The following is a 230686-nucleotide window of genomic DNA, read 5'->3' as shown; positions in this document are numbered from 1 at the left end:
CATTTGTTATGAACTCACAACAGCAGATAAATGAAGCTATTGCTGATTTTAACAGTGGCCGTTTCGGCTCGATGGATAGCCCGTCATAATATCGACCATTATTGCCATTACCCGACCATCGTTTTGTCGGGTAATGGCATTCATCTTATTTTCAAAAATATGATTAATTCCCGCCTCTTCCCCAGCTTTAAATAGAGAAGCTGCTGTCACGAGCCAGCATCAAAAACGCCTATTTACCCACCAACTTATGGGCTAAACTTAATTTGTTAATGTTGCCAATATTCTGCGGCTGAAGATAGATAAAGAGTCGATAAATAAGACTGTCGTATCTTTCATGCCCGCCTTATTATTTTTGTTGTAAATTTAGCTTTATCCTATGTCTTTTATCAAAAAATGGTGTTATCTCAATGGCTACTAAGGTGAGCTTATTTAAATAATTGACTGCCAAGCGCTTCTTTCGCATAGGAATTCACCATGAAGCCCAAAAAAACATCAGTATTGCAAGAAGCTCCGCAGTCTGAATACAACGACAACGACGCGCTATTAAGCGCGCTAGACAGTTCATTAGCCATTATTGAGTTCGACCTTTCCAGTCGTATTATTGCGGTTAACCAAAACTATCTTGATTATTTTGGCTATGAACGTGATGAAGTTATTGGTCAGTATCATTTAATGTTTTGCCACCCCAATTACGCCACCAGCGAAGAATACCAAATGCTGAAAAAATGTTTGCTGGCGGGGCAATCTCTGGAAGGCCACTTTGAACGATTACATAAAGACGGTTCAACTGTCTGGTTGGCTGCGATTTATCAGCCCGTCCCAGGCCCCGACGGTACCGTGACTCGGATGGTAAAAATTGCCAAAGACATCACTTTTTTAATTGAACAACAAAAAGCGACGCAAGAATGGGTACAGCTTTTAACACAATTAACCGATCGTAGTGACAGTGCGATGTTTATCGCAGCAAATAGTGAGTTTGGTCAGCGTGCAGTTTATATCAATCAGGGCTTTACCAAGCTTTTCGGTTATACCCCAGAACAGGCGCTGGGACAGAATATGGTTGATTTACTCCAAAGCGATCACCCTGAACAACTCACTATGATGGATTCAACCTCCTCAGTGGCCCAACAACAGCTACTGCCTCAAGAGCTTTTCTATAGCAAAGATCGTCAACCCCATTGGTGTTCAGCGGTTATTAACTCGCTAATCTGTGAACAAGGTAAGTCGAATTATAGTATTGGGGTACTCACCGATATCACCCTGACAAAAATGTATGAAGTGCTGCAATATAAAGTCCTTGAGGCGTTGGTTAGAGAGCGCCCACTCGATGAAGTGATGACGCTGCTGTGCCATGAAGTCGAGCGTATTGCGCCAGAGGTCACCGCGAGTATTTTACAAGCCAGCAGTCAGAATTACCTTAGCCACCTCGCTGCCCCAAGTTTACCGTTGATATACACTGCTGCACTTTCATGTGTGCCCATTGGCCCAATCGCCGGCTCATGCGGAACCGCCGCATTTCGAAAAATACCGGTTGAAGTACAAGATATCGCCACCGATCCCTTATGGGAGAACTATCGTCACCTGATTTTACCTCATGGATTTCTGGCATGTTGGTCAACGCCTATTCTATCCAGCCAAGGGCAAGTGCTGGGGACGTTTGCTTTTTACTACAAAGAAAAACGCGGCCCTAGTGAGTTTCACTACCAGTTGGTCAAACTCATTACGAGTTTGTGCTCTCTAGCGATGGAACGGGAACAATCACGTAAACAAATTCAACATTTAGCCTTCTATGATTCATTGACTGGCCTGCCAAATCGTAGTCAATTTATGGCTTATGCTAAGCAAGCTATTGCATTGGCTGGGGAGATTGGCCACAAACTTGCCGTCGTAGTGATTAATCTAGATCGCTTCAAACAAGTGAATGACTCACTCGGTCAAGCCGCAGGTGATGAGCTGCTCGCCTCAGTTGCCCAGCGTTTGCGCAACGATCTATCCAGAGGTGACATTATCGGCCGCCTGTCTGGTGATGAATTTATTATTATTTTGGCGCCTTGCACGATGCAGCAAGCAACCGTTACCGTTGAAAAAGTACTCAGTCTGATATCTCAGCCCTGCCAAATAGCAAACGTGAACATTATTCCTTCTGCCAGTATCGGGATTAGCTTGTATCCGGAGAACGGCCTAGATATGGATACATTGATGAATCATGCTGATATCGCCCTGCATAAAGCGAAAAATATGGGTCGTGGGCATTTCAATTTCTTCAGTGTCGAAATGAATAATCTCAATCAACAACGTCAGGATATGGAAGATGCTCTGCGCCATGCCTTTCATATCGGTTCGCTTGAGCTATTTTATCAGCCGCAAGTGATGCTAAAAAACGGGCTGCTATATGGCGTAGAAGCACTGAGCCGCTGGAATCATCCAATATTGGGGAATATCCCTCCGCAGCGCTTTATTCCCATTGCTGAAGAAATCGGGCTTATCAATGAACTGGCTCTGTGGGTCATTGAAACCGCCTGCAAACAGCTAGCGGACTGGCGGTTACGTGGGATTGATGTTCCCTCGGTTTCCGTGAATTTATCCCCTACTAACTTCCACAACCTAGGCCTGCCAGACATGATTCTCCATATCTTGCAGCAGTATCATTTACCCCCTGAGGATCTCACATTAGAAATCACTGAAGACATTTTGATTGAAAATAATCCGGCGGTGTTCACGACCATTGAAAAAATTCATCTATTAGGTGTACGTATTTCGATGGATGACTTCGGCACTGGGTATTCCAGTCTAAGCTACCTGCGCCGCTTAAACCTCGATGAAATCAAGCTAGATAAGAGCTTTGTGCATGACCTCGAGTCTGATGAAACGAGCCGGACGTTGAGCGAAGCCGTGATACGTATTGGGGAGAGTTTACAGCTATCTGTGATAGTGGAAGGGGTCGAAAATGAAGCCCAGCGCGCGCTGTTGGGCCGACAAGGTTATCAGATTGGCCAGGGATTCCTTTTCTCTGAAGCACTGCCGGCTGCCAAACTTGAGCATTGGCTAGAACATCGCACGATTAGTTAATAAGCGATTAGTTAATAATATGACCAGTTAATAGGACCCCATACTGATCACGCAATAAGTTAGCCGATGAATAACAAGCGATAAATTATTAGTTGTAGTAACCTATTCACTTCTCTTAAACCTCAAAAAAAGTGACATCGTCACCGCTTTGAATGGGTTTTATTAACCTTTTTCAATTGCCAGCCTATCTTCTATCGGTGCTGCTTTGTCATCTGGATGTTGTTCTGTTGTCATGCAAAAATTCCTATTTCTACTGTTAAGCCTGATTTTACTTGGCCCTCTGGGCATCGATCTTTACTTACCAACCATTCCTGCCATTGCCGAAGGGTTGAACAGTAGTGAGTCACTGATCCAATCCACTATCGCTTTGTTCATTTTGGTGCTGGGTCTTGGCCAACTCATTGCAGGGCCGATGGTCGATAAGTATGGGCGAAAGCCCGTCGCCATCATTGGCATCATCCTTTATATGCTCGGTGCTGCAATGGCCGCGTTAGCGGTCAACCCATTCATGTTCGTCAGTTCCCGCTTAGTGCAAGGGGTTGCCGTTTGCTGCACAGCCGTCGTGGCATTCAGTGGTGTTCGTGATCGGCTAAATGGCAACGAGGCCGCTCGCGCCTTTGGCTTCCTGAATGGAACATTAAATATCGTCCCAGCCTTAGCACCGCTGTTGGGCGGTTTACTGGCCGAAGCATTCGGTTGGCGTGCCCCCTTCTGGTTCCTCGCGCTGTACGCTTTATTGGTCTTAATCCTCGTAATTCTCTTTTTACCAGAAACACGCCCAGCGGATACCCAGCCTTCAAATGGCTTACCGATAAAAAACTATCTGCGTATTTTACGCGATGACCGTTTCCTGACCTTCGCGCTGGTCAATGCTGGCGCGATGGGCATGGCATTAACCTATGTGTCATTGGCGCCCAATGTCTTGATGGTCGGTGCTGGGCTTAGTCCGTTGCAATTTTCGCTCGCTTTCGGGGCTAATGGTTTTTGGATCATGGCTGTCAGCTTTTTTGCTAATCGGATTATCCAAAAAGTGGGCCGCCCTACCTGCCTGATGACGGGCAGTTTACTGATGGCATTGGGCGCAGTGGGTCTATTATTTGGCCTGACTCAGCTCTCACCTGAAACACAAGGTCACTGGTTGGTCTATATGTTACCTGTTGCCAGTGCCTGCGCAGGTTTAGCCTTTATGATGGGGCCAGCGACGAGCTATGCACTAGAGCCTTATGCTAATGAAGCCGGTGTGGCCTCCGCTTTAGTCGGGTTTGTTCAGATGGCTGGGGGGGCGGGATTGGGACTACTAGCAATGGCATTGCCGATTGAACCTAAATTGTCACTCGCGATCGTCATGTTAGTCGGTTGCTTACTGGCATGGCGGGCACGCCGCGCCAGCAAACATGTTCGCGGCTCATTACAAAAAATAAACTAACAGCCCAACTCGGTGGCGAACATCCCGAAAACTAGCCATTAAGTCGTCATCCTCTCGCGTTAGAGGATGACGACTCATTACCGTCACGGCACAGACTACTTAACTTTAGTCACTTGCTTAACATCCAGTTCAACTGAATTCCAGTCTTTATCAATTTCCCCGTACAACTCCACCGTGTCCTTCGGTGTAATCGTCAGTCCATTCCAACGTTTGTGATCGATATCGACATTGATGGTTCCTGTCGCATCACGGAAAATATAGTGCTCACCACCGATACGCTGTTCGATGTTCCCACGTAAGGTCACCCAAGTGTCATCACTCATCGTTTTGGCTTTTTCAACCGTTATCGCCCCGACATTTGGGCCACTAAAGCCACCATGAGTTGTCGCCTGAGTCACTGGCGTATTGGGGTCGATAAAACCGCCATTTTGCGCCAAAACCGGTGCACTGCATATCGCAAGGATGGCAAATAAAGCAGCTGTTTTTTTCATTATTTTTTCTCTCTCTTCAGATTTAGTTCAGCATTAGCAAAGGCTGTTGTTGCTCTTCGGAAGGCATTACACCAAAGAGTTCTTAACAAAATCTTAAGGACACTGCTTACCCACTTTTATTTTTCAAAACTGCCCACAATGCTGGAATAACACGGCTTATCGCTGTACAACATCACAGCCAGATAGTTAGATACAGACAGATAGTTAGATACAGGCAAACAGTTAGATACATTCTTTCGCGCATCATAAGAGACAAAGACCATGCGAGTATTACTCATTGAAGACGACAAACTGATTGGTGACGGGATCAAAGCCGGTTTGATGAAAATGGGATTCAGCGTGGACTGGTTTGCCGAAGGTAAACAAGGGTTAAATGCATTGGGGACTGCCCCCTATGACGCGGTGATATTAGACCTGAGTCTACCGGGTATGGATGGTCTCGATATTTTGCGTAGCTGGCGACGAAATGGTCACGACGAACCTGTTTTAATCCTCACGGCACGGGATGCCATTGAGCAACGTGTTGCGGGGCTGCAACAGGGAGCTGACGACTACTTGTGCAAACCTTTCGCCCTGATTGAAGTTGCTGCTCGCCTACAAGTGCTGATCCGCCGCCGCCATGGGCAAGTACAGACGGCTTTAACCCATGGTCCGGTATCGCTCGACCCCATCAACCTAACCGTGACACACAACGGTGAACCCCTCTATTTGAAGCCTAAAGAGTTCGCGCTTTTAGAGTTGCTGTTACGGAACGAAGGCCGTGTCTTACCTCGATCATTGATTGAAGAAAAGATTTATAACTGGGATGACGATGTGTCTAGCAACGCGATAGAAGTCCATATTCACCATCTGCGCAAAAAGTTTGGCGGCCACTTTATCCGTACTGTCCATGGGATCGGCTATACGCTCGGAGATATCGCATGAAATCGCTGACGCGTAGCCTTAGACTCCGGCTGATTTTAGGCTTCATTATCCTTATTGCCCTGACGTGGATGTTTGCTAGCCTCTTAGCTTTACATCAGACCCGTAAAAATGTTGATGAGGTATTCGATACTCAGCAAATGCTTTTTGCTAAGCGCCTGACTGCCCTTAATATCAGCGACCTCACGGTTAAGCATCCCCAATTGCCACGCAGCAAAAAAATGGGCCACCATCGCCGCGGTGACGTGGATGATGATGCACTCGCCTTTGCCATTTTCACTACCGAGGGGAAAATGGTATTGAACGACGGTGATAATGGCCCGGACTTGCAATATGACTACCAGCAAGACGGCTTCAGTAATGGCACTTTGCAAGGCGACAAAGACGCGTGGCGCTTAGTGTGGCTCACCACGCCAGATGGTCAATATCGTGTAGTGGTAGGGCAAGAATGGGATTATCGTCGTGATATGGCGATTGATATTATCAAAGCTCAGCTTTTACCTTGGGTCATTGCGTTGCCGATAATGGTGCTGTTGTTGATTTGGTTGGTCACACGTGAGCTGGCCCCCCTTAAGCGATTGGCAAAACGTCTGCATCATCGCCAGCCAGAAGACGAAACACCGCTGCCGTTGGATGGCATACCGAGTGAAGTCAAACCCTTGGTTGTGGCGCTTAACAGCTTGTTTGCCCGTACGGGTGATATGTTGGTACGTGAGCGTCGCTTTACCTCAGATGCTGCCCATGAGTTACGCAGCCCACTGGCAGCACTGAAAGTGCAAACTGACGTCGCGCTGCTCGCACAGGATGATACTGAAGTACGGGAACATGCGTTATCCAACCTCACCGAAGGCATTGACCGTGCCACTCGCTTAGTTGATCAACTCCTCACTCTTTCTCGTTTGGATTCACTGTCTGGCTTGGACGATGTACAAGACATTGCGCTACAAGATGTATTACAAACTGGCGTGATGGATAAGTATCACAAAGCGAGAGCTAATGGCGTGGAACTGATGTTAGATATCCGCCAGACACCGCCGCCACGCCGTGCTCAACCTTTACTGTTGGCGCTACTAGTCAGAAATTTGCTCGATAATGCCATCCGCTACAGTCCACAGGGCAGTACGGTAAAAATCACGCTAGATGCACACTATTTTAGTGTCGAAGATAATGGCCCCGGCGTTAGCGCTGAGTACCTACAACGGCTGGGAGAGCGTTTCTTCCGCCCCCCTGGCCAAGCGCAAACTGGTAGTGGCCTAGGGTTATCCATCGTACAACGTATTGCTGCACTGCACGGTATGACAGCGCATTTTAGCGAAGGAAAGAACGGCGGGTTTCGGGCCGAAATAAGATGGTCATCACGCCCCTAAATTGACGCTAATGAAGCAATGCGATTAATACTGGCCCGCGAGTTTCTCTCGTGGGCCGCGACGATGACGATTTCAAGCACAAACGTTGACCGGCACTCTGCTCGCTAGCGCACACATCAGCTCATAGCCTACCGTTCCTGCTGCTGCGGCCACATTATCAATCGGCAGATTTTCCCCCCATATCTCAACTTTGCTGCCAAGCTGTGCCTGTGGGCAAGGTGTTAAATCTACCGTTAGCATATCCATGGAAATCGACCCCACGGTATGCGTCATGATGCCATCGACTAAGATTGGGGTGCCGCTGGGTGCTAAACGCGGATAACCGTCAGCATAGCCGCAGGCCACCACCCCAATCCGATGCGCACTACTGGCACTGTAACGACTGCCATAACCGACGTGATGGCCCGCTGATAGCGCCTGTATCGCGATAATTTCACTGTGCAAATGCATTACTGGGCGCAGCCCCATATCGGCGATATCAGCAACATCTCCGCTCGGAGAAGCGCCATAAAGGATAATACCGGGTCGAACCCAATCGTAGTGAGTCTCGGGATGGCGCAAAATGGCCGCTGAATTAGCAAAACAACGGGCTGCCGGAATGTGTCCGCTGGCTTGCTGAATACGCGCGAATTGCTCCCCCGCGCCAATCGTATTATCAGCATTGGCAAAATGGCTCATGAGTGTCACATCACCGACATTGCTCAGGCTTTTCGCCCATTGCCATACCGCTTCAGCTTGCCCAATAGGGAAACCTAAACGGTTCATACCACTGTTTAACTTTAAATAGATATTAAGGGGGGCTGTTAAGCGCGCCGCATTGATCGCCTCAAGCTGCCAGTCGCTGTGTACCGTGGTGGTAAGTCGGTAGTGATCCAACAGTGCGAGATCTTGCGGTTGGAAGAACCCCTCAAGCAGCAAAATGGGACCTTGCCAGCCCTGTTCACGCAGTAATACCGCTTCATTGAGGTCCAGCAATGCAAAGCCATCCGTTGCATCCAGCCCCTGCCAGATACGCGCCAAACCGTGGCCATAGGCATTGGCCTTTACTACAGACCATATCTTTGCTGTACCTGCGTGGCGGCGAACAAGACTCAAGTTATGGCGTAAAGCAGATAAGTGCAGCTGAGCGGCGATCGGGCGAGGCATGCTTATTCCTTTCAGAACAAAATGTGAAGGTCTACCGCCCATTAGCCATATGCTGCAAGGCGGTCATTATGGATCACGCAAATTAGCGAACAGGATGCACATCATGTAACGGCGTAAAATTCACTGGCCGAAAGCCAGAGCTATATCGCGCAACCGCTAAGTCATCAGCCAAAATTGCAGGGCGACGCCCATACATAATATCAGCCAATAGCTGGCCTGAACCGCACGCCATGGTCCAACCCAATGTGCCATGTCCCGTGTTCAAATAGAGATTCTTAAGCGATGTACGCCCGATAATGGGCGTCCCATCCGGTGTCATTGGCCGCAACCCCGTCCAGAACGTAGCCTGACTGATATTACCGCCATGGGGGTATAAATCGCCGACGACCATTTCCAGTGTTTCACGCCGTGCTTGCGCCAACTGGGTATTAAAACCAACAATTTCAGCCATGCCGCCTACCCGAATACGGTCATCAAAACGCGTGATCGCAATTTTGTAGGTTTCATCCAGCACAGTAGACACGGGAGATGAATCGGGATCGGTAATTGGAATGGTCAGTGAATATCCTTTCAGCGGATAAACCGGAATGGAAACTAACCCCGCCAACAAGGCCGTCGAGTAAGCACCAAAGGCCACCACATAGGCATCAGCTTTAATAATATCGTCGCCACATAGCACCCCTGCAATTTGATCACCGTCCACCAACAACTTATCGACTGATTGATTAAATCGGAATTTGACGCCAGCCTGTTCTGCCATCTTAGCCAGACGTTCAGTAAACAGTTTACAATCGCCGGTTTCATCATTCGGTAGCCGTAAACCGCCAGTGAGTTTATGTGCGACTTTCGCCAAAGCGGGCTCGACAGTGGCCAATTGGTCTGCGGTTAGCAACGAATAAGGCACACCCGCATCATCCAACACAGCGATATCCTTAGCGGCGTTATCAAACTGCTGTTCGGTACGGAACAATTGAAGTGTTCCACCCTGTCGGCCTTCATACTCAATACCGGTGTCTTCTCGCAATTCTTTTAAGCAATCACGGCTGTATTCGGCCAAACGTACCATGCGACTTTTGTTGAGCATATAATGGGAGGTGTCGCAATTTCTGAGCATTTGCCACATCCAACGCAGTTGGAAACTGCTGCCATCAAGGTGTATGGCGAGCGGAGCATGACGTTGGAACATCCATTTTATTGCCTTGAGTGGCACACCAGGTGCTGCCCATGGAGCGGCGTACCCGGGGGAGATCTGCCCTGCATTACCCGCGCTGGTTTCCTGCGCTGGCCCATCCTGACGATCAATGACCGTGACATCATGACCATCTTTGGCCAGATACCATGCACTCGCAACCCCAACGACGCCACTGCCTAAAATGACGATACGCATATCACTCTCCCTAACGACAGCAAAAGCATAATGTTCTGTTGACAGAAAATTAACCTAGCAGAAAAAACTATCCAACATATTAATTATAGCCTGTGACTTGATTCACAATTAATTTACTCTGCAATGAGTTTTCAGTTCAATAGCCACTAGAAAATAGCGATAAGATTCTATTTTTATGTCGTTATGCGTTAGAAAGGCTAAAAAATGTCAAATTTATCCCTACTTACAGAAGGATTAATTAGCATCTTGCACAAGCCACATTTATTAGTTTTATATTCTTTAATATCCCTATATATTCGGAATAATAATCCAGTTAAACGCCATTTTAGTTTATTCAGCCTGTCGATAAATAAATAATCTATATTGACATAAGGCCTTGCCATGCCTCAATTTGTTCATAATGAGCTAGGATTATTGAAGTACCGGTATTTTGCAGGGTTATATAACCGTGAGGATGCGCTAATGACGACTTCAACACCGAAACAGACTGCACAAGATAAGCGCCTGACTGACGGCCCGGACTGGACATTTGAATTGTTACAGGTCTATCTGGATCAGATTGACAAGGTGGCAAAACATTACCGGCTTGAAACTTACCCTCATCAGATTGAGGTTATTACCTCAGAACAAATGATGGATGCCTACTCGAGCATCGGCATGCCCATTAACTATACCCATTGGTCATTCGGTAAGAAATTCATCGAAACCGAGCAAAAATACAAGCATGGTCAGCAAGGCCTAGCCTACGAGATTGTTATTAATTCCAACCCCTGTATCGCTTACTTGATGGAAGAAAACACCATCACTATGCAAGCACTGGTGATGGCTCACGCCTGCTATGGCCATAACTCCTTCTTCAAGAATAACTATCTGTTCCGTGCATGGACAGATGCCAGTTCCATCGTGGATTACCTGCTGTTTGCTCGCCACTACATCAGTGAATGCGAGGAACGTTATGGTGTGGAAGAAGTTGAGCGGCTGCTCGATTCTTGCCATGCGTTGATGAATTACGGGGTGGATCGCTATAAACGCCCACAAAAAATTTCGTTAGTTGAAGAGACTGCCCGTCAAAAAAGTCGCGAAGAATACCTGCAAAGCCAGGTTAATTCATTGTGGAAAACGCTGCCACGTAAAGATCGTGGGGAAGTACAAGCACAGGCCCAACGTTACCCCAGCGAGCCACAAGAAAACCTGCTCTACTTTATGGAAAAAAATGCCCCTTTGCTGGAATCTTGGCAACGAGAAGTGCTGCGGATCGTCCGAAAAGTTAGCCAATATTTTTACCCACAAAAACAGACTCAGGTCATGAACGAAGGCTGGGCAACCTTCTGGCACTACACCATTCTCAATCATCTCTATGACGAAGGTCAGGTCACGGAACGGTTTATGATGGAGTTTTTGCATAGCCATACTAACGTTGTCTATCAACCTCCTTATAACAGCCCTTACTATAACGGCATAAACCCCTACGCACTGGGTTTCGCCATGTTCCAAGACATCAAGCGTATCTGCCAATCACCGACCGAGGAGGATTACTATTGGTTCCCTGATATCGCTGGCAAGGATTGGCTGGATACGCTTCATTTCGCGATGCGTGACTTTAAGGACGAGAGCTTTATCAGCCAATTCCTATCACCAAAAGTCATGCGAGACTTCCGGCTCTTCACTGTATTGGATGATGATAAAAATAATTATCTGGAGATTTCGGCCATTCACAATGAAGAAGGCTATCGTGCTATCCGCAATGAATTATCCGCACAATATAACCTGAGCAATCATGAGCCCAACATTCAGGTATGGAATGTCGATTTACGCGGGGACCGTTCTCTCACCCTGCGCTATATCCCTCATGACAGAGCACCGCTGGATAAGAGCCGCCAACAAGTGATGAAACATATTCATCGTCTTTGGGGGTTTGATATTCATATGGAGCAACTGAATGAAGATGGCAGTATTGAGCTGCTAGACAGCGTGCCGCCAAGGGCGAATAAGCTTTAGCTATTTAGGACGAGTCAGCTATTTAAAACAGATCACCAAAGAAAAAGGCCGCTTGCGCGGCCTTTTGTTTCGAGAAAGACTCACTCTTTTGGAGTGGCACCCTCTACTCGGCTTTTTAGCTTTTGCCCTGGACGGAAAGTCACCACACGGCGCGCCGTAATAGGGATGTCCTCACCCGTCTTCGGATTACGGCCCGGACGTTGGTTCTTGTCTCGCAGATCAAAATTGCCAAAGCCAGAGAGTTTAACCTGTTCACCATTCTCGAGAGCACGACGTACTTCCTCAAAGAATAACTCGACCAGATCTTTAGCATCTCGTTTGCTAAGCCCAAGCTTTTCAAACAGATGTTCTGACATTTCAGCTTTAGTAAGCGCCATAGGTTCAATCCCTCAAGGATGCTTGGAATCGCTGTTTTAACGCCTCTACACATCTTGCAACGGTAGCGGCGATCTCCTCTTCTTCCAGTGTACGGGCGGTATCCTGCAACACCAGACTAATAGCCAGACTCTTATAACCTTCTGCTACGCCCTTGCCACGGTACACATCAAACAAGTTTACGCCAACTACCTGATTTGCGCCAACTTTCTTACACTCTGCCAAAATATCTTCTGCGGGAACGTTTTCAGCTACCACAACAGCGATATCACGACGGTTTGCAGGGAAGCGAGAAATCTCGCTGGCTTGAGGCACGGCGCGGTCTGCAAGCTTGTTCCATAACAATTCAAACACTACCGTTCGGCCATTTAGATCCAGCTTACGTTCCAGTTCAGGATGAACTACACCAATGAAACCAATGTGTTCCCCCGATAAATATATTGCCGCACTCTGCCCCGGGTGAAGTGCCGAATGGGATTCTGCACGGAACTGAACATCAGATAATTTGCCAGTAAGTTCCAGAATTGCTTCCAGATCGCCCTTCAAATCATAGAAGTCGATTGGCTGGCGCACCAGATCCCAATGTTCTTCGTAACGATGCCCAGCAATGACGCCAGCCAGCATGACATCCTGTCTAACGCCAAGATCGGCTGTGTTATCAGGTACAAAGCGTAGGCCACTTTCGAATAAACGTAAACGAGATTGCTGGCGATTCTGGTTATAAACTACTGCAGACAGCAAACCGGTCAGCAGTGACAAACGCATGGCAGACATATCAACAGAGATAGGGCTAGGTAAAATTAATGCTTCTTGTTGTGGGTGCAGTAATGCTTGCACTTTTGGGTCAACAAAACTGTAAGTAATTGCTTCCTGATAGCCACGATCCACTAATGCTGTTTTGACTCGCTTCAGAGATAAATCCGCTTCACGGTGTTTTGTCATCACCAAATCTGCTTTGATCGGCACATCTGGAATATTGTTATAACCGTAAATACGGGCAACTTCTTCGACTAAGTCTTCTTCGATTTCCATATCGAAACGCCAACTTGGTGCGACAGCTTGCCAGTCAGTACCTAGCTCAGTCACCTGACAGCCTAGGCGGCGAAGAATGTCACTCACCTGCTCAGAAGGCACATGGTGACCAATTAAACGATCCAGTTTTTCACGGCGTAGCGTGATAGTGGCCCGCTTTGGCAAGTCTTGCGCTGCCGTGACGTCGATAACGGGGCCTGCTTCACCACCACAGATATCAATTAGCAAACGAGTCGCCCGTTCAATCGCCTTATGCTGCAATGCTGGATCAACGCCACGTTCATAACGATGAGAGGCATCAGTATGCAGACCATGGCGACGCGCTCGTCCTGTAATTGACAGTGGATTGAAGAATGCAGACTCCAACAGGACATTACGGGTTTCTTCATTAACACCAGAATGCTCGCCACCAAAAATACCGGCCATCGCCAGCGGTTTTTGCTGGTCGGCAATAACCAATGTGTCAGCATTCAGTTTAGCTTTTGTTCCATCCAAAAGTGTCAGCTCTTCGCCTTCGGCTGCTAGACGGACAATAATGCCACCTTCGATACGGTCCAGATCAAACGCATGCATCGGCTGACCTAACTCAAGTAAGACAAAGTTAGTGACGTCTACAACAGGATCAATCGAGCGAATACCGCAGCGGCGCAATTTCTCACGCATCCACAATGGCGTGGCGGCTTTAACGTTAATGCCCTTCACTACGCGGCCCAAATAACGTGGGCAAGCTTGTGGTGCATCTACGCGGATAGGGAAAGTGTCATTAATCGAGGCGGCAACTGGGCTCATATCCGGCTCAGTTAATGCCAGTTGGTTAACAACAGCGACATCACGTGCAACACCGATAATGCCTAAGCAATCCGCACGATTCGGTGTCACGCTGATTTCAATGGTTTTATCATCTAACTTCAGGTATTCACGAATATCAACACCGATTGGGGCATCTGCTGGTAGCTCGATAATACCATCGTGATCTTCTGAAATTGCTAACTCAGAGAAAGAACACAACATGCCTTCTGATGGCTCACCACGTAACTTGGCGGCCTTAATCTTAAAGTCTCCAGGTAAAACAGCGCCCACTGTCGCAACCGCAACTTTCAGGCCTTGACGACAGTTCGGTGCACCACAAACGATGTCCAGCAGACGATCACCACCCACATCAATCTTGGTCACTCGCAGTTTATCTGCATTTGGATGCTGACCACATTCCACGACGTGACCGACAACAACACCATTAAATTCGCCCGCAACAGGCTCAACGCCATCAACTTCAAGACCCGCCATTGTAATTTGATGGGTTAATTCGTCACTGCTAATGGCTGGGTTCACCCATTCGCGTAACCAAAGTTCACTGAATTTCATGAGATATTCCCGCCTTACTTAAACTGTTTGAGGAAACGCAGATCATTTTCGAAGAAGGCTCGCAAATCAGTGACACCGTAACGCAGCATTGTTAAACGCTCCATCCCCATGCCAAATGCAAAACCTGAATAGACTTCAGGATCAATACCTACGTTTCGTAATACATTTGGGTGCACCATGCCGCAGCCGAGTACTTCAAGCCATTTCCCATTTTTGCCCATAACATCCACTTCAGCAGATGGCTCAGTGAATGGGAAATAAGAAGGTCGGAAGCGAATTTGCAGATCTTCTTCGAAGAAATTACGCAAGAAATCGTGCAAAGTGCCCTTCAAATTGGTGAAGCTAATATCGCGATCAACGATAAGCCCTTCCATCTGATGAAACATCGGTGTGTGGGTTTGGTCGTAGTCATTACGATAAACACGGCCTGGCACGATAATCCGAATCGGAGGTTGCTGACCTTGCATCGTACGAATTTGTACCCCTGATGTCTGGGTACGCAACAGGCGAGTGGCGTCAAACCAGAAGGTATCATGGTCAGCACGAGCCGGGTGATGTGCCGGAATATTCAATGCGTCGAAGTTATGATAGTCATCTTCGATTTCAGGGCCTGACTCAACAGAAAAGCCCAGCTCACCAAAGAAAGTTTCAATACGATCAATTGTTCTCGTCACCGGATGCAGCCCACCATTTTCCATACGACGCCCTGGCAAAGAGACATCAATGGTTTCAGCTGCAAGCCGAGCGTTCATGACCGCCGATTCTAGCGAGTCTTTGCGGGCATTAAGTGCTTCTTGTACTTCCTGCTTGGCCTGATTAATGACTGCACCGGCTGCTGGGCGGTCTTCTGCTGGCAGCTCACGTAACGATGTCATCTGAAGGGTCAAATGGCCTTTCTTGCCCAGATATTCGACGCGTACCAAATCCAACGCGGCAACATCTTGGGCATTTTCTATGGCTGCTTTCGCTTTGGCAACCAGCTCTGCGAGATGTGGCATTGTTTCCTCTTCCTCTGGCCGGTATGGCCCGCTTGTAGTTATATCCTTCGTATCTGCCGTTGCAGGCGTACACTGCAACTACAATTACTTCAGGTATATTATGAGTTAAAAACCGATGAGTAGAATATTTTTCACACAAAATCAGCAAGATATCTATTAGTTATATTGCTTCTATCATCACCTGAAGTGGCTTAGATCACAAACAAAAAAGCCTCCACTATGGGAGGCTTTGGCGTTATTTTTCGTTTCTATTCTTACGCACCAGCCTCCTGAAATCAGGCGCTAAAGTAAAAAAAGAAACGAAAAGTAACTACATGCATCATAACGATGGCCTTAATTGCCAAGAAACTCAAAGATTAAAAGAGGGAGACAAGCTCCCTCTTCCATTCTGACTTACGCCAGAGCTACTTTCGCTTTTTCGACCAGTGCAGAGAATGCCACTTTATCGAATACTGCGATGTCAGCCAAGATCTTACGGTCGATTTCAACAGAAGCCTTTTTCAGACCATTGATGAAACGGCTGTAAGACAAGCCATTCTGACGAGCAGCTGCGTTAATACGTGCAATCCACAGTTGGCGGAATTGACGCTTCCGTTGGCGGCGGTCACGGTAGGCGTATTGGCCTGCCTTGATTACTGCCTGGAATGCAACACGATAAACGCGCGAACGGGCACCGTAGTAACCTTTCGCCTGCTTTAAAATCTTTTTGTGACGTGCACGTGCTACCACACCACGTTTTACGCGAGCCATGTACTTCTCCTATCGTCTTAATTCAAACCAAAATTACTTATGCGTACGGCAGACATGCCACGACCAGACCCAGATCATTCTTAGATACAAGGCCTTTTGGACGTAAATGACGTTTACGCTTAGTAGCTTTTTTGGTCAAAATATGACGCAGGTTAGCATGCTTACGCTTAAAACCACCATTGGCGGTCTTTTTGAAGCGCTTAGCGGCGCCGCGTACTGTCTTAATTTTTGGCATTGAATATATCCACTTCGCATTGTTAATTACAACGAGCTAGCTAGGCGAACAGACTCCGACTACGCAAGCGTAGAGAAGCCTGTTACTTGAATGCCTTACTGTCTCTTCTTAGGTGCGAGCACCATGATCATTTGACGGCCTTCGATACGAGTCGGGAAGGACTCCACAACGGCCAAATCAATGTCTTCGCACAGATCTTTACGGACGCGGTTAAGCACTTCCATGCCGATCTGCTGGTGCGCCATCTCACGCCCACGGAAACGTAGGGTGATTTTGGCTTTATCGCCATCTTCCAGAAAGCGAATCAGGTTGCGTAGTTTGACCTGATAGTCGCCATCATCGGTACCAGGACGGAATTTGATTTCCTTGACCTGAATAACTTTTTGCTTCTTCTTCTGTTCTTTTGTCGACTTGCTCTTCTCATAGAGGAATTTGCCGTAATCCATGATACGACAAACCGGCGGCTCGGCATTCGGACTGATTTCTACTAAATCAACACCAGCTTCCTCAGCTTTTTCAAGAGCTTCATTCAGACTGACAATACCAATCTGTTCACCATCGACGCCTGTTAAGCGAACTTCTGTGGCGCGAATCTCTTTGTTGATGCGATTAGGACGCGCCGGTTGAACTCGTTTTCCGCCTTTAATACTTTATTCCTCCAGTTGATGAAGACTACGGCTGCGAATTTCTGCTAGCAGCTGGTCTACGACCACGTTGACATCCAAGCTTCCCAAGTCTTTACCGCGGCGGGTACGAACGGCAATCTTGCCTGACTCGACCTCTTTATCGCCACAGACCAACATATATGGAACTCGACGCAACGTATGTTCTCGAATTTTAAAGCCAATCTTCTCATTTCTCAAGTCCGCTTTTGCCCTAATCCCTGCATCTTGCAGTTTTTTGGTCACTTGTTGGACATAATCAGACTGGCTATCGGTGATATTCATCACCACGACTTGTACCGGAGCTAACCACGTTGGGAAGAAGCCTGCGTATTCTTCGGTTAAAATACCGATAAAACGCTCTATCGACCCCAAAATGGCCCGGTGAATCATTACCGGCACCTGACGATCATTGTTTTCGCCGATGTAAGACGCACTTAAGCGGCCCGGTAATGAGAAATCGAGCTGTACGGTACCACACTGCCACGCACGATCCAAACAATCATGCAAGGTAAATTCAATTTTAGGCCCGTAGAACGCCCCTTCACCCGGCTGATAATCAAACGGAATGCCGTTTTCAGTCAGTGCAGCAGCCAAATCGGTTTCGGCTCGAGTCCATTGCTCATCACTGCCGATACGTTTTTCAGGACGAGTAGACAGCTTAACCACAATTTTCTCGAAGCCAAAGGTGCTGTACATGTCGTACACCATCTTGATGCAACTGTTCACTTCATCGCGAACTTGCTCTTCGGTACAGAAAATGTGCGCATCATCCTGAGTAAAGCCACGAACACGCATGAGGCCGTGAAGAGCGCCCGATGGCTCATTACGGTGGCAGCTACCGAACTCGGCCATACGCAATGGCAAGTCACGGTATGATTTTAACCCTTGGTTGAAAATCTGAACGTGACCAGGACAGTTCATTGGCTTGATGCAGTACTCACGGTTTTCTGAGGATGTGGTAAACATATGTTCGCCATAGTTTTCCCAATGCCCCGTTTTTTCCCACAGTACGCGGTCCATCATAAACGGCCCTTTCACTTCCTGATACTGGTACTCTTTAAGCTTGGTGCGCACAAAGGTTTCCAGCTCACGGAAGATGGTCCAGCCGTCGTTATGCCAGAACACCATACCCGGTGCTTCTTCTTGCATGTGGTAAAGGTCCAGTTGCTTACCAATCTTGCGATGGTCGCGTTTGGCCGCTTCTTCCAGACGTTGCAAATAAGCATTTAGTTGCTTCTTATCACCCCAAGCCGTGCCATAAATACGTTGCAGCATTTTATTATTGCTATCGCCACGCCAGTAAGCACCGGAAGTTTTCTGCAATTTAAAATGATGGCAGAAACGCATGTTCGGTACGTGTGGGCCACGACACATATCAACGTATTCTTCATGGTGATATAAACCAGGGCGATCATCACGACTGATATTCTCATCGAGAATAGCCACTTTATAATCTTCACCACGAGCAGCAAAAGTGTCACGGGCTTCTTGCCAACTGACCTTTTTCTTAATGACGTCGTAATCTTTATCGGCAAGTTCATGCATCCGCTTTTCTAGCAGATCCAAGTCTTCCTGCGTCAAGGTACGGTCAATATCGACATCGTAATAGAAACCGTTGTCGATAACTGGGCCGATTGCCATTTTGGTATCTGGCCAAAGTTGCTTGATGGCGTGCCCTAACAAGTGTGCACAAGAGTGGCGGAGTATCTCCAGCCCTTCAGCATCTTTGGTGGTGATAATGGCCAGTTGAGCATCAGATTCGATCAAGTCGCTGGCATCTACCAGCTCGCCATTGACACGGCCAGCGATACAGGCTTTTGCCAAACCGGGGCCGATATCTAAAGCAACATCAAGCGCAGAAACGGCGTGATCGTAATGACGCTGACTGCCGTCAGGAAGGGTAATAACAGGCATTCTAATTCCTTATCTACAGTGGTGACCCACACGACAGATCACATGCAAAATTCAATACTATTTAAAATCAAGATGTTATAAACGCTATCAGGCTTTACTTTGCCTGATATGTACACTCATATAGACAATTTGCTTTGTGCATAGGGTGTGACGCTATAACGGACTCGCCATACTACCATTCCCATTATTGATTTATCCACCCAGAATGGTGTCTTTATTGGGCATCACTCCCACATAAGAAAACCATGTAGCGACACCGCAAATAGAAATTGCAGCGCTAGAAGATGTAACGAGCTAACGCTGCATTAGAAGGGTTATGCTTTATATATTACGATCATATGGGTCCCGATGTTATCGCACCAGTCAGATTAGCCCCTGGCATTTTAACGCCACTCATACCTGTTTTTATCATTGTGGCATTGGCAAATGTTGAACAAGTTAGATTAGCTTTAGCTAGTTCAGCATCGGTCAGATTAGCGCTAGTGAAATTTGCACAAGTGAGGTCAGCACTACTGAGATCTGCATTTATGAGATTTGCGCTAGTCAGATTAGCACAACTCAAGTCAGCCCCTATAAGGTCGGCGTCTTTAAGATTAGCATTGCCTAACTCAGCAGAAGTTAGGTTTGCTTTCGACAGATCAGCATTGACTAAGTTGGCACGAAATAATGTTACTTGGGACAAGTTAGCTCCTCGCAGATTTGCACCTGCCAAGTCTGCTCGAAATAATGTTGCTTGGAACAAATCAGCGCCTTTCAGATCTGAATCTGCTAAATCCGCACCGTTTAGGTTAGCTTGAGATAAGTTAGTCTGATTCAAGTTAGCACTAGCTAATTTGGCACCACTCAGGTCAGCACCGACTAAATTTGCTCGGGACAAATCGAATTCGCTGAGATCGACATTCGAAAGGTCGACCCCAGCCAAGTTCATTTGACCTTGCTCTGTTAATATCACAGGGTTTTGGGGCAGTTGTAATTCATCTCTTAGCTTTAATGTTCGGCAAACATCTTTGTAGGTCTGAAGATTAATTTTAGAGCTCTCAGTGTAATTACCTTTTCTGACTTCCACTGTGACATTATCTGAATCTCTTTCTGACATGATGAATGATACTTCGCATCCATTAATATCGTTAATTGTGATGTTTGCTAGCTTTTCTATATCTGTAATTTTTAAAGCCTCAACCATCTTTTCCATCACTTCCTTATAAAGACTTTCATTACCCCGCCGTACACCGCCGAAAGTGAGAATATTAATGATGTGTTCTAGGATACCTTTTGGTGAGGCTGCTTCTTTTATGGCATCAAATGAACCTATGCCTGCTGCGTAACCTATATTTAAAGTACTGCTACTTGAAACATTATTTGTCATGATTATCAGCCTTATGCTGGAGTGTAATCCCCCAGCTTATACAACTGTTATTTTATTTTTATCGTGTTAAAACCTTATTTTAAGGGGGCGGCAAGACATAATTTAAGTGATATAAGTGGATGAAAGTAATAATCGCCCACGCTTAAGTCACTCTATTCATTTGGTAAACACGAACCCAACGCCTTTCTGCTAGCTCCTTACAGCCCAAAACTTCAAATTTTTGCTATGCGGCATTTAAGAAACTCCTGGCTCTGAACCAACACAAAAAGGACTTCGTTCGTCAAGTTGCTGTTCCGCTGATGAGCCATTTCTTCATCATGTGATGCAGTGGCAATGTTGCGAGGAAAATATTTATTAATACTCAAGTCAAACAGTGATAATGATCGCCGACAAAGTTATCATGCTTAAACTGCTCTACGATCACCACAAGAGCCACACCGTAAACTGAGGGTCAACTATTGCAGCGACAACCTGTTACATCTTCCAGAATTTTGTCGATTGGATATGATCCTGAAAATCGCATGCTGGAAATACAGTTCCGAGAACAAGGGACTTACCAGTATTTGGGTGTCCCCGAGCGCGTTTATCAGAATTTCATATCTGTGGTATCGAAAGGTCGTTTTTTTGATGGCGTCATAAAAGGCAAATTCTTGTGCCGTAAGATTGGCTAGATAAAAAATAATCAATTAAAACAAGTCACAACATCTTCCTGAAACGGTCACTTCGATGATAAGTATGGGCAAAGAAGCCAGCCGTTTCAGAAACCTGTCTGTATTCCCTTCTCGCTATTACCCCATGAAATATCGCCATAAATAGGATATCGGCACCACCAGCAGCAAGGCGGGCAAAAGATTGACCACCGCGAATATTTTTATTTGGGCAATACGCAACCCAACCGCAATCATAATAATCCCTCCGCAAGCTGAAAAATCAGCAAAGGCGATATCATCCATATACGGCATGATGAGTGTAGCGAGCAAAACCAGTGCAATTTGAATCAGTAATTGCGGTATAGCGATAGCAATCAACGCAATACCCAGTGAGATAGAAAATATTAATGCGGTGAAAAAGTCCATCAGCGCTTTGACAAATAACAACTGAAAATCACCCGTTATCCCTTCGGTCAAAGAACCCACAATCCCTAAACCACTCACACAAAACAAGACGATCATGGCTGTGAAGCTTTGCGCAAACTCCTGAGGGGGCAGCGTACTGCGTGAAGGAATGATTCGCTCCAGCAAACCGCGTGTCTTATTTGCCCCCCATTTCACACCTTGCTCCAGAGAGAATAATTCCCCCACAGCCGTTCCGATAATGAGTGCCAAAACAACGGCAGGCATAAAATGCACTTTCACCACCATCACGATACCGATGGCGATCGAGGCTAACGCAAAAGTAGACGGCAACCCTTCTTGCAAGCGTTTTGGAACATGGCGGGCAAGTAAAACGCCCACAATACCGCCCAGAATAATACCGGCGCTGTTAATAAATGGGCCAACCATACCTGACTCCTAATGTCTAAAACACGTTTGTTTTATGGATGATATGTCTGTTTTAGAATTAGGGATTGACGATAATAGCTAAAGACAAACAACGAAATGAGGGCAATTCTATCCATGCGAACGCCCTTTACTATATCTATAACGTCATATCTATAACGTCATATCTATAACGTCCTTGTATTTCATATTAAAGGTTACGTTGTCACGAATCCGAGTTCTTGTGAAATACGTTGCGCCGTCGCCAGAATAGGGTTAATCAGATTTTTAACGCCAACCTGCTGGAGTTTTGCTGTCGGTAGCGAGACAGAGACGGAATAAGGTACGCGTTGCTGGATATCAAATACTGGGGCTGCCACACAAGACACACCCAACTCGTTCTCTTCGCGATCCATAGCGACCCCTGCTTTACGTATATTCGCCAACTCCTCGTACATTTTAGGCAGTTCGGTGATCGTGTTATGGGTCAACGCTTGGATCTCATGCTGATGGCTTTGCCAGTACTCATCGGGATAGTCGCTTTTACCGTAGGCCATAAAAATCTTGCCCATCGCTGAACAATACAAGGGCATATGCTGCCCGATATAAGCACGGGTACGCATCATTCCCGTCGTAGGTTCTAGTTTGTAGATCAGGATAACGTGGTCATCTTCCCGAGTGGAGAAATTGACTGTCTCGCCTAATTCAAGATTGAGTTGTTCTAAATGCGGAGCCGCAACATGAATAATATTCAGTGATGATAAAGCCTTTTGCCCCACAGAGATGAATTTAGTCGTTAACCGATAACTCCCTGGTGAAGGTGCCTGAGTCACATAACCACTGGTATGCAGCCCCTGTAATAAACGGTGAACAGTGCTTTTATTCATCCCCGCGAGCTCAGATAAATGCGCCAATGGACAACCATTAGGGTAATTACTTAGAATCTCAATCAGTTGCAACCCGCGAAACAGGCTTTGACTACCTAATGGCTTATCTTTCTTATCATCGGAGAGTGTAAGGGCCATGGACGATATCCTTATTGTTTAGCGTGAAATGGTACTCCAAAGCGGTGTCATGTGTGAAGCACGAAACTGTGTTTCGCTTTCATTTCAAGTACGTTATTTCGCAACATTTACCCAACATTAGAAGTGCGTAGTTCGTCACACTTCCGCAAACAAATATTTAACTAATTGTTTTTAATGAATAACTAATTATTCACTTCTTTTGCTTTCGCTAACATAACGGCATATGATTTTTGAAATCAGATTTCGCATATTGAAATATAGAGTCTAGTTTACACTCGACACCATTAAATCGCGATGACTGTGAACCAAGGTTTTCGCTGGATAAGGGGCTTCACATTGATGAATACCACCGAACAGGGCCACCCCATTCTCTCGATGCGCCATATCATCAAAGGATTTGGCGGTAATATCGCGGTCAATGATGTCAGCCTTGATGTCATGCCTGGCGAAGTATTGGCTTTACTCGGTGAAAACGGTGCAGGTAAATCCACCTTAATCAAGGTGCTCGCAGGCGTCTACCCACGTGACAGCGGTGAGATTTTATTTCAAGGAAATAACATCCGTTCTGCCGCCGAAATTAAAAGTGATACTCATCAGCCTATCGCTTTTATTCATCAGGATCTCGGGTTGATTGACTGGATGACTGTTGCTGAGAATATGGCGCTTGTGATGGGCTTCCCACGCCGATTAGGCTTAATCAATTGGTCAGCAATTCGCCAGCAAGCCAGCCGTGCATTACAGGATATCGGCATCGATCTTTCCCCCGATGCCCGTGTCTTCGAACTCTCTCGTACAGAAAAGTCACTGTTAGCCATTGCCCGTGCCGTGGCCGTCAATGCGGAAGTGTTAGTGCTGGATGAACCAACGGCTTCACTCCCTGCCAATGATGTCCGACATTTATTTGAAGTCATTAATCGCTTACGAGCAAAGCAAGTCGGCATGATTTACGTGACTCATCGTTTAGATGAAGTGATTGAAATTGCCGATCGCGTTTGTGTAATGCGCGATGGGCGTTACGTTGCAGGGGGACATACTGCAGATTATACATTGCGAGACTTGGTCCAGATGATTGTGGGGGAAGCGATGGGCGATTCTCAGCGCGAACCCTTACCGGTGGCTAACAAACCCGTATTACAACTCAAAAATGTCGTTGTGGGCGAGATTGGCCCCGTCACGTTCAATCTGCAACCGGGTGAGATGCTGGCGTTGGCCGGTTTGCGGGGAGCCGGTCAAGAAGAGTTGGGCCGCCTATTGTTTGGTTTACGCCATTGCGATCATGGCGAAATTATTTTCCGTGATCATCCCTACACGGCTTCTTCACCGCAGGAAGCGATGGACGCAGGTGTCTCATTGGTGGCTGGCGATCGCACGGGCGAAAGCTTAGTGATGTCGATGTCGGTGCGTGAAAATTTATTCATTAATCCAATCGCAAGCGGCCACAAGCTCCTTTCTCGTTATAGCACTCGCCGCGAGGTCGGTGAAAGTTGGTGGAAAGTACAGTTATTCGATGTTCGTCCCAAAGACGTCAATATTGATATCAGCGCCCTTTCCGGCGGTAATCAACAAAAAGTGGTTATGGCTCGCTGGATGCATCTTGGCGCACCCTTACTGATTCTTGAAGATCCCACCGCAGGCGTGGATGTGGGTGCTCGGGCCGAGATTTATCATCTACTCAACAAATCCTTAGCAGAAGGCGTCGCTGTTTTAGTGATTTCCAATGATTTAGAGGAAATCGCGCATATCTGTAACCGAGCATTGGTCTTTAATCGTGGCGAAGTTGTCGGCGAACTGCGTAATGAGCAGGTCTCGTTCGCGAATTTATTGGAGCTGGCATCTGCCAGCACCGGGGAAGCTACACCTGTTTAAAAAAGATATCTGAGCGAGTAATGGCATGACTAATGTCATGGCATTGTAATACCCAGATTCCGGAGAGTGTTATGTCTAAAACATCGATAAAATCGACAGCGCTTGAACAACGCGTCAGCCTCAGTGAGCACGGTTTCGGTGCTTGGGCCATGCAAGGTATGACCCGCTACGGTTTACTGTTGCTGTGCTTCATCTTAGTCTTGGTTTTCTCACTGACCACGCCGTCGTTCGCCTCAATGCTCACATTGCAGGCTATTTTAGCCAGCAAATCAAAAATTGCGTTGCTGGCGCTGGCTGCCACCATTCCCATGATTGTTGGCAAAATCGACTTAAACGTCGGTTTCGGTATCGTGCTCTGGCACATCTTAGCGATCACCCTGCAAGTGCAATATGGCTTTTCATGGCAATTCGCCGTCCTGACTGTGCTCATTCTCTCTGCACTTTATGGGCTTTTAAACGGGATTTTAGTGGCACTAGCCGATATTGACAGCTTTGTTGCCACATTAGGCTCAGGTACGGTGCTCTATGCCCTCGCCCTCTGGCACTCTGGTGGCCGTCAAATCGTTGGGGACTTGCCAGATGCTTTTATTGCCCTACATCACACCGAAATATTCGGTATTCCCATCGTGGCCTTTTATGTCTTGATTATTGCCGTGGTGCTATGGCTTATCACCGAACACACGCCGCTCGGTCGTTGCATGTATGCGGTGGGCGGCAATCCTGCGGCTGCAAGGCTCAATGGGATTTCAGTCAATCGTTTTACTATCGGTGCCTTTGTCGCTTCGAGTGTATTAACTGGCTTCAGTGGCGTACTTATTGCCGCTGAACAAGGGGTTGGTCAGGCCAGTGTCGGAATGGACTATCTGCTACCTGCACTGGTAGGGGCTTTCCTGGGGAGTACCACTATTCGTCCGGGTAGAGTGAATATCTGGGGAACGGTTGTTGGGATTTCGATTCTGGCCATTGGTATTGCCGGCATTCAACAATTTGGCGGCGAATTCTGGGTTGAGCCTCTGTTCAACGGTGCCACACTGCTGCTTTCTATCACATTAGCCGGTTACGCCCAACGGCGCAGATTATTAAATCAAAAAGCCATCAAACCCAGCCAAGTGCAGGGTAATACTAAAAATGTCATCAATTCTTAACCTCACCAAGGAACAGAATATGAAACGTAATTTGATCTTACAGGGCTTACTTTTTACCGGTGTACTTGCCACCACATTACCCAGCTGGGCAGATAGTTATCTTGATGAGGCTAAAGCCGCCGTGAGCAAAGCAACATCCAGTGTCACCGAGTGGGATGGCCCCACTACCGGCCCAGCATTGCAACCGAACAAGCACATTATCTTTATCGCGTCTGACATGAAGAATGGCGGCGTACAAGGAGTACAAGAGGGGTTATCACAAGCCGCTAAAGCTGCGGGCTGGAAACTGGAAACTCTCGATGGCGGCGGCTCGGTAAAAGATCAGCTATCGTCGTTAAATCAAGCCATTGCACAAAAACCAGATGGCATTGTTATCGGTGGCTGGAACCCGAACGTTGCTAAAATCCCGCTCAAAAAAGCGATTGCACAAGGCATTGTGCTAACAGCTTGGCATGCCGTTCCCGAACCGGGGCCAGTACCGAACTACAATATTTTCTACAACGTTACATCCGACTCAAATGATGTGGCCCGTATCGCAGCACTGTATGCCGTAGCGAAATCGGAAGGCCAAGCTAAGGTGCTGATTTTCACTGATTCGCTTTATCAAATCGCCTTAGATAAAGCCAATGTGATGAAGCAGACCATTGAAAAATGTACCGGATGTCAGGTTGTCGAGTTTATCGATACCCCGCTGGCAGACACGGCCAACCGTATGCCAGCAATGACCTTCAGCTTGCTGCAAAAGCACGGTGATAACTTCCAATATGCTTTGGCCATTAACGACCTCTATTTTGACTTTATGGCGCCAGCGCTTAAGACCGCAGGTAAAGGAGGCAAAAATGCGCCGTACAACATTTCAGCGGGTGATGGTTCGATTTCGGCCTATCAGCGTATCCGCTCTGCTGATAGCCAATCTGCCACCGTGCCAGAACCGCTAAAACTCCATGGCTGGCAGTTATTGGATGAATTTAACCGTGCTTTCGCCAAACAACCCCCATCAGGTTATGTAACGCCAGCCCATCTCGTCACCCGCGACAATATCAGCAGTGACGGTGGCGATAAGCAGATGTTTGACCCACAGAATGATTATCAGGGCCACTATAAAGCTATCTGGGGCATCAAGTAGGCCGAGCGTAAATCTTAGGTCGGAGGCAACAACGATGACAAGTTTGATGCTGGCTGAAACGGATATCAGGGAATTATCGGCGGTGTTGGCCGCCGATAGCCAACTGGCGTGCTTATGCTCGCCAGCGATTTGGGCTGAGGGGCCCGTTTGGTTACCACAAGAAAATGCTGTCGTTTTCAGCGATGTAAAAGGCAATCGCATGTTCCGCTGGCACCGCAGTGGTGAGCTAAGCCTTTATCGTTCATCGGCTAATTTTGCTAATGGCAATGCTCGTCTGGCTGATGGGTCGATAGTCAGTTGTGAACACGGCCGACGCGCCATTAGCCGGACTGACCCACAGGGAAATATCACGTTATTGGTCGACCGCATTGACGGCAAACGATTTAATTCACCCAACGATATCGTGGTGAAATCTGACGGCACGTTATGGTTTACCGATCCTCCTTATGGCATTACCGGCGATGATGAGGGGTATAAATCGGAAAGCCAGGTGATTGGCTGTTATCTCTACTGTTTTGATCCAAAAGATAATTCACTGAACATCGCGGCCTGCGACTTGCAGCGGCCCAACGGGTTAGCATTTTCGCCAGATGAACAATTTATGTATGTGGCAGATATGTCTATCGTCGACTTTCCAACACAGGGACGGCGGCAATTACGGCTTTATCCCGTCAAGGATCGGCAATTGGGCGAGGGGCGTTTTTTTGCTGACGTTGCGCCAGGTTTCCCAGATGGTTTCTGTGTCGACCATGCCGGCAATGTGTTTTGCAGTTGCGCCGATGGTGTTTTGGTCTTTACCCCACAGGCCGTGTTGTTAGGCAAAATTCCTGTTCCAGAGCAAGTTTCAAACTGTACCTTTGGCGGGCCAGACGGCGACGAACTCTATATCACCGCGGGAAAGTCGCTCTACCGTATCCGGCTAAATACCTATGGTTAAATACCTATGGCTCATAGAACCCGCTAATTCTTTTCTACGGTGCCGGTTCCGTCCGGCACTTATCAAATACCGCTAGGGAGTGTGTCATGAGAGTGAGCTATCAGCAGTTAAAGGCCGAATTTAAGCGAGTGCTTTTGGCGCGAAAAGTGAATGAAGCAACCGCCGATGCCTGCGCTGAGATGTTCGCGCAAACCACTGAGTACGGTGTTTATTCACATGGAGTCAATCGATTCCCGCGTTTCATTCAACAATTAGAAGCGGGTGACATCGTTCCCGAAGCCATCCCCACCAGAGCTTCTGCCTTTGGTGCCATTGAACAATGGGATGCTCATCAGGCCATCGGCAACCTCACCGCTCGACAGATGATGGACAGAGCCATGGTCTTGGCCGACAAGCAAGGGATTGGCGTAGTGGCGTTGCGTAACGCCAACCATTGGATGCGGGGCGGAGCCTATGGCTGGCAAGCAGCAGAGAAAGGTTATATCGGTATCTGCTGGACAAACGCTATTGCGGTTATGCCACCTTGGGGAGCAAAAGAGTGCCGCATTGGGACGAATCCGTTGATCATCGCGATACCCGGTGAAACCATCACCATGGTGGATATGTCGATGTCGATGTTCTCCTACGGCAGGCTGGAAGTTAACCGGCTAGCAGGCAATACCCTCCCCGTTGATGGCGGCTTCGATAATGATGGCAATCTGACCCGTGACCCCGCCATTATTGAGGAGAATCGCCGTATTCTACCTATGGGCTATTGGAAAGGGTCAGGCTTATCCATCGTGTTAGATATGATGGCTACCCTGCTCTCTGGTGGCCTATCAGTCGCGGAAGTCAGCGAAGATAAGTCAGATGAATTCTGCATTTCACAGGTGTTTATGGCCATTGATGTTGATCGGCTGATTGACGGCAAAACACGCGATGAGAAGCTAAAACGCATTTGTGATTATGTCATCCAAGCTGAGCGCGATAATCCAGAGGTGGCTATTCGTCTACCGGGGCACAAATTCCCACGTATCAAAGCAGAAAATCAGCGCGATGGTATTCCGGTGAATGAAACTGTTTGGGCAAAAATCTTAGCGCTTTAACCGTAAGTTTAATTCTTCGCCATTAGCGTCAAGAACAGGCAATAAAATCACGGCGTCCAGATATATCGATATATCTGGCTACAGCCCCCTATTGGCTAAAAACAGCCAAATATATTAACGATGATTGCCGGAGGCTGAAATGGAATATTGGTTAGGTATCGATTGTGGCGGCACATTTATTAAAGCCGGCTTATATGACAGAGACGGAAATGAATGCGGTATCGCTCGGCAAAATTTAGCCATTATTAGCCCACAACCGGGCTGGGCAGAGCGGGATATGAACGTGCTATGGCATGCCATGACCGACGTCATCCGCCAATTACTTGCCCGTCAGATAACGCCCCCCAGTCATATCCAAGGTCTGGGTATTTCCGCACAAGGTAAGGGTTTGTTTCTGCTTGATAAGCAAGGTAAACCGCTAGGAAACGCCATACTGTCTTCCGACCAGCGCGCGCTGGCCATCGTTAAGCAGTGGCAGCAAGATGGCATACCTCAGATGCTCTATCCTACGACTCGTCAGACACTGTGGACTGGGCATCCTGTCTCATTATTGCGTTGGTTGAAAGTAAACCAAGCTGCCCGATATCAGCAAATTGGCAGTGTCTTGATGGCCCACGATTATCTCCGTTATCGCCTGACTGACCAGTTAGGTTGCGAAGAAACCAATATTTCAGAGTCCAATCTCTATTCAATGGCTGAGGGGGGCTATCAACCTGCGTTAGCCCAATTACTGGGCATCGAAGAAATAGTCAGTGCGCTCCCCCCGATTGTGGGCGCTACAGATATCGTGGGCACCCTAACACAGGCGGCATCCGATGCGACGGGTCTGCCCGTCGGTTTGCCCGTGGTCGGTGGTCTGTTTGATATCGTCTCCACCGCTTTGTGTGCGGGGCTCAAAGATCAAAGCCGCTTAAATGCAGTGATGGGCACTTGGGCGGTGACCTCTGGGATTGCCGACCAGCTTCAATCTGACCTCGAATATCCCTTTGTTTATGGACGTTATGCCGAAACCGGCCAATATATCGTGCATGAAGCGAGCCCGACATCTGCCGCTAATCTGGATTGGTTTATCCAACAATGGTTGGGCACTGAGGCAAGGACAGCCGACTACCGACAAATTAACCAATGGATCGCCGCGTTACCCAAGGTCAGTAGCTCACTATTATTTGTGCCGTTTTTATATGGCTCGAATGCCAAGTTAGGCATGTGCGCCGGATTTTATGGCATGCAGTCCTTCCACCAGCGCCCCCATCTGGCACAGGCCATTTATGAAGGCGTGGTATTTAGCCATATGACCCATCTCAATCGAATGCGAAAACGCTTCCCAGAAGTGTGTGCATTACGTATCACCGGCGGACCCGCTCAATCAGCGCAATGGATGCAAATGTTCTCTGATATTAGTGGGTTACCGGTGGAACTCCCTCAGGTGGAAGAAACCGGCTGCTTGGGCGCGTCACTGGCCGCCATGGTGGGTACAGGGCGCTTTGCTGATTTCAGAGAAGCTCAACAGGCCATCACGCCAAAACTCACCATCATGCCACCTGACCCTCTGGTCACGCAGGCTTACCACGAGAAATATCTGCGCTACCAAGCTCTAGTCGCTGCACTTGGCACCTTGCATTAGCGTTTTACGACTCCGACAAAGCGCCAGCGTTAACATTATTCAGGATAAAGGGATCATGAAAACTCCGCACGCCAGACCTCAATTGCAACTCGCACTGGACCACACAAGCCTTGACGCTGCATTAGCGACCACCGCACAACTGCATCCTCACGTCGATATTATCGAGGCGGGAACCATTTTATGTATCAGCGAAGGGATTCAGGCCGTCAGAGCTCTGCGTAAACTTTACCCGCAGCATACATTGGTTGCCGATCTGAAAGTCGCTGATGCCGGTGCCACATTGGCCCAGCAGGCCTTCTCTGCTGGCGCAAACTGGATGACGGTTATCTGCGCTGCCCCGCTCGCCACCATGGCCACTGCACTTGACGTTGCCGAGCAGTACGGTGGCGACATTCAGATAGAGCTATTCGGTCACTGGACGCTACAAGATGCAAAGAACTGGCGCGACTTGGGCCTTAAACAAGCGATTTATCACCGAGGTCGTGATGCGCAAGCCAGCGGTCAAAACTGGGGTCAGGCCGATTTAGAACGTATGCAAGCCTTATCTGACTTAGGGATTGAGTTATCAGTCACTGGGGGGATCACACCGGCTGATTTACCGTTATTCCATTCCATCGCGGTGCGCGCTTTTATTGTCGGCCGTGCCTTGTCTGAAGCCGAACAACCGGTTGCTGTTGCGACAGCGTTCCATCACGCCATTGATGCTACTTGGGGGAAATAATATGCGCCAACATCCATTAGGCATTTATGAAAAAGCCTTACCTAAGCAGCTCAGTTGGCCGGAGCGCTTAGCCTTAGCGAAAGCCTGCGGCTTCGATTTTGTTGAAATGTCTATTGATGAAACAGACGAAAGACTCTCGCGCTTAAGTTGGAGCAAAGAGCAGCGGCTCTCGTTGGTGGATGCAATGTTGGAAACTGGCATTACCATTCCCTCCATGTGTCTCTCCGCTCATCGCCGTTTCCCCTTTGGCAGCCATGATGAGGCACTGAGAAAACAAGCTTACCAGTTGATGACGCAGGCTATTCAATTGGCGAAAGATGTGGGGATTCGTACCATCCAATTAGCGGGTTACGATGTCTATTATGAAGAGCAAGACGAAGGCACCGTAGGCCGATTTACCGAAGGGCTACAATGGGCAGTACAGCAAGCGGCCGCGGCCCAAGTCATGCTGTCTGTGGAGATAATGGACACGCCCTTTATCAACTCAATCAGCAAATGGAAAGTGTGGGATAGCTGCCTTGCCTCACCTTGGTTTACTGTCTACCCCGATGTGGGCAACCTGAGTGCTTGGGGCAATGATGTCAGTCACGAACTGTCGCTAGGTATTGATCGCATTGCAGCAATCCATTTGAAAGACACTTATCCGGTAACCCACCATTCACCAGGGCAATTCCGTGATGTCCCGTTTGGTGAAGGGTGCGTTGATTTTATCAATGTCTTTAAAACGCTTAAGCAACTGAATTATCGTGGTGCTTTCCTCATAGAGATGTGGACAGAGAAAGCGGATGAACCCGTCGCAGAAATTGTTCAGGCTCGTCGATGGATGGAGCAAAAAATGCGACAAGCTGGGCTCACGACATAATCTTGCTATAGCAACCACTATCACGATGTAAAGATGTTTATTATCACCAACAATGATTTACATTATGATCTATTGCTTTTGAGTTGCGCTGGGTGTATTGCTATTTCTACAGGAAGTGCCCATAATCAATTTCCGTTTCCGTGTAGCAATGGTTACTGGAACGCCGCCCCGATTGTTCACACGATCGGGGCGTTTTATTTGGTCAATACACCGTATTTATTACGCAACATCAGCTCATCCTGCCCCGTCTTTCTTTTACTTTCGCGAGAATTAATTCTCATCCCAAAGCCACTATCGCTAAATACTGAACAATAAAATACTTTACATCCGTTTTTCTTCCGCATTTTGTTGATTATGATTTATTCAGTGGTTAACAAGGGGAGAAAGAGAATGCAGAAAATTAAACGCGATCTGTCAGATCTCGAGCGCTATTTCCGCCAGACAGACCAAAAATGCACGCCGAATACGCCTTGGTTTACTCGCTGGCTGTATATTCCGGTAGAGGAAAGAATGCGGATATTGGATGACTTACTGCGCCCATGTGCGGGCAAATAATAAGTATTACAGCCGCTTTCTAGCCGCACTTTCCGCACTGAAAAACCACAGTTCGGGTAACCGGTTTGGATAAAAGCGAATTTCGTAGGCATCTTTCAACGGCGCTAAACGCCAACGCGGGCGAGCTTGGCGTTTTGGTTTTAGAAAACGAAGACGACCACGAGCACGTGCGGCTTGTGTATCAAGCACCCATGCTGCAGAAGCTGACAAAGGCTGGCGAGTATATTCATCTTCAACGCTAATATCACAAATGCACAAAACGCTATTCCTTACAAAAATTAATGCCGACATGATTATTCTCGATCTGTCACATTGAACCAACTGTTCCCCACAGGAGATTTGATCTATATCACATATCCCCGACGTGCCTGATATCAAGACACCTTCAATCCCACTCATTTATTCAAATTAATCGGGTCTAGCCATTTACCTAACGTATCGCGTAGAGTGGTTAGGCAAGTAATTAGGATGTGTTATTTAAGATAAGTATTTATAACGCGTACTGACCTCTTTACCTGATGCGCGAATAATCGCCTAATAGGCGCTGCTTTCATCGGGTACGTTTGATGTTATTTTCGGAGCAAGACTGATGCAGAGTATTCTCGAATTATTTAAGGCCATAGGCTTAGGCTTGGTATTACTGTTGCCATTGGCAAACCCATTGACAACGGTGGCTCTGCTACTTGGTTTATCCGGCAATATGACTCGTGAGGAGCGCAATCAGCAGTCGAAGATGGCATCCGTTTATGTCTTCTTTATTATGACCATTGCCTACTACGCCGGTCAGGTCGTCATGAATACCTTTGGTATTTCGATTCCCGGTCTGCGAATTGCGGGTGGGTTGATTGTGGCATTTATTGGCTTTCGCATGCTGTTCCCGCAACAATCGGCTGAAGACACGCAGTTAGAAGCCAAATCACAGGATTTGAAGAAACGTAAATCCATCAATATTGCCTTTGTACCATTGGCGATGCCGAGTACCGCAGGGCCAGGGACTATCGCTATGATCATCAGCTCTGCCGCCTCAGTGCAGGGTCATACCCAGTTTAGTCCATGGGTAGTCACTGTCGCGCCAGTGCTGATATTTCTCGCTGTATCCTTAATCCTCTGGGGTTCATTGCTCAGCTCAGGCGCTATCATGCGCTGGGTTGGCAAAGGTGGCATTGAGGCCATTTCACGCTTGATGGGGTTCTTGCTGGTGTGCATGGGGGTACAATTTATTATCAATGGCGTACTGGATATTATTGCCAACTACCATCCAGTCATTGCATAACGAATAGAAAGAAAGATTGAACAGTTAAAGTGAAACGCTAGCCGATGTTGATACTGCGAGATGTTGAGAAGGATATGAGTAACAGCATCCATAAACGACATCGGTTAGCGTTTTAATATTATTCTGACATCGCCCGGTAAGCGGTATCAACTTTCCACAAATAACGTGGTGCTTGCGCGGCCGGATGCTTCTTTTGTATATGCTGATAAAATTCGTTGGGACTGAGACTATTAATTTTATTCACTGCCAGACGTTTATCTGATGAGAAAGTCCGCAACATAGCACCCGCACCATTGGCATAAGAAACGATAGTGGCATAACGCAACGTTTGCGGATCATTTATCCCCGCCAACTGTTGGTTTTGCAAAATATTGATATAAGCCGCACCGATATCAATATTCTTCACTGGATCTTTTAATTCGCCTGAGCTTGGCTGCCCATTGCGCCCTTTCATCCGGTACGCATCACGACCCGCAGTCGACGCTTTAATTTGCATCAAACCCACGGCATTAGACGTACTCACGACATCTGGGTTATAACCAGACTCCACCTGAATAATGGCCTTAATTAAGGTTTCATCAACGCCATAATGGCTGGCAGCTTGTTTAATGACATCGCTATAGGCAACTGTCGTTGAACCGGCGCTGCTTTTCGGCGCGTTAAGAAAACCACTCTGGGGTGCTTTCTTGAGCCACCCGTTACTTGCTTGCGGTGGCGGAGTTTGTTTCGCACACCCCGCCAGCAATAAAATTGCCATTAGGCAACCGACTTTTGGATTCACAGTATTCCCCGTGCTGATAAGCCGTTTTGTAGCATATACAAGTTGTCATCGCCTCCAAATAGATTTTTTGGGCTAGTTTGACCATTATCAACATAATGATCAGGCTATATTCGGTAACTATCCGTAAGTTTTAGTTTATTGTATGGCAAGGCTTGACTTGATCGTCAATGATATTGATAATCATTTTCATTTAAAGAAAGGGAACATCGCCATGTTTACTAAGAAAAAAATGCCCTACCTGCACTCCATCGACACTACCACACCACGTTTTTTACGTGCTATGGCCTTATTTGTTCTTGTTGCATTTTCATCGCTAATCAGTGCCTCGGCCTTAGCAGAAAATAAGTCCAGTGACCCTGATAAAAAATTCAAAATTGTGACGACCTTCACAATCATTCAGGATATCGCGCAAAATGTCGCCGGTGATGCTGCCGTGGTTGAATCGATCACTAAACCTGGGGCAGAGATTCATGATTATCAGCCTACGCCGCGGGATATCGTTAAAGCGCAATCAGCAGATTTGATTTTATGGAATGGTATGAATCTGGAGCGGTGGTTTGAGCGCTTCTTCGAGAACATCAAAGATGTGCCATCCGTTGTCGTCACAGATGGCATTACGCCGTTACCTATCCGTGAAGGGCCATATAAAGGTATCCCTAATCCACATGCCTGGATGTCTCCCTCAAATGCACTCATCTATATCGAAAATATTCGTAAGGCACTGGTTGAACACGATCCAGCCCATGCTGAAACCTATAATCGCAATGCTAAAGCTTACGCAGAAAAAATTGCCGCACTGGACGCGCCATTACGTGAACGCCTCGCTCGCATCCCCGCTGAACAGCGTTGGCTGGTCACCAGTGAAGGGGCATTTAGCTATTTAGCCAAAGATTACGGTTTCAAAGAAGTGTATTTGTGGCCAATTAACGCGGAAGAACAAGGCTCCCCACAGCAAGTGCGTCATGTCATTGATACTATGCGCGCCAATAAAATCCCCGTGATATTCAGCGAAAGTACCATTTCGGATAAACCGGCTAAACAAGTAAGCAAAGAAACCGGTGCGCAATATGGTGGGGTGTTATATGTTGATTCTCTCTCCAATGAGAAAGGTCCGGTCCCGACATATATCGACCTGATTAACACCACGGTACAAACTATCGCGAAAGGATTTGGTCAATGAATCAAGCTGTTTTTGTCCGCCCTGAGCTAATAGTAGATGATGTCACTGTCACCTATAACAATGGGCATACTGCCATTTATGACGCCAGTTTTTCCCTGACTGGCGGGACGATCTGTGCGTTAGTTGGCGTCAATGGCAGTGGTAAATCGACGCTGTTCAAAAGCATTATGGGGCTCGTGAAACCCAGCGTCGGTAAAGTAGAATTGAGTCACAAACCCATCAGCCATGCGTTGAAGCAAAACACTATCGCCTATGTACCGCAAACCGAAGATGTAGACTGGAACTTCCCCGTACTAGTTGAAGATGTCGTCATGATGGGCCGCTACGGCAAAATGAATTTTCTGCGTATTCCGAGCCGTGAAGATAAGTCTATCGTTGATAAAGCCATTGAACGGGTGGGATTAACAGCGTTACGGTCACGGCAAATTGGCGAGCTTTCTGGCGGGCAAAAAAAGCGGGTGTTCTTGGCTCGAGCATTGGCCCAGCAAGGTTCAGTATTGCTGCTGGATGAGCCTTTTACGGGTGTTGACGTCAAAACAGAAAATGCCATCATTGATTTGTTACGCGCATTACGTGATGAAGGCCACTTGATTTTGGTATCTACCCATAACCTCGGCAGCGTGCCGGAGTTTTGTGACCATGTGATTTTGATCAATCAGACTGTGTTGGCGGCTGGCCCGACAGAAACGACCTTCACGCAGAAAAATCTCGAAATGACATTTGGTGGTGTCTTACGTCATATCAACCTGTCAGGCAGTACATTGCATGATGACAATGACCCTCGTACCGTCACCGTCATCACCGATGATGAACGCCCTGCCGTGTTTTATGGCCATACCAAAAATGATCCTCCTGCGCAGAGTCAGTCGAAAGAGGATACTCCCTGATGCTGGAACTTTTACTGCAACCTTTTAACTATAATTATATGGTGAAGGCGATCTGGGTCAGTGCGATTGTCGGCGCGGTTTGCGCATTCTTGTCGGCTTATCTGATGCTGAAAGGCTGGTCACTGATGGGTGATGCCCTCTCACACTCTGTCGTTCCTGGTGTGGCGGGTGCTTATGCTCTCGGGTTGCCTTATGCTGCTGGCGCATTCTTTACCGGCATGCTTGCAGCATTGGCGATGACATTGGTGCGGCACATCACCCGGCTACGTGAAGATGCGATCATCGGTTTTATCTTCTCAACGTTCTTTGCCGTGGGGCTATTAATCGTTTCGCTCAACCCGACGTCAGTCAATGTGCAGTCAATTATTTTCGGTAATATTTTGGGAATAGCTGACGAAGATGTCTTGCAGGTCGAAATCATCATCTTGGTGTCCTTCGTGATTTTATGCCTGATCTGGAAGGACTTGCTGGCGGTATTTTTCGATGAAAGCCATGCGTTGTCCATCGGGTTATCACCTCTGCGCTTGAAGATTCTGTTTTTTACCCTGCTCAGTGCCTGCACAGTCGCGGCATTACAGACCGTTGGCGCAATTCTAGTTATCGCCATGGTTGTCACGCCGGGAGCTACCGCCTATTTACTCACTGACCGCTTTGGTCGCTTACTGATCATCGCAATTGCCATTGGTGCCATCACCAGTGCCGTGGGTGCCTATCTTAGTTTCTATCTGGATGGCGCTACCGGTGGGGTCATTGTGACCTTGCAAACATTGGTATTCTTGTTTGCCTTTGTCTTTGCTCCCAAACATGGGTTGGTAGCAACCCGCTTCCGGACTCGCCAAAAACGTCGTCATTCGCTACAACAGCGGCCGGAGGACAACGTATGAATACATTGTTCAGTCTGATCAGTGATCCTTTCGCGTATCCATTTATGCAGCGGGCAATCGTCGCCGCAATTATTACCGGTGTCGTATGTGCGGTCTTGTCATGCTATTTGGTACTAAAAGGCTGGTCATTGATGGGAGATGCCATCTCTCACGCCGTATTACCGGGGATCGTACTGGCCTTTTGGCTTGGTATTCCGCTCGTTATCGGTGCGTTTGTCTCAGGCATTTTTTGTGCTGTCGCGACGGGCTATTTAAAAGAAAATAGCCGAGTCAAAGAAGATACCGTCATGGGGATTGTCTTCTCAGGCATGTTTGCCTTTGGCATAGTGCTGTTCTCCCGCATGGATACAGACCAGCACCTTAGCCATATTTTATTCGGTAATATGCTCGGTATTTCATTGGCAGAATTGAAGCAGACCTTGTGGATTGCCGGTTTCACCCTGCTCGTGGTGCTCCTAAAACGTAAAGACTTCATGCTTTACTGTTTTGACCCAAATCATGCGCGAGTCATTGGGCTACCCGTCAAGTTTCTGCACTATGGGTTACTTTGCTTGCTGGCATTAACAATTGTGGCATCGCTGCAGGCTGTTGGGGTTATTTTGGTGATCGCTATGCTAATCGCCCCAGGTATTATCGCCTTTATGATTTGTCGCAGTTTTGACAGGATGTTGATTGTCGCTACATTAGTGTCTGTTGTCTCCTGCGTATTAGGAACGCTGATCAGTTTCCATATTGATGGTGCAACTGGCCCCTGTATTGTCATTATTCAGGCATTATTTTTTGTGGTCGCGCTCATATATAGCCATTTCAAACCCGTGCAAGGCCGTCAAATACCGCAGCAGAATAAGCCAGATAGTGCCGAAAACGCGCCAAAAGGTAACCTGCTATAATCAATTAAGACTTTACCGTTAAGCCGTAATATTTACGGCTTATTTGTTAGCAGTCGCGATTTGTCTCGCCTATTTTTGCCGTGATCCTTTTGTCGTCAACGTGGCATTTATCAACTCGAAAAATAATATGTCACTTATCGGCCAGAATCAGTCTTTTGTTTGATCCGACGTAGATATTGCTGTGTGTTAGCGCTTGTTTTTTACACAGAAAAAAAGCTAACCTAATTATATCTACCCAAAGTCATGTGCGTTGCAGGTCAGCGGAAATTAAACGCTGCTAACGGCCTGTAATTCAGTTCGAAAGAATATAACTGGCAAGCTGATAGGGGGTGAATCATGTGGCAAGCAGTCAAGCGTCTGTTAGGTGAATACCTAGGCCCTGCTGAAATTCGGGAAAGAACCGAATTACCGGGCGGAGATATTCATGAAGCGTGGCGCCTCAGTTATGGCGAAACCGAGGTTTTCGTGAAATGCAATGCCCGTGAGATGCTGCCTATATTTACGGCTGAGGCTGATCAACTCTCATTATTAGCGCGCAGTAAAACGGTCCAAGTACCTGAAGTTTATGGTGTGGGTAGCGATCGTGATTATAGCTTCCTGCTACTCGAATATATTCCCCTGAAGCCCCTCGATGCCCATAATGCTTATTGTCTTGGTCAACAATTGGCGCATTTGCATCAATGGAGTGAGCAACTGCAATTTGGGCTAGATTTTGATAATGACTTAGCCACCACGCCACAACCTAATAGTTGGCAACGACGTTGGGCGCAATTCTTTTCTGAACAGCGTATCGGTTGGCAACTGCAATTAGCCGCTGAGAAGGGGATGTCTTTTGGCGATATTGATCAGATAACAGCACTTGTGCAGGAACGTTTACTGGGGCATCAACCGCAACCTTCATTACTACATGGCGATTTATGGCCCGCCAACTGCGCAGCCAGTGCTAATGGACCTGTCATTTTTGATCCCGCCTGTTATTGGGGTGATAGAGAGTGTGACCTTGCCATGTTGCCGCTCTGCCCTAACCTACCCGCTCAGATTTATGATGGCTACCAGAGTATTTGGCCACTGCCGACCGACTTCATTGAGCGGCAGCCCATTTATCAACTCTATTACTTATTGAATCGTAGCAATCTATTTGGCGGTCAACACTGGCTTAGTGCGCAAAAAGCCGTAGAGCAATTGCTGCATCCAGAGCGGTTCTAGCGCTGCAAACCACCGATACGGCAGTGACTGATTCAAGCAATTAACAAAACACCCCAAAAGTTGGCAATTCAACGAGTCGGGGTGCTTTTTTCTAGTTTATTTCGCTAGACCAAGTTTATTGCGTTAGACCAAGCATCCATGAGACCAAGAGAACTCGACTTTAGCCCTGAGCCATCAATCCCAGTAATTTGACAACAAAATAAGCCACGACACCGATAACAATCGGTAGGATATAAAGGGTAAAGAACTGCAAGAAAATAGTGTGATGTGGTAGCACGATTTTCTCTTCTAATTGCTCGCGACTGCGCCCTTCACTGCCTTTAGCCTGCTCTAAAATCATCTGGTCTTCAATGCCTTCTCTGATATGCCGAACTTGTCGCGACATTCGGGCACCTGATGCCTGTAACGATAACCCGACAAAAATCAACATATAAATGATAAAGAACATAATGTTAGCAGCGGAAAGACCTTGTTCGAAGTCAGGTACAGGTGAGTTGAACCAGAAAATATCCAAAAAAGTGGTATTAAAGCGAATCATGTCAGTCATCACGTGGATAAAATCCATCATAACTGCATTAATGCCAGTACTCTTTTGGCTATATTGATAGGCAAAATTGATAATGGATATCAATGTTGACAGCAGTGCTGGAATAAAAACGAGCCACCCTGCAATCCGTTTGATCACAGCGACACGCCCAGCCTGTTGATAGGTCATGACTTCTCCTTGCAAATACCACAACTTATGTTGTCTTAGTTTACCTGCTACATTCACTCTTTGTGCAAAATTTTTGTTGTGAGCTGCTAGGTTAATTCAAATTCATGCAAGGTTCTGTAGGCGCAAGATGATGTTGTTAATGATAAGGTATTCAGCAAGTGGACAATAACCAACAGGAGTGATGAATAATGGCGACCCCTCATCCAATTAAAGCCGCAATTTTCGATATGGACGGCTTATTGATTGATTCGGAACCTTTATGGCTACAAGCTGAACTTGACGTTTTCACTGCGCTGGGGCTGGATACGTCCTCTCGGGACACATTACCCGATACGCTCGGTTTACGTATCGATTTAGTGGTGAAACTTTGGTTCCAAACCATGCCGTGGCAAGGGCCAAGTCAGGCTGAAGTCTGCAAACGTATTATTGCGCGCGCCATTGATTTGGTGGAAGAAACGCATCCCGTGTTACCAGGCGTGGAATATGCTTTAGACCTTTGCCGCCAGCAAGGGCTTAAAATTGGTTTGGCATCGGCATCACCATTACATATGCAAAAACGCGTTCTGGCGATGCTGGGTGTAGAGCACTATTTCGACTGTTTAGTCTCTGCTGAATACCTGCCCTACAGCAAACCCCATCCGGAAGTGTATCTGAATGCCGCCGCCGATCTGGGTGTTGACCCAATGCAATGCGTCACACTAGAGGATTCAGTCAATGGCATGATTGCGACGAAAGCAGCACGCATGCGCTCAATTGTGATTCCATCACAAGAATACCGCTCAGATCCACGCTGGGTATTGGCCGATATTCAATTGGAGTCATTAGAGCAATTGAGAAAGGAAGATATTTCGTAACTCAGTATTGATACTTTCTAAGCGATAAGGGGCGGTTACGCCGATGACACAGCCGCCCAAATCGATTTTAGAGGAAATCATCCCGTTTAGGCGTAAAGGTGTCGATTAAAATACTGTTATCTTCCAGTGACACGGCGCCGTGCATCTCGTTCTTCACTGCCCGATACGCATCCCCTGCTTTTAATATGCGCTTCTGCCCTTCAATTTCGACTTCAAAACTACCTGCTGCAACATAGGCAATTTGGTCATGAATATCATGCTTGTGCGCGGTGCCAATGGCCCCTTTATCAAAGTGAACGCAGACCATCATCAGCTCATCGCTCCAGGTCATAACTTTGCGCTTTATGCCATTGCCTAACTCTTCCCATGGCGTTTCGTCATTAATAAAGAACATCTTCATTGTTTCTCCTCATTATTATGCAGAATAGATTCGATGCAGCGTCGTCACAGTTTTTCGCTGGATTCGGCTCATTCTACGGGCAATCCTCACCGTTTTACCATTATTAATCCAAAAATCATGATGTCCCTCAAAAAATAATAAAACATCATTTCATTTTTATTGAATTAACTTCCCGCAAATACTATCATCATCACATCAAAAGAAACACTCGGTCAGAAGTCAGACCCTGCGCAGGTTGTCAGTCTACAATTTCAACTTCATGTGCAATCTCTCATTCTGCCGCGTTATCTGGCTTGGGTTATGCCCATTAAAGATGCTGTTCTGAAAGAAAGGCTTTACCAACCAAAGCCGTCCTTTGGGCGGTTTTCTCCCTAATATAAAAATCGCGGAAACCATTGCCCGCTTTGAGAGAGACGTTAGCTATGATTTTAGATTCCTTTGAATTGAAAGGTAAAATTGCACTGGTTACTGGCTGTGATACAGGTTTGGGCCAAGGTATGGCGATCGGTTTAGCCGAAGCTGGCTGTGATATCGTGGGTATCAACATTGTTGAACCAAAAGAAACGATTGAAAAAGTCACTGCATTGGGCCGCCGCTTTTTAAGCCTGACGGCTGACTTGAGCAAGATTGATGGCATCCCTGCTCTGTTAGAGCGTGCTGTCGCTGAATTTGGCCAAATCGATATTTTGGTCAATAACGCCGGTATTATCCGCCGCGAAGATGCGATCAACTTCAGCGAAAAAGACTGGGATGATGTGATGAACGTTAACATTAAAACGGTGTTCTTCATGTCTCAGGCTGTTGCCAAGCAATTCATCAAACAGGGTCATGGCGGCAAAATCATCAACGTTGCATCTATGTTGTCTTATCAAGGTGGCATCCGTGTACCATCTTATACCGCATCGAAAAGCGCAGTGATGGGTGTCACCCGTCTGTTAGCTAACGAATGGGCAAAACATGGTATCAACGTGAACGCTGTTGCTCCGGGTTATATGGCGACAAACAATACTCAGCAGTTACGTAAAGATGAAGAGCGTAGCAAAGAGATCCTTGACCGTATCCCTGCTGGCCGTTGGGGCTTGCCAGATGACTTGAAAGGCCCAGTGGTCTTCTTGGCATCCAAAGCTTCAGACTATATCAGCGGCTACACTATCGCAGTAGATGGTGGTTGGTTAGCTCGCTAATTTGTCAATCATGGCTAATTTGAGTTAAGGGTTATTTTCTTGGCAGTACTGACATTTTGACTCAACATTGCAAAAAGGCACAACTTCCGTTGTGCCTTTTTTATTACTTATTTATCAAGTAGTTAACAAATAAGATCATTCAGTGCATCCTGCCAAAAGTACAAACATAAAAAATTCAAAACAACGTTCCGACTTCGATCACACTTTTGTCATTCGCCCAATGACTCGCCAGAAAATACAAATATAATGGATTGAAACGATGTTTCTTTTTATAAGGAACCTAAAACCGGTTCCGCTCAGATGTCTCTACGATGGGGTTAAGGTGATGAAGTTTGCAGGCAATACTAAAAACAGCGATGCAATGATGATTAACTGGCTTAGCGCAATCCGCAGCTATGTTGATTTAGTGCAATCTGCTGGCCACAGCACTCAAAATCCAACTCCATTAATGGCTGATGGTTTTGATGTTCTAACACATCAACCTGTCGTTTGGGCGTTCCCTGATGGTCACAATACACCAATATCAAATTTTGCCAGTCAGCAAAACTGGTTGCGGACATTAGATGCGCTCAGCCTAGTCACTCAGGATCCGCAATATCATCAACAAGCGCGGGCGCAAAGTCACTATTTCATGCAACGTGGTGTGCATGAACAAAGCGGATTATTTTATTGGGGTGGGCATCGTTTCCTGAATTTGGATTCGCTGAAAACTGAAGGGCCAGAATCAAAAGCGCAGGTCCACGAACTAAAGCACCATCTGCCTTATTATGATTTGTTGGTTTCCATTGACCGTGAAAAAACACTCAACTTCTTGCAGGGTTTTTGGCATGCACACGTAGAAGATTGGCAATCTCTGGATCTGGGCCGTCATGGCAGTTATGACAAACAACGCGACCCACATGTGTTCACCCATGCACGTCACGACGTGGTCCACCCTGCCGACTTACCTCGTCTACCAGAAACCAAAGGATTAACCTTTGTTAACGCTGGTACTGACCTGATTTACGCAGCCTATAAATATGCTGAGTACACCGGTGATCTTGCCGCAGCGGCATGGGGCAAACATCTTTATCGCCAATATGTTTTAGCCCGTAATCCTGAAACAGGCTTACCCGTTTATCAGTTTAGTTCCCCACAACAGCGTCGGCCGATACCTGATGATGATAACCAGACTCAATCTTGGTATGGCGACCGTGCTAAGCGTCAGTTTGGCCCTGAATTTGGTGAAATTGCCCGTGAAGCTAACGTGCTATTCCGTGACATGCGGCCACTGCTCATTGATAACCCTTTGGCAATGCTTGATATTCTGCACCAACAACCTGATGCAGAAGTGCTTGAGTGGGTGATTGACGGCCTGAAGAATTATTATCGCTTTGCTTATGACGTTGAGAGCAACACATTACGCCCGCTATGGAATGATGGCCAAGACATGAGCGGTTATGTCCTGCAACGTGATGGTTACTACGGCGCAAAAGGGACTGTTATTTCACCATTCTCATTAGAGGTCGATTATCTTCTGCCTTTAGTCCGAGCTTGGCGTTTGAGTGAAGATGAAGAATTACTGGATCTGATTGGTGTGTTACTGCATCGCTGGCAACTGGCTGAATTGAATAAATCAAAACGCCAAGCTGCATTGATGAACGGTCAAAAACCTAATGCTACCCCCTATTTGCTGATCGCCTTAACCGAGCTGGCAGAATATTGCCAATGTCCTCAATTATTCGAGTTAGCATGGCAAATTGGCGACAACCTATTTACGCAACATTACCACCGCGGCCTGTTTGTCGAATCGGCTCAACACCGTTATCTACGAATCGACAATCCGATTGCATTAGCATTATTAACCTTAATTGCCGCAAAACAGAATAAGTCTACGGCAATGCCTCAATTTATTACCAACGGTGGTTACATCCATGGAGATTATCGGGTGAACGGGGAAAGCCGCACCTTGTACGATATCGACTTTATTTATCCGACGCTTTTGAATCAGTAATTTTATTTATCTTTCATGTTATTAAAAATAGGTAAGCATTATGAATGAAAACAGAATGCTGGGGTTAGCCTATTTATCACCTTATATACTCGGGTTGATAATATTTACGGCTTTCCCCTTTGTATCATCTTTCTTTCTCAGTTTTACTGAGTATGACTTAATGAATCCTCCTGTCTTTAACGGGATTGAGAATTATCGTCATATGTTTCTTGAAGATGATTTATTCTGGAAATCCATGGGCGTGACATTCGCCTATGTTTTTCTGACTATTCCTTTAAAACTTGCATTTGCTCTGGGGATTGCTTTTGTACTGAACTTTAAATTACGTGGTATTGGCCTTTTCCGTACCGCTTTCTATATTCCATCGATCCTCGGCAGTAGCGTTGCAATTGCCGTATTATGGCGTGCTCTCTTTGCCATTGATGGCCTGTTAAACAGCTTTATCGGCGTGTTTGGATTTGATGCCATTAACTGGCTGGGAGAACCCGCGTTAGCGCTGACATCCGTAACTTTACTGCGTGTTTGGCAGTTTGGTTCTGCCATGGTTATCTTCCTGGCTGCACTGCAGAACGTACCGCAATCACAATATGAAGCTGCCATGATTGATGGTGCCTCTAAGTGGCAAATGTTTATGAAAGTTACCGTGCCACTGATCACGCCGGTTATTTTCTTTAACTTTATTATGCAAACGACGCAGGCATTCCAAGAATTTACCGCACCATACGTTATTACAGACGGTGGACCGACTCATTACACCTATTTATTCTCGCTCTATATCTACGATACAGCGTTTAAATACTTTGATATGGGATACGGTGCTGCGCTGGCTTGGGTATTATTCCTAGTCGTTGCCCTCTTCGCTTCAATTGCATTTAAATCATCTAAATATTGGGTCTTCTACTCCGCCGATAAAGGAGGAAAAAATGACTGACGTACAACATAATTCCAACCAGAAGAAATTAGCTCTGGCGCAGGAACTTGCAGATGCGGAAATTAACCACACACTACGCAAAGCAAAAGTCAGTGCAGCTTTCCGTTATATCATTTTGATTATTGTCGGCCTGATGATGCTTTATCCATTGTTGTGGATGTTCTCTGCGGCATTTAAGCCTAATAATGAGATTTTCACCACATTAGGATTATGGCCAGAAAATGCAACCCGTGATGGTTTCGTTAATGGTTGGAAAACCGGTACTGAATATAATTTCGGTCATTACATGCTTAACACCTTTAAGTTTGTTATCCCGAAAGTCATTTTGACCATTATCTCTTCCACCATTGTGGCTTATGGTTTCGCACGCTTTGAGATTCCATGGAAGAAATTCTGGTTCGCAACATTGATTACCACCATGTTGCTGCCAAGTACTGTGTTGTTGATTCCTCAGTACATCATGTTCCGCGAAATGGGCATGCTGAATAGTTACTTACCACTTTATTTGCCGACGGCTTTCGCGACCCAAGGCTTCTTCGTCTTCATGCTGGTTCAGTTCCTGCGTGGTGTACCACGTGATATGGAAGAAGCCGCACAAATCGACGGTTGTAACTCCCTTCAGGTGTTGTGGTATGTGGTTGTGCCAATTCTGAAACCGGCCATTATTTCCGTCGCACTGTTCCAGTTCATGTGGTCAATGAACGACTTTATCGGCCCACTGATTTATGTCTACAGCGTAGATAAATACCCGATAGCGCTGGCTCTTAAGATGTCAATTGACGTCACCGAAGGCGCACCGTGGAACGAAATTCTGGCAATGGCAAGTATCTCCATTCTGCCGTCCATCATTGTTTTCTTCCTGGCTCAACGCTACTTCGTTCAAGGCGTAACCAGCAGCGGAATTAAAGGTTAATAGAGGATTTATCATGGCTGAAGTCATTTTCAACAAATTAGGCAAAGTTTACTCCAACGGTTTCCGCGCGGTTCATGGCATTGATCTGAAGATCCATGATGGCGAGTTTATGGTGATTGTTGGTCCATCTGGCTGTGCTAAATCCACTACCCTGCGTATGTTGGCAGGTTTGGAAACCATCAGTGATGGCGAAGTCCGTATTGGTGATCGCGTCGTCAATAACCTGGCACCGAAATCACGTGGCATTGCCATGGTGTTCCAAAACTATGCGTTATACCCGCATATGACTGTTAAAGAAAACTTGGCCTTTGGTCTGAAGCTGAGCAAGTTACCGAAAGATCAAATTGAAACACAAGTTGCCGAAGCAGCAAAAATTCTAGAACTGGAAGATTTGTTGGACCGTCTGCCGCGCCAGTTATCCGGTGGTCAAGCACAGCGTGTCGCCGTAGGCCGTGCAATTGTGAAAAAACCAGATGTGTTCTTGTTCGATGAGCCTTTATCAAACTTGGATGCCAAGCTGCGTGCGTCAATGCGTATCCGTATCTCTGATTTGCATAAGCAATTGAAAAAGAGTGGAAAAGCGGCAACTACCGTTTACGTTACGCATGACCAGACGGAAGCCATGACCATGGGCGATCGCATCTGCGTCATGAAGCTGGGCCATATCATGCAAGTGGATACCCCAGATAATCTTTATCACTACCCAACCAATATGTTTGTTGCCGGTTTTATCGGCGCGCCGGAAATGAATATCAAACCGAGCACGTTGGTAGAAAAAGATGGCCAAATTGGCCTAACCGTCGGCCAATACACACTGGCTCTGAATGAGAAACAACAAGCTAAAGTCGCTGCCTTTGCTGGTGAAAAAGTGTTCTTTGGTGTCCGTCCAGAATTCATTCGCATGTCAACTGAGCCAATGGCTAATAACCATTCTCAAGGCGAATTAGTCCGCATGGAAAACATGGGCCATGAATTCTTCATGTATATCAAAGTCGACGACTTCGAATTGACTTGTCGCTTACCGTCTGATGAAGCACGGCCAATTATTGAAAACGGCCTGCATCGCACCGTGTACTTCCAGTTTGATATGGATAAATGCCATATCTTTGATGCAAAAACAGAAAAAAATATCTCTCTTTAACAGGAGCAGTACCTAATGAAAAAAGCGATCCTACACACGCTAATAGCATCCACTCTGGCTTTATTGTCACACCAGGCTTTTGCACAGGATGACGTTAACTTGCGTATGTCATGGTGGGGGGGCAATGGTCGTCATCAAATGACGCTTAAAGCTCTGGAAGAATTCCACAAACTACACCCAAATATTAATGTAAAAGCTGAATACACCGGTTGGGATGGTCACCTTTCTCGTCTGACGACTCAAATCGCCGGTGGGACTGAACCTGATGTTATGCAAACCAACTGGAACTGGTTGCCAATCTTCTCTAAAGACGGCACTGGCTTTTTTGATTTGAATAAAGTATCAAAACAATTAGATTTGACTCAATTTGATCCTAAAGAACTGCAACAAACCACTGTTAATGGCAAATTGAATGGTATTCCAATTTCAGTCACTGCGCGTATTTTCTACTTCAACGACGCGACATGGGCTAAATCAGGTTTGGAATATCCGAAAACTTGGGATGAATTGCTAAACGCGGGTAAAGTATTCCAAGAAAAATTGGGTGACCAATATTACCCTGTCGTATTAGAGCACCAGGATACATTGGCATTAATTCGCTCTTATATGACACAAAAATACAATATTCCAACAATCGACGAAGCTAATAAGAAATTTGCTTATACACCAGAACAGTGGGTTGAGTTCTTTACAATGTATAAGAAAATGGTCGATAGCCATGTTATGCCATCAACCAAATACTATGCTTCATTCGGCAAAAGTAATATGTACGAAATGAAGCCGTGGATTAACGGTGAATGGGGTGGAACTTATATGTGGAACTCCACCATTACTAAGTATTCCGATAACCTGACTAAACCAGCAAAATTGGTCCTTGGCCCTTATCCGATGTTGCCAGATGCGAAAGATGCCGGTCTGTTCTTCAAACCTGCTCAAATGCTTTCTATCGGTAAATCAACCAAGCATCCAGAGGAAAGCGCTATCCTGATTAACTTCCTGCTGAACAGCAAAGAAGGGATTGAGGCGATGGGTCTGGAGCGTGGTGTACCGCTGAGTGCCGCGGCGGTGACTCAACTTCGTGCCAGTGGTGTCATTAAAGATGAAGATCCATCGGTTGCTGGTTTGAATATGGCGTTGGAACTTCCACATGAAATGAAAACGTCACCATACTTTGATGACCCACAAATCGTTTCTCTGTTCCGCGATGCGATTCAATATATCGATTATGGTCAGAAATCAGTTCAGGAATCTGCAGAATACTTTAATAAGCAAGGCGATCGTATTTTAAAACGCGCAATGCGGTAATCATTAAAGTTATTTAACTTAAGTAAATTAAAGCCCTGCCATTAATTTGGCGGGGTTATTTTGTTTTATGTCATCAAATATCCTCCAATTAGATCAACATCACAAATTAATACCTGATTATAAAATTAATCATCAACAAAGATCTGGATCACACAATTAATTACAAATATAAATAGAATGTGTATCCACAATAAGTGAAACGTTGTTTCTTTGATTGTGGAATTGTTTTCTAATCGTATGTTGAGCTTTATAAGTTTGTTAATAATTGTTGTTTAAAATAACCATAACCCTGGGATTATATAAAAAAATGAAATTTAAACTCATTACATTAGCAGTGGCATCTGTTATCAGCTTTAGTTCTGTTGCAACAACAATTGACTATCGGCATGAAATGAAAGACACCAGTAAGTCTGATCATAAAGACCGCTTACTGATCTCCAACCGTTTTGCCAATGGCTTCGGCTTATCTTTAGAAGGGAAATGGGGCCAGCACAGCTCTGACACTACACCAAACAAACCGTTTAACGAGCAAGTCAGTAATGGCACCGAAGTTGTTGCCAGCTATGTTTATCAGTTTAATAAGATGTTCCAACTTGAGCCTGGTTTCTCATTAGAGTCATCTTCTGACTCAAACAACTACCGCCCTTACCTGCGCGGTAAAGTGTCCTTTAACGATGACTTCTCTACATCACTGCGTTATCGCCCGTACTACAAGCGTAACCAACCTTCTCAGACTAAATCCGATGAGAAAGGCCATGAGTTCACTATGTTGTTTGCTTACAACTTCTTGAAAAGCTATTCCGCTGAATATGAGTTGAACTACAAGAAGTCTGAAGATGAAATTCTGTCTAATAAGAAAAAAGACGAATGGAGCCATGACGTAAAAGTTGCCTACAAATGGGATAAAAACTGGAAACCATATGTGGCTATCGGTAACGTCGCTGGTAGCAAAACCACGGACGAACGTCAAACTCGTTTCCGTGTGGGTGTGCAGTACAGCTTCTAATTGTGCGTGTAAGTTGTCTATGTAATAAGTAGTTGTATCGTTATGAGTGCCCTCATCATTATTTGTTGATTATGCCTATACCGTATTACTTAGGGAAAAATGACACCCGGTCATTTTTCCCTTTTTTTACTTAGAGTTCCTTGTTTGAGTTCATCACCGAATATCTCTTACTTGGATACATGCGCTAGATTCCCGCCCTCAAACTGAAAAATGAGACATTTAGTTACAGCGTCACGGCTATCCTTACCAAGACAAATCTCATATACTGGATAAATCAACAGCTACAAACTCGGAATTCATGTATGACAGGGGAAGGACACCTTATTTTTTCTGTCGCCTGCGTTATTTTAGCCAAAAAAGTCGGTCTTACACCGGAGTTGGCGCATGGCGATTGGTGGCACCTGATACCTGGCGCCCTGCTTACTTCCCTGCTGCCCGATATTGACCATCCCAAGTCTATCCTTGGCCAACGGTTAAAATGGATCTCAACGCCCATTGCGAGGGCATTTGGGCATCGCGGATTCACCCATAGTCTGTTGGCTGTCGTCGGGGGGATTGCGCTATTCCAGATGGATATATCGCGTGATTGGATTATTCCCGCGGATGCATTTCATGCCATGATTATTGGTTACTTCAGTCATATAGTGGCAGATATGATCACCCCTGCCGGAGTACCGCTGCTTTGGCCTTGCCGTTGGCGCTTTTGTATTCCGCTATTGCGCCCGCAAAAAGGGAATCAACTAGAGCGGGTACTCTGCGTGCTATTCGTTTGTTTTTCCGTCTATTGGCAAACTGATACCAGCATTCCACTGCTATCCTATATGGAGCAATTGAAAAATTTTCGATTGTGATCACACTTTAATGCACAAACAATCACCAATCTGAATGCATTGCATACAAATAGTGGCAAAAACTTATATAAAATTCTTTTTGGATATAAGTGAGTGATTATGAGGCTGCTACCATACGCGGCTGATGACTCAATTGATTCTACTTGGTGAGATTGCTTTTGTTGATGGAATTAATTGTGTTGGTGAGATTCTATCGGAAGTAGAAATGAATAACGAAGTTTGCATTCATAATAATAATCTGGAGATTTGGGGATGAACCTACCGCTTGTGATTAATGTGCTGGTATTTGTCGCACTGCTATTACTCTTGGCACAAAGCCGCCATAAACAATGGAGCCTGTCTAAGAAAGTCTTGGTTGGTTTAGCATTGGGTGTGCTATTTGGTCTGGGTTTACAATGGGTCTATGGCGCAGATAATCCGGTGCTTAAAGAGTCCATCACTTGGTTTAATATCGTCGGTAATGGTTATGTGCAGTTACTGCAAATGATCGTCATGCCGCTGGTCTTTGCCTCGATTCTGAGCGCGGTCGCTAAACTGCATAACGCCTCTTCATTGGGCAAAATCAGTGTGCTAACGATTGGCACATTGCTTTTCACAACATTAATCGCGGCATTGGTTGGCGTGTTTGTCACCAATCTGTTTGGTTTAACCGCTGATGGCCTCATTCAAGGCACCCAAGAAACCGCGCGTTTAAGTGCCATCGAAAGCAACTATTTGGGCAAAGTCACTGACTTAACCGTACCTCAGTTAATTCTGTCCTTTATTCCAAAAAACCCGTTTGCTGATTTGACCGGTGCAAATCCAACTTCAATTATCAGTGTTGTTATTTTTGCGACCTTACTGGGTATCGCATCACTGCAGCTGCTTAAAGATGATGTGGAGAAAGGTCAGCGCGTCTTGGCTGCTATTGATACCCTGCAAGCTTGGGTCATGAAATTAGTACGCTTGGTGATGAAACTGACCCCCTACGGCGTGTTGGCATTAATGACCAAAGTGGTTGCCGGTTCAAACATCCAAGACATCATCAAGTTGGGTAGTTTTGTCGTAGCATCCTATCTGGGGTTGGCCATTATGTTTGTGGTCCACGGCGTGTTGTTATCTTTCACCGGTATCAATCCGTTGAAATTCTTCCGCAAAGTCTGGCCGGTGTTGACCTTTGCCTTTACTAGCCGTTCAAGCGCTGCCAGCATCCCATTAAATGTAGAAGCGCAAACTCGCCGCTTAGGTGTCCCTGACTCCATTGCCAGCTTCTCAGCTTCCTTTGGTGCCACCATTGGACAAAATGGCTGTGCGGGCCTCTACCCCGCCATGTTGGCAGTGATGGTAGCGCCGACCGTTGGGATCAACCCACTGGACCCAATATGGATTGCAACCTTAGTCGGTATCGTCACCATCAGTTCAGCCGGTGTTGCCGGTGTGGGTGGCGGTGCGACTTTTGCTGCATTGATTGTCCTGCCAGCAATGGGCTTGCCTGTCACACTGGTTGCGTTACTGATTTCTGTTGAGCCATTGATTGATATGGGCCGTACTGCCTTGAACGTTAGTGGTTCAATGACCGCAGGTACTGTAACCAGTCAACTGATGAAACAAACCAATAAAGAGATACTGAACAGTGACGATGACGGTGATTTAGCTCATCAATAAAAAAGCGTTTGTCACATCATAACGAAAACAAAGCCAGTCATTTATGACTGGCTTTTTAATGCTAATTTGGGCCGTTCACCCAATCTATTGAGCTCACGTTATAGCAACGCTTTTGCTTGGATAACCAATAATGCCTAGGAACGATATTTCTCGACCAGTGCCTGAGCGATAGCTTCCGTTTCAGCGTCCGGATTGCCACTGAAATCTTGTGCTCTGAAATGCATTTGGAAGGCAATGATAATCTGGCGGGTCTCTTCATCCAATATGCCACTCTGTGGAATTTTATAGCCATATTTGGCCAGTGCTTTCTGAATAATAGGGACCGAACCCAAATCGCTTTTATATCTGCCATTAAGATATTTACTGACAGTTACATCATCTGGCCAAGCACCGACACCTTTTTCCGCCAACCGTTTCCACGGGAATAATGGGCCAGGATCGGATTTTCTGAGGGGGGCGATATCGCTATGTGCAACAACAGCTGTCGGTGCAATGTCATAGCGCTCTACGATGTCCTTGGTGAGGTGCTCAATCAATTCAATCTGTGATTCATTATAAGGATACCAAGTACGCCCTAACATCTTCTCAGTGAAGCCCTTATTGACGATTTCGATACCTATCGAAGTATCATTGAGGCTATTACGCCCTTGCCAATCACTCACGCCTGCATGCCAAGCTCTTTTTTCCTCAGGAACCAATTGCAGTACCACAGGTTTCCCATCGACATTATCAGGGTGTGTTTTTACCAAATAATGCGCACTGACATTCCCCTCGGTCAGCACTTTGAGCGATCCCGCGTCATCCAAAGCGGTATAGTGCAGGACCAAAAAACGCACTCGCTCATTTTGAGCTACCGAAGGATAGTTGGTATCAATCTTATAATCACCACGGTCGATCAATTTATGTGGCTGGTGATTTTGCGTGCTGCTACACCCGGCCAATAGTAGCAACAGCCCCGCACCAAATACCATTCTCATGCTTAATAACTCCGTCACTATTCTTCTCCCTAAAATATGATTAAGCACGGCTATAGTGGCCCAACTAAATTAAATGACTGCTAAACAATATAATTAAATAATGCCGAGTAATCTCCAATAATACTTAGCACTAATATTAGTGTTTTAGTCATAAATATGTACACAAAAAATGATTATCAGGATCATCAATGGTTTCACACGCTATCTAGATGGGCTGCTGGTGCGGGGGGAACGTCTACCTACTCATATCTTACGTACCCGTATTATTGTCTTCTTTTTTTACTTCACTCGAGCCTATCACTGGGCAGTATCAATAAAAACGGCCCCAAATTAAAGGGGCCGTTTAGTATGAAAGGGATAAATAGTTATAATTAACAGCTGATTAAAACATCCAATAATTATACGGTATTTACCCTATTTATCGATTCAATCAGAAAGGATAATCGCGATAGCCCATCTGTTCAGAAATATTACGTGCTGCACGATGCAATAACTTAACAATATGAGTCTTGTTCTCTTCCGAGAAGCGCAGCGTTGGGTATGAAATACTTAACCCCGCAATCACAACACCGAAACGGTCGAACACAGGCACAGCGATACACCGCAAACCTTCTTCTTGTTCTTCGATATCTTCGCCGAAACCTTGCTCACGCACGCGATCTAACACTGGTAGCAATGCTGCTGGACCATCAAGTGTGTATTTGGTACTACGCGTAAATTCGATATGAGATAAGATTTCTTCTACTTCACCACGATCGCGCCACGCTAAGAGCACTTTACCGATAGCAGTACTGTGCAACGGATTACGGCGACCAATGCGCGAATGCATCCGCAGGTTATACATAGAATCAATTTTATGGATATAAACAATGCTGTCTTCATCCAATGCACCCAAGTGAATAGTTTCACGAGTTTCATTAGAGAGTTCACGCATTTGTATATCCGCGCTACGAATCAAATCAACATTCTGTAACGCTTTAGCCCCTAACTCAAATAACTTCAATGTCAGGGAATACTTCTCTGATTCGCCTTCCTGTGCAACATACCCCAGAGATTTCATAGTCTGGAGAAATCGGTAAACTGTACTCTTAGGCATCATTACACGCTGAGAAAGTTCGGTAATACCTATTTCCCGCTCTTCACCCAGAGCTTGTAAGATGCCAAAAACTTTCAGAACCGACGACACAGAGTCGGGCTGTTTATCTAGATCTGCAATAGCCATTTTTTAGTTACCCTACTCAATATTCTGCGTTTCGTAAAACGATATGTTTTAAAAAAAATAGAACAGTGGTTTTATTATAAAGGGAAGTCACAAGAGTGTGCAATAAACCAATGTGAATAATCGGATAAAAGCCTTGCAGACAGCAAATTAGCCTCTTTCCATGAAAGAGGCTAGTGCATAATTTAACTATTGCCAGACAGATTCAGGCAAAGTGGCCAAATATAATGCTGGTTTGCCGTGGACATCCGAGGTAAACAGAATTTGCTTATCATCAGGTGTAAAGGAAGGATGTGGATGCGTGACTTGGCGATCACCTTCAAATACTTTCCACGAAGTATCGTGGCGAGCCACACGATGCTGAGTACCATTTTTCATGTTGAAAACATACAAGAACGGATCGTTTTCAATCTTGTATCCACTGTCGTCCTGTACGTCGACTGGCGCATCTGAACCATCACCAACCAACAAAGTACCATCGTAGTTGCTCATCAAATGAGAACAAGCTGGCATCTTGGTTAATTGACGATTCTCCAGTGTTTCAGGGTCTACGCTGTAGATAAAGCGATCTGGGCTGCTTTTCAGGTAAGAAACATACACCAATGCAGAACCATCTGGTACCCAGAATTCGTGGGTGCAGCTTTCGCCTTCTGCATGAGTCTTCACTTTACGCATATTGCTGCCGTCTTCGTTGATCAACCACATACGGGCATCAACCAAATCGTGCGGCCCTTCGTGGCAGAACGCAACGGTATTATCGTCGTAAGGACGGTAAATTGGGTGACCTAACCACTGATTTTCCTGCAAAATCACGGTTGATTCACCGGTTTTTAGATCAACACGCATGAGTCGGCAACACGGCTTAGTGAAGTAAAACTCGTGGAATTTCTTCCAGTCAGTCAGTGGTTGCCAATCTTCACGTTTTATCTCAATACCCACTAACTTCGTGCAATCAGAGTTGGCGACCCAGGTGCCGTAACCGACCCATTCTTCTGGTACTTGATAAACGGCTCGCTCTTCCAACGTATCAAGAGAGACACGCATCAGATTGCGGCCATCTTTCACATAAAACAGTGCATCATCTTCAGGTGACAGGAAACCACCAAAGGTATTGTCGCCACGCCCTTCAGTCAGCTGCGTTGCCACCTGCGTGTTCAGATCCAGCAAGTAGTAGTTCCATGGGCCATCAAAAGCACCACCGAACAACAACTTACTGCCATCACGGGTGAAACACTTTTGATAGAAATAGTTACGGTGGCAAGTCACATCAGGAGGCGTCAGACGTGTCACTTGTGCACCGGTAGAGGCATCCTGATAAGTTTCAAATGTCAGGGGGATTTGTTTACCTTTGGCCATCCGGAAAGTCCTTAAATCGTCAGAGAATTAAAATTTTGCCCGCAGGCTAACCTGTTCGGCTAATATTATCTCACATTATAGAAACGATGTTTCATTTTTCCGTGATCGCAGTTCTATTTTTACTGATTACTGCAAATTATCGGTGTTATCATGCTGTTAATTTGCCAAGAGAGACAAAATATAACATTGATATTTGAGAATTGCCCACTGGCGAGGATGCATTCATCTGCAATACTGGTTAGCATATAAATACTTCATTTATGACTATTTTATAGACGAATTCTTATGACTGCTCCTGTCACCGATGGCTTACCCGTTCCTCAGCGCTACGCAGCGATAGCCGTCATCGCTTTGGGTATTACCATTGCAGTGCTTGATGGTACTATCGCCAATGTCGCTTTGCCGACCATAGCTCGTGATCTCAACGCCAGCCCTGCCACATCCATATGGGTCGTCAATGCCTATCAACTAGCCATCACTATCTCTTTGCTATCGATGGCCTCTCTGGGCGACATTATTGGCTACCGTCGTGTCTATCAAGCCGGTTTGCTGGTATTCAGTATTACGTCTCTGTTCTGCGCCCTTTCCGACTCATTATGGACGCTGACATTTGCCCGCGTGCTGCAAGGATTCGGCGCAGCTGCGTTAATGAGTGTCAATACCGCGTTGATTCGCATCATTTATCCCCGTGCGCAGCTCGGTCGAGGTATTGGTATTAATTCGGTCATTGTGGCTGTCTCAGCCGCCGCAGGCCCTACCATCGCCTCTGCTGTATTAGCCGTTGCCTCCTGGCAGTGGTTATTTGCCATTAACGTTCCCATTGGGCTGCTAGCGTGGGGATTGGGGATGAAATATTTACCGGCAAATAATACGAAGAGCAATGGTAACCGCTTCGATTTCAATAGCTCTATTATGAATGCCCTGACATTTGGTTTGCTGATCATTGCCATTAGTGGCTTTGCTCAAGGCCAAAGTGCAACTGTGATTGCGGCTGAAATTATCGCACTACTGGTCATCGGTTTCTTCTTTGTTCGCCGCCAACTCAGCCAACCGTTTCCTCTGTTGCCGGTTGATTTATTGCGCATTCCAATTTTCGCGCTTTCGATAGGTACGTCGATTTGTTCTTTTGCTGCCCAAATGTTGGCGATGGTGGCGCTCCCCTTCTTCTTACAAAGCGTGTTAGGACGTGATGAGGTCGCAACAGGTCTACTGCTGACCCCTTGGCCATTAGCGACGATGGTTGTCGCCCCTATCGCTGGACGATTGGTTGAACGGTATCATGCGGGGTTATTAGGTGGGATTGGTTTGGCCGTTTTCGCCAGCGGGCTATTCCTGTTGGCTCTTTTGCCCCAAAATCCGACAGACTTGGATATTATTTGGCGAATGATGCTGTGTGGTGCCGGATTTGGATTATTCCAGTCACCAAACAACCACACGATAATCTCTGCTGCGCCGCAACACCGTAGTGGCGGTGCCAGCGGCATGTTAGGCACTGCCCGCTTACTGGGGCAGACCTCTGGTGCCGCATTGGTCGCATTAATGTTTAATCTCTTCTCAACAAATGGGACGCATGCATCACTCATCTTGGCAGGCTGTTTCGCCAGTATCGCTGCATTAGTGAGTCTACTTCGCGTCAGTCAAAAGCGGAGTTAACACCGTTTTAGTGGCTTCGATAATAAAAAACCCCGCATAATATTGGCGGGGTTTTTTGTCTATTCAGATGCTGGCAGTTACTTCAGGTACTGGCCAGAACGCAACGCTTCAATTCGCTTATCCAGTGGCGGATGTGACATGAACAATTCGCTGAAGGTTTTAGACTTCCCATTGATGCAAAATGCCATCAGGTTACCTGCTTCTTGTGGCTCATAGCTGGTTTTCAACCGCTGTAGTGCCGCAATCATCTTTTCACGCCCAACCAGTTTTGCTGAACCAGCGTCAGCATGGAATTCACGATGACGAGAGAACCACATGGTGATAATGCTGGCGAGGATACCAAACACAAGTTCCAGTACCATTGAAACAGCAAAGTAAACCATTGGATTACCCGCGCTGCTCCCTTCATTATCACGATCACCAGAGAGGAACCCGGCTGCGACTTGCGCAATCAAACGTGAAATGAAGATCACAAATGTATTCACAATCCCTTGGATCAACGTCATGGTGACCATGTCACCATTTGCCACGTGGCTAATTTCATGCGCAATAACGGCCTCAGCCTCATCACGACTCATATTTTGCAATAGACCAGTACTCACAGCCACCAGCGATGCATCACGACGTGCACCCGTTGCAAAGGCATTGATGTCTGGCGCTTGATAAATGGCAACTTGCGGCATGGCAATACCTGCCTGCTGAGATTGCCGACGAACAGTTTCCAGCAACCAACGTTCAGTTTCATTACGCGGCTGCTCAATAACTTCACCACCGACTGAACGCAATGCCATCCATTTGGACATCAGCAACGAAACGAATGCGCCGCCGAAACCAAATAGGCCGGCCATGATCATCAGCCCTTGCACGCTGCTGGACTGAATACCTGTCAGGCTTAGCACCAACCCGAACACCAACATAACGGCCAAGTTGGTGAGAAGGAACAGAGCGATACGCATCATAAAAATTTATTTCCTTATTTATGTTGAATCGATAGTTTTAATCAATCGACACTGTGTTGAGCCACATCAGTATTGGTCAACTTGGTCATGAATCAAATTGCCATAGACTTGAATGATGACTCAGCAATTAATAACTGAGATACGCTGATCGTATGGGCATCTGATAAATTTTCAAGGTTTGTTAAGTTCTAAGAGAGTAAATCAACACAACTTTACAAATTTGGATACTTTTCATTACATATTTTGCTACTTTTTCGACAATCGATTGATCGCGCGCCGAAAAGAAATAAAAAAAATCCGGGCTCTCTCGAACCCGGATTCATCAGAACCATCACAAAATTACTTTGCCGCAGTTGCTTTCGCCGCCGGTGTTGCCGGTGGAGTCTGCGGTTGCGCTTTCTCTGTATGGGCAAGATCCAAGGCAATATGGACCGTTTCATCAAGATAAGGGTCTGGCTCTTGATAGTCTTTTGGCAAATCATCCAATGACTTCAGTGGCTTTTTACCTTCACGTTTAAAGCGCTCGTTTAAGCGTTCTAAGCGTCTTGCATCGTCATCATGGTTCTCTTTTTCGCGTTGTGCGTAATTGAGAGAGACAATGTTGCGCTTCTCTTTCAGCGCTTTATAACGTTCAATATCTTGCTGAATATGCTGGAATTCAGGGTCGGCAGCGATACGTGCCGTATGATTTTTTAGCAATTCAGGCTCAAACGGTTTCAAATCGCCCGTCTTGATGTAGCTGGCAGCATTAATGCTGTCCCAAGGCAAAGCGTTATCTTCGAAGCTTTCACCGGTTTCAGCCGGATCGACACCCGTTGGCATCACGATATCTGGGGTGACCCCTTTACGCTGAGTACTGCCGCCATCTACCCGATAGAATTTCTGGATAGTGTATTGCAGTGACCCCAACGCCGGCCATTCAGGGCGCAACATCTGATCGTAAATACGATTCAGCGAGCGATATTGCTGCACGGTCCCTTTACCAAAGGTCGGCTCACCAACAATCAGCGCCCGGCCATAGTCTTGCATGGCAGCGGCGAAGATTTCAGAAGCCGAAGCACTGTAGCGGTCAACCAAGACCACCAGCGGGCCTTTGTAGTAAACAATACCATCAGTATCGCTGTCTTCACGCACTTTGCCGTTGTTATCCCGCACCTGAACGACAGGGCCACTTGGAATAAATAGACCGGAAAGCGACACAGCTTCGGTTAACGCCCCACCACCGTTGCTACGCAAGTCAATGATAATACTACTAACATTCTCTTTTTCCAACTTCTGTAGCTGCACCTTAACGTCTTCAGTCAGGCCAACATAGAAGCCGGGAATGTCCAGAACGCCGACACGCTCTTTGCCGATGGTTTTCACCGACATTTTCACCGCACGGTCTTCTAGACGAATTCGTTCACGGGTCAACGTAACAGTACGTGGCTTAGTCCCTTTACCCGCAGGTAAAATCTCCAACCGCACTTTACTGCCCTTTGGCCCTTTGATTAGCGCGACGACATCATCGAGACGCCAACCAATCACATCGACCATTGGTTTACCCGCTTGACCCACACCAATCACCCGATCACCCACGGCGATAGTCTTACTTTTCGCCGCTGGGCCGCCCGGCACCATGGAGTTGATTAAAGTGTAATCATCATCCATTTGTAGGACAGCACCGATACCTTCCAACGACAGGCTCATTTCGGTATTGAACTGTTCAGTATTACGCGGAGACAAGTAGTTAGTATGAGGGTCAATTTCGTGGGCAAACGCATTCATAATCAGTTGGAAGACATCTTCACTGTTACTTTGCGTCAAACGCTTAATCGCCGCTTGATAGCGTTTGGTCAGCGTTTCTTTGATTTCTTTATCCGTTTTACCGGTAAGCTTCAAATTCAGCTGATCATATTTAACTTTTGCGTCCCAAAGCTTATTTAGCTCCGCTTCGCTGGTTGGCCAAGGCGCTTTACCACGATCAATATCAATCGTGTCATTGCCAGTAAATACCATCGGACGGTCTAATACTGATAATGCATATTGATAGCGTTCAAAGCGGCGTTTTTGCGCCAAATTGAATAGCGCGAAAGGCGTGTCTAACTGGCCGGATTTTAACTCATCGTCCAGCGAATGTTTTTTATCCGCGAACTGGGCCACATCTGATGCTAACAACACGTTGTGGCTGTAATCCAACATGTTGAGAAAGCGATCAAATATTTTGGCTGAAAACTGATCGTCCAGCGCAAACTGGCGATAGTGAGAGCGAGTGAAGCGCGATGTTACGCGCTCACTCACAGTTGCATGCTCAGGTTCCTGACGCAGTTGAGGAATTTGATCGATACGATACGTTGTCGTATCGGCCGCGTAACTCGCCCCCGCCAGTAACAAGCCTGCGATTGCTGTTAGTCTGACAAATTTGTTCATGCCTAGGTTGGCCTCCGTATCAGAACTGCAAGTGTTCTGCGCGTACAATCATCGCCAGACCGGAAGATAGCTGCACCCGTACGCCATCTTTAGCGATTTCTAATACGGTTGCGTCCATCGCGCTCTTACCTGCTCTGACTTTGATTTCTTGACCAATTTGCAGTTTAGAGATATCTGTGACCGGCACAGGGCGTGGCTGGTTTTCCTCGGCCTGTGGACGAGGTGGCCGAGCCTGTTGTGGGCGAGGTGACTGACGAGGCTTGCGGTTTTCCACAGCAGCACCCGCTTCACGACGCGGCGCAGGTTTTTTACCTGCCGGACGTGGGCGACGTGGCGGCTCTGGGGTTTCACCCGCAGCAATGGCAGCTTCGCGCTTTTTAGCTTGTTGTTCAGCACGTTGTGCTTGAACACGGGCTTTCGCCTCTTCCAGCTGTTTGCGGGCATGTTCGACATGTTGCTCTTCCAGCACACCACAAGGGTTGCCGTCCAGATCAACACGTTCAGCACCGACTTTGACCCCATAAAGATAACGCCAGCTTGAGGTGTAGAGACGCAGCGCAGAACGCAATTGCGTTTTGCTTAAATTCTCTTCCCCCTGAACACGTTCGACCAGATCTTGAAAAATACCGATCTTGAGTGGACGTGCTTCGCCTTCGGCGGTGAAGCAAAGCGGGAACCGCTCAGCCAAAAAGGCTATGACTTCTTTACTACTGTTCAACTTAGGTTGATTTTCCATGAAATTTCCTGATTACAACGGGTTTGCCAACCAGCGCAGGCATGAACAGGCGTCATTATAATGACGCCATCAGCAATTGCCACGTTATCCGTATATCAACTTGCAGTCTGTGTGACATATTTCGCACTGTCGCAGAGTTCAAGATGCTCACAAAGCCGCGCCACAACTGAGGTTAAGCCCAATTCGTCATCTTCATCAAAGCGATCATAAACAATGCTGTCGATATCCAAAACGCCGATAATTTCGCCCTTTACCGCAATGGGGAGCACGATTTCAGCATTACTTGCAGCGTCACAAGCGATATGGCCAGGAAATGCATGCACATCAGCGACTCGCTGAACGCGATTTTCTGCCACAGCCGTTCCACAGACACCTTTACCGATTGGAATACGCACACAGGCGATTTTCCCCTGAAATGGCCCAAGAACTAACTCTTTGCCATCGATCAAGTAAAAACCGGCCCAATTTAGCCCTTCTAAGCGCTCATACAGTAAAGCACTGACGTTCGCCAAGGTGGCAATAAAATGGGTTTCACCCGCAATCAGGGAACTCATGTCACGTTTTAATTCCGCGTAGAATTCTGCTTTTTTCATTTAATGACCGTTAGAAACCTAAGAATAGCCAGCGGAAATGATTATGCTTGGCTTATATAAAATAATCACTAAATGCCCTTTGCCACAAGGTTATTCAGCATTAACAAAGAAAATGAGTTATCGATATTGATGATTTGGCCCGTTTTGCCCCTTGTTTTGACTCATTGCTCTGCTAACATCCGCGCTATTCTTTATAAACCGGTGTCGGTGTCAGGGTCTTATATATGAAGGTACATGCCATTCAACGGCCGCTCTCCACCGCTCGGGTACAGCGATGCTGCGAATGCGATGCCCTGTTTACGTTGCCGCCACTTAATGGCCTGCAGACAGCGTATTGTCCGCGTTGCAGTGCAAAGATTGCCAGTGGCCGCGATTGGTCACTGACACGTCTCACGGCAATGGCTGTCGCCATGCTTTTGCTCATGCCATTCGCGTTCACCGCGCCATTGATTTCCATTCGCCTACTGGGTACACGAATTGATGCCAGTCTGCTAGAAGGTATCTGGCAAATGAGTCGTCAGGGCGACCCGATTACCGCCAGCATGGTGGCCTTTTGCATTCTCGGCGCACCCATCACCCTCACTGCATCCATTCTCTATCTGCGCATCGGCAGCCGGATTGGCATGAATCTACGCCCTGTTTTGCTGATGCTAGAACGACTCAAAGAGTGGGTCATGCTAGATATATATCTCATCGGGATGGCCGTGGCCTGTATCAAGGTCAAGGAATACGCTGATGTGATGCCTGGTGATGGATTGATAGCGTATCTAGCACTCACCTTACTGAGTATATTGACGCTGGTGCACCTGAATCTGGAACAGCTATGGGAGCGGTTTTATCCGCAAGAGCAGCCCCCAGGCCCACGAGAAACATTACGTATCTGCTTATCATGCCATTACACCGGTCATCCTGACGAACAAGGCCGTTGCCCACGTTGCCATACCCCGTTACGCCATCGCCGACGCCACAGTATTCAAAAAACTTGGGCGGCGCTAATCGCCTCGATAGTGCTGCTGTTGCCTGCTAACCTATTACCTATATCAATCGTTTATGCCAACGGTACGCGCATGGAAGATACTATTTTCTCCGGCGTCGTTTCTCTGGCTTCATCGGGCAATCTGCCCATTGCCGCAGTGGTCTTTATTGCCAGTGTGCTGGTGCCATTCACCAAAATCATTGTTCTCATCACATTACTGCTGAGTATTCATTTCAAGACACAGCACAGCTTAAAAACCCGTATGCGTTTGCTACGGTTGATTACTTGGATTGGCCGCTGGTCAATGCTGGATCTCTTTGTTATTGCGTTAATGATGTCGCTGATTAATCGCGATCAGCTCCTCTCCTTCACTATGGGGCCTGCAGCCTTTTATTTTGGGTCTGCGGTCATTTTAACTATTCTTGCTGTCGAATGGCTAGATAGCCGATTGATTTGGGATGCACATGCAACAGGAAACGCCGAGTACACCGACTGAGGCACAAGTTAAACATAAACGCCGGATATCGCCTTTCTGGTTGCTGCCCTTTATTGCCCTACTGATTGCGGGTTGGCTGGTTTATAACAACTGGCAAGAGCGTGGCACTGAAGTCACCATTGATTTCCAATCTGCTGCTGGCATTGTGGCGGGTCGCACCCCCATTCGTTATCAAGGTGTCGAAGTGGGGATGGTGCAATCCATTAATCTTGATGATGACCTGCGTAATATTAAAGTCACCGCCAGCATCAAGAATGATATGGAAGGCTCCCTGCGCGAAGGTACGCAGTTTTGGCTTGTCACGCCGAAAGCTTCTTTAGCTGGAGTTTCTGGCTTAGATGCCTTAGTCGGTGGGAATTATATCGGGATGATGCCGGGCGAAGGTAAACCGCAAAGCCATTTTACGGCACTGGATACCCAACCTAAATTCCGCATGAATACCGGTGAGTTGATGGTTCATCTCCATGCACCTGATTTAGGTTCACTCAATAACGGCTCTCTGGTTTACTACCGTAAAATTCCGGTAGGTAAGGTTTACGATTACAATATTGCGCCTGATAACAACGGCGTAGTGATTGATGTTCTGATCGATCGTCGCTTCGCCAAGTTGGTCAAAAACGATACGCGATTCTGGAATGTCTCCGGCTTTAAAGGTGATTTCAGCCTCAGTGGCGCATCGGTTCAGATGGAAAGTCTGGCGGCACTGGTCAATGGTGCTATCGCCTTTGACTCACCGCAAAACAGCCAAGATGCAAAACCCGATCAACCATTCCAGCTTTATCCGGATTTGGCACATAGCCAACGTGGCGTGGCAATAACCTTAGATCTACCCAATGGAAACAGTCTAAGTGCGGGTCGAACACCGCTGATTTATCAGGGCTTACAGGTAGGAACGTTAACCAAAATGACGCTCCAACCGGACAGTAAAGTCACCGGTGAGCTGACCATTGACCCTTCAGTGGTCGACTTGATGCGTACCGGTAGTCGCATCGAAATGAACAGCCCGCGGATTAGTCTGAATGATGCAAAACTCAGTGAGCTGTTGACCGGTAATACTCTCGAACTTATTCCCGGTGAAGGTGAGCCGCAAAAACACTTTATCGTGCTGCCGAGCAGTAAAAGCCTTTTACAACAACCCAATGTGCTAGAGCTGCAACTCACTGCACCACAAAGTTATGGCATTGATGTCGGGCAACCCATTTCACTGCATGGCATTAAAATTGGTCAAGTTCTGACGCGTGAGCTATCCGCTACGGGCGTTGACTTCACTGCCGCGATTGAAGCGAAATACCGCGATCTTGTGCATAAAGACACTAAATTTGTGGTGAACAGTCGCCTTGATGTGAAATTTGGTATTGATGGCGTCGACATTCAAGGCGCCAGTGCGCAAGAGTGGATTGATGGCGGCATTCTGATACTTCCAGGTGGAAAAGGCGAACCGCTGAATAAGTATCCACTGTATAGCAGTATTGCTAAGGCGACTGATGGCATTCTAGGTAACGCCCCCGCTACCACCCTGACATTGACGGCTAACAGCTTGCCCGATGTCCAGACCGGTTCCGTCGTCTTGTATCGTAAGTTTCAGGTGGGCGAAATTACTGATATCAAACCAAAAGCCAATGAGTTTGAAGTGGATGTCTACATTCAGCCAGCATATCGCAAGTTACTCACCGATAAGAGTATCTTCTGGGCTGAAGGGGGGGCAAAAGTGCAACTGAACGGCAGCGGTTTGACTGTACAGGCATCGCCACTCAATAGAGCACTCAAGGGGGCCATCAGCTTTGATAATCTCGAGGGGGTCACGTTGGATAAAGGGGCTAAACGCACTCTTTATAGTAACGAAACCGCCGCGCGAGCCGTCGGTAGCCAGATTACATTACGTACCTTTGATGCGAGTAAACTGGCTGCGGGTATGCCTATTCGTTATCTGGGTATCAATATAGGTCAGGTTGAGTCGCTCAAACTGATACCGGAACGCAATGAAGTCTTGGCCAAAGCCGTGCTCTATCCTGAATATGTGCAGAACTTCGCCCGTGCCGGTAGTCGCTTCGCCATTGTTTCGCCGGAGATCTCCGCCGCAGGGGTGAATAATCTCGATACCCTGTTCCAGCCCTACATCAATGTGGAACCGGGTAAAGGCAGCACTCTACGTACCTTTGAGCTACAAACCGCGACCATCACCGATTCGCGTTATCTCGATGGCTTGAGCATTATTCTTGATACGGCAGAAGCGGGGTCGTTGCAAGTTGGCACACCAGTGCTATTCCGTGGGCTTGAAGTGGGCACAGTGACAGGGTTCAATTTGGGCGCGATGTCTGATCGGGTGCAAGTTTCTCTGCGCATTAGCCAGAAATTCCAGCAGTTGGTACGCCAAAATACGGTCTTCTGGCTGGCATCAGGCTATAACCTTGAATTTGGCTTAACGGGTGGTGTCGTGAAAAGTGGCACCTTCCAGCAATTCATTCGTGGCGGTATTGCCTTTGCAACGCCACCGACCACGCCTCTGGCACCGAAAGCCAACGTCAATCAACACTTCTTGCTTAACCCCGAAGAGCCGAAAGATTGGCGAAATTGGGGCACCGCAATCCCACGTTATTAAAGCGAATTCAGGGCAGTTGTGTTTAACTGCCCTGAACGTTTTTGTCGCAGACCTCTAGCACGCATTGCCGCAACCAGCGATGCGCCTGATCGGCATCCATTCGCGGATGCCATAACATTGACACAGTAATATTTGGTACAGTTATCGGTAATGGGAAGCTGTACATTCCGCGGCGTAAATTCAAGCTGTGGCGTTCAGGTACTGTCGCCACCCAATCTGAATCTTTCGCCAATGCCAATGCCGCCGATATCCCATCAACCGAGGCCACCACCTTGCGCGTCAATGCCAGTAATTGCAGCGCGTTATCAACCCCGCCTTTGTGGCCCTGACGCCGCGAAATCATAATGTGGCCCTGAGCGGCGTAACGATCAGCCGTTATTTCTCCGTCACTCAAGTGATGTCCAGCCCGTACAACGCCAATAAAATGGTCGCTAAATAATGCCCGACTGCGTAATTCAGGGCTGGCCGATATCCCCACCACACCGGTTTCCAAATCCACCACACCATCGCGAAGTAATGTACTGTCTTTATTCAGTTTTTGCATAAATCGTAACTGTACCCCAGGGGCTTCTTGGTGTATCCGCTTGAGCAAGGCCGCACCGAAATTTTCAACAAAGCCATCACTGGTGCGCAGCGTAAACACACGGTCTAACTGCGCCAGATTCAATTTCTCTGCGGGCCGCAAAACTGATGTTGCATCCTGAACCAATTGGCTCACTTGCTCACGCAATTCAAGCGCTCTTGGGGTGGGGACTAACGATCGCCCCGCTCTAACCAGCAAGGGATCACCCGTCGTTTGGCGCAATCGAGCTAATGCTCTGCTCATCGCTGATGGGCTTAGCCCCAATCGGTGAGCCGCACGAGCCACGCTGCCTTCCGCAAGCAACACATTCAGTGTCATTAATAAATTCAGATCAGGTTTTGTCATCCATTCACTCTAGCACAAAGGCGCATGACATAGCGTCAAACGCACTAATAAGCTGCATCTCATGCGTCTTCCGCCACATCACACAATGAAATACGCTTTTAGTTCCTTCCTTCAGGTACTGATATCCAAATGAAAAATGATACCGACAGCATTGATATAACCGTTTTCGATAACCTCCAATCACGACAAGTCATGCTCTGCCTCTCACTGCCGATGCTACTTTCGTCATTAGCGACCAGCATTGCCAATGTGGGCTTGCCGACGTTAACGCAGGTATTCAATGCTTCATTTCAATCAGCCCAATGGGTAGTTTTGGCCTATTTGCTTGCCATTACCACTTCGTCCATCAGCATTGGGCGAATGGGCGATCTCATCGATAAGCGTGTCCTGCTGAAAACCGGGATCGGGTTATTTACGCTAGCCTCGCTAGGATGTGCGCTGGCCCCCAGTATCGAAGTATTAATTGCTGCCCGCGTGTTACAAGGGTTAGGGGCTGCCACCATGATGACGCTCTCGCTGGCATTGGTTGGGGAGACCATCAGTCAAGCAAAAACGGGGCGCGCTATGGGGATGCTCGGCACCCTTTCGGCTATCGGCACGGCTCTGGGGCCATCACTCGGCGGCTTGCTCATTGCTGGATTTGGCTGGCCCGCCATGTTCTTGATCATGATCCCATTTGGGCTCATGGCGTGGTTGTTAGTATCCCACTATCTCCCCCTCCCCACCTCGGAACCTAAAACCCGTCAGCCCTCTGGCGGATTCGATCTACTCGGCATGTTGCTATTAGGACTGACGTTGGCCCTTTATGCACTTGCCATGACACTCGGGCACGGTACGTTCAGCGCGCTCAATGGGATGCTCCTATTGGGTTCGGTCATCGGCACCGTCTTATTTGTCTGGGCTGAAAAAAGCGTGGCATATCCGTTAATTCAACTCCCATTGTTACGCCATTCCGGCATAGGTGGTGGGCTGATCATGAGTACATTAGTCGCCACAATGATGATGGCCACCTTGGTCGTTGGCCCATTCTACCTTTCGCAAGCGTTGAATTTGCCGGCTCAATGGGTGGGGTTGGCCATGTCAGTTGGCCCTGCGGTCGCGGCTTTTTGCGGTGTGCCCGCGGGCTATCTGGTGGACAAATGGGGGGCGAGAGTCATGGTCATCGCGGGATTATCCGCGCTCACGCTTGGGGCGGGTATTTTGACATTAGTATCAACGACTGCGGGAGTCTTGGCCTACGTCGCGCCAGTCAGCCTAATGACCGCAGGCTACGCTATCTTCCAAACAGCAAACAATACGCTGATGATGACCGAGGTCCGAGCAGATCAACGAGGCGTCGTTTCCGGCATGCTAAACCTTGCGCGTAACCTTGGTTTAATTACGGGCGCAGCTGTCATGGGCGCTATTTTCGCGTTTACCAGCTCATCTCGCCACATTCAGCAGGCGGCCGCCAGTGCCATCAGTGACGGTATGCAAGCCACTTATACCATCGTCATGTTATTGGGGGTTATCGCGCTGTGGATTGCCATCAGATATTCAAAAAGCAAAATTAACCATTAACCGAAGGCCCAATACTCTGCCCTCTGTGATTATTATTCGGCTGAATTGATTCAAGCGTTCATTTTACCGCCTAAAACATCAATTTACCTTCTCTATAAGCAGTAAGGGATTTTTGTGTTATTACCAGTCCAATAGGAAATAAATGATAAAAATGAGATTGATAAGCCCTTTTTTGATTAATTTTAAACACTTTCCGAATCTTACTGCTATTAATTAAATGTCTAGAGTTTGTCATGTTTAATAAGCATATATCAGTTGCGCTACGTTATTGGCTCAACACCTCTTCTAGATAGTCTGGCTGTAAATTATATGATTAAGGAAGAAACAATGAAGAAACCCTTACTTATTATCGGTGCAATGGTCGTTTTACAGTCAGCTCCACCAGCAGAGAGTGCGGGTACGATAACGGGAACCTTAGGGGTATCTCTCACCATCATTACTGGATGTTATATCAATGATGGGACTGCGCCGGGTGGATTAACGAATCTCGGCACCGTTAACTTCGGTTCAGTGCCAAGCCTAAATGTTCGCATCCGAGCCCCTTATACCAATACGGCCAGTGGCACGCTGAATTTATACTGTAGTGCCGGTACGGCCTACAGTATTGGTATAGATAATGGCGCTCATGCTTCTAGTGGCCAACGCCGCATGGCTGGCGGAACATCAGAATTTGTTAATTACAATCTGTTTAATGACAGCGCTTATACCGTTTCTTGGGGAACATCTGGAGCTGGCCTGCTGACAGGTACGGCAACCGCAATAGCCACCCCTATTCCACTGGCTATTTATACCGAGGTTCCCGTACAGACAACGCCGAGTGTCAGTACCTATACCGACACAGTCAATGTGACTGTCACTTGGTAAAGGAGAATGACACCAAGGTGCAATCCGGATAACTCGCTGACAATTGGCAAAAGGATGGCATTTTTAGGGCTAGCCTTCAGTTTGTTATTGCTGCGGGTATATCCGGTTCATGCTGTATCCAAAACCGCCAATATCACGGTCACCGCCACTTTAGTGCCAACCTGCATTGCTGGCACGCTTGTCGGGGGTGTCACTAGCTTTGGCAACTTAAACTTTGGCTCTGCTAGCGTCCTCAATCTCCCAATCTCAGTGACCGGGCAGACCAATAATGGGGCCATTTCTGTTCAATGCAGCAATAAAACCAGTTTTTCCGTGTTACTCAATGGCGGGCAAAGCGGCAATGTCAGTAGCCGCTATCTGATGGGCGGGCCAAGTAACCAGCATGTGAATTACAACCTGTATACCGATGCGGCTCATAGCCAAGTTTGGAATAACACCGTGGGCGTTGCACAAATTGCCACGGGTCAACCCGTATCCCTCATTGTCTATGGGCTGATACCGGCACAAAGCACGCCCGCAGCCGGGGTTTATACCGATACCATTCAAGTCACCATTAATTGGTAGGGAGGTAAAGATATGACATACAAATGTTTCACCCCTACCATCGCGAACATTCTGGCGCTTATCTTATTCAGCCTCTCTATTGCGAGCAGCCATAGCGAAACCCTTAATAGTCCTTTTGCCGTTAGAGCCACCATTTTGTCGGGTTGCATTCTCGGCAGCGGGACAACTGACACCACAAGCTTTGGTTCGCTCAACTTCGGCAACGTCTCTTCATTGGCAACCGCCATTAACGTCGCCTCTAGTCAGAATGCTGGTTCCATCGTCATTCAATGCAGCGGTACGCCTAACATTACGCTTGCCCTCAATAGTGGCGCTAATGTCACGGGCAGTATTTCATCCGGTAGGCGGCTACTCAACAGCACCACCGGCGAGTACCTGCTGTATCAAATTTTTCAGGACAGCGCTCGCAGCATCATTTGGGGAAATGGCAGTAATGGCGGCACGACAAAAGTCATTGCGGGTAATAGCCAACTGCAACAAGTTATTTTATATGCACAGCTTTTTGCCAGTAGCACTCTACCGACTGCTGGAACTTATACAGACACATTATTAGTTACCGCCACTTATTAGGCGGTCATGACCTTTTATTGAAATGGCACGATGCCAAGGAGTCACCATGACAAAATTAACGTTACTCTCATCGGTGTTTGCATTAGCCAGTGCGCTAGTTTCTCAACCACTTTATGCCGCAGCCTCTGTGCTGATCTGGCCGATTGATCCGGTGATAGGCAGTGACGATAAAGCCACCGCACTCTGGTTGGAAAACAAAGATAGCCAACCTGTTTACTTACAGGTCAGAGTCCTCGAGTGGCAGCAAAAAGCAGGAAAAGACGATTACAACAGCCAAACAAGCATCCTTGCCAGCCCACCGGTCGCGACGATTTTGCCGGGTAAACGCCAACTCATCCGCTTGATTAAAAATACTCAGGTTCCTGCGGGGCAAGAGCAGGCCTTCCGGATATTGATTGATGAAATCCCACGCAAAGATCCTAACGAAGACGCCCCTACACCGTCGCTGAATATGGGGTTGAAATTCCAGATGCGCTATTCAATTCCACTGTTCATCTATGGTGCAGGCTTGAAGCCTGAAAATGCCAATAACCCAGAAACGTTTTTCCCACTGAATCTGAGCTACAGGTTGATCAACGACAGCGGTGAACAATGGTTATCGATTCGTAATCAGGGTCATACCCATGCCCGAATATCTCAAGTCAGCTTACAAAATAAGGCAATCAATAAAGGCTTGATGGGATATGTATTACCCGGCAATGAAATGCGTTTCTCTGTACCGAAAACAGCCAATGAGGGGCAGTTAACCGCCTTGGTGAACAGTAATACCAAGCCCATCGTTATCCCACGTCAGTAGATGCATCTGAATATAAGGTGGCAAGTGATTTATGCGCCGAGGTGGCATTGAGAGACAGGCATAACAGCAAATACGTTAGGGTTTGGGATGATGATCAAATTGAGGCTTTCGCCATTATTGGCATTGATGTATAGCTCAATGATATTCCCTGTTTTTATGCCATTAATGGTTAGAGGGGATGATTTACCACCACCGCCCTCAGCAGCCGTGATGCCCGATACCACACTTTATCTTGAGCTCGTGGTCAATGGTCGTCAATTTGGTGAGGCTGTGCCAGTGGTGTTTCGTGATGGGCATTATTACCTCACCCCTGAACAGCTAAAGGCCGTTGGTTTACCTGTTCCGAAAGGCGGCGTCAATGCACCAGATACCAATAGATCTGAAATCGCTGTCGATAGAATGGATAAAGTGAAGGTCACCTATCAAGGTAATAGCCAGAGATTACTCATAGATGTCCCGAGTGAATGGCTTCCTCAGCAGCAGATTAGCGCTGCCGCAACAGATGATTATAATTTGGCTAAAAGCAGCCTCGGGCTGTTATTCAATTACGATGTCTACGCCAGTCAAGGCAACAGCAGCAATTCACCCAGCAACGTTTCCGCATGGACAGAACAACGTCTATTTGACCGTTTCGGTGTGTTCAGTAATACCGGTGTTTATCGCTCCAGTTTGACCGATACAAATGACATTACTGTTGAAAAAGGTTATGTCCGCTATGACACTCAGTGGCGTTTTAACGATGAAAACCACCTACTAAGTTATAGCGCCGGAGATTTGATCACAGGCTCCCTCGCATGGAGCAGCTCAGTACGTATTGGCGGTTTACAGCTATCGCGCAACTTTACCATTCGTCCAGACTTGGTGACTTATCCACTACCCCAGTTCGCGGGTCAAGCGGCTATTCCCAGCACCGTTGACCTCTATATTGATAACTTTCGCACGCAATCCGCGACGGTGAATCCCGGTCCTTTTGTGATTGATAATGGCCCCAGAATTAATGGGGCAGGACAAGCCACAGTGGTCACTACTGATGCCTTAGGTCGGCAAGTGAGTACCTCAGTTCCATTCTATGTTGCCAGTGAGTTGTTAAAACCCAGCCTATGGGATTTCAGTATTTCAAGTGGCGTGCTTCGCCAAAACTATGGCATTCGTTCTAGCGACTATGGTGATGCAGTTGCCAGTGGTGTGGTTCGATATGGTGCCACGCCTTGGTTGACGCTAGAGGGCCGAGCAGATATCGCCAAGCAACTGCATGTCGCAGGCGGCGGGATGGGCTTGCGCGTTGGAAATTACGGTGTGCTAAACGGCGCGTATACCCTGAGTCAGGCAGGTGATGAGGTTCTTGGCAGTGGGATCGCACCGACTGAATTCAACACGGATATCACACAATCGACCACGACAACCCGTTATGGCGGGCACGGTAATCAGAAGTCAATTGGCTACACTTACAGTAATAATATTTTCAGTCTGAATGCCCAACGCATCATGCGCAGCAGTAATTATGGCGATTTGGCAAATTACAAAAGTGAATATCGTCAGAGTCTCCGTACTGATCAAATTACCGCCAGTGTCGGATTGGGGACTTATGGTTCTATCGGAACAGGTTATTTCGATGTTCGGGATGCATTTGGGGAGCGAACTCGCTTAGTCAACGTCAGCTATAACACCTCGTTATTTAGGAATACCAGCTTTTACCTTTCAGTCAATCGTGAACTTGGCAGCAAAGGTTATAACGCCCAGATGGTCTTTAGCATTCCACTGGGTGAATGGGGGGCGGGCAGTGTCAGTAGCGTACGTGATACGGATAATAACTGGAGCCAGAGGGTCAACTACAGCCGCGCCACACCGACTGATGGCGGATTTGGTTGGAACATGGCGTATGCCAATGGTTCAGGAACGAATAGCAGCTACCAGCAAGCTGATTTGATTTGGCGCACCCGTGCCATGGAAAGCCGAGTGGGGGTTTATGGCGGCGAAGGTGATTATCGGACTTGGGGCGAAGTCAGCGGCTCATTGGTGATGATGAATCGCGGAATTTATGCCAGTAATACCATCAATGATGCGTTCGCTTTAGTCTCTACCCATGGTTTCGGTCAGATCCCTGTCAGTTATGAAAATCAGCTTATTGGTTCAACCAATAACGATGGCTATTTACTCATTCCCAATGTGACGTCCTATTATCAGGCGAAGTTCCAAATTGACCCGATGAGTTTGCCCGCAGACATAGCCATGCCAGAAGTTGAACGCCGCCTGGCGATCAGCGAGCGCAGTGGTTATTTAATTGACTTCCCGCTAGAGCAAATTACCGCCGCAACACTGCATATTATCGATTCATCAAGTAAAGATTTACCTAAAGGTAGCCCAATACTGTCCTCTGCTCATAAAACCATTAGCTATGTTGGCTGGGATGGGATCGCTTATATCGAACAGGCACAGCCGCAAAATACGCTGGAAATAATACGGGCAGACAACGGTGCTCATTGTTCAGTGCAATTCACGCTGAAAAACAGCAAAGGCATACAAAATATCGGTACCTTAACCTGCCGATAGTGGAATACATGGAGAGAACATGACGAATGGTAAGATCATTGAAACCAATTCCCGCCCACTGGGTAACATCGTCACGATACTGAAATTACTGCCGCGATTATTACTCGCAGTGGGATTACTCTATGGTTTGTTGGTCTCTTCAGCATGGGCTGATTCTTGTACTTTCACAGCAGGCACCGTGACGCTCCCCCCCAGTTCCTCGGTGGCAACGAATACCACAACAGTCAATGCACAGGGAAATACCCCGATGGCATGTTCTGGCCTTGGTGTCAGCTTATTATCGACCTACTCTCTCTCCGCCAAAATCAGCAGCACGACGAACAATCTCAATTTGAAAAATGCGGCAGGAGACCTGATCCCCTATTCTATTTATCGCAACGGCACCTTTAGCACCCCGCTGGGGATCAATGGCATATTGGACTACAGCAGCGCAAATTTGTTGGTGATTGGCCTGACGGGCATCACGGCAAACTTACCCATTTATATCCGTACCGGCACCAATGGCGCAATAAATGTCAATATCAGCGCTGGCACTTATACAGATGTCATCAATCTGGCGTGGACCTACAATATTTGTAAGGTCGCTGCTCTAGGGGCCTGTGTTGGTGGCTATTGGACTGGCACCGGAATAGGCACTGACGTATCCACGGTGACCGTCACTCTAGTGGTCAGTAAAGATTGCGCCATCAACAGTGCTCAAGATGTCAATTTCGGTAGCTTCGCCTTGGTCGGCCAATTTAACGCTATCAGCCAAACCATTACCCTCACCTGCACCAAAGGTTCTACATTCAATACCTACGTCACCACGGGGAATAATCCGGTCACCAATTGGCAGCAAATGAAACTGACTTCATCAACGGCCACTGACTATTTACAGTATCAACTTTACCAAGGCGCTTCAGGCTCTACACTTTGGAATTCAACTTCGATGCAACCGGGAACGGGCACCGGCGCTCAGCAGTTAGTGCCTTTTCATGCGGTTATCAACCCTAATCAGAATCAACGCACACCAGGAGACTACAAGGACGACGTCAGTCTAGTACTGGTCTATTAATGATTTGAAATGGCCAGATAACCTATTTATCAATTTGTTGCCGTTAACATCTATGCGCTAATTTATGTATTTAAAGACAAAAATAATTTGTAGATAAGAATATTCCGATTGAGCTGTACTAAATCTGTCCCTGTTATACAATCTGCGGGCTTAAATAGTAGCCGACATATTTCTCGTTAAGGAAATCCGCGATTAACAGGAGTGGACCTCATGACTGATTACAATAATCGGGATAATTCAGCTGACATTAGTCTGTTAAATGAAATGAACAGCTTACGGGATATCATTGAAAACAACTCAGACTGGTTCTGGGAAGTTGATGCTTCCGGCCGTTATACGTTTTCATCCGCAAAATCCATCGAGCTCCTTGGCCGCCACCCTGATGAAGTCATTGGCAAAACGCCTTTTGATTTCATGCCACAGGATGAAGCAAATCGGGTAGGCAAAATATTTGCTGAGATAGCAGCAGCTCGGATCCCATTTGCCGGCCTACAGAATCGTAATGTCCGCGCCGACGGCAGTGAAGTTTTATTGGAAACCAGCGGCATCCCACTGTTTGATGACAATGGCGAGTTCAAAGGCTATCGCGGCATCGATCGTAATCTGAGTAATTTGCCTTATGATGCCGATAAACGCTTGGCTGAATTGGAATCGATATATTCCAATGCCCCCGCTGGCCTGTGTTTTATCGACACAACCCTGCGTTATCTGACAGTAAACGATTACCTTGCGGCGTTATTTGATAAAAACACTGTTGATGTTAATGGCCGCAAAGTCGCTGACTTCTTACCGAGTATTACGCCAATACTGCAAAGCGCTCTTCTAAGAGCATATTGCAACGAGACTATTCCCGACGCTGAATTTCAAATGCCCGATAAGCAGCAGATCTTTTTCATGCGGATCAATGCTGCCCGCTATCCGAGTGGTCAAGTCAGTGGTCTGTCCGTTGCGATGATCGACATTTCTCCCTTGAAAGAGATGGAAGAAAAACTACGTAAAAGTAAGCAGCACTATCGCAACATGGTCGAGCTGAACCCACAGATTCCTTGGACCGCGTCTCCTGACGGGATGATCACCGATGTCAGTTCCCGTTTTGAAAAAATCACCGGTTTAACCCGTAGTGAAGCGTTGGCAGATAAGTGGTTACGAACTATTCATACCGAAGATCGCCACCCAACACTGGTGAGTTGGGAACATTCACTCCAAACCAAAACACCGCTAGACGTTGAAATTCGCTTTTGTCATGTTGAGAAAGGCTGGAACTGGATGCGTATCCGCGCCTTCCCTAGCGTAGATGAGGATGGCAATGTGATGTGCTGGTACGGCACAGCGGAAGATATCCATGAACGAAAGTTACTGGAACTGAAACTGGTTAAGGCTAATCGCCGACTAGAAATTCAAGCCAGAACCGATTCACTCACCAAGTTACCGAATCGTCGTGAATTCAAGAAAGTCTTAGCCCATGAATTTATGCGCGCTAAACGTTCTAATTCCCCACTGTCGGTTCTTATGATTGATATCGATTATTTCAAGAATTTCAATGACTGTTATGGCCATATTTCCGGCGATGCTTGTCTGAGACTGGTTGCTCGGACGTTACGAAAATCATTAAAACGCACCACAGATATCGTTGCACGCTACGGTGGCGAAGAATTTGCCGCGATTTTGCCGGACACGGATCAAGAAGGTGCTATTTTGGTCGCTGAGCATATTTTGCAATCTATCCGAGCGATGGGTATTAAGCATAGCGACAGCAAATTCCGAAAAGTCACCATCAGCCTTGGTGTGACCATCTATCGTGCTCACCAACACGCAGGCATCGTTGATCAGGCAGATTTAATGCTGGCCGCGGATCAAGCACTCTATTACTCGAAAAAGAATGGTCGTAACCAATTTAATCTGGCCCAACTTCCGTGTTAACAAATTGCTGCATTTTTTAGCCGTTCCTGATGGCACTTTTCTTTAGCTCAGCTATTCTCAATAAAGTGCCAATCTGGTCATACCTCAGACCACTCAATAAAAAAGGAACTATTATGGTAAAAACTGTGGTGAAAATCAGAAGTTTCGAAGTGGATGACGCCGTTTTAGCTGCACCGCTGGAGAAAAGCGAGAATACACTCAGTATTCCCTGCAAATCGGATCCTGACTTATGCATGCAGCTTGACGGGTGGGATGAGCATACCAGTATTCCCGCAACATTAGATGGCAATGATCGGTTACTTTATAAGCAGCATTATGATCAAAATCAGGATGCTTGGATCATGAAGGTAACTTGATGATGACAACAAGAAGATCCGTCAACCTATAGCGAAAACTAATGAGAGACGGCATCTTCCTTTACTATTCGACAGGGCTAGCAGGCCAATGACTCATGAGTCAAACGCACCCGTTAGAATTTCTCTAGTAACTTAAACCGCATGCAGATCAGCATCATATCTGGTGAGAACATATCGTATTCCTCAAAGAAACGCTGCTGCGTTTTACGCCAGTAGGTTAACGTTCGATCGCCCTCACCTTCAGCCAAAGCATGCGCTTCATCCACCTGATCGAACGTTTTCAGTTCAACGTCGGTAAGTTCGACAGCACAGACCGGCTCATTTCGACCATTGACCACCACAAAGACATCGCCCGCCTGTGGAACACCTTCGTCGTCTAAAGACGCGCAAGTCGCCGTCTTAGTACCGTCCAGCACCAATGCTAATACATCATCAGCCACTTGCTCGGTATCACCAAAAGCCCAACGTTCAGCATCTTGATATTTTTGTGGGATTGTCGCCATAGTTTCATTGTTCCTATTCGTTATCTTTTTGATGCAACGCATTTTACACTTATCAATGCGAACTATCGCTCGCATCAGCATAAATTTTCGCTACTATAACTGAGTTGCGGTAGACAAATAAATCCCGCAGAACGGCGTCTCGCCAAACAGCCATGCTGAGATCAAGTAAGGACCCGAGAGTGACTAAACGTTTTCATGCTAAACATTGGAAAATGTTTGTGGTGTTATTGTGTATCTGTGGCGCACTCATGTTGCTGCGGTGGGCATCTATGATCTTTGGCTGATAACCGTCAGTTATGCTTGTCTTTAGGTAAAAATAAACAGCCACACCTCGGGCACACTAATGCCGTATTTTTCTGCACCTTTTCTGAGCTTTGCTCAGAAGCGTTGTTGCAGTCAGGGCATTTAATTTTCACATTGCTGCTGCTGACCAGCCTTTTGATGCTATCAAACAATGACATTTGTTCACCTCTCCGTTGTGTAACCTTGCTAGTTTAGGTTAACTCGCGGTAATAAACCGTGGGGTAGTCATCGTTTACTCACATTAGCTGTTCTAGGCGTACCATTTTATGGCTGATTTTCACTAGGACGTATTGTTACGGCAAGAGAGTATTGGTTGATGAAATAAATATCAGGAGAGAAAAAGGCAGTTGTCGCATTAGTGAGAGAGAACACATTCACCACGCAGCATGGCGTGCATGCTTGGCGTAGTGAAGTGGTAAGTCAGCCATAGAAAACTGTTCAACGGGGATCAGTGGTTCCATAACTCTTGGATCAACCCTCTGACGCGAACCTTGGAAGCACCCGCGACCAAGCTGATAATACGGTTAGCACTCAACGTTGAAACATCAGTATTCCATTCATCAAAAGAGTGATCGGCATAACTATCGTTGAAGACCTTTTTTATCGAGGATTCAGCTTCAGACATCTCACTGAAACTCTTAGCGTTTATTAAGCACTGAGCAATGATTGAGACTTTTTTCATGTTTTATCCTTGATTATCGGCCGCATAGTGTAGCACAATCAGCACCTCTCTGCTCATATGCTGCTTAAATTGTTTTCATTTCCATCTAACCGATTGATAAAACATCAGATTCAGTAAATCTCACTCAACATATTCCTTTCATTTCGCGCTTACTTCTATCTCCTTTTCATTTCTACACGATTAAAATCCGCCCCGCTCACCACATTGCTTCGCCATTTCACAACATTATTTCGCCACTGGGGTTCCTTCCCCACATGTGATGCTTGGCCTACTTCTGCGATAATGCTCGCCATTGTTGCACCGACGGCCGCCGCCACTGATAACTTGCATACTGCTGAAGATAATCAGGCAGCGGATCGCCACTCAAGGCTAATCGGTTGAGCATCAATGCTAGGTCAGTGTCGGCAATGCACCACTCATTAAACAGATATTTTCTGCCATCCGACAATAAGGGTTCAAGCCCCGAAATCAACTTACTGGCGGCTTGTAAGCCGTTCTCAGATAAAGGGGGTAACTTCAATCCAGCAAAAACGACCTCTGTTGGGCGCTCTGCTCGAATGGGCATAAAATCACTGCGCAACCACGCTTGTATCTCCCGCGCTCGAGCGCGTTCCTGCCTATCTTGCGGGTAAACTCTTGCATAATCCGGCGAGGGGAAACGCTCTTCTAAGTACTCAGCAATTGCCGAAGATTCTGACAGTTGAAAATCATCAATGACCAATGTCGGCACACGTCGCGTCGTGGACAACAGAGCATAAGCTGGCTGCATATGCTCCCCTTTGGACAAATTAATGGTGCTTAAAGTGAAAGGGAGTGCTTTTTCTGTCAGTGCAACAAATGCAGACATCACATAGGGACTGAAAAAATCTGCATCGCTGTATAGCGTTATCGTTTGCTGATTCATTGAGACTCCGGCGTGGTTCAGATGAAAAGCTGCGCCCTTTCCAAAACACAGCTTTCCAAGACTTAAAAACTAAAAAAAAGAAGATTATTCTGTAGGCTGCTGATCATCTAGAATCGTGAGTAAAATATCGGCATCCGGTGTTGTGATATGTTTCCCTTCCAGAAAACCGGCAAGCTTTGTTGGTGCATCATGTTCATACACTTCATAGCCATCAATTCGGTAGCCTGGGATACCATCTTGTGTACGGATATACTCATCACCATCAATGTAGTATCCAATAACACCGCTAGCATCTTCAATCTCGTAACGCTTATCAAAAGGAAATTGCTTCATCACTCATCCTAAAAAAAGTAGTGCATCTGCCTATAATGCCAATTAACAGCTATTTTATAAAGCAGTGACCACATTCATTGTCAAGTTTAGCTGAGTTGCAACCCGTTTATCCGGTCGCTGATGTTCAATATAAAACGAGCGGACAATCTTAGCGATAAACGCGCTATACTCATATAAATCCTATAAATAAGGAGAATATATGCTCATAGGATTTGTTTTATTGGTTAGCACTTGCGGGATGGATGCCTGTGAGGCTTTGCCTGTGACCGATGACATCTATGCGACTCGTCATGAGTGCATGGCAGTTGCGTTGCGTCTCCATGAAAGAAGACCTGATGTCGTATTAATCTGTGGTGAAGTTTACCGCAACGCGGGCAGTGATGAAGCAAACTGAAGCACTTCCGATATAACGTCATGCACTTAAGTGAAAATGATGACTCCGCTGTTGGCCGATGAAACTCAACACTATCAACTTTGCTGATTCTTTGAGTAACCCTAAACTCAGCCCCTAATGCAGAAAAAAGGCCCCACCGAAGTGGGGCTGATTTTATGCATCTAACTCAGTGAGTGCTAATTCCAAAGCAGGTATATCTTCAGAACTGAGTAATGGGATAAGCCTTTCTATTTCATCGTCAGAGCGATTGTAAATTTGCAGACTTAAAATCTTCGAGATAGTTTCTTCAGAGAAACGATACTTTAGGAGCTGAGCTGGATTTCCACCAACAATGGCATAAGGCGGTATATCTTTTGTGACTATACTCCCAGCAGCAATAACAGCCCCCTCACCCACGGTAACGCCAGGCAAAATCATGCAGCGCATACCCAGCCAACAGCCATCACTTAATACCGTATCCCCTCTTGGCTGATAAGAGTCTCTAATCATGCTCATAAAGGGATAAAGGCTAATAAAGTCAATCCGATGATTGTGATTCCCCCCCATCAATATCACAGCTTCTGCGGCAATACAGACATAATCGCCAATAATAAGCTGATCAATATGACCAAGCGGTTCCCATTGTTGACTAACACTGTCTCCGTGTAGATAACGGACAACTGAACTTTCAAACCCATCATCCCAACAGTCGCTATAGTAACTATGTTGACCTTTGATTAGAATATTTGGGTTTTTGACAGAAGCGTGCAGATATTCCACTTTTGACCAGTGTTTATTATTCATGACTTTTCCTTCCAATTTAAGAAAGCCATGGAACGTTTTGGTTCCGCGGCAGTGATTATACGTTCAGATAACCACTGCTATTCGCTATTCGAGGATGGAACATCAACGGACAGCAGCAAAGATTCATATTCATAAGTGCCACTTTTTAATTTATCTCAAGTGGATTGTATCATCTGACCGTTGTTTTTCCCCATGATTTTTTAACGGGCGATTAGAAATTCCTCAGGATTAATTTTTAATTCATTATCCGCGTCCTTCATGACGTTTAGGAAAGCTTTGCTTCTCATAACTCCACGTATATAATCACCAATACATAAACATATAGCCAACTGCGAGTAGTAATATAACAATACCAATGACATAGCCAATCTTGTTTGGGAAAGGCTTTTCACCCGTTTTAGACGAAGGGTCACTATTTGTCTTTCTGTTTTCTTCACTCATTATTTACCCTCACAATATGATAAAGCTTGCAGAAACATACTTAGCTATAAATATAGCAGTAGAAACGTCCAGATAATTCTTAAAGTAAAATTCGCCCGAAAATTTCAGCCAATAATCCTACCTAATCTTACAAAGTGTATGGTGATAAACCCGTGAGTAACTAGAATAACCACTACTCGCCATTCAATACCCACATTAACAATCACTTTATTTTTAGATAAGCTATTTGCTTGAATATAACCACCTGACACTGCAATTAATACCATCACATAAATTATTAGCAGAATACAACTTCACACGCTAACTTATTAACTTACACCTTGTTTATTCAAAGTTTAAATAACCATCTATTTACAGTGATATTGTACACCCGCTGATTTATTCTCAGCACTTATATTTCTCATTAAAATTTACGGGAGAATCAAAGATGAATATATTGACTGTAATCCGGAAAATTATTGTCCCAGCAATCTGTTTCTTATCTGTATTTGCTGCATTACCTTCACATGCAGCGCCATTGGAGTCCCAGAAATTTATATGTAGTGGTGCTTATGGCGATGCAACTGACTCTGGGCTATGGGACTGGACCTTTACAGCTAACAGCGAAGCTGACGCTGCCAATCAAGCAAAGGCTAAATATATGCTAACAACCCCTGGGGCTTGGGTTAACGTTTTCTTTTGCAGACCTCAGTAAATCTTATTATTAACACTATGCTGTAAATCCTCTGAGAGCCATTACGATAGTGGCTCTTATTGTTATTTCTATCTAAATTATCGAGTACGATATGACCTAAAAGAGGCTGTTCATTTCAATCCAGTCGCCCAATATATACGGTAAAGTGAGGATGGAGGATGAAATAATCAGAACCAGAGTCATATCCAATTTCTACTTCATTTTATGAGCAGTTGCTAAGCTGCTCATCGGTGTTCGGACCAGCGCCGAGACCGAGATGGTCATTGCTTCCCTCAGCGTTTTACCAGTACCACAGTAACGGCTTCGATCGGCACCTGCCTCATCAAACATAAAAGACAAAACCGGACTTAATAGCCCGGCTTGTTTACTTCTATTTTTTAGTCAGTATTAGAAGTTATATTTCACCCCTAACATTACTGCGGTATCGCTGTAGCCTTTGTTACCCACCTGCTGACCAACATTACCCCAGACATTTACCTTTTTGCTCAACTGGCCTTCAACACCCAACTTCAGTTCACCAATATTGGCAGCACCGGCTTGTTTCACCGTCATGCCATTCATCGTAGTGCCAAAGTCTTTGGTATTGTGGATCCAGTTGGCTTCCACAAACGGCTGGAATTCGCGGTCTTTACCTTTATCCTGATCAGCGTAGCCGTTCATAAAGGCTTTCATTCCTAAGCGAGTTTGAATATTACCATCACCTTCACCTGAGACACGCGTGCCATTGGCTTCTTTGTGGTCATCGGCTTTAACTCCCATCCAGGTGACCTGTGCTTTCGGTTGGATAAAGTAGCTGGCGTTTTTCGCTGCATTTTCGCCCACTTTAAAGGTATAGCCACTCTCAATCGAGGCGGTGACTCCTTTGGATTTATACTCTTCAGCCGCTAACTCCTGACCATTAACCCTGTTATTGAACCAGCTGTATTGTGCCCAACTATCGACATACAAGCCCGTTTTATCGGCACTGTTGGCATACCAGGTGCCATATACGCCAGTGCTATAACCATCCACTGAGGCGCGAGCGCTGTAGCCCGACAGTCGTGACTCAGTGGTGCTTTTGCTGTTACCGTATCCACCCATGATGCCCAGATGGAAACGATCTGCACCATTGTGGCTCCACTGGGCAATATCCCCCCCCAGTTGCATCACATAACGGTTACTTTGGGTGCGTAATTGGTCTTGTGTATCGCGAGAACGGTTATGACCGCCTTCTGTACGTAACCAGAGACTGGTGATTTTATGCTCGCCGGTCAAGGCATCAACATAGTGAGTTTCACCCAGACGGTCATGCATGCGGGTGACAAACATATTATTGGCAGCCGCAAGGTTAGCACTGTAACTGCTGGCTTCTGACCGCTCGACCATCGGTGGTGAAGGTTCGCCCGGAATGTCTGGAACGCCCGGAACATCTGGAACGTCTGGAACGTCTGGAATACCAGGTCCCGGCACACTTGTCGGGATCGAGCTTTGTAAATACCAGTTAGCTTCATTGCCGCCAATACCGCGCTCTAAGTAATAATCATAAGCCCCTGCGACAATGCGCCCGCTTTGGGTGAATTCACCCGCGGAATTGCCGGCTACAGTAATGAGTTCAATACCATTAAGAGTCTGAGCACCGCTGCCACCCAAATTGTTCACTTGTACATAGGTGTTGCCGGAGGTATTGCCGCCAATAGCCAGTTTGTCTGTAATTGAGCCGTCATCCTCCAGTACCGAATTCATATTCAGCAGGCCATTGTGACCAATATAATCGCCGATGATAGTTAAGGTGTTACCGCCAATACCGCCAAAATTCACAGTCCCGCCATTATTGAGGGATTGGAGCGTCTGGTTGTAACCATCTAAATCCAACGTCCCACCCGTATAGGTGGTGTAATCCGAAAGGGTACTGAATACATTGTCAGCACCGGCTTTAATACTGCCGCCATTAATAATGGTGGCACCGCTATAGCTGCTAGCAACAGACAATGTCAGGGCATATGGGCCATTTTGTATCAGGCTACCGGTACTACCCAGATCGAAACTCAGCAAATAATCGGCACTGCGTTGGAAAATCAGCTCGCCTTCATTTTGCAGTGGTCCAGCACCCGTAATGGTAGCCAGATCGTTGATTATTGTCTGGCCGGTAATCTTACCTCCGGCATATATATTTATAGAGCCATGGCTATTTAACGTTGTATTATGGGCTGTACCGTAGACTGATTGTCGCCCATTGTCATTTATCGTAGTGCTATTGGCCGAGCTATTACCGTAGACTAATTGAACACCACTGTTATTTATCGTGGCGTTGTTCACTATTCCGTCATCGTAGATAACCTGATACCCACTGTCATTTATGGTCGTGTTGTTGGCTATTCCGTTATTGTAGATAACCTGATACCCACTGTCATTTATCGTTGTATCATTAGCCACACCATCGCTTCGGATAATTTGATCTCCATTATTATTAACCGTGGTGCCGTTAGCAGTTCCTCCATAGACATTCTGATTCCCATAATTATTAACTGTGGTGCCGTTGGCTACCCCTCTGACATTCTGAGTCCCACTATTATTAATCATAGTGCCATTGGATATCCCTCCCACGATGACATTCTGAGCCCCACTATCATTAATTATAGTGTCATTGGATATCCCTCCCACGTTGACACTCTGCTCCCCATAATTATTAAGCGTGGTGCCGTTGGTTGTGCCACCCTCGTTGACATTCTGCTTTCCAGGAGACAAACGTGTACCACTAATGGTGGTCTCTTCGGCAATACCCCCCATTCCTATATTTTGTACATCACCAGTATCAAGAGCTTCACCGGTAACTACGCTATTAATAACTTCAGGCGTAAATGCTGCGAATGCGGGTGTGTGGCTCAACACCGCACAGATAAGAATAGTTAATACCGACATCTTGGTTTGGAGATGCTGATGTCTTGATTCCGCCCTGCAAACAAGAGTCACAGAGCGATTAGTGGGATTTTGGGAATTTCTATTCATATCTAAAAAGCCTCTGATAATAATCACTTGATTCAAATTACACTGGTGAAATAAGAAGGTTCGGCGGTAATTTACATAGTATTCCGTCGATAAATTAATTTAGATGTAGTTCTGTGATAATACTTTTAATAAAAAACAAACTTAAAATTAACATATATTAAATAATTAAAGTCCAAAAAATCCATATGCTAATCATCATGATAACACGTGCTTAATTTGCTATTTACGCACAATAAACCAACCTTCTTAGGATTAATATAAGTTGCATCTTTTTATTTGTAGGAAATATCCCAACTTAAGATGACTTCTCATGAATATATTATTCATCTTTATTTTATGAGTTGTATTGGTAGGTAAACCATCTTTGGCCATACCCATTGAGTTGCATTTGTTTACGCGGTGTACAAGCAGTTTCAAGCGCAAGTGTTTTGGCAAATACAAATGTCTGTCACGGGTTGACCACCTCCCATGCATCCATAAGGAATGCCATCTGTGATAACTGAGCGCGGTCATGGTAGTGGCTATCTTATATCCAGATGCTTGGACTCTAGGATTATGCTGCTTACAACCGAGATAGACTCTACGCTAATAGATAAAAAAAACTCAATGCTACTGATTAGCGAAACCTTAATATGTAAAAAACAATAAAACTCAATAAGATAAGATTAATATAAACAGAAAGCTATCATTGTTTAATTACTGTTTCACCACTTCTTGTAAAATAATGACCAGCTAAACACATAAAGGATTACTTTCATTTGAAAATTTCAATCATTGCAGCAACCGTTATATTTAGTGTCACTTTAAGTGGATGTGCAGTAAAAAATGACAAAACACAGTTTCAAGGTTTGGGTTTGACATATCAGTCGGATATCAAAAAGCTAGATAACGGAAACTACTTCACAGAAGTTGAAGCCGCACCTGCAGCAGGTCGGATTCATGGTGCTACTGGTACAGCCAGCAAAAAAGCGTCAGATTTTTGTCGGGTACAAAATAAGACCATGAAAGAAGTGAAAACTGATATAGATACTCATTTACTCGTTAATGGCGTTGCTCGCCTGACTTTCCAATGCGTATAAATATCGGTTAGCTTTCTTAAGTTTTTATATCTATAGGGAGCCGTTGTGAAAACGGCTCTCAATCTGCAATTATTTTTTTCCCGCATTCTGCCGCCAACTAATAACCTCACCGAGCCGATCTTTACAGATCCGCAGTGCACGTTTCAAAGCTAGCATACTTAGAGACACCACGGCTTATTCTCAGACCATTTAAGCTTGATGAACTTGTTGATTTTTATCAACTGATAAAAAAACATAGATACTGCCTCATCCACGCCTCAGAGAGTGGCTAGAATGAGGTTCTTTCAGTACTCATGCGAATGTAGTTTCACTATCTATCCGCTAATTCTACATAGAGGATAATCTCGCATGTAAAAAAGCCCCAGCGATTAACTGAGGCTTTGAGTTGGTGCTGTGATAGCTGACCTTGTAACCGTACCAACGATAATGCAATCCTTGCACCAAGGTAACTATCACAGCGACGCATAATTTACATTGTTAATATAAACAAATGTTAAACATGACAAGCTTTATAATTGTCATAGCTCACAAAACGGAAAACCGCCGCTTAATGGCGAGATTTTGATGATTATGCAATCTTCGTGACAACGTAACTATTCTTAACTCAATAATAGGTAAAACTCGTCACGAATAGCCTATGATGTGTTTTTGTATTAATTCGTACTAACTGTGACATTCTTTGTCCCCTGAATTTAATCAGATCTGACAGTTAGCGCCGAGCCGACAGCGGATTCGGTACTTTAACTCCCCATCAAACAGTAAACTGAAATTCTTTTATGATAAAAGAGTATCCGGTCAGCGACACCTTAAACCTAACGGAGCAGAAAATGAGAACGCAGAAGCGGTGCCTGGGATATGTGGCTGTAGTGGTTGACGACTATGACTGCGCTATTGAGTATTACACGGACAAGCTGGGTTTTACTCTTGTTGAGGATACGCCGCAGCCTGAGAAACGCTGGGTGGTGGTTACACCGAATCCGGAAAGCGACTGTAACATTCTACTCGCACGCGCCTCAAACGAGAGACAAGAAAACTTTATTGGCAACCAGTGCGGCGGTAGGGTGTTCCTATTCCTGCAGACAGATGATTTCTGGCGAGATTACAATTCGATGAAGACAAAAGGAGTTAATTTCTGCGAAGAGCCGCGCGAAGAGGACTACGGAACAGTGGTTGTGTTTGAAGATCTCTACGGCAACCGTTGGGACCTCTACCAGAACATGCAGAACTGAAGAGTTATACCTGCCGCGCCCTTAATAAGCGGTCGGGGGGTTATGAATAATTTTAATGACAGTATCTAACAGTAATCTCCCGACCACCAAAACATTGAAAGCAACAGATCTGGTTTATGAAGTATCCCCTCCCAGCTTTCACGAGATCCGCAGTCTGGCATCGCGGCTTTATGAGGCAGAATACAGTAAGGAATTTGCACAGAAATTGCTTGGACACAAATCGATGAAAATGACGAATGTGTACCTGGATTCACGTAAAAATGAGTGGGTTGAGATTTAGGCCGAGTATAGGATTTCGGGGAGATTTCGGGAGGAAAATAAAAACACCAATAAAATAAATTAGTTAAAAAAAGACCGAATACGATTCCTATATTCGGTCTAGGGAAATGGCTCTTGGGAGAGAGCCGTGCGCTAAAAGTTGGCATTAACGTAGGCTTACTCAGCCGTACCCTTTAAGCGTAGTCGAGCGCATGCTTTTCGCCAAGTTGATTGCAAAAGTAATTAATTACGGTTGTAAATTAATTTGCATTATAAGCATCTGCGCTGGAGAAGTACTACATAACCAATTGTTTGATATGAATTAACACTCACCAATGCCAATAAAAAAGGTCACATTACTTTTGGCATAACGTCATAGCACGCTGAACAAAGGGCTCTAAACTCATCTTTTGACTTGGATTTGCACTGTCATCAAGCAGCAATACATCTAATGGTTTCGCCAAAACATGCCCTGCTTTCATTTGCTCGGTCGCAATATCATTTAGCGGATATTGCGTTAACGTACTTGGGTTAATCACAAATAATGCATCACCTGCGCGGCATTCCAACATGACTTCTTCTCGGGTAAACGCCCATTGCTTTCCAAATTCAAACTTACTGACAGTGATAATTTTCCCAGCAGCAAAAGCATTAACTGATAGCATCAGTAAGGTTAACGCCAACACAGAACCCTTCATTTTTAATCACCCTCAAACCATTCATAGCATTGATTTTCTCGCATACTCAGCCGCAGATGCAAGCACAGAGCGATATATGTCGCCTCTATTTCCCAGACTAGACCGGTGCCATGGTCGCAAACAGGCTGACCAGCAGTAACACAGCTGCACCAAGCAAGATTTCAGTACAGCTGTTTATCACCAGCCAATAATGTGCTTTTGCAGGAAGTTTCCTTAGCATAGGGACAATCCGATAACGATTAATCAGGGCAATGAAAATCATCAACATAACCAATACCACTTTGCTGAACAACAGTATCTGATAGCTGGATGTCAGCTCAAGCTGAGTATCGCGCAACATAATTAAGCTGTTAATGACGCCCGTCGCCAATACCAATGCAACGGACAAATGCCCCCAACTTGAAAACCGGATTAAGACAGAGGTGGCTTCGCGTTTAACCATTTGATTGCGGGTATAAGCTAGGCAGATAAGCAATGGAGGAAGGCATCCTACCCAGTAACCCGCACTGATTAGATGTATGACCTGATTCGTCTGATGAATCCAGCCCAATAGACCATCGTGCATTGCGGCATGCCCTGTGAATGCCAAACTGGCTAATAACAATGCCGAGCAACCAGCCATCATCCGAAATGCAGTACGAGTTGGCCCAAGGAAGATTATCCCCATGCTCAGAACCGATAACGCTAGATGCCATTGCCACACTTGACCAAAGCGTGTCCCCAACACCGACCACCACACTGACAGTCGATAAGTATCAGCCCAGCCATCCCCCATCATGCCAGCTTGAATGGCGAGCAGACCCACAGCAGAGATAAAGGCAAGCGTTGTACTGATAATTAGCAGAGGTGACAGGCGTTTTGTGAGTATCGAAGAGAATGAACCTGATGCGAGAACAGCGGTGAATAGACTGATGCCAAACATCAGCATCACCGCCATAAAATGCAGGAAGCGACAAAGAATAAATAGTGCCGCTAGAGACATATTATTTCACAGTGAAACTGTAGGTGCCTTTTGTTTTATGGCCGTCAACCGAAACTACATGCCATGAAACATTGTATTTACCCGCAGTCAATGCGTGATCGATAGGCAGTATCAATTGTGTGTTGTTAGCTGGGTCCAATTTCAGTGCCCCTGTTTTCACGACACTATTATCTGGCCCGGTGACTTTTACACCACTGAAATTCAACTCTATTCCTTCCGAGAACCCTAACGTCAGCGCTTCTGGGGCTGAGCCGATGGTCGTATCCGCGGCGGGAGATTCAATCTTTAAATGTGCATGAGCAAGAGCTTGTTGGCTAGAGAGCCCAACAAATAGCACGATAAGAGCCGAAAGCATGCGGCATGAAGAACGTACTTTACGAATAAACATGGTATCCCTTTATCGATGGGGAGAATAATCAGTCTGCTACCAACCATATCCTATATTGGCAGAGCAAACCCCTATCAAATCCAGTCAATTGCACTACCTGTGAGGTAGGACACAAAAGAAAACGCCAGTTTCTGATTGATGATTGAAATATCACCAATAGTTGAACGATAACTAAACTCACCCGTTTGACGTTAATGCAAATGATAACGATTTAGTTATTGCAAGTCGAGAAACCAAAGGTAAACAATATGTAAATGGCGAGAAAACAATATGATGGGAGGGGGTCATTACCACTAGCATTGCGGGGCTAAACAAAGCACCGCAGCAACCTGTTCCTTCAAGGTAACCAATTGCTGCAGCGAATGTCTCACAAATCCATACTAATCGCTGAAATTAAGCCTGTGGATGGCTTTGGGCGGCCATTGTTTTTAAGTCTTTATCGACGAAGAACAATGAATTGCCACTATTACCAACCAGAGCCAATTTATCCAAGATTGATTTGAACAATTTTTCTTCTTCATGCTGTTCAGCAACATACCATTGCAGGAAGTTGAAAGTTGAATAGTCGTGAGTGGTCATTGCGACATGGGCAAGCTCATTGATTTGAGTGGTAATTAATTGTTCATGTTCGTAGGTCAATTTAAAGACATCAGCCAATGAAGCAAAATCGATTGGCGGCGCACTGATGGTACCTAAAACAGGCATAGAGCCGGTTCCGCTGAGGTACTCAAATAAACGCTGCATGTGCTGCATCTCTTCCTGAGAATGCTCTTTTAGAAATGCTGCCGCGCCTTCAAAGCCTTTATCGCTGCACCAAGCACTCATTTGTAGATATAGATTCGCAGAGTAAAATTCCAGATTCAGCTGCTCATTGAGCTTTTGTGCCATTTCTGTTTTCAACATAATAATTCCCTTCTCTTTTTATAATGCAGGTAAGCAACGATTGATGCTTGTATTATGCCAAGATAAAAACAAAATAAGAACACCCTATTCACATTATTATTATCGAAAAGAACAAAATAATGTAAGCCATTGTTTTTAATTTGATTAATAAATCTAGCATATGAGCTTAACTGTTATAAGAATCATTTACATTAACACTGAAATACTAAAAAGAATGATTCTTATTTAAGTGGAGTTTTTATTAAATAATAAAAATAAAAGTTAGATGATTATTATTCTCGCTGAGTCGAATGCCATTATCACATTTCACTTCGTTATATTCGCTACTTGCCAACACCCGCCGACTGCATTACCTTTTGCGCCATAGTCAAAACAAGTAAGCAGGAGAATACGATGGGATACAATCTGGCAGAGCTCTCTAGAGAAGAAATGGCCAAGATGAATGTTGATTTAGCGGCGTCAGGAGTGGCATTTAAAGAACGCTACAACATGCCTGTTATTCCAGAAATGGTCGCGCGCGAACAACCAGAAGAGCTGTGTGAGTACTTTTCACAACGGCTTGCCCATTACCGAATCGAGTCGAATAAGTTCTCGCGTTTGCCGTATGAACCTAAAATGAAGTCATGATAAAACGCCTGTTAGGTAAAACTACAGGCGTAAATCAATAAGCGGTTAGGATTTACGAGCAAACTTGTCCGTAGCAAGAATTAACTGATGCAAAATCCCCGGCTCATCGAATGAATGCCCTGCCCCTTCAACAAGGTGCAATTCAGCCTCTGGCCAAGCTTGCGCTAAGTCCCACGCATTTTGTGGCTGGCAAGCCATATCGTATCGGCCATGAATGATCACGGCAGGAATGTGACGAATACGCGTAACGTTATCTAGCAATTGATTATCATCATCTAAAAAACCTAAATGGGTAAAATAGTGATTTTCAATGCGCGCAAAAGCCAATGCAAAATCATCTTCACCGAAGGATGCTGAACTTTTGGTCGGCAATAAAGTGACGGTTTCACCCTCCCACAGACTCCAGATTTTTGCTGCCTCCAACTGCACCGCCTTATCTGGTGATGTCAGTCGTTTGCGATAAGCAGCGATAACATCACCCTGCTCTTCTGGCGACAAAATGGATAAAATACGTTGCCATTTATCAGGGAAGAAACGCGAAGCACCCTCTTGATAGTACCAATGCAGCTCTTTTTTACGCAGGGTGAAGATACCCCGCAACACCATTTCACTGACTCGCTCTGGGTGTGTTTCTCCATAGGCCAGCGCCAGTGTGGAACCCCATGAACCACCAAATAGCAGCCATTTATCTACACCGGCCATTTTTCGCAGCCGCTCGATATCTTCGACTAAATGCCACGTGGTGTTATTTTCAAGGCTGGCGTGGGGTTTCGAACGCCCGCACCCACGTTGATCAAACAGCAACACTTTATATTTTGTCGGATTAAACAATTGCCGATGATAAGGTGCTATTCCCCCGCCTGGGCCACCATGGATAAATACCGCTGGTTTGCCCTCAGGGTTACCACAGAGTTCCCAGTAAATCTGATGCCCATCGCCGGTGTCTAATAAACCACTGTCGTAGGGTTCATACGCTGGATAAAGTCCACGTAACTGTTCCATTATTTTCCCTGTTTCTTATTAGACATAAAGGCTATCAAAGCTTATACCGCACGTAGGGTCAACGATAAAACATCACATTTACGCCAATCAGCTCATTAATTCTATCAACTGCTGATAATTGCATCGGATCTCAATGAATAGCTCGGCGATAGTTCAGCACAGCATGTGAATTACGCGGTATCAAGAGGGGTGATGATTTAATAATACTCTTGTTAAACAATCTATTAATCGTAGTGACGGTTTATCTACTTGCAACTCCCTGCCATTAGGTGGTTAATAGGCATGCGTACCAACCTAACCGAAGGTAAAGAGAGGCAAGCCATGAGTAAGGGAATGGACAGCAAAAAGAACGCGAAGAAAAAACCACTAAAAACACCGGCTGAGAAAAAAGCTGAGAAACGCGCTAAGAAGTCATCAACATCCAGCGCAGAATAATGGTATTTTCGTCTCGTTAGCCAACCCGCCCCGAAAGGCGGGTTTTTTGTTGGTTGTTATCATGGAAACGAAGGAGATTAAGGATGTATTTTCGTGTCATCGATACTGAAACTTGTGGTTTAGACGGTGGGATTGTCGAGGTTGCTTCAATAGATATAGTGGATGGACAACTGAGTAACCCGATGAGTGACCTGGTCAGCCCGGACAGACCAATCAGTATTGACGCCATGGTGATTCACCATATCACTGAAGAAATGGTCGAGGGTAAACCAAGAATCGCTGTCGCCATTCAAAAATATCAGGGTAGTCCTTATTATGTTGCGCATAACGCCCCTTTTGACAGAGGTGTTCTGCCTGAGATGGGCGGCCAATGGATTTGTACGTTCAAGCTGGCACGTATGCTTTACCCTGATATTAAGTACAGTAATCAATATCTACGTTATGCCTTACGCCTGAATGTTTCACCGCCTGATGGACTGTACCCTCATCGCGCGTTATATGACTGCTACGTCACTGCGGCATTGTTGCAGCGCATTATGAAGGACTCAGGTTGGAACGCTGAGCAAATGGTCGAGATAACGCAGCAACCCTTGTTGTTGCAGACCTTTAAATTCGGCAAGTATCGCGGGAAAAGTATTGAGCAGATAGCCCGACAAGATCCGGACTACCTGCGATGGATGTTAGCTTCAATCACTGATTTGACGCCAGATATGCGCCATACACTGAACCATTATCTGTCGTAATTTGATTGGTGCTATCAAGCGAGGCCTAGAATAAATGCGTATTCCAAAGCGATATCTTCATAGGCTTTGAAACGGCCCGACTTGCCGCCATGACCGGAATCCATATCAGTATGGAGCAGCAGTTGGTGGTCATCGGTTTTCATTTCACGCAGTTTGGCGACCCATTTTGCCGGTTCCCAATATTGAACCTGGGAATCGTGTAAGCCGGTCGTGACCAACATGTGCGGGTAATCTTGAGCTTTAACCTGATCGTAGGGGCTGTATTGCTTAATATAATCGTAATACGCCTTCTCGTTTGGATTGCCCCACTCATCATATTCACCGGTGGTTAGCGGGATAGACTCATCCAGCATCGTGGTGACCACATCAACAAATGGCACTTGCGCGACAACACCTTTATACAGTTCAGGGGCTTGGTTAATGACCGTTCCCATCAGTAAACCACCTGCACTCCCCCCCATAGCAAAGACACGCTTAGCATCACCGTAACCTTTTTCTATCAATGCCTTAGTGACATCAATAAAGTCATTAAAGGTATTTAATTTATTGAATAACTTTCCATTTTCATACCATTGTTGACCCAGCTCGCCACCACCTCGAATATGCGCCAGTGCAAAGACAAAGCCACGGTCCAGTAAGCTCAAGCGGCTGCCACTAAAAACCGGATCCATACTGCTGCCGTAAGAACCGTAGCCATACACTAACAAGGGGTTAGCGCCTGAAACAAATTGGTCGCGGTGATAAACCAGCGAGACAGGTATTTTTACGCCATCAGTTGCTGTCACCCAAATCCGTTCGCTACGGTATTTTTCAGGTGAGAAGTTCTTCACTTCCTGCTGTTTAAGCAACTGGCGCGCGCCAGTGTCCATATTCAGCTCAAACATTGAGCTGGGCGTGGTCATGGATGAGTAGCCATAGCGCAGCAGTTCAGTTTCTGGCTCGGGGTTATACGCGAGCCAAGTCACATAGGTAGGATCATCGAATGTAATCGATTTTTCTTCCCCTGTGTTCCAGTGAATTTGCCGCAAATGGGTCAGCCCTTCGCTACGCTCTTCGACCACCAGCCAGTCACGGAACAAACTGAACCCTTCCAACATCACGTCTATTCTTGGCGCAATGATGGGCTGCCACTGGGACTCATCAGCAAAATCACTGAGCGTTTTACCTTCTTCCGCTATGTTGTACAGACCAAAATTCTTGCCGTCTTCAGATGTGCATCTGTTTTTATTAGAGCGAATGTAGAAATGCTGCTTGTAGTGATCCAAACCATATTCATGGTCTTTACGCCGTGGCGCAAACAGCTGCGGCACAGGGTTATGCTGATCGGCATCCAGCAGGAGAATCTCAGAGGTGGTGGTGCTGCTGAGATGAATAACGATATAGCGCTCTGAAGTGGTTTTTTCTAAACCAACATAGAAAGTGTCGTCAGTTTCCTGGTAGATCAGTTGATCTTGCTTTGGGTCAGTCCCAACGATGTGGCGATAGACTTGATAAGGCAATAACGTTTTTTCATGTTTACGCACGTAGTACAGAGTTTTTGAGTCATTTGCCCACTCAAAACTGCCTGACGTATTGGTAATAACATCTTCTTGCCAAGTATCGGTTTGTAAATGTTTTACCCGAATATCATATTGGCGGCGCGATAAGAAATCTTCTGCAACCGCCAAAAGTTGATTGTCTGGGCTGACATCTAACCCACCTAAGGTATAAAAGTCACTGTCTACGGCACGCTGGTTACCATCCAATAACGTTTCCCAGCTGCTATCCGCCCAAATAGGTTGACGGACATAAATCGCATATTCGTTACCCGGTTCATAGCGTGTCTGATAGCGGTAACCGTTACGGACATAAGGAACAGATTCTTCTTGTGGCGGAATACGGGATACCATTTCTTGGTATAAGGTTTCGCGCAAGGGTTGCAGTGGCTTCATGGCCGCTTCAGTGTATTCATTCTCAGCTTGCAAATAATTCAAAACATCCGTGTTGGTACGTTCATCATCACGTAACCAGTAGTAGTCATCTACACGGGTATCGCCGTGCATAGTTATCGGATAAGGGCGTTTTGCTGCCTTTGGAGGTGTGGTCATGGGTGAGTTATCCATCTGTGTTCGTTATCGCGAGGGTGACACGATTATTTAGTGATGCCAAGCACCAACATTTAATGATAATGAATCAATATGAGTCTAATTGAGTAATAAATAGAGTGAGAAACAGGTATCGGAATTCTTTGCCCCAGTACCTGTTTAGATGCGGTTCAGGCAAGTGCGTGCCGCTAACAACCCTGCTGCTTCAAGAAAAAAATATACCCAAAGTCATTGGAGTCACAGGTAGGCGGCAATTGAATTCATCCCGATGAGCATACATGAGTAAGTGATTCGGGCGAGTGAAAGCAGCCAACACCCCTGTGGCTTCAAGAAAAAAATATACCCAAGGTCATTGGAGTCACAGGTAGGCGGCAATTGAACTCATCCCGATGAGCATACATGAGTATGTGATTCGGGTGAGTGAAAGCAGCCAACACCCCTGTGGCTTCAAGAAAAAAATATACCCAAGGTCATTGGAGTCACAGGTAGGCGGCAATTGAACTCATCCCGATGAGCATATATGAGTATGTGATTCGGGTGAGTGAAAGCAGCCAACACCCCTGTGGCTTCAAGGACGAAGGGTATACGTCATCGAACCAGCCTGACAATCTAACACCACCTCATAGGTCTCATCGCCCTTATTACCTCGAACAACCAATGGAACCTGCCAGATGTCATCTTTACCGGTGATATCGACTTCACTGATCCAAACCACGGGCTTATTAGTCCCGAGTCGTTTTTTGTCATTTTCCCAGCGCGTGATTCTATTTTGCAGAAAATCGCGTTTGACCTGAGTGGCAACCTGAGATTGATTTAAGCCGGTACAAGTAGGTACTTTCGCTACCCGTGGCTCTTGCGCTTGTACATTGCCTATGATGGCTGCCGATACGGCAGCAAATACCAAGGCGAGTCCTGTCTTTCTCATCCTTCCTCCACTTTTTATTATTACTATCCAGCGGCAGGAACGATGATTGAGAGGTAGGTTACAGAGTGAACAACGCTGTCGCGTCTGCGAATTAGCGTTGCTGAATTAACACCGAGTAAACTCAATCACGTAGAACTGTTCCAAGCCGGGATAGATCGCCTTAATCACCTTTCTAAGTTCATCCAAGGACATATTTTCTTGCTCAGCATGGCGCTCAGTTAACGCATCCAATGTCACGGGCGTAACTGACGCGACCTTGATGTGACAGAAAAATACGCCGTCTTCATTGCGACATACGCGCAGAATTTCTTCTAGGCGAAAATCGGATTCACTGCTATCTCGGATCGTGATCGTTTTACGATCAGCCAAAATATCCGCCTCAAAGCGGCGAAAGAAGGTGATTTCACGATTCATTTTAGATCCCTTTTTGACTTTCTGCCGAAAGTAGGCAGATTAAGCGGCTTGATTTTCTTCAGGTTTGGTTTTTTTCTCTGGCGCGTTTTTCTCAGACTTCACTTTTGACTGCCCATCTACAGGGGCTGTAGGACTTGCACCCCGAAGAATTTGCCCCAATGCATCTTTATTTTCTGCCAAGAAGAAACTTAGCGCTTCACGCTGTTCTTCTTCCAGTGTTAAGGGAGCTTGTGACAACCATTCAGACAAATTGTCAGCCAAATCCAGCATTTTATCGTAGGCATCGGCTTCTTTTTTGGTTGTGAAAGTCATTTTTTCCTCACCCTGTCTTACCACGACGAATTTTATTTCAACGGCCATGAATAAACGTCCTATTTGCTTATAGGTTACTGTACATAAACACAGTATAAGATGATTTGTTGGGGAGATGCAATCACCATCCCCCCACTGTGATTATTTTAATAGACGGGCTTTGCAGTTTTTGCCTTTGATTTTACCTTGTTGCAGCTGTTGTAAAGCGCGCTTGGCGCTGGCCTTACGGATAGCCACATAGGCATGCACCGGGAACATGTCGATTTTACCCACGTCTGCCGCCGTCAATCCCGCATCACCGGTGAGTGCGCCCAAGATATCACCTGGACGAATTTTTGCTTTACGGCCACCGTCAATGCATAGCGTCACCATTTCGGGTTCCAACAGAGGGCTAGTACTGCGGCTCACTTGATCAGTGGGTGTCCATTTCAACTTTATTTGCAGATAATCTTCAATTGCATGGGCGCGAGTCATTTCTTGTGGTGTACACAAGCTAACAGCCAGCCCGCTCATCCCTGCTCGGCCAGTACGCCCAATGCGGTGTACATGAACTTCAGGATCAAACGCCAGTTCAAAGTTAACCACTAACTCTAAATCTTTGATGTCCAGACCACGAGCTGCAACATCGGTTGCCACTAACACACGGCAGCTGCGGTTGGCAAAACGGACCAGCACCTGATCACGGTCACGTTGTTCTAAATCACCGTGTAACGCCAGTACACTGATACCACGGGATTCCAAGGCGTCGTAAACGCTCTGGCAATCTTTTTTGGTGTTACAAAACACGACACAAGATGCTGGCTGATAGTGGCTGAGAATGGCAATCAGCAGCGGTAAGCGTTTTTCGCGCGTGGTTTCAAAGAACATCTGCTCAATGGCGGGGGCTTCTTCGCCATCATCCACTTCAACATTGAGCGGATCACGCTGTACCCGCGCACTGATTCGTTCAATGCCAAACGGATAAGTGGCGGAGAACAACAGTGTTTGGCGCGTTGGTGGGGTGTAAGAAATCACATCATCGATGGCATCGGCGAAGCCCATATCTAACATGCGATCGGCTTCATCCAAGACCAACACCTTGAGATCATCCAGCACCAGCGTTTTTTTGCGTAAATGTTCTTGGATGCGCCCTGGTGTACCGACAACGATATGAGGCGCATGTACCAGAGAGTCCAACTGGTGGCCCATCGGCTGCCCGCCACATAAGGTCAGAATTTTGATGTTCTGAGTGAAACGGGCCAAGCGGCGTAGCTCTTTACTGACTTGGTCTGCCAATTCACGGGTTGGACACAACACTAATGCCTGAGTGACAAACTCACCTACCGCAATTTTGTCTAGCAAACCGATACCAAATGCAGCGGTTTTGCCACTGCCGGTTTTGGCCTTCGCACGAACATCTTGGCCCTTGAGGATTGCCGGTAGCGCTGCAGCCTGTACCGGTGTCATCTCGGTATAGCCAAGTTCATTAAGATTGGACAACTGCTCAGCAGGCAGCGTCAAGGTAGCAAAGGAGGTTGTGCTCACGGCAAAGACTCTTATAACAGGATGGAATGGCAGCGATGGCCTGAAGGCAAGCGCAATATTTTGGCGCGATAATACCAGAAGTGGGCCTCTTGCCGGTAGAATACTGCAAAAACCCTACAAATTAGACCTGCTCAGCGCTTTTCACGATGGCCTTCATGCGTTCAGAATGAAAATTCTTACCCAATAAATGCCCCTCTTTGACTGCGCTCAGTTAGATACGCAATCGTTTTCGTTTCTATTTTACTTTATACTGTTGCCCATTAAAATCGCTCGCGCGCCGAGTAAATGTGCTAATTCCCCACTGATGTAGGTATCTCACTATGCTAACAATTGGAACCGCTCTGCGCCCAGGCGCCACTCGTGTCATGCTGCTAGGCTCAGGCGAGTTGGGCAAAGAAGTGGCAATAGAATGCCAGAGACTCGGGTTGGAAGTGATTGCTGTCGATCGCTATGCGGATGCTCCCGCGATGCATGTCGCCCATCGCAGCCATGTGATTAACATGCTGGATGGTGCTGCGTTGAAGCAGTTAGTCGAGCAAGAGAAACCACATTATATCGTGCCTGAAATCGAAGCCATTGCCACCGATATGCTGGTTGAACTTGAAAACATGGGACAGCGTGTTGTCCCTTGCGCCGAGGCTACGCGCTTGACGATGAATCGAGAAGGCATTCGCCGTCTGGCCGCCGAAACCCTACAAATTCCCACCTCTAGCTACCGTTTCTCCGATACCGAGAGTGCTTTTCGCGTTGCCGTGAGTGAGATTGGCTACCCGTGCATTGTCAAGCCTGTGATGAGTTCTTCCGGTAAAGGACAGAGTTTGATTCGCAGTGAAGATCAACTCAAAACCGCATGGGACTACGCGCAATTGGGTGGTCGTGCTGGTGGTGGACGTGTGATCGTCGAAGGACTGGTGCGCTTTGATTTTGAAATAACCCTGCTGACGATCAGCGCTGTTGATGGTATTCATTTCTGCGCGCCGATTGGTCACCGCCAAGAAGAAGGTGATTACCGCGAATCTTGGCAACCACAAGCAATGAGTGATGTTGCGTTGGATCGCGCCCAAGCGATAGCCTCTGAGGTAATAACAGCATTAGGTGGACACGGGTTATTTGGCGTTGAGCTGTTTGTCTGTGGCGATGAAGTCATCTTTAGTGAAGTCTCACCGCGCCCGCATGATACCGGGATGGTGACCTTAATTTCGCAAAACATGTCCGAGTTTGCGCTACATGTTCGTGCATTTTTGGGGCTGCCGATTGGCACCATTCGACAATATGGCGCGGCAGCATCAGCCGTTATCTTGCCTGAATTAACCAGCGACAATATCCATTATCATGGGCTAGAAACAGCGTTAACGGGGGATACACAGATTCGCTTATTTGGTAAGCCGGAAATTGCCGGTAAACGGCGTTTGGGTGTCGCACTGGCGGTTGCCGATGACGTGAGTGCTGCCATTGAAGTGGCGAAACACGCCGCGAGTGCTGTCGTGGTGAGTGGGAAATAACACTTTTCCCTGATAATAAAAACCCGCCATTCTCGGCGGGTTTTGCGGCCTAATTTGCAGTGCGAACATCAACCTTCGTATTGATCTTCAATGTCATCTGCATCTTGTTCATCATCACGACGATAATCAGACTCTTCGTGATCCTCAAAATCCGTATCTTCAAAGATAGGCATTGCTTGAGGATCGTTTTGGTGCCGTTCTCGAATCTCTTCGGCAACCAATGCGATCGCCTCGCCACTGCTCATCCCTTCCGACATGAATTTGTGAATACGTTCAACTGCTTCTTGCTGTTCCTCATGGGAAAGTGAAGGCATACCCGCTAGCATTGATTTATCTCCTACCTATAATTGCTCAAGTATACCTGTTTATTCTCATCAGCGGTGAATTGGCTATTCCATACTGAATTGGCTATATCCGAGTTGAATTGGCCCTCCCCGATAGAACGGACAGAAACCGATGCGTGTTTTATGCTAATCTTCTCGGCGGCCTGATGTTCACCCCTCTTCACCCGTAAGAAAAGAATAACGACTCATGAGTATAAAATCCCTGACCTTCAAAACATTACCCTATCAGCCTGATGCCCTACTCCAGCAATTTACACCACTCGCCAATCAGGAGTGGGCGATGTTATTGCACTCTGGATTCGCCGAGCATGCCCATAATCGTTTTGATATTTTGGTCGCTGACCCCGTGGTCACACTCACGACCAGAGGGGAACAAACCGAGATTGTCAGCACTCACGGGACAACGTTATCCCACGAAGATCCCTTTACGTTATTGCAGCAAGAGTTGGATAAAATCTTACCATCAGTCCTAACGCATCCAGACTTACCTTTCTTAGGGGGGGCATTGGGACTATTTGGCTATGATCTTGGCCGGCGGATTGAAAAGGTCCCTGCGTTGGCTGAACAAGATATTGCCCTACCCGATATGGCCATCGGGTTGTATGACTGGGCGCTCATTGCTGATCACCATCTGCAAAAACTGACCTTGGTATGTCACGGTGATGCAGAGCCACGACTAGACTGGTTGAGTCAGTTGAAAGCAACGGAAGCTGCCATACCCTTTAGGTTGACGAGCCCATGGCAAGCCAATATGTCGCGGGAACAATATGGCGAAAAATTCCGCCAAATTCAGGCCTACCTTCAGAGTGGTGACTGCTATCAAATTAATTTGGCGCAAAGATTCAGTGCTGAATATCAAGGAGATGAATGGCAAGCCTTTCTCTCTTTGAGCCGCAGCAATCGCGCGCCTTTTTCAGCTTTTATCCGATTGCCACATAACAGCATACTCAGCGTATCGCCAGAGCGTTTTCTCTGGTTGGAAAACCATCAGATTCAGACTCGCCCAATTAAAGGGACATTGCCACGGCTACCTGATCCTGAGCAGGATCGTCTGCAAGCAGTACGATTGGCAAACGCCAGTAAAGACCGAGCAGAAAACCTGATGATAGTTGATTTGCTACGCAATGATATCGGCAGAGTGGCTCAGCCAGGTAGCGTGCGAGTGCCTGAATTATTCGTCGTTGAGCCCTTCCCAGCGGTGCACCATTTGGTCAGTACCATTACTGCCACACTGCCTGACAATTGCCCAGCGACCGCACTTCTTCGTGCTTGTTTCCCCGGCGGTTCCATCACGGGTGCGCCTAAAATTCGTGCAATGGAAATTATTGAACAACTGGAGCCGCATCGGCGTAATGCCTACTGCGGTAACATTGGCTATATTAGTTGCTGCGGGACAATGGATACCAACATTACGATCCGCACCCTATTGACTGAAAACGGGAAAATATATTGTTCCGCTGGCGGGGGGATTGTGGCTGACAGTGATGAACAGGCCGAATATCAGGAAACTTTTGATAAAATTGCCCGGATTTTGCCGCAACTCGAAAAAGAGTCATCGTCAAAAAGGTCAGGATGTTAGAAGTGTGCGATTCTTTAAAACTTATCACTATTGAGAATGAACAATCTATGTGCGAGACACTCTGTGAGTGAATCTTTAATCGGGATAACATTGCCTGAGTTTATCAGCCGCTTCCAATTACAGTTGCCGCAACCCGGTTGTTTTTCGGCCAATAGCCGACATGCCGCGGTATTGATCCCGATCATTTGCCGACCAGAACCGACATTGCTGCTAACACGGCGTTCCAATCATTTGCGAAAACATGCCGGTCAGGTCGCGTTCCCCGGTGGTAAAGCTGATCCAGATGACCACTCATTAATTGCGACTGCGCTGCGTGAAGCCGAAGAAGAAGTCGCTATTCCCGCGTCTGCCGTTCATGTATTGGGGCAACTGGCGCCCTTGGACAGTTCCAGCGGCTATCAGGTCACCCCTATTGTCGGTTTGGTCCCTGACACCGTCGCTTTTCATGGCAATGAGGATGAAGTCGCAGGGCTATTTGAAATGCCGCTTTACGAAGCGCTGAGTCTTTCACGCTACTATTCGCTGGATATCCACCGTGGGGGGATTAATCACCGCGTGTATCTTTCTTGGTATGAGCGGCAATTTGTATGGGGGCTGACAGCCGCTATCATTCGACGGTTAGCGCAACAAGTCAGTCCTTAAATTAAGCTAACCCCGCACTATTGGCATGGTTACTGAGTGATCAGCTTCACAGCACTGTCCTTTAAAAAAGGACATTTCAGCATAAAGCGATCCCTATCACCGCAACATATCGATTTTTACTCTATTTTTCCCGCACAGAGTTTTTAAAAAAACTGTAAACTGACATGTCAGCGTTATGAAATATCTGTAAAATATCTTTCGTCAAAATAAACCTCTAAATCTATAAGGTTAAAACCCGACAAAAATTAACACTGATTTCGCCTTACACAACAGTGGATGGCGATAAACAATTATGCGGTATCGAGTTGATACAGCCGGCACCAATAGCACCCCATAAACAGCGTTCTGTGATGGTTTGGTTTCACGTAGGCATTTGATGCGAAATCCCCTGCTGCCATTCATAGAACACTTATACTTAATACAAACATTCTTAGCTGCCTTATTGGCATTAAGAAGAAAGATTGCGTTGTGAAGGAGTTTTTAGCGTGATTAGCGTTTTTGATATGTTCAAGATTGGTATCGGTCCCTCCAGTTCTCATACTGTTGGGCCAATGAAAGCAGGCAAAGAGTTTGCTGACTTGCTGGTAACTAAAGGACTGATGCCATCTGTCACGCGTGTCGCCGTGGATGTTTACGGCTCATTATCATTGACGGGTAAAGGGCACCACACTGATATCGCCATTATTATGGGGTTAGCGGGTAATATGCCTGACACCGTTGATATCGATAGCATTCCAGCGTTTATTCGTGACGTTGAGTTACGGCAAAAGCTGATGTTAGCCAATGGGGTACATGAGGTGGATTTCCCTCGTGAGGGCGGCATGGTGTTTCGCAGTGATAATCTCCCATTGCACGAAAATGGCATGCAGATTCATGCTTTCGCCGGTGATGAAAAAATCCTGAGCAAAACCTATTATTCTATCGGTGGTGGTTTCATCGTCGATGAAGAACATTTCGGCAAAGCCGCCGTCAATGCCGTCAGCGTGCCTTATCCATTTAACTCAGCAGCGGAAATCTTGGCAAACTGCGAGCAAACCGGTATGTCAGTCTCTGGTATGGTGATGCAAAATGAGCTGGCGATGCACAGCAAAGAAGAGATTGATGCCTACTTCACCGCCATCTGGCAAACCATGCGAGCCTGTATCGATCGTGGCTTAAATACCGAAGGGGTATTACCAGGCCCGCTGCGTGTACCGCGCCGTGCTTCTGCCTTGCGCCGTTTGCTGGTTTCCTCCGATAAGCTGTCCCATGACCCAATGAACGTCATTGATTGGGTTAACATGTTCGCCTTGGCTGTTAACGAAGAAAATGCGGCAGGTGGGCGAGTGGTGACGGCCCCTACTAACGGGGCTTGCGGCATCGTTCCTGCAGTACTGGCTTATTACGACCACTTTATTGAGCCGGTTACTCCTGAGATTTTTATCCGCTATTTCCTGTCGTCTGGGGCTATCGGTATTCTCTATAAGATGAACGCTTCTATTTCTGGTGCAGAAGTGGGTTGCCAAGGTGAAGTGGGTGTTGCCTGTTCCATGGCCGCCGCAGGTTTAGCTGAATTACTCGGCGCCAGCCCAATTCAAGTCTGCATCGCGGCTGAGATTGGTATGGAGCACAATCTAGGCCTGACTTGCGACCCTGTTGCTGGTCAAGTGCAAGTCCCTTGCATTGAGCGTAATGCGATTGCTTCGGTAAAAGCGATTAACTCTGCACGCATGGCGATGCGCCGTACCAGCGAGCCAAGAGTGTCATTGGATAAAGTCATCGAAACCATGTTTGAGACGGGCAAAGACATGAATGCTAAATACCGCGAGACATCCCGTGGTGGACTAGCCATTAAAGTACAGTGCAATTAATTTCGTGCACTGAATTGCATTAGCATATTGTGTTCACAAGGGGAGCCAATGCTCCCCTTACTGCGCAGCAAATAATTATTAATGGCTCGTCTGTTTAGCAACCAAAACAAGCAGGATTGCAACATAACTCACAGCACCAATCCCAATCATTTTCGCCTTGGGTTGTTGCTGACTGAGTACCGCACTCAGCCTCACTTACCTCAGTAGCTATTGTTGACGATGATACATCACCAACCTGCCCTGAAGCCGTCTCCTGACCTAACGTTCCGAATGAAAACAGCATTAACGTCAGAACAAAAACGATTTTTTTCATAGAACCTCCGTCACTCACTTGTCGAATGGTACAGTCATTGAGATTGTGCGATGTCTGAGTAGAAAGGAATATCTGACTTTCAAAATAGATCAAAAACCATATTTTTAATGGATTTACGACCTATTTAAATTTCCATTTAAGTACTAAAACAGCCGCCCAATGTATTAACCCTCTTAAGAGAGCTTAATAATAGTATATATTTATTGATTCCGTAACTTTATTTAAAATAATAATCCTTAACATTTAGTTAAATCCAGATTTCATGACAAAGAATTGATTTAAAAGGATTTTACTTTCAGCCTCGCTATTGCCTCATCTAAAATCACTGATAAACAATATTATCACTCTCATTATATTCAATGTTCTATTTATTATGAATTAATGATACTCGAATAAAAATAATTTATATAATGTATAAATAAATAATAACTAGCACCTAAACTATTTCTGTCATTCTTGTATTACTTAAAGCTCAGAATGAATAGCGTTGGTTGGGCTGATAATTTAATGAACATTGTGATGAACCGAGAATTGAACAAATTAAGAGTGCGAGAGTATCCATAAAAAATGCGGGCCATCATGAGATGACCCGCATTAGCCAAAATCCTATTAGTGCCTTACACGTTACTCTTCCAGCTCGTTATGCAGCTTGGTAATGCGAACCAGCTCAATGCGGTATTCTGAAACTTCCATAATCTCAAAGCGAAGATTATGCAGTTCAACGACATCACCCACCGTTGGCATGTGGCCTGAGTAAGAGAGCAGCATGCCTGCCAGCGAGGCATAATCAGCGGTTGGGCTGACCAACTCCTGGCAATCCAACGCTTGTTCCAGGGAGTGTAAATCTGCCCCCCCCTTCACTAACCAGCTATCGCCATCTTCGATAATGTCTGGTGTTTCATCTTCATCAGGGAATTCACCAGCAATGGCTTCTAGCACATCTAGTGGTGTCACTAACCCTTGAACGACACCAAATTCATCATTAACAACCACCAAACGGCCTTTAGCTTTACGCAAAACACCCAGTAGATTAATGACATCCATGGTATCAGGCACCACAATCGGTGGTGTAGCGGCAGCAAATTCACTTATCGAATCACCCCGCTCAATGGCCACTAACAGATCTTTAGCACGTACTACGCCGATAATCTCATCAAGAGAGTCACGGCAGACTGGGAACAGACTGTGCGGCGTATCTAATAGCTGCTCACGAATTTCCTCTTGCGTACGGTTGCAATCCACCCAAGAGATCTCAGTACGAGGTGTCATCACGCTACGCATCGAACGGGACGCCAACGTCAATACACCGCTGATCATATACCGCTCTTCTTCCGCAAATGCCTCCGTAGGGATGACGACTTGCGGATCGCCCGTTTGTGGTTCCTGCTGCTGACGCCCGCCCATTAAGCGGATGATGGCTTCCGCAGTGCGCTGACGCCTCGGTAAGCGAGATTCATGCTTAATGAAGTTGCGTCGCGCAATCTGATTAAACAGTTCAATCAGGATAGAGAAACCAATTGCGGCGTACAGGTAACCTTTCGGAATATGGAAACCAAAGCCTTCAGCAATTAGGCTTAAGCCAATCATCAGCAAGAAGCTGAGGCATAGCACCACGACTGTCGGGTGCGCGTTCACGAATTGGGTCAGCGTTTTCGATGCCAGTAGCATCACGCCCATTGCAATCACGACCGCCGTCATCATGATGGCCAAATCATTGACCATGCCTACTGCGGTAATTACGGCATCCAACGAGAAAACGGCATCTAGCACAACTATCTGTGCGACAACGGCCCAGAAGCTGGCATAACCACGATTCGCACTATCATCGTGTTGGTTACCCTCCAGCCGTTCATGTAGCTCTGTGGTGGCTTTAAATAGCAGGAACAGCCCCCCCACCAGCAAAATCAGGTCTCGCCCTGAGAAGTTAAAACTGCCGACACTGAATAATGGCGTTGTCAGCGTGACCATCCAAGAAATGACCGATAACAGCCCCAAACGCATAATCAGCGCGAGAGATAAACCGATAATTCTGGCTTTATCCCTTTGTTTAGGTGGAAGTTTATCAGCAAGGATGGCAATAAAAACCAGGTTATCAATACCCAGAACAATTTCCAGCACCACCAGCGTCAGTAACCCTGCCCAAATTGAGGGGTCCATTAGAAATTCCATGTCAGACTCCGATAATGAGAACACGATTCATATGATGTGCGCCCTGCAACTGACGCAACAAATTGCCGCAGTACGGTTGTCAGTATAGATACGCAGAATGATCGGGTGAAATTATACGCAGCAAAAGTGCGTGATAGGATAACCAGATTTAAACCCACTGGTTGGGTGTTAACACTTGAGAAACAGTAACTTCGGTGACAGTCCATAGGGAGAGCTGAGGCCCTTAACTCCTGACAATTAATAGAGCCGTTAACTCTATCAGGATTTTTTTTATCAGCATAGTCAGATTTATTATCGTATTCATGCACCCGTATCTGTTTACATCTCACGATGCTTTAATTTCACTCCGATAATTTAATCCCATTCGATCGCGTCATCTGCCAATGTTCATACAAATCACATCAATTTTAAACATACAAAACTTAGTGTGATGTTTGTTTTAGAGATCAAACACATCAATATCACTCATGTGGCTGTCGAATAATTATCCAAATAAGCCAAATCAGCTATAACATGTCCCAATAAATGAGCACCGTCACATAATTTATTTTTTCACTGACTAAAATAAATCACATCCAACAACATTACGGCATCAACCTGAATCGATTCATTACTGTAACGTGTAAATCGCCAGCAGTGAGTGAATATTGTGACTATCATAATAGATTCAATGTGTACCGAAGTGTTGTGGGTGAATACAGATTTTTCTGTTAAGTGCGAGAACTCAATTTTGAGTTAACAGAGGGGGTAGCGAGTGAGTATAGCTATTATCATTGGCACACATGGGGCTGCAGCAGAACAACTGCTGAAAACAGCTGAAATGATTTTAGGCGAGCAAGATAACGTCGCTTATATCGATTTCGTCCCAGGTGAAAATGCCGAAACGTTGATTGAAAAATACAACGGCAAATTAACAGGATTAGAAACCAGTCAAGGCGTTCTATTCCTTGTTGATACTTGGGGTGGTAGCCCGTTTAACGCTGCCAGCCGGATTGCCGTCGATAAAGAGAACTATGAGGTCGTCACCGGGGTTAACATTCCGATGTTGGCTGAAACCTTTATGGCACGTGATGATAACCCGTCATTTGCTGAATTGGTGAAAGTCGCAGTAGAAACCGGTCGTGAAGGCGTGAAAGCACTGAAAGCGCCTGAAGTGAAGAGTGATAAGCCCGATACGCAACAAACTGCTCCTGCGCCAAAAGCCAAGGCTCCGGCCGTTGCTTTAGGTCCGAACGATCATATGAAGATCGGGCTGGCGCGTATTGATGACCGTTTGATACACGGTCAGGTCGCCACGCGCTGGACCAAAGAAACTAACGTAAACCGTATTATTGTTGTCAGCGACGAAGTTGCTGCCGACAAAATGCGCAGTACCTTGCTCAAACAGGTTGCCCCTCCAGGTGTAACTGCCCACGTAGTTGATGTCGAAAAAGCGATTCGTGTCTACAACAACCCACAATACGCTAAAGATCGCGTCATGTTGCTCTTTACCAACCCAACAGACGTCGTGCGTTTGGTTGAGGGTGGTGTCGATATTAAATCAGTGAATATCGGTGGTATGGCATTCCGCCAGGGGAAAACCCAGGTGAACAATGCTGTCTCCGTTGATGAGAAAGATGTTGAAGCTTTTAATAAGTTAAATGCACGCGGTATTGAGTTGGAAGTCCGGAAAGTCTCCTCGGATACTCGGCTCAAAATGATGGATTTAATTAGCAAACTTGATAAATAGCTTTACTAAAAACTACGTAGAAAGGTTATGCCCTGTTCTGTTTTGGAACACGGTTATTTTTACTCAGCTTTTTTGGTCATAGGAGAAGTACAATGGAGATCACAACTCTTCAGATTGTGCTGATATTCATAGTTGCCTGTATTGCCGGGATGGGTTCCATTCTGGATGAGTTCCAATTTCACCGTCCTTTAGTCGCCTGTACCTTAGTTGGCCTGGTTCTGGGTGACATGAAAACCGGTATTATCGTCGGTGGTACATTGGAAATGATCGCTCTGGGTTGGATGAACATCGGGGCCGCCGTGGCACCTGATGCGGCTCTGGCATCGATTATTTCTACTATCTTGGTTATCGCTGGTGGTCAAAGCATTGGTGCGGGTATCGCCCTGGCTATCCCACTAGCCGCAGCCGGTCAGGTGCTAACCATTATCGTACGTACCATTACCGTTGCTTTCCAACACGCCGCCGATGGAGCAGCCGAACGTGGCAGCCTACGCGCCATCACTTGGATTCATATCTCTGCCCTGTTCTTGCAAGCAATGCGTATCGCTATCCCAGCGTTAATCGTTGCCTTGTCTGTTGGGACATCTGAAGTTCAGATGATGCTGAGTTCAATTCCTGAAGTCGTTACCAATGGCCTGAATATCGCGGGTGGTATGATCGTCGTGGTTGGTTACGCCATGGTTATCAACATGATGCGTGCTGGCTACCTGATGCCATTCTTCTACTTAGGTTTCGTTACCGCCGCATTTACCAACTTCAACCTGGTAGCATTGGGTGTTATTGGTGTGGTTATGGCCTTGCTTTATATCCAACTTAGCCCGAAATACAACAAGTCTCAGGTTGTGCAGGCGGGTCCGGCCAATAACGATCTTGATAACGAATTAGACTAGGAAAAGGTGAGAGAAATGGTTGATACCACAACTGTGCTTGATAAAGCCGGTGTTGATAAAACAACGACTGGTGAAAAGAAACTCACGCCCGCCGACATCCGCGGGGTGTTTATCCGCTCTAACCTCTTCCAAGGGTCATGGAACTTCGAACGTATGCAGGCGCTGGGCTTCTGCTTCTCAATGGTGCCAGCGATCCGTCGTCTGTATCCAGAGAACTCAGAAGAACGTAAGCAAGCCATCAAACGTCATCTGGAATTCTTCAATACCCAACCGTTTGTGGCTGCGCCGATTCTAGGTGTGACGCTGGCGATGGAAGAGCAGAAAGCTAACGGTGCTGAAATCGACGACGCTGCCATTAACGGCATCAAAGTTGGTCTGATGGGGCCATTGGCCGGTGTGGGTGACCCTATCTTCTGGGGAACCGTGCGTCCGGTGTTTGCTGCTCTCGGTGCAGGTATCGCCATGAGCGGTAGCTTACTGGGGCCGTTGCTGTTCTTCGTGCTGTTTAACATCGTACGTCTGTTAACCCGTTATTACGGTGTTGCTTACGGCTATAAAAAAGGTGTCGATATCGTTAGCGATATGGGCGGCGGTGTTCTGCAAAAACTGACGGAAGGGGCGTCTATCCTCGGCCTATTTGTTATGGGGGCCTTGGTTAACAAGTGGACGCACGTCAACATACCGGTGGTGGTGTCGCGAGTGACCAACCAAGCCGGTGAGACGACGGTCACCACAGTACAAACCATTCTGGACCAGTTGATGCCGGGCTTAGTCCCACTGCTGTTAACGTTTGGATGTATGTGGCTATTACGCCGTAAAGTTAACGCACTGTGGATCATCATGGGCTTCTTTGCCATCGGTATCTTCGGTTACTGGATTGGCTTCTTGGCACCATAATTAAGCTGTTGGATTGGACTAAAACCGGGGGGTAACTCTCGGTTTTTTATTTGAGGCCTATTTTCTGTTACGGGTCGGTTTTCTGTTAGGGAGTCATTGCATGTCGGTTACCGATGTCATTCTAGTTGTATTTATTGCCCTGCTGCTTGCTTATGCTATCTATGATGAATTCATCATGAATATGATGAAAGGTAAAACTCGGCTACAAGTCCACCTGAAACGTAAAAGCAGAATCGACTGCGCCATCTTTGTCGGGCTGATTGCTATCCTTATTTACAATAATGTCATGTCAAATGGCGCACCATTAACCACTTATTTGTTAGTGGGATTAGCCTTAATCGCCGTTTATATCTCTTATATCCGATGGCCTAAGCTATTGTTTAAAAATACGGGTTTCTTCTATGCTAATACTTTTATTGAATATAGCCGAATTAAAAGTATGAATTTGTCTGAAGATGGGATCTTAGTTATTCAATTAGAACAGCGCAGATTATTAATTCAAGTGAATCAATTAGATGATTTAGAAAAAATTTACAACTTTTTCCTTGAAAATCAATCATAAAAGAAACGCATCAGGGAAAGGCATCTTTTATATTTTTCTTAGAAGATTAATTTCCCAGCACAACCGCCCTTTCCTTGGTTTATTTCCACACCATTACTGATGCTTATATGCACTATTTACCAATACAAATCCGATAATGAAAATCATTATCAATTCACTTCGTTCGCCATAATATTTTTGGGGTTGTCGCTATATTAATTTATATGTTAAGGTTGCGCCGTTCATGGGGAGTAGCCGGTTTCTATTCGCTCTATTTTTTATAGCGCGTGCAATAGAAACGCCCGTATCAACATACTCGTTTCATCTGATGAAACGTGGTACGGGCAGCCAGGTAAGGTTGGCGAGACCATAGACACGTAGCTCCGTCGTTAGGTTGGGGGTGGGTTACGTGTATATGGAGCCGCCCGGCCGAGTCTATTACTATGAATCTATCTGCCACATTTATTCTTGCTTTTGCGATGTCAATGGATGCTTTTGCGGCATCGATCGGCAAAGGCGCTAGTCTGCACAAACCCCGTTTTCGAGAAGCAATTCGTACCGGCTTAATCTTTGGCGTGATAGAAGCGATCACCCCACTTATCGGTTGGTGTATTGGCCTGTTCGCCAGTCAGTATATTCTGGAATGGGATCACTGGATTGCTTTCAGCTTGCTGTTTATTCTGGGCTCTCGCATGATTTTCGAAGGCGCGAAACAGAAAGTCGAAGAAACTGAAAAAATGCGCAGCCACAGTTTTGGGGTTTTGGTCATGACAGCCATTGCCACCAGCCTTGATGCCATGGCAATTGGCGTCGGATTAGCCTTCTTACAAGTCAATATTGTTCATACCGCGATGGCAATTGGCTTAGCCACGATGATCATGGCGACTCTCGGCATGCTGATTGGCCGTTATATCGGCCCTCTCTTGGGGAAACGTGCTGAAATTATTGGTGGTATCGTCTTGATTGGGATCGGCTTTAATATTTTGTATGAGCATATTTATGGTCTGGCCTGATAGCGCGATACCCTTTGTTGTCGCCATAAAATAAAGCCGACTCAAAGAAAAACCCCGCACTCCAAAAGAGATGCGGGGTTTTTCTTTATCAGGAGCCAGTTAACATTTGTCACTGGCTTCCACGTTCATCAGAAGTCCATTGAGACGGACAGTTTCAGTTCACGTGGATTGCCTTGGTATATGTAAGTACCCGTGTCTTCCACAGATTCCCAGTAACGTTCGTTGGTCACGTTCACCACATTTGCACGCCAGATAAGATTGGTTTCTTTCAGTGGCATAGTGTAACGCACGCCCAGATCCAAACGGGTCCATGGTTTCAGTTTTAACGTGTTTTCTTGATTAGCATACTGCGAACCAGAACGAGTAACCGTCCCTGTTGCGGTTAAACCTTCAACCGCTTTGATATCGTACTCACCGCCAAACACTAACTGATAACGAGCCACACCTACCGCATAGTTACCGTTGTTATTGCTGTTTTGCGCTTCAGTCAGCACTGGGTCCAGCCACACGGCGCTCCCTAACAAGCGAGTACCAAACACAGGTTCACCGAATACGTTCAACTCGACACCACGGTTACGTTGCTCGCCACCCAAGGTGTACATATTGGTTGTCGCATCAATTGAACCGGCAGGTCGGGTGATTTCAAACAACGCCAACGTACCGCCATAGCGTTTGTTATCGAACTTCACACCGACTTCGTCCTGTTTGGCATGAACAATACCGGTCACATTACCCGCATTGGCGGTATACCACGGTGCAACGCGACCCGGTGATAACGCTTCGATATGGTTAGCATACAGGGACACATTTTCCCACGGCTTAACCAACAGGCCATATACCGGTGTCACTTTCATGGCATCTTGCACGTTAGTACTATCCGGTACGCCACTGTTAAAGTTGCGGATAACCAAATCTTGGCGACGCAAGCCTAGCATCAACTGCACTTTATCATCTAGCGCCGATAAGGTATCCGAGGCGGAAATACTGCTCGCACGTACTTGACTGTTAAGCGTTGGGTCCTGATTAATACTACCCGACGTGGTTGGCGGGAACGGTATGACACCCGGATTATAAATATTGGTATCCACCGGCGCTGACATGTTCCAAGCTGATTTGGCTGTGCGGTAGTTAGCGGCATAACCAATATTCACTTTATGCAATATCGGGCCCGTTTCGAAATGACCACGTACGCCACCTAAACCGGCGATAGAATCTGAAACGTACGGGACGTATAGGCGGCTAATGGTGGCAGCCCCACTATTGCCCACCAATGTTGGCGAGCCATATTGGCCTGTTTCATCATTATGGCTAGCACCGATGGTGCCGTACACCGTCCAGTTCTGGCTAACATCATATTCGCTGCGCAACATACCGAAGGTGGTCGCCATATCGGTATAAACCCACTGCTGACCATAGTTTAAGGTCGCCGCTGGCGGTTCTGGGATTTCAGTCGCGCTACCAATGGCAACATCCGTACGCATGCCGTGAACGGTCTGCTTTTGATAGCCGATATCTAAAGAAGTACGCGCACGTTCACCACGGTAATCTAAGCCGGTAGATACAGCGGTAGTGCGATTTTTCTGGTCATGAATGGCCGTTTCACCTTCACGATGCAAGGCATTAACGCGCACACCGAACTGGTCATTGTCACCAAAGCGGCGGCCAACATCCACGGCACCACCCACTTGTGAAGCCGAGGTGTAATCTAGGCTAACGCGCGTTAATGGTGTATCACCAGCACGTTTTGGCTCTAGGTTAATCATCCCACCTACACCACTACCACTCGGTGAAATACCATTAACAAATACGTTCGGGCCTTTAAACACTTCAACCCGCTCAACCATGCTGGTATCGATAACCTGACGTGGCAGCACGCCGAACAGACCACCAAATGAAATATCATCGCCGTCGAGGTTAAAACCGCGAATGCGGAAGTTCTGCGAAGCGTTACCGTAACCACGAACGTTCTGCACAGACGCGTCATTTCGCACGACATCGGCCAGCGTACGAGCTTGTTGGTCTTCTACCAGTTTCGAGGTGTAGCCAATGACATTGAAAGGCACATTACGGGCATCTTGCTGCCCAAGGAAACCGATACGTCCACCATTCGCAACCTGACCATCTAGATAGGTTGGGATTAAATCGTTACCCCCCGCGCGGAATGTCTCTTGCGTTCCAACGACAGTGATAGTATCCGTTTTTTTACTCTCATCACTCTTGGCCGCATCCGCTGTGGCACTGGTTTTTTTAACGTTTTCGGCCGTACTGTCAGATGCGGTTGCAGCCCATGCAGATGCCGATAGTGTGCCAAGTGCAGCACCGATCATGACGCATAGAATTCGAGGCGCCAGTCGTTTCTGATGCACCGTAGTGGAAATTTGTTGATTCATTGATTTGATGCCCCTGAAGTTCGTAAACCTGCAAGTAATGAGAATGCTTATTATAAGGATTCAGAATTATCCTGATAACACTTGCTGATGCAAGCATTTCTGTACTTAACGGGGAATATTTTTTAGTGCGTAAAAAAATTAGAGCTATTGTGTGAATGGCCTGATCACTATTGAGCAGTTTATTACCCAATGAAATGTGAAGTCATTAAAGTAGAATCAGTATGGAAATTGAATTTATATAGATTGGATATAATGAGTTATTCCGACTTAAGTCATTATTTTTATACTTTCAATGGATATTCACCCCTAATATTTATAGGGTGAAAAATAGAGTCTTAGCACAGTTTCGACTTAATGCCGTAACGCCAGAAGCCTTGCCAGTAAAGGCTTGACACTTAAGCACCCAATCTTTGGCGATATTCTCCTTCGACTATTGGCTATATTCCTTTTTCAGATTAATAAAAATCTTATTACCCACTTTCTCATGTTAGCGATAAACTGATTCATATCTTTTATCGCAATCACCGCTTAACCTTATGGCGACTCTTTTGCTTTGCCATAGTATGTTGATTAAAAATTCAAGGAAATACAGGAATGGCTCTGCATCCGGCATCATTTGACGATCACATTTTCCGGCTATTAATTGAAGCCGTTGATGACTATGCCATCTACATCATTGATGCCCAAGGGCATATCCTGACTTGGAACAGCGGTGCCGAACGCAACACCGGTTATGCTGCGGAAGAGATCATTGGCCAATCCTTCGAGCTATTTTATACACCAGAAGATTTGGCTGGAAAGCTGCCAAGCAAAGGGCTACAGCACGCCAATCAGTTTGGTCATTATGAAACTCAAGGCTGGCGAGTACGGAAAAATGGCAAACGCTTTTGGGGTAATCTCACCCTCAATGCTTTGCATGATGCTGACAACAATTTGCAAGGATTTGTTCATGTCACACGTGACCTGACCGATAAATGGCAGCGAGAAAATGCGCTACGCAAAAGTGAGGAACAGTTCCGCCATTTAATCAGCGAAGTCGAAGATTACGCCATCTATATGATTGATACCCATGGGCGTATTCTGACGTGGAACAAAGGCGGAGAGCGCAATGAGGGTTACACCAGCGATGAAATTATTGGTGAACACTTTGCCTTGTTATTCACCCAAGAGGATATCTCTGCTGGTCTTCCGGAAAAGTCCCTCGCCAAAGCGATTGCTGAAGGTAATTTCCAGACGGAAGGCTGGCATGTACGTAAAAATGGTATCCGCTATTGGGCCAGCGTGGCGATTAACCCGATGCATGATGACAACGGAAAGCTGTTGGGTTTTACCAAAATTGTCCGCGACCTGACGGAACGCCGCCAACGTGAAGAAGCTTTGCGCATCAGTGAAGAACGTTTTCGCCTGATGGTTGATACCGTGGAAGATTACGCTATTTTGATGCTTGACCCTTGGGGGCGGGTTAATACCTGGAACCATGGAGCAGAACGTAATATCGGTTATGCCAGTAATGAGATTATCGCTCAACACTTTGGCTGTTTCTTCTTGCCAGAAGATATCGCGGCGGGGCTGCCGGAAAAGTTACTGAAAACCGCGGCATCTGCTGGCCGCATGGAACGTGAAGGCTGGCTGGTGCGCAAAGATATGACCCGTTTTTGGGCGGTCACTATCATCACTGTGGTTCACGATAACAGTGGCAAACTACTGGGTTACGCCAAAATAATCCGCGATATGAGCGAACGTAAGCAACGCGAAGATGCGCTTCGGGCCAGTGAAGTGGCTCGCTATGAGGAACGCGAACAGCTTCATCGAGTGCTGTCATCTATTCAGGAAGGGATTATCTCTCTCGATTGTGAGGGCCGTGTTGTATTAATGAACCCCAAAGCTGAAGAGATGACGGGCCGTAGCCAGAATGAATCCTGTGGTCTGCCCATTGAAGACGTCTTTATTTTGTGGTCCCCGTTACAGGATAAAAACCGACTCGACGCCTTCAACCAGTGTTTGAATGAAGGGCGTCATACGCTATTACCAGAAGGTAGCCAGCTATTATCAAGCCAAGGCGAGCGCCAAGAAATTCGTTGTTCAGCCTCGCCCATTCACGATCGTGACAACCAACTCACCGGTGCCGTCGTGGTGTTCCAAGACGTGACTCGCGCACGCCATGAACAGCGTGAACTGCAGTATCAGGCGAATCATGACATGCTCACAGGCCTGATTAATCGGCGACGGTTAGAAGAACGGCTAGCAGATAGCCTTAGTGAATTGAGCGACAATGAGCAGCATATTCTCTGTTACGTGGATTTAGATTTCTTCAAGGATGTTAATGATACCGCCGGCCATGAAGCCGGCGATATGGTGCTGCGAATGGTGGCACAGACCATGCAACAAGCCGTCCGTGAAAATGATATTGTTGCTCGTCTAGGTGGGGATGAATTCGCAATCGTGCTATTTAATTGTAAAAATAAGCCCGCGACTGACATCCTCGAGCAGGTGGTTACCGATATTTCCACTATCCAATTCCATTGGCACGGTCAATCGTACACCTTCACGGCAAGTCTGGGGGCCGTCATCTTAAATCGCCAATCAGAAACCGCTGCACAAGCGATGCGTCAGGCAGATATTGCGTGTTATGCAGCCAAACACGCTGGACGTAACCGGTTATCCTTCGCTCTCTAGCCCTCATCTTCACTTGGGGCAATCATTGCCCCTCAATCATGTCTCAGTGACAAACGCATACATTTTGCAAGGTTAATTACACCGTACTGTCAGCAATTAGACGCCGGTCAAAATATACTTTCCCCCAGTGTGATATATAAGCAACATTGTCTGTTAAATTGGAACGATAAATATGCCGTATTTCACGGTCAGTGTTGTTTTGCATAATGCAGTAGAAGGCGATTACGAAGCACTTAATAAGAAAATGACTGATGCGGGATTTACCCGTCTCATTGGTAGAGATAAAGTCTACAAATTACCTGAAGGAGAATTCAATTATGGTAGCGGCACATTGAATAAGCAGGAAGTTGCTGATTTAGCACTAAAAATTGCTGAACAAATCAGATTTATTCCTTCGATATTGGTCACTGAGTCCGGCGGACGAACTTGGCGGAATCTAGATCTAAAGTAACGTCAGTATATTATAATAATATAACGCGATAAATTTGACTTAAGTTAATACTCAATGCCACACCAGGGCATATTTATACGCTATTACCAGAGAATAATATTAACATTAGGGGATTCATTCCCATTAAATTATATTTCATGCCTGATTATTCAAATTAAAATTAATCAACTCGATGTATTTCGCAGCCCGAGTCCTTTCAGGCATGCTAAGGTTTGTTTACTTTTCGTGGCATTCAACTACATCGCAACATTCAACCGCATCGAGACATTCAACCGCAGGTTCATGAGTTTCAGCAGCGGAGGCTTCAGCTTTACGGCGATGCAGAGCAATAACAAAATCAGTTTCGCAAGTGAATGTCTGAGAGGCGGCTAATTCTTGCCCAGTTTCCGCGCTGGCGCGCCAAGCAAAGGGCGTCATCTGCAATAAGTTAAAACCTTGTTTGCCACTGAGTACCATTTCATAGGCCAGTGTTTCACGGCTTACGAGTTCAAACCCTTCCAGAGATTCTTCCGTGTCATCATGAAGTTGCACTTGTGCGTAAATTAGCGCTTTTAATTGATAAAGGTGACGCGGCCCCGGCGCAACCGTGACCACAATCCCACCGGGTTTCACCGTGCGAGCTAGCTCGGCTGCTTTGCAAGGGGCATAAATACGTAAAACGGCGTCAAGTGAATGATTGGCAAAGGGTAATCTGTGACTGGAGGCTACGCAGAAATTCACCTGATGGTAGCGTTTAGCGCCATATCGAACAGCGACTTTTGCCACATCTAAACCAAAAATAGACATTTTCCGCTGCCGGTTTAGCTGATCAGCCACTGCTGCCGTGTAATAACCTTCCCCACAACCAATATCCAACAACATGGCGGCATCTAACGGTAACGCCGAATCAAGCAATCTACAAATTCGCTGCTGCAAAGGCTGATAATAGCCCGCATCCAGAAACGCCCGCCGTGCTTGCATCATCTCAGGGCTATCGCCCGGTTGTTTGGAGCCTTTATGCTGCACTGGCATCAAATTAACGTAACCCTCTTTGGCGCAATCAAACTGATGATTATTGCTGCAACGCCACTGCTGCGAGCTTTTTAGCAAGGGTTGATGGCAAAGGGGGCACTGATAAGACATCGTTGAGTTCCAAATAACAGATAATTAACCGCCCAATCGTAGGCAGACACGGCGTTAGTCTAAAGAAGCGTTTATGAGGTTGCAAGCCACTGTTATGTCCGTATATCCCAGCGCTTAGCTGTGTCGGATGGCCTCAATGGAAATCGCATCGGGCTCCACATTCATCGTACGCAAAATTTGCCCCATAATATCGCTGAAAACCGGCGCAGAAACAGCACCGCCATAGTATTTTCCGCCTTGCGGATTATTAATGACCACGACTAACGCGAAGCGAGGTTGACTCGCCGGTGCAACGCCTGCGGTGTACGCCACATACTTATCAATATATTGGCCATTTGGGCCAATCTTCTTTGCCGTTCCTGTCTTAATGGCAACACGGTATCCTCTTACCGCCGCTTTAATCCCGCCACCACCCGGCAATGCGACACTTTCCATCATATGCTCAACCTGCCGCACTTCACTTTCCGGGAAAACTCGCCGCCCAACTATCGGGGGATCCACTTTGGTAATCGACAAGGGCCGATAAATGCCAAAGCTGCCAATCGTGGCATACACACGCGCTAATTGTAGTGGTGTCACCATCAAGCCATAGCCAAAGGAAAACGTCGCACGGTCAAGATCACTCCAGCGCTGTCGATGCGGCATCAACCCACTGCTTTCACCTGTTAATCCTAATTCTGTTGGCTTCCCCAGACCAAATAAGCTATAGGTTTCCGTTAATGCAGCAGCGGGCATGGCCAACGCCAAACGAGAAACCCCCACATCACTCGATTTTTGTAATACGCCAGTCAATGATAATGCCGGATAATAGCCCACATCTTTGATTTGATGGCCGCTCAGAATATAGGGGCGAGTATCCAAAACAGTATCCGACTTAACTAAATGCCGTTGTAATGCCGTCATCACGACCATCGGTTTGACGGTAGAACCCGGTTCAAAAATATCGCTAATGGCGCGGTTGCGGAAATTCTCTTCCGGCGCTGCCATGCGATTATTGGGGTTGAATGTCGGGTAGTTCGCCATTGCCAAAACCTCTCCCGTGTTGACATCAATAACCACAGCGGAGCCAGAGTCTGCTTTATTGAACATGACGGCATTGGATAATGCATGCGAGGTTTCTGCCTGCAACCGTTCATCAATACTGAGCTGGACATTTTGCCCAGGTTGGCTGTCTGTCGAAGCAATATCCTCAATCACTCGACCAAAACGATCTTTTCGCACCACCCGACTACCTGCCGTACCACTCAGTAGCGAGTTGAAACTTTTCTCTACCCCTTCGATGCCTTGATCATCGATATTGGTAAAGCCGATTAGATTTGCAGCCACATCTCCTGTGGGGTAAAAACGCCGTGACTCCACTTTCGTTTCGATACCGGGTAATTTCAGGCGTCGAACATAGTCAGCGACATTAGGTTCAACTTGGCGGGCGAGATAGATAAAACGCGCATTAGGGGCCAGCGATATGCGGTTGTTCACCTGTTCGAGTGGAAGGTTCAGTGCTTGTGCCAATGCATGCCAACGCTCATTTGCAACAACACCGCCCTTCTCTATCACTGTTTTGGGATCTGCCCAAACAGCAGCGACAGGGACACTGACAGCCAAGGGGTGGTCATTACGATCAGTAATCATGCCACGTGTATTAGGCGTTTCTTCCACGCGCACGGAGCGCATATCCTCTTCCTTGACCAAGTGGTCTGGCTCAATAATTTGCAGCCAGGCGACCCGGGCGGTCAGCCCCAAGAATGACAATAAAATGCAGCCACACAGCAAACCAAAACGCCATCGAATAAAGTTATTACTGTCATTTTTTGGTTTAGAAATCATTGAGATCAACCCTGACTGCCTGCTTGGAATTTAGTTGCCATTAAACCCTATCCAACGGCATGAAAGGGCTAAAACAGTGATACAAGGTGCGTTATATTGCAACAATTCGCTAACGAGCATTTAATCGAACAGGCGACTGGTCAATCGATTCAAAAACGGCTTACACTGAATGGCGTATTTTTCCCTCAGTAGGTAAACCTGATGACCGACCTTTCACCACAATTGAGCAAAATTGCCGCTATCCGCCACGGTTTTGGTGACAAATCGTCTCTTTTACCTGACGATCTCCAGCCTTTTCAGGAATCGCAAGCCAATAAGAAGCAAGTACATGGCACCAGAATTGTCGATGTCACGCAGCCTCGGCAAGAATGTGGTGAAGCGGATGGCCTCTATACCACTCAAGCAGGAATATTGTTAACGGTGTTAACGGCGGATTGCCTTCCAGTCATTTTCAGTCATCGACAAGGCAAAGGTATTGCGGTTGTTCACGCGGGTTGGCGCGGATTGCTTGACGGCATTATCTTGAATATGGTGGAACGTATCTCACGCGATGACGATCCCGCTAATTGGGTTGCCGCTATTGGGCCAGCAGCAAGATCTTGCTGTTATGAAGTTAACGAAGAGTTAGTCGAGCAGTTTGTTAACCAATTGCCGTTAGCAAAAAACATTATTACCCCCCGCTATCGTCGCCTTAACTTAGCGGCTATTGCTGAACATCAATTACGCGGCGCAGGTATCCAGCAGGTGGAACTGATAGGCGGTTGTACTATATGTACCATCGTGCAGGATAAAGATGATGCGAGCAAAGTTCAGTTTAAGTACACCAGCTATCGTCGTACCAGCCAGCAACAGGCAATTGATCCTACGCACCCAAGCATTAAAGGCCGCAATCAGTATTCTGGCTTGATCATCCTGCCCTAATGAACTCACCACGTGATGATTTCAGAAACGAAAAACCCGCACAATGGCGGGTTTTATTACAGCAAAAGTGCTGATTAGATTGCAGTAACGTTTACTGCAGACGGACCTTTCTGACCGTCTTGGATTTCGAACTCTACGTTCTGGCCTTCAGCCAAGGTTTTGAAGCCATTACCTTGGATTGCAGAGAAGTGTACGAACACATCTTTGCTGCCGTCAGCTGGAGTGATGAAACCGAAACCTTTAGACTCGTTGAACCACTTAACTTGACCTTTGATCTTTGCCATCTTGAGTATTTCCTTTGGATTGTTTAACTCGCCCGTAGGCGTTTACATAGACAAACTAGAGTCGTTACTGCTTGAGGCACTAAGATAAGGATCGGCAGAGAAGCGGTATTCAACGCTAACGTCTTTACTCAGAACTTCTTTACTGAAAATGCCACACATATACAGAACTGTACCTCGTTTTACCCATATGCGTTATCACATACTCTGAATTCGATGGCAAGCCATTTTTAATCAAGGGTGAACCTGTCGCACATATTTGAATCGGTTGCACATAAAGAATGCTTAAATATGCTAAAACCTGTTGAAGGTCATCGTATTTTCTGCTCTATTTTTTTATACTGATTCGCCCCGCTTTCTTACTGGCTTTTAACATTTAGGCTAACTCTTTTTATAATTTTTCTTACGTCGCCATCTCGTGATTGGCATGTTTTGAGCGTGACCAAAAATGTATGGGTATAAAATTTATTAGCATTAAATATATAATAATTGAATATATCACGCTCCTGTCGCAGATACTGGTATCCAAGCATCGTACAGTCCCTCAGTCTTAGACGTTTAGACTAACTCCTTACATAACCTCAGGTTATAGTCCTTATCTTCTCCTCGACTAAGACATATGAATATTTTATTAATAGTGATGACGTAAAAAACTGAGATAGGAGCAAAAACAACCAATATAAAATAAGCTCAACAAACACTAATGCCCAATAAAATACCTCTGCCAGCTCGAATGAAATTAACTTCACGAAAATTTCATTATTAAGTATTATCAATAGCGAAGCGTATAGAAATTAACCACCCTGCACTAGAAAGGTGCGCTTTCTCTTTTTGTAAACTGTATAAATATATAAAAAAATGGAGATATTAGTCAGTCACAAAAACTATTTCATTCTGTGAATTATTGTCAATTTCATGTAAAAAAGACAAATTAAGATATATCCAAGCTCTTCTTTATTATATCTTAACCATTCTGAGAAAAGCCTAAATTAAGGTTTTACCTTTCCGTTAAAGAACTGTTTAGGATTTAGACGATAACCTCTACCTAATTATAACTAGCTTATTACCAATCATTACTTTTGATAGGCATATAGATTATCTGATGCTTGGATATTCTATTTAGGCTTATCTGCACCAGAGATTTAAATCATGATTCATAAGTATATTATCAGCGCCTGCTTTCTGAGTAGTTTGTGGTGGGGCCATGTTTCAACTGCGCTAGCAGAAGATATCAATCAATCAGGTAAAGTGCCAACAGAGCAGAAAATTGAGCCTCATGCGGACAGTAACAGCCTGTGGCAGCGTTTGGTCAACAATATCACCCTCGCCTGGGATTCACCGGAGCAAGAGCTGTATATCCCGCTGAATACGTGGCACAACCGTAGAACTTACGATGCGGATAAGATAGCGTCCTACAATGAAAGGCCATGGGGCATCGGTTATGGTAGATATCGTTATGATGAGAATAACAATTGGCACTCAGTGTATGCGATGGCGTTTATGGATTCACACAATAAAGTTGAACCCATTATAGGTTATGGTTACCAAAAAATGTGGATACCGGGGAGAATGGATGGTTGGCGATTTGGCGTAGGCTTTACAGCAAGTATTACCGCTCGTCACGAATATCATTACATCCCGATACCCTTGCCTTTACCGCTCGTATCCATTGAATATAATAAATTTTCACTACAAACCACCTATATTCCCGGCACTTATAACAATGGGAATGTATTGTTTACTTGGATGCGTTGGCAATTTTAATGAGATATTTCACGGCTAATTAGACCATGATTTAAAAGTGGTTATATGGCGTAGTTAAGAATTAATCTCAATTAATATTTGGTGCACCAATAGGATGCATTCATTTGTACCAGTAAATATCCCGTGTTATCTACTTTATTTAGCTGCTGCTGATTTAAACATTCTAGCCAAGACATTATTTTCAGAAAGCGGATATAACTCTAAGTGGTTATATCCGCTTTTTTATTTAACAAATACAACGAACCAATCAGGCTATATTTGAGTTCTTAGTCTGTATCTTGCCTCGTTTTTGACGGCGAGTCAGCATGAAACCACACCACAGCAATGCCACCCAAACGGGCATCATCAAGACTGAGATTTGAATGCCATCAGTAAGGTACATGATGACCAAAATCAGCGATAAGAAGACCAGGCACAGGTAATTACCGTAGGGATACCATAACGCCTTAAATCGTGGTTCTACGCCCTCTCGCGTTTTTGCAGCACGGAATTTTAAATGTGCCAGGCAAATCATGACCCAGTTAATGACCAGCGTTGAGACGACAAGTGCCATCAGGAGTTCAAAGGCTTTGCCCGGCATCACATAGTTAATCACGACACCCGCTGAGGTTGCCAATGCTGAGAGTGCAATTGACAGTATAGGCACACCACGTTTATTCACCTTAGTCAATAACTTAGGGGCATTTCCTTGTGACGCCAAACCAAATAGCATACGGCTATTACAATATACCCCACTGTTATAGACCGATAATGCTGCAGTCAAAACCACCACATTCAAGATGGTCGCCACCAAGTTACTGTCTAATGCATGGAAAATCATCACAAAGGGGCTGCCGCCTTCAACAACCTTACCCCACGGATAAAGAGAGAGCAGAACACCCAGTGAACCAATATAAAAGATGAGAATACGATAGACGACTTGATTGGTTGCTTTAGGAATACTGTGTTGTGGATCTTCCGCTTCAGCCGCAGTGATCCCCACCATCTCTAGCCCACCGAAAGAAAACATAATCACGGCCATCGCCATCACTAAGCCACTTAACCCGTGAGGCATAAAACCACCTTGGGCCCAGAGATTTGTGATAGAGGCATCTGGACCACCGGTTCCGGATGCCAAAAGGTATGCGCCAAAAACGATCATCCCGATAATGGCAACAACCTTGATGATCGCGAACCAAAATTCAGTTTCACCGTACATACGGACATTGATAAGGTTGATGGCATTGATCAGGATAAAAAAGACGGCGGCAGAAACCCATGTGGGTATTTCAGGCCACCAATATTGGATATAGATACCTACGGCAGTTAGTTCAGCCATACCGACGAGAATAAACATAGCCCAGTAGTTCCAGCCAGATAAAAACCCGGCAAAATCGCCCCAATATTTATAGGCAAAATGGCTGAATGAACCGGCCACTGGTTCCTCAACGACCATCTCACCCAGTTGGCGCATAATAAGGAATGCAATAAAACCGCCGATTGCATACCCCAAGATGACTGAAGGACCTGCCATTTTTATGGTCTGAGCAATCCCCAGAAACAGCCCTGTACCAATTGCGCCACCCAGCGCAATCAGTTGAATATGTCGATTTTTTAAACCGCGTTTGAGCGTTGATTCTTGTAACTGCTGTTCCATCCTATCCTCTGCCACATCTGTTCTTAACCAGTAGTCGTAAACAGTATTTTATAAATAAATTTGCGGCGTTTTTAACACTTAAAACAGATTGCATCAAGGATAAAGGTAGTTGGCACGTTACGAAAATGCACCAATAGCTTTGTGTCTCTGTGCTATTGGCTATATCTGTCCAAGATGGCGATTCACATTGAAACATGCCGATTTGACATGCCACATAACTTACTTAAATTACGGGCACCAATCATCAAAGTGGCCACATACGATTGACGTCGTGTGACCACTTCTACAGCAACGCGATTATTTTTGTAGCGGATAAGATAAGTTGAAGGCCAACCTTGGCGTCGTACACCGTAAGATTTTTGGTGATGATCAATTGCTGCGTGAGCAATCACCAAATGAGATAAGTTTGAATCCCCTTTAATAATACGTTTCATCATCAGCTCCACGAAAGTCGTTACATACTTCTTATCGTTTATTCGTCCCGCCACTTGATGCTGGCGGAATAATGGCACCTGCTGAAAATTATGGATCGTAATTATCAAGCTTCCCGACTCAACAAGTAGCAGATCATAGCCGCGCGTAACGGGCTTTGACTGTAAGCTTGCCATTCTCCAAGGGAGTTAGTAATTCGGGCGTTCCACTGATTATTATCATTGATTTCAGGGGAATAAATGCCAATTTTATTGGCATAGATGATAGGCCATGCATCAGACGGATTTTTACAGTAATCCTTACCCTTAATACCTCCGTACGGATACCACTTATCGGGATCTTCACCGTTCAATAGCGCAATACTTCTGTTCACTTCACTGTCACTTTCTTCATACCATTTGATCATCCGAATCACCGTTCTTTTTAAAAGTTCTGGCTACATTACGGTGAAAATAAGACAAATTTATGACAGCTTGCATGCTTTATTTCAGGCCAATAAACAGGACGTTAAAAGTGAACAAGGGGGAAAATGGGGAGAGATGTTACAACTCAGTCTGAGGCGATTGCCAACTAAACTCACTATCACTCTGGCACAGCCTTTCGACAGCGCCAGAATCGGGATTGCTTATCTCTCAGGAATGAAGCCTTTAAAATCGAGAGGAGAAACGATGTCATTATCACTTTGCCCGTCACTGACGCCAGTGGCATTGGCAACTAGCGCTTTGAGCAATTCAGTTTGCAGTTTTTGCTGTTCAGCAATCTCTTGTAGTAAATGGATTTGTTCATTTGCTCGTACACTGGCTCGGCTCAAGAAGAACCAAACTATCAAGAAAAAAATGACAGTAAATAGCGACAGCGCAATAGGGAACACACCCAACCCGCTCATATTTGTTTCTAACATTGACTACCCTATTACATGCATGACGAAGTCGTTATCTTACCACTCAGCCCATCAGAAGGGTGAAATTAGCGGCTGAATAAGAAAGGAATGGCAATTAGCATCACAATTACTGAGAATGGTTATTATTTGTATTTATAATAAAATACTTTACCACGGAATAATCGAAGTTATGGTACATAAGCCCGTTGAGAACGTCCCTCCTTGATCACAATAGCTGTCAAGGGCTAATAGATAAAACAAGCAACAAACGGCAATAATTCCCACCGTCGCAACAAGTTTCTTTATGTTCAAATCGGGCACCTTCTTCAACCTTCAACGTTTTTTAAATTATACTGGATCAAACATCAACCATTTATAGCCAATATGTATTTAGTGATGTCAAAACTGTCATATGACCTAACTAAGCGTAGATTTTTTACTGTTTCGTCTTATAAATCAATATAATTTAGGATTTTTATTATTAATAATCACATCATTAGTAGTTAAATTATTAAATATTTTAGCAAGACAATAAGCAAAACTAATTTCACGGAGTAACTACATGAGTTTGTTCAGATTATTCTTGATTGTGGCGATTATATACCTTGGTTTACTGTTTTCAGGTTATGGCGTACTGATCGGTAGTGAAAAAAACGCTGCTGGATTGGGATTACAATGTAAATACCTAACAGCTAGAACTATATCAACCGCTCAGTTTATAAACGGTGAAAATGGTATCATTGGCGTCAGCAACTGTCCTTTAGTGAAAAAAATAGGTAACAATATATTTGAATAACCCACCAGCGGGTTTGCAATAAGCCCGCTGGTTATTTTCTTATTTCTCTCAGTGACTATTTGTGACAGTTTTGGCTATGCCTACGATTTTGAATGTCACCCTTAAAAATAAAGCTGTCATTTTTGCGTAAACTTCATATCAATCAATGCAATGGCTTTTTCTATTGCCCGCTTAGTCACTGGGTCAGCACCCGCTGGATGTGCGCTAAAATCAATAGATTTAAGCTGATGTGACATTTTATCTCGCACCTCTGCTGGTGCAATAATATCAATCACATCAATAATTTGCTTAATCACTAGTTGGCAGGCAACCAAATCTGAGACCATTTCTTGGTCATTAGTAAACATATCTGACATGAATAATTCCTTCAAAGTAATATCACATTAGGATATCACGCTGGCCACAACAACTCTTTAACCACCTGTGCCATGTTCACCTGGTTGTCCATCGGTAGGTTGTGGTTTGAGGATGAGGTTCTTGTGGGTAGTCAATCGTTCAAGTAAACCGCGAAGGATGCGTGAGCCAAAAATTAATCGATACGTAGAATGGTCACGGTGACGCCTATCGTTGATAGTTTCGGTGCTAAAAATAGGAAATAAAAAAACCAGGTATGATTATCATCAAAAACCTGGTTCTAAGGGTAACTTATTGAATATATACCAATCACAATATTCCTAATCTCACAGTTTATCACCTCCTGCGCCTTTACCTTTATGCAGGACCATTACTGGCATTTTTAGAAAAACGGTTACACCAACAACCGCTATCAGAGTCATAATCACTGTTATCAACATGCGATCACCTCATCATTTTTAACTTCTATTTTTTCAAATTTAACCTTCAACCTCAGGGGAGACCCTTCCAAATAACACTACCCTTTTACTATGGCACCAGAAAACGCTTTTGCAAATACCCGTTGAAAACTCTTTATAACGTCTCCACCATGATGGTAGCTAATTTGGTGTTTTGTGTTGTTCGATTCAACTTGTGTATACTGCACTACTCCTAACTTGAAAAAACAGACTAAATAATGTCACAAGAAAATCATCTCACGTTAGTCTGCGCCCTCAGCAAATGGGTCGAAACCCACTTAGGGCGAGTCATCTATCTCGAAGAGTTAGCCACATATTCAGGCTACTCACTTTGGCACATGCAAAAAATTTTTAAAGAAGTAACAGGCACATCGTTAGGAAAGTACATCAGAGAAAGACGTTTAGCAGGTGCTGTTTATCAACTTAGAAGCAGCAATAGTACGATTTTTGATATTGCATTAGATTTTGGCTTTGGCTCGCAGTCACATTTTACTTATATGTTCAGAAAACGTTACGGCATAACGCCTTATGATTTCAGGCAAAATACAGATATTGACCTTAATATCGCATTGCCACTGCATGCGATTCATCAAAAGCAGGCGTAACTACCCTTATCTCTCACTATTCGCCTGAATTCTTAAAATAGCATTCGGCGAACATTCGTTATTTTTTGTAGCAATTCTGCACATCAATGGGCTGCGCGTCGTTACGCGAGCTATCCGTCATATAGGTCATAACAAACATGGTACTCACCACAATGAGTGCTGCCAGTAGCAACCCAATCAGTGCAATGACTTTATTGTCGTCGAACAAGCTCTTGTCCATAATTTCTCCCTAACTTCTATGGTAGGTCAGATTAACCATAGGATCGCAATGAATGTCGTTGCAATCAGCAAACATGATGTTGTAAATAAAACCACGAGCGCAAAGTGCACGTCGCCAATTCCTGCTGAATAATCACCCTGTTGAGTGATATTTTTTTGTTTTTTCAAATTAATACCTACTGGTCATTCACACCAGACATGACCTTGCATTAAAATCGCGCTTTTTATTGGCCGTTTCCACTTCCCGCCCAGCGCTGACTCAATCGCGAACCATTACAAGGCGATCCTGTCGTAGTCTGGGGTATAGATCAAGCCCATGCATTGTAAAAAATAGGGGTATTGACCAGAAACATTAGATATCATTATAGATTAATGCCCCAACACTTGAACCTGAGCGCATGACTTATCACACTGAAATTATACCCACAGCCAAACTATAGAGCGCCACAATTGCAGCAATAATGGCGACGGCAAAAAGGCACTTCTCGATTGAAGTGAATATGGGCTTATTTTGTTCACGTTTCGCGATAATGAACAACACAGTGCCAGGACCGTAGATCACCGCAGATAACAATATATATTTCAAGCCCCCCGCGTAAACCATCAATATGGCATACAACGTTGCTATCGACGCAAAGATAATATCTTTTCTATGATCTTCTGAGCCAACCGAGTAAGTTTCTCGGGTCCACGCCAATTTCAGGCCATAAGCCGCAACCAGCAAATAGGGAATCAAAACCAATGAGCTGGTTAATTCAAGTGCAAGTTGGAAAGCATATTCAGTGAAAAGCGTAACAATTAAGAATAATTGGATAAAAACATTCGACATCCAGACCGCTGCAGAAGGCACCCCTCGCTTGTTTTCAGTTGCGAAGAGTTGCGGCATGATATTGCTTTTCGCAGCAGAATAGAGGGCTTCAGCCGCCAGCAGCGTCCAAGACAAATAAGCTCCCATGACTGAAATAATCAGCCCAATACTGATAAAGATGGCTCCCCATCGGCCAAGAATATGCTCTAGTACGCCAGCCATCGACGGCTGACGCAACGCTGCAAGATCCGGACGAAGCAGTACACCGTAGGAAAGCATTGTGACTAAAACTAGCAGGCATAACACACCAATGAAGCCTAAAACCGTCGCAATACCAACATGTTTTCTTTCTTTAGCATAACGAGAGTAGACACTCGCTCCTTCAATACCAACAAAAACAAATACTGTCACCAACATGGTGCTACGCACTTGAGAAAATAAAGACGCCGAACCGGCTGTTATTTCTAATGCGGCGTGACCGGTATAGCCATAATCATCAAGATGAGAAAGGTCACCAATACTGCCCAGCGGCTGGGTTCCCCAGAAATTTAATGCAAAAGTATCCGTATGAAATGCAAAAGCCAGTACGATAACGAAAATAAATATTGGTATGACTTTCGCGAAAGTGGCAATGGTATTAATCGCTGCGGCCTCTTTGATGCCGCGCAGAACCATAAAATGGAAACTCCATAAAATTAATGACGCAATTAAAACTGCGGGAAGCGTATTGCCATCACCAAATAACGGAAAGAATGCCCCCAACGTAGACTTGATCAAAACAAAATAAGATACACTGCCAATACAAGCACCTGACCAGAAACCAATAGCTGAAGCGAATCCAGCATAGTCACCGAATCCTGTTTTAGCATAAATATAAACGCCGGAATCTAAATCTGGTTTGCGCTGTGCAAGCGTTTGAAATACAAAAGCCAAAGTCAACATCCCGCCGCCGGCAATAACCCAGGCGATAAGCGCACCGAAGCCTCCCGTGGCACGGCCGAATGTAGCAGGTAAAGAGAAAATGCCAGCACCGATCATCGAACCCACAACAAGTGACGTTAATGACCAGAGTGAAAGTTTTTTATTTGATGAGGCTGTCATATTCATTCCCATTGACATTAGTTAATCCAATTAAAAAGAGAATAACCTAATAGAATGCCAAGTCCTATAGATGAAATACCGAATAAATTTCACAATGTACTTTGCTTCATAGCAGAAAATTCCTAATGCACCGACAATACCAAATCATTCTGGCGGATGAGTGATACCTACACGCCTACATTTTTAATGAAGGCGTGTATATTTATACTGTATCCACATCAGCAAAGTACAAATAACGATAGATAAATTATAGCAGACTTTAATAATGCCTATTTAAATGCAATAGCCTCTTACTCACTCACTTCTCCAACTGCAGTGAATAATCAGTAAAATTGATGCTATTAATTCGCATTTGCATTTATAATGCCAGAACTGTTTTTTTACAGTTGAACTAATTTACCTCTGTAATTGTAAGGACGACTTCATGCTCCGCCGCTTTTTTTCTTATTACACCCCTTATAAAGGGCTTTTCTATCTAGATTTTGGCTGTGCAATTCTTGCGGGGTTGTTAGAACTCAGCTTCCCGATGGCCGTTAAACTGTTCATCGATAAATTGCTCCCAAATCAGGATTGGGTGCTGATTATCTGGGCTGCAGTGGGCTTATTAATGATCTATCTCCTGAACACCGCGCTAATGGCGATTGTTAACTATTGGGGTCATGCGTTGGGAGTCGGCATTGAAACAGATATGCGTCGGCAGGCATTTAGCCACCTGCAAAAACTTTCCTTTAGTTATTATGACAATGTGAAGACCGGGCATATCATCACCCATGTCACGAAAGACCTCGAAGAGGTCGGTGAAATTGCCCATCACGGCCCTGAAGATCTTTTCATTGCTGTCATGACATTTATTGGTGCGTTTATTCTGATGGCGTCCGTCCATCTCCCTCTCGCTATGCTCACCATTATTATTGTGCCCTGCATGACTTATCTGGTGAGCCGTTACGGTTCACAAATGACAGAAACTTGGCGCAAATTATTTGGCCAAGTCGGCAACTTTAATGCCCGAATTGAAGAGAGCATTGGAGGAATTCGAGTCGTAAAAGCCTTTGCCAACGAATCGCACGAAAAGAAACTGTTCGCCAAAGATAATGAAAACTACCGCACCACTAAACTACGTGCTTATCGCATTATGACCACCAGCATGACCATGAGCTACTTAAGTACTCGCTTAGTACAATTAATTGTCATGATAGTCGGTACATGGTACGTGGTTAATGACCAACTCAGTTATGGCGGATTTGTCGGCTTCCTTCTGTTGGTTGAGGTTTTTTTCCGCCCAGTGGCGAAAATAACCTCAGTACTTGAAAGTTATCCTAAAGGTATTGCAGGATTCAAACGCTTCACTCAGCTCATTGATACCTTGCCTGATATCGTTGACCAACCTAATGCGCGCCCTGTCGGTCATTTGCATGGCGATATTTGTTATCAAAATGTCAGCTTTGGTTATTCACCGCAGAATCAAATTTTCACTCATTTGAATCTGCAAATCCGCGCGGGTGAAACAGTCGCCTTCGTTGGACCATCAGGCGCCGGTAAAACCACACTCTGCTCCTTACTGCCTCGTTTCTATGAGCTCGATAGCGGGGTCATCACAATCGACGGTATTAATATTCGTGATATGACTCAGGAATCACTGCGTAATAATATTGGTATCGTGCAACAAGATGTCTTCTTATTTGGCGGCTCTATTCGTGAAAATATCGCCTACGGTAAGCTAGATGCCAGTGATGACGAGATCATGACTGCCGCACGACAAGCGCGGCTGGATGAGTTGATTGACAGCCTGCCTGAGGGCTTGGATACCGTTGTCGGTGAGCGTGGCGTGAAGTTATCCGATGGCCAGAAACAGCGGCTGTCGATAGCCCGTATTTTCTTGAAAAATCCGCCGATCTTGATTCTGGATGAGGCGACATCAGCCCTTGATACTGCCACGGAGCAAGCGATTCAACTCGCACTCACCGCATTGTCACAAGGCCGAACGACATTGGTTATTGCTCACCGCTTAGCCACCATTCAAAATGCCGATCGCATCATTGTGGTTGATAAAGAAGGGATTGTTGAGCAAGGGGATCATCACGAACTCCTAGCCCGTAAAGGCGCTTATGCTAAGTTGCATGACGCCCAGTTTAGCGCCGCTTAATCTACTTAACTTCGTTTAATACATGTAAAAACACCCCCGCAGATGAACGCGAATGGTAAACTGGAGGAAAATTCGACCTAAGCCATTCCATCGCGGGCATAAATAGGGTACAAGGACGCCATGAAAATTCCAAAACGAATCCAACCGCTGGTTGATGACGGCTTGGTTGACGAAGTCATCCGTCGTTTGAAAAGTGGCAAAGAAGCTGATGTCTATGTTGTCCGTTGCGGATCGGATATTCGCTGCGCGAAGGTTTACAAAGAAGCTGAAAATCGCAGCTTTAAACAAGCGGTCCAATACCAAGAGGGCCGTAAGGTCCGTAATAGCCGCGATGCCCGAGCAATGGCTAAAGGTTCTAAATTTGGCCGTAAGCAGCAAGAAGATACTTGGCAAACTGCCGAAGTTGATGCGTTATATCTACTCGCCAATGCGGGTGTCCGCGTACCACAGCCTTATGCCTGCCTCGATGGTGTTTTGCTCATGGAGCTGGTGACGGATGAAGACGGTCTTGCCGCTCCTCGCCTCAGTGACGTGCCATTTACTAAAGAACAAGCGTTAATTGACCATGCTGTCATGATCCAATATGTGGTGCGCATGCTCTGCGCCGGTCTCGTTCATGGCGACTTATCTGAGTTCAATGTCTTAATTGATAAAGATGGGCCCGTCATTATCGACTTACCGCAAGCAGTCAATGCCGCAGCAAATAACCATGCGAAAGCAATGTTAGAGCGTGATGTCGCCAATATGACCCACTATTATGGTCAATACGCCCCTGAACTGCTTGGCCGGAAATATGCCAAAGAAATGTGGGCGCTCTATGAAGACGGTAAATTGCATCCAGAAACCCAACTCACGGGTGAATTTGCAGAAAGTACTGCCGCCGCTGACGTTGAAGGCGTGTTAGAAGAGATTAAAGCCGTGATTGCGGAAGAACAAGAACGCCTGCGTGAAGCACAGGATCCGTATTAATTTTTGCTTTAGCAAATGTTGGCAGAACATAAAATGAGGGTAAGTAAAATAGCGTTGACTGTGCTTTCTGCCTACCCTCATCGATTCAAAATTAAGCCTTGTGTGATAAATCAGTTCAGTATGACAGTCTCAACACGGTTTTTCCCCGCGGTTTTTGCACGGTAAAGTGCTTTATCTGCCGCCGACGACAATGCAGCAGCTGTCAATGACTCATTCGGCGCAGAGACTGACGCCACGCCGACACTGATGGTCACTCTCCCTTGCGGTGACATCCCATGGGGAATATCTAGTTCCTCAATAGAAAGACGCATACGTTCTGCAATGGCTTTCGCGTCTGCTGGCGAACTCGGTGCCAGTAAGACAATAAACTCCTCACCACCATAGCGGGCTAAAATATCTGAACCACCACGAATGGATTTAGATAATGTTTCGACAATCGATTTCAGACAAACATCACCTAGCGCATGCCCATAGAGATCGTTAAAACTTTTGAAATTATCGAAATCAATCATTAATACCGAGAGTGCCCCCCCTTCAATTCGGTTTTTCTGCCAAATATGTCGGTAGAGATCATCAAAATGACGACGATTAGCCACGCCAGTCAACACATCCGTTTGGGATAACGCCTTGAGGATCGATTCAGATTGCTTAAACTCAGTAATATCAAAAAATGAGCCATACCACATTACCGAACCATCATCCTGCTGAGTTGGAAAAGACTCGCCATGGAGCCAATGCGTCCCTTTCCCCGGCAAGTTTACCCGGAAATCACAAGACCACACGGATAGATTTTGCCGTGACGTGGCAACAGCTTGTTCCATCATCGGCATATCGTCAGGATGAACTCGGCTAAAAAGTGGATTTTTCGCTTTAGGGATAAACAGAACCTCAGCTGGCGAAAGATCAAATATTTTCCTTACACCCTCACTGCAATATTTAAAATGAGAGTCGCCATCAGTATTTAAGTAGTAAGCATAAATCATCGCCGGTAGATTTTTTGTTAATCGGTCCATCATTTGCTTACTTTCTTCCAATGCCATCAGCAACGATTTTCTTTCAGAAACATCGGCAATGACACTGATATAACCGACTGTGCTACCATTATCAGACATGATTTCATGAACACTTAATGCGCCCCAGAAACGTTTACCATCTTTACGTTGATAACGCCATTCACTGCTATCACGCCGATTTAGCAACAAGGAGTCCAATTCGGCTTGAGCATCACCGTATTCTGGAATATATAAAATATCCTGAATGGGTCGCCCTAACACCTCATGCCGGGAATAGCCAAACATTCGCTCTGCACCAACATTAAATATTGTTATGCAGTTACTCAAGTTGGTTGTAATGATTGCAACCTGTTTCTCGGCATTGAGTAAAACATCTAGTTGAAGGTCAGATAATTCATTATTTCCATTCTCTTTCTTCAACAGATCACCTTTCGGTTGCCAGCCAAAAACTTTCTTGGCTAATGCGCTCAAGTGGCTATGATAAAAAGAAAATAAAGACATAGAGAAAAATCACCTATATTTCAAAACTATAAAACAAAAAAACAATATTGAATATTCAAGTTAATACATCACCAATAGCACATTAAATTATAACATACTGTTATGACTCCGTGTAGATGCGCTTTAATAGCACAGGTTATTTGATAAGAACTGACATTCAACTTGATAAAATCATTACAGATTCTGCCAAGAAAACTGAAGTTACAATCCGCTATTCTGAGGGTCTGTTTATGTTGAATGATTGGAGTCAAAATGAAGCAAATTCTTATGCTGTGTATGAGCACTATTTTATTGTTTAATGCAACCCTAAGTTTCGCTGCTCAACAGGCAGATAAAAATGAAAAAGGGAAAGCAGGAGTCACTTGTAAACGCCCGCCGGAGCCACCAAAAGATAAGAATGGTCACCCATTACCCCCTCCTAAAGATCATAAAGATGGCCACTTAACTAAAGGCCAACCGCCACATGATGAAAAGCATGGCTGCCCACCACTACCAGAGAAAAAAATCAAAAAGTAATGCAATAATTTACTCCCATAACAAATGCAAATACCGCAGCAGATAAATTGAAAGTCTCCTTTCTTTATATCTGCTATTTATTATCACATTAATAAAAAGTCGACACATAATAAAATCAATAATCACATTAACGACTTTACATATTAATCACCAACACCTAACACAGTATATCTCGCATATAAATCAAGTGCATAAATCAGAATATCAATATAAACACCACCCAAGAAAACAAACTAATCGGAAAATCAGATATTACACTGGAAAATATAACTTTATATCCTATGATATACAGTGAGAATATAAATTCTCATCCGCGAGTTAATAATACCAGTTGAAATATAACGGATAGATAAGGAAGTAATCATGCTTTATAAATCACTGATTAGTATTACCATTGCTACACTCTCGTTTACCGCCTTTAGTACTGCCCATGCAGCATCATCCCCCACTACACCCGCCGATATGACGTGTAAAGAATTCATTGATCTTAATCCAAAAAGTATGACACCTGTTGCCTTTTGGATCATTAATCAAGATACCCAATATAAAAAAGGAGATACCGTTGACTTTCAAGAAGTAGACACCCTTTATACACCTAAGGTGATTGATATTTGTAAGAAATCACCGGATAAAAAAGTGTCCGAGATAAAGAAAGAAATTGAGGAGGCGACTAACAAAAAAGCCATGTAATATTACCTTCGGCCCCACACTAAGGTCAGTGGGGCTATCATTATTGATTGGAAATCATTATTTGTAGGGCGTAATTATGTTTAAAAAAATGATGCTGATATCTTTACTGACATTCCCTATCAGCCAAGTATTTGCCAATGACTGTAAGAACGCGGTGACACAATTGGATATGAATCAGTGTGCAAGCTCTGATTTTAAGCAAGCCGATACTGAACTTAATCGCACCTATAAACAAGTGCTCGCTAAAACGTCAATCGAACAAAGAGCATTACTAAAAAGCGCGCAATTGACTTGGATAAAATACCGCGACGCCGATTGCACCTTTCAGTCATCAGCCACTGAAGGTGGCTCAGCCCACCCTATGATAATCTCTGCTTGCCTGACGCATAAAACGGAAGAACGTACAGCACAACTAAAATCGTACCTCGATTGCCCTGAAGGTGATTTAAGTTGCCCACTTTAGTTATTTACACTGTAGTCATTTACTCTGTCGCATTGACGATGGTGTGAATCCGTATGCCATTTTAAAGCAATTACTAAAGTGGCTGGCTGAACTAAAACCGCATGCCAAGGCAATTTGAATCAGCGGCATCATGCTGTGTTTTAATAATTGCTCGGCATGATACAAACGCATTTTCAGTACAAATTGATGGGGGGCCAGTCCAGTACTTTGCTTGAACATTCTTGCAAAGTGAAACTCACTTAATCCCGCTTGTTCAGCCAGATCTGACAGGAGCAGCGGTTCTGAGAGATAGGCATCGATATACTCTTTGACTCTTTTTAAGACCGCAGGTGCTAATCCACCGCGAATACCAGGTAAAGCCCATTGTAACTGCGTGTAGTTTTTCAGCAGATGTGTCATCAGCAAGGTAGATGCACTGCTCAGCGCCAGATGATTCGCTTGCTCTTGCCAATCGCAATTAAGTAAAAATTGGCGATACAGAACGGTTATTTGCTGATCTTCGGCGAAGACACGTTCATCAACTTGAATCGACTCAGGACTTCGCTCCCAGATTTGCTCTGCTAAGTGGCGCAAATGTTGGTCGGTACAATACAAATGTACGAATGATAAATCGTCCCTGACATCCCAACTGGATAAGCTGCCTTTTGGCATAATACAGAAACGATCCGGCCCCCCACCATTTTTCCATCCTGCCCGAGTTTTGTGGTAACACTCATAACCATCAGCAACATATAAGCTCAGGGTGTGATGATCAGGGCTTTCTTGTGTGACGCAATCATCCCGATTAGACCACGCAGCCAGTTGAATACCCGAGCCAAGTTGCACGCAATCATGCAAACGTGCTTTATGTTCCCGTAAGGTTTCAAAAGCTTGATATCGTTCAACCATCACACTGACATCCATAATAACGCCGATGGCATCAGTTTAATGACTTGTTATGCGCCAAACCATCTTTGCCCACTATTTATCTCAAAAATGCGCAAGTTTTTGCAATTGTCAGCAAGCCACTGAAAGCTGAATTTATCGGGATGTCAGATACTGATGTTTTAGAAAAGTGATGAGAAAAAAATATGAATGCGCTGCTTTATTTTCTGGTTGTTATCATTTGGGGAACAACGTGGATTGCTATCACCCTACAGCAGCAAGGCGATGTTGCCATTACAGTCTCTATATTTTATCGATTCGCCCTAGCGGCGGGAGTCATGGTCATTGCTTTATTGCTAGCCCGCCGTTTACGGCATCTTAAATTGCGTGACCACCTTTTTTGTGTGGCACAAGGTTTTTGTGTCTTTGCTTTTAATTTTTACTGTTTCTATCATGCTGCAGCCTATATTAGCAGCGGTCTGGAATCCGTTATATTCTCGATGGCCGTTCTCTTTAACGCCGTCAATGGCATGATCTTCTTCCGCCAGCGCCTCAGCCCTAATTTTCTACCTGCCAGTATTCTTGGTTTAACTGGGATAGTGGCACTATTTTGGCAAGATTTAACCGCGGCGCAAATCGCGCCAGAATTATTAAAAGGGATTGGCTTAAGTCTACTCGGCACCTACGGCTTTTCTTTAGGGAATATGATCAGTAGCCGCCATCAGCGCCAAGGTTTAGACATTCTTTCCACTAACGCTTATGCCATGACGTATGGCGCGATATTGATGGGCATCTTCAGCTTAATTCAACATCACTCATTCACTATCGAGTTAACATCACGCTATTTAGGCTCATTACTGTATCTCGCGATTTTCGGGTCCGTCATTGCATTTGCGGCCTATTTCAGCCTGATAGGGCGCATTGGTGCCAGTGGCGCAGCTTACAGCACATTGTTATTTCCATTAGTTGCGCTGACCATTTCGACTTTCTATGAGGGGTATCATTGGCATCTCAATGCCATTATGGGTTTACTCTTAATCCTACTGGGTAACTTGGTGATGTTCTCTCGCCCTAGGACTATCCAATCATGGTTTAAGCGCCGTCACGATTTGCAATCACCACGATAATCCGCTGGCCGGTAGAACATTAACCTACCGGCCTAACGCTTATTATTTTGCAGTATCTGGTTTCGCAGTATCCAAAATTGGCTCGCGCACAATAAAGATGTATGACAGCGCCCCCAAAACGGTGACACATGCACAAATGGTTAATGCCAAACTAAATGAATGCGTGGTATCGACTATCCAGCCTGTGACCACGGGAGCAAATGAGGCAAATATAAAGCTAGCAAAATTCTGGATACTCCCGACTGAAGCCGTCATACGGGAAGATACCGCCACATGAATTAGCCCCCAACATGAAGTCCCAGCAAAGTGGATACAAAATAGCGCCATGCCGATTAATACCACCGCACTTCCTGTCGTATCAGCACGTACCACAACAGAGGTGAATGCCGCTGACAATAACATCCCGGTAGCAATGCATACCTTACGGCTTTTTAAGGGTGCCATCCCTTTACGTACCAAGAAGTCAGTCACGAAGCCATTACATAGCATCCCAGCAGCACCCAAAATAAAGGGAATGGAAGCAAACATCCCTGTACTTGTCAGATTCAAATGATAGGTCGTCTGTAAATAACCCGGTAACCAAACCAGGTACAACCAAGCGGTGTAGTTAACACCACTAAAACCCAACATCATCCCCCACATAGTGCGGTTTCTAAACAAGCCACGCCATTCTTTAAAATTCATTGGCTTACGGCTAGCATTGACACTGCCTGCATCAAGATATTTCTGCTCTGCTTCAGTGAGGTTAATACTTTCCCGATTCCGATAAAGCATGTACCAGCCAATAGAGAGCACAATTCCTAAAATACCGATGGTAATAAACATCCCACGCCAGCCAATCATCATCATCATCGCCGCTAAAATAGGTGGGCTGATGGCAAGACCGATCGTAGACGCGGAGTTGAATATCCCCATCGGTAAACCGCGCTCTTTAATGTTAAACCAATCATTGATGACCTTTACGCCACAAGGGTTCATTGGCGCTTCACCAATACCCAACCCAATACGCACCAGAATAAATTGCGTAAAGGTATGTACTGCGCCTGATAGCGCTTGGAAAAATGACCAAACGAACATCCCCAACCCAAGCATAATGCGCGGGCCTTTACGATCCAACAATGGGCCACAAGGTAGCTGAGCAATACCGTAGGCCAATGAAAACGCAGAAAGTAGGAATCCAATTTCTGTCGCACTTAGCCCTAATTCCTCACGAATAGTCAGATTCGCGACAGATAAAGAGCTGCGGTCTAGAAAGTTAATCACTGCTGCTAAGAATAATAAAATCATAGCAACGGTTTGAATTCGCTTAATACGGGCAGAACGTTCTGTGTTTGGCGAAATTTCTGGAACTTCATCTGATATAGGGTTTAATACCCCTGCATCATGATTTATGACGACATTGTTTTTATCCACACCCAGCTCCTGGAATTTATAATATATTCATATGGCGATTTATAGTGAACGCTAAGTCACTTTCAATCGTTCAAGAAATAAATACCGCAAGGAAAGAGGCTTATTACTGCGTAAGGTGCAGAAAGATAAGCCAACTGGAATTTAGGTTAGTGCGGACATTCTATATATCGCATGTTTTTGTAATGAATACGTGAGACAACTATTAGTTTGCTGGATTTTATCTGTCCTTAATGGTTTTTTAACCGGTATTTAATTTGGTTTTTTATCTTTTCATCCCGATGAGCTAATCACTGTACTGCGTTATTGAACGTATCATCGATTGTTTGGCTGTATCTAAGTGACGCCGTAACTCGCGCACTGCATCCAAGTCATTACGGAAGATAAGTGCACTTAAAATAGCCATATGCTCTTCTATCGCCACAATATTACGTTGTTTTAGATCGCTCTCGTCCCATTGATAGTGGAAGTGGAAAATCACTGAAATAATCTCCAACGACTGATTAAAAAAAGGATTGTTAGCGGCAGAGAGAATGAGTGTGTGAAAATCTCGATCCAATTGTGAAAACATACGATAGCTATTGCCGATGGTATCGCGCAATTGCCTATGCCGTGCCAAAAGCTCTTTGGCTTGTAGCCAACGTTCATCACTGTGTGCCAGATTTAAAAAGCGATTTAATGCATGTGTCTCTAACATCTCACGCAATTCAAAGAGTTTTTCAGCATAGTTTTGGTCGAACTTATTCATACTCCACTGGCCGCGACGGATATTCACAATGAGGTTATAGCGACAAAAACGCAGTAAAAATTCCCGGACAACGACAGCGCTGACATTCGCGGCACGGGCCAATTGTAGCTCTGAAAAAGAGTCTCCCGCACGAAGTTGCCGCTGATTAATCATTTGGAAGAATGCGTGTTCGAATATTTCAGCCTGCGCATCAGAAGATTGGCTAACGCAGTCGAAACCATCTTCAACTCGAGGCGTTCTCACAATAATGTAATAATCACCCACTTTTTCCAACACGCCACATTGATGTAAATGACTTAATGTATTGCGTACTGTCGTGCGACTGATGCTATACATTTCTGCCAATGATGCCTGTGATGGCAGTGGCGATGTAATATGTCCTTTGGCAATGCCATCTATCATTTGATTAATCACATTATGGCGAAGATCTTGTGTTCTGCTCATGGTGGCCTCAGCTGTTTTTTATTCATTTAAAACCAATTTAAAACAGAATAATTCGTGATCCCTCACAATTATCACATCCGTTTTAAATCTATTTCTGATTTTTATTGAATATCAAGCCTCACCTTTCGGAGGAATAATCATGACAACAATGAATACATTAGTTTGCCTTGAACCAACCAAGCTAATTTATCAACCACGGACTCGACCTTTACCAAAAATTAATGAAGCATTAATTAAAGTTTTAAATGTCGGTATTTGTGGCACAGATATTCATGCCTGGGCAGGTAATCAACCCTTTTTTAGTTACCCTCGCATATTAGGTCATGAAATCTGTGGCGAAATAATAGGGTTGGGTGAAAATGTTCATAATATGCACGCTGGGCAACGGGTAGCGGTTATTCCTTACGTTGCTTGCCATCACTGCAATTCATGTCTCAGTGGTAAGACAAATTGCTGCGAAAATATCTCTGTTATTGGCGTCCATCAAGATGGTGGATTTAGCGAATATTTGTGCGTCCCAGTCAGTAATTTATTAGTGGTTGACGATGTAGACCCTATTTCAGCCGCACTGATTGAGCCTTTCGCCATTAGTGCCCATGCCGTGCGCCGTGCTGATGTTCGCCCTGATGAGCATGTTTTGGTTGTCGGTGCAGGGCCAATTGGTCTGGGTGTTGCTGCAATAGCGCAAGCTGATGGCTCACATGTCGTGATGGCCGATACTAGCGCTCAACGCCGTGAGCATGTCGAAAATCTTTTGGATATCCGCGCATTAGATCCCAGCGATGCTGAATTTGAACAACATTTACGCCAACAATTCTCCGGCATGCTGCCACTAAAAGTGATTGATGCCACCGGTAATCAACGTGCCATGAATAACACCGTCAACTTTATTCGCCACGGCGGTAGCATCGTTTTTGTTGGTTTGTTCAAAGGTGATCTCAGTTTCCCGGATCCTGATTTCCACAAAAAAGAAACCACCATGATGGGCAGTCGCAATGCCACCTTCGAAGACTTTGCCAAAGTCGGGAAACTGATGGCAGCAGGCAAATTGTCGGCCGATATGATCCTCACTCACCGCTTTGAATTCAATACGCTGGCCGATATTTATGAGCAACAAGTGGTGAAAAACAAAGATCTTATCAAAGGCGTCATTCAGTTCTGACCACCCTACTCCTGAGGATATGCACCATGCTAACGTTAAATCGCCATGACTTTCCGGGCCGCCATCATCCCGATAAAATCATTCAATTTGGTGAAGGGAACTTCCTGCGCGCCTTTGTTGACTGGCAAATTGATCTCTTGAATGAGCATACCGATCTCGATGCCGGTATTGTTATTGTTCGTCCCATTAACAGTGATTTCCCGCCATCGCTCAATACTCAGGATGGCTTATACACCACCATTATTCGAGGCTTAGACGAACAAGGTGAGAAGGTCAGTGAGGCGCGTATCATTCGATCGGTTAACCGCGAAATTAATCTTTATGAGGATTTCGAGCACTATCTAGCCCTCGCTCACGATGAAAACATTCGCTGGGTTTTCTCCAATACCACTGAAGCCGGCATCAGTTATTTGGCAGAGGATAACTTCAGTGATGCGCCACCTGCCAGTTATCCGGCAAAATTAACCCGATTAATGTACGAACGTTTCCAGCATTTTTCTGGCGCAGCAGATAAAGGTTGGGTGCTATTGCCTTGTGAGCTAATCGATTATAACGGTGAGGCACTACAGGAATTGGTACTGCGTTACGCCGAACAATGGCAGTTAGGTGATGCTTTCAGCCAATGGTTAGTACAGCACAATACTTTTTGTTCCACATTAGTGGATCGCATCGTCACCGGTTATCCCCGCGACGAAGCGACAACATTGGAAACGCAATTAGGTTATCACGACGCTTTTTTAGCCACCGCTGAGCACTTTTATCTTTTTGTCATTCAGGGGCCACAGTCATTAGCACAAACATTAAAACTGGATAAATATCCGCTTAATATTCGTATCGTCGATGATATAAAGCCTTACAAAGAACGCAAAGTTGCCATCCTTAATGGTGCGCACACGGCCTTGGTGCCTATCGCCTATCTAGCGGGATTAAACACTGTTGGCGAAGCGATGGCCGATCAGCAAATCAGTCAATTTGTCGCGCAGCTGATGAGTGAAGAAATTAGCCCAGTGTTGGATTTGCCCCGTAATGAACTACAGACCTTTACCCAAGCGGTACAAAGTCGTTTTCGCAATCCCTTTATCCAACACCAGTTGCTCTCGATTGCCCTCAATAGCATGACAAAATTCCGTACGCGTATTTTGCCCCAACTACTGACCAGTCAGCAGGTGAATGGGGCATTACCGACGCGACTGACATTTGCTTTCGCTGCGTTGCTGATGTTCTATCGCGGTAAACGTGGGAATGAGGATTTCCCATTGCAGGATGATGAATACTGGCTGGCTTGCTTTGCCTCGCTTTGGCGAGACGTCGATGCCGGCTTATTGCCCATACAAGATCTGGTGCAACAGGTCTTAGCGGATAACCACCATTGGGGACAGGATCTTAATCAAATTCCGCAACTGGCGGATCAAGTGACCGAACAATTACAGACTATCCAACGCATTGGCATACGGGATGCCCTATCTGCCTATCGTTAAGGCCGAGAAGTAGATCGAATAACAGGTTACGGCCAGCCGCTTATCTGCCCGTAACCTGTTGTTTAGATCTTTATTATCACTAGGATAGCCACCGCAGCACGGAGTTCCCCTTAGCGAGTAATGAGTAGACTCAATGATGAATAAATTCAATGCCATATATCCCACCGATGGCATTTATCGTTTCAAGTAAATGTGCGCCATCGGCCTCAGCCACTGGAGCGTCACTCTCTTCTACACACCCTAATGGACCTAGGGGGAGTGCGTTAAGCCATGCCAATATCTTAATCATTGTCACCTCGACGATTTCAATCAAATGGACAGAGCAGGTTATATAAGAGTAGACGATAAATAGTACAAAAAACGAACGAAGCAATATTGCTTTCAATAGACAAAATTTAGCTATCGCAAAATGACTTGAGATAATGCTTAAGAATTTAGCATTTTATTGATGCTGCCTAAGGGGCAAGACGCTATCTTAAAGCGACATTCACTCTAAGGAGTTTCACATGTTTGTTGTTAGCTTGACTTACCATAAGCCCATCGATGTGGTGGAAGCACTGACCGAAAGCCATAAAGACTGGTTAAAAAAATACTATGCACAAGGTGTATTTATCGCATCGGGTCGTAAAGTGCCCCGCACCGGTGGCATCATTTTAGTAAAGAGCATTGAGCGCGACCAACTGGATAAGATATTGGCAGAAGATCCCTTTAACGCCGTTGCCGAGTACAGTGTCACTGAGTTTATCCCTTCCATGGCGATAGAATCAGTTGAAGCATTGAAAACCTTGTAGTGCGTGAATCCCAAAGACTCGCCATGTGTGATCACATGGCTATCGCGAACCGGCAGCGGCTGAAGGCATTTCTGACCGCTGCTGTCTCTGTTCCATAATGCGATGCAGGTTATCTTCTAGCCAAACCGTCAGCCCCTCAATTTGCACTTGGATCTCTTTGCCTAACTGCGTCAATTTATATTCCACGTGCGGTGGCACCACTGGATAAGCGATACGTTCGACAAAACCGTCCTCTTCAAGATTTTGTAGTGTTTGCGCCAACATTTTCTCACTGACGCCCCCAATTTTTCGCCTTAGCGCACTAAAACGCAGGGTTTCGTTGCTCAAAGCAATCAGCACCAATACCCCCCAACGGCTTGTGACGCGTTTGAGGACTTCTCTTGATGGGCAGTCAGCATTGAGCAACTCACCGCGGCGAACTTGTTCTGGAAATGAAAGATTACTGTCCAAATCTTGTGGTTTCATTATTTTATACTAACCTTTAGGTGCGTACTTACTTAAAGTTAGTATATCGCATATGATGATCTTAAGGACGATTTTTTGCTGAGCGTAATATCAGCGCTAAATGACCTGCTCACACAAAAAATCTGTCATCTATTCCACTACATTAATCAGGAGTTTTATTATGATCGCAGTCACCGGAGCCACTGGCCAATTGGGTCGCTTTGTTATCAACGCATTACTGCAAAAAGTTCCCGCCAGTGAAATCATTGCTGCCGTCCGTAGCCCTGAAAAAGCCAGTGATTTAGCCGCATTAGGCGTTAAAGTGCGCAAAGCGGATTATAGTCAACCGTCTACGTTGGATAGCGCGTTTCAAGGTGTGGATAAACTGCTGCTAATCTCATCCAGTGAAGTGGGTCAGCGTGTGGCACAACACAAAGCCGTTATCGAGGCAGCCAAACGAGCAAACGTTAAGTTATTGGCCTACACCAGCCTACTTCATGCTGATAAATCGACCCTGGGGTTAGGTGAGGAGCACCGAGCAACAGAAGCATTACTTCGAGATTCTGGCCTACCCGTCGTGCTGCTACGTAACGGTTGGTACACCGAAAACTATGCTGCCAGTATTGCGCCAGCATTAGCTCACGGTGCATTTATTGGTGCTGCGGGTAATGGGCGTATCGCTTCAGCCGCACGCGAAGACTATGCTCAAGCCGCTGCCGTCGTACTGACACAAGATAATCAAGCCGGTAAAATTTATGAATTAGCAGGAGATGACAGCTATACCCTCGCTGAGTTCTCAGCGGAAATTGCTCGTCAATCAGGCAAACCCGTCATCTATCAGGATTTGTCAGAAGCCGACTTCCGACAAGCACTGATTGGCGCGGGGTTACCCGACGCTTTCGCCGGCGTGCTAGCCGATTCTGATGCTGGCGCGGCCAAAGGTGGCTTATTTGATGACAGCCATACCCTGAGCAAACTTATTGGCCGCCCCACCACGCCTTATGCGAGAGTGATTGCGGCAACCTTGGCTGCACAATAATTCTATTCCCATGATAGACATGGCCGGTATCTCGCAAGTTACCGGCCTTTTTATCGACAATAACGTTATTTCGCTTTCGCTAATGCCTGAGCAAGATCATCGATAATGTCGTCAATATGCTCGATTCCGATCGACAACCGAACCATGTCTCTTGGCACACCGGCTTTGACTAACTCTTCATCATTGAGTTGACGATGCGTTGTTGAGGCAGGATGGCATGCCAGCGATTTAGCATCGCCAATATTCACTAATCGCACGATCAAATTCAGCGCATCAATAAACTTGCTGCCCGCCGCTTGGCCCCCATGGATACCGAATGACAAAATGGACGCGGGTTTCCCGCCGAAATAGCGCTGTGCCAAATCATGCTCAGGATGATCGGGTAGCCCTGCATATTTGACCCAACTAACTTGTGGATGAGCGCGTAAATACTCGGCAACTTTAAGCGCATTTTCAGTATGACGCGCCATGCGTAATGCCAGCGTTTCAAGCCCCTGCAAAATCAAAAATGCATTAAACGGTGATAGCGCAGCACCGGTATTTCGCAAAGGGACCACTCGGCAGCGGCCGATATAGGCAGCTGCACCGAATTGCTCGGTATAGGTGACACCGTGATAAGACAAATCAGGTGTATTTAATTGAGCGAAACGCTCAGGATACTGCGCCCATGGGAATTTACCGGAATCCACCACAATACCGCCAATGCTAGTGCCATGGCCGCCAATATATTTGGTCAGCGAATGAACGACAATATCGGCGCCATGTTCAAAGGGTCGGCACAAAATGGGGGTTGCGACGGTATTATCGACAATCAGCGGGACACCATGGCGATGTGCGGCATCCGCTAATTTTTGTAAATCGACAATGTTACCCGCAGGGTTACCAATCGACTCACAGAATACCGCTTTTGTCCGGTCATCAATCAATGCCTCCAACGCATCAATATCGTCATGATCGGCAAAGCGAGTTTCAATCCCATAACGTGGCAAGGTATGGGCGAGGAGGTTATATGTTCCACCATATAATTTTGCCACCGAGACAATATTATCGCCGACCTCTGCAATGGTTTGAATCGCATAAGTGATAGCAGCCATACCGGAGGCTACGGCTAACGCTGCAATCCCCCCTTCCAGAGCCGCGACTCGTTGCTCTAGCACGTCATTCGTCGGGTTCATAATTCGCGAGTAAATATTACCCGCGACTTTTAAATCAAATAAGTCAGCACCATGCTGAGTATCATCAAAGGCGAATGAAGAAGTCTGATAGATAGGCACTGCAACAGCTTTAGTCGTGGGATCTGGCGAATAACCGGCATGAATAGACAATGTTTCTAATTTCATTCTTAATCCTTTGTATTGATGACAATGCCAATGATTGCGAGCTGGCGTACTCAGGCGGCAGGCCGCATAGCGAGAAATCGCTGTAAAAGTCAACAATAGAGGAATTAATAAGCGATACCTATATTTCAATATAAATATTTAGCTATTAATTATAATTAAATAGCATCGTCCCATCCTGACCCTACAGACAATCACCGCAGGGTCCCATTTCACACCATCTAAAACAAGATACTCGTCAGAAAACCAACAGAGTACTTTTCAGTCACCCTTTTACAGCCTAGACTGTATGCATATACAGCAAATCATAATTTATCTATATACAGGAAGGGACATCATGGCTGGATTTACCGGTTTTACTCAGCAGGGGCTGACGTTCTTACAGCAAATAGGACAAAACAACACCAAAGAGTGGTTCGAGGAACATCGTGATATTTATGAGCAACATCTATTGCTACCAATGCGAAAACTGGTGACAGATTTGGGCACCGATATGATGGCGATTGATGAGCTTTTTGAGATTCGGCCAGCGATTGGCAAAACAATTTCCCGTATGAATCGGGATACTCGCTTTTCTCATGACAAATCACTCTATCGCAGCAACATTTGGCTGACATTCAAACGATCGCGTAAGAACTGGACGGATGCACCCACTTACTTTTTTGAATTTGGCCCCGATTGGTGGCGCTATGGACTGGGCTATTACAGCGCCTCACGCGCGACGATGGACCTGTTTAGGCAACAGTTGGTACGTGCGCCTGCAGATTTTCTTAAGATTGCTGAATGTATCCATCCGAACTTTTTAATCGAAGGTGAAAGCTATAAACGTCCGCTTATCAAGGATCAACCACCAGAACTGGCAACGTGGTACAACAAGAAGTCATGGGCATTAATCAGCCATCATCACGACATGGAACCGCTATTTTCAAATCAACTGGTTGATATCTTAAGCAAAGATTTTAGACGTTTGTCACCAATCTATGATTTTTTGATGAAAATTGAAGGATTAAAGAAAAGTCACAACAACTTTGTGTCGTGAAACCAAAGAAGTTGTGATGTAGATAAAATGAACATTAATAAAGGGCTATAACAATAGAAAACAAAAATAACATTTATATCTTTTATTATTTTAATCCCCACAAAAGTGGGGATTACTTACTCCACGCAATTAGACTGACGTCGATATCACTGTAATAAATAGTTAATACAACATTCATCATTAACAAAAGTGACAAATAAAAAACCCCACTTGCTTCATGTTATGCAACTTCTTGGCAAAAGTTATTCATCTCTATCCCATTAAAGATGATAATTTCACTACGTAATAAAACCCATTCATTAATCTCATCATTTCACAACATCTCACCTCAAGCCAAGAAAGAGCTAACCATCTGTTATTTAAGTAATTTACTATTAACACCATCTGCAACTAATAAATAAAAACAATAATTACACTCATCTAATCCTTATCTAAAAGAATAATAAAATCGCCCTAAATTGGTGCAGCAGCACTAATATCCATCACATTTATAGCGCATCAATAATTTATTTAATCTAAGTATAAAGTTTTAACTTACGAGGCCGATTATCGTAGGCAATTACTGTATTCACCTGTTATTCGGGAACTCCCCCAATATTCTGAGGTTATTATGAGAGTAAACAAACCTGTCAGTCGGCAGGAGTATCCCATTGATCGCGATACCACCCTGCAATCCACCACAGATACTCGCGGAAATATCGTCTATGCGAATGCCGCTTTTGTTCGTGCCAGTGGTTTTGAATATCAGGACTTGCAAGGCCAGCCACACAATATCGTGCGCCACCCTGATATGCCCCCCGCCGCTTTTGCTGATATGTGGCAGACCTTAAATGCGGGCCTGTCGTGGTCATCTCTGGTGAAGAACCGCCGTCGAAATGGCGACTATTATTGGGTACGAGCTAATGCCACCCCCCTGCGCCATAACGGCCGAGTAAACGGTTATATATCGGTACGTATTGCGCCAACCCGTGAAGAAGTTAAACAAGCTGATGCGCTGTATGCAGACTTTAACTCTGGCAAAGCAAAACAGCGCCGTATCGGTTTATATCGTGGATTAATTGTTCGCACTGGTTGGCTCTCGTGGATGTCGCTGTTCCAAACGCTGCCACTACGTTGGCGTCTACGCGGGGCATTATTTGGCGCAGCCCTCCTTCCCACCATAACGGCAGGCGTGACAGGCATAACAGGGTTCCCCTTGTTGACGCTAGGGGGGGTGACGGTTGCTAGCAGCATCATCATGTCATTTTGGTTAGAGCGGCAGGTTGCACGCCCTATCACCGCGATTTTGCAACAAGCTCAAGATGTCTCTTCTGGGCAGGCTGGTGACTATGTGCAGTTTAACCGTGTCGATGAAATTGGCTATTTAATGCGTAGCGTGAATCAGTTAGGCCTCAATCTTCGCTCATTGACCGATGATGTCAGTGGGCAAGTCGATGGTATCAATACCGCTAGCAGTGAAATTGCCGCAGGCAACCGAGAGCTTAAAGTCCGAACGGAGCAAGCAACAGCGAACTTGCAACATATTGTCAGTGCGACAGAGCAACTCGTTGCAACAGTACAAAACAGTGCTAATAGCGCAAATGAAACAACCTCACTAGCGGCAATGAGCAGCCACGCGGCGGAAAAAGGCAGCGAGTTGATGCACCAAGTGATTGACACTATGGGAACAATTAATGATTCCAGTCACCGTATTGTCGATATCATCAGTGTGATTGAGGGTATCGCCTTCCAGACCAATATTCTGGCATTAAATGCAGCCGTTGAAGCCGCGCGTGCGGGTGAGCAGGGCCGTGGATTTGCCGTAGTGGCGAGTGAAGTTCGCCATTTGGCTCAGCGGTCGTCAACGGCGGCAAAAGAGATTAAGCACTTAATTGAAACCAGCGTAGAACGGGTTCGCGACGGGAGTGCCTTGGTACAAAATGCAGGTGCTACGATGGACAATATCGTTAAACAGGCGGGGCAAGTTTCCACTCTAATCAGTGAAATTAGTACCTCGACGCATGAACAGACACAAGCACTTGGCCAAATTAGCCAATCAATTGGTCAGTTGGACCAAATGACGCACCAGAATGCGGCGATGGTTGAACAATATGCAGGCGCGGCGGAAGAGTTGGCACAGCGAACGTTGCGCCTAACTGCGGCAGTCCGTATTTATCGGCCGGTACAGTGACCGCGTACGTTGGTGATATGAAGCTAAAATAACATCGATAAAATAAAGGATTAAGCATAGCCACCACATGATTTGTTATGGCTGCTATGGCAGAAATCTCATCTGTCATAGCAATAAATACAAACGTCGCTATAGTAATAGGTGGTTATTCAATTATTAAATAAGGAGTTTTATGTCATCACTTAATCAAACATCTGTTCGCGCTCAGCAAGGTGAATCCGATGCAAACTTACCTGGTGAAGATCATCTGATCGCCCATGAAGCTTTGCTTGTCGCACTAATGGTTGAATGCGCGAATGAGTCCGATAACGATCAATTTCTATCCAGTGTGCGGGACACACTTAACGAAATTTTAGGCACTTCTCGTTATCTTGAGGCTAGCAAGATAGCCAATGGTTTAATCGATGAGGCGGATGATAAAGCCAACCGCTAATGTTTAGCCCTCAGAATTGAGGGCTTTTTATTGTTTGTCACTCTTCTTTTATTGCTTCACTTTGTCGTGATAACACTGAATAGTTGCATAAGATTGCCGTCAGAATGACGAATAGGTGCCCTTCTGAAGAATCGAGTAAAAATGAATTAAACAGATGGCTGATCAAATAGCTGGCAAGCAAGGCGATAAATATGCTTCTCGTTTCTTGAGGTAAACGCCAAGCAGCGCGGAAATAGCACCACATCCATCCCAAGAATAGCGCAAGCCCCACAACACCTAATTGAACAGTTTGCATCAGATATTCATTATGCGGATTGATGCTATAGCCAATTTGTGGGTTCGTGAACCCAAAGCCCCCCGCCCCATGCCCCAATAAGGGTGCTTCCTTAATGAGTTTCACTGATTCAATGATAAATTGAGTCCGTAGTCCCATTGAGCTATCGCACGAAACATCGGCATTACCCTGCGAGGCAGTTAAACAAACTTTAACCTCTGCCATCCCGCGTTCCACCCGCTCAACGGCTCGGTTTGGGACAAAGACAATAATGGCACCAATTATCAGTACACAAACCACCATCCCTAAACGCTGACGGACTGATAGTGACAATATCCCCCACACACTAAAAGCCGCTGCCAGCGCCACATAACCCGTTCTACCTTGCACCATAAACACGATATTATAGATAGCCAGTACAACCAGAAGGCCGTAACAGCCGCGCTTGATTCCTTGATGCTTAAATGCGAGAGAAAGCCACATCACTGCCGCTAAGGCCATAAAGAAATTATGGGTGATTTGCAACTTAAACACATGAGGATTCAGTGGGTTTATTTCACCTAGCGGCAGATGAAGAAACCCTACCCATAGGCTTGCCGCGAGAATAACGGCATTTGCCAGTAAGAATCCTTTAACAAAAGAACTGACCAGTGAGCGAGAAAGTAAAAAAAACAGTGCCAATGGAAAAATATATAATAATTTAAGATACTTACTCACCATCACATTACCGTACAAATTATGATGCCAGAGCAGAGATATCGCGAGTAGTAGAAAGGTTATCGCAGGCAACCATATCAACGGATTTTTCGCTAATGTTTTCACATAACGCGTATCACGATTAAGCAGTACGCAGATGAGCGCCAGCACCAAAGAGAGATTCATGATGAAATTCGACGTCGGTAACCCAATACCGAGCAAAAATGCGGTGGTACACGACAAGCCAGCAACATAACGATGCATCGTGGGTAAACCGGGTCTTGAGGCAACTGAATTCATAAATTACTCACTGAAGATTAATAGCCTGCGGGGAACATACAATATATTCTCATCGAGAATCCCACCGAAATAGCCGACAATTAAAACTATGCCGCCAGTGATCTAAATAGATAACGGAACCACCATAGTGGCCGCCACCATATCTTCCGTTCAGGTATGCTCAACCGGCGGGAATGTACTTTTTTGATTTCCCAATTAAAGTTAAGAAAGATTCTGCTGTGGCCATGTTCAGCACCAAATCGTGCTATTTCATTTTTTTTACGATCATCAATTGGCGCATTATGCGTCAAATCACGAGTCAGTGAGTGATAGCTATTCTTCCTATCGACATTACGTTCAATACAACGGTATTTTTTTGGCAAGTATCGCGGTGTTGTACCGTGGTCTTTATGGAACTTCACAAATCGGTAGTCTTCGGACCCATAATGCCCCGCAAACTCCTCATCGTATCCGTACAGCCTAAAAAACCGAGCTCTGGACATAAAGAACAAATTAGGATGGCCGCGATAAGCTTTACCGGTTGCATCATCAGTCCGGTAGATACGGAACAAAGATCTCCTCGGATTACGTGCATTAACCAGATAGCGCATAGTATCTTCAGGTAGTAAGCAATCTAAATCGGTGATAATAATTTTGTCTGATTTAGCATACAAAACACCCAGATTTCTGGCACCCGCTTGGTTCCATTGAATATCACTTGTTATCCTAAGCCATGTAAAATTGAGGTCATAATCTTTGATGTCGTAGTCTAAAGGTGAACAATCATCCACAATGACGAACTCTACGGCATCTTTAATATCATCTGGATAAGACTCATACTCATTCAACAATGACTCAACAGACCCCATATTCCCTTGATTACAATAGAAATGAGTGACATACGTTAGCTTGATATGCTGCTTATCTAAAGAATGCCGAGCTTTAACTATTCCTAGATCCCTCTCCATTGAACAATCCTCTGCGTTAATAGAGAAATAAAAAATTATACAGATTGTATAAAACACTGCTTAATTGACCGGTTGAATATTAATGAAGAATAAATAGAAAACAAAGAATATTTTAGTGTGAGATGTCATCGCCTCTGCAATCCATATGACATAGTGTGCCTAATCAACTTATTGATAATTTTTGTACAACTCAAGTCCTTTGTCGACCCAATAAAAATAACTCTCTTTTTTTTACTGAGTTACAGGCAATCACTACTAGATAACTCAATTTTTTGCAGTGATTATCACTAGAAAAAAACACATTCTCTATACTAGATCTCGTGACGAATACAAGAACATCAACTATACCGGTGTTGCTCAGTAACGTGACCTTAAATTTTAAAAGTTTGCCTAACATTTAATCTTATTAAGCCATAATTAAAGAAATGTAGCAGGTATGTTATAAGTGGCATCTAAAAAAGCAAGAATAGTCCTTATACGAGAGAACATAATATTGGACTAAAATATGCAATGAGACTTAAGCGTAAAAATCCCCCTTAACTGACATTCATAAGGGGGATGAATTCAAAAAACGTTGGGTTATTAGAACTATTTTCCTTGTTGACGGAACAAGGTTACGGTCTCCCAAGCTATCTGCTGTAAAACACGCGCGGTTTCTTCTGCCATATTGCTATCTACCGGTAATCCACCACCAACGGGTGATTGATCATAAATGGTCGCAAACAGTACGCAAGATGCCAGATAAGTCCCTGCTAATGAAGGATGACTGCCATCACTATGATATAACTCTATTTCTGGATGAGTTTCGATCGAACGACTAAAGGCTAAACCAACAGGTGCAATATACCCACCTGTTTTACTGGCTATATCAATATAGGCTTTGGCCAATTTATCAGTTTGTTCTTTTTTATCTTTATTTGCCCAAGTCATAAAATACACAACTTTAGAGCCCGCTTTATGTGCGGTATCTGCCATTAAACTTGCAGAATCAACGAAGTATTGTCGCACATCTGCTTTGGCCGAAATGGGTTCCATAGAGTTACCCTGCAAAATAACCACATCCCATTTTTGAAGAGAATTTTGGAAACTCAGGTTGGGAATATGCCAGCCTAATTGGCCGCTAGAAATAGTGATACCCCGAAACATATACCCTTTAGCTTTATCGGGTAGCAACGAACGGCTTAGGTCTCGAAGCCGGGTATTCACATGGTTGTTGTAGTGCATGTATGAATTGCCATAGAGCGCAAATGTCTTCCTTTCACCCTCTAATTTGGCTTGTGGCGCAGATGCTATAATAGAGTCAGCCTGAGCACTCGCTATTGTGATTAAGCTGCACGCGAATAACATTATTAATTTATTCATTTTCTTTATCCTCAGAAGTCGTACCGTAACCCAAGAACAATCGCATCATCGTTAATTTTCAGGTTATTGTTCGCCAGTACTTTGTCATAGGTTAGCGATAGATATGCATTTTTGGCTACCGTTAATTGGGCTTCAGCCCGCCATCCCTCTTTTTCATATATATCCTTTCCATCTTCATCTAGGAAACTATATCCTCCTAAAATTTTAATATGATTAAACTGATATGAAGCTACTGAATCAAAGCTGATATAATCATTGTCAGGTTTGTTGTCGCGTTCAATGGATATTTTTCCCGCGGTTACCGCAAGTGACATCGCATTGTAATCAAGCTGCACCCCACCCATTATCTGCTGATGTTTCTTGCGCCCATCGGTGGGTATTTTTTGCGGATTATCTTTACGTTTAAACTCGCTGGCAGCAAGGGCTGGGGTGATTTTAAAATCACCCCACTTGAGCATTTTCCGATAGCTTAGCATCACTCCATTATCAAGCCCTTCATTGTCACTGTTAGCATTACCAGCAACATAGGCAATTTGAATCTGATGTCCGTCAAATTGGCCATTCCACTGGAGAGTGCCATCCTGACGGTTATATTGATATGATGTGTCAATTGAGCTGATACCATAGTTATAAACATTTGGCGTGAAATTCTTATATTTATCAGTCATTCTCATTACCTGGTATAAAGGATTTTGAGTACGACCACCAATTAAGTCACCATAGCGAGCATGGGATATACCGAGCCACGCATAGCGGGCATCTAGATCTCTATCTTTTGTTTTATTATCATTTTTCTCGGTACGCAGTTGCCATTCTAGACGACCAATGATTTTAGTATCTTCAAGTAATGAAAGGTCTCGGGTGACGTAAATCCCTAGACGCCCACCTAACTGATTGCGGACATCATCCCCAGCAAATGAGGAGTCTCCATGCGCAAACTGATATTCTAAACGACCATAAATATCCAGAGTTGTTTTATCATCTTTATATACATTCATCGCTAATGCTGATGAACTCATACAAGTTAAAATAATAATCGGTATTGTTTTAGTTTTCATAATTTACCTATAATTAAAAGCGTATAAATCACCCCAGTTAAAAAATCTCAACTGATAAGTTGATAAAAATACTTTTATCGCAGGCATTGTTAATAGCATTACGTAAAACGAGATATGGGAATAATAATTTCTCATTTTAAAATGTGACAATATGCGCAAAAACACAAAACCCAATTAGATTTCCAATAGGAACCTATCCAATTAAAAGAATAACCAATAAATAAAAATTAAGTAATTAGTATTCATCGAGCAGTTGAAAATATTGAAGTAGGTGCTTTATGTTAAGCTTGTCACATTTCCAACCATTAAGCAGTGTTCACATAAGGGAAATGCATATTCTCATTTTTATATTGAGAAAATTAGACCAGAATTCCCACTATCAATAAGGATATAAATAGAAATAACTCACTGATATCGCTTATCTACTTATTTTGGAGTCCATAATGCGGGGTAATCTTAGTTCGGTATTTGATTCAGAACTGTATTCATCCTTGTTTACTCACCCTGAAATGAAAAAAGTATGGTCCGATGAAAATTTGATTCGCTGCTGGTTGGAGTTTGAAATGGCAGTAGCCTCCGTACAGGCTGAATTAGATATCATCCCAGCTCAGGCCGCAAAAGAAATTGTCACAACTTGTCAATCGTTAGACATTGATTGGCAACGTCTAGCAACAGAAACACGTTCAGTTGGAATGGCTATAAAACCATTAGTCGACCAAATAACCGATGCAGGTACACCATTGGTTAAAAAATATTTACATTGGGGCTGTACTACTCAGGATTTATTAGATTCTGCGCTGGCCATGAGGATAAAACAGACGTTGCTGTTAGTGCGAGGCCAACTGATTGAGTTGGGTGAACATCTTAAAGCAATGGCTCTTGCTCATAAAGCCACCGTCATGGTTGCCAGAACCAATTCTGTAGATGCATCGGCAACAACGTGGGGATTACAGGTTAGTAGTTATTTAAGTGAGCTGACTCGGCATATTCATCGTCTTGATAATCTCTATCCCACAGCTATCACAGGCTTATTTGGTGGCGCAGTCGGTAACCTCGCTTCCGTTGGTCATAACGGCATAGAAACTAGAAATAACCTAATGAAAGCATTAGGCTTATCAGCTCCTATTGGGATGATGAATGCCAGTCAGGATAATGTAGTACAAGTCATTCAGTTTTTTGCTTTAGTACACGGTACTCTTTGTCGGATAGCGAATGATGTCGAAACCATGGGAAGGCCATCCTTGGGCGAACTTAGGGAAGGAGAAGGCGGCGGCGGTTCCAGTACTATGCCGCACAAAACGAATCCTCGTGCCAGCAATATGATTCAAACACTATCCCGTATGGGTTGGATGTATGCCTCTGGTGCAACCAATCTGCTCGACCAACAGGATGTACGTGCAGCATCAATGCGTGTACTCAACTGGACACTACTGCCTGAATCAGCGTTAAGTCTCTCCACCAGTCTCGATCGCGCCAGCCGTCTTATCAATCATTTAGTCGTTGATAAAGAACGAATGAATGACAACTTCAACACCTCTAAATATTTTATCATGTCAGAATCAGTATCAATGAAACTGGCTGACAAAATTGGTCGAGATCAGGGTTATCATATAATGAAAAAATTATTAAATACGGCTGATGGAACCCAAAACTTAGAGCAGTTAGTGTTAAATAATACTCAGATTCGTGAGTTCCTAAGTGAAGAAGAACTTATTACAGCTTGCGACCCCTCATCTTATCTAGGGTGTAACGATACATTAGTGGATGAAACTGTGGCGTTCTTTGATTCCACAGATAAATTCAATAAGGTATCTATCTGATCGAAAGGATAAGTCTCCCCTAAGCATCGCTTGGGGGTGTTTAGTCCACTTATTTCGGTAGTGGCGAGAACAATTCAAAAAATACAAATAGCTCTTCCAATTGCTCAAAATTCCCTTCTCCTTCGCCTTTTTCATAGGCCAGATGCAGAACTAATTCTATAAAAAAGAAGCTAATTATTCTGCTTTTAAACACTGATTGAACATCACTTGGTAATACAAACTGTAGGTTACAAAATTTGCCGTAGGGATTCGATTCAGAGTTGGTTATCAATACCACGACTGCATCCTTTCTACGGAACCACTCTGTCACTCGAATGACGACTCGATTAAATCGGTAATAGGAAAAAGTGATCAGAACATCTTTACTGGATAAATTCAGTAAATCTTTAGGTAAATCGCCAACATCCACTGAGAGAAGTGTCACACTGTCTCTAAAATATTTAACCAAAGTAGTGAAGTGTTTAGCCATCGCATGAGATGAAGAAGGGCCAATAACATAGAGATGTCTATCTGTATCTAGAATAAGGCTGATAAATTTATCCAAACTGTCAATATCGATATTATTTTTGAAACTATCAAATAACATCGTCACATTTTTATTAAATTCAGAAACAATTTCTGCCGTAGTAATTTTAGCCTTTTCGTGAGTCCGCGATACCAACTCAAATGGTGGTACCAACTTCTGTTGTGATAATGCCTCCTCCAATTCGCGTCTAAAAGCCGAATAACCGGTAAAACCCAACTTGTTTAAAAAGCGCCCAACAGTAGCTTTGCTTACCATCGCATTACGTGCAAGGTCAATAATGCCATGAAAGGGCAACTCATTGAAATGAACCTGTATATATGCATCTAAACGGCATTCAGAGTCTGTTAATGAACCTAATTGTGTAGTTTGTGAAATATATTTATCAAGTGTCAATAAATTATTAATTTTCATTAGTCACTCCTTTTAACACTGAACTCTCTGACTCAAATAATAAATATATTCTCTGCATAATGCTTTGCTAACGATCAAGCAATGCACTGCTACAATGATAATATTAATTGATGTAACTGAAAATTTTAAACAATGAGACACTGCGCACAATTTACGGTGAGAAAACTATTTTCTCATTCTTTCAGTGATTCCTTACTTCTACTATGACTGCATTGCAGACGAACAATCAGATTGTTCAACTCACTTGGGAGCTATCTGTAACGTTTTATTTAACCGTGTTTTTTCACCCGAATAAAATAAATAAAAGGGCTAATCTCATGATTGCATTTATAATCGCAATAGTGATAACTATCATTGCTGCATGGTTAATTATCAAAAACTACCAACCTCAAACAGTATTGCTGCTAGCCGGTATTTCTTTACTGACTATCACTGCTATTTTTTATCCAGAGAACAGCATCTTATATGATAAAGCAAAATCAACGGGTTCAGTTTGGGTCGATATCTTCGCTTTTGCTAAAAACTCGCTATCTACTCAGGTAGCAGGCATCGGCTTGATCATTATGGCGGCGGGCGGTTTCGCAAGTTATATGGACCATATTAAAGCGTCAAATGCTATGGTTAACGCATGTATTCGCCCTCTCCAGCTCATCAAAGCACCCTATCTTATTTTAGCCATTGGTTATATTTGTGCACAGTTGTTACATGTTGCGATTTCTAGCGCCGCTGGATTAGCGATGTTGCTGCTGGTCACTTTTTTCCCAGTGTTGGTTCGTCTTGGTGTGAGTAAAGCCGCAGCAGCATCAATGATTGGACTTTGTGCATTCATGGACCTTGGCCCTGCTGTGGGGACTGCTAACCTCGCGGCTAAACATGCAGGAATGGAAACCGCAATCTATTTTGTCCATTACCAAATGCCAGTGGCAATTGCTGTGATGTTGGTGGTCTCCGTATTGGTTTTCTTTACCGCTAAATATTACGATAAAAAGGATGGTCACACAGTCGTCATTCAAGAGTCGATCAGTAACGAAAGTAAAGACGAAATTCGTATACCAACTTTCTACGCGTTGTTACCTATATTTCCAGTTGCACTGGTATTAATATTCAGCCCGCTATTTATTGATAGCATCAAAATAGATGTGGTCACCGCAATGATCATCGGTACATTGACGGCGTTTATCTGCGATCTTTTAGTAAAACGTGATTTCCGAGAATGTTGTAAAGGGGTGCAAGTCTTCTTCAAAGGAATGGGAAGCATGTTTACCAGTATTGTCTCCTTACTGGTTTGTGCTGACATCTATGCTCAAGGAATGCAAAAAATTGGTGCTATCGACTATTTACTGGTATCAGTGCAAAACGCAGGATTTGGTTTTGACAGTATGACGATTCTGATGACGTTACTGGTCGGCGTCACGGCGGTATTGACCGGTTCTGGTGTCGCTGCCTTTTTCTCCTTCTCGGGAATGGCTCCATCAATCGCAAGTAAATTCGGTCAAGAAGCTGTTACCATGATTCTTCCTATGCAATTAATGGCGGGTATGGGCCGCTCAATCTCTCCGGTTGCGGGTATCATCATTGCTGTCAGCAAAGCAGGTGAATGTTCCCCGTTTATGATAGTGAGACGAACATTAATTCCGGCTATAGGAGGTATTCTCACTATGATGTTGGCAAATTTCCTACTGTTTTGATCGCGAAAAATCTCATTACCATAATGATATTATGATAGTTATTATGCTTAATTAAAAATGTAAAAACAGCCACGGCATCTGAATACAAGAAGTTACTAATGCTCACTCCCCTTCCAAATTAGGCGGGTGAGCCCTTCTCTTGAAATAAAATAGTCCGGCTCATGCTCAATTGCACTTTGTGCCACAGTACAGCCCATACCAGAAGTAGTAGCCAAATTACCGCCAAAACCAAAGAATGTTATCGCCAATCCATTAACGTGAATTGCGGCACATCTTTATGGCAATGGAAAGTTCCATGCACTCAATACCAAAACCCGGTTAGATAAACCCTGTACAGTCTCATCCGTAAACCAGCGGTCAGGTGGTCATGTTCTGACGGCAGAAAATAAGCCTATTTGCCCTACTCTCATCCCCGGCAACAATGCCTAATAAATAAAACGCTGTCGCCAGGATGAATAACTCCGAGTTCTGAGCGTTTTCTCCAGTATGGTGCTGCCACCGGCCTTTCCCAGCAATATCAGAAAAGAGATGCACAGAGCGCTCAGTGGCAGACTCAGAGATCGGGATTTGACGATGTAAGGCGCATCATCGCTTCAGAGGTTCTATTGCTCCTGTACTCTCCATTGATTGTTGGACGCCGGATCGCGGAATAAGCGATAAAGTTTGGCGTCGTGCCTAGGTAAGGATTCAAACCAACCTGCAATTGCAACCTCGCCGGGAATAGAAACGTTTTTCCCAATCACTTGGTATATCAAATTACCGTTTATGAAGATAGGCTGACCTTCGATTCGCACTACATCGCCATCCCGGACACCATCGAAAAGGCCATGATGCAAGGCAGATACTAACGAATCACGAGGTTCCCTGAATGCGGCGTCTATCCGCGAAGAGTGGTACATATTCATCGTCAAACTCAATGCAACGCCGATTCCAATAAATGGAACGGAGACCGTTACCAGCTTCGCTAATTTCCCGGTAGATAAGCGTTCCACTGCAGCAGCGGCAAGAAATGCAAGGCCAAAGCACTGATAATAGATGGGAACGTGCGCGGTTCCCCAGACTAATTCTGATTGATACCTAACCGAGGTCGAGATCAGGGCTGGAGGAACAAGCAGAAGCATCAATGCCGCGAAAACCGCCATGCGAAGTGCTGGTTGTTGGGTAGATTGACGTCGAAGCACCATTATTGCCATGGTAGACCATAGGATCATCACGGCCCATGCAAGCTTACTGGTGGACGCCGCCCTGAGAAGTTCTGGCAGTGGGTACTGGAGATGGCCAAGGAGAGCATAGTAGCTTCCTGGCAGCGTCGCAAACAACTGTTTCAAAAATGTCTCCGGAACAGCACTCATGTGCCCGAATTCCGAACCGGGATATGGATTCAATGCTATAGATTTTACATATATGTTTGCTGCTATGAAGATAGCAAACGGCAAAACTACGATTGCAACATCGCGCAACACTCTGCGTTGCTTTGACGCCAGTACAGCCATGAGTGCAATCGGTACGTAAACTACATTGATCTCATAACACGTCATTGACAGGACAGCCAGCAGCGATGATGCAGCAAGCCATCCAGAGGCCTGCGTCTCGTGCCACTTATGAAGCAGGAGAAGAGATAGCATAAGGAGAATGCCGAGCCCTTGGCTGAAGCCCGCGAATGCTGCCAAAGGATCGCCAGCACCACGGATTTGTAGCAAGGTTATGAGAATCAGTACAAACAATCCAACTGTCCGCCAACTGATACCCACCCTTCTTAGTAGCAACACCGTGATGCCGATATGCCCAATAAACAGTGCCATGTCTGCAAGTCGAACGGCAAGTTCATCTCGTAGCACATAAAAAAAACCATAAATGGCCGGCCATGGGAAAAGTATTCTCCCAGAATTGACAAACCATGATCGAGAAACTCGATAGGAAAATTCCCAAACACTAGAATCAAATCTGTGAACCATACCCCATGTTTGGCTGTTCAAGGAGTCATCGGCCCAAAAACCATTTTTCGCATATGGGAAAAGGACGATCGCGAACAACAGGAAAAGCATCGCTCCGAAAAAAGACTTTTTTAAGTTAGTTATTTTATGTGACATTTCAGGTAAAGGCGCTCCAATGACGGTGGCTTAAAAACAAGTTGGGACTGTAATTTTATCATTCCGAAATCTCGATGGACATTCTCCATTGGGTTCGGTGAAATTCATAGATTCCTAAATTTCTCCAGGGTGATAATTCAGCATTAAACCAGACGAACATTCCATACGAGAAGCACCCTCGCTGGGATGTTGGCCTCATAAGCTCTAATTGGTTCGGGTGGATGACTGTGTAATTATCCTGCCTAACTGAACCATTCACTTTTAGAGTTCTTCCAACATACTGTTTATGTCCCCTGAGGAGATCGCCATGCGTAAGCTCCGATGCACTGAGCACCAAATCATCGCAGTTTTAAATCTGTCGAAGCCAGATGAACAGTCAACGCTGTGTGCCACGAAGCTGCTGGCTCTTGAACTGTGGGACGAAGAAGCATACCAAGGAAAAATTACGAAATCCAACAGCCAGCAAGCACTAACGCTATATACGTTTCATCCAGCGCAGCTTTTTTCTTCTTTCTTTTCAACCTTGCCTTAAAGCTTTTGTCCTGCGTCAATATATTTACCACTATATGTCTGACTCCCGATATTAATTCCGCTGCACTTCTTCTAATCCGACAATCGTCTTATTTCATTGCTATCAGCACAATTTATTCTCGATGCCCCAGTGAGCTCATATTGATGTTGCAAACTAGGCATCACATGGCCCCCCAAGGATAATTGGGCCACTGATATCGCTGCGGAATATACCGATAAATACGATAATGGCGGCTATACCGCTACATCCTTACAGTTTACCGGCGGCACAGCACCGCAGTCACAATAGCGGTCTTGCCAACAAACAACAGCAAAACCAAGTCAGCAGCGATACTGCCAATTATCAATATTTGCTCGCTGCCACAACATGACGCGCAAGATATCGCATTGATATTGAATGGATAATTATGACGACCAATTAGTACCGCCACGTCGTGCGGCAAAATAGTGGTCGCGCTGGGTTGGCAAGGGGCAGTGCTAATTGATAAAGGCGTATTTACCGTGGATGAAATAGAGCACAGCGGCACACCGGATAAGCTGACTATTCGCGCCCGTAGTGCGGATTTCCGTGAAACGCTGAATGTTCGCCGTGATCAGTCTTACCACTAATGGCGGGATCATTAAAATAATTGCTGAGCGCAATAAGCTCACGCCAACTTTAAATAAAATCATGTCTGATTTAACGGTTGACCATATAGACCAAACCAACGAATCAGACGGTAATTAAATTACCCGATTGGCAAAACAATATGGCGCTATTGCCGCCGTAAAAAATGGCAATCTGTTATTTATCAAACAAGATCAGATGAAGACCGCCAGAGATAAACCGATACCAGTGATGACCATTATCCGCAGTTTGGGTGGCAGTCATCAATTTAGCATAGCTGATCGGGGCGCTTATACTGGGTTGTGGCGAACTGGCTTAGTACCCACACCACCGAAAGACCAGCGGTCAGGTGGTCAGGTGGTCATGTTCTGACGGCTGAAAATAAATTTATTTGCCCTACTATCCTCCCGCTTTTGCGGGATTTTTTTCGCCTAAATTACGGCCAAATTATCTTGCTCAAAAAATCTTTGTCGCCACTTTTCAATTTTTGGTGAGCGCCAAAAACAAAAAAAACCGCCTCTCGGCGGTTAACGACATACTCATACTACTTTGTTTTACTTAGAATATTTTCCATGGTGCCCGGGGCGGGACTTGAACCCGCACAGCCATAAGCCGAGGGATTTTAAAACGCCGGTAATATTTCTTTAAATCATAATGTTAGCTGATATTTTCGCCATACTAAGTTTTAGATTAAATACTATATATCAATGGATTATAAGATCAGTTCTAAAGATATGGCGAAAGAAACACATGGGATTATAAGTAACTGAGAAGATGGTTTTTTTACTTGTTCACCATCATGCTGTGTCGAAGATCAAAGGTCTAAATGTTTTCATGCTAGGGTAAATATCTCAAAGAAAGCCATTCGGTTACGGTAGGTTTTAATGACAAAGTCGCCAATTTAGATATGGCACTTGCTGGATGTAAACTTCCTAGTTTCGACTAAAGAGTATAGGGATGTTTTTTTCATAAGAAGAACATTGATATAAATAAAAACCAGTCACGAAAATTTGTAACAACTCCCTATTATTAACTTCGATGGCTATCGTAGCTATATTTTCAATCTATTTGAATAGCACCTTAATCCTGACACAGGAATATTCACAACAATAAATAGGAATTATCCTGCCGACCTGTAGGAATATTCCTACTATAACTATAGTTATTACTTTCATTAAGTAGTCATTTAATGGGTTTCATTAAATTAAACACAAATGTGGAATTATAATCCCCAGAAAAAAATGTGATGCATATCACATAAATGACATGTTTATACATTGGCCATATTTAATAAAATAGAAATTATAAAAAACAACTTTTAGTTATTTAGTTTCATTTAATCAAGCAGTTAACCATTGACTTTAACAATGTAACCATGACAGTTGATAGTTAAAACCTATCATAGATTCATTTTCGATCGTCTAAAATGTATATTTTATAATAAAATCCTCGTTTATACTAAATAACGCATTTACCCATTAAGACGAGATTAAACGCCACAGAAAAACCAATCAACGACACTTATAACTTAGTTTAATTCGTAACTTTGTAGCTTCCACTGTCGCGAAATCACGACAGAAATGAGATATGAAAGGTTCAGCCGCTCTGTGGATTGTGTTTTTTGTTCTGTCAAGGGTTATATCTATATGATCAAGATTGGATTACTTGGAAATTGTCATTACACCAACGTCGCATTAAATCACATGCTTAAAGAGATTTATAAATATAGGGATGGGATAGAAATTACTGTTCTGAGCAAACTCGATTTGGAGAATCTCCGCAAATCAGAGAGTTTAGACTTCCTTATAGTTACTGGCTATAGCCATACATCATTTCACTGCTTATTGAAATTTTTGCTTGGTAAATTTTATCATAAGTCATTACGCCTAATTGTTTTAACAGAACCACAAATAACACCGTTGATGACCCATTTCCTTACTGAATATAGTCATCGCACTACATTTATCCGACTCAACGAATCTTACGTTACAATAAAACAGCATTTGGAAAGTACACTACTTTCCGATCTGGAACCGAATGCAGAGTATAAAAGTATCCGACGTATCTTGACACGAAGAGAGTTTTTTATAATGAAAGCACTCTATTCAGGTATTCAAGTTCGTGACCTATGTAGCAAATTAACAATTTCAGAGAAAACAGTATCCTCCCACAAGTTAAGTGCACAAGACAAATTACAGTATTCCAGACAAGATCTTCTTAACTACACTATGCTTATGGATGCATTACAAGGGAAGACAAAAAAAAACAAAAGTCAGTTGAAAGAATAATATTCAGCATTGTGCAAAAAACTAATTCTCGGACTAAACTACAAATAAGTTAGTCACATAACAGCATGTCGTTATTTAATATCAACTTATATGGTTATCTATGAAAAATACTAATAAGACAAAGTTATCTATCTCTGCGGTAATTCTCTTAACAAACGTTCCAGTAGCAAATGCTGCTATCTTACCAAATGTTAATGCGAATAGTAACGAATCATTATCAATTGGAAGTGGGGATTCGGTTGTTTATACTCCAAGTTACGGTAACGCAGTTTCTGCAAATGGCAGTAACTCATTCGTTACTGCCACTGATACATCTGTCACTACTCTCGGTGACAATAATAATGCAATTAATGCATTCAATGGTGGTGTTGTTAACATAACTAGTTCTAGTATAAAGACAAACGGTAACTCTGCATTCGGTATAACAGCTCAAGTTGGTGGTACCGTCAATGCCAACAATGTAATAATTGATTCTGCTGGTAACAATAGCTCGGGAGTTCGGGGTGGGGGCGGTACTTTAAATTTAAATAATATCGAAATCAACACATCAGGCAATACCTCATATGGGATTATTAGCGACACTGCTGGCAGCATAGTTAACTTAACTGGTGGCACTATTAAAACTACCGGTGATCGATCACACGGTATTACTGCAACAAGCGGAATTTTAGATCTTAATAATACTACAATTGAAACATTTGGCGACTTAGCTAGAGGGATTAATGTTGGTGGGAATGCAAGTGTTTCATCTGAAAATATAAATATCATTACTCATGGTAATGATCGTTCTGATGGCATTGTTTCATCAGGGATTTTTACTGGTAATAATATTACGATTAATGCTGAGGGCTCAAACTCCTATGCCATTACAATGGCTGAGCTTGGTAACCTTCACATTTCAAACACTCAAATATCTTCCAAATATTCAGCAATAAATTTCACTGCACAAGCATCTAAATTAGGTGCAATTGCTGAATTTGAAAATGCCAATATTACAACGGAAGATAAAATAGTAGTTGCTGGAAACTCAACAGGTAATATTTCTTTTATTAAAACAATAGCTAATAGTACAACTAATCAGTTTGCTAGCGCTGGGAATAATGCAATATTAGATATCGAGGCAAAAGACAATACAATTATTTCAGGAAGTCTTGTTGCTGACGCTACTAGTACCATATCATTATCTCTTGAGAATGATAGTTCATGGTCTGGCTACTCACAGAATGCAGACATGATATCACTAGATAATTCAAGCAATTGGATATTAACTGATAATTCTGATACTAAAAATTTAGTTAGTAATGGAGCAATTATATTCGGTAACTCAACCCCCATTAATTCATCAATAGATTTTTATACGCTATCAGCTAACAATTTAGCTGGTTCCGGTAGTTTCGAAATGCGTGTTGAAGGAGTTAGTGGTGATTTTTTAAATATAACAGATAATGTTTCTGGGAATCATACTGTACTAGTTAAAGGTTCAGGTGAGGAAGGTAGTGATGGTTACCATTTAATCCATGCACAAGGTAGCCAAAATGATTCTTTTGGATTAAAAGATGGCTTGGTTGATTTAGGAACTTACCAGTATAGTTTAACACAAAATGGTAACGATTGGTTTTTAACACAAGAAGCAACTACAACTCCTGCTGTTGATGCAGTGATTAGTATTGCATCCGCGCCCCAATTTATATTTGATGGTGAAATGCAAAACCTTCGTTTCCGTAAAGGCGATCTGAGAAACAACAAAGGTAATACAGGGGGAGTATGGGGCCGTTATTTAACTAATAACACAAGATCTAAGGCGGGTCACGGGGCGGCATATAGACTTCAACAAGATGGCTTTGAAATTGGCGGTGATAATGTATTTACATTAAGCTCTGGCCAGCTAGTCATCGGAGGGTTAACTTCATTTACTGATAATACACTTAAGCACGCCAGAGGTGGTAAGACTGATATAAGTAGCTATAGTTTAGGCTTATATGCTACTTATTTTTCTGATGTTGGTTACTATATTGATAGTTTAGTAAAGGTAAATCGATTTGATAACAAACTGAATGCTTTAGTGACTGATGGCAGTTCTACGCACTCTGAGTATAATCAAAATGCGATCGGTTCTGCTCTTGAAGTTGGCTATCAATATCAATTAGATAACAATTATTTCATTGAACCTTATATCAGAGCAACGTATTTTATTGCTGAAAGTAAAAACATTCAATTAGACAATGGAATGAATGCAAAAATGTATAATAGTAAATCGGCCAAAGGAGAGATTGGTACATCATTTGGGAAATCATTTGATTTAAACAATGGTTCTAATATTACAACATATGCAAAAGTAGCTCTAGAGAGAGAGTTTATAAAGAATAATAACATTATTATCAATAACGTTAATGAGTTCAATAATAACTTTTCTGGAAATATTGGGAAATATGGTATCGGAGTAAACTCCCAAGTTAATAAATTAACCTCAATATATGCAGAGATTGATTATAGAAAAGGACAAAAAATCGAATCACCCATAATGGGAAATGTAGGTTTTAGAATTAACTTCTAAAACTGTGTCACACTAATTTATTAACTTTCTATCCATATTTAGTGTGGCCAATTGATACAAACAATCTGCCAGGGAAATTTACCCTTGGCAGATGTTGATTTTCAGACTGTATAGCCTTTAGAAACAGGTTACGCCATTACAATTACATAAATAGCAACTCGTATAATCTAGTATGACTTCTATTGAATGTTGAGTCTATGTATCGTTACTCTGCACCAACCGGCACTACCGTGAAATATCAGCCATTTAACGCACCCCTAAAAACTCAGCTACGCACAAATCTACACGTATATGAAAATGTTTTACCCATGACTTAGCTGTCCCAAAAAATACAAAGAATAGACTGAGCAATGAAGCCTGCCTTGTTCTTCAGAGGTCAGACAAAGCACAACGATCGTTTTAAACGATCAATCTTTCATTATTGATCTGTCGAACCAATTTGAAAGCCTCGAACGAATGCCATTATCCTTATTGCTCACATAAATCATGGTCGTACCGTAAGGAAACTCGTTGTGATGGAATGGAAATTAATGACGGGAACTGAAAATGATTTTAGTCTCGCGCCTCAATGGGCCAAACGTTTAATCAATAGCGATGGAAGAATTTTGTGGTGGGACGGGATGAGAAAATTCAAACCGATCGATGGTAATGAATTCATACTCTCCGATAGATTTGAAGATAACTATCGGTTAATTGCAGAACGAAGGTTAGTGCCTAAAGTTTGATTTCCGGGCCAAATAAGCCCGGATTGTGCTTATTCCTCAGCTAGTGGTGACTCTGTTTCTTCCCTTTCTGGCATCTGCACGCGCAGATCGACGAATCGCCCCGCTGGAATATCAATTGACTGACCATCTTCATAGCCATTGATATTGTTCTGTGCAAATACTGGGGAAGTAGGATGCGTCCGATGATAGGTCTGAATGATTAAATCACCATCTTCTTCAAGTGAATAATCAACCCAGATAAGCGGCTGCTTATTTTTGTCTGTCGGAATCTCAATCCCCCCATCTACCCCACCCCATGCATCATCTGAGTTAAATCCCAGCACTCCAGATATTTTATAGACCCCTTCACTAATGCGTTCTGATGTTGCGCCCTCTGATTCTTCATTTGTTTCAGATCCGCCATCACCGTACAACTTCACCACCGGCGAGGCTTTTTTCAGGAAACCATTTGAGTCTACCGTTGTGTTGTTTGTGTGATAGAGCATAACTGCCGGGCTTAATGCGGTGTCATGGATTGTGCGGACATAGCACTGAGGAGCCCCAGACCCGACATTAAAACTTTGTATAGCGATTACAGCTTTTCTGGACCCGGCAGCAACTTGGCCCGATCCAACACCAAGGGAGATAATATTCCAATGCGCGGGCAAACTACCTGACACGTCTGTAGGAGTTGTTCCGCCCCAGTTAGTCATTGTCGTAAGGCTCATCATTCCCAGCGGGTTTAACCACGCATTATTCACTGATGTCATATTTACTGACGGGCCGCCGATGCCATTAGAGCCCGTTGTCATAGCACGGCCTGCTGTCTGGTCTGCGCTATTTGCAACTACATCAGTTACCGCAGCAGAACCCAGCCCTAAGGCGGTTCGGGCCAACGGTGCAGTAATAGCTCCTGTCCCTCCATCAGCTATTGAGACTGGTATTGCGGAATTCTGAACTCGGCGCACAGTAAATACTCGTGAACCTTTCGCTCCTACCGATATGACTTTATATATTTTATAATTTGATTGTGATGTTGTATCTGGAATAAGCGTTAATCCAATGCGAGTTGAATTACTGGAGATATAATCGACTGTGATACTGACCCCTGTACCTGCATTATAGATAATATCTTCTGGTGCATTGGTCCAAATATTATTTGAACCAATATAGTTAGCTCCCGTTAGAAAATCTTGCTGTTGCCAATCTAGAGCGGTTAAACCGACAAGCGTTGGCAATCCAACTCCAATGTTAGACAATTGCTGCTGACTAGCTTTACCATTTATATCTTGCGATAATTTTGTTAATGAGGGAATGACAACTTCAGTTCCATCTGGCGCAATAATAGTGACATCGCCAGTGCCTGTTGTTATATTTTGCCAATCTTTAAATAACTGCTGATAAAATCCTAATTGAGCTGATGACTCACGCGCTAATGCAGAGTATGAATTAGAAACAGTGGTATGAATTGCATAATTTGAATTAGTCAAAGAATCAACAATATTTCCATTAATTCTAATTTTTGTATCACTGTCTACAGCCAATATTTCGTAAACCAATGTATTTCCATCTGTTCTTGTGACATACAATGCCTGTCCAATCGCAACACCCATAACATTGTTAGCCCATTGAGTTCCGGAGCCAGTAATGACATTCTGACCGGATGGAGCTGTAATTGTCCCAGTTCTATACCAAGCACCAATCATAGTGATCCCTATCATTTATGATATTTAATGAAATTAGAACGCCGTGTATTTTAAATAACACAGGCGTCCGTTATAGGTTATGAGATAGTTTATTAAGCGGGGATATGATTAGGTCCAACAAGAACACCCGCACTTCCTTTCTTGCACACTAATACAGTAGCATTAAACAATGGGGTAACATTAGAACTCCCGCCACCGAAGTTATTGTATCGAATGCTGACAACATCCATCCCACCCAAGACTGTTGCAGGGACTCTGAATGAAACGCCGCCCACTGTTGTTGCTGGGGTTGACGCCCCGCCTGTAATGAAACTTTGGACGATCACGCCATTTATTAGTAGATTTAAATCGTTTCCAGAGTAGATGTTCCCCCACGTAACATCCCCGTTAATAATCAGCACTCTCTCAAAATTTGCAGAATCAAATGAAAATACCGTCCACAATACACCGCTAGGGACTCGATCTGCTGATGCACCCGCCGACATTCCTGTATTTGTTACATATCCTTTTAAATGAACGCCCTGAACCACATCGCCAATGATTTTATTAGCGTATACAGTTCCACCGAAATAGCCGTCATTACTTTCAATCGTTCCGCTAAATTTACCTGCTGTTGCATATACTGTTCCCCTGACTGTAACGTTATTAAATTCGGAGTTACCGAGTTTATCTATTTTCCAGCCCAGCATTCCCATCACGTAATTGTCAGACATTATATACTGACCGATTTTGGCATTAGTTATTGAGCCATTTTGAATAAATCCGTCATTAATAAACGTCTGCCCATTTACGACAGCCCATGGAGAGAATTTATTATCTTCGGGTCCACTTAAGAGAATAAAACTATCAGCATTAAATCCAATCGATGCTTTCGCCACACCATTAATAAATTCAGCACCAATGACCATTCCGGCACTGACAAACTGGCCGTTATAGTTCAGACCAGCACCTAAGCTGTATGTCGCAATAGCACTATCAGCATCAACTACAGCCGTCATTTTTTGACCAATAGCCGCTGTCTGATCTTCAAATGTTGCGGTAACTACCAACTGATATTCTGCAAATGCTCTAGCCGCATCAGCCTGAGTGGTCCATATCTCAACAATCCCCGCTTTATTCTCCCCATAGTGCGCCCATTGCTGGCGAATACTGGCGTTATTGGCGTTGGCTGTTTCAAGAATAGCCTCAGCATTCATGAAGTCGTCGTTAAGTAGTTGCTGCCCTGCAACGGTGTTTGTAATGAATTCATCACCCACAAACTCAAGGATCGAACTTGTGTCTGTACTGGACATGCCGCGAACCCAGTCAATCCAAGGTGACTGATTGCCAGATTTATCAACTATCCGCGCACGGAACCAGAACACTTGCCCCGCCCTTAAGCCCTGCATCGTGTAGTTCCGTTGCGGATGCGGTACATCACTCAACAGCATGGCATCGGTGCCATCAGCAGACAGGCTATATTCAATCTCTGTTTTTAACGCATCTTCAGCCCCTTCCGGATAACCCCAACTCAAGGTAATACCAAAGAGAATGCCGCTCGCCGCAAAGCCAGCAGGCATGGGAGGATTCCCCTCTTTACCGTTTAAGGCTGTTTCAGTGGCGTTGGCCCATATACTGGATATTTCAGCGGCATTAATGGCGCGAACCCTGCACTGATAACGCCCAGCGTAAATACCCGTCACATCAAAGCTGCGTGTAGACGTGCGCGGGGCAGCGATCCAATTACCGTTATCGCGCCGCCACTCTGCCTCGTAAGCAATTGCACTTTCGGCAGCATCCCATTCGACATGTAGCGTAGTAACAGCAAGCCCCTGAGCAATCGCAGAGAAACTGGTTATCTCGATGTTTTTTGGTGGGGGTTGGACGCCAGGCGGAATAACACTGATCGGGCGATCTTCAATAATTGCGCCGCTTTCAATCTTGGCCCATTTATTTTCATCATATTCAATAGCATTAATTTCATAGGCTATTTCTTTATCGCTTGATGCGTCTTTAATGCCGACCACACGATAAAGCTGTACAGCCAGATCATCGGAGTCAACACTCCAGACGCATTCGGCAGCAGGTAACTCACTATAAGCCACGCTAACAGTGACCACTCTATCATTAACCGATTGCACCGTTCTGGCTTGCGCCACCCCACTCGGAAGGTTAACAATAAGACGATCCCCAGCCTTAGCGTCAGGTTTGCGGTCAAGAGTAACATTGCGACCGACAGCGCTACTTATGCGCCCTCCAAGCACCCGCCCAGCCAATAGCTGATCGGCAACCCCAACAACCCAACCAGGCAAGGGAATGCGACCCTCAAGCCCCACCGTGAACGAAACCGCCCTATCCTTTTCATTGGTATAGAGAACCCACTTACCTCGGCGAATGGCTTCGCTTCGACGTGTGCAACCTATGGCTGTTATATCTGCGTTTAAAGTACCGTATCGCCTAACCAGAGACCGAGCGACGACAGGTTCAATATCATCCTGATAACGGTTGTCAGGGTTTGAGTATGACACCATAGCTTGACTGTAATGGGTTCGCTCACTGGCAGAGCTATATTGAAAACCATCTTTCACATTAGCGCGAGAGTAAACCATATCAACTGGACGGCTCATATCGGCCAGCGCTCTTATTTCGCCGCCAGCCCAATAGAACATGCCAGAAAATATACTAATGATGTCACTCAGAACGTTAATTGCATCTTCTTGACCTTGGATATATACATCACATAAATGGCGAGGTTCCATACCTCCGCGACCATCAGGAACTAACTGATCGCAATATTTAGCAATCTCGTACAATTCCCATTTAGAAGTGGAAAGGTTATTTGCCTTAATCCATTGCCCTAATCCGTATTCCTCATTGATGCAAAGGTCATAAAAAATCCAAGCTGGGTTATTGGTCCATGCCCATTTAAATGTGCCATCCCAAACGCCGGAATAAGTTCTGTTAATAGGATCATAATTTGATGGAACTCGAATTATGTCCATCTTCGGCTTGCACGTTATTGTCGGGATGTTCTGGAACTGTTTTGCATCAAACTGGATATACAACAACGCCAGATTCGGGTAGCGCAATTTTGCGTCAACAATTTCAACGACGGCATCAACTAACATCCGATCGGCAACCCGGGCTGTATTTGTCGTATTTGGGGTTATCCTCCGAACACGGAGCTGCCAACCCTCTGTTGAAGTAGGTAAATCAATACGGTGAGAGCGTGGGTACCCCGTTGTTGATTTACCATCAACAGCAGACCGCAAAACCTCATTGTAAGCCCCACCACCGGTTGCTAAATCAATCGCATACTCAACTCGGTATCCAACAATATCGCCATTATCCAATTGTTGTTGCAATGCTGGCCATGACAGGCGAACACGCACGGCAGAGAGGTCAGTATTGGTGATTGCCTTCACCCAAGGAGTTTCATATTTCAGCTCAATACCGACAGCGATATCATTTTGAACATCTGGCATTCCCTGAATATAAGTTTGATGCTGAGTCCCTGGGCGAAACTCCCACTGCACACCAGGGAAGTTGACGCTACCATCAGCATTACCAATGGGAGTGCCATCAAGAAAAATTCGGGTATTATCAAGCCCACCAACCCACTCACCATGGCCCAATACCAGCAACATTTTTGCAAAAGAAGTAGCGATTAATGAATCTGGTGATTCAACCGGAGTGTGGCTGTCTGAACTGCCCGCCTTTTTACCCACAATTGCCGACATACTTTTCTCCAGGCGAAAAAAAACCGCCCGGAGGCGGTTCAATATTAAAATTAGTAGTTACATTTGATCTTCGGTATAGATACCGGCTGAAATGATGGCACCGCCAATAATTCGCTCGCCGTAACCAATCGGAATCGGGTTTCCTTGCGCCACTGTATTCACAGGCCCACCAAATGCATAGCTTGGGGTGTTCTCTGCTGATTGCCGAGTTGCCAGCCCGCCCTGTTGCGGTGATAACATTTGCAAAACCCCGCCAAGCGCCATTGATGCACCAGCCATTAACATACCTTTGGCAAATCCAGCAGACATTAAAGCCGCCGTTGGGTTCCAAAAGGTTGCAGCAATGAGTACTGCACCCAATATAGTTTGAAACAGCCCAGCTTTCTTGCTACCGATATAAACAGGCACTATACGGATGGGGGCATTCCCACCAAGGGATAATTCATTTTCATCAATATTGCGTTTGCCACTAAAGACAGCAAATGTAAGCCCTCTTGATTCACTGTCTAATAGGAATTGCTTAAAACCTTTAATTTGTAACCTTAAGGCTTGTATTGCCTCTGCTGGGCTTGATACCTCCCAGTTATACTCCCGACCAAACTTTTTGCCTAAAATCCCACTTAATTCTATTTTTCTACGCATTTTCATGCCCCATAAAACAGAAAACCCGCGAATGCGGGCTTTAGTGTTAAATACTTACTATTAATTTTCAGTATATTCTATATAAACGCTGCCCTTATCTCTATTTTCGCCATAAGTATTTCCTTGGTTAGCCATCCCAAGATATAATTTTATATTATAATCTTTGGTTGCGAAGTTGGACGTCCAAGAACCGCAATTTATATTTATAATGCATGGGTAGAAATTAAATCTATCACTAGACACATATTCACTTTTATTTACTGGCTCCCCATATTTTTCAATCAATTCTTTTTTTAATGATTCATATTTAGATATACCATTAGACTTGTCACCCTGAATGTCATAAGTGTTAAATACTATCTTATTTAATCTTTTATTCTTAAAGTAATGTCGATAGAAACCATCCTTAAAACCACCTTCAGGAACTGTTGATGTAAATGAGACAATAATTCCATTTTTCTCTTCTGACTCAGAATATATGGCAGCACCTTTAGACTGTACTGAATAGGGTGTAATTCCCCATTTATACCCAAATGGAGCATCCTTGTCTTCGTTACATCCAACAACACCAAAAATGAATAATAAAAGAATAAAAAAACGCATATAAAAGTCTCCAATGACAATCTATCCCAACTTCCGATTAGCTCATTGTTAACAATCATACCATTAGTGACTTATGTCGCAACTTAACCGTAGTGCGATCTTGATAATACCCGCCATACGGCACCCGCTTGCTTAAGTGTCCATACATGTGATGGATCATCATGCCATCGCCAATATAGATTGCTGCATGGTTCGGGACTAGAGCGCTTACTTGCATAATAATGACATCACCAGGTAATAACTCGCCGCCAACCTCCACAAAACCCGCACTGTTGTAATTATCCATGTACAAATTTTCGGTGCCGGATTCCCACCAGCACGGTGAGCGCTCAAAGTTGGGGAGATCAATATCTCGCTCCAACTTGAACCAGTCGCGAATAATACTGAAGCAGTCCCACACGCCATGCACGAACGGACGTCCTTCGAGTGGGCGCGGCCCTATAACAGGCTCAACTATTCGTAAGTCACCTTCTGGCCAGCTGACAATAACCCACTGTAACTCGGACATGTCACACTGGGCATGATCAACATTGCTGGGCTGGGTTGTTGCATCAGGGTGACTATGAACAATATGGGTGACATTCCCCCAAGCCTCCGCGGTGGCGTAGTCTTCTGGGTGCAAAATGAAATTATCATTTGGCTCAGCGGCCTGATTGCGGCACGGGAAGTATTTTTCCGTTCGTCCCTTGCGACAAATTAAGCCACAAGCCTCGCGGGGATAGTCTTTTTCAGCATGCGCAAAAATCGCTGCATGGGTTTTCTTCTGCATGCTTATCTCCTTAAGAGCGATGAACCCGGCTCTGCACCGTATGGCAAAGGTTCAGCGCCATGGCGTAGTTTGCAGGCCCGAAGTGATCCGCTGCATTCATCACGACTCGGATCATCCGTTGGATTATCATCTTCATCAAAATACAGCGAGCCGGCATAATCGCAGCCCCGCCCCGTTCGATACCAACCCCGCATACAATGACGGCAAACACTCCCCTGAATTTGCTCCCGAGGAATTTTGATACCTTGCATATTGTAAGGACCGGATAAATCGAACTGTATCCCGCGTGGGCCTTCGCCCGCTTTCCGATCGATGAAATAAACATACAATGTTTCATCATCCGGGCTGGCGGAGGGATTACCCTCTAAAAAATTACGCGCATCAAGATAGTGAGAGAAGGTTTTGTGTACCTGTACTTTCGCCTGAGCCAAATCCTGATAAGCGAGACACATTGCACTGATGGTACCGTCAATATTTCCCACGCTAAGGGAGGGAGTCGGTGCAGTACCGTCACCGGCTATTTCTATTCCGGTCAACTCCACTGGCCACGGCAAATACTCGACGCCTTGCCACCAGATAGATTTAACAGGAAGTTTGGTTATATCCCCGTCTGCCGCACGCAGCTCTTGGGAGGTGTACGGTATTTTATGATTATGAAAAAAGAGCTCAGGACCATTAAAGGCGGTGCAATCAACCGCATAAAGCCAAACCTCGTTGCCGGGGTCCAGCGTTTGATAATCGTGTTTTATACCCATATTAAACCTTACGGATGATAAGCAATTTCGAGGGGAATGTTGAGCTGAAACATCGGTTTGCCGGCTGAGTTTTTACCTTTTGCTGTCGGGTCATATGCCTTGCAAACATAAAGGCCGAGTTCGCCCATAGGGTTAGTCCATTCAAAGGCGGTGTGCCCCTGATGTTCGTCCAGAAAATCGAGGATTGGTTTTATGTAGTCCCAATCCCCAATAAACTGAAGTGTCCATTCCGTTGACTTGGTGTTTATCCCATCACCGGCACGCTGGATATACCCGTCACCAAATTGAATCTCTCGGGTTCGAAACTCGGTTTTTGCCGTAGCCTCTACCCGAGGGCAGAATGTGAAGACCTTTATCACTATCTACCCCCTTGGATGGCAGTTGTAATAGCGCCTCGTTGACCTAAATCTTTTTGTATCAACTCTCTGTATTTACTTTCGACGAGACGTCCAATTTCACTGCCAAACTGCTCCATGCCTTGGCTGCTTTGTGTGGAGGTGTTGCCGTTACCATCAATGGTAATATAAACCTGCGGCGCGGCTGAACCACCGGAATAACTAGTCGGCATATTGCTACTGACCGCCCTTACACCGAGCGAGCCATCAGCAGAGCGAGTGAGCGGCATAATCGCCTCAGGCCCCGCTTCGCCCATGACGCCAGCCCCTTTTGCAAAAGCAAAAAAGGTCGGTGAACTAACAACCTGCCCACTATAGGCACTTAAACTGGGTGAATCATAAACACCGCCTTTGGCATTAAATGACAACCCGCTATAAGCGCCGCCCGAGAATGCATTACTGGCAGACCCTGCCGCGCCACTTGCGCCGCCCATGAATCCACCCAACAACCCACCCGACACGCCCGTAATCGTCTGCATGATCGAACTAGTGACAAAGGCTTGCGCTCCCATATCAACAAGGTTTTTGATAATCGATTGAGACAATGACGCGAATAAATTCGACAACGCTTCTTTAGTCGTTTGAGTTTTATTCACTAAACCAGTCAGCATATTAGTGAGCCGGTCTTGTGAGTCCTGAAACAGATCAACGGCCATGCGTTGCAGGTCGCCTTGCGAGGCGAATAATTGCAATGATGCCTGATACTGCTGTTCGCGGGTTTCCGTCTCGGAAGCAAGGATAAGCTGATTTTTTCGCTGCTCAGTGATAACGCCTACCGCCGCATAAGTCTCGATAAGCGCCTGACGTTTTGCCAGTTGGTTACTGAGATTTTGAACGGGATCGACATTACCGGCCAACTCATCATTGGCGCTGACAGCGTAACGTTGGTTAGCATCTGCCAAAGCCGCCAGATAGTCCGTGTGGATCTGCTGTTTACGCCGAGAAAGCTCTTCGGCGCTTTGTATTTCACCGCTAGCAACCTGCCGTTGAAGCTGCTCTTGCGCCTGACGCTGAGATTCTGCGGCACTGCGGTAAGGATCTGACGCAATAGCGGCGTTGTGGTCCTCCCAGCGCTGTTTTGACTCTGCGAGGGTTTTATTCAGCCGTTCTAGCTCTACACGTTGTGTATCAGTGTATTTCGCGCCAGTTTCAATGGAGGCGGCAAATAGTGATGCTGCGGCCTCCCCCTGATTCAGTCGAACAGACTCAACCTGAATCTCTTTATTCAGATTGGCAATGGCTTGCTCATAGGCTTTTGTTGCACTTTCAGCCGTTTTTGTTGCACTGGCCGCTTTACTTTTCGCCTGCTCGTTCGCTTTGTTCTGCTCAGACTGATCGTAGTTTCTGAGTTCGCCGCTGACGAATTTCGATACCTCTTTCGGATCAGTAATTTTGAGCCGTTCAGCTTCTTGTCTGGCTATTTCTGTCGCTTGCGCCCTGCCCGACAGCTTTAATATTGCCAGCTTATCGTCCTGCACCTTTTGCGCGTTTTTAAGCTCTTCACTGACAGGAAGAATCAGACTAGTTGAGTTAAAGGCGGTTTTGGCTTGGGTAGCAATATTCAGAGAACTGGTAAAATTAGCCATCATTCCGGCCGCAATCCCCACCTCGACATTTTCCAGCTTGAAAATCCCAACACCTTCTTTAAGCGTCCCATTCAACTGAGCGCTGAGAACATTAGCCCCATTGACTGAGCGGCTTTTATTGTCCTGCGCATCCGTCAATTCTTTGAGTGCTATCGCCTGATTATTCAGAGAGATATTCAGTTCTTCATTGGCTTGCTTCCCAATAGTTGAACCTTCCCCCCACAAATAAATTTGACGGCGATTTCGCTCAACGGCTTCTGTCGCTTTGTCGTAATTCTTTTGCGCATCCGCAACAACAGAAGAGAGCGCCGGTAATGAGTTGTTCAGCTTACCGATCTCAGCCGCTAACTGAACATTCCCCATTTCCCGCATTTTATCAATCAGTCCACCCACGCCCCCCGCTAGCTCTGTCGCTGAACGTTTGGCTTGTTCTGATTTTTCATAGAAATAATAAACTGCGCCGGCTGCCAACATAGCGGCCCCAACGGGACCACCAATTAAGCCCAGCGCCTTACTTGCTAGTCCGGAAGCAACATTCAACCGTTTTTGTGCTTCGGTAAGGGCATCCGTTGCTGCCGCTTCTGCGCGGGATGCTGCGGCTACTGCAGCAGAGTTAACAGCAAGTTGGGCACGAATGGTTGCTCGGGCCTTTTCGGTTTGCGCCAACTGTAACTGAGCGACCAACGAACGCTGTGCGGCAACCGCCGATTCTCGCTCTGTCCGGATCTGTAACAATGACGCCTGAACACCTTCAACCTGCGCCGCAGCCAGTGCAAGTTGTGAGCGAGTGGCATTGATGACTTCTTTGGTCGCTGTAGTGACATTATCAGCCATGCCGCCAAAGTATCGCGCTAATCCAAGTCCCACTAAGCCGGTACCGGCTGCAACAAGCACATCGATATTATCCGCAGCCGTGCCAATCACGCCGGAGATCGCCGCCGTCACATCCATTGCACTATTGGCATCACCAATATAGGCTTTCCAATGGTTTGACAGCTTAGTGATGGCATCCCCGACCGTGGTCGGCATAGCCTCGGCAAGTTCGGCATTACGGTCCTTTGCAGCGATCACCGCCTTGGAAAAGGTATCCATTGATAACTTTCCAGCCGCGCCAAGTTTTTTCACCTCAAGCTCAGTGGTCCCCAAATAGCGGGCAATATCGCCAATAACGGTCGGCATAATCTCCATGACGGCATGCCACTGATCACCCGCCACCTTGCCATTTACCATGGATTTAGACAGTGCATTAATCGCGCTTTCGCCCTTTTCAGCGCTGGCGGCGTTAATGGTTAATGCGCTGGAAATTGAATCAATAAAATCAATCGTACTGGCCGTGGAGAAACCCAGCTCTTTCATTGAGTTGGCGCTGCGAATATACAGCTCGAATTGTTCCTCAATGCTTTTATAAGTACGGTCGCTGATCTCCATCAGGCGCTGCTGAACGCTGTTATATTCCTCTTGTGAGCCGGTTGCCATTTTGATACGGGATGATATTTGCCCGTATTGGTCAGCCGTGCTGATCAGGCTACCCACCGCAAATGCCCCGGCAAACATGCCCACCATGCCACTGGCCGACTCTTTCACCGTGACCAATTCGTTATTCAGTTCTGCTAATGCACGTTTGCTCTGGCGTGTCGCCGCTTCTGCCTTACGCGAACCGCCCTCCATGGTTTTATAATATTCAGCCCCCATACGTGAGGCTCGGGCCATCTCCGTTTGATAAGAGGACGAGTTAGCCGTGATTTTGACGATGAGTTCACGTAAGGTTGCCATATCAGTACCAATAAAAAACCCGCCGAAGCGGGTTATGTCATGAGGGATTCAAAGAAAGATTCCAAAGCAGCGGTATCTTCTTCTGTCTCTTCCGGTTCTTTCCATTGCAGCAATAAATCTTCAAGGCCGACATTACTGCCCTGCGACCGATATACCGCACTGGCTATTTGTGCTGCATGGATATCCCCACGCCGATCCCCAATTGGGCTACCCGCATCAAACTCAATCCACAGCGCCAACTCACGCGCGGTCATGGTGGTTTCAAGTTCATGCAGGGTTCGCCCCAGCCGCAATGCCAACGACATGAGAAAAGACATACCCGGCGCATTTACTTTTTTTCAGCAGTTTCAATATCCTGCTTACTGAGGCTGAGCGCTTCTTTGAGCAAGCGAGCATGCACCGGCCCATAACTTTCAGCAACAAGGGGAATATCTTCATTAGAAAACGCCTGAAGACCACTCTCATCAAGCAACACATCAACAAACAATGTGACATCTGAGAGAATATTGTTGGTGATCTGGTCCTCAATCGAGGCTTTTACCACTTCATCTGGGTTCCCCTCGCCTTTTACCGCCACCTCTCGCCAACGTAACCAAGCACCCGAAGAGGGTTCTCGCAGTATCACCGTGGTGCCATCCCATTCAGGAACGACCACTGTTTTATGTCGAAACCCTGCGCGTGGCGCAATAGCCAACGCTCGTAAGTCCTTTTTAGCCATGATTATCCGGCCTCAGTCACAGTAAAGTTACAGGTTGCAGTAAAGCCACCATCCGCAGTGGTAAAGGTGACAATGGCCGCGCCATCATCCAGCCCTTCATACTGACCCGTTACCGGATCGACGCTCACAATCGCAGGCGCAGATGAAATAAAGGTGCCGGTTTTGTTGGTGGCATTAGCCGGTAAGAATGTCGGGATTAACACACCGGTATCACCCACCTCGATAGCGGCGGTCGATTTGTTCAAGGTGACGCTGGTCACAGGAACATCAGTGGCAGCAATGCGAACCGGTTTACCTTTAATGCGCAGGGTGAATGACGCAGACACCACGCCGGATGTACCAGCACTCCAACTGTTCTGACGCACTTCGGCAAGATAGGCATAACCATTGCCGCTGGGGAAGACGACCTTGATAGAGCGAAGTGTGTCGGTTTCGTAGGCTTCATAGAGAGAATATTGGGCCTCTTCGTCCGGACTCCAGTTGCGCGAAATGGTCATTTCTGATGGTGCAGGTAAGCCGTTCGTCATTTCCTGCTCTTCAGAACACAGTGTGGTGACGTCGATATCCGCTTTTTGTCCACCAGTGAAACTAATCTCTTTGGTGGCGCAAGCCGCTGACAACCACACAACAGACCCTGTTGGTAAAGGCTGAGTCGTCACGCCAGCCGAAACATAAATTTTCGTGCCCTGCGTTTTTTCATAAATACTGGTCATATTTTTCTCCAGACATAAAAAAACCGCCCGTAGGCGGCTGGTGACTTTTTTGAGGGTTATTCCCACACCCTGAATTCGAATGAGGCGCGAAAAAGAGCGGTATCAGATTCATACCCGCTAAATGCATGGATTTCTGCCGGGTCCAGTGCTTTTACGGCGTCTTCCGCCTGATCACGGATCAGCTTGGCCTCGTCAATGCTACTGGCATACACATCAACCTGAACCATAAAGGCGGTTTCCGCCGTGCCACAGAACACATCGGCTCGATTCTCATCAGGTACGGTATAAACTATCCACGGTGGCTTTACCGCAGGCTTACCTTCTGGCGTCAACTTAACCACGTAGGGGTAGGCTCGTCCGTCAACTAAGGGTTTTAACAAAGGTTTTAGGTCGGCTTCGGTCATTTTGAAAGCGCCTTATCGATCGCCTCGTTGGCTTTTGCGACTACCGCCGCTGCAGCCTCATCAACTTTTGAATCATAAGCAGGCCGTATAAACGGTATCGGGGCCATATTCGATGTCCCGAGTTCGACAAAGCGCCAGTAGAACGCATTATTTTTACTTCCTGCCTTACCGCTACTGCGAACATGAACGCCAGCGACGGCGCTACCACCACTGGATCGCTGATTCATTGCGATAATATTACGTGCCAACTTGCCCGACTTCCTAGGCACCCGACTGCGAGCTTCATCACGGAAAATAATGGCGGCTGCTCGCGTTGCCTGACGTAAAACCTTACCACTCTCAGCTTTGCTCAATATCTCCAGTTCCGTTGATAAGTCGAGCAATCCAGAAAAATCTAACGTGCTATCTATCATGGCTTCACTCCACTTTTACACAGAATTTCCAGTCGAGTGCCCTTAGGATCGGGGATTGGTGGGCCGGTAATCTCCAATACAACCCCTTTAAACGGACCATTCAGACACAGAAGCCGAGAGGAGGCAGTAATATCAGTGCGATAACGCATCCAAACGCGGATAGTGGCTTCTGCCTTCTCTGCGCCGGATGCCACCAACTCGCGTCCGCTGATCGCCTTCACTTCGGCATGTACAGTCTTGCCGTTGCGCCATTCTTCCAACTCCTGCCCAGAAGGGAGCTCAGCTATGACAAAGTTTTGAATGGTGACATGGTGGCGTAGTCGGCCTGCTTTCATGTTCCTGGACTCTTTCGCTTGCCTTTCAATAGGCCATAAAAACCCATCGGGACTTCATGCAACTGAGTTTCTGAGGAGCTTTCCCGGTTTTCATACCAGTGGCCAACTGCCAGCATGATCGCCAGTTTGACCTTCCCCTCGATGATTACGCCCTCGTCAACATCCTCAGGAACCTCTGTATCAAACAAGGGAAGATTCAGGTATTCCTGAGCTAAATCCCTTGCAGCCTCTACATAAATTGTTAGTAGTGCTTCGTCTTCATCTTCATCTTCATCTTCATCAATTCGACATTGGGCGCGTAGTTCATCAAGTGACGGGGTCATAGCTGCCTCACGAGAGAGCGGCCGAAGCCGCCTGATTATTTCTTACCTTTCTTAGCCTCTGGCTGCTGCTCTGGCTGCTGCTCTGGCTGCTGCTCTGGCTGCTGCTCTGGCTGCTGCTCTGGCTGCTGCTCTGGCTGCTGCTCTGGCTGCTGCTCTGGCTGCTGCTCTGGCTGCTGCTCTGGCTGCTGCTCAGTGTTTTGTTGTCCGCCGTTGGCGTCAATGAATTCGATGATCTCCAATTCACCAGCAATAACCACGGCGCGCTCTGGCAGTTCATCCCGCTGATATTCGCCAGCAGGAATGGTCTCAACCACACAACCGTTCGGCGACCATTTCAACTCTTTCAATAACTTGAGCATTTGCTACTCCAATTTAAAAGGGGCCGAAGCCCCCTAATGATTACTCAGCGGTACCAATCTTCAGCAGTTTGATGGCCTGAGAGTCAGATAGCATGCCGCCAGTACGCTTAGTGGTATAGAAACCAACAAACGGTTTATTGGTGTATGGATCACGCAGAATACGAGTGCCGATACGGTCAACGATGGTATAACCGCGTTTGAAGTTGCCGAACGCGATCGCCTTAGCATCCGCCGCAATGTCTGGCATTTGCTCGTTTTCGGCAATCCCATAACCCGCCAGCATAGAAGGCTGTCCCAGTTCCAAGCCTGGACGCCACAAATAGTTGCCCTCGGCATCTTTCAGAATGCGCACTTGGAACAGAGCGTTATTGTTCATCATGAACTTTGCCCCGTTACGGTGTACTTTTCGCAGGGTGTACACCAGTTTGATGATGGCATCAGCAGTAACACCACCTGCGGCACCAGAAGCAATATGCTGAAGCACCCCAAATGCTCGCGCCTTATCGATCTCATCGGTCGAGTTGTAGGCCAGAAAACCTTTTGGCTTTTTGATACCAGTGCCGCTGGTAAAGGCAATTTCTTCCTGCTCAGAAAACTCGGTAGCCAGTTCGCTGTTGATCCAGCTTTCAGCATTGAAGAAAACATCATCAAGCATCATCTGAGTCGCCTGCGGGAACCCGTAGATTTCCCCCATGAACGGGGTAATCTGCCCCAACTTGGAAGGGTCAGTTGCTGGGCGTGCCTCGGTTTCTCCAACCCAACCAGAGGCCGTGCCGCCAAGATTGACGATCTTCTTATATTCAGAGCCACCAACGGTAATGACATTCGCCTCCTGGCGCATCACTACCTCATCCTGCAGGAGGTTTAAGATGGCACGATCAAGCTCTTCAGGCACCGCGTAGCCACCATCAGAATCAACGCCAACTTGCAGCGCTTTTTGCTCCAATTCCCGCAACCCATCCTCTTTACCCTTACGGACGAAGTTCATAAAGGCGGTTTTGTGCTCTGCAACCTCCTTGGTTTGGGTACCACCACTGGGGCGCTTCAGCGCTTTAATTTCATCTTCCAGGCTGGTTTTTAAGTTTTCCAGCTCTGACAGCTTGCCGTTTAATGTATCAACATCACTGGACAGCTTGCCCTTTTCCTGCTCGATCGCATCAATGCGTTTATCATTTTTCTCTTTAAACTCAGAGAATTTCTGATTAAGTTCCTGCGCGACCTGCTCTACATCTTTGATTTCAACAGCCATGGGTAACTCTCCAAATTAAAATTTAATCGATTTCAGTACATTGAGCGCATCATTAATCTCATCTGCATCACGCAGACAGATGGCGCCATATCCTTCAGCCATAAATGCCTTGGCCTGAGTGCGAGAAAGCCCAACGTCGCGCAGGACTCTTTCAATACTTTTAGGGGATGGGGTTTCACCACGAGCAAAAGCAGATTTCACATCACTCACCCGTGCCTCATCGTTAGATGGAAATGTCACTGGGCTAACTTCCCACAGATCGACTTCCTTCAGTAAATACGCTTCCTTATTACGGTCGTATTCCCAATCCTTGAGCATGTACCCAATAGAAAGGCCGGTTAAAGAACCGGCCTTCATATGTACGTGAGCGCGTTTAGCGAGTGGGTCGTCGTCAATTAACAATCGTCCCTTAACGAACAACCCGACATCATCCTCTTTCATTTCGGTATAAATACCGATCGGCTCATCCATACGGTGCTGCCATAACATGGCAGGCAGGGCGTTTTTATCTCGCCATGCATTCAGTGATTTAATGAAAGCGCCTGGTACAACAATGTCGTCATAGCTGTCTTTCACGCCAAAGACTGAGCCATAGCCTTCAAACTCTCCCGAGTCACTGACTGATTTCAGCTTTAGCGGGAAATCCATGCGTTGCTTAGTCAGCATGCTTTTCATCCTCAGTAGGTTTGGTTTTACTTTCTTGCGGTTTGGTGGTCATGTTCATTGGAGTGAGATAGATATCACCGGCATCACGCGGGTTAAGCTCCTCCAACTCACGGCATTCGTTTGGCGAGTAGATCCCCCAGTTAATACCGGTGGCATAAGCTTCAAACCGTGATTTCATGTCGCCGCGTAGCAACGCACCTGCGTTAAACTTGGCGTAAAAACGCCCCTGGGCGGAAGGTTTAACCAATCCGATGTTAATTCGCTGCTCAATGCGAGTGAGATAGGGCACCAACGAATAATTGATAAACCCGATCCCCAAGTTTTCAATATTATTAAAGGTGGCCCTGTCGGTGTTCTGCACCATATGGAGAGGAACGCGGAAAATTCGGCATATCTCTTCAAGCTGAAACTTGCGGGTTTCCAGAAACTGAGCATCTTCAGAGCTGAGGCTGATTTGCTGCCACTTCAGCCCCATTTCAAGGATCATAGGCTTATGGGCGTTTGATAATCCTTGATGATTGGTTTCAAAATCATTTTTTAGCCGGTTAAACGCATCGTCCGTCAATACCTGTTCGGTCTGCAAGACGCCGCTGGTAACGGCCCCGTTCCCAAACAGGCGGGCGCCATGTTCTTCAGTAGCCATCCCCAGCCCAATCGCCTGCCGAGCATATGCAATAGGGCTCAGACCATTCAATCCATCCAGCGTAAAAATACGTACGTGCCAAATTTCCGCCTGACTCAATATGTCTTGAGAGCCATCAGGGAAGGTCACCTGGTATTCTGGCTCCCAATTGCTATTAAGCTTTGGAGCAACGCTGCCAGGATCGAGAGGAAGTAGCTCCACCACTTCACCTAAGGCCATGACCTTGTAAGCGTAAAAATTCCCCCGCAAACAAAGGCAAGCAATCAACAGCTCCCAAAACTCCTGAGGGGTCATATAGCCGTTAGGTTTGACTGACAGCAGTTTATTCAGCCGCTCTTTAACTGCGCGTTTATTGCCGCGTTCCAGTTGCTCATATAACCCACAAGGGAGCATGCCTACTGATTCGGCCAGTACACGAACGCAACTGAAAACGGAGGTTAATTGCATGGACAATTGAGGGCTGATCCGCCTGCCAGCATAAGTGTCGTAAGAAAGGCCGATGATTTCAGCCAGTTCTTTCGGCGTTAACGACTTGTCTGCCGATTTCCGAAACATGCCAGGAAAGAACATCAGTCCCCCTTATCCGGCTTCACTGGATTAAACATTTTTGACACCAGCCACGACCAGAGAAGACAGAGCAAGCCAGCGGCAATGAACCCGCCAGGCGGATAAATAAGCCATACACCATAGGTGAATAACAGCACACCGGCTATCCCCACCAGAACAGACAACGTGGTGATTAAATACAAGATTCTCATAGGATGACCTTTATCAAAGGGTGCGTAAGCCGTGGGTTTGAATGTGTTCAGATAAGCTTTCAACATCACTCCCGCCGTTAACCAGCACCCGACTCATGGCCGTAAACAAAGCGGCGGGGCCGTCGATCTTGGCCTCTGGGGTCGATTTGTTGGGGAAAATGTTATCGTTCTTATCCGGTTTAACGGTGACGTTGCTCATCATCCAGTTCATTACCGGATGGTTGCTGTGATGGAGTCGCCCACTGTATACCAACGCTTCGATCTCCTTCATCGCCTCGGAGAAATTGCGCACCGTCTGCGGTACTTCCACCAGCGGCAACCCCTCTTCGGCCAACGCCAGGCTAAACTGAGTGGCGCTCCAAGGGTCAAAACCGATTTCACGTAGGCTTTCGCCTGCCACCCACTGTTGTAATTCCTCTTTGATCTGCGCGTGATCGATAACATCACCATCGGTCAGTGTCAGCTTGCCAAGCTCGGCCCATTTGCGGTACAGCTCAGCCATTTGACGTGAACAACGTTCCAGTCGCCCTTCCGGCAGCCAAAACTTGAAATCGGCGTGTGCATGCCCGTTATTGGACTGCCAAATCTTCACAGCGGCGCAGATATCGATCTTGTTCGACAGGTCAACACCTACCCATAACGGGTAAGTTTTCAACTCATGCTGTGGTGCAATGAAGTCACACTCGCCCCATTTAAGCATGTCCATCCAAGCGGCCTCGGCGGTCACCCACAGGTTCATGTGCTTAGTGAAAAAGTTATGACGGGCGGAAACCTGCTCTCGGGCCTTCTTGGCTAGTCGGCGCAAATCGTCCCAACGCTTGCAAATACCCAGCCCCGGATTGGCTTTCTGCCAGACCTTCTCATCAAAGGGGTCGTCCTCTTTGTCGAGAGTAAAGATAATGCCGAAAAAGGTATCATCCTCAAATTGTCCGGTCGCTGCCCCCTGCAACACCTTGATGGCATAGTCGCGCAGTTCGTAGCAGATCCCTTCTTTGTTAAACCCTGCAGTGGTGATACCAAACAGCAGCGACTGAAGGCGAGCGCCGGTTGCCGTTTCCAGAACATCCCACACATCGCGGGTTTTGTGGGCGTGGAGTTCGTCAACAATGGCGCAATGGATGTTTAAACCGTCAAGGTTATTGGCATCGCTGGATAATGGGCCAAAACGTGATGAAGATTGCTCCTGAAAAATCGCCAGCTTGTTGAACTCGAACAGCCTGCCCAGCGTTGCGCGGGCCTGCTTGATCATGCTTTTGGCATCTTCGAACACAATACGGGCCTGCTCACGGGTGGTGGCAGCAGAGTAAACCTCGGCCCCACCCTCACCATCTGCGCCCGTCATGTACAGACCAACGCCGGAAGACAGCGTTGACTTGGCATTTTTACGCGCCACCTCGTTGTAGGCGGTGCGGAACCGGCGAACCATCACCGGACGTCCGCTGCCATCATTGCGCAGCACCACTTCACCGGTATTCTCATCAATCAGCGGAATGATGAAGCCGAAAATATTGATCAGGATGAAAATGTGCCAGTCCATCAACTCGATGGGCTGACCCGCCAGCGCCCCTTTTACATGCGGCACAAACTTATAGAAATTGAGGATGTGTTGCGCCCGAGCTTCGCTGAATGTGATCCCACGCTCCGGCCCGACTTTGAGATCGTTAAGAAAGCGCTGACACGACAGCCTGACCAGTTGGCAGGCAACAATCTCCCCCGCCACGACGCGCTCGGCGTAGCGAATACCATCGGCAACCTTAGCCATTAATCTCTCGCTTTCAGGAAATCAGCCAACGGATCAGCCGCATCGGGTGCCGTGGCATTAACTTTTGAACGGCTGGCCGGTGTCATACCAAACTCAGCCAACATTGCGCGGATACGCTTCCAAGCATCAGCCTTCATCATGGCCGCCGGATGTGGCTTGATCATGCGGATTTCACGCTCTTTCCGCTCGTCACCATCATCCTCGCTGTAAACGGCGTAGGTGTATCCCTCTCGTTCCAGCGTGTCGCAGTGGTGCCGGTACTCGGTGTAGGCTTCAACCAACAATTCCAAGGCTCGGCCATCGAGCTGAGACATAACACCGAGGGCGTCAAGTTCATCGGCCATCCGCTTAAACCAATACTTCCCCTGCTTATCAAAATGCTTGGGCGTTGGGGGTACCCCTGATGGCGGTTTTGGCTCGTTTTTATTTATGGCCCGTTTTGATGGGTTACCCCTGACCAAACGTAGATGGGTAGGGGTTTTCGGTGGCCCTGACATAATCGAAAACTCCTATTAATCATCGCTTGGGGTACCCCAAAAAAAAGTTTCTAACCTGCGGGTGTGTGAGAAAAGGTAATGCGGCGGTACTTAGGACTTAGGGTTGCAGAGATTTGATCCCCCCCCCCTCCCATTGATGATATTAATTCTCACTTGAGCCGTTCTCGCCCCGTTTTCGTTCTGTGGCACGGCCAACACAGGCTTTCGAGGTTGCTGTAGTCATCGGTACCCCCATGTGCTTTAGGTACGATGTGATCGACGGTTGTAGCCGGTACCGCTCTACTGTTCCGTAGACAGTTCTGGCAAATGTGGTTATCGCGCTGGAGGATGCGAGCACGGCGGATAGTCCAGTCATTACCGTAGCCGCGCTGGTGCCTGCTCTTACCCTGTTGGTGAACCTCCCAGCCCGTGTTCTGGTGTTCGGTGCAATAACCTGATCGGTCGGTGGTGGTATGGCGGCAACCGTGCTTACGGCAGGCTCTGGGTATAAGGGTTGGCATGACTACAACATACTTTCAATTCTGACGCGGCCATACTGTGTAACGTGCTTTACCTCTCCGTGTTCTGTCACTATGTGACCATGCTCATCTTCAACAACGGCGACAACCTCTCCCTTCTCGTCATCGGCAGTTAGACAGCGACGGACTTCCACATCATTCAGAAAGACTCGGTAACGCTCAGAGCGGAGATTAATCATTCGTCCGGGGTCACCATCAAGAATGGTAATTCTCATTTGTCACCTCAAATAGAAAAGCCACCGGCTTATTGGGCTAGTGGCTTAAATATGTAAACACCGCACTGAGGCGGCTTGATTTTCTTCGGAAATTTAATTTTCCAGCAGATCACGGTAGTTTAAAGGGAAAGGAACTCCCGGCTCTTTCTTTAGAGCTTCGATCTTGTTAACTATTGCCTCACGTTGAGAATCACTCCCCGTGGAATAATATTTTTTGCCTATTTCTATTACTTTGTTTACCAAAGCAGACCCGCCCAGACCGCCATATGATTCTGCATTACTCATCACGCTATAAACTTCATCGCTGAAACCAGTCATCACTTTGCCTTTTGGTTGAGAATACCTGTTAAAGTATACAGTAATTGAGAGCTATTGTGAAAGTGGCTCTCAATTTGCAATTATGCTTTTCTCCCAGCATTCTGCCGCCAGCTAATAACCTCATCGAGTCGCCCCTTACAGATCCGCAGTTCACGCTTGAGGGCCAATGCATATAACCCACTATCGCCCCAAGTGGTACCGACGAACTCCGGTACCTCGCATTGAGTTAATGCTGATTCAGGAGGCCATAACTGGATTAATTCGACTGCTCTAGGTGCTGGTGGGCTACTCTTGCAGGATGCTAATATTGCTATCAGGCATCCTGCTATCAATACACGAATCCCCAACCCCCGAAGCCTTGAAGCGCCTGAGCCGTTCGTCACTTTCATTGCGTAGTTTCCTTTCGTTCTCTAGCTGGCGGGTTGTGGCTACTCGGTTAGCGGCGTCATTCGATTGGTATGCATCGATGATGTTACCCAAAGCAACGTTAGTAGCCTGTTCGGTCACCAACTCCGCTTCCGTCTTATCCACCTTGTTTGCTAGATGGTTACGATTCAGAAGTAGAAAAAGAAAAGCCGTAGCAATTAACGCCACCAGTGCAGCGCGCCAAGTAGTCATAGCTGCAGCTCTCGCTTAGCTAATTCAAATCGCGCCTTACGGTCATTAATCCCGTTATTACCGCCATTAATAAGCTGAGTGACACGCTGAATATCATCAGCATATTGACCGCAATTGCGGGATTGCCAGAACCATGCAGCAGAACGAGCAGCGTTAACATCGCTTTGCAACTGATCGGGGTTGCTGATTAAATCCAGTTTCAGCGCGGTACCACATGCCCGATAGTTATCTAAGCCGGTAATCTGAATCAAACCACGACCACGGTATTTCCAGCCATCATCGACAGCTTTATTACCCATGCGGCCTGAATAGACTAGATTGGCAATAGCTCGTTGCCGATTCACGGGTACCGACTTTTCACCTGTCTGGCGACCTAATGCCGAAGCCTGATCCGCAGACAATCTTTTGCCAAACGTCACCAGTAGGCCGTTAATGCTGTAATTGAACGACTCCACTAGCAACGTGAAGCTGGCAGACTCATGGCCTACTTGAGCAATAAACATGGCCTGTTGTACGGAAGTGGCAATGCCAAACTCTTTCATTGCTTGGGTAATCGGCTGAATCCAACGCGTAGCAAGCTCGACGCTGATGTTAGCCGCCATTCTGAATTGATAAGGGGCCATGGTTTATACCTGAGGTTTAGTGTCGTCAGTACCGGCAATACGTTTGAGAAAGCGCCCTTCAATGGCCCTAATTGCCGATGCGCCAGACCAACCAGATAAACCAGCAACACCACCAGCTAATTCAGCAGTCCAATTTAATGAACTAGCAGCCAATAGAACTAACGCCCCAGCGAATATAGAAATGAAAAATTTCAAGATGAAAAATGACCAGCGAAACTTCTCGCCGTTAATGACTCTCCACGCGTAATTAGCGATTGTGCCAAGCGTTGTCATAAGCAAAACCAGCACAGTACCAATTATGCTGTATGTCTCCGGTTCTTTAATTGGCATCTTCATATCTCCCCCTCCCGTTCTGCGGGTTGGGCGCGTAGTTAAGGAATTTAGCCCACCAGCGCAACCACTCATGCGGAGTAATGTGTGTGTGTGGAGTTGTTGGGTGACTGATGGGCTAAAACAGAAAAGGCCACGCATTAGCGCAGCCAAAAATTTTCCCGCTTACTGGTACGGGGCGATCAACCGCAGTTATCGCAGAATTAAATTGTGGCCCTGATTTATTTCGCGCTGGGTTCATCTGGGACATGTAAATCCCCTTTGCGCTGCCGTTCTCTCTAGACGATCGTGGCAGTACGAATAAAAAGGCCCACCGAAGTGAGCCGTAAAATGGTTGTCCGTGATGATTTCATAACGAATAGTGAAATTGATAACGGATTAGCACATTAGGCTGGATACTGCCTAATCCAGACCTCGAAGAATGGAAAGATTCAGGTTATTTCAGTACCCATGCGAATACTTAAGTGTAAATATCATACAATCGTCAACCAACAAAAAGTAATAGTGATTGAACTTTGTTACTTATATTCGTATCTATTGTTATATGTATACTCTTGTTCAAAAAATGGACTGCGAATGAAAAAACCATTAATTATTTTAATTACTCTCAGTGCTTCTATAGTTTTGGCTGTCTTCACTACTCATGTAGTAAGCATGGAACATCTCGAGTTAATTATGCAAAAATCAGGAGTCCGTTGTTATTTTAAGAAGATAATAAGAATGATAAGTGAACGTCTAAATTCAGGACCGCATGATTCAAATGACTTAAATATTTTCCATTCTTTCTCAGCTGTTACTTCACGACAGTGAGATATACTCAGCTTCATTTTCGATATTATGACACTCTAAAAACGACAAAACCCCGCCGAAGCGAGGTTATGAATTAAATTAGTGGCAATATATCAAATATGCTTTAAATATGGCCTACTTTGTTCATTTTTGCAAGTATCATGTCGCTAAATGTTTCTATCTTCCCGCTTTATGAGTGCAACACAGTTAAGGGAATCACTATCTAAACTTTCGACCAGCCTCAATAGCGACTCCCAATGAGGCGCATAGTGCATCGTCCAATTATTGCGCTGGACCCCCACCAACCCCGCCAGCTCTGAATATGAATACTCTTCTCTATGTAACAAGTGGCCTATACCGGCTGTCTGCTGCACGGCTAACCAAACGAGGCTTTCCACTCTGCGCCGTACTTTCGCTGTTATTGGCTTCTTCTCTAGTTGCGATTGATATTCATTCCATATAAAGCGACATATTTCTACTTGATAATCGAATGTCAGATCGAAGGAGTAGCAATAACGAATCCATGCAGCCTGATGTGGCTCTAGCTTGAATATCGCTCTACGCCATGCACTTGTGCAGTACGTAAGTGGATCTAACGGGATAATCTGGCTTTTACGTGATCGGGTTTCTGTGCAGTGCATCGGCTCAGTTTCTTGGCAAACTCTACGCCCTCCAACCTCAACATTTCTAACCCTCTGGCGCTTAAGTCGTGTTGTTCTGGCTAGTGCCGCACCCTCAAACGCCGCCAACTGTCCCTTGCTGCTTCCGCATATATCAGCAAGAGCTATCGACAATGCACCTCTAACATACTGAAGATATTGCTGGTTCATTGTTTTACTCCACACATGTTGACCATTAGGCCATTGCCCCGTTCGAAATGGACCGGTCCATAAAATGGAACCACAGCTCAATTTGGCTTCCGTGCTCCGCTTCCCACGCTCGCATATCAGCATGCAGTGCATCATGGCAGCCACGGCAAAGAGGAATAGTGAAAAGGTCGTGGGCCTTGGTCCCCATGCCGCCCTGCCCGTGCCCTATGATGTGGTGAGGGTCGTCAGCAGAGTTACCACAACCACAGCATTGCTGGGATTTAACCCACTTAAGCCACTTGGCGCTTTCCCATCGGTACCGCTTCGGGATGCGCATAAAGCTGGCTGGTGGCTCATCATCAATTTTCAGCGCCAGCACTTTCTTAACCTGTTCCACCTTGGTTTCAATGATTTGTGTCGGGTTTGGCGTCCAAGTGATATCACTCTCCTTCGTTGGCCCTGACTTCACCACTGCTGGTAGCATCCGCAAACTTGCTCGAGCAATTGAATCGGGGAGCAGATCGGAAACCTCGTTAACAACAGCCCACCAACACAGCTCCGGCATGTTGAGCTGGTGGCCCTCCGGAAGCCGAAAATGACTGCATACGGTCGAGATTATCCAAGTGATGAGATTGGTTGTTGCTAGTTGCTCTAATCGGGGAAGTGTGTGCTCTCTCAGCTTATTATCATGATGCCAACACAGACGAATAGAACGCTGACCATAGCGTAATGTCGTGAGATTTTGAACGTGGGAATCATCCGGATCATGCCATTGGCACTCTTTCAATTGCTTAACCCATGCTTCCAGCACTCGAGGCCCACCAGCAGCATTGATAACTCGTTCCTGTTCAAAGAATGGCAATAAGCGCGGATCATTAGCCAGTTGTTGATCAGTTGCTGGTAGCCGACCGGATGGAAGTGATTTAAATTCCTCCGGCTCAGTGGCCACCAGCAAGCGACTAGATAAATATGGCAACAGTTCAGCGCCCGGCTTTAGTATCACAACACCAAGTTCTTGCTGGATAAATGGGGTTAATAATGCCCTCATGCAGCACCTTTCTTAGCCAGATACTCAGCCCATAGGCCCCCAACCCATTTAACGCCCTTCGGTGTAAAACGGGATTGGGCGAATGCATGATTATTAATGGTATTAGTACCGGTCTTAACCTCAAATCGCCCTAAGTCGCTATGATGCTGGCGAGGTGTTAATGCACCATTCAAACGGTACATGACCTGATGATCTAGCAGAAAACAGGTGAATTCATGCTCCTTGGCATTAAATAGCTTGGCTACCTGCCTGAACGTCATAGAGCCATTGGCTTTAACATAGCGATCGACAAATTCGACCTTTGGCGCTGCTATAGAAAGCTGATTTTCAAGTTGCTGTTTTTCCTCTGCCAAATTAGCCGCCAGACGTAATGCCTCTGGCAAGGTTTGGGGGATCAAGTTCTGTTCCAGCTCTTGCCAGCGGTCAACCACTGCAGCGGTAAATTCAGGTGAGAGCCGAGCGACCAATACAAGAGAATCACGCTTATTGAAACAATACTCGAAATACTGATTACCGTTATGCTCAAAATCGAACTGCGCCAACGGCGCGGTTAAAATACCGCCAGCGCATAAACGCTCTGCAGAGCGCTTCACATCACCATGTTTACTGTTCACCAACACGGCAATTTCACGACTGCTCATAGTCACAACAGAATGGGATAGTGTCATGCTGTCACCTCACTGTTTAGCGCTGGAATAATTTCAGGAATATTTTGTGGTTGGATTTGTGGTGCCAGACGTTCCGCCTCTCTGCGGGTCTGCGCTAAGAATGCCTCTCCGGTAGTCATAAGCTGATCCAGCGGGACATAACTCGTTGCTGGCCCACGCCATGACTTATCAAATATCGCTATAGCACCCGCGAAAAATGCACCGCTCGGTACCTGCTTATCATCTGCCGGAATAAACCAGTGAGGGAGGTCGAAACCCACACGTCCACGAATGAACGCTATATGATCGGCTTGCTCTGGCCACCAACTCTCTGACGTGGCGACTTTGATCAGGAAAACGTAACGACCACCGGCCTCACGCATTTCCGCTGTGTGCTGCATGATGTGTGTCATACCAGTGATGTATTCACCTTCATGCTGTTTGGCGCGAGAGTATGGCGGGTTGCCGAACGCAGCGCCTTTAAGCTCTTTCACTCGCTCAGCCCAGTTTTGTACCAGCGCGTTATCTTCTGCCGTGTAATAGTCAGAGCATTTACTATTTTCACCATCAGTGAACAGGTCCAGAACTAATGGGCCAAACATCTGGTTAATACCCCAAAATAACGCATCAGGAGTACGCCACTGATCGCCAACCTGTTTTAAGAAATGTTCAGGCATAGCTTTTAGTGCATTCAAAGATTGAACATATTCTGAGATCTGCGGAATATCCTCTTCCAACTCACCACTCAGCTCACAAGAGAATGCCTCACAGGATTCAGTGCATGAGCCTGATTCATACCCGCCACCACCACGGATAGTTGCCGCTATGTCATCACGACTATGTTCAGCAAACATTGCAATGACTGACTCGAGCGAATTATTTCCCCGGTACATGATTTTATTTTCTTGCTGCCTGCGTTCTACAACCCGCACATCATCACTGGTGATCACCTCCAAGAATTTTGCCGTATGCTCTGGCTCATCGCGGGTAGCTAAAGCAATTTTGTTAATTCCTTTTTTCACACAAAGAACGCAGTTACCGAGATGCTCCGGCAAATCCAGATCGAAAGGCTGCTCTTTCCACCAATCCAAGACATCTTGCTTTTCGAAGTCACTGATATCAGCAAGGTAATGAACGCCATCATGCGGGGTTAGCCGTTTTTTCTCATCAGCACGAATACCGATCCACTTTTCATACTCAGGAAAATGGTCTTTGCAATAGCGATCAAAAGGTTCGATTTTCATTGTGCGAGTGCAAAATGCGCCATGCACATAGGGTGTGCCATATTTTGCACAGGCATCGCGCCAAGGCTGTAAATCTGGACCAATATCATCGACGCTAATCACTTTGTAGCTGTTGCCCTTTCCCAGTTCAGGGTTAACGTCCACGCGCAGGCAGATCAGGTCAATTTTCCAGTGGCAAACAATATTGCGGATAAAATCATAGGTTTTAGGATGCTCGGCACCAGTATCCATGAAGATATAACGCACATCTTCGCCAGCAGCCCGCCGTTGCTCCATTAGGTGAACCAAATAAGCAGAGGTGCGACCACCAGAGAAACTAACTACTTGAGTTGTCATGATGCAAGCCTCCGAAGTTCGTTCTCACTGACCTGATCAAGTGCCTTGGCCCAGATACCGTTCCATTCAATTCGTGCGGAGGTTTCATTCATACGACCAAGACCGCCTGCCATGGAAAGTGCTGTTTTCTCTACGGTGTTTTGTGCCTTGCCGTGGCGTAATATCAGGCGGCCAAACGCCTCTTGTCTGGTCACTGTGTCCATCTTCGGCACTTTTGGCAGGTCGTCTGCCCGCACTTCTTTGACGGCCAAATAGCATTTTTCAGTGATCAGATAATCAAAGTTCTTGCGACGCCACGTCTTACCCGATGATGTGTCAGGACGGTCCTCCAACATCCAACGGCATTTCTTTGAGATGTAACGCAGATAGGCAGACCATTTCTCCAGATTGAGATCGTATTTTTTCCAGAGAGCACGGAGCTTTGTTTGACGGTCTTTCGTCATATCCAGCACTCCCGGCATTTCTGGCAGCGTTGCGTGGTAAGCCTCCAGCACTGCTGAATAATCGATTTTTAAAGAATCAACTGGCTGTGGGTCGGTTGCCGTAGGCGACTGACCAATAGTCTTTGTATTTGACGGATCTTGTTTTGAATTTACTGACGGATCGCCCCCAGATTCTGGCGGGTCAAAAGTGCCATTCTTGCCAGATTCTGACCAGTCGAATTTTGAGCCATCAGATTTTGACCCATCAGAATTTGAGGCGTCAGATTCTGACGCATGAGCGGCGGCCTTGAGTTTGGCAACATTCAGCTGATAAACATTGCTGGCGTTCCTGTTACCAGCGCGGCGCTGCTTCCTGCTCAGCCAACCATCTGTTTCCAGCTCTGCCAATGCAGTCCGAACAGTGCTCTCGCCTGCCCCTATCTGACGGGAAATCGTCGTTACTGATGGCCAGCAAACACCCTCATCATTAGAGAAGTCGGCAAGACGAGCCATGATTGCCACTTTCGATATTTTCATACCTGCAGCCGCACAGCCGTCCCATACATAACTGGATAGCTTTACGCTCATACAACCGCCTTATATTCTTTTCTAAACCGCCTGATGGGTATTGAACAATTATGTTCATAGTCATCACGCCGAAAAATGACCTCACCGGTAGTGCTGTCGTAACCAATAACGTGAACGCGAATACCGCGCTTATCGTTGTAGTACCGATCAAACAATTGAATGGGGTTTGTTGTAGTTGAGCCGAGATTAGTCATACACAACCCCACTTGCGGCGAACTACACCCACAATTCCCTGTGTTCTGCTGTGGTTGCACGTTACCCACCGGCCCTTTATCATTCGTTCATACCGGAACGGACTGACACAAACGCAACGCAGTTGCGGAATAGAACGTTTAGCCGCTACAATGTTCATGCGTTAATTACTCCACACGTTTAGTTAATGCACCCGACGCCTCAGTGCCGCACACTGGGGCGTCACCCCATAACATCACCGATATCGCAATAATCTCTGCAATAATTGACTGCGCTATATACCCCTTTGCTTTTAGCCGCTTAGTCTCATCGCGATCTAAAATTCCATCAGCCGTAAACTCATTGTGAGCACGACCAAAATCACCCAAAGCCACCAGCAGATCGTTAAATTTGATAAGCAGCTCATCGTTGCCAATGTCATTAACCTCCGGCAGTTTCACAAAAACACCACCAGCACGCTTGCACATAGCTTCGGTAATATCGGAACGTCCAGAGATTGATTCCATCTCTACCGCCATCCCAAATGGCACCACCTGCCCTGCAAGCTGGCGCACCCGATTACGTAATGCATTCTCGGTACCAGTCAGCGGACAAAGCTGTCTTGCCATCGCGTCATACTTGCCAGCCGTTTGAGTGATCAGCTGATGTATTGCGTCACTGATATCCGGCTGAGTTGGAAAGTCTTTGTTATCCACAATGTTTCTTCCTCTTTGGTGGTTTTATTTGGACTTACTAAGCTCTATTGTTTTTATAGAGAGCGGGATTGAACCTCAGAGCGCCATCTGTTCTTAGCGCGGCTTCTGCTGCTCGGCCTTTAGGAATCAATCGCCCTGGCCGTTTTCTCCATTGATAAATGGCCTCAGGCGATACTCCATAAAATTCAGCAACGAGGTTCGCATCGCCGAAATAGTTCTCTAATTCATCAGTAGTCATAGCACCCTCCATCTAAGTTATCTTAGATATTAAAATCAAATTTATCTTTGGTCAATTAAAACTAAGATAACTTAGCTTCATGTTGATTAGGATAAGTTCATGGAATCAGTTGGGCAGCGAATTAAACGGCTAAGAACAGCATCAAAAACAACACAGAAAGCCTTAGGTGTTTACTGTGGTGTGTCTGACGTCTCCGTTGGTTATTGGGAAAAAGACCTCAATGTCCCTAAAGGCGAGTCTCTGATAAAATTAGCTAAATTCTTCAATACATCAGAGGGTTATATTCTATATGGTGTAGATTTTGGCGGTGCAGAGCCAGTAATATCTAATGTCCGAAGAATCCCTATTCTCTCTTGGGTTCAGGCTGGTGCTTTTACGGAGACTGCTGCAGCTGAACTTCTTGAAAACGTTGATGAATGGATGGATACAGGGCTGAGGGTTTCACCTACATCATTTGGCCTACGAGTGAAAGGTGACTCTATGACTAACCCCTACGGGCTGCCAAGTATTCCTGAAGGTGCAGTCGTTATCGTAGATCCAGAGGTAGAAGCTGCCAGTGGTAAAATAGTCGTTGCTCGTCTAGCTGGAACTAATGAAGCTACAGTCAAAAAACTATTAATTGATGGCCCGCACAAATTTTTAGTCCCGCTAAACCCACGCTATAGCAATATTCCAATCAATGGCAATTGCACCATCATCGGTGTAGTTCGCGGCGTACAGTACGAACTCTAACTAAAATTCGACTCTTTCCAGAGTCTTGTGCCTAAAAAACTAAGTTTAATTAGATTTATCATTGACACAAAATCTAAGTTAAATTAGATTTAGTTCATCAATAGCGAACAGGCAGGACGCCCACGTAGTAGCTGCCGGTGGCATAGAAACACCGGATGATTCGCTAAACAGGGTTAACAGTGTGGAGTAACAAGCATGAGTGCAGAGCGCGAACCGTACATTTACGCAGCTGATTTAAGTGCTGAGGAACTCTTAGCGTGGTTAGAGTATCGGCTCGATACGGTGAAAGTTTTTGTCCGCAAAAAGGCCGCTATGGAAAGTGATTTAGTATCAGCAGCCTGTTGGAGTCGGGAGGTTATTGGTTGTCTTGATAAAGGCGGCTTGTATGGTGTCCGTACTTCTCAGGAGTCCACTCTTCCAACAGAAGTTGGTCTGGCACAAAAACAGATTTCTGAATTTCGAGAATTTTTAAATAATTTTGGGATTCAGTTGAAAGGTTTTCAGGATGAAGATCTTCCAACAGAACAAACAGACAGTCCTCATAACTGAGATCTCTGATGGTTTGCGGTAACCACTTTGTTTTTAAAAAGATTTTATGATGTAGGGCCGCGGCACCAGAAAGGCTTACTGATGGAACTGAATACTTATCGCGATGTTCTTGCAGTGTTAACTCAAGAATGAGGATCAAATAGGCACTTGCCCTAGCCTGTCGAACTTCAATTTTATCTCGGTAGTCTCCATGAGAAAAAAACAGTTCGGAGACGTTTAGCTTCTTGCATACATCAGTAGAAATTTCATGCCACAGAATTGAATGACTGCTCATATCGCATTCCTTCTTGGTTGTGTGAGAACTCCCAAGATACCACCGCCGCCTGAGGTGGAGAAGTAAACAGGCACTGATTTGAGTTCCATTGCTGTGCTGTGTCTTTAGCGGCTGCGCCTGCCAACACCAGTTATGGCCAGCCGCACTTTTTACACACAGAGAAGTGCTCCGGACGGGTTTTCCTTTAAACCTGTACAGTATAAAGCCCCCGGATCGGTGCACTTCTCTGTGTGTGGAGTTACTAAACGCGGCAGGTGCCGCTTAATGAGAGGTAGCCAAAATGAGTGAACGCCAAACTGATGTAGCAACGTTTATTAGTGATTTAGACAAAGTTGAAACGTTTATCGGTAAATTTAAAGCGTAATTAATTAAACCTTAATTTAATAGTATCACTTCAAATATCCCAGCAATAGGGTATTTGGCGGGGTATTACCTAAAAACCGTGTGGAGTATATTTATGACTTGTATTACTACTTATTCAGGTTTGACCTTTGATTATTTAAATCCTATTCCTAGCAGTATTAGCGATAAAGATATTATTCAAGGCTTATCCAATGACTGCCGTTTTGCTGGGCAATTACCAGTATTCTATTCCGTAGCTCAACACTGCTGGTTAATGAGTCAAATTGTGCCGGAAGAATTCGCTCTTGAAGCCTTATTGCATGATGCAAGCGAGGCATATTGCAGAGATATTCCCTCCCCTCTTAAACGCCTACTGCCTGATTACAAAGTTATTGAGCATCGAATCGATATGGCCATTCGTGAAAAGTTTGGGCTTCCTGCGGAAAAGTCAGAAGTCGTCCATTACTGCGATCTGATTATGCTGGCAACCGAACGCCAAGAACTAGACATCGATGATGGTAAGGAATGGCCGATGCTTGAGAGTATCCCTCTGGCTGACATTGCAATAGTGCCAATGACGCCAAGCCAGATCCGTGTCGTATTCGCGGCACGACTCAATGAGTTAACTGCGGCCACTCAATCATGATGTACGGCCTGTTTCTACTCGTCTGCTACACCTTTCAGCCGTGCCAGTACGAGCCGCAAGGCTACGTCTATCCGGATGATAAGAACTGTATAGCCGACATCCAACAGCAAGGTCTACCACCTGAATATGAATGCCTGCCGGTTGATGGCGTTCTCTATGCGAGGAAACAATGATGATTACTACAGCATCGGTACAATGCTATCCACCAGCGATAGAATGACTCTAGTCACGACCCGTGTGCGGCGGGCTTTTAAATAAACAGTGTGGAGTAAACCCCATGAGCGAAGATAGCGGAAAATTACTAACTCGCGCTGAATTGGAAGAGATCACTGGTTTTGTTCAACCCAAGAAGCAGTGTGAATGCTTACGAGAAAATGGCATTTTTTTCATCGAACGCAAAGATGGTAGGCCCAGTACAACATGGGCGCATGTTGAGCACCCTCTTTCTTCCCGCAATATCATTCAGAACGTGCCTGAAGATCAACCTAACTATGGGGCTATTTAATGTCACGTCCACGCAAGAACCCAGCAGATTACTGGATGCCACCACGGGTTCGTAAAGGCAAGTCTGCATATGAATTCAGGGCAATAGACGGGAGAACAATTCGACTATGTAGCTTTGAATGCAGTCAGGCTGATGTATGGGTTGCCTTTGAAAAATTAATGATTAGCCAAAAAGAGGATTCGACATTTACTGGTTTGATTAATGAATTTCTATTGTCAGGTGATTTTTGTGAACTAGCTGCCGAGACACAAAAAGATTATCGAAAATACTCATCAAAAATAATAGCCGTGTTTGGAAAAATGTCTCCAGACAACATAAAACCAGAGCATATTCGAAAGTATATGGATAAACGCGGTGCAAAAAGCAGGGTTCAGGCGAACAGGGAAAAGTCCTTCATGTCGAGGGTGTTTCGATGGGGATATGAGCGTGGGAAAATAAAGTTAAACCCTTGCCAAGGGGTTAAGCAATTTAAAGAAAAAGCCAGAACTCGCTATATAACCGATGAAGAATACACTGCACTTTATGATGTTGCTCCATCGGTCGTAAAAGTAGCTATGGAGTTAGCTTATTTATGCTGTACTAGGCAAGCGGATATTTTAGATATGAAAAAAGGGCAGTTGCTGGAGAATGGCATACTTATACAACAAAGCAAAACTGGCGTTGCCCAAATTAAAGCTTGGACACCTAGGCTGCATGAGTCTATACGGCAGGCTGGCACTCTTCCTCTAAACCAAGGTGTTATGAGCATCTATTTGTTGCACCAGCAATCAGGATCACGCTTCACCCGCGATAGTTTTAATGCCCACTGGATGAAAGCAAAAAAAGCGGCTGCTGTGAAATATCCAGAACTGGAGTTTAACTTCACTTTCCACGATCTAAAAGCAAAAGGTATTTCAGATCTAACTGGTTCTTTATATGACAAGCAGGCAATCTCAGGGCACAAAAACGCATCACAGACCGCAAGATATGATAGAAAAATTAATATTGTTCCAGTTGTGGGCGGGCAAGATGTGGCGAAGTGATATGGCGAAACAATGGTGAAAGGTGATTTCAGGCACAAAAAAACCGCCTCTCGGCGGTTAACGACATACTCATACTACTTTGTTTTACTTAGAATATTTTCCATGGTGCCCGGGGCGGGACTTGAACCCGCACAGCCATAAGCCGAGGGATTTTAAATCCCTTGTGTCTACCGATTTCACCACCCGGGCTCTGGAAAACTGGAGGCGCGTCCCGGAGTCGAACCGAGGTAGACGGATTTGCAATCCGTAGCATGGCCACTCTGCCAACGCGCCTTATTCTTCTTTGCCTTTGCAACTTAGATTCGCTTAGAGCCAACCTATTAATTTGGAGCGGGAAACGAGACTCGAACTCGCGACCCCGACCTTGGCAAGGTCGTGCTCTACCAACTGAGCTATTCCCGCAACATCAGAACTTACTGATTCTTTTGCTATCTTTCGACAATTTGTTGCTGCCGTCTGATGCGATGCATTCTACTTACCTGACGCACTGAGTCAATAAAATTATCAGACTAATGCGTTCGTTTGCTGCTTTTTGCGGCGCTTCGATCAAGGTTCGACCAAATCTTTCCAAGCGGCGCTTAAATATTGAAACATAGACCAGAAAGTCAGTACAGCAGCAATGTAAAGAAGCACAAAACTGGCGAACTCAATATTATAGTCGGGCCGCCAAAGCAAGCCAACAAGTGACCCCATTTGAGCCGTTGTTTTAACTTTTCCAATCCATGAAACTGCGACGCTACTACGTTTACCGAGTTCTGCCATCCACTCACGGAGGGAGGAAATGATAATTTCTCGCGCTATCATGGTTGCTGCGGGTAATGTAATCCACCAAACATGGTAATGCTCGGCGACTAATACTAACGCAATCGCGACCATAACCTTATCCGCTACAGGGTCAAGGAAAGCCCCAAAGCGGGTTGTTTGCTTCCAACGACGCGCTAAAAAACCATCAAACCAATCGGTTGCTGCAGCAATAACAAAGATAATGGCGCAAACCATCGGAGCCCATACGAATGGCAGATAAAACGCCAATACGAAGAATGGGATGAGTGCTACACGAAACAGGGTAAGCCAAGTCGGTATATTCAATTGCATAATGCTACGATAACTATCTGGCTGGTGTGGACATTATGAGTATGGTGCAACATTAGCCTCAGTGTTTCAATGCATTGTAGATTTTTTCTGCCAATGCTTGTGAAATACTCGGCACTTTTGCAATTTCCTCGACGCTTGCGTTGAGTAAAGGCTGCAACCCGCCCATATATTTCAGCAATATTTGCCGTCTTTTTGGGCCGATCCCCTCTATCATTTCTAACGCACTGGTATTTTTTACTTTAGAACGACGCTGCCTGTGTCCTGTTATTGCATGGTTGTGAGAGTCATCTCGTATATGTTGGATCAGATGCAACGCAGGTGAGTCTGGTGGTAGGGAAAAACCCTCCCCCTCAGCTTCCAAAAACAATGTTTCCAGACCCGCTTTTCGATCACTCCCCTTTGCAACCCCGACCAATAATGGTTTTTGCTTATCCCACGGTACATTAAGCTCGGCAAAAACATCAAAAGCCTGAGATAACTGACCTTTCCCACCATCAATAAAAATAACGTCAGGAATTTTGTTCTCATCTAATGCCTTGCCATATCGACGCTTAAGTACCTGAGACATTGCTGCATAATCATCACCAGGCGTAATACCACTAATATTGTAGCGCCTATATTCTGAACGTACAGGCCCATTTGCATCAAATACAACGCAAGATGCGACTGTTTGATCTCCCATCGTATGGCTAATGTCAAAACACTCCATACGATTGATTTCACCGAGATTAAGAATTTTGGCTAATTCTTTCATTCTTTGATGAATAGTTGACTGCTGCGATAAACGAGTAATCAGTGCTGTTGAAGCATTTGTGCGAGCAAGTTTCAGATAGCGAGCTCGATCACCTCGGGGGCGACTTTGGATCTGAATTTTTCTCCCCGCCAACTCAGAAAGAGATGAGGCCAACAACTCTTTATCCATAAGAGTAAAGTCCAACAAGATCTCCCCAGGCAGGGTACGACCTTGACTTCCTTGTAAATAGAATTGGCCAACGAATGTCTGGACGACTTCACTAAGCTCAGTCCCTGCGGGGACTTTAGGAAAGTAGCTTCGGCTACCCAGCACTTTCCCTTGCCGAATAAATAGTACATGAACGCAGGCTAATCCGGCATCAAACGCAACACCAATGACATCAAGATCCTCGCTATCACCGGAAACGAACTGCTGTTCAGTCACCCGCCGCACGGCTTGTATTTGATCACGGATACGTGCGGCATCTTCAAACTGGAGTGATTTGCTGGCTTCTTCCATTCGCGAAATCAATTGGGTCAAAACTTGCTGATCTTTGCCTGATAGGAACAAACGCACATAGTTGACCTGACGCTGATATTCTTCGTCACTCACCAACCCAGTGACACACGGCCCAGAACAACGACCTATTTGGTATTGCAAGCAGGGCCTCGAGCGATTTCGATAAACACTGTTCTCACATTGCCTGACAGGAAATAACTTTTGTAATAATGCCAATGTTTCACGCACAGCGTAGGAGTTCGGGAATGGCCCGAAATACTCTCCTTTCTCATGCTTTGCCCCACGATGGATAGCCAGTCGTGGATGCGCATCTGCACTCAAGAAGATAAGTGGGTACGACTTATCGTCCCGCAACAATACATTGTAACGAGGCTGATAAAGCTTGATGTAATTATGCTCAAGCAGGAGCGCTTCTGTTTCCGTATGAGTCACAGTCACGTCTATTTGAGCAATATTCTTGACCAAAGTCTCTGTTTTGCGACTCGCGACTTGAGCGCGAAAATAACTCGTTAGACGCTTTTTGAGGTCTTTGGCTTTACCAACATATATTACTGTCCCCGTTTTATCATACATACGATAAACGCCAGGTTGACTGGTGACAGTTTTTAAAAACTCTTTAGAATCAAAACAATCAGTCACTATTAGATAACATCTCCGAGTTAAATAGACCATGGCGGATAGCCAAGTGTGTCAATTCAACATCACCACTGATATTCAGTTTACTAAACATGCGATAACGATAGCTATTTACTGTCTTTGGACTCAGATGAAGCTGCTCCGAAATCTCATTAACCTTCTGGCCTTTCGTTATCATTAGCATAATTTGCAACTCACGCTCTGACAAACAACTAAAAGGTGTTTCAACAGGAGGTTCTAGCTGACTCAAAGCCATCTGCTGAGCGATATCCGAGGCAATATAACGTTGCCCTGAATGAACCGCACGAATAGCGTTAACAACATCTTGGGGCGCAGCCCCTTTACTTAGATACCCGCCCGCGCCGGCCTGCATAACTTTTGCAGGCAACGGATTCTCCGTATGAATGGTTAGCATGATAACTTTAGTATCCGGAGAGAAACGCAATATTTTGCGTGTTGCTTCCAATCCCCCAATACCGGGCATGTTCATATCCATCAAAACAATATCGACAACATGGCTACGACACCATTTCACCGCATCTTCGCCACACTGCATTTCACCCGCTACCTTGATACCCTTGATATCTTCTAGAATGCGTCGTATCCCTGCGCGCACCAGTTCGTGGTCATCAACAAGAAGAACGCTAATCAAAGAAAATTCTCCAAAATAAGGGAGTAGCCTAATCAAGCTTCGTATACTGGAATGATATTACTTGTTTTCGAACAAATAATGAATACAGAAAAATTGCAAATTCTTATCTATATTGTTTGACATATATTAATTTCATCAACATTTTAACTATGTGCATAAATTTGCAGACATATCAATTACCCATCTGACTATAAAAATAGTTTTTTTAAGATTTTTCTTGTCAAAACAAACTATTCAAGCAAAAAATAATTGTTAACATTGAAAATGTTAAACTTACATTTAAAATACACAACATATTGATACAACTCATGATCATGCGAAATGACTGCTACGAATTAGTCTTAGTTTTACTTATTAATTGTTTATCACTCATTCACTTTTAGTCTGTGAGTATTTCGACAATTTTATTTGTGCAAAACAGCATGGTTTTTATGAACATAACTAACTTTATTAAGTTAATGGCTTAGATGAAGAGACAAAGATGGGTGAACATCGAGTTGTCTAGTCACAGACTCGGTCAGAATCTGAGCTATCAATTAAAGATTACGCACTTGTTATCAAGGCGAACTATCAGTTTATGGTATAATTCAACGATTGTTTAATAATGCGGCTAAATGTGCATTACATGTTGTCAATTCAGGAAAAAAAAATGAGTAATCCAGACTATACCACTTCTGCAGATCCAGAAACTTTAGCGAACGAAGTAGCCTGCTTGAAAGCAACATTGACCTTGCTACTAAAAGCCATCGGCCAAGCCGATGCTGGGAAAGTAATCTTAAATATCGAACGTTCTATTGCCGGTATTGAAGATGCAGCTCAAGCTGAAGTTTTCACCAATACAGTTGCTCAAATCAAAAACGGCTATCGTCAATAGCCTGTAGATAACATGTGACACCCAGAATTACTGTGCTGCCGAATTGGTAAAATTCATAATTTTCATTGAATTACATTAAATCGGCAGTTTCTTTTTCATTGTTCGAGAGTGCGATGGGATTATTGCTAAAAGCAGTGATTGGTGCCTGTGTTGTGGTACTTATCGGAATATTATCGAAGACACGTAATTACTATATTGCTGGGCTAATTCCGTTGTTTCCGACTTTCGCCCTCATCGCACACTATATTGTTGGGAATGAACGAAGTCTTGAAGCATTGCGGATGACGATTATTTTTGGCTTATGGGCCATCATCCCTTACTTTATCTATTTGATATCACTTTATTTTTTCATAGACCACTTGCGCTTACCACTCGCTTTAAGCGCTGCTGTTGTATGTTGGATTGTGGCTGCCTGGATACTCATATCTGCTTGGAATCTATGGCATAGTTGATGACAAGCTACGCCATAAAATAAGATGACTCAACGTAACAGCAATAATATGAGTGCGTGAATCGCTAGCATGCCCACTGAAAAAGTGAGATTGAGATTGCTGATATCTTTGGACCTTCGTTCATCAGAAATTTCGTCACTTACCTGAATTTTCCTAATTCTGTAGACCCAATATCCACCCATAATCACAAATAACAATGCTAAAGACACCGCCAACAATGGGTATCCCCACACTAAATATTCGCTGAGCGCTGCAATAGCAAACCAAAGAATGACAAAAACCATGATTGAATACCTACAGTTTTAGGGCTTGTAATCTTAACACAATACCTAAAAAGTTGATTGAAGCTATTTATTGTAAACACTCTTTGAGTACCCAAAGACTCACACTCCCACCATTGACTGGAAATACTGCTATCCCAGCTTCATCAGTCGTAATAGTAGCGGGATGGTGCCCTAAGTAATCAACAAATTCTTTATTAGGCAACCCTTTCCCAAGGGTAATTTCCTTTTCATTTTCCGCGCTATTAGAAAGAATTACGACACAACCGGGGTCTTCTTCCGTACCCGCGCGAACAAACGCAATACAGTTTTTATCATCAAAATAATCTGTTTGCGCACCATGAGCAAAACGTTGCCTAGCTTGTATTAATTTTTCCAGTTCACCAACAATCGGCATTTCTATCTGATATGTACCTCCATCATCACCATTATCTTCATAACTCGCGCCGAAAAGATCTGGGTAGAAAACGCAGGGAATACCTTGCTCACGCATGAGAATCAATGCATAAGCTAGTGGTTTGAACCACGGTTCTACTGGCGCTTCGAGTGATTGGAGGGGTTGAGTATCATGATTCGCGACTAATGTGATGGCATGAAATGGATCAACCTCAATTAGAGTCCCACTGAATATTTGGGTCAAATCATACTCTTCACTTTGTTTTGACGCATCATGGAAATTGTGGTGCAAAGCCACATCAAATAACATGGCATTACCCTCGGTCTGAGCAATATATTGCTGTAACTTTTCGATATCAGGTGACCAATACTCGGCAATAACCATTAAGTCTCGCCCAGCTTTATTTCGTACATGCTCGATCCACTCTTTATAGAACCATGCGGGAATATGTTTTACGGCATCTAAGCGGAAACCATCAATAGGTATTGTGTCAAGCAACCACTCGCCCCAATACTTTAGCTCCTCCTTTACCGCAGGATTACGAAATTCAATATCGGCCCCCATCAAATAATCAAAGTTACCTAATTCATCATCAACCTCGGTATTCCAACCCTCATCACTATAATCATTTATGATTTTAAAAATCCCCTCATCTGATGGATCTTCAATATAATCTACCCCTGTAAAACACTGCTTATCCCAAATAAATGATGAGTATGTTTGTTGGCGTCCAGGAAATGTGAAGCGTGTGTAAGCCTGTGCATCTATAATTTCTTCGTCAATTTCAGTGCGGTTTTCAGGGTTAACTCTGCGAACACTGACGTTCTCTTTTTCATCAGCACCCATTTTATGGTTAAGCACCACATCAAAAAGAACTTTTATCTCCATTTCCTTTAGCCGGCCAATCCCATGAAGTAGGCCTTCTTTATCGCCATATTTTGTCGCTCGTGTTCCCTTCTGGTCAAACTCGCCTAAATCAAACAAATCATAGGTGTCATACCCAACGGAATAACCTCCTGAAGCACCTTTATAGGCAGGGGGAAGCCAAACAAAATTAATGCCAAGCTGACTAAGATGTTCCGCGCGGTCAGAGACTTCCTGCCATAATTTGCCGCCATCCGGATAGTACCAATGAAAAAACTGGAAAATAGTTAGGTTTTTCATATTATTGTAATCTCCATTTTTACCTTGCAACCCATAGTATGGCTTACTTTAAAAAAGTGGGTCTGGTAATAAGGTAATACACTGTGTATTACTTTTAACGCTGCGCACATGGGGTGCTGATATCTCCGTATCGATAATGAGGCTTAAATGAATATAGTGGACATTCCGTTTGGTATCACTGATTGGTCAACAATTGCGAAAACCAAACATGACGGGGATCATGGCGTTGCCTACTGGCAAACACAGCACTTTGGCAATATAAGAGTACGTATGGTGGAATATAGCGCAGGGTACGTGGCTGACCATTGGTGCTCTAAAGGACATATTTTATTGTGTCTTGACGGTGAAATGAGCACTGAGTTGGTTGATGGTCGGACTTTTATTTTAAAAGCAGGTATGAGCTATCAAGTTGCAGACGATGCAGAAGCGCACCGTTCCTCCACAGTATCAGGCGCTAAACTTTTTATTGTCGATTAATACTTCAAAATCAACACACGCCTGATATGAGCTAACAGTCCACCCTAGACTGTTAGCTCTGAACCCGCTTTTAACGTCCTTCAGGTAAAGAATCAATCGGATTATCTGGATATAAAACTCGGCTACGGCGTCTGATAATTTCAACCTGAAATGCAGCCATGACCGCAATCATAATTAAAATTTCGCCAAAACCACCTTGTTCAGTTGGCCGATTATAAAGGTATTGCAATGTACCAATAATCCATTTAGATCCAACAAGCAGCATAAACAAAGTGATAGTCAGTGGTGTTCCTTTACAAAAAATACGCCCATCCGGTTCGCGCCAGATCTCAATAAGGCGGCCTTGTAAAATACCAATGACAATACTAAATAATACACCGCTACCTAAGACTAACCAGGAAGTCATGGTAGCTGGCATATATGTGCCACCCACTACCAGCCCGACCATCCCATAAACCCAAGCCCATTTAAAGCGAGCTGGACCTAACAACACCTCGTGGCTGACCGACTGACGGTACAATGCAAAAAGTGTTAGTACCAGAATAATCAGTATTTGTACGGGAGTCATCGCTATCTCCTTCAAGAGAAGCATTTAGTCAGGGATAAAGCACCTTCATCTATGGGAATGACTATCTGCATTAGCAATACATGCATGCTTTATCAGTCTTTACAGAAACCAGGACGATTAACAACACACTAATCGAACTGTACAAAGTTTAGCCTATTTTACGATGAATAACATAATAGAATTAATATTAATCTTATCCAGGATCCATATTAATGAATTTGAAGTTTCAGATATTAATGTTAACAACTATTTTAACTTGCGCTAACAACTTAGCATTAGAAGTGAAATAGCATTCATTGCTTAACTTGGCCCATTTAATCTGGTCAGGTAAATGCTAAACTATCTACGCTTTTTAATAAGTAAATAAAGATCCATGTCATGAGGAAGATAAATGACTCAGAATATTTATGATAATCAGGCTTTTTTTTCAGGCTATGCCAAATTGAGCCGTTCAGTCGATGGATTAGAAGGCGCACCTGAATGGCCGGCAATCTGTAAAATCCTACCGCCACTGTCAGGAAAAACAGTCGTTGATTTAGGTTGTGGCTACGGCTGGTTTTGCCGATATGCACATACGCAAGGCGCAACAGAAATTCTGGGGCTAGATGTCTCTGAAAAAATGTTAAACCGCGCTAAAGAAATGGCCACTGACGAAAACATTACTTATCGCCAAGAGGATTTGGAAAGAGTAGCGCTACCACAACAGATGTACCACCTAGCCTATAGCTCCCTGACTTTGCACTACATAAAAGCACTACCTGCTCTATTCGCTAAGATTTACGATGCACTATTACCAGGTGGTAGTTTTGTTTTTTCTGCAGAACATCCTATTTACACTGCCCCCAAGCGTCCGGGTTGGATAATGACTGATGATGAACAACAATCATGGCCAGTCAATAGCTATCAGGCTGAAGGTGAAAGAGTCACAAACTGGTTGGCAGAGGGTGTTATCAAACAGCACCGTACATTAGGGACTTATATTAATCTTTTGATCAAACAAGGTTTTGTTATTACGCATTTAGAAGAATGGGGACCAACAGCAAAACAAATTGCTGATTGCCCTGCATTAGATGAAGAAAAAGAACGTCCAATGATATTCTTGCTATCCGCTAAAAAACCAGAATAAACCTCGCTTTATCTCCACGTCATAATTTCAATTTGTATATCCATTCTTGGGGAGGCTAACTCCCCGGATATCTCACGCGTGCTGAACTCACAATAGCGCCCCTTAATGGTGCCCTCGCCCTTATTCAGGGCATGGATACATTGACACAAAAACAAAAAATACCATTTATCAAACAATTAGATAATGGCGCAGATATTGCTTGTTTAAATGTAATCACGTCAAGGGGGGATAAATATGAGAACAATGTCTGCTTACTACTTACAATATACTGCGTTTCTACTGCTGGTTATCGGGTTCATTCATTTCGTATTTCAATAGCAAAACGCCAACTAGGAGACCCGCTGATGCGGGCCTTTGCTATTCTCTGTGAGAATCTTACGCAAATTATTATCTCGATTACTTTTCATAAATTGATTTCTCTGAAATAGAATAATGACAGACAGGCCAATAATTATTTTTACATAACTGTAGATTTATTAATAACGAGATTAGATAAAGAGAAAACCAAAGAGAGTAAATATATATCTATACTTATAGGTGAATTTAAGCCAACAAATAGAAGATATGTCAAATATGCTGTCTAAATCTACTTTAAGTCAGAGATGAGATATAAGTAATTGATTTTGTTGGTGGGTCGTGCAGGGTTCGAACCTGCGACCAATTGATTAAGAGTCAACTGCTCTACCAACTGAGCTAACGACCCAACGGCGATAATTATTCTCCTGTTACCCTTAGCTGTCAAACACTTCGTCGTATTTTCTTTTTATCCTGCATGACTTCCTTTTCTTCAGATTAATTATTCATCTCTTACTGACGATTATTGTTAGTTGAGTAAGTTCATGTTGTAATTCCATCCGCTGTGATGAACTTAACAAATTTCAGTGTGTAAAATATAAACACTGGAAAATGAGGAGTATTGTGCAATTATTGTTGCGAATACATTAAATAATTCGCAAATTATACTGTAGAACAAGAAAAATCCAGACAGACAGACAGACAGACAGACAGACAGACAGACAGGTAAATCTAAGAGCCAACATAGAGCTCAACAACTTCACAAATACAGGAAGAGGGAATGGGTAAGATGGTAGACCAATCCAAGATAGTGGCAGAACCTTTGCCGGAACCTGAAGAGCACCTCCAAAGGAATCTCTCCAACCGCCATATTCAACTGATTGCTATTGGCGGTGCGATAGGCACTGGGTTGTTTATGGGATCGGGTAAAACCATCAGCCTAGCTGGGCCATCGATCATATTCGTTTATATGATAATCGGTTTTATGCTGTTTTTCGTGATGCGGGCAATGGGCGAACTGTTGCTATCGAACCTAAAATATAAGTCATTCAGTGACTTTGCCGCAGACCTGCTTGGCCCATGGGCCGGTTTTTTCACTGGCTGGACGTATTGGTTTTGCTGGGTGATCACCGGTATTGCCGATGTCGTAGCCATAACTGCTTATGCTCAATTCTGGTTCCCGGGTTTCTCCCAATGGGTCGCCTCTTTATTAGTGGTTTTACTGCTGCTATCACTGAATTTAGCCACAGTAAAAATGTTCGGTGAGATGGAGTTCTGGTTTGCCATGATTAAGATTGTGGCCATTGTGGCGCTTATCTTTGCGGGCCTGACCATGGTCTTAATGAGCTATCAATCTCCGTCAGGCGTGACAGCGTCATTTACGCATTTATGGAATGATGGTGGGATGTTCCCTAAAGGGATTAGTGGATTCTTTGCTGGCTTCCAAATAGCTGTTTTTGCCTTTGTGGGTATTGAGCTTGTCGGGACAACTGCCGCTGAAACCAAAGACCCTGAAGTGGTTTTACCGCGCGCTATCAACTCCATCCCGATCCGCATAATCATGTTTTACGTGTTCTCATTGATTATGATTATGTCCGTGACCCCTTGGAGTTCAGTCGTCGCCGATAAAAGCCCGTTTGTTGAGTTGTTTGTCCTTGTCGGACTTCCCGCTGCAGCCAGCGTAATCAACTTTGTGGTATTGACCTCCGCAGCCTCTTCAGCCAACAGTGGTGTGTTCTCCACCAGCCGTATGCTGTTTGGGTTAGCGAAAGAAGGTGATGCGCCAAAACAATTTGGTAAATTATCCCGTCGATCCGTACCGGCTTCCGGCCTGACCTTCTCATGCATCTGCCTGTTAGGTGGTGTAGTGCTGATTTATTTGATCCCAAATGTCATGACGGTCTTTACGCTGGTGACCACCGTGTCGGCGATTCTCTTTATGTTCGTATGGACCATTATCCTTTGCTCATATCTGGTCTATCGCAAAAGACGTCCAGCCTTACATAAGAAATCAATCTATAAAATGCCCGCCGGTATTGTTATGTCCTGGATCTGCATGGCGTTCTTCGCCTTTGTTTTAGTACTGCTAACTCTGGAAAGCGATACTCGTCAGGCACTGATAGTCACACCATTATGGTTTGTAATTCTGACCATCGGATATATCACGTTGAAGAAGCGCAAAAGCTATCTGTACGACAATCATAATCGCTAATTTTATCCGGCGTCAGGTTACTCTGACGCCGCTCCCCTCCTATTCAGTCATCATTCTCCCTCGGTAAAATACCGCGAATGACCAACTGCTGCACGCTGTCGACGGTCTGCTGGAAGAACGATTCATCATTCAGATTTTTGCCGCTAATCGCGTCTATCTGCACACTAAAATCGGCGTAATGCTGAGTGGTCGCCCACAGCATAAAAATCAGATGTTGCGGATCAAGATCGGCGATAAGGCCTTTATCTACCCAAGCACGGATAATAAGTGCCTTCTCATCAAATAACGTTTTTAACTCCCCCGCCAATTCCTGCCTTAGCAAAGGCGCCCCCTGAATCATCTCCAGGCAAAACAAGCGTGAGGCTTGCGGATGATCGCGAGAGACTGCCAGTTTGAGTTCGATATAGTGACAAATGGCCTCAATGGGCTGTTGATCAGCTTGCAGTGCTTTTAGCGGAGCTAACCAGATAGCCAAAATATCTTTTAGCACGGCCAGGTAGAGCGCTTCTTTTGATGGGAAGTAGTACAGCAAATTAGTTTTTGAGACATCAGCCCCTTCAGCAACCTGATCGAGGCTTGTGCCGTGAATGCCATAACGAGAAAACAGGTCCAGTGCAGCGCTCATAATGGCGTGCCGTTTTGCTGCCACCGCCTTGCTGCGGCGAGAAGGTTTAGGTTTCATTAACACGCTGGCCGCTTCAAGTTGCGCCGTGCTTGCAATGTCAGTTTTGGCTGGCTTCACGGATAATCCCTTAATTAGCATTGATGAAACTGATAATAGCAAAGGCTATCAACCCAACCTAGAGCCGGTTCCCGTTCCACTCATCTACCTCATTAGAGTGATCACTTGCACCGTTGTTGAACATTTACGCCTGCTTTTTGTGCACAATTATTTTACCAAACAGTCCATTTCAGACCATTTGCTCAACATTCAATTTACCATTTTTCATCAATTCATTGATTAGATTGATTTTATAAAAAGTGGCATTGGCTTTGCTTAGGTATTGGCGCAGACATCCGATATTCCGCCCCATAACCTAGAGGTGCTCAAATGAAAATTGGCGTATTCATTCCTATCGGTAACAACGGTTGGCTTATTTCCAGCAATGCACCGCAATACATGCCGAGCTTTGAGTTAAATAAAGCGATTGTCCAAAAAGCCGAACATTATCAATTCGATTTTGCTTTATCGATGATAAAGCTGCGTGGATTCGGGGGGAAAACTGAGTTTTGGGATCACAATCTTGAATCCTTCACGTTGATGGCAGGACTGGCTGCAGTGACCTCGCGTATTAAGATTTATGCCACTGCCGCCACCTTGACTCTGCCCCCCGCGATTGTGGCGCGCATGGCCTCAACAATTGACTCGATCTCTAATGGCCGTTTTGGCCTTAATGTGGTGACCGGGTGGCAAAAACCTGAATACGAACAGATGGGATTATGGCCCGGAGATGACTACTTTAGCCGCCGCTATGATTATCTCTCTGAATACGTCGAGGTATTACAAGATCTCTGGGGAACGGGGAAATCTGATTTTAAAGGCGAATTCTTCCAAATGGATGATTGCCGTGTCAGCCCGCAGCCAGAAACACCCATCAAGTTAATCTGTGCGGCACAAAGTGACGCCGGAATGGCCTTCTCCGCGAAATATGCCGATTACAACTTCTGTTTCGGTAAGGGCGTTAATACCCCAACCGCCTTTGCTCCTACAGCTGCCCGCTTGCAAACGGCTGCCGAGCATGTCGGTCGCGATGTCAGCAGTTACGTCTTATTTATGATTATCGCCGATGAAACCGACGAATTGGCTCGTGCTAAGTGGGAGAGTTACAAAGCCGGTGCTGATACCGAAGCACTCGCTTGGTTAACCGAGCAAAGTGGCAAAGATACCCAATCCGGCGCGGACACCAATGTGCGCCAAATGGCCGACCCGACTTCCGCCGTCAATATCAATATGGGAACGCTGGTCGGCTCCTACGCCAACGTGGCAAAGATGATGGATGAGATAGCAACCGTACCCGGTACGGACGGCATTCTGCTGACCTTTGATGATTTCCTGTCTGGCATTGAGAATTTCGGTCAACGCATCCAACCCCTCATGACCAGCCGTGCTGATATCTGCAACACCGAGCTTCCTGTCACCCGAGAGGTAGCATGATGAAAATTGTCGAACACCACCCATCTATTCCCTCCCTTGGCAATGACGAAAATAACGCCATTGAAAATAAGTCCCCCGTGCGGCGCAGCCTTGGCGTAAGTGCGGACGAAGTCATTCTCAATGCGCGCCCCGAACCGATTGCCTTTCCGACATCAGCCAGTGCATTGATTGTGGTTGATATGCAAAACGCCTATGCCTCGCCGGGAGGATATCTCGATCTAGCCGGATTTGATGTCTCAGCGACAGCACCTGTTATCAGTAATATTAAGCGTGCCATCGTGGCTGCGCGTGCGGCAGGTATTCAAGTGATCTTTTTCCAAAATGGCTGGGACCCCGACTACGTGGAAGCGGGTGGGGAAGGATCACCAAATTGGCATAAGTCCAATGCATTGAAAACCATGCGCAAAAAGCCAGAACTCATGGGCAAGTTACTGGCGAAAGGCAACTGGGACTATGACTTGGTTGATGAGCTACAGCCGCAAGCGGGCGATATAGTGATCCCCAAGCCCCGTTATAGCGGTTTTTTTAATACCCAACTCGACAGCATGTTACGTGCGAAAGGGATTCATCATCTGATTTTTACCGGCATTGCCACCAATGTGTGCGTGGAATCAACGCTGCGGGACGGTTTCTTTTTTGAATATTTCGGCGTGGTGTTAGAGGACGCCACCCACCAAGCGGGGCCTGATTTCGCCCAAAAGGCCGCCCTTTATAACATCGAAACCTTCTTCGGCTGGGTATCGGATGTGGACACATTTTGTACCTGCGTTGCACCGTCCGTACGACTCAGCCAGTCAGCATAAGAAAGTCGCCGTCGTCATAAAAGCTGCAGTCTTAATGCTGTCAGCTGAATAAAGACAGTCGGCACGATTAATGCATTTGATGCCAATCCTCAAACGATATATTAGAGAGAACAATGCCTAAAACCATCATTACTCCACCCGGCAGTGGCACCCCACTCGCCCCATTCTCACTCGGTACGTTAGCGGATGGCGTGGTGTATGTCTCCGGCACCTTGGCATTCGATAAGCAGAATAATGTGGTGCACGTCGGTGATGCCACTGCGCAAACTCGCCATGTATTGGACACGATTAAATCAGTCATTGAAACCGCTGGCGGCACACTGGCTGACGTGACGTTTAACTCTATCTTCCTCACGGACTGGCAACATTACGCCGCGATTAATCAGGTTTACGCGGAGTATTTCCCCGGCGATAAACCGGCCCGTTTTTGTATCCAATGCGGCTTAGTAAAGCCCGATGCGCTGATTGAAATCGCATCAGTCGCACATTTGCCGCGTTAGTTGAACCAATACGCGAGTCGAGCTAATACGTGCCGAGCGAGTACGTGCAATACATCCCATGACGGAGGCGTGACAATGTATTTCGAGATAACGGGTCAGCATTCGCCGTCCGCAAAAACAGTGGTTTTATCCGCCGGATTGGGCGGTAGTGGCAGCTTTTGGCAACCGCAACTGGCGGCGTTGGGTGAGCACTTCCGAGTGGTGACTTACGATCAGTTCGGTACTGGGCGTAGCCCTGGCGTCATCCCATCCGGTTATACCTTAGCCGATATGGCAGCAGAATTAGCGGCGTTATTACAGCGCCAACATATTGAACGCTACCATTTTGTCGGCCACGCATTGGGGGGAATGATTGGTTTGCAGTTGGCTCTGACACACCCCCAGTGCATCGAACGCATGGTGGCGGTGAACAGTTGGCCGGAACTCGATAGCCAAACACGCCGTTGCTTTCACGTTCGCCAAGATTTGCTGCTGAACAGCGGTGTGGCCGCTTATGTTCGCGCTCAGCCCCTGTTTCTTTATCCTGCAGACTGGCTCTCCCGAAATGCTTCACTGATAGAACATGAAGAAGCACACCAAACAGCCCATTTCCAAGGGATGGAAAACCTATTGCGCCGCCTAAATGCCTTGATGAATCGTGACTTTCGAGCGGAACTCCCTCATATCAAAACGCCCACACTGGCGTTGTGTGCTACCGACGACCTACTGGTGCCTTATCCCTGCTCACAAGCCCTGGCTGAATTAATGCCCTACGGCGAATGGGCGCAAATGAGTTATGGCGGTCACGCGATGAGTGTCACCAACAGTGAGCAATTTAACGGCATATTGCTCAGTTATTTATTGCTGGACACCTCACTGTCCAGCAACGCATTAACGCTAAATCTGCGGGACACCCCCCAATAATTTGACGGAGCAGACATGACATACACATTAACCCCCGAGGCACTGGCTACAATATTTACCGAGGCTCGGACCCACAATGGTTGGCTGGATAAACCTGTCGAGGATGCGTTGCTTATCCAAGCTTACGCATTAGCCCGTATGGGGCCAACTTCGGCTAACTGTTGCCCTGGACGCTTTGTTTTTATCCATTCCACCGAGGCCAAAGCACGGCTTAAACCGGCATTATCCAGCGGCAATCTGGCGAAAACGATGCAAGCCCCCGTCACCGCCATCGTGGCCTATGATCCCGCATTTTATGACGCGCTCCCTAAGTTGTTCCCACATGGCGATGCCCGCTCGTGGTTTACCTCCAGCCCCGAACTCGCCACCGAGACGGCTTTTCGCAACAGCAGCTTACAGGCGGCTTATCTGATTATTGCCTGCCGCGCGTTGGGGTTGGATACCGGCCCCATGTCGGGTTTTAACAACGCCTTGGTTGATGACCTCTTTTTGGCTGAAAAAGGCTGGAAATCCAATTTGTTAGTGAATATCGGTTATGGCGATAGCCAAAAACTGTATGCCCGCTCACCTCGTTTAGCGTTTGACGAGGCGTGCCAAGTTCTTTGATTTATCTGCTTGTCTTTTGATGAATTGAATTTTAATCATGAGGTGGACCATGCAAACGTCAACAGTAACAACTTTAGTACTGCCGCCAAAAGGGCTATCAGCGGAATCACCGTCGGTGACGCCACTCCCTTCACCTTCAGCATTGCGCAGTGTGGCTGTCGATAAGCAGGATTTTCGAGATGCCATGGCACGGCTGGGTTCTGCCGTGAATATTATCACCACCGATGGCCCAGCAGGACGCGCAGGATTTACCGCCTCTGCGGTATGCAGTGTGACCGATTCACCGCCGACTTTATTGGTATGCCTCAACCGCTCGGCATCGGTTTATGCTGTTTTTAAGCAAAATCAGACGCTGTGCGTCAACACCTTATGCGCTGAACATGAATCACTGTCCAATCTGTTCGGCGGCAAAACGACCATGGAAATGCGTTTTTCAGCAGCTCAATGGTCCACGTTAGTGACGGGTTCACCGGTGCTCAATGGGGCAGTGGCCTCTTTTGACTGCCATATTACCCAAGTGGTTTCGGTGGGTACCCACGACATTCTTTTTTGTCAGGCTGCCGCCGTCATTCATAACGATGACACACACGGCTTAGCCTATTTTGATCGCTGCTATCACCCGTTAATGCGCCAGAGCCGTTGATTCAAATGAGAATTAACTGACTCACTTAGAAATAACTTATTGATGTTTATCAGCAGATGATTCACGGAGCATATTATGGCGAATACCTGGTTTCCAATATGGCGCAAACGCAGCGGTAATCTAGACGGAGCCATTATTGCTCCAGATGAACGGCTACCAATAGGTGCCACACTGATTATGGGACTGCAACATGCGGTGGCGATGTTTGGTGCCACCGTGTTGATGCCACTACTGATGGGGTTTGATGCCAATCTGGCTATTTTAATGTCAGGTATAGGCACCCTGCTGTTCTTCCTGATTGTGGGCGGCCGTGTACCTAGCTATTTGGGCTCTAGTGCCGCGTTTGTCGGGTTAGTCATTGCCGTAACTGGCTACACCGGCAGCGGCCCCAACCCCAATATTGCACTGGCGTTAGGCGGCATTATTGCCTGCGGCGCAATTTATACCTTGATTGGTTTTATTGTGATGAGCGTCGGGACTCGCTGGATTGAACGGTTGATGCCGCCGGTGGTGACGGGGGCGGTAGTCATGGCGATTGGGTTGAATTTGGCCCCCATCGCCGTTAACAGTGTTTCGGGTTCATCATTTAACAGTTGGATGGCGGTGGTCACCATCTTATGTATCGGTGTCGTTGCTGTATTCACAAATGGGATGATTCAACGTCTATTGATTTTAGTTGGGCTGATTTTGTCTTATGTCATCTATCTGGTGGTCGCCAATGGTTTTGGCTGGGGAACACCGGTTGATTTCGGACCAATCAGTCAGGCGGCCTGGTTTGGCTGGCCACAATTTACCACCCCCGTCTTTGATGCTCATGCCATGTTACTGATTGCGCCGGTTGCCGTTATTTTAGTGGCAGAAAATTTAGGTCATATCAAAGCGGTTGCCGGAATGACCGGTCAGAATCTTGACCCTTATATGGGGCGAGCTTTTGTTGGTGATGGACTGGCAACGATGCTGTCTGGTTCGGCAGGTGGTACAGGTGTCACCACTTATGCCGAGAACATCGGCGTGATGGCAGTCACCAAAATCTATTCAACCTTAGTCTTCGTGGCTGCTGCGTTGGTGGCTATTGCGCTGGGTTTTTCACCTAAATTTGGGGCGCTGATCCACACCATTCCGGGGCCGGTATTAGGCGGAGCGTCTATTGTGGTCTTTGGGTTGATTGCCGTCGCCGGTGCGCGTATTTGGGTTCAAAACAAAGTCGATTTGAGTGATAACGGCAACCTGATCATGGTCGCGGTGACATTAGTGTTAGGTGCAGGGAACTTTGCTTTGACGTTGGGTAATTTTACCCTTGGTGGCATCGGCACAGCGACTTTTGGCGCGATATTACTCAATGCATTGTTGCAGCGCCGTAAGCTGGTGTCCGGTTTAGGTCGCGATGGAAAGCCGTTACCGCAAGATAGTTAGCGAGCGTTGCCCTACCCAAGCATCAGTCGTCAGGATCATCGTACGCATCTATTTCGCTTAAAAGCGAGATATTGGCGCGATGATCCTGCCATTCGGCACAATAGCTCAATACCCCTTTCTACTCCATGTGCAGTTTGTTGCCTTGCCAAGTCATTTGAGTCACTGCGGAAGTCGCAACGCCATCCGTGGTTTCTCCACCGATAAGGATCACTTTATCATTTCCCTGAATAGAGACACCGTAACCAAGAGGCTGGGGCAATTCGCCAACCCGCTGCCATTGGTTATCCACCAGCGCGTACACGGCTTGTTGCCACTGTTTTTTCAATCCTTGGTGTGCGTAGAGTTGACCCGCATCGAACTGTTTTTTAGCACCGGGGAAGTTAGCCCCACCGGCGACCAAGACGGCATGATGACTAGTGCCAGAAAATGCTCCCGCTAACCCTTCTTGTATGCTGCCTTTTTGTGGCCCCACCAAATCTACGAGTGACCGCCACGCGAATGTTGTTCCCTGTTTTTCACCCTGCCACACCGCTGCTGTGCGTAACCCCGGTTTTATTTCACCGTTAATCAGTATCAAACGGTTATCCCTATTGGTGAGAGCGGACCCTGCCGTGCCTAAAAAGGGCACCTGCCCTCCATTTTTCCACTGATTCTTTTGCGGTTCATAAATAAGCACATCGCGGCTGTAGAAATAATCAGCCGGTGCCTGATCAAAATACGCATTAATGACCGCTTTTTTCTGGGTTTCGTTATCTCCAGCGCCCGCCAGATCCGCGAAATAACCGTCAAATATCGCTTTATTGACGCCCCCCAACAGTACCGCCTGCGTCCCGTCCAGCGTGGTAGCCGCTGCTCCCACTAGCCCCCGAGGCGCTCGAGTTGCTAATGGCTGCCAATGGTTCGTCTGCGGGTCAAATTGGTAAACATCATTCAGCGCACGCACCTGTGTGTCATTAGCGCTACTTTTACCCACACCACCAAAAACATACAATTTCCCCTCAAGCGCCACCGTCACGGCCTGTTCTCGCGGTTGCCCAGGAAAGTCAGCTATTTTCTGCCAGCCTTGGCCAATGTTGTTGGTATCAAGGCGAAACCATGCTTGGCCAGCACTGCCAAGGCCGACGTACAAGTCATTCGCGACCCGCGCGCCTGTGCCATTTTTAAAGGGGACGGGAACATCTGGGTAGCTTTGCGCACTGGCGTGCGGCAAGGATAAGCTCACCAACAGAGTCAGTACGCTAAACAGGGCTACTTTTGTTCGCCATTTTTTCTTATATTGACGGTATATCTGGGTCATTTGCTGTATTCCCTATTAATCAATAATTCAGGCAAAAATACGTGGGTTGAAAGATGAGAATAAAACTCCAAATAAATAATTTAAGTGGAGTTTTACTTTAACTCAAGATATTGACCGTTCTGAGCTTTGTCAATATTGCGCCCTCGCAACTGTGATAAAAACCATAACGGGTGGGGTCAATCTAGCGAAGGAATGACGCGCAAGCGTCGTTACCCCCTAGAACGGCGGGTGTCAGAATGATGTCGTGTGATTGTCGGGTTACTGTCGTGGTGGTGTCGAACCCTCGAGCGTAGATTTGGGGAATACCAACAAACCCCAATGGGAGCTTTATATGAATCTTTATCGTATTCGTGAGTTACGGCAGGCGCGAGCTTGGTCGCAAGAGCAGTTAGCTGAACTTTGTAGTCTCAGTGTGCGCACAATTCAACGGATTGAAAATGGCGAGCAAGCGAGTCTTGAAACGTTAAGTGCTATTGCTGCTGTGTTAGATCTGAAAGTGAGTGAGTTGTATACGCCTGGTGTTAGCCAGCAGCAAGAGTCACCGGCTGATGCCGTTGATCAGCGCGTGCTTGATGCTCGTGATGCAGTTGAAAATGAAATGGCTTTCTTTCGTCAATTACTGCGTGCTGTTATTTTGTGTGCGGTTCTATTTGCCATTAACTGGTTCACCTCACCGAGTTATATGTAGGCATGGTGGGTCGTTCTTGGGCTAAGCATCCCATTAGGTTTAAGAGCGATAAATACGTTCTTACTGGGGAATTGGGTAGAACGCTGGCAGCAAAAACGCCTACAAAAGAAGTTACGTAATCTGTGATAGCAGTACAATATTAAGGGTAGTTCAAACACTGCCCTTAATGAATATCCCTCATTGAAGCGCAATAGCGTGAGTCAAGATGTTTCCCCCCAATAATATCAATATGCCCTATCTATATTCCCCCATGATTTAAAATCCTTAGGGTGCAAAGTTGCAGCCTGCCTATATTGGCGTATGGTTATTAGGTGTCATTAGCAGCGACTATGATTACATCATCAGCGTTATTCAATATATTTGATTGGAGTAAAACGAGATGGCGAAAATTTTAGTACTTTATTATTCCATGTATGGACATATCGAGACACTTGCCGGTGCGATAGCCGAAGGGGCAAAAAAAGTCAGTGGTGTTGACGTGACGATAAAACGCGTGCCAGAAACCATGCCTGCCGATGCGTTTGCCAATGCTGGCGGTAAAACCAACCAGCAAGCTCCGGTTGCGACCCCGCAAGAATTAGCTGACTACGATGGCATCATTTTTGGTACGCCAACGCGCTTTGGTAACATGGCAGGGCAAATGCGCACATTCCTCGATCAAACCGGCGGCTTGTGGGCGTCCGGCGCACTGTACGGTAAAGTCGCGAGTGTATTCTCCTCAACCGGTACCGGTGGCGGTCAAGAACATACGATTACGTCTACGTGGACGACGCTGGCCCATCACGGTTTTATCATTGTGCCTATCGGTTACGGTGCTAAAGAGTTATTTGATGTTTCACAGACCCGGGGTGGTACACCTTATGGGGCAACCACGATTGCGGGTGGTGATGGCTCTCGTCATCCTAGCGCGGAAGAGTTGGCTATCGCCCGTTTCCAAGGTGAGCATGTGGCAAAAATTACGGCCAAACTGAAGAGTTAATCTGTTGATTCGATGAAAAAGCACCGCGTGAGTGCGGTGCTGATGTGATGGCAATATACTAGTCGCGGAGCAGGTTTAAGCGCTGAGCAAGCCTTGGGCCAGATAGTGATTGGCATCTACTACACCGGGTAAGACGAAGAAATACCCCCCACCAATCGGTTTCACATACTCTTCCAGTGCCTCCCCGTTCAGCCGTTGTTGTACCGTCAGGAACGCTTTTTCCAAATCAGACTGGTAGCAGACAAACAATAGCCCCATGTCCAGTTGCCCCGAATTGGACACGCCCAAAGAATAGCTGTAGCCACGGCGTAACATCAGGTTATTCTGGGTTTCTGTGGTTCGAGGATTTGCCAGACGAATATGCGCATCCAGTTTGATAGTCTCGCCATTAGGGTCTTGGGTGTAATCAGGCTCATCATGTTCATGTACCATCCCCAACGGCGCGCCACTGTGCTTATCGCGACCAAAAATGGTTTGCTGTTCCTGTAATGGTGTGCGATCCCAAAACTCGACCTTGAAGCGGATAATACGTGCTGCCTGATAGCTCCCCCCAACCGCCCACGCCGGTTCACCTGCATTATCTTGCACCCAAACCACCTGATTGATTAACGGCTTATCACTGGTTTTCGGGTTGGCAGTGCCATCTTTAAAGCCTAATAAATTGATGGGTGTTTCTTTTCCTTTACTACGCGCCGCATGAGCAGAAATAAAGCCTTCACGCTTCCAGCGAACACTGAGCAGATCTGGCGTATGTTTGATGATATCGCGCAGCGCATGAATCACCGTTTCATTGGTGTTGGCGCAAATTTGCAACAGGACATCACCATGGCACAAAGCAGCATCCAGTGAATCATTTGGGAAGCGCGTCATTCGCTGCAAACGCTGCGGTTTCTGCCCTTGCAAGCCAAAGCGCTCATCAAACAGTGAATCACCCACTGACACCGTCATCGTCAGGTTATCGGGGTAAATTTCTGGCCCCATAATGCCCGAGTCTAATGGCGGTAACTTGGCATTCACCGATGGTGCATGTCCACCTGCGGTTAAAAAGGCGATGCGTTCTGTTAGCAGCTTAAATAAGCGAGTCAGCCCAGCTTTGTCTGTCGCTAAGACATCAAAGGCCACCAGCATCATTGCTGCCTGCTGAGGGGTTAACACACCAGATTGATGCTGGCCGTAGAACGGTTGCTTCTGCCAACGTTCATCTTGGGCAGGCTGCGCCTCAGGTGCAGGGCAATCAGCGGCCCGCGCCACTTTAGTGCCACCGAGTGCCAACGCGCCACTCATCACGCCCATACCCAACAATAAACGCCGACGGGACGGCAGTGCCGCCCCACTATCCTGCGGATACGGCCCCTGTTCTGGGCCGGTTTTCTGACTCATCGTTGACGCCTCAATCCAAACCTAATACGCCGCGCAATTGAGCAAGGTCTTCCGCCAGTGCGGTAATCGGCCCTTTCATTGCGTTGCGATCGGCATCCGTTAACTTCTCGTAGGACTCATAACCCTCTTTGGTGCGATATTTTGCCAATACGCTATCAACGGTTTTGAAATTGGCATCAATTTTTTCCAGCAAAGGCTTATCCGCTTTTTCTAGCAGCGGCCGCAGCAGGTTGACAATCTTCTGTGCGCCATCAACGTTAGCTTGGAAATCCCACAAATCCGTCCGGCTGTAGCGATCTTCTTCACCACTGATTTTACTGGCCGCAACCTCTTCGATGAGACCCGCAGCACCGCCTACCACTTTATTCGGTGCAAACGTCAGACCGGTAATGCGTTTTTGCAGTTCTAAGGTGTCTTGATAAAGTTGATCAGCAAATTTATCCGCGCCCTTAGTGGTATTGTCGCCAAACAAGATTTTTTCTAAACGATGGAAACCGGTAAATTTCGGATCAGCCGCTTTTTGCTCAAAATCATCTTCACGGGCATCAATGCTGCCATCTAAATCAGAGAATAATTCTGCAATGGGTTCGATGCGCTCGTAATGTTGGCGTGTTGGCGCATACAGTTGACGGGCCAACGCCAGATCACCCTTCTTCACTGCATCGGTGAAGGCTTTGGTTTGGGTGACTAATTGGGCCACTTCTTGAGTGACATACACTTTGTACTCTGCAATTGGCCCGACTAATGCCATTGCATCCGGTTTTACCGCTGTGTCAGCACCCGCGGCGGCGGTCACGGTCAATTTACCTTTCGGATTGCTCAGCAAACCGCAGGTCATGTCATATTCGCCCGGCTCCAAGTTAGCCGTCATTTTTTGTGTGAAACCGGGAGCGATATTTTCTCGCTCTTCAACCACCATCACCCCTTTGAGGATCTCCCACTCCAACCCTTTCTGGCTAACATTATGCACAATAAACTGCGTTTTACCGGCAGGGATAGTCAGCGCCATTGGCTCGCACTGCTTATCATTGACCGTAATTTTAACTTGTGGAATATCAGCAGCCTGCGCGCTGATAGCAAAAACAGGCAGCGCCAGTAACGCAGCTTGCATGGCGGTGCGACGGAAGAACCGGTTAGACATGTGATAAATCCCTGAATTATTGGTTAGTTTTCCGCGCAGCAGATGCGGCTGAAGCCGCCGTAGTGCGTGGTGGAAGGAAAAATAAGATCAATGCCGGAATCAGATAGATAAAGTAAACGGCGACTTCACTGACTGTTGGGGCTTCTTGATAGCCGAACATACCTTCGAGGAATGTGCCGAGTAATGTGTGCGTAGAGAGCACATTGGTCAGATCAAAAGCGATATCTTGGAAGTGGTTCCACAAACCTGCTTCATGGAAGGCTCTAATGGCACCAGCTGCAAGCCCTGCGGCGACAAACAGAATAAACAGGCTGGTCCATTTGAAGAAACTGGCCAGATGCAACTTAATCCCGCCCCAGTAGATAGCCATACCCACCAAAATGGCACAGGCCAATCCTAATATTGCGCCGATAGGTGCACCTATTCCGACATCTTGCTGGAAAGCCGCCAGTAAGAAGAACACCGATTCAAGCCCTTCACGGGCGACGGCAAAGAACACCATTGCCACCAAGGCCCACCCCTGACGGCGACTAGAGTTGAGTGCGCTATCTATGGCACCCTCTAAATGTGTTTTTACCGATTTGGAGACCTTACGCATCCAAAAAACCATATAGGTTAATATGCAAACTGCCACCACCGCGATAATCCCTTCAAACAGTTCTTGCTGTTTTTGTGGGAACTCACCCGTGGTTTCATTAATAAAAATACCGATAGCAAGACAGAGTGCCGCCGCGGTGATAACGCCAATCCAAACGGCCCCCATCCATTGGCCACGCTGAGTACGTTTAAGGTAGCTGGCGATCAGGCTAACAATCAGTGCCGCCTCTAGCCCTTCGCGAAACATAATAAGAAATGGGACGAACATGCCAGAAACCCCTGCGATAGGTATGGAGATCAATCAGCGATGACAATGAATGTCAATTAACGTAAAGAAAAGTAAAACTGAAAACGATAGTGATTATCATTCTGTCAAAAAGAAATTCAATAGAGCGAGTAAGAATATTGTTAATCAAAGTGTGGCAAATTGTTTCATCGCGGTAGTTACCACGTAAATTCATCAAGATACCTATTTACCTTGTCATCGATTAAGGTGAGATTTTTTGCAAAAAAAAGCCCTCTGCTAAGCAGAAGGCTAATTAAGTTCACGCAAAAAGCAGATAATTAAACGGTCTTAAACTCCGCTTCCGCATTGTTGAAACGGTCGGTGATCGTATTATTCGGTGTTTTACCCATCAAACTCACCACCACAATGGCGATACACGCCAAGACGAAACCAGGGATAATTTCGTACAGCCCCAACCAAGCGTACTGTTTCCAGACAATCACCGTGATAGCCCCGACCAGCATGCCAGCCAACGCGCCATTGCGGGTCATGCGTGACCAGGTTACGGAGATGAGCACCACTGGGCCAAATGCCGCCCCGAAGCCTGCCCATGCATAGCTAACCAATCCCAACACACGGTTTTCAGGATTTGCGGCTAACGCAATCGCAATCAATGCCACCAACAACACCATGGCACGGCCTACCCAGACCAACTCTTTCTGGCTGGCGTTTTTACGCAGGAAGGGCTTATACAAATCCTCAGTTAACGCGCTTGAACACACCAACAGTTGGCAACTTAACGTACTCATCACCGCCGCCAGAATGGCGGATAGCAAAAT

At 45.6% G+C, this 230686-nt stretch carries 226 protein-coding genes, 4 tRNA genes, 6 pseudogenes, 1 riboswitch and 1 other annotated feature (2 of these 238 cut by a window edge); of the genes and pseudogenes, 106 read left to right on the top strand and 130 right to left on the bottom strand.

Annotation, left to right across the window (positions count from 1 at the left end):
* The 3 genes from DA391_RS10575 to DA391_RS10565 form a co-directional block, all read left to right on the top strand.
* Positions 1 to 89: the 3' end of a pirin family protein gene (locus tag DA391_RS10575; protein WP_050080662.1), read on the top strand. It extends 784 nt beyond the left edge of the window; the window shows 89 of its 873 coding nt (coding positions 785-873); its start codon lies off the left edge, out of view; its stop codon occupies positions 87 to 89.
* A 385-nt stretch (positions 90 to 474) separates the two neighbouring features.
* On the top strand, positions 475 to 3069 hold the full coding sequence (locus DA391_RS10570) for a sensor domain-containing protein (protein ID WP_050080661.1): 2595 nt from the start codon (positions 475 to 477) through the stop codon (positions 3067 to 3069).
* Positions 3070 to 3301: 232 nt separating this feature from the next.
* Positions 3302 to 4495, top strand: coding sequence for a multidrug effflux MFS transporter (locus DA391_RS10565; RefSeq protein ID WP_050080659.1), 1194 nt, complete (start codon positions 3302 to 3304; stop codon positions 4493 to 4495).
* A gap of 95 nt (positions 4496 to 4590) precedes the next feature.
* On the opposite strand, the gene DA391_RS10560 is transcribed toward DA391_RS10565, so the two are convergent.
* Positions 4591 to 4986 carry a YgiW/YdeI family stress tolerance OB fold protein gene (locus tag DA391_RS10560; protein WP_050080658.1) on the bottom strand — a complete coding sequence of 132 codons (396 nt, stop codon included), beginning with the start codon at positions 4984 to 4986 and terminating at the stop codon, positions 4591 to 4593.
* Between the two features lie 261 nt (positions 4987 to 5247).
* Between DA391_RS10560 and qseB the strand changes: the two genes are divergently transcribed.
* Together qseB and qseC are read left to right on the top strand one after the other, a co-directional pair.
* Positions 5248 to 5910 (top strand): quorum sensing response regulator transcription factor QseB, encoded by a 663-nt coding sequence (gene qseB, locus DA391_RS10555; protein ID WP_050080657.1) that lies wholly within the window; start codon positions 5248 to 5250, stop codon positions 5908 to 5910.
* Positions 5907 to 7274, top strand: a complete 1368-nt coding sequence (gene qseC / locus DA391_RS10550) for a quorum sensing histidine kinase QseC (protein ID WP_050080656.1) — start codon at positions 5907 to 5909, stop codon at positions 7272 to 7274. Before qseB ends, qseC begins: the two co-directional genes overlap by 4 nt.
* Before the next feature lie 72 nt (positions 7275 to 7346).
* On the opposite strand, the gene dadX is transcribed toward qseC, so the two are convergent.
* The gene (gene dadX, locus DA391_RS10545; RefSeq protein WP_050080654.1) at positions 7347 to 8420 is read right to left on the bottom strand and encodes a catabolic alanine racemase DadX; all 1074 of its coding nucleotides are present in this window, start codon (positions 8418 to 8420) and stop codon (positions 7347 to 7349) included.
* Positions 8421 to 8502: 82 nt separating this feature from the next.
* Positions 8503 to 9807, bottom strand: coding sequence for a D-amino acid dehydrogenase (locus DA391_RS10540; RefSeq protein WP_050080653.1), 1305 nt, complete (start codon positions 9805 to 9807; stop codon positions 8503 to 8505).
* A gap of 462 nt (positions 9808 to 10269) precedes the next feature.
* On the opposite strand from DA391_RS10540, the gene DA391_RS10535 reads away from it, so the two are divergent.
* A complete protein-coding gene (locus DA391_RS10535) occupies positions 10270 to 11805 on the top strand; it encodes a SpoVR family protein (protein ID WP_050080778.1) in 1536 nt (511 codons plus the stop codon).
* Positions 11806 to 11885: 80 nt separating this feature from the next.
* On the opposite strand, the gene ihfA is transcribed toward DA391_RS10535, so the two are convergent.
* From ihfA to DA391_RS10495, 9 genes are all read right to left on the bottom strand, one after another.
* Positions 11886 to 12182 (bottom strand): integration host factor subunit alpha, encoded by a 297-nt coding sequence (gene ihfA / locus DA391_RS10530; protein WP_004875238.1) that lies wholly within the window; start codon positions 12180 to 12182, stop codon positions 11886 to 11888.
* Positions 12183 to 12186: 4 nt separating this feature from the next.
* The gene (pheT, locus tag DA391_RS10525; RefSeq protein ID WP_108087685.1) at positions 12187 to 14574 is read right to left on the bottom strand and encodes a phenylalanine--tRNA ligase subunit beta; all 2388 of its coding nucleotides are present in this window, start codon (positions 14572 to 14574) and stop codon (positions 12187 to 12189) included.
* Positions 14575 to 14588: 14 nt separating this feature from the next.
* Complete coding sequence (gene pheS, locus DA391_RS10520; protein WP_050080651.1) at positions 14589 to 15572, bottom strand: phenylalanine--tRNA ligase subunit alpha; 984 nt, start codon at positions 15570 to 15572, stop codon at positions 14589 to 14591.
* Positions 15573 to 15773: 201 nt separating this feature from the next.
* Positions 15774 to 15896: a sequence feature (Phe leader region), on the bottom strand.
* The gene (gene pheM, locus DA391_RS24725) at positions 15848 to 15892 is read right to left on the bottom strand and encodes a pheST operon leader peptide PheM (protein WP_226722699.1); all 45 of its coding nucleotides are present in this window, start codon (positions 15890 to 15892) and stop codon (positions 15848 to 15850) included. Its footprint overlaps the feature before it by 45 nt.
* A 69-nt stretch (positions 15897 to 15965) precedes the next feature.
* On the bottom strand, positions 15966 to 16322 hold the full coding sequence (gene rplT, locus DA391_RS10515) for a 50S ribosomal protein L20 (RefSeq protein WP_004706556.1): 357 nt from the start codon (positions 16320 to 16322) through the stop codon (positions 15966 to 15968).
* Between the two features lie 37 nt (positions 16323 to 16359).
* The gene (gene rpmI / locus DA391_RS10510) at positions 16360 to 16557 is read right to left on the bottom strand and encodes a 50S ribosomal protein L35 (protein ID WP_002211834.1); all 198 of its coding nucleotides are present in this window, start codon (positions 16555 to 16557) and stop codon (positions 16360 to 16362) included.
* A gap of 95 nt (positions 16558 to 16652) precedes the next feature.
* A complete protein-coding gene (gene infC / locus DA391_RS10505) occupies positions 16653 to 17204 on the bottom strand; it encodes a translation initiation factor IF-3 (RefSeq protein WP_071822392.1) in 552 nt (183 codons plus the stop codon).
* Positions 17205 to 17207: 3 nt separating this feature from the next.
* Complete coding sequence (gene thrS, locus DA391_RS10500) at positions 17208 to 19136, bottom strand: threonine--tRNA ligase (RefSeq protein WP_049607145.1); 1929 nt, start codon at positions 19134 to 19136, stop codon at positions 17208 to 17210.
* A gap of 334 nt (positions 19137 to 19470) precedes the next feature.
* Positions 19471 to 20502 carry a pentapeptide repeat-containing protein gene (locus DA391_RS10495; protein ID WP_050285706.1) on the bottom strand — a complete coding sequence of 344 codons (1032 nt, stop codon included), beginning with the start codon at positions 20500 to 20502 and terminating at the stop codon, positions 19471 to 19473.
* 458 nt (positions 20503 to 20960) lie between these two features.
* On the opposite strand from DA391_RS10495, the gene DA391_RS10490 reads away from it, so the two are divergent.
* Positions 20961 to 21173 carry a KTSC domain-containing protein gene (locus DA391_RS10490; RefSeq protein WP_042806407.1) on the top strand — a complete coding sequence of 71 codons (213 nt, stop codon included), beginning with the start codon at positions 20961 to 20963 and terminating at the stop codon, positions 21171 to 21173.
* 117 nt (positions 21174 to 21290) lie between these two features.
* Here DA391_RS10490 and DA391_RS10485 read toward each other — a convergent pair whose 3' ends face one another.
* Together DA391_RS10485 and DA391_RS10480 are read right to left on the bottom strand one after the other, a co-directional pair.
* A complete protein-coding gene (locus DA391_RS10485) occupies positions 21291 to 22004 on the bottom strand; it encodes a DUF554 domain-containing protein (protein WP_050080649.1) in 714 nt (237 codons plus the stop codon).
* A 194-nt stretch (positions 22005 to 22198) separates the two neighbouring features.
* Positions 22199 to 23005, bottom strand: a complete 807-nt coding sequence (locus tag DA391_RS10480; RefSeq protein WP_088130064.1) for an IclR family transcriptional regulator — start codon at positions 23003 to 23005, stop codon at positions 22199 to 22201.
* A gap of 339 nt (positions 23006 to 23344) precedes the next feature.
* On the opposite strand from DA391_RS10480, the gene DA391_RS10475 reads away from it, so the two are divergent.
* The 9 genes from DA391_RS10475 (at position 23345) to DA391_RS24340 (ending at position 32926) form a co-directional block, all read left to right on the top strand.
* On the top strand, positions 23345 to 24871 hold the full coding sequence (locus DA391_RS10475; RefSeq protein ID WP_057644456.1) for a sugar ABC transporter ATP-binding protein: 1527 nt from the start codon (positions 23345 to 23347) through the stop codon (positions 24869 to 24871).
* 71 nt (positions 24872 to 24942) lie between these two features.
* Positions 24943 to 26016 carry an ABC transporter permease gene (locus DA391_RS10470; protein ID WP_057644453.1) on the top strand — a complete coding sequence of 358 codons (1074 nt, stop codon included), beginning with the start codon at positions 24943 to 24945 and terminating at the stop codon, positions 26014 to 26016.
* Positions 26017 to 26035: 19 nt separating this feature from the next.
* Positions 26036 to 27142, top strand: a complete 1107-nt coding sequence (locus DA391_RS10465) for an ABC transporter substrate-binding protein (RefSeq protein WP_050873193.1) — start codon at positions 26036 to 26038, stop codon at positions 27140 to 27142.
* 46 nt (positions 27143 to 27188) lie between these two features.
* Positions 27189 to 28079: an SMP-30/gluconolactonase/LRE family protein gene (locus DA391_RS10460; RefSeq protein ID WP_050285800.1), complete on the top strand. Its 891-nt coding sequence runs from the start codon at positions 27189 to 27191 to the stop codon at positions 28077 to 28079.
* An 86-nt stretch (positions 28080 to 28165) separates the two neighbouring features.
* Complete coding sequence (gene yiaK / locus DA391_RS10455) at positions 28166 to 29164, top strand: 3-dehydro-L-gulonate 2-dehydrogenase (RefSeq protein ID WP_108087684.1); 999 nt, start codon at positions 28166 to 28168, stop codon at positions 29162 to 29164.
* Between the two features lie 139 nt (positions 29165 to 29303).
* Complete coding sequence (locus tag DA391_RS10450; protein ID WP_108087683.1) at positions 29304 to 30788, top strand: FGGY-family carbohydrate kinase; 1485 nt, start codon at positions 29304 to 29306, stop codon at positions 30786 to 30788.
* Positions 30789 to 30843: 55 nt separating this feature from the next.
* Positions 30844 to 31509, top strand: a complete 666-nt coding sequence (gene ulaD / locus DA391_RS10445; RefSeq protein ID WP_108087682.1) for a 3-keto-L-gulonate-6-phosphate decarboxylase UlaD — start codon at positions 30844 to 30846, stop codon at positions 31507 to 31509.
* 1 nt (position 31510) lies between these two features.
* Positions 31511 to 32371 (top strand): L-ribulose-5-phosphate 3-epimerase, encoded by an 861-nt coding sequence (locus tag DA391_RS10440; RefSeq protein ID WP_050080639.1) that lies wholly within the window; start codon positions 31511 to 31513, stop codon positions 32369 to 32371.
* A gap of 390 nt (positions 32372 to 32761) precedes the next feature.
* Positions 32762 to 32926, top strand: a complete 165-nt coding sequence (locus DA391_RS24340; RefSeq protein ID WP_167398169.1) for a hypothetical protein — start codon at positions 32762 to 32764, stop codon at positions 32924 to 32926.
* Positions 32927 to 32932: 6 nt separating this feature from the next.
* Here the strand turns inward: DA391_RS24340 and DA391_RS10430 are convergent, their stop codons facing one another.
* Positions 32933 to 33184, bottom strand: coding sequence for a hypothetical protein (locus tag DA391_RS10430; protein ID WP_050080638.1), 252 nt, complete (start codon positions 33182 to 33184; stop codon positions 32933 to 32935).
* Positions 33185 to 33515: 331 nt separating this feature from the next.
* Here DA391_RS10430 and DA391_RS10425 point away from each other — a divergent pair, with 331 nt between their 5' ends.
* Positions 33516 to 34199 (top strand): MarC family NAAT transporter, encoded by a 684-nt coding sequence (locus DA391_RS10425; protein ID WP_050080637.1) that lies wholly within the window; start codon positions 33516 to 33518, stop codon positions 34197 to 34199.
* Positions 34200 to 34317: 118 nt separating this feature from the next.
* Here DA391_RS10425 and DA391_RS10420 read toward each other — a convergent pair whose 3' ends face one another.
* Positions 34318 to 34980, bottom strand: a complete 663-nt coding sequence (locus tag DA391_RS10420; protein ID WP_050080635.1) for a transglycosylase SLT domain-containing protein — start codon at positions 34978 to 34980, stop codon at positions 34318 to 34320.
* A gap of 211 nt (positions 34981 to 35191) precedes the next feature.
* Between DA391_RS10420 and yfeA the strand changes: the two genes are divergently transcribed.
* The 5 genes from yfeA to DA391_RS10395 all read left to right on the top strand — a co-directional run bounded on the left by yfeA (position 35192) and on the right by DA391_RS10395 (position 40027).
* Positions 35192 to 36160 carry an iron/manganese ABC transporter substrate-binding protein YfeA gene (gene yfeA, locus DA391_RS10415; protein ID WP_050080634.1) on the top strand — a complete coding sequence of 323 codons (969 nt, stop codon included), beginning with the start codon at positions 35192 to 35194 and terminating at the stop codon, positions 36158 to 36160.
* Positions 36157 to 37047, top strand: coding sequence for an iron/manganese ABC transporter ATP-binding protein YfeB (gene yfeB, locus DA391_RS10410; protein ID WP_050080633.1), 891 nt, complete (start codon positions 36157 to 36159; stop codon positions 37045 to 37047). Before yfeA ends, yfeB begins: the two co-directional genes overlap by 4 nt.
* Positions 37047 to 37931: an iron/manganese ABC transporter permease subunit YfeC gene (yfeC, locus tag DA391_RS10405; protein WP_050080632.1), complete on the top strand. Its 885-nt coding sequence runs from the start codon at positions 37047 to 37049 to the stop codon at positions 37929 to 37931. Before yfeB ends, yfeC begins: the two co-directional genes overlap by 1 nt.
* Complete coding sequence (yfeD, locus tag DA391_RS10400; protein ID WP_050080631.1) at positions 37928 to 38821, top strand: iron/manganese ABC transporter permease subunit YfeD; 894 nt, start codon at positions 37928 to 37930, stop codon at positions 38819 to 38821. Before yfeC ends, yfeD begins: the two co-directional genes overlap by 4 nt.
* A gap of 336 nt (positions 38822 to 39157) precedes the next feature.
* Positions 39158 to 40027: a fructosamine kinase family protein gene (locus DA391_RS10395; RefSeq protein ID WP_019210187.1), complete on the top strand. Its 870-nt coding sequence runs from the start codon at positions 39158 to 39160 to the stop codon at positions 40025 to 40027.
* Positions 40028 to 40187: 160 nt separating this feature from the next.
* Here DA391_RS10395 and DA391_RS10390 read toward each other — a convergent pair whose 3' ends face one another.
* A complete protein-coding gene (locus DA391_RS10390) occupies positions 40188 to 40742 on the bottom strand; it encodes a YniB family protein (protein ID WP_050080629.1) in 555 nt (184 codons plus the stop codon).
* 188 nt (positions 40743 to 40930) lie between these two features.
* Between DA391_RS10390 and hxpB the strand changes: the two genes are divergently transcribed.
* Positions 40931 to 41596 (top strand): hexitol phosphatase HxpB, encoded by a 666-nt coding sequence (gene hxpB, locus DA391_RS10385; RefSeq protein ID WP_050080627.1) that lies wholly within the window; start codon positions 40931 to 40933, stop codon positions 41594 to 41596.
* A gap of 67 nt (positions 41597 to 41663) precedes the next feature.
* On the opposite strand, the gene DA391_RS10380 is transcribed toward hxpB, so the two are convergent.
* Positions 41664 to 41996 carry a cupin domain-containing protein gene (locus DA391_RS10380; RefSeq protein ID WP_019210190.1) on the bottom strand — a complete coding sequence of 111 codons (333 nt, stop codon included), beginning with the start codon at positions 41994 to 41996 and terminating at the stop codon, positions 41664 to 41666.
* A gap of 422 nt (positions 41997 to 42418) precedes the next feature.
* On the opposite strand from DA391_RS10380, the gene kduD reads away from it, so the two are divergent.
* The 9 genes from kduD (at position 42419) to DA391_RS10335 (ending at position 52964) form a co-directional block, all read left to right on the top strand.
* The gene (gene kduD, locus DA391_RS10375) at positions 42419 to 43180 is read left to right on the top strand and encodes a 2-dehydro-3-deoxy-D-gluconate 5-dehydrogenase KduD (RefSeq protein WP_004875262.1); all 762 of its coding nucleotides are present in this window, start codon (positions 42419 to 42421) and stop codon (positions 43178 to 43180) included.
* Positions 43181 to 43505: 325 nt separating this feature from the next.
* Positions 43506 to 45173: a pectate lyase gene (locus DA391_RS10370; protein WP_050080626.1), complete on the top strand. Its 1668-nt coding sequence runs from the start codon at positions 43506 to 43508 to the stop codon at positions 45171 to 45173.
* 40 nt (positions 45174 to 45213) lie between these two features.
* Entirely contained in the window at positions 45214 to 46104 is an 891-nt protein-coding gene (locus DA391_RS10365) for a carbohydrate ABC transporter permease (RefSeq protein ID WP_019210193.1), read from the top strand.
* Positions 46097 to 47017 (top strand): carbohydrate ABC transporter permease, encoded by a 921-nt coding sequence (locus DA391_RS10360; protein WP_108087681.1) that lies wholly within the window; start codon positions 46097 to 46099, stop codon positions 47015 to 47017. Before DA391_RS10365 ends, DA391_RS10360 begins: the two co-directional genes overlap by 8 nt.
* Before the next feature lie 13 nt (positions 47018 to 47030).
* Entirely contained in the window at positions 47031 to 48158 is a 1128-nt protein-coding gene (locus DA391_RS10355; protein WP_019210195.1) for an ABC transporter ATP-binding protein, read from the top strand.
* 15 nt (positions 48159 to 48173) lie between these two features.
* A complete protein-coding gene (locus DA391_RS10350) occupies positions 48174 to 49463 on the top strand; it encodes an ABC transporter substrate-binding protein (protein ID WP_019210196.1) in 1290 nt (429 codons plus the stop codon).
* Positions 49464 to 49770: 307 nt separating this feature from the next.
* Positions 49771 to 50469 (top strand): oligogalacturonate-specific porin KdgM family protein, encoded by a 699-nt coding sequence (locus tag DA391_RS10345; protein ID WP_019210197.1) that lies wholly within the window; start codon positions 49771 to 49773, stop codon positions 50467 to 50469.
* A gap of 302 nt (positions 50470 to 50771) precedes the next feature.
* Positions 50772 to 51320 carry a metal-dependent hydrolase gene (locus DA391_RS10340; protein WP_050080624.1) on the top strand — a complete coding sequence of 183 codons (549 nt, stop codon included), beginning with the start codon at positions 50772 to 50774 and terminating at the stop codon, positions 51318 to 51320.
* Between the two features lie 252 nt (positions 51321 to 51572).
* The gene (locus tag DA391_RS10335) at positions 51573 to 52964 is read left to right on the top strand and encodes an L-cystine transporter (protein WP_050285718.1); all 1392 of its coding nucleotides are present in this window, start codon (positions 51573 to 51575) and stop codon (positions 52962 to 52964) included.
* Between the two features lie 134 nt (positions 52965 to 53098).
* Here DA391_RS10335 and DA391_RS10330 read toward each other — a convergent pair whose 3' ends face one another.
* From DA391_RS10330 to ogl, 3 genes are all read right to left on the bottom strand, one after another.
* Positions 53099 to 53941 carry an N-acetylmuramoyl-L-alanine amidase gene (locus tag DA391_RS10330; RefSeq protein ID WP_108087680.1) on the bottom strand — a complete coding sequence of 281 codons (843 nt, stop codon included), beginning with the start codon at positions 53939 to 53941 and terminating at the stop codon, positions 53099 to 53101.
* Between the two features lie 430 nt (positions 53942 to 54371).
* Entirely contained in the window at positions 54372 to 55163 is a 792-nt protein-coding gene (kdgR, locus tag DA391_RS10325) for a DNA-binding transcriptional regulator KdgR (protein WP_049607091.1), read from the bottom strand.
* Between the two features lie 186 nt (positions 55164 to 55349).
* Positions 55350 to 56516 carry an oligogalacturonate lyase gene (gene ogl / locus DA391_RS10320; protein WP_019210202.1) on the bottom strand — a complete coding sequence of 389 codons (1167 nt, stop codon included), beginning with the start codon at positions 56514 to 56516 and terminating at the stop codon, positions 55350 to 55352.
* A gap of 285 nt (positions 56517 to 56801) precedes the next feature.
* Between ogl and DA391_RS10315 the strand changes: the two genes are divergently transcribed.
* Positions 56802 to 58169 (top strand): MFS transporter, encoded by a 1368-nt coding sequence (locus tag DA391_RS10315; RefSeq protein WP_050285719.1) that lies wholly within the window; start codon positions 56802 to 56804, stop codon positions 58167 to 58169.
* Between the two features lie 77 nt (positions 58170 to 58246).
* Here DA391_RS10315 and htpX read toward each other — a convergent pair whose 3' ends face one another.
* The 4 genes from htpX to DA391_RS10295 form a co-directional block, all read right to left on the bottom strand.
* Complete coding sequence (gene htpX / locus DA391_RS10310; RefSeq protein WP_019210204.1) at positions 58247 to 59128, bottom strand: protease HtpX; 882 nt, start codon at positions 59126 to 59128, stop codon at positions 58247 to 58249.
* A gap of 339 nt (positions 59129 to 59467) precedes the next feature.
* Positions 59468 to 61537 carry a carboxy terminal-processing peptidase gene (gene prc / locus DA391_RS10305; RefSeq protein ID WP_050080618.1) on the bottom strand — a complete coding sequence of 690 codons (2070 nt, stop codon included), beginning with the start codon at positions 61535 to 61537 and terminating at the stop codon, positions 59468 to 59470.
* Between the two features lie 19 nt (positions 61538 to 61556).
* A complete protein-coding gene (gene proQ, locus DA391_RS10300; RefSeq protein WP_049607088.1) occupies positions 61557 to 62273 on the bottom strand; it encodes an RNA chaperone ProQ in 717 nt (238 codons plus the stop codon).
* A 95-nt stretch (positions 62274 to 62368) separates the two neighbouring features.
* Positions 62369 to 62866, bottom strand: a complete 498-nt coding sequence (locus DA391_RS10295; protein ID WP_050080616.1) for a GAF domain-containing protein — start codon at positions 62864 to 62866, stop codon at positions 62369 to 62371.
* A 224-nt stretch (positions 62867 to 63090) separates the two neighbouring features.
* On the opposite strand from DA391_RS10295, the gene yebS reads away from it, so the two are divergent.
* The gene (yebS, locus tag DA391_RS10290) at positions 63091 to 64338 is read left to right on the top strand and encodes a membrane integrity lipid transport subunit YebS (protein ID WP_050873205.1); all 1248 of its coding nucleotides are present in this window, start codon (positions 63091 to 63093) and stop codon (positions 64336 to 64338) included.
* Positions 64307 to 66937, top strand: a complete 2631-nt coding sequence (locus DA391_RS10285; protein ID WP_050080615.1) for a PqiB family protein — start codon at positions 64307 to 64309, stop codon at positions 66935 to 66937. The genes yebS and DA391_RS10285 overlap by 32 nt, the downstream gene beginning before the upstream one ends.
* 22 nt (positions 66938 to 66959) lie before the next feature.
* Here DA391_RS10285 and DA391_RS10280 read toward each other — a convergent pair whose 3' ends face one another.
* Positions 66960 to 67865 (bottom strand): LysR family transcriptional regulator, encoded by a 906-nt coding sequence (locus DA391_RS10280; protein WP_050285722.1) that lies wholly within the window; start codon positions 67863 to 67865, stop codon positions 66960 to 66962.
* 129 nt (positions 67866 to 67994) lie between these two features.
* Here DA391_RS10280 and DA391_RS10275 point away from each other — a divergent pair, with 129 nt between their 5' ends.
* The 9 genes from DA391_RS10275 to DA391_RS10235 all read left to right on the top strand — a co-directional run bounded on the left by DA391_RS10275 (position 67995) and on the right by DA391_RS10235 (position 78099).
* Complete coding sequence (locus DA391_RS10275) at positions 67995 to 69425, top strand: MFS transporter (RefSeq protein WP_108087679.1); 1431 nt, start codon at positions 67995 to 67997, stop codon at positions 69423 to 69425.
* Positions 69426 to 69734: 309 nt separating this feature from the next.
* Complete coding sequence (locus DA391_RS10270; RefSeq protein WP_072084636.1) at positions 69735 to 70289, top strand: Csu type fimbrial protein; 555 nt, start codon at positions 69735 to 69737, stop codon at positions 70287 to 70289.
* A 54-nt stretch (positions 70290 to 70343) separates the two neighbouring features.
* Positions 70344 to 70853 carry a Csu type fimbrial protein gene (locus tag DA391_RS10265; protein ID WP_050080609.1) on the top strand — a complete coding sequence of 170 codons (510 nt, stop codon included), beginning with the start codon at positions 70344 to 70346 and terminating at the stop codon, positions 70851 to 70853.
* Positions 70854 to 70865: 12 nt separating this feature from the next.
* A complete protein-coding gene (locus DA391_RS10260; RefSeq protein WP_050285726.1) occupies positions 70866 to 71423 on the top strand; it encodes a Csu type fimbrial protein in 558 nt (185 codons plus the stop codon).
* 46 nt (positions 71424 to 71469) lie between these two features.
* Positions 71470 to 72219 carry a fimbrial biogenesis chaperone gene (locus tag DA391_RS10255; RefSeq protein ID WP_050080606.1) on the top strand — a complete coding sequence of 250 codons (750 nt, stop codon included), beginning with the start codon at positions 71470 to 71472 and terminating at the stop codon, positions 72217 to 72219.
* Positions 72220 to 72306: 87 nt separating this feature from the next.
* Positions 72307 to 74769 carry a fimbria/pilus outer membrane usher protein gene (locus DA391_RS10250; RefSeq protein ID WP_108087678.1) on the top strand — a complete coding sequence of 821 codons (2463 nt, stop codon included), beginning with the start codon at positions 72307 to 72309 and terminating at the stop codon, positions 74767 to 74769.
* A gap of 19 nt (positions 74770 to 74788) precedes the next feature.
* The gene (locus DA391_RS10245; RefSeq protein WP_050080604.1) at positions 74789 to 75823 is read left to right on the top strand and encodes a Csu type fimbrial protein; all 1035 of its coding nucleotides are present in this window, start codon (positions 74789 to 74791) and stop codon (positions 75821 to 75823) included.
* Between the two features lie 210 nt (positions 75824 to 76033).
* The gene (locus DA391_RS10240; RefSeq protein WP_108087677.1) at positions 76034 to 77743 is read left to right on the top strand and encodes a diguanylate cyclase; all 1710 of its coding nucleotides are present in this window, start codon (positions 76034 to 76036) and stop codon (positions 77741 to 77743) included.
* Between the two features lie 113 nt (positions 77744 to 77856).
* Positions 77857 to 78099 carry a DUF1480 family protein gene (locus tag DA391_RS10235; RefSeq protein ID WP_049607063.1) on the top strand — a complete coding sequence of 81 codons (243 nt, stop codon included), beginning with the start codon at positions 77857 to 77859 and terminating at the stop codon, positions 78097 to 78099.
* Between the two features lie 113 nt (positions 78100 to 78212).
* Here the strand turns inward: DA391_RS10235 and DA391_RS10230 are convergent, their stop codons facing one another.
* Positions 78213 to 78602 (bottom strand): ASCH domain-containing protein, encoded by a 390-nt coding sequence (locus DA391_RS10230; protein WP_050080601.1) that lies wholly within the window; start codon positions 78600 to 78602, stop codon positions 78213 to 78215.
* Positions 78603 to 78754: 152 nt separating this feature from the next.
* Here DA391_RS10230 and yniD point away from each other — a divergent pair, with 152 nt between their 5' ends.
* On the top strand, positions 78755 to 78886 hold the full coding sequence (gene yniD, locus DA391_RS10225) for a small membrane protein YniD (RefSeq protein ID WP_088130070.1): 132 nt from the start codon (positions 78755 to 78757) through the stop codon (positions 78884 to 78886).
* Between the two features lie 6 nt (positions 78887 to 78892).
* Here yniD and DA391_RS24475 read toward each other — a convergent pair whose 3' ends face one another.
* From DA391_RS24475 to DA391_RS10210, 4 genes are all read right to left on the bottom strand, one after another.
* Entirely contained in the window at positions 78893 to 79063 is a 171-nt protein-coding gene (locus DA391_RS24475) for a YnfU family zinc-binding protein (protein ID WP_019210222.1), read from the bottom strand.
* A gap of 290 nt (positions 79064 to 79353) precedes the next feature.
* Positions 79354 to 79587, bottom strand: coding sequence for a hypothetical protein (locus DA391_RS10220; protein WP_005272441.1), 234 nt, complete (start codon positions 79585 to 79587; stop codon positions 79354 to 79356).
* 268 nt (positions 79588 to 79855) lie between these two features.
* Positions 79856 to 80491, bottom strand: a complete 636-nt coding sequence (gene yfcF / locus DA391_RS10215) for a glutathione transferase (RefSeq protein WP_050080599.1) — start codon at positions 80489 to 80491, stop codon at positions 79856 to 79858.
* 84 nt (positions 80492 to 80575) lie between these two features.
* Positions 80576 to 80824, bottom strand: coding sequence for a hypothetical protein (locus DA391_RS10210; protein ID WP_019210224.1), 249 nt, complete (start codon positions 80822 to 80824; stop codon positions 80576 to 80578).
* Between the two features lie 199 nt (positions 80825 to 81023).
* On the opposite strand from DA391_RS10210, the gene DA391_RS10205 reads away from it, so the two are divergent.
* A complete protein-coding gene (locus DA391_RS10205; RefSeq protein ID WP_049607057.1) occupies positions 81024 to 81218 on the top strand; it encodes a hypothetical protein in 195 nt (64 codons plus the stop codon).
* 153 nt (positions 81219 to 81371) lie between these two features.
* Here the strand turns inward: DA391_RS10205 and DA391_RS10200 are convergent, their stop codons facing one another.
* Positions 81372 to 82001 carry a CatB-related O-acetyltransferase gene (locus DA391_RS10200; protein ID WP_108087676.1) on the bottom strand — a complete coding sequence of 210 codons (630 nt, stop codon included), beginning with the start codon at positions 81999 to 82001 and terminating at the stop codon, positions 81372 to 81374.
* A gap of 303 nt (positions 82002 to 82304) precedes the next feature.
* On the bottom strand, positions 82305 to 82442 hold the full coding sequence (locus tag DA391_RS24205; protein WP_155489872.1) for a hypothetical protein: 138 nt from the start codon (positions 82440 to 82442) through the stop codon (positions 82305 to 82307).
* Positions 82443 to 82869: 427 nt separating this feature from the next.
* Between DA391_RS24205 and DA391_RS10195 the strand changes: the two genes are divergently transcribed.
* On the top strand, positions 82870 to 83136 hold the full coding sequence (locus DA391_RS10195) for a hypothetical protein (RefSeq protein ID WP_050080596.1): 267 nt from the start codon (positions 82870 to 82872) through the stop codon (positions 83134 to 83136).
* Between the two features lie 387 nt (positions 83137 to 83523).
* On the opposite strand, the gene DA391_RS10190 is transcribed toward DA391_RS10195, so the two are convergent.
* Positions 83524 to 86034 carry an autotransporter outer membrane beta-barrel domain-containing protein gene (locus DA391_RS10190; RefSeq protein WP_240624813.1) on the bottom strand — a complete coding sequence of 837 codons (2511 nt, stop codon included), beginning with the start codon at positions 86032 to 86034 and terminating at the stop codon, positions 83524 to 83526.
* Between the two features lie 845 nt (positions 86035 to 86879).
* On the opposite strand from DA391_RS10190, the gene DA391_RS10185 reads away from it, so the two are divergent.
* The 3 genes and pseudogenes from DA391_RS10185 to DA391_RS10175 form a co-directional block, all read left to right on the top strand.
* A complete protein-coding gene (locus DA391_RS10185; protein ID WP_050080592.1) occupies positions 86880 to 87200 on the top strand; it encodes a hypothetical protein in 321 nt (106 codons plus the stop codon).
* A gap of 827 nt (positions 87201 to 88027) precedes the next feature.
* The gene (locus DA391_RS10180; RefSeq protein WP_108088266.1) at positions 88028 to 88429 is read left to right on the top strand and encodes a VOC family protein; all 402 of its coding nucleotides are present in this window, start codon (positions 88028 to 88030) and stop codon (positions 88427 to 88429) included.
* Between the two features lie 100 nt (positions 88430 to 88529).
* Positions 88530 to 88709: pseudogene (locus tag DA391_RS10175) on the top strand (tyrosine-type recombinase/integrase); the annotation flags it as partial.
* A 334-nt stretch (positions 88710 to 89043) separates the two neighbouring features.
* On the opposite strand, the gene DA391_RS10170 reads toward DA391_RS10175, so the two are convergent.
* The 4 genes from DA391_RS10170 to ftnA form a co-directional block, all read right to left on the bottom strand.
* The gene (locus tag DA391_RS10170) at positions 89044 to 89385 is read right to left on the bottom strand and encodes a YebY family protein (protein ID WP_108087674.1); all 342 of its coding nucleotides are present in this window, start codon (positions 89383 to 89385) and stop codon (positions 89044 to 89046) included.
* Between the two features lie 97 nt (positions 89386 to 89482).
* Entirely contained in the window at positions 89483 to 90367 is an 885-nt protein-coding gene (gene copD / locus DA391_RS10165; RefSeq protein WP_108087673.1) for a copper homeostasis membrane protein CopD, read from the bottom strand.
* Between the two features lies 1 nt (position 90368).
* The gene (gene yobA / locus DA391_RS10160) at positions 90369 to 90755 is read right to left on the bottom strand and encodes a CopC domain-containing protein YobA (protein WP_050080589.1); all 387 of its coding nucleotides are present in this window, start codon (positions 90753 to 90755) and stop codon (positions 90369 to 90371) included.
* A 393-nt stretch (positions 90756 to 91148) separates the two neighbouring features.
* On the bottom strand, positions 91149 to 91658 hold the full coding sequence (gene ftnA / locus DA391_RS10155; protein WP_019210237.1) for a non-heme ferritin: 510 nt from the start codon (positions 91656 to 91658) through the stop codon (positions 91149 to 91151).
* Between the two features lie 393 nt (positions 91659 to 92051).
* Between ftnA and DA391_RS10150 the strand changes: the two genes are divergently transcribed.
* Positions 92052 to 92285, top strand: a complete 234-nt coding sequence (locus DA391_RS10150) for a DNA polymerase III subunit theta (protein ID WP_108087672.1) — start codon at positions 92052 to 92054, stop codon at positions 92283 to 92285.
* Between the two features lie 45 nt (positions 92286 to 92330).
* Here the strand turns inward: DA391_RS10150 and pip are convergent, their stop codons facing one another.
* Positions 92331 to 93287, bottom strand: coding sequence for a prolyl aminopeptidase (gene pip / locus DA391_RS10145; protein WP_050285736.1), 957 nt, complete (start codon positions 93285 to 93287; stop codon positions 92331 to 92333).
* Between the two features lie 282 nt (positions 93288 to 93569).
* Between pip and DA391_RS24200 the strand changes: the two genes are divergently transcribed.
* Together DA391_RS24200 and exoX are read left to right on the top strand one after the other, a co-directional pair.
* Complete coding sequence (locus DA391_RS24200; RefSeq protein WP_155410999.1) at positions 93570 to 93722, top strand: hypothetical protein; 153 nt, start codon at positions 93570 to 93572, stop codon at positions 93720 to 93722.
* A gap of 83 nt (positions 93723 to 93805) precedes the next feature.
* A complete protein-coding gene (exoX, locus tag DA391_RS10140) occupies positions 93806 to 94465 on the top strand; it encodes an exodeoxyribonuclease X (RefSeq protein WP_108087671.1) in 660 nt (219 codons plus the stop codon).
* A gap of 14 nt (positions 94466 to 94479) precedes the next feature.
* Here the strand turns inward: exoX and DA391_RS10135 are convergent, their stop codons facing one another.
* The 5 genes from DA391_RS10135 to dbpA form a co-directional block, all read right to left on the bottom strand.
* Positions 94480 to 96552 (bottom strand): S9 family peptidase, encoded by a 2073-nt coding sequence (locus tag DA391_RS10135; RefSeq protein ID WP_108087670.1) that lies wholly within the window; start codon positions 96550 to 96552, stop codon positions 94480 to 94482.
* 565 nt (positions 96553 to 97117) lie between these two features.
* Positions 97118 to 97474: a protein YebF gene (gene yebF / locus DA391_RS10130; RefSeq protein ID WP_108087669.1), complete on the bottom strand. Its 357-nt coding sequence runs from the start codon at positions 97472 to 97474 to the stop codon at positions 97118 to 97120.
* Positions 97475 to 97579: 105 nt separating this feature from the next.
* On the bottom strand, positions 97580 to 97888 hold the full coding sequence (gene yqfB / locus DA391_RS10125) for a N(4)-acetylcytidine aminohydrolase (RefSeq protein WP_108087668.1): 309 nt from the start codon (positions 97886 to 97888) through the stop codon (positions 97580 to 97582).
* A gap of 39 nt (positions 97889 to 97927) precedes the next feature.
* Positions 97928 to 98248: a YebG family protein gene (locus DA391_RS10120; RefSeq protein WP_019210245.1), complete on the bottom strand. Its 321-nt coding sequence runs from the start codon at positions 98246 to 98248 to the stop codon at positions 97928 to 97930.
* A gap of 93 nt (positions 98249 to 98341) precedes the next feature.
* On the bottom strand, positions 98342 to 99724 hold the full coding sequence (dbpA, locus tag DA391_RS10115; protein WP_108087667.1) for an ATP-dependent RNA helicase DbpA: 1383 nt from the start codon (positions 99722 to 99724) through the stop codon (positions 98342 to 98344).
* A 320-nt stretch (positions 99725 to 100044) separates the two neighbouring features.
* Here dbpA and purT point away from each other — a divergent pair, with 320 nt between their 5' ends.
* Positions 100045 to 101226 carry a formate-dependent phosphoribosylglycinamide formyltransferase gene (gene purT / locus DA391_RS10110; RefSeq protein WP_108087666.1) on the top strand — a complete coding sequence of 394 codons (1182 nt, stop codon included), beginning with the start codon at positions 100045 to 100047 and terminating at the stop codon, positions 101224 to 101226.
* Positions 101227 to 101294: 68 nt separating this feature from the next.
* Here the strand turns inward: purT and DA391_RS10105 are convergent, their stop codons facing one another.
* A complete protein-coding gene (locus DA391_RS10105; RefSeq protein WP_050080578.1) occupies positions 101295 to 101552 on the bottom strand; it encodes a YoaH family protein in 258 nt (85 codons plus the stop codon).
* A gap of 205 nt (positions 101553 to 101757) precedes the next feature.
* On the opposite strand from DA391_RS10105, the gene pabB reads away from it, so the two are divergent.
* The 3 genes from pabB to DA391_RS10090 all read left to right on the top strand — a co-directional run bounded on the left by pabB (position 101758) and on the right by DA391_RS10090 (position 105641).
* Positions 101758 to 103149, top strand: a complete 1392-nt coding sequence (gene pabB, locus DA391_RS10100; RefSeq protein ID WP_050080576.1) for an aminodeoxychorismate synthase component 1 — start codon at positions 101758 to 101760, stop codon at positions 103147 to 103149.
* 63 nt (positions 103150 to 103212) lie between these two features.
* Entirely contained in the window at positions 103213 to 103791 is a 579-nt protein-coding gene (locus DA391_RS10095) for a CoA pyrophosphatase (protein WP_172678432.1), read from the top strand.
* A 485-nt stretch (positions 103792 to 104276) separates the two neighbouring features.
* The gene (locus DA391_RS10090) at positions 104277 to 105641 is read left to right on the top strand and encodes an L-serine ammonia-lyase (RefSeq protein WP_108087665.1); all 1365 of its coding nucleotides are present in this window, start codon (positions 104277 to 104279) and stop codon (positions 105639 to 105641) included.
* 94 nt (positions 105642 to 105735) lie between these two features.
* Here the strand turns inward: DA391_RS10090 and ystC are convergent, their stop codons facing one another.
* Together ystC and DA391_RS10080 are read right to left on the bottom strand one after the other, a co-directional pair.
* Entirely contained in the window at positions 105736 to 105954 is a 219-nt protein-coding gene (gene ystC / locus DA391_RS10085) for an ST-I family heat-stable enterotoxin YstC (protein ID WP_072087099.1), read from the bottom strand.
* Positions 105955 to 106578: 624 nt separating this feature from the next.
* Complete coding sequence (locus DA391_RS10080; protein WP_049607025.1) at positions 106579 to 108123, bottom strand: TerC family protein; 1545 nt, start codon at positions 108121 to 108123, stop codon at positions 106579 to 106581.
* A 754-nt stretch (positions 108124 to 108877) separates the two neighbouring features.
* Between DA391_RS10080 and manX the strand changes: the two genes are divergently transcribed.
* The 5 genes from manX (at position 108878) to mntP (ending at position 113193) form a co-directional block, all read left to right on the top strand.
* Entirely contained in the window at positions 108878 to 109852 is a 975-nt protein-coding gene (gene manX, locus DA391_RS10075) for a PTS mannose transporter subunit IIAB (RefSeq protein WP_050080572.1), read from the top strand.
* 92 nt (positions 109853 to 109944) lie between these two features.
* A complete protein-coding gene (locus DA391_RS10070; protein WP_019210255.1) occupies positions 109945 to 110742 on the top strand; it encodes a PTS mannose/fructose/sorbose transporter subunit IIC in 798 nt (265 codons plus the stop codon).
* A gap of 15 nt (positions 110743 to 110757) precedes the next feature.
* The gene (locus DA391_RS10065) at positions 110758 to 111639 is read left to right on the top strand and encodes a PTS mannose transporter subunit IID (RefSeq protein ID WP_019210256.1); all 882 of its coding nucleotides are present in this window, start codon (positions 110758 to 110760) and stop codon (positions 111637 to 111639) included.
* A gap of 100 nt (positions 111640 to 111739) precedes the next feature.
* Positions 111740 to 112201, top strand: coding sequence for a DUF986 family protein (locus DA391_RS10060; RefSeq protein WP_019210257.1), 462 nt, complete (start codon positions 111740 to 111742; stop codon positions 112199 to 112201).
* A 213-nt stretch (positions 112202 to 112414) separates the two neighbouring features.
* Positions 112415 to 112613: riboswitch (yybP-ykoY riboswitch) on the top strand.
* 10 nt (positions 112614 to 112623) lie between these two features.
* Complete coding sequence (gene mntP / locus DA391_RS10055; protein ID WP_050080571.1) at positions 112624 to 113193, top strand: manganese efflux pump MntP; 570 nt, start codon at positions 112624 to 112626, stop codon at positions 113191 to 113193.
* A 128-nt stretch (positions 113194 to 113321) separates the two neighbouring features.
* Here mntP and DA391_RS10050 read toward each other — a convergent pair whose 3' ends face one another.
* On the bottom strand, positions 113322 to 115583 hold the full coding sequence (locus DA391_RS10050) for a TonB-dependent receptor (protein ID WP_167398168.1): 2262 nt from the start codon (positions 115581 to 115583) through the stop codon (positions 113322 to 113324).
* A gap of 594 nt (positions 115584 to 116177) precedes the next feature.
* On the opposite strand from DA391_RS10050, the gene DA391_RS10040 reads away from it, so the two are divergent.
* On the top strand, positions 116178 to 118259 hold the full coding sequence (locus tag DA391_RS10040; RefSeq protein WP_050874542.1) for a PAS domain S-box protein: 2082 nt from the start codon (positions 116178 to 116180) through the stop codon (positions 118257 to 118259).
* A gap of 172 nt (positions 118260 to 118431) precedes the next feature.
* Positions 118432 to 118710, top strand: a complete 279-nt coding sequence (locus DA391_RS10035; protein WP_108087664.1) for a hypothetical protein — start codon at positions 118432 to 118434, stop codon at positions 118708 to 118710.
* 216 nt (positions 118711 to 118926) lie between these two features.
* Here DA391_RS10035 and rlmA read toward each other — a convergent pair whose 3' ends face one another.
* Together rlmA and ftsI are read right to left on the bottom strand one after the other, a co-directional pair.
* Positions 118927 to 119832: a 23S rRNA (guanine(745)-N(1))-methyltransferase gene (gene rlmA, locus DA391_RS10030; RefSeq protein ID WP_226722682.1), complete on the bottom strand. Its 906-nt coding sequence runs from the start codon at positions 119830 to 119832 to the stop codon at positions 118927 to 118929.
* A 114-nt stretch (positions 119833 to 119946) separates the two neighbouring features.
* Positions 119947 to 121656: a peptidoglycan glycosyltransferase FtsI gene (ftsI, locus tag DA391_RS10025; RefSeq protein WP_108087663.1), complete on the bottom strand. Its 1710-nt coding sequence runs from the start codon at positions 121654 to 121656 to the stop codon at positions 119947 to 119949.
* A gap of 201 nt (positions 121657 to 121857) precedes the next feature.
* Here ftsI and pgeF point away from each other — a divergent pair, with 201 nt between their 5' ends.
* Positions 121858 to 122577, top strand: coding sequence for a peptidoglycan editing factor PgeF (gene pgeF, locus DA391_RS10020; RefSeq protein WP_098904660.1), 720 nt, complete (start codon positions 121858 to 121860; stop codon positions 122575 to 122577).
* 74 nt (positions 122578 to 122651) lie between these two features.
* On the opposite strand, the gene cspE is transcribed toward pgeF, so the two are convergent.
* Complete coding sequence (gene cspE, locus DA391_RS10015) at positions 122652 to 122861, bottom strand: transcription antiterminator/RNA stability regulator CspE (protein ID WP_002221949.1); 210 nt, start codon at positions 122859 to 122861, stop codon at positions 122652 to 122654.
* Between the two features lie 42 nt (positions 122862 to 122903).
* Complete coding sequence (locus DA391_RS10010) at positions 122904 to 123020, bottom strand: DUF2627 domain-containing protein (protein ID WP_002211058.1); 117 nt, start codon at positions 123018 to 123020, stop codon at positions 122904 to 122906.
* 987 nt (positions 123021 to 124007) lie between these two features.
* Here DA391_RS10010 and pagP point away from each other — a divergent pair.
* Entirely contained in the window at positions 124008 to 124622 is a 615-nt protein-coding gene (gene pagP / locus DA391_RS10005; protein WP_050285747.1) for a lipid IV(A) palmitoyltransferase PagP, read from the top strand.
* A gap of 247 nt (positions 124623 to 124869) precedes the next feature.
* Here the strand turns inward: pagP and DA391_RS10000 are convergent, their stop codons facing one another.
* From DA391_RS10000 to mgrB, 5 genes are all read right to left on the bottom strand, one after another.
* Positions 124870 to 126258, bottom strand: coding sequence for an amino acid permease (locus DA391_RS10000; protein WP_108087662.1), 1389 nt, complete (start codon positions 126256 to 126258; stop codon positions 124870 to 124872).
* 182 nt (positions 126259 to 126440) lie between these two features.
* Positions 126441 to 126692 carry a DUF4060 family protein gene (locus tag DA391_RS09995; protein ID WP_019210267.1) on the bottom strand — a complete coding sequence of 84 codons (252 nt, stop codon included), beginning with the start codon at positions 126690 to 126692 and terminating at the stop codon, positions 126441 to 126443.
* A gap of 104 nt (positions 126693 to 126796) precedes the next feature.
* Complete coding sequence (locus DA391_RS09990) at positions 126797 to 127096, bottom strand: phage protein NinX family protein (protein WP_050080560.1); 300 nt, start codon at positions 127094 to 127096, stop codon at positions 126797 to 126799.
* A 219-nt stretch (positions 127097 to 127315) separates the two neighbouring features.
* The gene (locus DA391_RS09985) at positions 127316 to 127591 is read right to left on the bottom strand and encodes a YebO family protein (protein WP_050080559.1); all 276 of its coding nucleotides are present in this window, start codon (positions 127589 to 127591) and stop codon (positions 127316 to 127318) included.
* 147 nt (positions 127592 to 127738) lie between these two features.
* On the bottom strand, positions 127739 to 127882 hold the full coding sequence (gene mgrB / locus DA391_RS09980) for a PhoP/PhoQ regulator MgrB (protein WP_071822406.1): 144 nt from the start codon (positions 127880 to 127882) through the stop codon (positions 127739 to 127741).
* A 250-nt stretch (positions 127883 to 128132) separates the two neighbouring features.
* On the opposite strand from mgrB, the gene DA391_RS09975 reads away from it, so the two are divergent.
* Positions 128133 to 128366, top strand: coding sequence for a YobH family protein (locus DA391_RS09975; RefSeq protein WP_050080558.1), 234 nt, complete (start codon positions 128133 to 128135; stop codon positions 128364 to 128366).
* A 116-nt stretch (positions 128367 to 128482) separates the two neighbouring features.
* Here DA391_RS09975 and DA391_RS09970 read toward each other — a convergent pair whose 3' ends face one another.
* Positions 128483 to 128722: a DUF2766 family protein gene (locus tag DA391_RS09970; RefSeq protein WP_050874539.1), complete on the bottom strand. Its 240-nt coding sequence runs from the start codon at positions 128720 to 128722 to the stop codon at positions 128483 to 128485.
* Between the two features lie 674 nt (positions 128723 to 129396).
* On the opposite strand from DA391_RS09970, the gene DA391_RS09965 reads away from it, so the two are divergent.
* The gene (locus DA391_RS09965) at positions 129397 to 129783 is read left to right on the top strand and encodes a helix-turn-helix domain-containing protein (protein ID WP_050080556.1); all 387 of its coding nucleotides are present in this window, start codon (positions 129397 to 129399) and stop codon (positions 129781 to 129783) included.
* 58 nt (positions 129784 to 129841) lie between these two features.
* Here DA391_RS09965 and DA391_RS09960 read toward each other — a convergent pair whose 3' ends face one another.
* Together DA391_RS09960 and DA391_RS09955 are read right to left on the bottom strand one after the other, a co-directional pair.
* The gene (locus tag DA391_RS09960; RefSeq protein WP_019210274.1) at positions 129842 to 130003 is read right to left on the bottom strand and encodes a hypothetical protein; all 162 of its coding nucleotides are present in this window, start codon (positions 130001 to 130003) and stop codon (positions 129842 to 129844) included.
* A gap of 405 nt (positions 130004 to 130408) precedes the next feature.
* On the bottom strand, positions 130409 to 131911 hold the full coding sequence (locus tag DA391_RS09955; RefSeq protein ID WP_108087661.1) for an amino acid permease: 1503 nt from the start codon (positions 131909 to 131911) through the stop codon (positions 130409 to 130411).
* Positions 131912 to 132335: 424 nt separating this feature from the next.
* Here DA391_RS09955 and DA391_RS09950 point away from each other — a divergent pair, with 424 nt between their 5' ends.
* Together DA391_RS09950 and DA391_RS09945 are read left to right on the top strand one after the other, a co-directional pair.
* Positions 132336 to 134054 (top strand): ABC transporter ATP-binding protein, encoded by a 1719-nt coding sequence (locus DA391_RS09950; RefSeq protein WP_108087660.1) that lies wholly within the window; start codon positions 132336 to 132338, stop codon positions 134052 to 134054.
* 120 nt (positions 134055 to 134174) lie between these two features.
* Positions 134175 to 135023 (top strand): PA4780 family RIO1-like protein kinase, encoded by an 849-nt coding sequence (locus tag DA391_RS09945; RefSeq protein WP_019210277.1) that lies wholly within the window; start codon positions 134175 to 134177, stop codon positions 135021 to 135023.
* Positions 135024 to 135133: 110 nt separating this feature from the next.
* Here DA391_RS09945 and DA391_RS09940 read toward each other — a convergent pair whose 3' ends face one another.
* Positions 135134 to 136537, bottom strand: a complete 1404-nt coding sequence (locus DA391_RS09940) for a sensor domain-containing diguanylate cyclase (RefSeq protein WP_050080552.1) — start codon at positions 136535 to 136537, stop codon at positions 135134 to 135136.
* A 252-nt stretch (positions 136538 to 136789) separates the two neighbouring features.
* Between DA391_RS09940 and DA391_RS09935 the strand changes: the two genes are divergently transcribed.
* The 3 genes from DA391_RS09935 (at position 136790) to DA391_RS09925 (ending at position 138206) form a co-directional block, all read left to right on the top strand.
* Entirely contained in the window at positions 136790 to 137053 is a 264-nt protein-coding gene (locus DA391_RS09935; RefSeq protein ID WP_057643312.1) for a hypothetical protein, read from the top strand.
* Positions 137054 to 137416: 363 nt separating this feature from the next.
* On the top strand, positions 137417 to 137743 hold the full coding sequence (gene hdeB, locus DA391_RS09930) for an acid-activated periplasmic chaperone HdeB (RefSeq protein ID WP_019210280.1): 327 nt from the start codon (positions 137417 to 137419) through the stop codon (positions 137741 to 137743).
* Between the two features lie 76 nt (positions 137744 to 137819).
* Positions 137820 to 138206 (top strand): lysozyme inhibitor LprI family protein, encoded by a 387-nt coding sequence (locus DA391_RS09925; RefSeq protein WP_050080550.1) that lies wholly within the window; start codon positions 137820 to 137822, stop codon positions 138204 to 138206.
* A gap of 15 nt (positions 138207 to 138221) precedes the next feature.
* On the opposite strand, the gene DA391_RS09920 is transcribed toward DA391_RS09925, so the two are convergent.
* Complete coding sequence (locus DA391_RS09920; protein ID WP_108088264.1) at positions 138222 to 139094, bottom strand: helix-turn-helix domain-containing protein; 873 nt, start codon at positions 139092 to 139094, stop codon at positions 138222 to 138224.
* A 182-nt stretch (positions 139095 to 139276) separates the two neighbouring features.
* On the opposite strand from DA391_RS09920, the gene DA391_RS09915 reads away from it, so the two are divergent.
* Positions 139277 to 140197, top strand: a complete 921-nt coding sequence (locus tag DA391_RS09915; protein ID WP_050080549.1) for a DMT family transporter — start codon at positions 139277 to 139279, stop codon at positions 140195 to 140197.
* A gap of 42 nt (positions 140198 to 140239) precedes the next feature.
* On the opposite strand, the gene DA391_RS09910 is transcribed toward DA391_RS09915, so the two are convergent.
* Both DA391_RS09910 and DA391_RS09905 read right to left on the bottom strand, forming a co-directional pair.
* Positions 140240 to 141484 carry an MFS transporter gene (locus DA391_RS09910; protein WP_240624833.1) on the bottom strand — a complete coding sequence of 415 codons (1245 nt, stop codon included), beginning with the start codon at positions 141482 to 141484 and terminating at the stop codon, positions 140240 to 140242.
* A gap of 409 nt (positions 141485 to 141893) precedes the next feature.
* Positions 141894 to 142799, bottom strand: a complete 906-nt coding sequence (locus tag DA391_RS09905) for a GntR family transcriptional regulator (protein WP_050080546.1) — start codon at positions 142797 to 142799, stop codon at positions 141894 to 141896.
* A gap of 139 nt (positions 142800 to 142938) precedes the next feature.
* Here DA391_RS09905 and DA391_RS09900 point away from each other — a divergent pair, with 139 nt between their 5' ends.
* Both DA391_RS09900 and DA391_RS09895 read left to right on the top strand, forming a co-directional pair.
* Complete coding sequence (locus DA391_RS09900) at positions 142939 to 143961, top strand: zinc-binding alcohol dehydrogenase family protein (RefSeq protein ID WP_050080545.1); 1023 nt, start codon at positions 142939 to 142941, stop codon at positions 143959 to 143961.
* A gap of 26 nt (positions 143962 to 143987) precedes the next feature.
* A complete protein-coding gene (locus DA391_RS09895) occupies positions 143988 to 145439 on the top strand; it encodes a tagaturonate reductase (RefSeq protein ID WP_108087658.1) in 1452 nt (483 codons plus the stop codon).
* Positions 145440 to 145569: 130 nt separating this feature from the next.
* On the opposite strand, the gene DA391_RS24335 is transcribed toward DA391_RS09895, so the two are convergent.
* Positions 145570 to 145728 (bottom strand): hypothetical protein, encoded by a 159-nt coding sequence (locus DA391_RS24335; protein ID WP_167311284.1) that lies wholly within the window; start codon positions 145726 to 145728, stop codon positions 145570 to 145572.
* A gap of 217 nt (positions 145729 to 145945) precedes the next feature.
* On the opposite strand from DA391_RS24335, the gene DA391_RS09890 reads away from it, so the two are divergent.
* Entirely contained in the window at positions 145946 to 146230 is a 285-nt protein-coding gene (locus DA391_RS09890) for a YciI family protein (RefSeq protein ID WP_050080543.1), read from the top strand.
* A gap of 39 nt (positions 146231 to 146269) precedes the next feature.
* Here the strand turns inward: DA391_RS09890 and DA391_RS09885 are convergent, their stop codons facing one another.
* Positions 146270 to 146695, bottom strand: a complete 426-nt coding sequence (locus DA391_RS09885; protein WP_172440342.1) for a winged helix-turn-helix transcriptional regulator — start codon at positions 146693 to 146695, stop codon at positions 146270 to 146272.
* A gap of 160 nt (positions 146696 to 146855) precedes the next feature.
* Here DA391_RS09885 and DA391_RS09880 point away from each other — a divergent pair, with 160 nt between their 5' ends.
* Positions 146856 to 147713 carry an SDR family oxidoreductase gene (locus tag DA391_RS09880; RefSeq protein WP_050080540.1) on the top strand — a complete coding sequence of 286 codons (858 nt, stop codon included), beginning with the start codon at positions 146856 to 146858 and terminating at the stop codon, positions 147711 to 147713.
* Between the two features lie 65 nt (positions 147714 to 147778).
* Here the strand turns inward: DA391_RS09880 and DA391_RS09875 are convergent, their stop codons facing one another.
* Complete coding sequence (locus DA391_RS09875) at positions 147779 to 149053, bottom strand: bifunctional O-acetylhomoserine aminocarboxypropyltransferase/cysteine synthase (RefSeq protein ID WP_050874526.1); 1275 nt, start codon at positions 149051 to 149053, stop codon at positions 147779 to 147781.
* Between the two features lie 331 nt (positions 149054 to 149384).
* On the opposite strand from DA391_RS09875, the gene DA391_RS09870 reads away from it, so the two are divergent.
* The 3 genes from DA391_RS09870 (at position 149385) to DA391_RS09860 (ending at position 152692) form a co-directional block, all read left to right on the top strand.
* Positions 149385 to 150089, top strand: coding sequence for a DUF2461 domain-containing protein (locus DA391_RS09870; protein WP_088130211.1), 705 nt, complete (start codon positions 149385 to 149387; stop codon positions 150087 to 150089).
* 610 nt (positions 150090 to 150699) lie between these two features.
* The gene (locus DA391_RS09865; RefSeq protein ID WP_098904666.1) at positions 150700 to 152259 is read left to right on the top strand and encodes a methyl-accepting chemotaxis protein; all 1560 of its coding nucleotides are present in this window, start codon (positions 150700 to 150702) and stop codon (positions 152257 to 152259) included.
* Between the two features lie 172 nt (positions 152260 to 152431).
* Positions 152432 to 152692 carry a hypothetical protein gene (locus tag DA391_RS09860; RefSeq protein ID WP_050285760.1) on the top strand — a complete coding sequence of 87 codons (261 nt, stop codon included), beginning with the start codon at positions 152432 to 152434 and terminating at the stop codon, positions 152690 to 152692.
* 37 nt (positions 152693 to 152729) lie between these two features.
* Here DA391_RS09860 and DA391_RS09855 read toward each other — a convergent pair whose 3' ends face one another.
* The 4 genes from DA391_RS09855 to DA391_RS09840 form a co-directional block, all read right to left on the bottom strand.
* Positions 152730 to 153962, bottom strand: a complete 1233-nt coding sequence (locus DA391_RS09855) for an O-antigen ligase family protein (protein ID WP_108087657.1) — start codon at positions 153960 to 153962, stop codon at positions 152730 to 152732.
* A gap of 86 nt (positions 153963 to 154048) precedes the next feature.
* Positions 154049 to 154909: a glycosyltransferase family A protein gene (locus DA391_RS09850; RefSeq protein WP_050080532.1), complete on the bottom strand. Its 861-nt coding sequence runs from the start codon at positions 154907 to 154909 to the stop codon at positions 154049 to 154051.
* A 588-nt stretch (positions 154910 to 155497) separates the two neighbouring features.
* Entirely contained in the window at positions 155498 to 156271 is a 774-nt protein-coding gene (locus tag DA391_RS09845; RefSeq protein WP_050080531.1) for a DUF4886 domain-containing protein, read from the bottom strand.
* 11 nt (positions 156272 to 156282) lie between these two features.
* A complete protein-coding gene (locus tag DA391_RS09840; RefSeq protein WP_050080530.1) occupies positions 156283 to 157329 on the bottom strand; it encodes a porin in 1047 nt (348 codons plus the stop codon).
* Between the two features lie 443 nt (positions 157330 to 157772).
* On the opposite strand from DA391_RS09840, the gene DA391_RS09835 reads away from it, so the two are divergent.
* Positions 157773 to 159149: a class-II fumarase/aspartase family protein gene (locus tag DA391_RS09835; RefSeq protein ID WP_050285763.1), complete on the top strand. Its 1377-nt coding sequence runs from the start codon at positions 157773 to 157775 to the stop codon at positions 159147 to 159149.
* 49 nt (positions 159150 to 159198) lie between these two features.
* Here DA391_RS09835 and DA391_RS09830 read toward each other — a convergent pair whose 3' ends face one another.
* A complete protein-coding gene (locus tag DA391_RS09830; protein WP_050080527.1) occupies positions 159199 to 160086 on the bottom strand; it encodes a MurR/RpiR family transcriptional regulator in 888 nt (295 codons plus the stop codon).
* A 317-nt stretch (positions 160087 to 160403) separates the two neighbouring features.
* On the opposite strand from DA391_RS09830, the gene dcuC reads away from it, so the two are divergent.
* Entirely contained in the window at positions 160404 to 161774 is a 1371-nt protein-coding gene (gene dcuC, locus DA391_RS09825) for a C4-dicarboxylate transporter DcuC (RefSeq protein WP_050080526.1), read from the top strand.
* A gap of 161 nt (positions 161775 to 161935) precedes the next feature.
* Positions 161936 to 162100, top strand: a complete 165-nt coding sequence (locus DA391_RS09820; protein ID WP_226722681.1) for an ogr/Delta-like zinc finger family protein — start codon at positions 161936 to 161938, stop codon at positions 162098 to 162100.
* Between the two features lie 276 nt (positions 162101 to 162376).
* On the opposite strand, the gene DA391_RS09815 is transcribed toward DA391_RS09820, so the two are convergent.
* Positions 162377 to 163864 carry a hypothetical protein gene (locus tag DA391_RS09815; RefSeq protein ID WP_050080524.1) on the bottom strand — a complete coding sequence of 496 codons (1488 nt, stop codon included), beginning with the start codon at positions 163862 to 163864 and terminating at the stop codon, positions 162377 to 162379.
* A gap of 443 nt (positions 163865 to 164307) precedes the next feature.
* Positions 164308 to 164484: pseudogene (locus DA391_RS24470) on the bottom strand (ISAs1 family transposase); the annotation flags it as partial.
* Between the two features lie 308 nt (positions 164485 to 164792).
* On the opposite strand from DA391_RS24470, the pseudogene DA391_RS09805 reads away from it, so the two are divergent.
* The 4 genes and pseudogenes from DA391_RS09805 to DA391_RS09790 all read left to right on the top strand — a co-directional run.
* A pseudogene (locus tag DA391_RS09805) lies at positions 164793 to 165325 on the top strand (phage late control D family protein); the annotation flags it as partial.
* A 1323-nt stretch (positions 165326 to 166648) separates the two neighbouring features.
* A complete protein-coding gene (locus DA391_RS09800) occupies positions 166649 to 167290 on the top strand; it encodes a LuxR C-terminal-related transcriptional regulator (protein ID WP_159074568.1) in 642 nt (213 codons plus the stop codon).
* A gap of 100 nt (positions 167291 to 167390) precedes the next feature.
* Positions 167391 to 169844 carry an autotransporter outer membrane beta-barrel domain-containing protein gene (locus DA391_RS09795; RefSeq protein WP_108087654.1) on the top strand — a complete coding sequence of 818 codons (2454 nt, stop codon included), beginning with the start codon at positions 167391 to 167393 and terminating at the stop codon, positions 169842 to 169844.
* 515 nt (positions 169845 to 170359) lie between these two features.
* A complete protein-coding gene (locus DA391_RS09790) occupies positions 170360 to 170569 on the top strand; it encodes a hypothetical protein (RefSeq protein ID WP_050080520.1) in 210 nt (69 codons plus the stop codon).
* A gap of 29 nt (positions 170570 to 170598) precedes the next feature.
* On the opposite strand, the gene DA391_RS24465 is transcribed toward DA391_RS09790, so the two are convergent.
* The 39 genes and pseudogenes from DA391_RS24465 to DA391_RS09605 form a co-directional block, all read right to left on the bottom strand.
* Positions 170599 to 171786, bottom strand: a complete 1188-nt coding sequence (locus tag DA391_RS24465; protein ID WP_430980868.1) for a hypothetical protein — start codon at positions 171784 to 171786, stop codon at positions 170599 to 170601.
* A 39-nt stretch (positions 171787 to 171825) separates the two neighbouring features.
* A pseudogene (locus DA391_RS09785) lies at positions 171826 to 172254 on the bottom strand (hypothetical protein); the annotation flags it as partial.
* Positions 172255 to 172346: 92 nt separating this feature from the next.
* A complete protein-coding gene (gpJ, locus tag DA391_RS09780) occupies positions 172347 to 175973 on the bottom strand; it encodes a TipJ family phage tail tip protein (RefSeq protein ID WP_108087653.1) in 3627 nt (1208 codons plus the stop codon).
* 57 nt (positions 175974 to 176030) lie between these two features.
* Positions 176031 to 176621: a tail assembly protein gene (locus tag DA391_RS09775; protein ID WP_108087652.1), complete on the bottom strand. Its 591-nt coding sequence runs from the start codon at positions 176619 to 176621 to the stop codon at positions 176031 to 176033.
* 54 nt (positions 176622 to 176675) lie between these two features.
* A complete protein-coding gene (locus DA391_RS09770) occupies positions 176676 to 177218 on the bottom strand; it encodes a hypothetical protein (protein WP_108087651.1) in 543 nt (180 codons plus the stop codon).
* A gap of 55 nt (positions 177219 to 177273) precedes the next feature.
* Positions 177274 to 177987 (bottom strand): C40 family peptidase, encoded by a 714-nt coding sequence (locus DA391_RS09765; RefSeq protein WP_108087650.1) that lies wholly within the window; start codon positions 177985 to 177987, stop codon positions 177274 to 177276.
* A 2-nt stretch (positions 177988 to 177989) separates the two neighbouring features.
* The gene (locus DA391_RS09760; RefSeq protein WP_108087649.1) at positions 177990 to 178742 is read right to left on the bottom strand and encodes a phage minor tail protein L; all 753 of its coding nucleotides are present in this window, start codon (positions 178740 to 178742) and stop codon (positions 177990 to 177992) included.
* Between the two features lie 8 nt (positions 178743 to 178750).
* On the bottom strand, positions 178751 to 179101 hold the full coding sequence (locus DA391_RS09755) for a phage tail protein (protein ID WP_430980864.1): 351 nt from the start codon (positions 179099 to 179101) through the stop codon (positions 178751 to 178753).
* Positions 179101 to 182496, bottom strand: a complete 3396-nt coding sequence (locus tag DA391_RS09750; RefSeq protein ID WP_108087647.1) for a tape measure protein — start codon at positions 182494 to 182496, stop codon at positions 179101 to 179103. Before DA391_RS09750 ends, DA391_RS09755 begins: the two co-directional genes overlap by 1 nt.
* Before the next feature lie 32 nt (positions 182497 to 182528).
* Positions 182529 to 182801, bottom strand: coding sequence for a phage tail assembly protein T (locus DA391_RS09745; RefSeq protein WP_051144542.1), 273 nt, complete (start codon positions 182799 to 182801; stop codon positions 182529 to 182531).
* 23 nt (positions 182802 to 182824) lie between these two features.
* Positions 182825 to 183214 carry a phage tail assembly chaperone gene (locus DA391_RS09740; protein ID WP_108087646.1) on the bottom strand — a complete coding sequence of 130 codons (390 nt, stop codon included), beginning with the start codon at positions 183212 to 183214 and terminating at the stop codon, positions 182825 to 182827.
* Between the two features lie 2 nt (positions 183215 to 183216).
* Entirely contained in the window at positions 183217 to 183417 is a 201-nt protein-coding gene (locus DA391_RS24460; protein ID WP_230832012.1) for an Ig-like domain-containing protein, read from the bottom strand.
* A 75-nt stretch (positions 183418 to 183492) separates the two neighbouring features.
* Positions 183493 to 183927 (bottom strand): annotated as a pseudogene (locus DA391_RS24455) (phage tail tube protein); the annotation flags it as partial.
* Between the two features lie 56 nt (positions 183928 to 183983).
* A complete protein-coding gene (gene gp17, locus DA391_RS09730) occupies positions 183984 to 184331 on the bottom strand; it encodes a tail completion protein gp17 (RefSeq protein ID WP_108087644.1) in 348 nt (115 codons plus the stop codon).
* Complete coding sequence (locus tag DA391_RS09725) at positions 184328 to 184744, bottom strand: HK97-gp10 family putative phage morphogenesis protein (protein ID WP_108087643.1); 417 nt, start codon at positions 184742 to 184744, stop codon at positions 184328 to 184330. The genes gp17 and DA391_RS09725 overlap by 4 nt, the downstream gene beginning before the upstream one ends.
* On the bottom strand, positions 184741 to 185079 hold the full coding sequence (locus DA391_RS09720) for a phage head closure protein (RefSeq protein WP_108087642.1): 339 nt from the start codon (positions 185077 to 185079) through the stop codon (positions 184741 to 184743). Before DA391_RS09720 ends, DA391_RS09725 begins: the two co-directional genes overlap by 4 nt.
* Positions 185076 to 185402 carry a head-tail connector protein gene (locus DA391_RS09715; protein WP_108087641.1) on the bottom strand — a complete coding sequence of 109 codons (327 nt, stop codon included), beginning with the start codon at positions 185400 to 185402 and terminating at the stop codon, positions 185076 to 185078. Before DA391_RS09715 ends, DA391_RS09720 begins: the two co-directional genes overlap by 4 nt.
* A gap of 35 nt (positions 185403 to 185437) precedes the next feature.
* Positions 185438 to 185761 carry a hypothetical protein gene (locus tag DA391_RS09710; RefSeq protein WP_206186974.1) on the bottom strand — a complete coding sequence of 108 codons (324 nt, stop codon included), beginning with the start codon at positions 185759 to 185761 and terminating at the stop codon, positions 185438 to 185440.
* Between the two features lie 40 nt (positions 185762 to 185801).
* Positions 185802 to 187010: a phage major capsid protein gene (locus DA391_RS09705; protein WP_108087640.1), complete on the bottom strand. Its 1209-nt coding sequence runs from the start codon at positions 187008 to 187010 to the stop codon at positions 185802 to 185804.
* 15 nt (positions 187011 to 187025) lie between these two features.
* A complete protein-coding gene (locus tag DA391_RS09700; RefSeq protein ID WP_108087639.1) occupies positions 187026 to 187676 on the bottom strand; it encodes an HK97 family phage prohead protease in 651 nt (216 codons plus the stop codon).
* Positions 187666 to 188889, bottom strand: a complete 1224-nt coding sequence (locus tag DA391_RS09695; protein WP_108087638.1) for a phage portal protein — start codon at positions 188887 to 188889, stop codon at positions 187666 to 187668. The genes DA391_RS09700 and DA391_RS09695 overlap by 11 nt, the downstream gene beginning before the upstream one ends.
* Positions 188889 to 189077: a hypothetical protein gene (locus DA391_RS09690; protein WP_108087637.1), complete on the bottom strand. Its 189-nt coding sequence runs from the start codon at positions 189075 to 189077 to the stop codon at positions 188889 to 188891. The genes DA391_RS09695 and DA391_RS09690 overlap by 1 nt, the downstream gene beginning before the upstream one ends.
* A gap of 13 nt (positions 189078 to 189090) precedes the next feature.
* The gene (locus DA391_RS09685; protein WP_108087636.1) at positions 189091 to 190839 is read right to left on the bottom strand and encodes a terminase large subunit; all 1749 of its coding nucleotides are present in this window, start codon (positions 190837 to 190839) and stop codon (positions 189091 to 189093) included.
* Positions 190839 to 191336, bottom strand: a complete 498-nt coding sequence (locus DA391_RS09680) for a phage terminase small subunit P27 family (protein WP_108087635.1) — start codon at positions 191334 to 191336, stop codon at positions 190839 to 190841. Before DA391_RS09680 ends, DA391_RS09685 begins: the two co-directional genes overlap by 1 nt.
* Before the next feature lie 149 nt (positions 191337 to 191485).
* The gene (locus tag DA391_RS09675) at positions 191486 to 191836 is read right to left on the bottom strand and encodes an HNH endonuclease (protein ID WP_108087634.1); all 351 of its coding nucleotides are present in this window, start codon (positions 191834 to 191836) and stop codon (positions 191486 to 191488) included.
* 2 nt (positions 191837 to 191838) lie between these two features.
* Complete coding sequence (locus DA391_RS09670; RefSeq protein ID WP_240624810.1) at positions 191839 to 192033, bottom strand: hypothetical protein; 195 nt, start codon at positions 192031 to 192033, stop codon at positions 191839 to 191841.
* Between the two features lie 129 nt (positions 192034 to 192162).
* The gene (locus DA391_RS09665) at positions 192163 to 192387 is read right to left on the bottom strand and encodes a hypothetical protein (RefSeq protein WP_108087632.1); all 225 of its coding nucleotides are present in this window, start codon (positions 192385 to 192387) and stop codon (positions 192163 to 192165) included.
* Positions 192388 to 192467: 80 nt separating this feature from the next.
* On the bottom strand, positions 192468 to 192776 hold the full coding sequence (lysC, locus tag DA391_RS24720; RefSeq protein WP_430980863.1) for an Rz1-like lysis system protein LysC: 309 nt from the start codon (positions 192774 to 192776) through the stop codon (positions 192468 to 192470).
* A complete protein-coding gene (locus tag DA391_RS09655) occupies positions 192673 to 193005 on the bottom strand; it encodes a DUF2570 domain-containing protein (RefSeq protein ID WP_108087630.1) in 333 nt (110 codons plus the stop codon). The genes lysC and DA391_RS09655 overlap by 104 nt, the downstream gene beginning before the upstream one ends.
* Positions 193002 to 193628, bottom strand: coding sequence for a glycoside hydrolase family 19 protein (locus DA391_RS09650; RefSeq protein WP_108087629.1), 627 nt, complete (start codon positions 193626 to 193628; stop codon positions 193002 to 193004). The genes DA391_RS09655 and DA391_RS09650 overlap by 4 nt, the downstream gene beginning before the upstream one ends.
* A 3-nt stretch (positions 193629 to 193631) precedes the next feature.
* The gene (locus DA391_RS09645; RefSeq protein ID WP_038892675.1) at positions 193632 to 193964 is read right to left on the bottom strand and encodes a phage holin family protein; all 333 of its coding nucleotides are present in this window, start codon (positions 193962 to 193964) and stop codon (positions 193632 to 193634) included.
* A gap of 950 nt (positions 193965 to 194914) precedes the next feature.
* A complete protein-coding gene (locus DA391_RS24715; RefSeq protein WP_159074567.1) occupies positions 194915 to 195577 on the bottom strand; it encodes a bacteriophage antitermination protein Q in 663 nt (220 codons plus the stop codon).
* 25 nt (positions 195578 to 195602) lie between these two features.
* Positions 195603 to 196604: a DUF968 domain-containing protein gene (locus tag DA391_RS09635; RefSeq protein ID WP_108087627.1), complete on the bottom strand. Its 1002-nt coding sequence runs from the start codon at positions 196602 to 196604 to the stop codon at positions 195603 to 195605.
* Positions 196601 to 197272, bottom strand: coding sequence for a phage antirepressor KilAC domain-containing protein (locus DA391_RS09630; protein WP_240624808.1), 672 nt, complete (start codon positions 197270 to 197272; stop codon positions 196601 to 196603). The genes DA391_RS09635 and DA391_RS09630 overlap by 4 nt, the downstream gene beginning before the upstream one ends.
* Positions 197269 to 198831, bottom strand: a complete 1563-nt coding sequence (locus DA391_RS09625; RefSeq protein WP_108087626.1) for a phage N-6-adenine-methyltransferase — start codon at positions 198829 to 198831, stop codon at positions 197269 to 197271. Before DA391_RS09625 ends, DA391_RS09630 begins: the two co-directional genes overlap by 4 nt.
* A complete protein-coding gene (locus DA391_RS09620; RefSeq protein ID WP_108087625.1) occupies positions 198828 to 199841 on the bottom strand; it encodes a helix-turn-helix domain-containing protein in 1014 nt (337 codons plus the stop codon). The genes DA391_RS09625 and DA391_RS09620 overlap by 4 nt, the downstream gene beginning before the upstream one ends.
* Entirely contained in the window at positions 199838 to 200035 is a 198-nt protein-coding gene (locus DA391_RS09615) for a DUF4222 domain-containing protein (RefSeq protein ID WP_108087624.1), read from the bottom strand. The genes DA391_RS09620 and DA391_RS09615 overlap by 4 nt, the downstream gene beginning before the upstream one ends.
* 165 nt (positions 200036 to 200200) lie before the next feature.
* Positions 200201 to 200728 (bottom strand): YmfL family putative regulatory protein, encoded by a 528-nt coding sequence (locus DA391_RS09610; RefSeq protein ID WP_057650005.1) that lies wholly within the window; start codon positions 200726 to 200728, stop codon positions 200201 to 200203.
* Positions 200729 to 200765: 37 nt separating this feature from the next.
* The gene (locus tag DA391_RS09605) at positions 200766 to 200966 is read right to left on the bottom strand and encodes a Cro/CI family transcriptional regulator (RefSeq protein ID WP_057645851.1); all 201 of its coding nucleotides are present in this window, start codon (positions 200964 to 200966) and stop codon (positions 200766 to 200768) included.
* Positions 200967 to 201065: 99 nt separating this feature from the next.
* Between DA391_RS09605 and DA391_RS09600 the strand changes: the two genes are divergently transcribed.
* Positions 201066 to 201698 (top strand): LexA family protein, encoded by a 633-nt coding sequence (locus DA391_RS09600; protein WP_108087623.1) that lies wholly within the window; start codon positions 201066 to 201068, stop codon positions 201696 to 201698.
* 355 nt (positions 201699 to 202053) lie between these two features.
* Here the strand turns inward: DA391_RS09600 and DA391_RS24710 are convergent, their stop codons facing one another.
* Positions 202054 to 202521, bottom strand: a complete 468-nt coding sequence (locus tag DA391_RS24710) for an ECs1072 family phage-associated protein (RefSeq protein ID WP_108087622.1) — start codon at positions 202519 to 202521, stop codon at positions 202054 to 202056.
* Between the two features lie 457 nt (positions 202522 to 202978).
* On the opposite strand from DA391_RS24710, the gene DA391_RS09590 reads away from it, so the two are divergent.
* The 3 genes from DA391_RS09590 (at position 202979) to DA391_RS09580 (ending at position 205036) form a co-directional block, all read left to right on the top strand.
* Positions 202979 to 203509: a hypothetical protein gene (locus DA391_RS09590; protein ID WP_108087621.1), complete on the top strand. Its 531-nt coding sequence runs from the start codon at positions 202979 to 202981 to the stop codon at positions 203507 to 203509.
* Positions 203510 to 203786: 277 nt separating this feature from the next.
* Positions 203787 to 204014, top strand: coding sequence for a DUF4224 domain-containing protein (locus DA391_RS09585; protein WP_050134996.1), 228 nt, complete (start codon positions 203787 to 203789; stop codon positions 204012 to 204014).
* Positions 204014 to 205036: a tyrosine-type recombinase/integrase gene (locus tag DA391_RS09580; RefSeq protein ID WP_108087620.1), complete on the top strand. Its 1023-nt coding sequence runs from the start codon at positions 204014 to 204016 to the stop codon at positions 205034 to 205036. Before DA391_RS09585 ends, DA391_RS09580 begins: the two co-directional genes overlap by 1 nt.
* A 103-nt stretch (positions 205037 to 205139) precedes the next feature.
* Here the strand turns inward: DA391_RS09580 and DA391_RS09575 are convergent.
* The 6 genes from DA391_RS09575 to uvrY all read right to left on the bottom strand — a co-directional run bounded on the left by DA391_RS09575 (position 205140) and on the right by uvrY (position 208671).
* Positions 205140 to 205225, bottom strand: a tRNA-Leu gene (locus DA391_RS09575).
* Positions 205226 to 205235: 10 nt separating this feature from the next.
* Positions 205236 to 205309, bottom strand: a tRNA-Cys gene (locus DA391_RS09570).
* 53 nt (positions 205310 to 205362) lie between these two features.
* Positions 205363 to 205438 (bottom strand) — tRNA-Gly (locus DA391_RS09565).
* Between the two features lie 144 nt (positions 205439 to 205582).
* A complete protein-coding gene (pgsA, locus tag DA391_RS09560) occupies positions 205583 to 206131 on the bottom strand; it encodes a CDP-diacylglycerol--glycerol-3-phosphate 3-phosphatidyltransferase (protein WP_050080514.1) in 549 nt (182 codons plus the stop codon).
* Positions 206132 to 206189: 58 nt separating this feature from the next.
* Positions 206190 to 208022 (bottom strand): excinuclease ABC subunit UvrC, encoded by a 1833-nt coding sequence (gene uvrC, locus DA391_RS09555; RefSeq protein ID WP_050080512.1) that lies wholly within the window; start codon positions 208020 to 208022, stop codon positions 206190 to 206192.
* Positions 208015 to 208671, bottom strand: a complete 657-nt coding sequence (gene uvrY / locus DA391_RS09550) for a UvrY/SirA/GacA family response regulator transcription factor (RefSeq protein ID WP_050080511.1) — start codon at positions 208669 to 208671, stop codon at positions 208015 to 208017. Before uvrY ends, uvrC begins: the two co-directional genes overlap by 8 nt.
* A gap of 649 nt (positions 208672 to 209320) precedes the next feature.
* Between uvrY and DA391_RS09545 the strand changes: the two genes are divergently transcribed.
* Positions 209321 to 209545, top strand: coding sequence for a DUF2594 family protein (locus tag DA391_RS09545; RefSeq protein WP_019210309.1), 225 nt, complete (start codon positions 209321 to 209323; stop codon positions 209543 to 209545).
* A gap of 113 nt (positions 209546 to 209658) precedes the next feature.
* Positions 209659 to 209997, top strand: a complete 339-nt coding sequence (locus DA391_RS09540; protein WP_050080509.1) for a GlpM family protein — start codon at positions 209659 to 209661, stop codon at positions 209995 to 209997.
* Positions 209998 to 210026: 29 nt separating this feature from the next.
* On the opposite strand, the gene DA391_RS09535 is transcribed toward DA391_RS09540, so the two are convergent.
* Both DA391_RS09535 and amyA read right to left on the bottom strand, forming a co-directional pair.
* On the bottom strand, positions 210027 to 210281 hold the full coding sequence (locus DA391_RS09535) for a hypothetical protein (protein ID WP_050080508.1): 255 nt from the start codon (positions 210279 to 210281) through the stop codon (positions 210027 to 210029).
* A gap of 67 nt (positions 210282 to 210348) precedes the next feature.
* Positions 210349 to 211839, bottom strand: a complete 1491-nt coding sequence (amyA, locus tag DA391_RS09530) for an alpha-amylase (protein ID WP_108087619.1) — start codon at positions 211837 to 211839, stop codon at positions 210349 to 210351.
* Positions 211840 to 211986: 147 nt separating this feature from the next.
* On the opposite strand from amyA, the gene DA391_RS09525 reads away from it, so the two are divergent.
* Positions 211987 to 212316, top strand: a complete 330-nt coding sequence (locus DA391_RS09525) for a DHCW motif cupin fold protein (RefSeq protein WP_050080505.1) — start codon at positions 211987 to 211989, stop codon at positions 212314 to 212316.
* Positions 212317 to 212386: 70 nt separating this feature from the next.
* On the opposite strand, the gene DA391_RS09520 is transcribed toward DA391_RS09525, so the two are convergent.
* Complete coding sequence (locus DA391_RS09520) at positions 212387 to 212884, bottom strand: hypothetical protein (RefSeq protein ID WP_050080504.1); 498 nt, start codon at positions 212882 to 212884, stop codon at positions 212387 to 212389.
* A 391-nt stretch (positions 212885 to 213275) separates the two neighbouring features.
* On the opposite strand from DA391_RS09520, the gene DA391_RS09515 reads away from it, so the two are divergent.
* Positions 213276 to 214010: a class I SAM-dependent methyltransferase gene (locus tag DA391_RS09515; protein ID WP_050080503.1), complete on the top strand. Its 735-nt coding sequence runs from the start codon at positions 213276 to 213278 to the stop codon at positions 214008 to 214010.
* A gap of 627 nt (positions 214011 to 214637) precedes the next feature.
* On the opposite strand, the gene DA391_RS09510 is transcribed toward DA391_RS09515, so the two are convergent.
* Positions 214638 to 214713: transfer RNA gene (locus tag DA391_RS09510), tRNA-Lys, on the bottom strand.
* Positions 214714 to 215094: 381 nt separating this feature from the next.
* Between DA391_RS09510 and cycA the strand changes: the two genes are divergently transcribed.
* A complete protein-coding gene (gene cycA / locus DA391_RS09500; RefSeq protein ID WP_172986958.1) occupies positions 215095 to 216516 on the top strand; it encodes a D-serine/D-alanine/glycine transporter in 1422 nt (473 codons plus the stop codon).
* A 43-nt stretch (positions 216517 to 216559) separates the two neighbouring features.
* Here the strand turns inward: cycA and rutR are convergent, their stop codons facing one another.
* On the bottom strand, positions 216560 to 217198 hold the full coding sequence (rutR, locus tag DA391_RS09495) for an HTH-type transcriptional regulator RutR (RefSeq protein ID WP_057643337.1): 639 nt from the start codon (positions 217196 to 217198) through the stop codon (positions 216560 to 216562).
* Between the two features lie 369 nt (positions 217199 to 217567).
* Between rutR and rutA the strand changes: the two genes are divergently transcribed.
* The 7 genes from rutA to rutG all read left to right on the top strand — a co-directional run bounded on the left by rutA (position 217568) and on the right by rutG (position 223539).
* Positions 217568 to 218671: a pyrimidine utilization protein A gene (gene rutA / locus DA391_RS09485; RefSeq protein WP_057650200.1), complete on the top strand. Its 1104-nt coding sequence runs from the start codon at positions 217568 to 217570 to the stop codon at positions 218669 to 218671.
* On the top strand, positions 218671 to 219474 hold the full coding sequence (gene rutB / locus DA391_RS09480) for a pyrimidine utilization protein B (RefSeq protein ID WP_057643276.1): 804 nt from the start codon (positions 218671 to 218673) through the stop codon (positions 219472 to 219474). The genes rutA and rutB overlap by 1 nt, the downstream gene beginning before the upstream one ends.
* A 113-nt stretch (positions 219475 to 219587) precedes the next feature.
* The gene (gene rutC, locus DA391_RS09475; RefSeq protein ID WP_050080497.1) at positions 219588 to 219974 is read left to right on the top strand and encodes a pyrimidine utilization protein C; all 387 of its coding nucleotides are present in this window, start codon (positions 219588 to 219590) and stop codon (positions 219972 to 219974) included.
* Positions 219975 to 220049: 75 nt separating this feature from the next.
* Positions 220050 to 220877, top strand: a complete 828-nt coding sequence (rutD, locus tag DA391_RS09470) for a pyrimidine utilization protein D (RefSeq protein ID WP_050080496.1) — start codon at positions 220050 to 220052, stop codon at positions 220875 to 220877.
* Positions 220878 to 220892: 15 nt separating this feature from the next.
* Positions 220893 to 221483: a malonic semialdehyde reductase gene (locus DA391_RS09465; protein ID WP_108087617.1), complete on the top strand. Its 591-nt coding sequence runs from the start codon at positions 220893 to 220895 to the stop codon at positions 221481 to 221483.
* 184 nt (positions 221484 to 221667) lie between these two features.
* Positions 221668 to 222126, top strand: a complete 459-nt coding sequence (locus DA391_RS09460) for a flavin reductase (protein ID WP_050080772.1) — start codon at positions 221668 to 221670, stop codon at positions 222124 to 222126.
* 75 nt (positions 222127 to 222201) lie between these two features.
* A complete protein-coding gene (gene rutG / locus DA391_RS09455; protein WP_050285773.1) occupies positions 222202 to 223539 on the top strand; it encodes a pyrimidine utilization transport protein G in 1338 nt (445 codons plus the stop codon).
* A 118-nt stretch (positions 223540 to 223657) separates the two neighbouring features.
* Here the strand turns inward: rutG and DA391_RS09450 are convergent, their stop codons facing one another.
* Entirely contained in the window at positions 223658 to 224836 is a 1179-nt protein-coding gene (locus tag DA391_RS09450; protein WP_108087616.1) for an N-acetylneuraminate epimerase, read from the bottom strand.
* 331 nt (positions 224837 to 225167) lie between these two features.
* Between DA391_RS09450 and DA391_RS09445 the strand changes: the two are divergent.
* Together DA391_RS09445 and wrbA are read left to right on the top strand one after the other, a co-directional pair.
* Positions 225168 to 225650: pseudogene (locus DA391_RS09445) on the top strand (helix-turn-helix domain-containing protein).
* A gap of 253 nt (positions 225651 to 225903) precedes the next feature.
* On the top strand, positions 225904 to 226503 hold the full coding sequence (gene wrbA, locus DA391_RS09440; protein ID WP_019210319.1) for an NAD(P)H:quinone oxidoreductase: 600 nt from the start codon (positions 225904 to 225906) through the stop codon (positions 226501 to 226503).
* Between the two features lie 75 nt (positions 226504 to 226578).
* Here wrbA and efeB read toward each other — a convergent pair whose 3' ends face one another.
* The 4 genes from efeB to putP all read right to left on the bottom strand — a co-directional run.
* Positions 226579 to 227883: an iron uptake transporter deferrochelatase/peroxidase subunit gene (gene efeB / locus DA391_RS09435; protein WP_108087615.1), complete on the bottom strand. Its 1305-nt coding sequence runs from the start codon at positions 227881 to 227883 to the stop codon at positions 226579 to 226581.
* 10 nt (positions 227884 to 227893) lie between these two features.
* Complete coding sequence (efeO, locus tag DA391_RS09430) at positions 227894 to 229024, bottom strand: iron uptake system protein EfeO (RefSeq protein ID WP_019210321.1); 1131 nt, start codon at positions 229022 to 229024, stop codon at positions 227894 to 227896.
* Positions 229025 to 229040: 16 nt separating this feature from the next.
* A complete protein-coding gene (gene efeU / locus DA391_RS09425; RefSeq protein ID WP_050080488.1) occupies positions 229041 to 229889 on the bottom strand; it encodes an iron uptake transporter permease EfeU in 849 nt (282 codons plus the stop codon).
* A 296-nt stretch (positions 229890 to 230185) separates the two neighbouring features.
* Positions 230186 to 230686 carry the end of a sodium/proline symporter PutP gene (putP, locus tag DA391_RS09420; protein WP_050080486.1) on the bottom strand. The gene runs 984 nt beyond the window's last position, so the window shows 501 of its 1485 coding nt (coding positions 985-1485); the start codon falls outside the window, past its right edge; it ends in the stop codon at positions 230186 to 230188.

Source organism: Yersinia massiliensis (assembly GCF_003048255.1).
GTDB lineage: Bacteria > Pseudomonadota > Gammaproteobacteria > Enterobacterales > Enterobacteriaceae > Yersinia > Yersinia massiliensis_A.
The sequence above is the reverse complement of the archived record's forward strand: the minus strand, read 5'-3'. Positions and strand labels throughout refer to the sequence as shown.

Coding starts and splice junctions, on each gene's coding strand:
- DA391_RS10570 (WP_050080661.1), top strand. CDS start 475: ATGAAGCCCAAAAAAACATCAGTATTGCAAGAAGCTCCGCAGTCTGAA.
- DA391_RS10565 (WP_050080659.1), top strand. CDS start 3,302: ATGCAAAAATTCCTATTTCTACTGTTAAGCCTGATTTTACTTGGCCCT.
- DA391_RS10560 (WP_050080658.1), bottom strand. CDS start 4,986: ATGAAAAAAACAGCTGCTTTATTTGCCATCCTTGCGATATGCAGTGCA.
- qseB (WP_050080657.1), top strand. CDS start 5,248: ATGCGAGTATTACTCATTGAAGACGACAAACTGATTGGTGACGGGATC.
- qseC (WP_050080656.1), top strand. CDS start 5,907: ATGAAATCGCTGACGCGTAGCCTTAGACTCCGGCTGATTTTAGGCTTC.
- dadX (WP_050080654.1), bottom strand. CDS start 8,420: ATGCCTCGCCCGATCGCCGCTCAGCTGCACTTATCTGCTTTACGCCAT.
- DA391_RS10540 (WP_050080653.1), bottom strand. CDS start 9,807: ATGCGTATCGTCATTTTAGGCAGTGGCGTCGTTGGGGTTGCGAGTGCA.
- DA391_RS10535 (WP_050080778.1), top strand. CDS start 10,270: ATGACGACTTCAACACCGAAACAGACTGCACAAGATAAGCGCCTGACT.
- ihfA (WP_004875238.1), bottom strand. CDS start 12,182: ATGGCGCTTACTAAAGCTGAAATGTCAGAACATCTGTTTGAAAAGCTT.
- pheT (WP_108087685.1), bottom strand. CDS start 14,574: ATGAAATTCAGTGAACTTTGGTTACGCGAATGGGTGAACCCAGCCATT.
- pheS (WP_050080651.1), bottom strand. CDS start 15,572: ATGCCACATCTCGCAGAGCTGGTTGCCAAAGCGAAAGCAGCCATAGAA.
- rplT (WP_004706556.1), bottom strand. CDS start 16,322: ATGGCTCGCGTAAAACGTGGTGTGGTAGCACGTGCACGTCACAAAAAG.
- rpmI (WP_002211834.1), bottom strand. CDS start 16,557: ATGCCAAAAATTAAGACAGTACGCGGCGCCGCTAAGCGCTTCAAAAAG.
- thrS (WP_049607145.1), bottom strand. CDS start 19,136: ATGCCTGTTATTACCCTTCCTGACGGCAGTCAGCGTCATTACGATCAC.
- DA391_RS10495 (WP_050285706.1), bottom strand. CDS start 20,502: ATGACAAATAATGTTTCAAGTAGCAGTACTTTAAATATAGGTTACGCA.
- DA391_RS10485 (WP_050080649.1), bottom strand. CDS start 22,004: ATGGTTGGCCCATTTATTAACAGCGCCGGTATTATTCTGGGCGGTATT.
- DA391_RS10480 (WP_088130064.1), bottom strand. CDS start 23,005: ATGGCCCTTACACTCTCCGATGATAAGAAAGATAAGCCATTAGGTAGT.
- DA391_RS10475 (WP_057644456.1), top strand. CDS start 23,345: ATGAATACCACCGAACAGGGCCACCCCATTCTCTCGATGCGCCATATC.
- DA391_RS10470 (WP_057644453.1), top strand. CDS start 24,943: ATGTCTAAAACATCGATAAAATCGACAGCGCTTGAACAACGCGTCAGC.
- DA391_RS10465 (WP_050873193.1), top strand. CDS start 26,036: ATGAAACGTAATTTGATCTTACAGGGCTTACTTTTTACCGGTGTACTT.
- DA391_RS10460 (WP_050285800.1), top strand. CDS start 27,189: ATGCTGGCTGAAACGGATATCAGGGAATTATCGGCGGTGTTGGCCGCC.
- yiaK (WP_108087684.1), top strand. CDS start 28,166: ATGAGAGTGAGCTATCAGCAGTTAAAGGCCGAATTTAAGCGAGTGCTT.
- DA391_RS10450 (WP_108087683.1), top strand. CDS start 29,304: ATGGAATATTGGTTAGGTATCGATTGTGGCGGCACATTTATTAAAGCC.
- ulaD (WP_108087682.1), top strand. CDS start 30,844: ATGAAAACTCCGCACGCCAGACCTCAATTGCAACTCGCACTGGACCAC.
- DA391_RS10440 (WP_050080639.1), top strand. CDS start 31,511: ATGCGCCAACATCCATTAGGCATTTATGAAAAAGCCTTACCTAAGCAG.
- DA391_RS24340 (WP_167398169.1), top strand. CDS start 32,762: ATGCAGAAAATTAAACGCGATCTGTCAGATCTCGAGCGCTATTTCCGC.
- DA391_RS10425 (WP_050080637.1), top strand. CDS start 33,516: ATGCAGAGTATTCTCGAATTATTTAAGGCCATAGGCTTAGGCTTGGTA.
- yfeA (WP_050080634.1), top strand. CDS start 35,192: ATGTTTACTAAGAAAAAAATGCCCTACCTGCACTCCATCGACACTACC.
- yfeB (WP_050080633.1), top strand. CDS start 36,157: ATGAATCAAGCTGTTTTTGTCCGCCCTGAGCTAATAGTAGATGATGTC.
- yfeC (WP_050080632.1), top strand. CDS start 37,047: ATGCTGGAACTTTTACTGCAACCTTTTAACTATAATTATATGGTGAAG.
- yfeD (WP_050080631.1), top strand. CDS start 37,928: ATGAATACATTGTTCAGTCTGATCAGTGATCCTTTCGCGTATCCATTT.
- DA391_RS10395 (WP_019210187.1), top strand. CDS start 39,158: ATGTGGCAAGCAGTCAAGCGTCTGTTAGGTGAATACCTAGGCCCTGCT.
- DA391_RS10390 (WP_050080629.1), bottom strand. CDS start 40,742: ATGACCTATCAACAGGCTGGGCGTGTCGCTGTGATCAAACGGATTGCA.
- hxpB (WP_050080627.1), top strand. CDS start 40,931: ATGGCGACCCCTCATCCAATTAAAGCCGCAATTTTCGATATGGACGGC.
- DA391_RS10380 (WP_019210190.1), bottom strand. CDS start 41,996: ATGAAGATGTTCTTTATTAATGACGAAACGCCATGGGAAGAGTTAGGC.
- kduD (WP_004875262.1), top strand. CDS start 42,419: ATGATTTTAGATTCCTTTGAATTGAAAGGTAAAATTGCACTGGTTACT.
- DA391_RS10370 (WP_050080626.1), top strand. CDS start 43,506: ATGAAGTTTGCAGGCAATACTAAAAACAGCGATGCAATGATGATTAAC.
- DA391_RS10365 (WP_019210193.1), top strand. CDS start 45,214: ATGAATGAAAACAGAATGCTGGGGTTAGCCTATTTATCACCTTATATA.
- DA391_RS10360 (WP_108087681.1), top strand. CDS start 46,097: ATGACTGACGTACAACATAATTCCAACCAGAAGAAATTAGCTCTGGCG.
- DA391_RS10355 (WP_019210195.1), top strand. CDS start 47,031: ATGGCTGAAGTCATTTTCAACAAATTAGGCAAAGTTTACTCCAACGGT.
- DA391_RS10350 (WP_019210196.1), top strand. CDS start 48,174: ATGAAAAAAGCGATCCTACACACGCTAATAGCATCCACTCTGGCTTTA.
- DA391_RS10345 (WP_019210197.1), top strand. CDS start 49,771: ATGAAATTTAAACTCATTACATTAGCAGTGGCATCTGTTATCAGCTTT.
- DA391_RS10340 (WP_050080624.1), top strand. CDS start 50,772: ATGACAGGGGAAGGACACCTTATTTTTTCTGTCGCCTGCGTTATTTTA.
- DA391_RS10335 (WP_050285718.1), top strand. CDS start 51,573: ATGAACCTACCGCTTGTGATTAATGTGCTGGTATTTGTCGCACTGCTA.
- DA391_RS10330 (WP_108087680.1), bottom strand. CDS start 53,941: ATGAGAATGGTATTTGGTGCGGGGCTGTTGCTACTATTGGCCGGGTGT.
- kdgR (WP_049607091.1), bottom strand. CDS start 55,163: ATGGCTATTGCAGATCTAGATAAACAGCCCGACTCTGTGTCGTCGGTT.
- ogl (WP_019210202.1), bottom strand. CDS start 56,516: ATGGCCAAAGGTAAACAAATCCCCCTGACATTTGAAACTTATCAGGAT.
- DA391_RS10315 (WP_050285719.1), top strand. CDS start 56,802: ATGACTGCTCCTGTCACCGATGGCTTACCCGTTCCTCAGCGCTACGCA.
- htpX (WP_019210204.1), bottom strand. CDS start 59,128: ATGATGCGTATCGCTCTGTTCCTTCTCACCAACTTGGCCGTTATGTTG.
- prc (WP_050080618.1), bottom strand. CDS start 61,537: ATGAACAAATTTGTCAGACTAACAGCAATCGCAGGCTTGTTACTGGCG.
- proQ (WP_049607088.1), bottom strand. CDS start 62,273: ATGGAAAATCAACCTAAGTTGAACAGTAGTAAAGAAGTCATAGCCTTT.
- DA391_RS10295 (WP_050080616.1), bottom strand. CDS start 62,866: ATGAAAAAAGCAGAATTCTACGCGGAATTAAAACGTGACATGAGTTCC.
- yebS (WP_050873205.1), top strand. CDS start 63,091: ATGAAGGTACATGCCATTCAACGGCCGCTCTCCACCGCTCGGGTACAG.
- DA391_RS10285 (WP_050080615.1), top strand. CDS start 64,307: ATGCAACAGGAAACGCCGAGTACACCGACTGAGGCACAAGTTAAACAT.
- DA391_RS10280 (WP_050285722.1), bottom strand. CDS start 67,865: ATGACAAAACCTGATCTGAATTTATTAATGACACTGAATGTGTTGCTT.
- DA391_RS10275 (WP_108087679.1), top strand. CDS start 67,995: ATGAAAAATGATACCGACAGCATTGATATAACCGTTTTCGATAACCTC.
- DA391_RS10270 (WP_072084636.1), top strand. CDS start 69,735: ATGATTAAGGAAGAAACAATGAAGAAACCCTTACTTATTATCGGTGCA.
- DA391_RS10265 (WP_050080609.1), top strand. CDS start 70,344: ATGGCATTTTTAGGGCTAGCCTTCAGTTTGTTATTGCTGCGGGTATAT.
- DA391_RS10260 (WP_050285726.1), top strand. CDS start 70,866: ATGACATACAAATGTTTCACCCCTACCATCGCGAACATTCTGGCGCTT.
- DA391_RS10255 (WP_050080606.1), top strand. CDS start 71,470: ATGACAAAATTAACGTTACTCTCATCGGTGTTTGCATTAGCCAGTGCG.
- DA391_RS10250 (WP_108087678.1), top strand. CDS start 72,307: ATGATGATCAAATTGAGGCTTTCGCCATTATTGGCATTGATGTATAGC.
- DA391_RS10245 (WP_050080604.1), top strand. CDS start 74,789: ATGACGAATGGTAAGATCATTGAAACCAATTCCCGCCCACTGGGTAAC.
- DA391_RS10240 (WP_108087677.1), top strand. CDS start 76,034: ATGACTGATTACAATAATCGGGATAATTCAGCTGACATTAGTCTGTTA.
- DA391_RS10235 (WP_049607063.1), top strand. CDS start 77,857: ATGGTAAAAACTGTGGTGAAAATCAGAAGTTTCGAAGTGGATGACGCC.
- DA391_RS10230 (WP_050080601.1), bottom strand. CDS start 78,602: ATGGCGACAATCCCACAAAAATATCAAGATGCTGAACGTTGGGCTTTT.
- yniD (WP_088130070.1), top strand. CDS start 78,755: ATGCTGAGATCAAGTAAGGACCCGAGAGTGACTAAACGTTTTCATGCT.
- DA391_RS24475 (WP_019210222.1), bottom strand. CDS start 79,063: ATGTCATTGTTTGATAGCATCAAAAGGCTGGTCAGCAGCAGCAATGTG.
- DA391_RS10220 (WP_005272441.1), bottom strand. CDS start 79,587: ATGAAAAAAGTCTCAATCATTGCTCAGTGCTTAATAAACGCTAAGAGT.
- yfcF (WP_050080599.1), bottom strand. CDS start 80,491: ATGAATCAGCAAACGATAACGCTATACAGCGATGCAGATTTTTTCAGT.
- DA391_RS10210 (WP_019210224.1), bottom strand. CDS start 80,824: ATGAAGCAATTTCCTTTTGATAAGCGTTACGAGATTGAAGATGCTAGC.
- DA391_RS10205 (WP_049607057.1), top strand. CDS start 81,024: ATGCTCATAGGATTTGTTTTATTGGTTAGCACTTGCGGGATGGATGCC.
- DA391_RS10200 (WP_108087676.1), bottom strand. CDS start 82,001: ATGAATAATAAACACTGGTCAAAAGTGGAATATCTGCACGCTTCTGTC.
- DA391_RS24205 (WP_155489872.1), bottom strand. CDS start 82,442: ATGAGTGAAGAAAACAGAAAGACAAATAGTGACCCTTCGTCTAAAACG.
- DA391_RS10195 (WP_050080596.1), top strand. CDS start 82,870: ATGAATATATTGACTGTAATCCGGAAAATTATTGTCCCAGCAATCTGT.
- DA391_RS10190 (WP_240624813.1), bottom strand. CDS start 86,034: ATGTCGGTATTAACTATTCTTATCTGTGCGGTGTTGAGCCACACACCC.
- DA391_RS10180 (WP_108088266.1), top strand. CDS start 88,028: ATGAGAACGCAGAAGCGGTGCCTGGGATATGTGGCTGTAGTGGTTGAC.
- DA391_RS10170 (WP_108087674.1), bottom strand. CDS start 89,385: ATGAAGGGTTCTGTGTTGGCGTTAACCTTACTGATGCTATCAGTTAAT.
- copD (WP_108087673.1), bottom strand. CDS start 90,367: ATGTCTCTAGCGGCACTATTTATTCTTTGTCGCTTCCTGCATTTTATG.
- yobA (WP_050080589.1), bottom strand. CDS start 90,755: ATGTTTATTCGTAAAGTACGTTCTTCATGCCGCATGCTTTCGGCTCTT.
- ftnA (WP_019210237.1), bottom strand. CDS start 91,658: ATGTTGAAAACAGAAATGGCACAAAAGCTCAATGAGCAGCTGAATCTG.
- DA391_RS10150 (WP_108087672.1), top strand. CDS start 92,052: ATGGGATACAATCTGGCAGAGCTCTCTAGAGAAGAAATGGCCAAGATG.
- pip (WP_050285736.1), bottom strand. CDS start 93,287: ATGGAACAGTTACGTGGACTTTATCCAGCGTATGAACCCTACGACAGT.
- DA391_RS24200 (WP_155410999.1), top strand. CDS start 93,570: ATGCGTACCAACCTAACCGAAGGTAAAGAGAGGCAAGCCATGAGTAAG.
- exoX (WP_108087671.1), top strand. CDS start 93,806: ATGTATTTTCGTGTCATCGATACTGAAACTTGTGGTTTAGACGGTGGG.
- DA391_RS10135 (WP_108087670.1), bottom strand. CDS start 96,552: ATGACCACACCTCCAAAGGCAGCAAAACGCCCTTATCCGATAACTATG.
- yebF (WP_108087669.1), bottom strand. CDS start 97,474: ATGAGAAAGACAGGACTCGCCTTGGTATTTGCTGCCGTATCGGCAGCC.
- yqfB (WP_108087668.1), bottom strand. CDS start 97,888: ATGAATCGTGAAATCACCTTCTTTCGCCGCTTTGAGGCGGATATTTTG.
- DA391_RS10120 (WP_019210245.1), bottom strand. CDS start 98,248: ATGGCCGTTGAAATAAAATTCGTCGTGGTAAGACAGGGTGAGGAAAAA.
- purT (WP_108087666.1), top strand. CDS start 100,045: ATGCTAACAATTGGAACCGCTCTGCGCCCAGGCGCCACTCGTGTCATG.
- DA391_RS10105 (WP_050080578.1), bottom strand. CDS start 101,552: ATGCTAGCGGGTATGCCTTCACTTTCCCATGAGGAACAGCAAGAAGCA.
- pabB (WP_050080576.1), top strand. CDS start 101,758: ATGAGTATAAAATCCCTGACCTTCAAAACATTACCCTATCAGCCTGAT.
- ystC (WP_072087099.1), bottom strand. CDS start 105,954: ATGAAAAAAATCGTTTTTGTTCTGACGTTAATGCTGTTTTCATTCGGA.
- DA391_RS10080 (WP_049607025.1), bottom strand. CDS start 108,123: ATGGAATTTCTAATGGACCCCTCAATTTGGGCAGGGTTACTGACGCTG.
- DA391_RS10070 (WP_019210255.1), top strand. CDS start 109,945: ATGGAGATCACAACTCTTCAGATTGTGCTGATATTCATAGTTGCCTGT.
- DA391_RS10065 (WP_019210256.1), top strand. CDS start 110,758: ATGGTTGATACCACAACTGTGCTTGATAAAGCCGGTGTTGATAAAACA.
- DA391_RS10060 (WP_019210257.1), top strand. CDS start 111,740: ATGTCGGTTACCGATGTCATTCTAGTTGTATTTATTGCCCTGCTGCTT.
- mntP (WP_050080571.1), top strand. CDS start 112,624: ATGAATCTATCTGCCACATTTATTCTTGCTTTTGCGATGTCAATGGAT.
- DA391_RS10050 (WP_167398168.1), bottom strand. CDS start 115,583: ATGAATCAACAAATTTCCACTACGGTGCATCAGAAACGACTGGCGCCT.
- DA391_RS10040 (WP_050874542.1), top strand. CDS start 116,178: ATGGCTCTGCATCCGGCATCATTTGACGATCACATTTTCCGGCTATTA.
- DA391_RS10035 (WP_108087664.1), top strand. CDS start 118,432: ATGCCGTATTTCACGGTCAGTGTTGTTTTGCATAATGCAGTAGAAGGC.
- rlmA (WP_226722682.1), bottom strand. CDS start 119,832: ATGTCTTATCAGTGCCCCCTTTGCCATCAACCCTTGCTAAAAAGCTCG.
- ftsI (WP_108087663.1), bottom strand. CDS start 121,656: ATGATTTCTAAACCAAAAAATGACAGTAATAACTTTATTCGATGGCGT.
- pgeF (WP_098904660.1), top strand. CDS start 121,858: ATGACCGACCTTTCACCACAATTGAGCAAAATTGCCGCTATCCGCCAC.
- cspE (WP_002221949.1), bottom strand. CDS start 122,861: ATGGCAAAGATCAAAGGTCAAGTTAAGTGGTTCAACGAGTCTAAAGGT.
- DA391_RS10010 (WP_002211058.1), bottom strand. CDS start 123,020: ATGTGTGGCATTTTCAGTAAAGAAGTTCTGAGTAAAGACGTTAGCGTT.
- pagP (WP_050285747.1), top strand. CDS start 124,008: ATGATTCATAAGTATATTATCAGCGCCTGCTTTCTGAGTAGTTTGTGG.
- DA391_RS10000 (WP_108087662.1), bottom strand. CDS start 126,258: ATGGAACAGCAGTTACAAGAATCAACGCTCAAACGCGGTTTAAAAAAT.
- DA391_RS09995 (WP_019210267.1), bottom strand. CDS start 126,692: ATGAAACGTATTATTAAAGGGGATTCAAACTTATCTCATTTGGTGATT.
- DA391_RS09990 (WP_050080560.1), bottom strand. CDS start 127,096: ATGATCAAATGGTATGAAGAAAGTGACAGTGAAGTGAACAGAAGTATT.
- DA391_RS09985 (WP_050080559.1), bottom strand. CDS start 127,591: ATGTTAGAAACAAATATGAGCGGGTTGGGTGTGTTCCCTATTGCGCTG.
- DA391_RS09975 (WP_050080558.1), top strand. CDS start 128,133: ATGAGTTTGTTCAGATTATTCTTGATTGTGGCGATTATATACCTTGGT.
- DA391_RS09970 (WP_050874539.1), bottom strand. CDS start 128,722: ATGTCAGATATGTTTACTAATGACCAAGAAATGGTCTCAGATTTGGTT.
- DA391_RS09965 (WP_050080556.1), top strand. CDS start 129,397: ATGTCACAAGAAAATCATCTCACGTTAGTCTGCGCCCTCAGCAAATGG.
- DA391_RS09960 (WP_019210274.1), bottom strand. CDS start 130,003: ATGGACAAGAGCTTGTTCGACGACAATAAAGTCATTGCACTGATTGGG.
- DA391_RS09955 (WP_108087661.1), bottom strand. CDS start 131,911: ATGACAGCCTCATCAAATAAAAAACTTTCACTCTGGTCATTAACGTCA.
- DA391_RS09950 (WP_108087660.1), top strand. CDS start 132,336: ATGCTCCGCCGCTTTTTTTCTTATTACACCCCTTATAAAGGGCTTTTC.
- DA391_RS09945 (WP_019210277.1), top strand. CDS start 134,175: ATGAAAATTCCAAAACGAATCCAACCGCTGGTTGATGACGGCTTGGTT.
- DA391_RS09940 (WP_050080552.1), bottom strand. CDS start 136,537: ATGTCTTTATTTTCTTTTTATCATAGCCACTTGAGCGCATTAGCCAAG.
- DA391_RS09935 (WP_057643312.1), top strand. CDS start 136,790: ATGAAGCAAATTCTTATGCTGTGTATGAGCACTATTTTATTGTTTAAT.
- hdeB (WP_019210280.1), top strand. CDS start 137,417: ATGCTTTATAAATCACTGATTAGTATTACCATTGCTACACTCTCGTTT.
- DA391_RS09925 (WP_050080550.1), top strand. CDS start 137,820: ATGTTTAAAAAAATGATGCTGATATCTTTACTGACATTCCCTATCAGC.
- DA391_RS09920 (WP_108088264.1), bottom strand. CDS start 139,094: ATGGTTGAACGATATCAAGCTTTTGAAACCTTACGGGAACATAAAGCA.
- DA391_RS09915 (WP_050080549.1), top strand. CDS start 139,277: ATGAATGCGCTGCTTTATTTTCTGGTTGTTATCATTTGGGGAACAACG.
- DA391_RS09910 (WP_240624833.1), bottom strand. CDS start 141,484: ATGATTTTATTATTCTTAGCAGCAGTGATTAACTTTCTAGACCGCAGC.
- DA391_RS09905 (WP_050080546.1), bottom strand. CDS start 142,799: ATGAGCAGAACACAAGATCTTCGCCATAATGTGATTAATCAAATGATA.
- DA391_RS09900 (WP_050080545.1), top strand. CDS start 142,939: ATGACAACAATGAATACATTAGTTTGCCTTGAACCAACCAAGCTAATT.
- DA391_RS09895 (WP_108087658.1), top strand. CDS start 143,988: ATGCTAACGTTAAATCGCCATGACTTTCCGGGCCGCCATCATCCCGAT.
- DA391_RS24335 (WP_167311284.1), bottom strand. CDS start 145,728: ATGATTAAGATATTGGCATGGCTTAACGCACTCCCCCTAGGTCCATTA.
- DA391_RS09890 (WP_050080543.1), top strand. CDS start 145,946: ATGTTTGTTGTTAGCTTGACTTACCATAAGCCCATCGATGTGGTGGAA.
- DA391_RS09885 (WP_172440342.1), bottom strand. CDS start 146,695: ATGAAACCACAAGATTTGGACAGTAATCTTTCATTTCCAGAACAAGTT.
- DA391_RS09880 (WP_050080540.1), top strand. CDS start 146,856: ATGATCGCAGTCACCGGAGCCACTGGCCAATTGGGTCGCTTTGTTATC.
- DA391_RS09875 (WP_050874526.1), bottom strand. CDS start 149,053: ATGAAATTAGAAACATTGTCTATTCATGCCGGTTATTCGCCAGATCCC.
- DA391_RS09865 (WP_098904666.1), top strand. CDS start 150,700: ATGAGAGTAAACAAACCTGTCAGTCGGCAGGAGTATCCCATTGATCGC.
- DA391_RS09860 (WP_050285760.1), top strand. CDS start 152,432: ATGTCATCACTTAATCAAACATCTGTTCGCGCTCAGCAAGGTGAATCC.
- DA391_RS09855 (WP_108087657.1), bottom strand. CDS start 153,962: ATGAATTCAGTTGCCTCAAGACCCGGTTTACCCACGATGCATCGTTAT.
- DA391_RS09850 (WP_050080532.1), bottom strand. CDS start 154,909: ATGGAGAGGGATCTAGGAATAGTTAAAGCTCGGCATTCTTTAGATAAG.
- DA391_RS09845 (WP_050080531.1), bottom strand. CDS start 156,271: ATGAATAAATTAATAATGTTATTCGCGTGCAGCTTAATCACAATAGCG.
- DA391_RS09840 (WP_050080530.1), bottom strand. CDS start 157,329: ATGAAAACTAAAACAATACCGATTATTATTTTAACTTGTATGAGTTCA.
- DA391_RS09835 (WP_050285763.1), top strand. CDS start 157,773: ATGCGGGGTAATCTTAGTTCGGTATTTGATTCAGAACTGTATTCATCC.
- DA391_RS09830 (WP_050080527.1), bottom strand. CDS start 160,086: ATGAAAATTAATAATTTATTGACACTTGATAAATATATTTCACAAACT.
- dcuC (WP_050080526.1), top strand. CDS start 160,404: ATGATTGCATTTATAATCGCAATAGTGATAACTATCATTGCTGCATGG.
- DA391_RS09820 (WP_226722681.1), top strand. CDS start 161,936: ATGCTCAATTGCACTTTGTGCCACAGTACAGCCCATACCAGAAGTAGT.
- DA391_RS09815 (WP_050080524.1), bottom strand. CDS start 163,864: ATGTCACATAAAATAACTAACTTAAAAAAGTCTTTTTTCGGAGCGATG.
- DA391_RS09800 (WP_159074568.1), top strand. CDS start 166,649: ATGATCAAGATTGGATTACTTGGAAATTGTCATTACACCAACGTCGCA.
- DA391_RS09795 (WP_108087654.1), top strand. CDS start 167,391: ATGAAAAATACTAATAAGACAAAGTTATCTATCTCTGCGGTAATTCTC.
- DA391_RS09790 (WP_050080520.1), top strand. CDS start 170,360: ATGGAATGGAAATTAATGACGGGAACTGAAAATGATTTTAGTCTCGCG.
- gpJ (WP_108087653.1), bottom strand. CDS start 175,973: ATGTCGGCAATTGTGGGTAAAAAGGCGGGCAGTTCAGACAGCCACACT.
- DA391_RS09775 (WP_108087652.1), bottom strand. CDS start 176,621: ATGAAAATGCGTAGAAAAATAGAATTAAGTGGGATTTTAGGCAAAAAG.
- DA391_RS09770 (WP_108087651.1), bottom strand. CDS start 177,218: ATGCGTTTTTTTATTCTTTTATTATTCATTTTTGGTGTTGTTGGATGT.
- DA391_RS09765 (WP_108087650.1), bottom strand. CDS start 177,987: ATGCAGAAGAAAACCCATGCAGCGATTTTTGCGCATGCTGAAAAAGAC.
- DA391_RS09760 (WP_108087649.1), bottom strand. CDS start 178,742: ATGGGTATAAAACACGATTATCAAACGCTGGACCCCGGCAACGAGGTT.
- DA391_RS09750 (WP_108087647.1), bottom strand. CDS start 182,496: ATGGCAACCTTACGTGAACTCATCGTCAAAATCACGGCTAACTCGTCC.
- DA391_RS09745 (WP_051144542.1), bottom strand. CDS start 182,801: ATGTCGTTGGCATTGCGGCTGGGGCGAACCCTGCATGAACTTGAAACC.
- DA391_RS09740 (WP_108087646.1), bottom strand. CDS start 183,214: ATGGCTAAAAAGGACTTACGAGCGTTGGCTATTGCGCCACGCGCAGGG.
- gp17 (WP_108087644.1), bottom strand. CDS start 184,331: ATGACCGAAGCCGACCTAAAACCTTTGTTAAAACCCTTAGTTGACGGA.
- DA391_RS09725 (WP_108087643.1), bottom strand. CDS start 184,744: ATGATAGATAGCACGTTAGATTTTTCTGGATTGCTCGACTTATCAACG.
- DA391_RS09720 (WP_108087642.1), bottom strand. CDS start 185,079: ATGAAAGCAGGCCGACTACGCCACCATGTCACCATTCAAAACTTTGTC.
- DA391_RS09715 (WP_108087641.1), bottom strand. CDS start 185,402: ATGACCCCGTCACTTGATGAACTACGCGCCCAATGTCGAATTGATGAA.
- DA391_RS09710 (WP_206186974.1), bottom strand. CDS start 185,761: ATGCTCAAGTTATTGAAAGAGTTGAAATGGTCGCCGAACGGTTGTGTG.
- DA391_RS09705 (WP_108087640.1), bottom strand. CDS start 187,010: ATGGCTGTTGAAATCAAAGATGTAGAGCAGGTCGCGCAGGAACTTAAT.
- DA391_RS09700 (WP_108087639.1), bottom strand. CDS start 187,676: ATGCTGACTAAGCAACGCATGGATTTCCCGCTAAAGCTGAAATCAGTC.
- DA391_RS09695 (WP_108087638.1), bottom strand. CDS start 188,889: ATGTTCTTTCCTGGCATGTTTCGGAAATCGGCAGACAAGTCGTTAACG.
- DA391_RS09690 (WP_108087637.1), bottom strand. CDS start 189,077: ATGAGAATCTTGTATTTAATCACCACGTTGTCTGTTCTGGTGGGGATA.
- DA391_RS09685 (WP_108087636.1), bottom strand. CDS start 190,839: ATGGCTAAGGTTGCCGATGGTATTCGCTACGCCGAGCGCGTCGTGGCG.
- DA391_RS09680 (WP_108087635.1), bottom strand. CDS start 191,336: ATGTCAGGGCCACCGAAAACCCCTACCCATCTACGTTTGGTCAGGGGT.
- DA391_RS09675 (WP_108087634.1), bottom strand. CDS start 191,836: ATGCCAACCCTTATACCCAGAGCCTGCCGTAAGCACGGTTGCCGCCAT.
- DA391_RS09670 (WP_240624810.1), bottom strand. CDS start 192,033: ATGATTAATCTCCGCTCTGAGCGTTACCGAGTCTTTCTGAATGATGTG.
- DA391_RS09665 (WP_108087632.1), bottom strand. CDS start 192,387: ATGACTGGTTTCAGCGATGAAGTTTATAGCGTGATGAGTAATGCAGAA.
- lysC (WP_430980863.1), bottom strand. CDS start 192,776: ATGAAAGTGACGAACGGCTCAGGCGCTTCAAGGCTTCGGGGGTTGGGG.
- DA391_RS09655 (WP_108087630.1), bottom strand. CDS start 193,005: ATGACTACTTGGCGCGCTGCACTGGTGGCGTTAATTGCTACGGCTTTT.
- DA391_RS09650 (WP_108087629.1), bottom strand. CDS start 193,628: ATGGCCCCTTATCAATTCAGAATGGCGGCTAACATCAGCGTCGAGCTT.
- DA391_RS09645 (WP_038892675.1), bottom strand. CDS start 193,964: ATGAAGATGCCAATTAAAGAACCGGAGACATACAGCATAATTGGTACT.
- DA391_RS24715 (WP_159074567.1), bottom strand. CDS start 195,577: ATGAACCAGCAATATCTTCAGTATGTTAGAGGTGCATTGTCGATAGCT.
- DA391_RS09635 (WP_108087627.1), bottom strand. CDS start 196,604: ATGAGGGCATTATTAACCCCATTTATCCAGCAAGAACTTGGTGTTGTG.
- DA391_RS09630 (WP_240624808.1), bottom strand. CDS start 197,272: ATGACACTATCCCATTCTGTTGTGACTATGAGCAGTCGTGAAATTGCC.
- DA391_RS09625 (WP_108087626.1), bottom strand. CDS start 198,831: ATGACAACTCAAGTAGTTAGTTTCTCTGGTGGTCGCACCTCTGCTTAT.
- DA391_RS09620 (WP_108087625.1), bottom strand. CDS start 199,841: ATGAGCGTAAAGCTATCCAGTTATGTATGGGACGGCTGTGCGGCTGCA.
- DA391_RS09615 (WP_108087624.1), bottom strand. CDS start 200,035: ATGACTAATCTCGGCTCAACTACAACAAACCCCATTCAATTGTTTGAT.
- DA391_RS09605 (WP_057645851.1), bottom strand. CDS start 200,966: ATGACTACTGATGAATTAGAGAACTATTTCGGCGATGCGAACCTCGTT.
- DA391_RS09600 (WP_108087623.1), top strand. CDS start 201,066: ATGGAATCAGTTGGGCAGCGAATTAAACGGCTAAGAACAGCATCAAAA.
- DA391_RS24710 (WP_108087622.1), bottom strand. CDS start 202,521: ATGAGCAGTCATTCAATTCTGTGGCATGAAATTTCTACTGATGTATGC.
- DA391_RS09590 (WP_108087621.1), top strand. CDS start 202,979: ATGACTTGTATTACTACTTATTCAGGTTTGACCTTTGATTATTTAAAT.
- DA391_RS09585 (WP_050134996.1), top strand. CDS start 203,787: ATGAGCGAAGATAGCGGAAAATTACTAACTCGCGCTGAATTGGAAGAG.
- DA391_RS09580 (WP_108087620.1), top strand. CDS start 204,014: ATGTCACGTCCACGCAAGAACCCAGCAGATTACTGGATGCCACCACGG.
- pgsA (WP_050080514.1), bottom strand. CDS start 206,131: ATGCAATTGAATATACCGACTTGGCTTACCCTGTTTCGTGTAGCACTC.
- DA391_RS09545 (WP_019210309.1), top strand. CDS start 209,321: ATGAGTAATCCAGACTATACCACTTCTGCAGATCCAGAAACTTTAGCG.
- DA391_RS09540 (WP_050080509.1), top strand. CDS start 209,659: ATGGGATTATTGCTAAAAGCAGTGATTGGTGCCTGTGTTGTGGTACTT.
- DA391_RS09535 (WP_050080508.1), bottom strand. CDS start 210,281: ATGGTTTTTGTCATTCTTTGGTTTGCTATTGCAGCGCTCAGCGAATAT.
- amyA (WP_108087619.1), bottom strand. CDS start 211,839: ATGAAAAACCTAACTATTTTCCAGTTTTTTCATTGGTACTATCCGGAT.
- DA391_RS09525 (WP_050080505.1), top strand. CDS start 211,987: ATGAATATAGTGGACATTCCGTTTGGTATCACTGATTGGTCAACAATT.
- DA391_RS09520 (WP_050080504.1), bottom strand. CDS start 212,884: ATGACTCCCGTACAAATACTGATTATTCTGGTACTAACACTTTTTGCA.
- DA391_RS09515 (WP_050080503.1), top strand. CDS start 213,276: ATGACTCAGAATATTTATGATAATCAGGCTTTTTTTTCAGGCTATGCC.
- cycA (WP_172986958.1), top strand. CDS start 215,095: ATGGTAGACCAATCCAAGATAGTGGCAGAACCTTTGCCGGAACCTGAA.
- rutR (WP_057643337.1), bottom strand. CDS start 217,198: ATGAAACCTAAACCTTCTCGCCGCAGCAAGGCGGTGGCAGCAAAACGG.
- rutA (WP_057650200.1), top strand. CDS start 217,568: ATGAAAATTGGCGTATTCATTCCTATCGGTAACAACGGTTGGCTTATT.
- rutB (WP_057643276.1), top strand. CDS start 218,671: ATGAAAATTGTCGAACACCACCCATCTATTCCCTCCCTTGGCAATGAC.
- rutC (WP_050080497.1), top strand. CDS start 219,588: ATGCCTAAAACCATCATTACTCCACCCGGCAGTGGCACCCCACTCGCC.
- rutD (WP_050080496.1), top strand. CDS start 220,050: ATGTATTTCGAGATAACGGGTCAGCATTCGCCGTCCGCAAAAACAGTG.
- DA391_RS09465 (WP_108087617.1), top strand. CDS start 220,893: ATGACATACACATTAACCCCCGAGGCACTGGCTACAATATTTACCGAG.
- DA391_RS09460 (WP_050080772.1), top strand. CDS start 221,668: ATGGCACGGCTGGGTTCTGCCGTGAATATTATCACCACCGATGGCCCA.
- rutG (WP_050285773.1), top strand. CDS start 222,202: ATGGCGAATACCTGGTTTCCAATATGGCGCAAACGCAGCGGTAATCTA.
- DA391_RS09450 (WP_108087616.1), bottom strand. CDS start 224,836: ATGACCCAGATATACCGTCAATATAAGAAAAAATGGCGAACAAAAGTA.
- wrbA (WP_019210319.1), top strand. CDS start 225,904: ATGGCGAAAATTTTAGTACTTTATTATTCCATGTATGGACATATCGAG.
- efeB (WP_108087615.1), bottom strand. CDS start 227,883: ATGAGTCAGAAAACCGGCCCAGAACAGGGGCCGTATCCGCAGGATAGT.
- efeO (WP_019210321.1), bottom strand. CDS start 229,024: ATGTCTAACCGGTTCTTCCGTCGCACCGCCATGCAAGCTGCGTTACTG.
- efeU (WP_050080488.1), bottom strand. CDS start 229,889: ATGTTCGTCCCATTTCTTATTATGTTTCGCGAAGGGCTAGAGGCGGCA.